The sequence below is a fragment of the Sphingomonas sp. SFZ2018-12 genome (genome assembly GCF_022496715.1).
In the GTDB taxonomy this organism is placed as follows: domain Bacteria; phylum Pseudomonadota; class Alphaproteobacteria; order Sphingomonadales; family Sphingomonadaceae; genus Sphingomonas.
The window spans coordinates 510,998-736,739 of sequence record NZ_WTFM01000001.1 but is presented as its reverse complement, the minus strand read 5'-3'; the positions used below and the strand labels follow the sequence as shown (position 1 = coordinate 736,739).

Annotated in this window: 209 protein-coding genes, 4 tRNA genes and 1 pseudogene (2 of these 214 cut by a window edge); 104 read left to right on the top strand and 110 right to left on the bottom strand. The window is 67.1% G+C overall.

Annotated features, from left to right (window positions below; genetic code table 11):
* Positions 1–1,079: the 3' portion of an adenylosuccinate lyase gene (purB, locus tag GO308_RS03460; protein WP_240883819.1), read on the top strand. Its footprint begins 220 nt before the window's first position; only the last 1,079 of its 1,299 coding nucleotides appear in the window; its start codon lies beyond the left edge, outside the window; it ends in the stop codon at positions 1,077–1,079.
* 394 nt (positions 1,080–1,473) lie between these two features.
* Here purB and GO308_RS03455 read toward each other — a convergent pair whose 3' ends face one another.
* The 3 genes from GO308_RS03455 to dnaK all read right to left on the bottom strand — a co-directional run bounded on the left by GO308_RS03455 (position 1,474) and on the right by dnaK (position 5,063).
* Positions 1,474–1,941, bottom strand: coding sequence for a GNAT family N-acetyltransferase (locus GO308_RS03455; protein WP_240883818.1), 468 nt, complete (start codon positions 1,939–1,941; stop codon positions 1,474–1,476).
* 1 nt (position 1,942) lies between these two features.
* The gene (gene dnaJ, locus GO308_RS03450; protein WP_240883817.1) at positions 1,943–3,061 is read right to left on the bottom strand and encodes a molecular chaperone DnaJ; all 1,119 of its coding nucleotides are present in this window, start codon (positions 3,059–3,061) and stop codon (positions 1,943–1,945) included.
* Positions 3,062–3,164: 103 nt separating this feature from the next.
* Positions 3,165–5,063 (bottom strand): molecular chaperone DnaK, encoded by a 1,899-nt coding sequence (dnaK, locus tag GO308_RS03445; RefSeq protein ID WP_240883816.1) that lies wholly within the window; start codon positions 5,061–5,063, stop codon positions 3,165–3,167.
* 176 nt (positions 5,064–5,239) lie between these two features.
* Between dnaK and GO308_RS03440 the strand changes: the two genes are divergently transcribed.
* From GO308_RS03440 to GO308_RS03430, 3 genes are all read left to right on the top strand, one after another.
* On the top strand, positions 5,240–5,818 hold the full coding sequence (locus GO308_RS03440; protein WP_240883815.1) for a copper chaperone PCu(A)C: 579 nt from the start codon (positions 5,240–5,242) through the stop codon (positions 5,816–5,818).
* A gap of 165 nt (positions 5,819–5,983) precedes the next feature.
* A complete protein-coding gene (locus tag GO308_RS03435; RefSeq protein ID WP_240883814.1) occupies positions 5,984–6,364 on the top strand; it encodes a hypothetical protein in 381 nt (126 codons plus the stop codon).
* A gap of 148 nt (positions 6,365–6,512) precedes the next feature.
* Positions 6,513–6,965: a vgr related protein gene (locus GO308_RS03430; RefSeq protein ID WP_066477364.1), complete on the top strand. Its 453-nt coding sequence runs from the start codon at positions 6,513–6,515 to the stop codon at positions 6,963–6,965.
* A 165-nt stretch (positions 6,966–7,130) separates the two neighbouring features.
* Here the strand turns inward: GO308_RS03430 and GO308_RS03425 are convergent, their stop codons facing one another.
* The 4 genes from GO308_RS03425 to GO308_RS03410 all read right to left on the bottom strand — a co-directional run bounded on the left by GO308_RS03425 (position 7,131) and on the right by GO308_RS03410 (position 16,121).
* Positions 7,131–7,712 (bottom strand): pyridoxamine 5'-phosphate oxidase family protein, encoded by a 582-nt coding sequence (locus GO308_RS03425; protein ID WP_066669904.1) that lies wholly within the window; start codon positions 7,710–7,712, stop codon positions 7,131–7,133.
* An 89-nt stretch (positions 7,713–7,801) separates the two neighbouring features.
* Positions 7,802–10,117, bottom strand: coding sequence for a TonB-dependent receptor (locus tag GO308_RS03420; protein ID WP_240883813.1), 2,316 nt, complete (start codon positions 10,115–10,117; stop codon positions 7,802–7,804).
* A gap of 343 nt (positions 10,118–10,460) precedes the next feature.
* A complete protein-coding gene (locus tag GO308_RS03415) occupies positions 10,461–12,977 on the bottom strand; it encodes a TonB-dependent receptor (RefSeq protein WP_240883812.1) in 2,517 nt (838 codons plus the stop codon).
* A 363-nt stretch (positions 12,978–13,340) separates the two neighbouring features.
* Positions 13,341–16,121 (bottom strand): hypothetical protein, encoded by a 2,781-nt coding sequence (locus tag GO308_RS03410; RefSeq protein WP_240883811.1) that lies wholly within the window; start codon positions 16,119–16,121, stop codon positions 13,341–13,343.
* A 264-nt stretch (positions 16,122–16,385) separates the two neighbouring features.
* Between GO308_RS03410 and uvrA the strand changes: the two genes are divergently transcribed.
* The 6 genes from uvrA to rplL all read left to right on the top strand — a co-directional run bounded on the left by uvrA (position 16,386) and on the right by rplL (position 23,719).
* Complete coding sequence (uvrA, locus tag GO308_RS03405) at positions 16,386–19,439, top strand: excinuclease ABC subunit UvrA (protein ID WP_240883810.1); 3,054 nt, start codon at positions 16,386–16,388, stop codon at positions 19,437–19,439.
* A 189-nt stretch (positions 19,440–19,628) separates the two neighbouring features.
* Positions 19,629–20,366 (top strand): hypothetical protein, encoded by a 738-nt coding sequence (locus GO308_RS03400; protein ID WP_240883809.1) that lies wholly within the window; start codon positions 19,629–19,631, stop codon positions 20,364–20,366.
* Positions 20,367–20,380: 14 nt separating this feature from the next.
* Complete coding sequence (locus GO308_RS03395) at positions 20,381–21,115, top strand: thymidylate synthase (RefSeq protein WP_240883808.1); 735 nt, start codon at positions 20,381–20,383, stop codon at positions 21,113–21,115.
* 125 nt (positions 21,116–21,240) lie between these two features.
* Positions 21,241–21,945, top strand: coding sequence for an SOS response-associated peptidase family protein (locus tag GO308_RS03390; protein ID WP_240883807.1), 705 nt, complete (start codon positions 21,241–21,243; stop codon positions 21,943–21,945).
* A gap of 805 nt (positions 21,946–22,750) precedes the next feature.
* Positions 22,751–23,272, top strand: a complete 522-nt coding sequence (gene rplJ, locus GO308_RS03385; RefSeq protein ID WP_066482327.1) for a 50S ribosomal protein L10 — start codon at positions 22,751–22,753, stop codon at positions 23,270–23,272.
* Between the two features lie 63 nt (positions 23,273–23,335).
* Positions 23,336–23,719: a 50S ribosomal protein L7/L12 gene (gene rplL, locus GO308_RS03380; protein ID WP_066482330.1), complete on the top strand. Its 384-nt coding sequence runs from the start codon at positions 23,336–23,338 to the stop codon at positions 23,717–23,719.
* Between the two features lie 105 nt (positions 23,720–23,824).
* On the opposite strand, the gene GO308_RS03375 is transcribed toward rplL, so the two are convergent.
* Positions 23,825–24,817, bottom strand: coding sequence for a hypothetical protein (locus tag GO308_RS03375; protein ID WP_240883806.1), 993 nt, complete (start codon positions 24,815–24,817; stop codon positions 23,825–23,827).
* Between the two features lie 85 nt (positions 24,818–24,902).
* A complete protein-coding gene (locus GO308_RS03370; RefSeq protein WP_240883805.1) occupies positions 24,903–25,340 on the bottom strand; it encodes a hypothetical protein in 438 nt (145 codons plus the stop codon).
* A 165-nt stretch (positions 25,341–25,505) separates the two neighbouring features.
* Here GO308_RS03370 and GO308_RS03365 point away from each other — a divergent pair, with 165 nt between their 5' ends.
* Genes GO308_RS03365 through GO308_RS03355 form a run of 3 tightly spaced genes read left to right on the top strand, consistent with a single transcriptional unit; the run spans position 25,506 to position 27,549 of the window.
* On the top strand, positions 25,506–25,913 hold the full coding sequence (locus GO308_RS03365) for a YciI family protein (RefSeq protein ID WP_066547980.1): 408 nt from the start codon (positions 25,506–25,508) through the stop codon (positions 25,911–25,913).
* 59 nt (positions 25,914–25,972) lie between these two features.
* The gene (locus GO308_RS03360; RefSeq protein ID WP_066482340.1) at positions 25,973–26,338 is read left to right on the top strand and encodes a YciI family protein; all 366 of its coding nucleotides are present in this window, start codon (positions 25,973–25,975) and stop codon (positions 26,336–26,338) included.
* A 5-nt stretch (positions 26,339–26,343) separates the two neighbouring features.
* Positions 26,344–27,549, top strand: a complete 1,206-nt coding sequence (locus GO308_RS03355) for a DUF6596 domain-containing protein (protein WP_197417185.1) — start codon at positions 26,344–26,346, stop codon at positions 27,547–27,549.
* A 122-nt stretch (positions 27,550–27,671) separates the two neighbouring features.
* On the opposite strand, the gene GO308_RS03350 is transcribed toward GO308_RS03355, so the two are convergent.
* The 3 genes from GO308_RS03350 to GO308_RS03340 form a co-directional block, all read right to left on the bottom strand.
* Positions 27,672–28,916, bottom strand: a complete 1,245-nt coding sequence (locus GO308_RS03350; RefSeq protein WP_240883804.1) for a threonine synthase — start codon at positions 28,914–28,916, stop codon at positions 27,672–27,674.
* Between the two features lie 237 nt (positions 28,917–29,153).
* A complete protein-coding gene (locus GO308_RS03345) occupies positions 29,154–30,566 on the bottom strand; it encodes a pitrilysin family protein (protein ID WP_240883803.1) in 1,413 nt (470 codons plus the stop codon).
* A complete protein-coding gene (locus GO308_RS03340) occupies positions 30,566–31,984 on the bottom strand; it encodes a pitrilysin family protein (protein WP_240883802.1) in 1,419 nt (472 codons plus the stop codon). Before GO308_RS03340 ends, GO308_RS03345 begins: the two co-directional genes overlap by 1 nt.
* Before the next feature lie 365 nt (positions 31,985–32,349).
* Between GO308_RS03340 and rpoB the strand changes: the two genes are divergently transcribed.
* The gene (gene rpoB / locus GO308_RS03335; protein ID WP_066482351.1) at positions 32,350–36,519 is read left to right on the top strand and encodes a DNA-directed RNA polymerase subunit beta; all 4,170 of its coding nucleotides are present in this window, start codon (positions 32,350–32,352) and stop codon (positions 36,517–36,519) included.
* A 147-nt stretch (positions 36,520–36,666) separates the two neighbouring features.
* Positions 36,667–40,944, top strand: a complete 4,278-nt coding sequence (gene rpoC / locus GO308_RS03330; protein WP_066482353.1) for a DNA-directed RNA polymerase subunit beta' — start codon at positions 36,667–36,669, stop codon at positions 40,942–40,944.
* A 221-nt stretch (positions 40,945–41,165) separates the two neighbouring features.
* Here rpoC and GO308_RS03325 read toward each other — a convergent pair whose 3' ends face one another.
* Both GO308_RS03325 and GO308_RS03320 read right to left on the bottom strand, forming a co-directional pair.
* Positions 41,166–41,705 carry a hypothetical protein gene (locus tag GO308_RS03325; RefSeq protein WP_066547968.1) on the bottom strand — a complete coding sequence of 180 codons (540 nt, stop codon included), beginning with the start codon at positions 41,703–41,705 and terminating at the stop codon, positions 41,166–41,168.
* Between the two features lie 75 nt (positions 41,706–41,780).
* On the bottom strand, positions 41,781–43,034 hold the full coding sequence (locus GO308_RS03320) for a DUF4010 domain-containing protein (RefSeq protein ID WP_240883801.1): 1,254 nt from the start codon (positions 43,032–43,034) through the stop codon (positions 41,781–41,783).
* Between the two features lie 104 nt (positions 43,035–43,138).
* Between GO308_RS03320 and GO308_RS03315 the strand changes: the two genes are divergently transcribed.
* Positions 43,139–43,879, top strand: coding sequence for a sulfite exporter TauE/SafE family protein (locus GO308_RS03315; RefSeq protein WP_066482361.1), 741 nt, complete (start codon positions 43,139–43,141; stop codon positions 43,877–43,879).
* Positions 43,880–44,061: 182 nt separating this feature from the next.
* Here the strand turns inward: GO308_RS03315 and GO308_RS03310 are convergent, their stop codons facing one another.
* From GO308_RS03310 to GO308_RS03275, 8 genes are all read right to left on the bottom strand, one after another.
* Positions 44,062–44,625: a fasciclin domain-containing protein gene (locus GO308_RS03310; protein WP_066482364.1), complete on the bottom strand. Its 564-nt coding sequence runs from the start codon at positions 44,623–44,625 to the stop codon at positions 44,062–44,064.
* A gap of 80 nt (positions 44,626–44,705) precedes the next feature.
* On the bottom strand, positions 44,706–45,458 hold the full coding sequence (locus tag GO308_RS03305) for an anti-sigma factor (RefSeq protein WP_240883800.1): 753 nt from the start codon (positions 45,456–45,458) through the stop codon (positions 44,706–44,708).
* Positions 45,451–46,017, bottom strand: a complete 567-nt coding sequence (locus GO308_RS03300) for a sigma-70 family RNA polymerase sigma factor (protein WP_066482367.1) — start codon at positions 46,015–46,017, stop codon at positions 45,451–45,453. Before GO308_RS03300 ends, GO308_RS03305 begins: the two co-directional genes overlap by 8 nt.
* A 102-nt stretch (positions 46,018–46,119) precedes the next feature.
* Positions 46,120–48,051 carry a S9 family peptidase gene (locus GO308_RS03295; RefSeq protein ID WP_240883799.1) on the bottom strand — a complete coding sequence of 644 codons (1,932 nt, stop codon included), beginning with the start codon at positions 48,049–48,051 and terminating at the stop codon, positions 46,120–46,122.
* 122 nt (positions 48,052–48,173) lie between these two features.
* Positions 48,174–49,649, bottom strand: coding sequence for a SulP family inorganic anion transporter (locus tag GO308_RS03290; RefSeq protein WP_066482776.1), 1,476 nt, complete (start codon positions 49,647–49,649; stop codon positions 48,174–48,176).
* A gap of 215 nt (positions 49,650–49,864) precedes the next feature.
* Positions 49,865–51,190, bottom strand: a complete 1,326-nt coding sequence (locus tag GO308_RS03285) for a HAMP domain-containing sensor histidine kinase (RefSeq protein ID WP_240883798.1) — start codon at positions 51,188–51,190, stop codon at positions 49,865–49,867.
* Positions 51,187–51,900 carry a response regulator transcription factor gene (locus tag GO308_RS03280; RefSeq protein WP_156437826.1) on the bottom strand — a complete coding sequence of 238 codons (714 nt, stop codon included), beginning with the start codon at positions 51,898–51,900 and terminating at the stop codon, positions 51,187–51,189. Before GO308_RS03280 ends, GO308_RS03285 begins: the two co-directional genes overlap by 4 nt.
* A gap of 118 nt (positions 51,901–52,018) precedes the next feature.
* Positions 52,019–52,210, bottom strand: coding sequence for a hypothetical protein (locus tag GO308_RS03275; RefSeq protein ID WP_240883797.1), 192 nt, complete (start codon positions 52,208–52,210; stop codon positions 52,019–52,021).
* 130 nt (positions 52,211–52,340) lie between these two features.
* Between GO308_RS03275 and GO308_RS03270 the strand changes: the two genes are divergently transcribed.
* Positions 52,341–54,722 (top strand): M1 family metallopeptidase, encoded by a 2,382-nt coding sequence (locus GO308_RS03270; protein ID WP_240885195.1) that lies wholly within the window; start codon positions 52,341–52,343, stop codon positions 54,720–54,722.
* Entirely contained in the window at positions 54,719–55,204 is a 486-nt protein-coding gene (locus GO308_RS03265; protein ID WP_197417187.1) for a DUF6702 family protein, read from the top strand. Before GO308_RS03270 ends, GO308_RS03265 begins: the two co-directional genes overlap by 4 nt.
* A gap of 97 nt (positions 55,205–55,301) precedes the next feature.
* Here the strand turns inward: GO308_RS03265 and GO308_RS03260 are convergent, their stop codons facing one another.
* Positions 55,302–56,903 (bottom strand): alkaline phosphatase D family protein, encoded by a 1,602-nt coding sequence (locus GO308_RS03260; RefSeq protein WP_240883796.1) that lies wholly within the window; start codon positions 56,901–56,903, stop codon positions 55,302–55,304.
* A gap of 292 nt (positions 56,904–57,195) precedes the next feature.
* On the opposite strand from GO308_RS03260, the gene GO308_RS03255 reads away from it, so the two are divergent.
* Entirely contained in the window at positions 57,196–58,008 is an 813-nt protein-coding gene (locus GO308_RS03255; protein WP_240883795.1) for a DUF1499 domain-containing protein, read from the top strand.
* On the opposite strand, the gene GO308_RS03250 is transcribed toward GO308_RS03255, so the two are convergent.
* The gene (locus GO308_RS03250; RefSeq protein WP_240883794.1) at positions 57,997–59,079 is read right to left on the bottom strand and encodes an FAD-dependent oxidoreductase; all 1,083 of its coding nucleotides are present in this window, start codon (positions 59,077–59,079) and stop codon (positions 57,997–57,999) included. The genes GO308_RS03255 and GO308_RS03250 overlap by 12 nt on opposite strands.
* 342 nt (positions 59,080–59,421) lie before the next feature.
* Between GO308_RS03250 and GO308_RS03245 the strand changes: the two genes are divergently transcribed.
* Positions 59,422–61,563 carry a carbohydrate-binding protein gene (locus GO308_RS03245; protein WP_240883793.1) on the top strand — a complete coding sequence of 714 codons (2,142 nt, stop codon included), beginning with the start codon at positions 59,422–59,424 and terminating at the stop codon, positions 61,561–61,563.
* 62 nt (positions 61,564–61,625) lie between these two features.
* Positions 61,626–62,348, top strand: a complete 723-nt coding sequence (locus GO308_RS03240) for a hypothetical protein (protein ID WP_240883792.1) — start codon at positions 61,626–61,628, stop codon at positions 62,346–62,348.
* Positions 62,349–62,457: 109 nt separating this feature from the next.
* On the opposite strand, the gene GO308_RS03235 is transcribed toward GO308_RS03240, so the two are convergent.
* Positions 62,458–62,534: transfer RNA gene (locus GO308_RS03235), tRNA-Pro, on the bottom strand.
* A 93-nt stretch (positions 62,535–62,627) separates the two neighbouring features.
* Positions 62,628–63,446, bottom strand: coding sequence for a CsgG/HfaB family protein (locus GO308_RS03230; RefSeq protein ID WP_066482781.1), 819 nt, complete (start codon positions 63,444–63,446; stop codon positions 62,628–62,630).
* 218 nt (positions 63,447–63,664) lie between these two features.
* On the opposite strand from GO308_RS03230, the gene lepA reads away from it, so the two are divergent.
* Complete coding sequence (lepA, locus tag GO308_RS03225; protein WP_066482394.1) at positions 63,665–65,461, top strand: translation elongation factor 4; 1,797 nt, start codon at positions 63,665–63,667, stop codon at positions 65,459–65,461.
* Positions 65,462–65,601: 140 nt separating this feature from the next.
* On the opposite strand, the gene mmsB is transcribed toward lepA, so the two are convergent.
* From mmsB to GO308_RS03155, 14 genes are all read right to left on the bottom strand, one after another.
* The gene (mmsB, locus tag GO308_RS03220; RefSeq protein WP_240883791.1) at positions 65,602–66,486 is read right to left on the bottom strand and encodes a 3-hydroxyisobutyrate dehydrogenase; all 885 of its coding nucleotides are present in this window, start codon (positions 66,484–66,486) and stop codon (positions 65,602–65,604) included.
* Positions 66,486–66,746 (bottom strand): hypothetical protein, encoded by a 261-nt coding sequence (locus GO308_RS03215; RefSeq protein ID WP_066482401.1) that lies wholly within the window; start codon positions 66,744–66,746, stop codon positions 66,486–66,488. Before GO308_RS03215 ends, mmsB begins: the two co-directional genes overlap by 1 nt.
* Before the next feature lie 4 nt (positions 66,747–66,750).
* Positions 66,751–67,527 (bottom strand): enoyl-CoA hydratase, encoded by a 777-nt coding sequence (locus tag GO308_RS03210; RefSeq protein ID WP_240883790.1) that lies wholly within the window; start codon positions 67,525–67,527, stop codon positions 66,751–66,753.
* A gap of 133 nt (positions 67,528–67,660) precedes the next feature.
* Complete coding sequence (locus GO308_RS03205) at positions 67,661–68,704, bottom strand: enoyl-CoA hydratase/isomerase family protein (protein WP_240883789.1); 1,044 nt, start codon at positions 68,702–68,704, stop codon at positions 67,661–67,663.
* Positions 68,701–69,102 carry a VOC family protein gene (locus GO308_RS03200; RefSeq protein ID WP_240883788.1) on the bottom strand — a complete coding sequence of 134 codons (402 nt, stop codon included), beginning with the start codon at positions 69,100–69,102 and terminating at the stop codon, positions 68,701–68,703. Before GO308_RS03200 ends, GO308_RS03205 begins: the two co-directional genes overlap by 4 nt.
* Positions 69,099–70,241 carry an acyl-CoA dehydrogenase family protein gene (locus GO308_RS03195; protein ID WP_240883787.1) on the bottom strand — a complete coding sequence of 381 codons (1,143 nt, stop codon included), beginning with the start codon at positions 70,239–70,241 and terminating at the stop codon, positions 69,099–69,101. The genes GO308_RS03200 and GO308_RS03195 overlap by 4 nt, the downstream gene beginning before the upstream one ends.
* Positions 70,242–70,249: 8 nt before the next feature.
* Positions 70,250–70,636 carry a hypothetical protein gene (locus tag GO308_RS03190; RefSeq protein ID WP_240883786.1) on the bottom strand — a complete coding sequence of 129 codons (387 nt, stop codon included), beginning with the start codon at positions 70,634–70,636 and terminating at the stop codon, positions 70,250–70,252.
* Complete coding sequence (locus GO308_RS03185; RefSeq protein ID WP_240883785.1) at positions 70,633–71,574, bottom strand: polysaccharide deacetylase family protein; 942 nt, start codon at positions 71,572–71,574, stop codon at positions 70,633–70,635. The genes GO308_RS03190 and GO308_RS03185 overlap by 4 nt, the downstream gene beginning before the upstream one ends.
* Entirely contained in the window at positions 71,571–73,067 is a 1,497-nt protein-coding gene (locus GO308_RS03180; RefSeq protein ID WP_240883784.1) for a CoA-acylating methylmalonate-semialdehyde dehydrogenase, read from the bottom strand. Before GO308_RS03180 ends, GO308_RS03185 begins: the two co-directional genes overlap by 4 nt.
* Before the next feature lie 90 nt (positions 73,068–73,157).
* A complete protein-coding gene (locus tag GO308_RS03175) occupies positions 73,158–74,300 on the bottom strand; it encodes a class V aminotransferase (protein WP_240883783.1) in 1,143 nt (380 codons plus the stop codon).
* The gene (locus GO308_RS03170) at positions 74,297–75,064 is read right to left on the bottom strand and encodes a tryptophan 2,3-dioxygenase (RefSeq protein WP_240883782.1); all 768 of its coding nucleotides are present in this window, start codon (positions 75,062–75,064) and stop codon (positions 74,297–74,299) included. The genes GO308_RS03175 and GO308_RS03170 overlap by 4 nt, the downstream gene beginning before the upstream one ends.
* On the bottom strand, positions 75,061–75,945 hold the full coding sequence (locus GO308_RS03165; RefSeq protein ID WP_066673726.1) for a type II secretion system protein GspK: 885 nt from the start codon (positions 75,943–75,945) through the stop codon (positions 75,061–75,063). The genes GO308_RS03170 and GO308_RS03165 overlap by 4 nt, the downstream gene beginning before the upstream one ends.
* Positions 75,942–76,511, bottom strand: coding sequence for a type II secretion system protein GspJ (locus tag GO308_RS03160; protein ID WP_240883781.1), 570 nt, complete (start codon positions 76,509–76,511; stop codon positions 75,942–75,944). The genes GO308_RS03165 and GO308_RS03160 overlap by 4 nt, the downstream gene beginning before the upstream one ends.
* The gene (locus GO308_RS03155) at positions 76,508–77,572 is read right to left on the bottom strand and encodes an ABC transporter substrate-binding protein (protein WP_240883780.1); all 1,065 of its coding nucleotides are present in this window, start codon (positions 77,570–77,572) and stop codon (positions 76,508–76,510) included. The genes GO308_RS03160 and GO308_RS03155 overlap by 4 nt, the downstream gene beginning before the upstream one ends.
* A gap of 86 nt (positions 77,573–77,658) precedes the next feature.
* On the opposite strand from GO308_RS03155, the gene gspN reads away from it, so the two are divergent.
* A complete protein-coding gene (gene gspN / locus GO308_RS03150) occupies positions 77,659–78,291 on the top strand; it encodes a type II secretion system protein N (protein WP_240883779.1) in 633 nt (210 codons plus the stop codon).
* A 47-nt stretch (positions 78,292–78,338) separates the two neighbouring features.
* Here the strand turns inward: gspN and GO308_RS03145 are convergent, their stop codons facing one another.
* Positions 78,339–79,565 (bottom strand): type II secretion system F family protein, encoded by a 1,227-nt coding sequence (locus GO308_RS03145; protein WP_240883778.1) that lies wholly within the window; start codon positions 79,563–79,565, stop codon positions 78,339–78,341.
* Positions 79,562–79,717, bottom strand: coding sequence for a hypothetical protein (locus GO308_RS03140; RefSeq protein ID WP_240883777.1), 156 nt, complete (start codon positions 79,715–79,717; stop codon positions 79,562–79,564). Before GO308_RS03140 ends, GO308_RS03145 begins: the two co-directional genes overlap by 4 nt.
* A 5-nt stretch (positions 79,718–79,722) precedes the next feature.
* Between GO308_RS03140 and GO308_RS03135 the strand changes: the two genes are divergently transcribed.
* On the top strand, positions 79,723–80,661 hold the full coding sequence (locus GO308_RS03135; protein WP_240883776.1) for a DUF4157 domain-containing protein: 939 nt from the start codon (positions 79,723–79,725) through the stop codon (positions 80,659–80,661).
* Positions 80,651–81,040 (top strand): hypothetical protein, encoded by a 390-nt coding sequence (locus GO308_RS03130; RefSeq protein ID WP_240883775.1) that lies wholly within the window; start codon positions 80,651–80,653, stop codon positions 81,038–81,040. The genes GO308_RS03135 and GO308_RS03130 overlap by 11 nt, the downstream gene beginning before the upstream one ends.
* Positions 81,041–81,067: 27 nt before the next feature.
* Here GO308_RS03130 and GO308_RS03125 read toward each other — a convergent pair whose 3' ends face one another.
* The 3 genes from GO308_RS03125 to gspL are packed head-to-tail and all read right to left on the bottom strand — an operon-like array spanning position 81,068 to position 84,173.
* On the bottom strand, positions 81,068–82,594 hold the full coding sequence (locus tag GO308_RS03125; protein WP_240883774.1) for a GspE/PulE family protein: 1,527 nt from the start codon (positions 82,592–82,594) through the stop codon (positions 81,068–81,070).
* Positions 82,591–83,070, bottom strand: coding sequence for a type II secretion system protein GspM (gspM, locus tag GO308_RS03120; protein ID WP_066482447.1), 480 nt, complete (start codon positions 83,068–83,070; stop codon positions 82,591–82,593). Before gspM ends, GO308_RS03125 begins: the two co-directional genes overlap by 4 nt.
* Positions 83,070–84,173, bottom strand: coding sequence for a type II secretion system protein GspL (gene gspL, locus GO308_RS03115; protein ID WP_240883773.1), 1,104 nt, complete (start codon positions 84,171–84,173; stop codon positions 83,070–83,072). The genes gspM and gspL overlap by 1 nt, the downstream gene beginning before the upstream one ends.
* Positions 84,174–84,263: 90 nt before the next feature.
* On the opposite strand from gspL, the gene gspG reads away from it, so the two are divergent.
* Genes gspG through gspD form a run of 5 tightly spaced genes read left to right on the top strand, consistent with a single transcriptional unit; the run spans position 84,264 to position 88,468 of the window.
* The gene (gene gspG / locus GO308_RS03110) at positions 84,264–84,740 is read left to right on the top strand and encodes a type II secretion system major pseudopilin GspG (protein WP_066482450.1); all 477 of its coding nucleotides are present in this window, start codon (positions 84,264–84,266) and stop codon (positions 84,738–84,740) included.
* A gap of 6 nt (positions 84,741–84,746) precedes the next feature.
* Entirely contained in the window at positions 84,747–85,205 is a 459-nt protein-coding gene (locus GO308_RS03105) for a prepilin-type N-terminal cleavage/methylation domain-containing protein (protein ID WP_240883772.1), read from the top strand.
* The gene (gene gspI / locus GO308_RS03100; protein WP_240883771.1) at positions 85,202–85,579 is read left to right on the top strand and encodes a type II secretion system minor pseudopilin GspI; all 378 of its coding nucleotides are present in this window, start codon (positions 85,202–85,204) and stop codon (positions 85,577–85,579) included. The genes GO308_RS03105 and gspI overlap by 4 nt, the downstream gene beginning before the upstream one ends.
* Positions 85,576–86,382: a type II secretion system protein N gene (locus GO308_RS03095; protein WP_240883770.1), complete on the top strand. Its 807-nt coding sequence runs from the start codon at positions 85,576–85,578 to the stop codon at positions 86,380–86,382. Before gspI ends, GO308_RS03095 begins: the two co-directional genes overlap by 4 nt.
* A 10-nt stretch (positions 86,383–86,392) precedes the next feature.
* A complete protein-coding gene (gene gspD, locus GO308_RS03090; protein ID WP_240883769.1) occupies positions 86,393–88,468 on the top strand; it encodes a type II secretion system secretin GspD in 2,076 nt (691 codons plus the stop codon).
* On the opposite strand, the gene GO308_RS03085 is transcribed toward gspD, so the two are convergent.
* The 3 genes from GO308_RS03085 to GO308_RS03075 are packed head-to-tail and all read right to left on the bottom strand — an operon-like array spanning position 88,462 to position 89,761.
* Positions 88,462–88,914, bottom strand: a complete 453-nt coding sequence (locus GO308_RS03085) for a hypothetical protein (protein WP_240883768.1) — start codon at positions 88,912–88,914, stop codon at positions 88,462–88,464. The two genes, gspD and GO308_RS03085, sit on opposite strands and share 7 nt — an antisense overlap.
* Positions 88,905–89,363, bottom strand: a complete 459-nt coding sequence (locus GO308_RS03080; protein ID WP_240883767.1) for a hypothetical protein — start codon at positions 89,361–89,363, stop codon at positions 88,905–88,907. The genes GO308_RS03085 and GO308_RS03080 overlap by 10 nt, the downstream gene beginning before the upstream one ends.
* A complete protein-coding gene (locus tag GO308_RS03075; RefSeq protein ID WP_240883766.1) occupies positions 89,360–89,761 on the bottom strand; it encodes a hypothetical protein in 402 nt (133 codons plus the stop codon). Before GO308_RS03075 ends, GO308_RS03080 begins: the two co-directional genes overlap by 4 nt.
* A gap of 313 nt (positions 89,762–90,074) precedes the next feature.
* On the opposite strand from GO308_RS03075, the gene GO308_RS03070 reads away from it, so the two are divergent.
* Positions 90,075–92,567 (top strand): alkaline phosphatase PhoX, encoded by a 2,493-nt coding sequence (locus GO308_RS03070; RefSeq protein WP_240883765.1) that lies wholly within the window; start codon positions 90,075–90,077, stop codon positions 92,565–92,567.
* A gap of 99 nt (positions 92,568–92,666) precedes the next feature.
* Here GO308_RS03070 and GO308_RS03065 read toward each other — a convergent pair whose 3' ends face one another.
* The gene (locus GO308_RS03065; RefSeq protein ID WP_240883764.1) at positions 92,667–93,002 is read right to left on the bottom strand and encodes a hypothetical protein; all 336 of its coding nucleotides are present in this window, start codon (positions 93,000–93,002) and stop codon (positions 92,667–92,669) included.
* A 38-nt stretch (positions 93,003–93,040) separates the two neighbouring features.
* Complete coding sequence (locus GO308_RS03060) at positions 93,041–93,691, bottom strand: TetR/AcrR family transcriptional regulator (RefSeq protein WP_240883763.1); 651 nt, start codon at positions 93,689–93,691, stop codon at positions 93,041–93,043.
* A gap of 126 nt (positions 93,692–93,817) precedes the next feature.
* Here GO308_RS03060 and GO308_RS03055 point away from each other — a divergent pair, with 126 nt between their 5' ends.
* The 5 genes from GO308_RS03055 (at position 93,818) to dinB (ending at position 99,394) form a co-directional block, all read left to right on the top strand.
* The gene (locus GO308_RS03055; protein ID WP_066667209.1) at positions 93,818–94,957 is read left to right on the top strand and encodes an ABC transporter permease; all 1,140 of its coding nucleotides are present in this window, start codon (positions 93,818–93,820) and stop codon (positions 94,955–94,957) included.
* Positions 94,954–95,664 (top strand): ABC transporter ATP-binding protein, encoded by a 711-nt coding sequence (locus GO308_RS03050; protein WP_066482475.1) that lies wholly within the window; start codon positions 94,954–94,956, stop codon positions 95,662–95,664. The genes GO308_RS03055 and GO308_RS03050 overlap by 4 nt, the downstream gene beginning before the upstream one ends.
* 4 nt (positions 95,665–95,668) lie before the next feature.
* Positions 95,669–96,649 (top strand): biotin/lipoyl-binding protein, encoded by a 981-nt coding sequence (locus GO308_RS03045; RefSeq protein WP_240883762.1) that lies wholly within the window; start codon positions 95,669–95,671, stop codon positions 96,647–96,649.
* Positions 96,646–98,058, top strand: a complete 1,413-nt coding sequence (locus tag GO308_RS03040; protein ID WP_066670457.1) for an efflux transporter outer membrane subunit — start codon at positions 96,646–96,648, stop codon at positions 98,056–98,058. Before GO308_RS03045 ends, GO308_RS03040 begins: the two co-directional genes overlap by 4 nt.
* A 250-nt stretch (positions 98,059–98,308) precedes the next feature.
* On the top strand, positions 98,309–99,394 hold the full coding sequence (gene dinB, locus GO308_RS03035; protein WP_346768978.1) for a DNA polymerase IV: 1,086 nt from the start codon (positions 98,309–98,311) through the stop codon (positions 99,392–99,394).
* Positions 99,395–99,484: 90 nt separating this feature from the next.
* Here the strand turns inward: dinB and GO308_RS03030 are convergent, their stop codons facing one another.
* Positions 99,485–101,095: an amidohydrolase family protein gene (locus tag GO308_RS03030; RefSeq protein WP_240883761.1), complete on the bottom strand. Its 1,611-nt coding sequence runs from the start codon at positions 101,093–101,095 to the stop codon at positions 99,485–99,487.
* The gene (locus tag GO308_RS03025) at positions 101,092–103,503 is read right to left on the bottom strand and encodes a penicillin acylase family protein (protein ID WP_240883760.1); all 2,412 of its coding nucleotides are present in this window, start codon (positions 103,501–103,503) and stop codon (positions 101,092–101,094) included. Before GO308_RS03025 ends, GO308_RS03030 begins: the two co-directional genes overlap by 4 nt.
* A 520-nt stretch (positions 103,504–104,023) precedes the next feature.
* Between GO308_RS03025 and GO308_RS03020 the strand changes: the two genes are divergently transcribed.
* Together GO308_RS03020 and GO308_RS03015 are read left to right on the top strand one after the other, a co-directional pair.
* The gene (locus GO308_RS03020; protein WP_231726110.1) at positions 104,024–106,954 is read left to right on the top strand and encodes a TonB-dependent receptor; all 2,931 of its coding nucleotides are present in this window, start codon (positions 104,024–104,026) and stop codon (positions 106,952–106,954) included.
* A gap of 153 nt (positions 106,955–107,107) precedes the next feature.
* Positions 107,108–108,250 (top strand): SDR family oxidoreductase, encoded by a 1,143-nt coding sequence (locus tag GO308_RS03015; RefSeq protein WP_240883759.1) that lies wholly within the window; start codon positions 107,108–107,110, stop codon positions 108,248–108,250.
* Positions 108,251–108,278: 28 nt separating this feature from the next.
* Here GO308_RS03015 and GO308_RS03010 read toward each other — a convergent pair.
* A tRNA-Ser gene (locus GO308_RS03010) sits at positions 108,279–108,368 on the bottom strand.
* Between the two features lie 134 nt (positions 108,369–108,502).
* Here GO308_RS03010 and hspQ point away from each other — a divergent pair.
* Positions 108,503–108,874: a heat shock protein HspQ gene (hspQ, locus tag GO308_RS03005; protein ID WP_240883758.1), complete on the top strand. Its 372-nt coding sequence runs from the start codon at positions 108,503–108,505 to the stop codon at positions 108,872–108,874.
* 23 nt (positions 108,875–108,897) lie between these two features.
* Here hspQ and GO308_RS03000 read toward each other — a convergent pair.
* Together GO308_RS03000 and GO308_RS02995 are read right to left on the bottom strand one after the other, a co-directional pair.
* A tRNA-Glu gene (locus GO308_RS03000) sits at positions 108,898–108,973 on the bottom strand.
* A gap of 95 nt (positions 108,974–109,068) precedes the next feature.
* Positions 109,069–111,585, bottom strand: a complete 2,517-nt coding sequence (locus tag GO308_RS02995; protein ID WP_240883757.1) for a TonB-dependent receptor — start codon at positions 111,583–111,585, stop codon at positions 109,069–109,071.
* Positions 111,586–111,977: 392 nt separating this feature from the next.
* Here GO308_RS02995 and rplU point away from each other — a divergent pair, with 392 nt between their 5' ends.
* From rplU to GO308_RS02980, 3 genes are all read left to right on the top strand, one after another.
* The gene (gene rplU / locus GO308_RS02990; protein WP_066482490.1) at positions 111,978–112,352 is read left to right on the top strand and encodes a 50S ribosomal protein L21; all 375 of its coding nucleotides are present in this window, start codon (positions 111,978–111,980) and stop codon (positions 112,350–112,352) included.
* 28 nt (positions 112,353–112,380) lie between these two features.
* Positions 112,381–112,650: a 50S ribosomal protein L27 gene (gene rpmA, locus GO308_RS02985; RefSeq protein WP_066482492.1), complete on the top strand. Its 270-nt coding sequence runs from the start codon at positions 112,381–112,383 to the stop codon at positions 112,648–112,650.
* 180 nt (positions 112,651–112,830) lie between these two features.
* A complete protein-coding gene (locus tag GO308_RS02980; RefSeq protein WP_240883756.1) occupies positions 112,831–113,367 on the top strand; it encodes a GNAT family N-acetyltransferase in 537 nt (178 codons plus the stop codon).
* A 278-nt stretch (positions 113,368–113,645) separates the two neighbouring features.
* Here GO308_RS02980 and GO308_RS02975 read toward each other — a convergent pair whose 3' ends face one another.
* Positions 113,646–114,512: a metal-dependent hydrolase gene (locus tag GO308_RS02975; protein WP_240883755.1), complete on the bottom strand. Its 867-nt coding sequence runs from the start codon at positions 114,510–114,512 to the stop codon at positions 113,646–113,648.
* Positions 114,513–114,567: 55 nt separating this feature from the next.
* Here GO308_RS02975 and GO308_RS02970 point away from each other — a divergent pair, with 55 nt between their 5' ends.
* Positions 114,568–115,161, top strand: a complete 594-nt coding sequence (locus GO308_RS02970; RefSeq protein WP_066482500.1) for a TetR/AcrR family transcriptional regulator — start codon at positions 114,568–114,570, stop codon at positions 115,159–115,161.
* Positions 115,162–115,296: 135 nt separating this feature from the next.
* Complete coding sequence (gene obgE / locus GO308_RS02965; RefSeq protein WP_240883754.1) at positions 115,297–116,346, top strand: GTPase ObgE; 1,050 nt, start codon at positions 115,297–115,299, stop codon at positions 116,344–116,346.
* Positions 116,347–116,450: 104 nt separating this feature from the next.
* Here obgE and GO308_RS02960 read toward each other — a convergent pair whose 3' ends face one another.
* Positions 116,451–117,524: a transcriptional regulator gene (locus tag GO308_RS02960; RefSeq protein WP_240883753.1), complete on the bottom strand. Its 1,074-nt coding sequence runs from the start codon at positions 117,522–117,524 to the stop codon at positions 116,451–116,453.
* An 87-nt stretch (positions 117,525–117,611) separates the two neighbouring features.
* Between GO308_RS02960 and GO308_RS02955 the strand changes: the two genes are divergently transcribed.
* The 8 genes from GO308_RS02955 to lptG all read left to right on the top strand — a co-directional run bounded on the left by GO308_RS02955 (position 117,612) and on the right by lptG (position 126,313).
* Positions 117,612–118,187: a hypothetical protein gene (locus GO308_RS02955; RefSeq protein WP_240883752.1), complete on the top strand. Its 576-nt coding sequence runs from the start codon at positions 117,612–117,614 to the stop codon at positions 118,185–118,187.
* A 33-nt stretch (positions 118,188–118,220) separates the two neighbouring features.
* On the top strand, positions 118,221–119,321 hold the full coding sequence (gene proB / locus GO308_RS02950) for a glutamate 5-kinase (RefSeq protein ID WP_240883751.1): 1,101 nt from the start codon (positions 118,221–118,223) through the stop codon (positions 119,319–119,321).
* A gap of 5 nt (positions 119,322–119,326) precedes the next feature.
* Positions 119,327–120,226, top strand: a complete 900-nt coding sequence (locus GO308_RS02945) for an NAD(P)H-binding protein (protein WP_240883750.1) — start codon at positions 119,327–119,329, stop codon at positions 120,224–120,226.
* Between the two features lie 73 nt (positions 120,227–120,299).
* Positions 120,300–120,545, top strand: a complete 246-nt coding sequence (locus tag GO308_RS02940; RefSeq protein WP_240883749.1) for an acyl carrier protein — start codon at positions 120,300–120,302, stop codon at positions 120,543–120,545.
* Between the two features lie 41 nt (positions 120,546–120,586).
* The gene (locus GO308_RS02935) at positions 120,587–121,855 is read left to right on the top strand and encodes an aminotransferase class I/II-fold pyridoxal phosphate-dependent enzyme (RefSeq protein WP_240883748.1); all 1,269 of its coding nucleotides are present in this window, start codon (positions 120,587–120,589) and stop codon (positions 121,853–121,855) included.
* Between the two features lie 80 nt (positions 121,856–121,935).
* Positions 121,936–123,939 carry an ATP-binding protein gene (locus GO308_RS02930; RefSeq protein ID WP_240883747.1) on the top strand — a complete coding sequence of 668 codons (2,004 nt, stop codon included), beginning with the start codon at positions 121,936–121,938 and terminating at the stop codon, positions 123,937–123,939.
* A gap of 66 nt (positions 123,940–124,005) precedes the next feature.
* On the top strand, positions 124,006–125,196 hold the full coding sequence (gene lptF, locus GO308_RS02925) for an LPS export ABC transporter permease LptF (protein ID WP_197417179.1): 1,191 nt from the start codon (positions 124,006–124,008) through the stop codon (positions 125,194–125,196).
* A 19-nt stretch (positions 125,197–125,215) separates the two neighbouring features.
* Entirely contained in the window at positions 125,216–126,313 is a 1,098-nt protein-coding gene (lptG, locus tag GO308_RS02920) for an LPS export ABC transporter permease LptG (RefSeq protein WP_240883746.1), read from the top strand.
* Positions 126,314–126,317: 4 nt separating this feature from the next.
* On the opposite strand, the gene GO308_RS02915 is transcribed toward lptG, so the two are convergent.
* Entirely contained in the window at positions 126,318–127,424 is a 1,107-nt protein-coding gene (locus GO308_RS02915; RefSeq protein WP_240883745.1) for a fatty acid desaturase, read from the bottom strand.
* 124 nt (positions 127,425–127,548) lie between these two features.
* Between GO308_RS02915 and GO308_RS02910 the strand changes: the two genes are divergently transcribed.
* Positions 127,549–128,706, top strand: a complete 1,158-nt coding sequence (locus GO308_RS02910; protein WP_240883744.1) for an N-acetyltransferase — start codon at positions 127,549–127,551, stop codon at positions 128,704–128,706.
* Between the two features lie 128 nt (positions 128,707–128,834).
* Here the strand turns inward: GO308_RS02910 and GO308_RS02905 are convergent, their stop codons facing one another.
* The 7 genes from GO308_RS02905 to GO308_RS02875 form a co-directional block, all read right to left on the bottom strand.
* Positions 128,835–129,080: a hypothetical protein gene (locus GO308_RS02905; protein WP_066482520.1), complete on the bottom strand. Its 246-nt coding sequence runs from the start codon at positions 129,078–129,080 to the stop codon at positions 128,835–128,837.
* A gap of 227 nt (positions 129,081–129,307) precedes the next feature.
* On the bottom strand, positions 129,308–130,078 hold the full coding sequence (gene xth, locus GO308_RS02900; RefSeq protein ID WP_240883743.1) for an exodeoxyribonuclease III: 771 nt from the start codon (positions 130,076–130,078) through the stop codon (positions 129,308–129,310).
* A gap of 15 nt (positions 130,079–130,093) precedes the next feature.
* The gene (gene erpA, locus GO308_RS02895; protein ID WP_066482809.1) at positions 130,094–130,432 is read right to left on the bottom strand and encodes an iron-sulfur cluster insertion protein ErpA; all 339 of its coding nucleotides are present in this window, start codon (positions 130,430–130,432) and stop codon (positions 130,094–130,096) included.
* A gap of 63 nt (positions 130,433–130,495) precedes the next feature.
* Positions 130,496–131,710: a M23 family metallopeptidase gene (locus tag GO308_RS02890; protein WP_231726532.1), complete on the bottom strand. Its 1,215-nt coding sequence runs from the start codon at positions 131,708–131,710 to the stop codon at positions 130,496–130,498.
* 95 nt (positions 131,711–131,805) lie between these two features.
* Positions 131,806–132,603 carry a ferritin-like domain-containing protein gene (locus GO308_RS02885; protein ID WP_240883742.1) on the bottom strand — a complete coding sequence of 266 codons (798 nt, stop codon included), beginning with the start codon at positions 132,601–132,603 and terminating at the stop codon, positions 131,806–131,808.
* Positions 132,600–133,082, bottom strand: coding sequence for a peroxiredoxin (locus GO308_RS02880; protein WP_066482533.1), 483 nt, complete (start codon positions 133,080–133,082; stop codon positions 132,600–132,602). Before GO308_RS02880 ends, GO308_RS02885 begins: the two co-directional genes overlap by 4 nt.
* The gene (locus tag GO308_RS02875; RefSeq protein ID WP_240883741.1) at positions 133,079–135,781 is read right to left on the bottom strand and encodes a bifunctional [glutamine synthetase] adenylyltransferase/[glutamine synthetase]-adenylyl-L-tyrosine phosphorylase; all 2,703 of its coding nucleotides are present in this window, start codon (positions 135,779–135,781) and stop codon (positions 133,079–133,081) included. The genes GO308_RS02880 and GO308_RS02875 overlap by 4 nt, the downstream gene beginning before the upstream one ends.
* Positions 135,782–135,846: 65 nt before the next feature.
* Between GO308_RS02875 and GO308_RS02870 the strand changes: the two genes are divergently transcribed.
* On the top strand, positions 135,847–136,047 hold the full coding sequence (locus GO308_RS02870) for a hypothetical protein (protein ID WP_066482536.1): 201 nt from the start codon (positions 135,847–135,849) through the stop codon (positions 136,045–136,047).
* 29 nt (positions 136,048–136,076) lie between these two features.
* Here GO308_RS02870 and GO308_RS02865 read toward each other — a convergent pair whose 3' ends face one another.
* The 3 genes from GO308_RS02865 to GO308_RS02855 form a co-directional block, all read right to left on the bottom strand.
* The gene (locus tag GO308_RS02865; protein ID WP_240883740.1) at positions 136,077–136,718 is read right to left on the bottom strand and encodes a sigma-70 family RNA polymerase sigma factor; all 642 of its coding nucleotides are present in this window, start codon (positions 136,716–136,718) and stop codon (positions 136,077–136,079) included.
* A gap of 95 nt (positions 136,719–136,813) precedes the next feature.
* On the bottom strand, positions 136,814–136,951 hold the full coding sequence (locus GO308_RS02860) for a hypothetical protein (RefSeq protein WP_197419032.1): 138 nt from the start codon (positions 136,949–136,951) through the stop codon (positions 136,814–136,816).
* Positions 136,952–137,041: 90 nt separating this feature from the next.
* Entirely contained in the window at positions 137,042–137,848 is an 807-nt protein-coding gene (locus tag GO308_RS02855) for a response regulator (RefSeq protein WP_066549434.1), read from the bottom strand.
* 85 nt (positions 137,849–137,933) lie between these two features.
* On the opposite strand from GO308_RS02855, the gene GO308_RS02850 reads away from it, so the two are divergent.
* The 3 genes from GO308_RS02850 (at position 137,934) to GO308_RS02840 (ending at position 140,390) form a co-directional block, all read left to right on the top strand.
* On the top strand, positions 137,934–138,296 hold the full coding sequence (locus GO308_RS02850; protein ID WP_240883739.1) for a NepR family anti-sigma factor: 363 nt from the start codon (positions 137,934–137,936) through the stop codon (positions 138,294–138,296).
* 42 nt (positions 138,297–138,338) lie between these two features.
* A complete protein-coding gene (locus GO308_RS02845; protein ID WP_240883738.1) occupies positions 138,339–139,940 on the top strand; it encodes a sensor histidine kinase in 1,602 nt (533 codons plus the stop codon).
* A 315-nt stretch (positions 139,941–140,255) separates the two neighbouring features.
* Positions 140,256–140,390, top strand: a complete 135-nt coding sequence (locus GO308_RS02840) for an entericidin A/B family lipoprotein (RefSeq protein WP_066482540.1) — start codon at positions 140,256–140,258, stop codon at positions 140,388–140,390.
* A 57-nt stretch (positions 140,391–140,447) separates the two neighbouring features.
* On the opposite strand, the gene tatC is transcribed toward GO308_RS02840, so the two are convergent.
* From tatC to ubiA, 9 genes are read right to left on the bottom strand one after another with little or no spacing between them, the layout of a single operon-like run.
* Positions 140,448–141,230: a twin-arginine translocase subunit TatC gene (tatC, locus tag GO308_RS02835; RefSeq protein ID WP_240883737.1), complete on the bottom strand. Its 783-nt coding sequence runs from the start codon at positions 141,228–141,230 to the stop codon at positions 140,448–140,450.
* Entirely contained in the window at positions 141,227–141,616 is a 390-nt protein-coding gene (gene tatB, locus GO308_RS02830; protein ID WP_066550503.1) for a Sec-independent protein translocase protein TatB, read from the bottom strand. The genes tatC and tatB overlap by 4 nt, the downstream gene beginning before the upstream one ends.
* A 49-nt stretch (positions 141,617–141,665) precedes the next feature.
* Positions 141,666–141,896, bottom strand: a complete 231-nt coding sequence (locus GO308_RS02825; protein WP_066482545.1) for a twin-arginine translocase TatA/TatE family subunit — start codon at positions 141,894–141,896, stop codon at positions 141,666–141,668.
* A 27-nt stretch (positions 141,897–141,923) separates the two neighbouring features.
* Complete coding sequence (scpB, locus tag GO308_RS02820) at positions 141,924–142,502, bottom strand: SMC-Scp complex subunit ScpB (protein WP_066550502.1); 579 nt, start codon at positions 142,500–142,502, stop codon at positions 141,924–141,926.
* Positions 142,489–143,238 carry a ScpA family protein gene (locus GO308_RS02815; protein ID WP_240883736.1) on the bottom strand — a complete coding sequence of 250 codons (750 nt, stop codon included), beginning with the start codon at positions 143,236–143,238 and terminating at the stop codon, positions 142,489–142,491. The genes scpB and GO308_RS02815 overlap by 14 nt, the downstream gene beginning before the upstream one ends.
* Position 143,239: 1 nt before the next feature.
* Positions 143,240–144,244: a glycoside hydrolase family 3 N-terminal domain-containing protein gene (locus GO308_RS02810; protein WP_240883735.1), complete on the bottom strand. Its 1,005-nt coding sequence runs from the start codon at positions 144,242–144,244 to the stop codon at positions 143,240–143,242.
* A gap of 43 nt (positions 144,245–144,287) precedes the next feature.
* Positions 144,288–145,094: a 3'(2'),5'-bisphosphate nucleotidase CysQ gene (locus tag GO308_RS02805; protein WP_240883734.1), complete on the bottom strand. Its 807-nt coding sequence runs from the start codon at positions 145,092–145,094 to the stop codon at positions 144,288–144,290.
* The gene (locus GO308_RS02800) at positions 145,087–146,433 is read right to left on the bottom strand and encodes a metallopeptidase TldD-related protein (RefSeq protein WP_240883733.1); all 1,347 of its coding nucleotides are present in this window, start codon (positions 146,431–146,433) and stop codon (positions 145,087–145,089) included. The genes GO308_RS02805 and GO308_RS02800 overlap by 8 nt, the downstream gene beginning before the upstream one ends.
* 31 nt (positions 146,434–146,464) lie before the next feature.
* Entirely contained in the window at positions 146,465–147,385 is a 921-nt protein-coding gene (gene ubiA, locus GO308_RS02795; protein ID WP_240883732.1) for a 4-hydroxybenzoate octaprenyltransferase, read from the bottom strand.
* Positions 147,386–147,536: 151 nt separating this feature from the next.
* On the opposite strand from ubiA, the gene GO308_RS02790 reads away from it, so the two are divergent.
* Together GO308_RS02790 and GO308_RS02785 are read left to right on the top strand one after the other, a co-directional pair.
* Positions 147,537–148,283: a 16S rRNA (uracil(1498)-N(3))-methyltransferase gene (locus GO308_RS02790; RefSeq protein ID WP_240883731.1), complete on the top strand. Its 747-nt coding sequence runs from the start codon at positions 147,537–147,539 to the stop codon at positions 148,281–148,283.
* A 43-nt stretch (positions 148,284–148,326) separates the two neighbouring features.
* The gene (locus tag GO308_RS02785; RefSeq protein ID WP_240883730.1) at positions 148,327–149,700 is read left to right on the top strand and encodes a glutamate--cysteine ligase; all 1,374 of its coding nucleotides are present in this window, start codon (positions 148,327–148,329) and stop codon (positions 149,698–149,700) included.
* Between the two features lie 550 nt (positions 149,701–150,250).
* Here the strand turns inward: GO308_RS02785 and GO308_RS02780 are convergent.
* The 7 genes from GO308_RS02780 to GO308_RS02750 all read right to left on the bottom strand — a co-directional run bounded on the left by GO308_RS02780 (position 150,251) and on the right by GO308_RS02750 (position 155,651).
* On the bottom strand, positions 150,251–151,564 hold the full coding sequence (locus GO308_RS02780; RefSeq protein WP_240883729.1) for a DUF1295 domain-containing protein: 1,314 nt from the start codon (positions 151,562–151,564) through the stop codon (positions 150,251–150,253).
* Positions 151,565–151,647: 83 nt separating this feature from the next.
* Complete coding sequence (ruvC, locus tag GO308_RS02775; protein ID WP_240883728.1) at positions 151,648–152,136, bottom strand: crossover junction endodeoxyribonuclease RuvC; 489 nt, start codon at positions 152,134–152,136, stop codon at positions 151,648–151,650.
* Between the two features lie 338 nt (positions 152,137–152,474).
* Complete coding sequence (locus tag GO308_RS02770) at positions 152,475–153,218, bottom strand: YebC/PmpR family DNA-binding transcriptional regulator (protein ID WP_066550469.1); 744 nt, start codon at positions 153,216–153,218, stop codon at positions 152,475–152,477.
* Between the two features lie 33 nt (positions 153,219–153,251).
* Complete coding sequence (locus GO308_RS02765) at positions 153,252–153,575, bottom strand: heavy metal-binding domain-containing protein (RefSeq protein ID WP_240883727.1); 324 nt, start codon at positions 153,573–153,575, stop codon at positions 153,252–153,254.
* 24 nt (positions 153,576–153,599) lie between these two features.
* Positions 153,600–153,839 (bottom strand): DUF2312 domain-containing protein, encoded by a 240-nt coding sequence (locus GO308_RS02760; protein ID WP_066482577.1) that lies wholly within the window; start codon positions 153,837–153,839, stop codon positions 153,600–153,602.
* Between the two features lie 75 nt (positions 153,840–153,914).
* Positions 153,915–155,234 carry an amidohydrolase family protein gene (locus GO308_RS02755; RefSeq protein WP_240883726.1) on the bottom strand — a complete coding sequence of 440 codons (1,320 nt, stop codon included), beginning with the start codon at positions 155,232–155,234 and terminating at the stop codon, positions 153,915–153,917.
* Positions 155,235–155,270: 36 nt separating this feature from the next.
* A complete protein-coding gene (locus GO308_RS02750; protein WP_240883725.1) occupies positions 155,271–155,651 on the bottom strand; it encodes a DUF1244 domain-containing protein in 381 nt (126 codons plus the stop codon).
* Between the two features lie 76 nt (positions 155,652–155,727).
* Here GO308_RS02750 and pyk point away from each other — a divergent pair, with 76 nt between their 5' ends.
* Positions 155,728–157,200: a pyruvate kinase gene (pyk, locus tag GO308_RS02745; protein WP_066550461.1), complete on the top strand. Its 1,473-nt coding sequence runs from the start codon at positions 155,728–155,730 to the stop codon at positions 157,198–157,200.
* Positions 157,201–157,210: 10 nt separating this feature from the next.
* On the opposite strand, the gene GO308_RS02740 is transcribed toward pyk, so the two are convergent.
* Together GO308_RS02740 and GO308_RS02735 are read right to left on the bottom strand one after the other, a co-directional pair.
* A complete protein-coding gene (locus GO308_RS02740) occupies positions 157,211–157,609 on the bottom strand; it encodes a PIN domain-containing protein (RefSeq protein ID WP_240883724.1) in 399 nt (132 codons plus the stop codon).
* Positions 157,606–157,896: a type II toxin-antitoxin system prevent-host-death family antitoxin gene (locus GO308_RS02735; protein WP_240883723.1), complete on the bottom strand. Its 291-nt coding sequence runs from the start codon at positions 157,894–157,896 to the stop codon at positions 157,606–157,608. Before GO308_RS02735 ends, GO308_RS02740 begins: the two co-directional genes overlap by 4 nt.
* Positions 157,897–158,315: 419 nt before the next feature.
* On the opposite strand from GO308_RS02735, the gene GO308_RS02730 reads away from it, so the two are divergent.
* Positions 158,316–158,954: a DUF5343 domain-containing protein gene (locus GO308_RS02730; RefSeq protein ID WP_240883722.1), complete on the top strand. Its 639-nt coding sequence runs from the start codon at positions 158,316–158,318 to the stop codon at positions 158,952–158,954.
* Positions 158,947–159,540: a Swt1 family HEPN domain-containing protein gene (locus tag GO308_RS02725; protein ID WP_240883721.1), complete on the top strand. Its 594-nt coding sequence runs from the start codon at positions 158,947–158,949 to the stop codon at positions 159,538–159,540. The genes GO308_RS02730 and GO308_RS02725 overlap by 8 nt, the downstream gene beginning before the upstream one ends.
* 146 nt (positions 159,541–159,686) lie before the next feature.
* Here the strand turns inward: GO308_RS02725 and GO308_RS02720 are convergent, their stop codons facing one another.
* Both GO308_RS02720 and ykgO read right to left on the bottom strand, forming a co-directional pair.
* Entirely contained in the window at positions 159,687–160,307 is a 621-nt protein-coding gene (locus GO308_RS02720; protein ID WP_240883720.1) for an HAD family phosphatase, read from the bottom strand.
* A 92-nt stretch (positions 160,308–160,399) separates the two neighbouring features.
* Positions 160,400–160,525, bottom strand: a complete 126-nt coding sequence (ykgO, locus tag GO308_RS02715; protein WP_066482602.1) for a type B 50S ribosomal protein L36 — start codon at positions 160,523–160,525, stop codon at positions 160,400–160,402.
* A gap of 185 nt (positions 160,526–160,710) precedes the next feature.
* On the opposite strand from ykgO, the gene GO308_RS02710 reads away from it, so the two are divergent.
* From GO308_RS02710 to aat, 10 genes are all read left to right on the top strand, one after another.
* The gene (locus GO308_RS02710) at positions 160,711–161,331 is read left to right on the top strand and encodes a DUF4136 domain-containing protein (RefSeq protein ID WP_240883719.1); all 621 of its coding nucleotides are present in this window, start codon (positions 160,711–160,713) and stop codon (positions 161,329–161,331) included.
* Complete coding sequence (locus GO308_RS02705) at positions 161,328–162,446, top strand: M14-type cytosolic carboxypeptidase (protein WP_240883718.1); 1,119 nt, start codon at positions 161,328–161,330, stop codon at positions 162,444–162,446. The genes GO308_RS02710 and GO308_RS02705 overlap by 4 nt, the downstream gene beginning before the upstream one ends.
* 201 nt (positions 162,447–162,647) lie before the next feature.
* Positions 162,648–165,641: a TonB-dependent receptor gene (locus GO308_RS02700; RefSeq protein ID WP_240883717.1), complete on the top strand. Its 2,994-nt coding sequence runs from the start codon at positions 162,648–162,650 to the stop codon at positions 165,639–165,641.
* A gap of 109 nt (positions 165,642–165,750) precedes the next feature.
* Positions 165,751–166,437, top strand: coding sequence for a 2,3-diphosphoglycerate-dependent phosphoglycerate mutase (gpmA, locus tag GO308_RS02695; protein WP_240883716.1), 687 nt, complete (start codon positions 165,751–165,753; stop codon positions 166,435–166,437).
* 4 nt (positions 166,438–166,441) lie between these two features.
* Positions 166,442–167,011 (top strand): GNAT family N-acetyltransferase, encoded by a 570-nt coding sequence (locus tag GO308_RS02690; protein ID WP_240883715.1) that lies wholly within the window; start codon positions 166,442–166,444, stop codon positions 167,009–167,011.
* 38 nt (positions 167,012–167,049) lie between these two features.
* The gene (gene purE / locus GO308_RS02685) at positions 167,050–167,529 is read left to right on the top strand and encodes a 5-(carboxyamino)imidazole ribonucleotide mutase (protein ID WP_240883714.1); all 480 of its coding nucleotides are present in this window, start codon (positions 167,050–167,052) and stop codon (positions 167,527–167,529) included.
* Positions 167,526–168,602, top strand: a complete 1,077-nt coding sequence (locus GO308_RS02680; protein ID WP_240883713.1) for a 5-(carboxyamino)imidazole ribonucleotide synthase — start codon at positions 167,526–167,528, stop codon at positions 168,600–168,602. Before purE ends, GO308_RS02680 begins: the two co-directional genes overlap by 4 nt.
* Before the next feature lie 127 nt (positions 168,603–168,729).
* Positions 168,730–169,116 (top strand): hypothetical protein, encoded by a 387-nt coding sequence (locus GO308_RS02675; protein WP_066482624.1) that lies wholly within the window; start codon positions 168,730–168,732, stop codon positions 169,114–169,116.
* Positions 169,117–169,268: 152 nt separating this feature from the next.
* Positions 169,269–170,003 (top strand): ParA family protein, encoded by a 735-nt coding sequence (locus tag GO308_RS02670; protein WP_066482627.1) that lies wholly within the window; start codon positions 169,269–169,271, stop codon positions 170,001–170,003.
* A gap of 4 nt (positions 170,004–170,007) precedes the next feature.
* Entirely contained in the window at positions 170,008–170,754 is a 747-nt protein-coding gene (gene aat, locus GO308_RS02665) for a leucyl/phenylalanyl-tRNA--protein transferase (RefSeq protein WP_066550443.1), read from the top strand.
* A gap of 35 nt (positions 170,755–170,789) precedes the next feature.
* Here aat and GO308_RS02660 read toward each other — a convergent pair.
* The 5 genes and pseudogenes from GO308_RS02660 to GO308_RS02640 form a co-directional block, all read right to left on the bottom strand.
* Positions 170,790–171,023, bottom strand: a pseudogene (locus tag GO308_RS02660) (DUF2155 domain-containing protein); the annotation flags it as partial.
* A 203-nt stretch (positions 171,024–171,226) separates the two neighbouring features.
* On the bottom strand, positions 171,227–171,619 hold the full coding sequence (locus GO308_RS02655) for an NADH:ubiquinone oxidoreductase subunit NDUFA12 (protein ID WP_066482631.1): 393 nt from the start codon (positions 171,617–171,619) through the stop codon (positions 171,227–171,229).
* A 62-nt stretch (positions 171,620–171,681) separates the two neighbouring features.
* Positions 171,682–172,188: a DUF192 domain-containing protein gene (locus GO308_RS02650; RefSeq protein WP_066482633.1), complete on the bottom strand. Its 507-nt coding sequence runs from the start codon at positions 172,186–172,188 to the stop codon at positions 171,682–171,684.
* Between the two features lie 8 nt (positions 172,189–172,196).
* Positions 172,197–172,784 carry a cold shock domain-containing protein gene (locus GO308_RS02645; RefSeq protein WP_066482635.1) on the bottom strand — a complete coding sequence of 196 codons (588 nt, stop codon included), beginning with the start codon at positions 172,782–172,784 and terminating at the stop codon, positions 172,197–172,199.
* A 64-nt stretch (positions 172,785–172,848) separates the two neighbouring features.
* Positions 172,849–173,394 (bottom strand): RecX family transcriptional regulator, encoded by a 546-nt coding sequence (locus GO308_RS02640; protein ID WP_066482641.1) that lies wholly within the window; start codon positions 173,392–173,394, stop codon positions 172,849–172,851.
* A 117-nt stretch (positions 173,395–173,511) separates the two neighbouring features.
* Here GO308_RS02640 and GO308_RS02635 point away from each other — a divergent pair, with 117 nt between their 5' ends.
* The 3 genes from GO308_RS02635 to GO308_RS02625 all read left to right on the top strand — a co-directional run bounded on the left by GO308_RS02635 (position 173,512) and on the right by GO308_RS02625 (position 177,847).
* Positions 173,512–175,281, top strand: a complete 1,770-nt coding sequence (locus tag GO308_RS02635) for a fatty acyl-AMP ligase (RefSeq protein ID WP_066482821.1) — start codon at positions 173,512–173,514, stop codon at positions 175,279–175,281.
* 183 nt (positions 175,282–175,464) lie between these two features.
* Positions 175,465–177,723: a GGDEF and EAL domain-containing protein gene (locus GO308_RS02630; RefSeq protein WP_082731141.1), complete on the top strand. Its 2,259-nt coding sequence runs from the start codon at positions 175,465–175,467 to the stop codon at positions 177,721–177,723.
* A 48-nt stretch (positions 177,724–177,771) separates the two neighbouring features.
* Positions 177,772–177,847, top strand: a tRNA-Trp gene (locus tag GO308_RS02625).
* A 50-nt stretch (positions 177,848–177,897) separates the two neighbouring features.
* Here the strand turns inward: GO308_RS02625 and GO308_RS02620 are convergent.
* A complete protein-coding gene (locus GO308_RS02620; RefSeq protein WP_240883712.1) occupies positions 177,898–178,746 on the bottom strand; it encodes a class I SAM-dependent methyltransferase in 849 nt (282 codons plus the stop codon).
* 428 nt (positions 178,747–179,174) lie between these two features.
* Here GO308_RS02620 and secE point away from each other — a divergent pair, with 428 nt between their 5' ends.
* From secE to GO308_RS02605, 3 genes are read left to right on the top strand one after another with little or no spacing between them, the layout of a single operon-like run.
* Positions 179,175–179,369 carry a preprotein translocase subunit SecE gene (gene secE / locus GO308_RS02615; RefSeq protein ID WP_066482657.1) on the top strand — a complete coding sequence of 65 codons (195 nt, stop codon included), beginning with the start codon at positions 179,175–179,177 and terminating at the stop codon, positions 179,367–179,369.
* 41 nt (positions 179,370–179,410) lie between these two features.
* Positions 179,411–179,947: a transcription termination/antitermination protein NusG gene (gene nusG / locus GO308_RS02610; RefSeq protein WP_066482659.1), complete on the top strand. Its 537-nt coding sequence runs from the start codon at positions 179,411–179,413 to the stop codon at positions 179,945–179,947.
* Between the two features lie 33 nt (positions 179,948–179,980).
* Complete coding sequence (locus GO308_RS02605) at positions 179,981–180,967, top strand: NAD(P)H-binding protein (protein ID WP_240883711.1); 987 nt, start codon at positions 179,981–179,983, stop codon at positions 180,965–180,967.
* Positions 180,968–180,986: 19 nt separating this feature from the next.
* Here GO308_RS02605 and GO308_RS02600 read toward each other — a convergent pair whose 3' ends face one another.
* The gene (locus GO308_RS02600; RefSeq protein ID WP_156437838.1) at positions 180,987–181,355 is read right to left on the bottom strand and encodes a hypothetical protein; all 369 of its coding nucleotides are present in this window, start codon (positions 181,353–181,355) and stop codon (positions 180,987–180,989) included.
* 107 nt (positions 181,356–181,462) lie between these two features.
* Here GO308_RS02600 and GO308_RS02595 point away from each other — a divergent pair, with 107 nt between their 5' ends.
* The 4 genes from GO308_RS02595 (at position 181,463) to GO308_RS02580 (ending at position 186,163) form a co-directional block, all read left to right on the top strand.
* The gene (locus tag GO308_RS02595) at positions 181,463–184,249 is read left to right on the top strand and encodes a hypothetical protein (protein ID WP_240883710.1); all 2,787 of its coding nucleotides are present in this window, start codon (positions 181,463–181,465) and stop codon (positions 184,247–184,249) included.
* Between the two features lie 207 nt (positions 184,250–184,456).
* Positions 184,457–184,888, top strand: a complete 432-nt coding sequence (rplK, locus tag GO308_RS02590) for a 50S ribosomal protein L11 (RefSeq protein WP_066482671.1) — start codon at positions 184,457–184,459, stop codon at positions 184,886–184,888.
* 4 nt (positions 184,889–184,892) lie between these two features.
* Entirely contained in the window at positions 184,893–185,591 is a 699-nt protein-coding gene (rplA, locus tag GO308_RS02585; protein WP_066482672.1) for a 50S ribosomal protein L1, read from the top strand.
* Between the two features lie 161 nt (positions 185,592–185,752).
* Complete coding sequence (locus GO308_RS02580; RefSeq protein WP_066482673.1) at positions 185,753–186,163, top strand: BLUF domain-containing protein; 411 nt, start codon at positions 185,753–185,755, stop codon at positions 186,161–186,163.
* Positions 186,164–186,377: 214 nt separating this feature from the next.
* On the opposite strand, the gene GO308_RS02575 is transcribed toward GO308_RS02580, so the two are convergent.
* Positions 186,378–186,545, bottom strand: a complete 168-nt coding sequence (locus tag GO308_RS02575; RefSeq protein ID WP_240883709.1) for a hypothetical protein — start codon at positions 186,543–186,545, stop codon at positions 186,378–186,380.
* 44 nt (positions 186,546–186,589) lie between these two features.
* Between GO308_RS02575 and GO308_RS02570 the strand changes: the two genes are divergently transcribed.
* Both GO308_RS02570 and GO308_RS02565 read left to right on the top strand, forming a co-directional pair.
* Positions 186,590–188,776, top strand: coding sequence for a TonB-dependent receptor (locus GO308_RS02570; protein ID WP_240883708.1), 2,187 nt, complete (start codon positions 186,590–186,592; stop codon positions 188,774–188,776).
* Positions 188,776–189,879, top strand: a complete 1,104-nt coding sequence (locus GO308_RS02565) for a PepSY-associated TM helix domain-containing protein (RefSeq protein ID WP_240883707.1) — start codon at positions 188,776–188,778, stop codon at positions 189,877–189,879. Before GO308_RS02570 ends, GO308_RS02565 begins: the two co-directional genes overlap by 1 nt.
* A gap of 83 nt (positions 189,880–189,962) precedes the next feature.
* On the opposite strand, the gene GO308_RS02560 is transcribed toward GO308_RS02565, so the two are convergent.
* Genes GO308_RS02560 through GO308_RS02550 form a run of 3 tightly spaced genes read right to left on the bottom strand, consistent with a single transcriptional unit; the run spans position 189,963 to position 194,123 of the window.
* Positions 189,963–190,265, bottom strand: a complete 303-nt coding sequence (locus GO308_RS02560) for a hypothetical protein (protein ID WP_066482675.1) — start codon at positions 190,263–190,265, stop codon at positions 189,963–189,965.
* Positions 190,266–190,289: 24 nt separating this feature from the next.
* Positions 190,290–193,160 (bottom strand): pitrilysin family protein, encoded by a 2,871-nt coding sequence (locus GO308_RS02555; protein ID WP_240883706.1) that lies wholly within the window; start codon positions 193,158–193,160, stop codon positions 190,290–190,292.
* Between the two features lie 6 nt (positions 193,161–193,166).
* Complete coding sequence (locus tag GO308_RS02550) at positions 193,167–194,123, bottom strand: hypothetical protein (RefSeq protein WP_066550411.1); 957 nt, start codon at positions 194,121–194,123, stop codon at positions 193,167–193,169.
* 115 nt (positions 194,124–194,238) lie between these two features.
* Here GO308_RS02550 and GO308_RS02545 point away from each other — a divergent pair, with 115 nt between their 5' ends.
* From GO308_RS02545 to GO308_RS02520, 6 genes are all read left to right on the top strand, one after another.
* Positions 194,239–195,024: a glycosyltransferase gene (locus GO308_RS02545; RefSeq protein ID WP_240885193.1), complete on the top strand. Its 786-nt coding sequence runs from the start codon at positions 194,239–194,241 to the stop codon at positions 195,022–195,024.
* Between the two features lie 63 nt (positions 195,025–195,087).
* Positions 195,088–195,546: a GreA/GreB family elongation factor gene (locus GO308_RS02540; protein WP_066482824.1), complete on the top strand. Its 459-nt coding sequence runs from the start codon at positions 195,088–195,090 to the stop codon at positions 195,544–195,546.
* A complete protein-coding gene (locus tag GO308_RS02535; protein ID WP_066482685.1) occupies positions 195,543–195,725 on the top strand; it encodes a hypothetical protein in 183 nt (60 codons plus the stop codon). Before GO308_RS02540 ends, GO308_RS02535 begins: the two co-directional genes overlap by 4 nt.
* Positions 195,726–195,939: 214 nt before the next feature.
* Complete coding sequence (locus tag GO308_RS02530; RefSeq protein ID WP_240883705.1) at positions 195,940–197,121, top strand: NAD(P)/FAD-dependent oxidoreductase; 1,182 nt, start codon at positions 195,940–195,942, stop codon at positions 197,119–197,121.
* Between the two features lie 66 nt (positions 197,122–197,187).
* Complete coding sequence (locus GO308_RS02525; protein ID WP_066482690.1) at positions 197,188–198,915, top strand: DEAD/DEAH box helicase; 1,728 nt, start codon at positions 197,188–197,190, stop codon at positions 198,913–198,915.
* Positions 198,916–199,010: 95 nt separating this feature from the next.
* Entirely contained in the window at positions 199,011–199,541 is a 531-nt protein-coding gene (locus GO308_RS02520; RefSeq protein ID WP_240883704.1) for a cytochrome c family protein, read from the top strand.
* Positions 199,542–199,637: 96 nt separating this feature from the next.
* On the opposite strand, the gene GO308_RS02515 is transcribed toward GO308_RS02520, so the two are convergent.
* From GO308_RS02515 to GO308_RS02485, 7 genes are all read right to left on the bottom strand, one after another.
* The gene (locus GO308_RS02515) at positions 199,638–199,802 is read right to left on the bottom strand and encodes a hypothetical protein (RefSeq protein WP_240883703.1); all 165 of its coding nucleotides are present in this window, start codon (positions 199,800–199,802) and stop codon (positions 199,638–199,640) included.
* Positions 199,803–199,876: 74 nt separating this feature from the next.
* Positions 199,877–200,368, bottom strand: a complete 492-nt coding sequence (locus GO308_RS02510; RefSeq protein WP_066669996.1) for a TspO/MBR family protein — start codon at positions 200,366–200,368, stop codon at positions 199,877–199,879.
* Positions 200,365–201,570 (bottom strand): geranylgeranyl diphosphate reductase, encoded by a 1,206-nt coding sequence (locus GO308_RS02505; protein WP_240883702.1) that lies wholly within the window; start codon positions 201,568–201,570, stop codon positions 200,365–200,367. Before GO308_RS02505 ends, GO308_RS02510 begins: the two co-directional genes overlap by 4 nt.
* Complete coding sequence (locus tag GO308_RS02500; protein WP_066669994.1) at positions 201,567–202,901, bottom strand: BCD family MFS transporter; 1,335 nt, start codon at positions 202,899–202,901, stop codon at positions 201,567–201,569. The genes GO308_RS02505 and GO308_RS02500 overlap by 4 nt, the downstream gene beginning before the upstream one ends.
* A complete protein-coding gene (chlG, locus tag GO308_RS02495; RefSeq protein ID WP_240883701.1) occupies positions 202,898–203,800 on the bottom strand; it encodes a chlorophyll synthase ChlG in 903 nt (300 codons plus the stop codon). Before chlG ends, GO308_RS02500 begins: the two co-directional genes overlap by 4 nt.
* Before the next feature lie 67 nt (positions 203,801–203,867).
* Positions 203,868–205,235, bottom strand: a complete 1,368-nt coding sequence (gene ppsR, locus GO308_RS02490) for a transcriptional regulator PpsR (protein WP_231726146.1) — start codon at positions 205,233–205,235, stop codon at positions 203,868–203,870.
* A gap of 98 nt (positions 205,236–205,333) precedes the next feature.
* Positions 205,334–206,248, bottom strand: a complete 915-nt coding sequence (locus GO308_RS02485; RefSeq protein WP_240883700.1) for a cobalamin-dependent protein — start codon at positions 206,246–206,248, stop codon at positions 205,334–205,336.
* 220 nt (positions 206,249–206,468) lie between these two features.
* Here GO308_RS02485 and bchF point away from each other — a divergent pair, with 220 nt between their 5' ends.
* From bchF to hemA, 14 genes are all read left to right on the top strand, one after another.
* A complete protein-coding gene (gene bchF, locus GO308_RS02480; RefSeq protein WP_240883699.1) occupies positions 206,469–206,993 on the top strand; it encodes a 2-vinyl bacteriochlorophyllide hydratase in 525 nt (174 codons plus the stop codon).
* Positions 206,990–208,288, top strand: a complete 1,299-nt coding sequence (locus GO308_RS02475) for a ferredoxin:protochlorophyllide reductase (ATP-dependent) subunit N (protein WP_066482713.1) — start codon at positions 206,990–206,992, stop codon at positions 208,286–208,288. Before bchF ends, GO308_RS02475 begins: the two co-directional genes overlap by 4 nt.
* A gap of 118 nt (positions 208,289–208,406) precedes the next feature.
* Positions 208,407–209,993 (top strand): ferredoxin:protochlorophyllide reductase (ATP-dependent) subunit B, encoded by a 1,587-nt coding sequence (bchB, locus tag GO308_RS02470; protein ID WP_240883698.1) that lies wholly within the window; start codon positions 208,407–208,409, stop codon positions 209,991–209,993.
* On the top strand, positions 209,983–213,648 hold the full coding sequence (locus tag GO308_RS02465) for a magnesium chelatase subunit H (protein ID WP_240883697.1): 3,666 nt from the start codon (positions 209,983–209,985) through the stop codon (positions 213,646–213,648). Before bchB ends, GO308_RS02465 begins: the two co-directional genes overlap by 11 nt.
* A gap of 13 nt (positions 213,649–213,661) precedes the next feature.
* Positions 213,662–214,552, top strand: a complete 891-nt coding sequence (gene bchL / locus GO308_RS02460; protein WP_066669979.1) for a ferredoxin:protochlorophyllide reductase (ATP-dependent) iron-sulfur ATP-binding protein — start codon at positions 213,662–213,664, stop codon at positions 214,550–214,552.
* The gene (bchM, locus tag GO308_RS02455; protein WP_240885192.1) at positions 214,552–215,238 is read left to right on the top strand and encodes a magnesium protoporphyrin IX methyltransferase; all 687 of its coding nucleotides are present in this window, start codon (positions 214,552–214,554) and stop codon (positions 215,236–215,238) included. Before bchL ends, bchM begins: the two co-directional genes overlap by 1 nt.
* A complete protein-coding gene (locus GO308_RS02450) occupies positions 215,235–216,656 on the top strand; it encodes a BCD family MFS transporter (RefSeq protein WP_066669967.1) in 1,422 nt (473 codons plus the stop codon). The genes bchM and GO308_RS02450 overlap by 4 nt, the downstream gene beginning before the upstream one ends.
* 11 nt (positions 216,657–216,667) lie before the next feature.
* Entirely contained in the window at positions 216,668–217,441 is a 774-nt protein-coding gene (puhA, locus tag GO308_RS02445) for a photosynthetic reaction center subunit H (RefSeq protein WP_066550363.1), read from the top strand.
* Positions 217,438–218,079 carry a photosynthetic complex putative assembly protein PuhB gene (gene puhB / locus GO308_RS02440; RefSeq protein ID WP_240883696.1) on the top strand — a complete coding sequence of 214 codons (642 nt, stop codon included), beginning with the start codon at positions 217,438–217,440 and terminating at the stop codon, positions 218,077–218,079. The genes puhA and puhB overlap by 4 nt, the downstream gene beginning before the upstream one ends.
* Positions 218,076–218,546, top strand: a complete 471-nt coding sequence (puhC, locus tag GO308_RS02435; protein ID WP_066482735.1) for a photosynthetic complex assembly protein PuhC — start codon at positions 218,076–218,078, stop codon at positions 218,544–218,546. Before puhB ends, puhC begins: the two co-directional genes overlap by 4 nt.
* Positions 218,543–218,836 carry a hypothetical protein gene (locus GO308_RS02430; protein WP_197417176.1) on the top strand — a complete coding sequence of 98 codons (294 nt, stop codon included), beginning with the start codon at positions 218,543–218,545 and terminating at the stop codon, positions 218,834–218,836. The genes puhC and GO308_RS02430 overlap by 4 nt, the downstream gene beginning before the upstream one ends.
* The gene (gene acsF, locus GO308_RS02425) at positions 218,833–219,909 is read left to right on the top strand and encodes a magnesium-protoporphyrin IX monomethyl ester (oxidative) cyclase (RefSeq protein ID WP_240883695.1); all 1,077 of its coding nucleotides are present in this window, start codon (positions 218,833–218,835) and stop codon (positions 219,907–219,909) included. The genes GO308_RS02430 and acsF overlap by 4 nt, the downstream gene beginning before the upstream one ends.
* Entirely contained in the window at positions 219,906–220,682 is a 777-nt protein-coding gene (gene puhE / locus GO308_RS02420) for a putative photosynthetic complex assembly protein PuhE (protein WP_240883694.1), read from the top strand. Before acsF ends, puhE begins: the two co-directional genes overlap by 4 nt.
* A 15-nt stretch (positions 220,683–220,697) precedes the next feature.
* Positions 220,698–221,918: a 5-aminolevulinate synthase gene (gene hemA, locus GO308_RS02415; RefSeq protein ID WP_066482741.1), complete on the top strand. Its 1,221-nt coding sequence runs from the start codon at positions 220,698–220,700 to the stop codon at positions 221,916–221,918.
* 310 nt (positions 221,919–222,228) lie between these two features.
* Here the strand turns inward: hemA and GO308_RS02410 are convergent, their stop codons facing one another.
* The 4 genes in view from GO308_RS02410 to pufL are tightly spaced (at most 51 nt apart) and all read right to left on the bottom strand, a layout consistent with a single transcriptional unit that may run on beyond the window.
* Positions 222,229–223,497 (bottom strand): DUF3422 domain-containing protein, encoded by a 1,269-nt coding sequence (locus GO308_RS02410; protein WP_240883693.1) that lies wholly within the window; start codon positions 223,495–223,497, stop codon positions 222,229–222,231.
* Positions 223,498–223,548: 51 nt separating this feature from the next.
* Positions 223,549–224,706, bottom strand: coding sequence for a photosynthetic reaction center cytochrome PufC (pufC, locus tag GO308_RS02405; protein ID WP_082731799.1), 1,158 nt, complete (start codon positions 224,704–224,706; stop codon positions 223,549–223,551).
* Positions 224,703–225,677, bottom strand: a complete 975-nt coding sequence (gene pufM, locus GO308_RS02400; protein WP_066482748.1) for a photosynthetic reaction center subunit M — start codon at positions 225,675–225,677, stop codon at positions 224,703–224,705. Before pufM ends, pufC begins: the two co-directional genes overlap by 4 nt.
* Positions 225,678–225,691: 14 nt before the next feature.
* Positions 225,692–225,742: the end of a photosynthetic reaction center subunit L gene (gene pufL, locus GO308_RS02395; RefSeq protein WP_066482749.1), read on the bottom strand. The gene runs 774 nt beyond the window's last position; the window shows 51 of its 825 coding nt (coding positions 775–825); the start codon falls outside the window, past its right edge; its stop codon occupies positions 225,692–225,694.

Sequence of the window (225,742 nt, the reverse complement as noted above, 5' to 3'; positions counted from 1 at the left end):
TGACCAACGTTGCCGAACATGTCGGCCCCGAAGCGCGCTTCATGCACCAGGGGATGACCAGCTCCGACGTGCTCGACACCTGTCTGGCGGTCCAGCTGGCGCGTGCCGCCGACCTCTTGATCGACGATCTCGACCAGCTGCTCGCGGTGCTCAAGCGCCGCGCCTATGAGCACAAGCTCACCCCCACGATCGGGCGCAGCCACGGCATCCACGCCGAACCCGTCACCTTCGGCCTCAAGCTCGCTCAGGCCTATGCCGAGTTCGACCGCAACCGCGCCCGCCTGGTCGCCGCACGCGCCGACGTCGCGACCTGCGCGATCTCCGGCGCGGTCGGCACCTTCGCCAATATCGACCCGCGCGTCGAAGCGCATGTCGCCGCCAAGATGGGACTCGGCATCGAACCCGTCTCGACCCAGGTGATCCCGCGCGATCGCCACGCGATGTTCTTCGCCACGCTTGGCGTCATCGCCAGCTCGATCGAGCGGCTGGCGACCGAAATCCGCCACCTCCAGCGCACCGAAGTGCTCGAGGCGGAGGAATATTTCTCGCCGGGGCAAAAGGGTTCGTCGGCGATGCCGCACAAGCGCAACCCGGTGCTGACCGAGAACCTGACCGGCCTCGCCCGCATGGTCCGCGGCTATGTGACGCCTGCGCTGGAGAATGTCGCACTGTGGCACGAGCGTGACATCAGCCACTCCTCGGTCGAACGCTATATCGGCCCGGATGCGACCATCACCCTCGACTTCGCGCTCGCCCGGCTGACCGGGGTGATGGACAGGCTCGTCGTCTATCCCGAACGGATGGAAAAGAATCTCAACAAGATGGGCGGCCTCGTCCACTCCCAGCGCGTGCTGCTCGCGCTGACGCAGGCGGGCGTCAGCCGCGAGGACGCTTATCGCCTCGTTCAGCGCAACGCGATGAAGGTCTGGGAAAGCGACGGCGCGCTGTCACTGCTCGACCTGCTCAAGGCCGACCCTGACGTCACCGCCGCGCTGACCCCGGCGGAGATCGAGGACAAGTTCGACCTCGGCTACCACTTCAAGCACGTCGACACGATCTTTGAGCGGGTGTTCGGCTGACGCAGCGGATTTGCCGCCGCAAATCCGCGTTTCAGCGTCAGCCCGGCCGGCGGCACGCAAGTGCCGACCGACGGCGTGGCTCCGCCACGCCGCGAGGCAACAGCCTACACTTGGATGATAACTGAATTGTCCCGCTCATCCTGACAGGCCGTCCGGGAATAGACATCGTTGCAAAATCTAGCCCATTCCTCCTCGTCACCCCGGCCTTGAGCCGGGGTCCCGCTGCCTGGTCCCGCGCGAGAAGGAGCGGGACCCCGGGTCGAGCCCGGGGTGAGAGTAAAAATGCCACCCGTTCCTTGATCAAATACACATTCCGAATCAGGCTCACAGCCTTAGCGGATCAGGGTGACACGATCTGACACTCGGCGCGGCTTGATACCCAGCAACCCACCCCTCACAAAGCCAGATGCAGGAACTGGTTGAACGCGCTCGCCCGATAGTCGCCGAACGCTTCGCCCTCGACGAACCCCCGCCGCCGGTACAGCGCCAGCGCCGGCTCAAACGCCGGACCGTTGCCCGTCTCCAGGCTCAGCCGATGGCAGCCACCGGCGCGCGCCTCGCCGATGATATGCTCCAGCAGCGCCGCCGCGACCCCGCGCCGCAAAAAGTCGGGATGCGTCCGCATCGACTTCACCTCGCCCGTGCCATCACCGAGCAACTTCAGCGCACCGATGCCGGCGATGTGCTCGCCCGACCACGCGCTCCACACCCGCACGTCCGGGCGCTGCAGCCCGGTCAGGTCGAGCGCGAACACCGCATCCGCAGGCGAGTTGGCATGCATGCCCGCCAGATGCAGCGCCAGCAGCTCGCGCGTCGCCGCACTGGACAGGTCATCGCGCCGGATCGTCAGTTCCGGCGACACCTTATCCCCCGACCGCGCGCTTCAACTTCTCGAAAAAGCCGCTCGACTGCGGGCATTCCTCACCCGTTTCGGTGGCGCGGAATTCCTCGAGCAATTCGCGCTGGCGGGCAGTCAGCCGGGTCGGCATCTCGACCTCCAGATGGACGACCATGTCGCCGCGCCCGCGCCCCTGCAGCACCGGCATGCCCGCGCCGCGATGGCGCACCTCGCGGCCCGACTGGGTGCCCGGCGGCACGCGCACCGCGATCGTCTGGCCGTCCAGTCCGGGCAGCGCGATCTCGCCGCCCAGCGCCGCGGTGGTGAAGCTGATCGGCGCACGCGCGTGCAGCGTCGTGCCCTCACGCTCGAACAGCTCGTGCCGCGCGACGTGGAGGAAGATGTAGAGGTCGCCCGGCGGTGCCCCGCGCGCGCCCGCCTCGCCCTCGCCCGACAGGCGGATGCGCGTGCCCTCGTCCACGCCCGGCGGCACGTTGACGCTCAGCGTCTTGGTCTTGTCGACCCGGCCCTCGCCGCGACAGCTGGTGCACGGATCGCTGATCACCTGGCCCTGGCCGTGGCAGCCGGGACAGGTGCGTTCGACCACGAAGAACCCCTGCTGCGCGCGCACCTTGCCCATGCCGCCACAGGTCGAGCAGGTCTTGACCCCGGTGCCCGGTCGCGCGCCCGACCCGGCACAGGCGTCGCATGCGCTGGAGACGTCGACGGTGATCTGGCGCTCGCGGCCGTGAAACGCCTCCTCGAGCGTGATCTCCATGTCGTAGCGCAGATCGGCGCCGCGCCGGGGGCCGCGCTGGCCGCCGCGCCCGCCACCCATGAACTCGCCGAACATGGTCTCGAAAATGTCGCTGAACGCGCCGAAATCCTGCGCGCCGCCGCCGGCACCGCCGCCATTCTGGAACGCGGCATGGCCATAGCGATCATAGGCCGCGCGCTTCTGCGGGTCCTTCAGCACCTCATAGGCTTCGGAGACCGCCTTGAACTTGGCCTCGGACTCCTTGCAGCCCCCGTTCTTGTCGGGGTGGTACTTCATCGCGAGCTTGCGGTACGCGCTCTTGATCGTGGCGTCGTCCGCGCCGCGCTCGCATTCGAGCAGCTCGTAATAGTCGATCTGGGTGGTCATCGGGGGAGCTCCAACAAACGCCCCTCGACTCCGCTCGGGACGAACGGCGGGTTAGAGCCCCATCCGTTCGGTTCGAGCGAAGTCGAGAACCGTTGCACCGGCCTTACGCCTTGTTGTCGTCCACCTCGGAAAACTCGGCGTCGACCACTTCCTCGGTCGGGCCGGTTTCGGCAGCGGCGGGCGAGGCTTCCGCCTGCTGCTGCTTGTCATAGATCGCCTGGCCGAGCTTCATCGCGACCTGCGCCAGCGCCTGCGACTTGGCGGTCATCGCGTCCGCGTCGCCGCTCTCGACCGCGCTCTTCGCGTCCGCGATCGCCGCCTCGATCTCGCCCTTCAGGCCGGCGTCGACCTGATCGCCATGCTCGGCAAGCTGGCGCTCGGTGGTGTGGATCAGCGATTCGGCGTTGTTCTTGGCCTCCGCTGCCGCGCGGCGCTTCTTGTCTTCCTCGGCGAACTTCTCGGCATCGCGCACCATCTGCTCGATGTCGTTGTCGCTCAGGCCGCCGGACGCCTGGATGCGGATCTGCTGCTCCTTGCCGGTGCCCTTGTCCTTGGCACTGACGTTGACGATGCCGTTGGCGTCAATGTCGAACGTGACCTCGATCTGCGGCACGCCGCGCGGCGCCGGCGGAATGCCGACCAGGTCGAACTGGCCTAGCATCTTGTTGTCGGCGGCCATTTCGCGCTCGCCCTGGAACACGCGGATCGTCACCGCCTGCTGGTTGTCGTCGGCGGTCGAATAGACCTGGCTCTTCTTGGTCGGGATCGTCGTGTTGCGGTCGATCATGCGGGTGAACACCCCGCCCAGCGTCTCGATGCCCAGCGACAGCGGCGTCACGTCGAGCAGCAGCACGTCCTTGACGTCGCCCTGCAGCACGCCCGCCTGGATCGCGGCACCGATCGCCACGACTTCATCGGGGTTGACGCCGGTGTGCGGCTCCTTGCCAAAGAACGACTTCACGACGTCGCGCACCTTGGGCATGCGGGTCATGCCGCCGACCAGCACCACCTCGTCGATCGCGTCGGCCTTCAGCCCCGCATCGGCCAGCGCCTTGCGGCACGGCTCCAGCGTGCGCTGGATCAGGTCGTCGACCAGCTTTTCCAGGTCCGCGCGGCTGATCGTCTTGACCAGGTGCTTGGGGCCGTTCTGGTCGGCGGTGATGAAGGGCAGGTTGACTTCGGTCGTCGCCGCGCTCGACAGCTCGATCTTGGCCTTTTCGGCGGCTTCCTTCAGCCGCTGCAGCGCCAGCTTGTCCTTGGTCAGGTCGATGCCCTCGGCCTTCTTGAACTCATCCGCCAGGAACTGGACGACCTTGCTGTCGAAATCCTCGCCGCCCAGAAAGGTGTCGCCGTTGGTCGCCTTCACCTCGAACACGCCGTCGCCGATCTCGAGCACCGAGATGTCGAACGTGCCGCCGCCCAGGTCATAGACCGCGATCGTCTTGTTCGAATCCTTGTCCAGGCCATAGGCGAGCGCGGCCGCGGTCGGCTCGTTGATGATGCGCAGCACGTCCAGGCCCGCGATCTTGCCGGCGTCCTTGGTCGCCTGGCGCTGGGCGTCGTTGAAATAGGCCGGGACGGTGATCACCGCCTGGGTCACCGTCTCGCCCAGATAGCTCTCGGCGGTTTCCTTCATCTTCTGCAGGATGAACGCGCTGATCTGGCTCGGCGAATATTCCTCGCCGCCCGCCTTGACCCACGCATCGCCGTTGCCGCCGCGCACGATGGTATAGGGCACCAGCTCGGTGTCCTTCTTGGTCACCGGATCGTCGAAACGCCGGCCGATCAGCCGCTTGACCGCAAAGACGGTGTTGTCGGGATTGGTCACGGCCTGGCGCTTGGCCGGCTGGCCGATCAATCGCTCGCCGTCCTTGGCGAAAGCGACGATCGACGGCGTCGTGCGCGCGCCTTCCGCATTCTCGATCACCTTGGGGCTGCCGCCCTCCATCACTGCGACGCAGCTGTTGGTCGTACCCAGATCGATCCCGATTACTTTTGCCATGGTTCCTCTTCGGCCCCCAGTGAGTTTGAAAAAATTGCACCCTGATCGCGCCCCGGATGGGAGTGGCGACGCGACCGTTCCACCGGCGGATATAGGTGGGGCATCTCTTGCCGCAAGATTGCGACACGCCTAGCTGTCGCGACATCTGTTCCAGCCCTGCACGGAGTCGCCGCCGGATGTCGCCCCGCTTCCCCCTGATCGCGCTGATGCTGATCGCCGGCTGCGCGCCCGCCGCCGACCCCGCCGGCAACGCAACGGCCGAAAATGCAACGCCCGACAATGCAACGCCCGACAATGCCGCCGCGACGCCGGCGGCACAGGCCGCGGCCGATGCCGGCGATGCCGAGCCTGCCCAGCCCGGTATCCGCGACGCCTGGATCCGCCTGCCCGCCATCGCGGGACGACCGGCGGCGGCCTATTTCACCATTGTCGGCGGCGCGGCCGACGATGCGGTCGTCGCGGTAACCAGCCCCGCCTTCGCCCGTGCCGAACTGCACGAGACAGTGGAGGAGAACGGCGTCACCCGGATGCAGATGGGCGCGCGCGTCCCCTTCACCGCGGGGGCGCGGCTCGATCTCGCGCCCGGCGGCCGTCACGTGATGTTGTTCGATCCCACCGGCGCGCTGAAGCCCGGCGGCACGGCCGAACTGACCGTCGCCTTTGCCAACAGCCCGAACGTGACGGTCAAGGCCGAACTGCGCGCGCCGTCGGGTCAGGCGACGGACCATGGCTCGGCGCATGGCGGCAGCCACTGATCGGACGTCGACAGGGGTCATGACGATCGAACGGCGTTGGTCCGAAACGCTGGCGATCTCGCATCCCTTCGTTCGGTTTTGAACCAAACCCCTTACGGATATTCACTGCACCTTCGACACCGACCGGGCGGCGCAAATCTGCACCGCACAACACGGGAGGTGGCGATGTCAGAATATATCGAGCTGTTCGAGGACAAGTCGCAGGACGTCAACCAGGCGGCGCTCAACGCCGATGAGATTTCCGAAGCGATCCAGCAGGATGTGCCAGTAACTGGCGACGAATTGCGGATCGAGGAGACGATCGCACGGGGATGGCGGGGCGTGCGTAGCTGCGGTGATCCCGCGCGACACAAGGCTGAACTCGAAGCCGCGATGAGCGGCTGGGTATCTGCCAAGTTGCTGGAATATGTAAACCTGCGGGTGCTGCGATATGGCCATGGCGAGGTCGACATCCGCTGGCGCAATGGGCGCAAACCCTTTCCCAGCAATGCGCGCTGGTGCACCGGGTCGCTCACGACGCGCGCCTACATCGTCTTTGCCGCCTGAACAGTTCCGGAGAGCGGCGAGCCCCACCTCGCCGCTCTCCGGCATTTCCGAACGGATGGCTTTGGTGCAGGCCGGTCGCGGTCCATCCAAAGGCGCACGGTTTGACATAGTGGTTTATCATTTTCGGGAAATGGCATAGGCGGCATCCGTGTCCACCCGACCGCTCACCGACGGCGAAATCGCGCTGGCCCGCGGGGTGTTCGGCGACGCGATCGATTATGGCCGCGCGCGCGTCGCCAATCGCAAATGGTTTCCGTTCCAGCCGCGCCGGGTAACGATGGCACCGCTCGGCACGATCCATTTCCACCCGGCGGGCGGGCTCTATTGCGACGATTTCGGCTGCGCGGGGCTGGATGCGCAGGGGCTGTTCATCCACGAACTCGTCCATGTCTGGCAGCATCAGCGCGGCATCTTCCTGCCCATCGCCCGACACCCCTTCTGCCGCTATGGCTACAGCCTCCGGCCCGGCTGGCGGCTGACGCGCTACGGCATCGAGCAACAGGCGGAAATCGTCCGCCACGTCTTCCTGCTGCGCCAGGGCGCCCAGCTTCCCGGCGCGCCACCGCTCGACCAATATCGCGGCATCCTGCCCTTCGGGTGAGGCGTATGAGGGCCGGCTGAGATCAACTTCGCCCGCTCAAGCCCCTCCCCTTCAAGGGAGGGGTTGGGGTGGGGGCTATCCACCAGGCGCTGCGTCTGACGCAATGTCCCATCCCTCTCTGCTCGGCAAAAGGAAGGGATGAATCAGCCCGAGCGCAAAACACCCTCAGGGCACCAGCCACCGCGAAGCCAACTCGCCCCCCGCCCACGCGAAACGCGCGCGGCGATGCCCGTGCGCGGACAGCCACAGCCAATCGAGCGTGTCGATCGTGACCCGCACCGCCGCGAATTGGTCGCGCGCGTGCGGCTGATCCTCGGGCGCCGCGATCGGCGCGGCAACGACGGTCCCCGGCCCGGGCGTGATCGCATAGCATGCCCGCCCCATCGGCGCGGTCCGTGCCCATGCGTCGTCCGCCACCGCGTCGTCGATATGGATCGTCGCCCGCCCCGCCATCCGCAGCTGGATCTTCGCGCCGGGATCATAACCGTGCAGCATGACGCGCGGATCGCGGCCCAGCTGCGCGAACTTGCCGCTGCGCCGGTCGGTATGGAACCGCAATCGCCGCTCGGCGGGCTCGAACGCACGCAGCACCACCGTCCGCACCTCGGGCGCCCCGTCCGCCGCCACCGTCGCCACCTGGATCGTCCGAAACGCGCTGCGCCGATCGACCACGCCCCGCGTCAACAGCTTGAACGCCTCGGCCAGCGTCAGGTCGAGGTCGTCGGCAAAGGGTGCGGGTGGCTGCATTGGATCGGACTGGCGCACCGCCGCGCGAAGATCAACCGCACCCTTCGCCCGCCCGCCCCGCCCGTCGCCGGACGGGGCGCGACCTCGCCTCAATAGCGCGCGGTGAACTGCACGCCGTAGAAGCGCGGCTCCGCCGGGATGAAGGTCGGGATGCCGAACGCGCCGCCCGTGTTGCCCGCGTCGAGCAGATAGTCCTCGTCGAACGCGTTGCGGATGAAGCCGGCGATCTCGTAGCGATTGTCGGCCAGCGTCAGGCCCGCGCGCGCGTTGACCAGCGTCACCGCATCCTGGCTGATCAGCGGATTGTTGGGGATTTCAAAGAAGATGCGGCTGCGATAGGTGACGGTCGGCGTTGCGAAGACGCTGACGCCGCCACCCAGCGGCGCGTCGATGGTGAAGCCCGCCGCGCCCTGGAATTCGGGCTGCAGGCGGAACCGGTTGCCCGCGAACCGGCCATTGGCCGGATCGTCGTCGATGCCGCCGTCGATATAGCCGAGATTGCCGAACAGGTTCAGCCACGGCGCGACGCGCACCGCTACTTCGGCCTCGACGCCGAAATTGGTCGCGTTGCCCGCGCTCTGCGTCTGCGCGATGCCGGTCTGCGGGTTGACGATGCTCACCTGGAAATCGGTATATTCCTGGTAATAGACGCCCAGCGTGCCCGACACCGGGCCGACCGACCCCTTCAGGCCGACTTCGTAATTCCACACCGTTTCCTCGGCGACACTCTGCACGCGCCGCGTCGGCAGGTTGGCCACGCGCACCGCATCGACCTGCAGCACCGGCGAACGGCGGCCCTTCGACACGGTGGCGAACACGTTCACGTCGTCGCTGAAGCGATACAGCGCGTTGAAGCGCGGCAGCACCGCCGAATAGCTCGCCTCGTCGCGATAGGTCAGCCCGCCAGTATCGACCTGGCCCGGGATCAGCGGCGCGCGGCTGATGACCGAATTGGGCACGGTTGCGCGAAAACCCGACTGGCGCTGCTCGATCAGCACGCGCACGCCCGCGGTCAGTTCCAGCGCCGGGGTGGGGATCCAGGTGCCATCCGCAAACACCGAATAGGTGTCGTTCAGCCCCTGATTCTCGAACACCGAGCGATAGGGGATCGCGGTCGCCGCCCCGCCGGTCAGGATGCGCGTCACCTGCGCGGCCGTGACGGTTCCGTTGGGCGCGATGCACGGGATGCCGGCGCCCGCCACCCGCGCCGCGCACTGCAGATACGTGCCTTCCTCGGTCGAGAACGGCACGTTCTGCACGCCGTCCTCATGGAAGTAATTCCAGCCGAACGACCCACGGAACTGGTCGCTGGCATAGGCGAAGCGACCTTCGTGGTTGAGCTGCCAGCCCGTCGCCAGCTCGGCGAACTCGAGGTACCAGGCAGCCGATCCGTCGGCGTCGAAGATTTCCAGGCTGTCGAACTCGCGGTAACCGTTGACCGTGGTGAAGGTCCAGCCGTCGGCAAAGTCCCACGCGGCGGTCAGGTTGACGTCGTACACGTCGCGGTCGAGGCCCAGCTTCGCCGCGCCCAGCGCGCTTTCGGACACCGGCGATCCGCCCAGGAATGCCGGGCCGAACGGGTTGGCCGGGCCCGCGGTGGTCGGCAGCGATCCCGAAATGAACGGCGTGCCGCTGTTGCGCTGGCGGTCATAGGTGCCGATCAGGTCGATGGTGATGTCCTCGCTCGGCGTGAAGCGCAGCGAGGCGCGGACGCCGACATTGTCCTGCGCGTACAGGTCGTCCTGGCCCGGCGCGAGATTCTCGACATAGCCGTCGCGCCGCTTCCACTCGGCCGCGACGCGCCCGGCGATCTTCTCATTGCCCAGGTTGATGTAGCCCTGCAGCAGCGTCTGGTCGAAATTGCCGAAGCCGCCGGTCAGCGACGCGGAAAAGCCTTCCTGCGGCCGCGCCGAGGTCAGGCTGATCGCCCCGACCGCGCTCGCGGTGCCGAACAGCGTCGCCTGTGGCCCCTTGATGACCTCGACGCGCTCCAGATCATAGATCGCCTGGTACGATCCGCGCGACCGCGAGATGTCGACGCCGTTGTAATAGAGGGTGACGCGTGGGCCCTGCTGCGCCGAACCCGAATCCGACGTGATGCCGCGGATGACGATGCCGGGATTGTTGGCGCTCTGTTCCTGGATGTTCAGGCCGGGGATGAAGTTGGACAGCTCGTCCAGGTCGTTGACGCCCAGCTCGCGGATCCGCGCGCCCGACACCGCCGAAATGGTGATCGGCACGTCGATCGCGCGCTGCTCGATCTTCTGCGCGGTGACGATGATGTCGTTGGCGTCCTCCGCCGCCGGGGTCGTGGCCGGCGCGGCGGTATCTTGGGCAAAGGCAGCGGGCGCGAACAGCGCGCTGGACGCGAGCAGCAGCGCGGAAATCGTGGCGATCTTGGTCATCTTGTCCCCCTAGGTTTCCAGGGGCCTGTTGCAGTGCAAGATTAAACAAGCGCGGCAATGGCGCGTCAGTTCGATGACAGCGCGTCGCGGCTTCGGGCCAGTTGGATCGGAGTCACGCGAAGGCGCGAAGACGCGAAGGGGAAGGCAGGGCTTTTTCTCGTGGAGACGCGGAGGGCGCAGAGACGGGATGCCGATTGCCGCGCAGCGGCTTCAGAACTCGTGGTCTGTCGGTCGCGGCTGACGCCGCCAAGAACGCACCAACTCCGCGTCTTCCGCGCCTCTGCGTGAACAATCTTCCCTTCGCGCCTTCGCGCCTTCGCGTGACTCCTGCTCCTTCTAACCCTTAAAAGTCGAAGCGCACCGCGGCGGAGATCGTCCGCCCGTTGATCGAACGTGCGCGCACGATGCCGTTGGTCGGGATCGTCCCCTCCTCCGCCTCGGTAAAGCCGCGCACGTCGAACAGGTTGTTGGCGTTGATCGACAGCTGTACCCGCTCCAGCGGCCGGAACTGGACGAAGCCGTTGACCTGGGTAAAGCCGGGCAGGACCAGCGCGTTATTGTCCTGGGCAAAGCTGTCGGTCGTGCCGATGACGCTCGCGCCGACGGTGAACAGCTCGGCGTCATATTGCGGCGTCACCTGATAGATGAACTCGGCCTGGCGGCGCGGGCGGTTGCCGACGACGCCCGGGTTGATCGCGTCGCCGGTGATCTCCGCATCGGTATAGGTGCCGCCCGCCGTGATCGAGAATGCGCCGACGCGATAGCTGCCCTCCAGCTCGACGCCATAGGCGCGATAGTCGCGGTTGAAGAACCGCTGTGTCGTCGCCTCGAAATTCTGCTCCTCGGTCTCGGCATAGAAGCCGGTGGCATAGAGCGCGAGGCCGCCGTCGCGATACTTCACCCCGGCTTCCGCCTGGCGGACGAAGTCGACCGCCGCCGAACTGTCGACCAGGTCGCCCGTCGCGGTGTTGATCGCCGGCCCGAACAGCAGCCGGTCGGCATTGGCGCGCGCGCCGCGGCTGTAGCGCGCAAAGCCCGAGAAATTGGACGCGAAGCGGTAATTCACGCCGAGCGAATAGCTGAGATAGTCGTAATTATAGTCGACCGGCGACGGGCTGCCGAGCGGGATGATCGCGGTGCGCCCCTCCGCGGCGGAGATGGTGCCGTCGCGGTTGATGTCGAACGCGGTCAGCCCCGATCGCCCGCCGCCCAGGTCCGCGCCCGCGACCGAACCCTGCGCGCCGCCGAAATCATAGCGCGCGCTCGCATCGACGGTCAGCGCCCCCGCCTCGAGGTTGAGCGACAGAAAGGGTGCCGCGGTGGTATAGTCGATGTCATAGCTGCGCCGGCAGCAATTGCCGAAATAGGCTGCCCCGAACGCAAAAAAGCCGTCCTGCGTCACCGGCGTGCCTGCCGCGTCGCGGACGTTGACCAGCGCCGCCTCGCCGTCGCCGCGCACTTCCAGCAGCGCCGACGTCCACAGCCAGTTGGTGTCGACCGTCTGGCGCGAGGCATAGAAGCCCGCCGTGCCCGTCACCCGGCCGAAACTGGTGTCGAAACCCTTGGACAGGCGGATGTCGTTGGTGATGTTGTCCAGGCTCTCCAGCTCGGTGTCGAACACCACGATCTGCGCCAGCAGCCCGTTGCCGTTGAGCGCGCCCGGATTGGTGATCGCCGCGCCGCCATTGGGACCGTTGGCATAGCTCAGCGTTGCGCCGGGTCCGCCAAGCGACGTCGCGATCGCGGACGCGCTGTCGACCGTCGCCGGGAAGTTCGAGATGAAGCGGCCCGATATGTCCGAGAAACGGAACCGCTCGGTCACTTCCCAGCCGTCGCCGATCTCGAACTGCGCCTCCAGCCCGATCGATTTGACCAGCGGCCGCTGGCCGTCGCGAATGTCGTTGACCGTCGGGTTGTTGTCGCCGTCCAGCGTGATGTTGCGCGTGAAATAGCGCGAATGCAGCGTGTCGTTGTTGATGCTGAATCCCGGCACGTTGGAATAATCGGGGTTGCCGTTGCTGCCCGTCACCCGCACCGGATTGGGCAGGTAGCCGATCGCGCGGTCGTCGAGATATTTGCCATAGACGCGGACATAGCCGCCGTCGAATTCCTTGGTGATGTTCGCCTTGATCTGGCCGCCCTTGTTGCCGTCATAGCCGGCGCGGCGCGGCCCCTCGCCCTGGCGATAGAAGCCGCCGAAGTGAAAGCGCAGCGTGTCCGACAGCTTGCCGCCATAGTCGAAATCGATGCGGTATTCCTCGTAATCCAGGCCGACCGTGCCCTGCACCGAACCGCCCTCGCGCTCGCCGGTCTTCGAGATGAGGTTGATGATGCCGCCCGGCGAGTTGGAGGCGAAGGTCGATGCCGATCCGCCGCGGATCGCCTCGACCCGCGCGACGTTCAGGTCGGCGCGCAGGAAGATGTCCGCGTTGCCGAAGGTGATGTCGCCGAACTCCAGCACCGGCAGCCCGTCTTCCTGCAATTGCAGGAACTTGGCGCCGCCCGACGCGACCGGAAGCCCGCGCACCGCGATATTGGCGTTGCCCTCGCCGCCCGAGCTTTCCGAACGGATGCCGGGGATCTGCCGGAACACTTCCGCCACCGATCGCGGTGCCGACTTGACCAGCTCGTCGCCCGACAGCGAGCTGACCGACACCGCGCTGTCCAGCCGGTTGGTGCCGCGCGCGACGCCGGTGACGACGATGTCGCCGCCATCCTGCGATGCGGGATCGGCGGCGGGATCGGCCTCCGCACCGGCGGCGGCCTCGGCCTGCGCCACGGCATCCTGCGCCCGCGCCGGCGTGGCGGCGACGATCAGCGCGAACGCGCTCGACGCGACAAACAGCTGTTTGGCCTTCATCCTCGATCCTCCTGTTGAAACGTCCGATTCGATCGGCTTCGAAACGCTCGGTAACACGACTGCAATCGATTGCAAAGCCCGAGAGGGATCATCTCTGCCCTTTGTTCCGTTGGGTGATCGAGCCAGACGGAATCGCGAACATATGTGCCCGAGCCTGGCGGACTGCCGGATCCGAACAGCAACACGATCCGCGACCCGGCGTGCGGGTCCCAAAATCATTTAGCGTCGCGAGCGCGCGGGTCGATGCGAATGGGCAACGGGGGTTTAACGTCGCCCATTCGCATCGGTGTCGCGTGCAGTCGGCGGCACGCGACTTGCGCGAAGCGCGGCACCGGCGCGGCCGCGCTCCGCCATGCGCCGTCGTCAGGCGGCGGGCAAGGATGCGACCGGCGCGATGACGACGAAGCTGCTGGCGCTCAGCACGGTTCCAGCCGCCAGCTGCGCGAACAGGACCGCCGCACCCGCACCATTTCCGTCGGCGTCGAGCCACAGGCGCCCCGTCGCCTGATCGTAGATCAGCCGGTCGTCGCCATCGGCCGCCGCCGTGCCGATCACGAACTCGCCGGCCGCGATCCCGTCCGCCGTGACGCTGCCGAAGATGTCGGAGGCGAGCCCGATCCTGTCACCGGCGGCAAAGTCCTGGATCGTGTCGACATTGCCGCTGCCGAGCGCGGTTGTGAACGCAAAGGTGTCGTTCCCGCCCCGTCCGATCAGCACATCGTTGCCGCCGCGGCCGTCGAGGACGTTGACCGTGTCATTGCCGACGATGGTTTGGGCAAAGCCGTTGCCGCGCAGCGTGAACTGCTGTGACGCAGCCGTGGCTGTCTGGTCGACCGCGGTCAGGACCTCGATCTCGGTGCCTTCGCGCAACTGATAGCTGGCATTGGCGACGACGATATCCGAACCCTGTCCGACATCTTCGCGCACGACATCGCCCTGCAGGAACACGGCGAACGTGTCGTTGCCGGCCAGGCCGATGAGCGTGTCGGGATTGCCCTGCCCGTCACCCGAACGGCCATTGATGATGTTGTCGCCGAAATTGCCGATGATCACCTGGGACGCGCCGTTGCCGACCAGGTAGAAGCTCTCCGTGCCCGCGTGCAGCGACGTCGAAAGCGTTTCGACCGCGGCCGTCGAATACAGGAAATAGCTTGTTCCGCTGGCATAGACGATGTCGTTGCCACCGGTGTCGTTGATCACGTCGCCGGTCGCGAACACGCGGTACGTGTCGTCGCCCAGCCCGCCGTTCAGCGTGTCCGGCGCGCCCGGTCCACCCGCCGAGAGGATGTTCGCCCCGTCATTGCCGTTGATCGTCTGCGACTGCCAGTTGCCGGTGACGTTGATGGGTGCCGTACCGGTATCCGCCGAAAGCGTCTCGACGTCGACACCGGCGCTGAGCACGAAGTTGGAAGCAGTGGATCGAATGATAATCGTATCGGCGCCTTCGCCGGCGAATTCGGTAATGGCGTCGTCGATGTTCTCAACAAAGTAGGTGTCGTCGCCAGTCCCGCCGATGAGGACGTCTGCGCTTGCACCGCCTTCGAGTGTATCGTTACCCGCTAGACCAGCCAAAATGTTTGGAATATTGTTCCCACGAATATTGTCGGCGAATGCTGATCCGTTCACGTTCACAACATACCTGATCTGGTCTCCGCCCGGCCCAACAGCAAAATTATCGAAATCAGTAAGCGCGATTGTAATGCCTGATGCATAATCAACATAGCCGACTGAATTCAATCCGGGACCGCCATCAAAAATGTCACCGGCGGGACCACTAATGAAGTAATCGTTGCCGGCACCGCCCTGCACCGAAACGGAACTTCCGCTGGACCTTATGGTATCATCGCCGCCTCCAGCATCCACAAACACTAATTCGGCATGCGTTCCGACTATGAGCGTATCATTCAGGTTGCTACCGTACAGCCTTCCTAGCGCCTCGAAATTTTGGATCGTCCCCCCTGCGAAAGTGATGCTGCCCGCTGCAGCTAGCCCGGTGCCATCGAAAAAGACGCCAGCGGGCGCTCCAGCCAATGACAAGACTAGCGTATCGTACCCGGCACCTCCGTCTGCATCATCGCCATATCCAACGGAAACAAAATCGTTGCCGCCGCCGGCCGTCAAGATATCTCGTTCTGCACCTATATCGTTCAAGGGCGCATACGTGTAACTGTCGGGGACATATTGCCCTTCTGCAGAGCCCAGCACGTCGTCACCAGCTTCGCCGACGATAGTGTCGGCCCCCAATCCTCCGAAAATAGACTCACCAGCACCCGATCCAGAGATACGATCATTTCCGCTGTCACCAAAGGCCACAGCGTTATACACCGCCTGCAAAGAAATCTCGTCATTGCCGGCGCCCCCACGTAAGGTTCCGTCGCGAGCAAAGATTACGTCATTTCCATCGCCCCCATCAACGAGAGCCCCGATCGTTGAGTTGCCTCGGGAGTCTATTAGGTCATCGCCAGCATCACCAAAATAAACTCCGCCATAACCTGCGTCGGTACCATCGAGTGTGTCGTTACCGTCGCCACCATAAAGGCCGGAATTTAGCCAACCGGTGTAATATGTAGCTAGCAATAAATCATCGCCACCACGGCCATATATATTTGTACCTGACGGGTAAGCTGTGTCTATCCCGACAATGAAGTCGTTAAAGTTACTACCCTCAATGTTGGACGTGTTTTGAATATTACTGATTGTGGTTCCGGCGATAACAATTGGCTCGTTACCAGCAGCCAGAAGAAGGCGAAAATCCGCCTGGACACCGGATGTTGCGCCTTGGAAAGAAATGGAAAGCCGGTTGCCGAATGCCCCAATGCCGCCACCGTCGATGGTGTCGCCGATCCCTGCAAAAAAGAAGTCGTCTCCGTCTCCACCGATCAAAGTGTCAGGATCGGCAAACACGTCCAGCGACGCGCCCACTGGCCAAAGCTGGTTTGGGCTTGCTTCAATGGTCTCCGCGAAGGAATAGAGCCGGTCGTCTCCCGAACCACCGGCCAACGAGTCCGAGCCCGCGCCGCCGATAATCGTATCGTTGCCACCGCTGCCGCTCAGGCTGTCGTTCCCGGCTCGTCCGTCAATTAGATCGTTCTCGGCTGCGCCGGTCAAAATGTCAGCACCATCGGCACCGGTCAACGTCACCATTGCTCTACTCCTCAACCCGCAGGGACACAGATAAATCACCCGCCGCGCGCGAACTTACGCATGATCGTTTCGTTGACAACGGAAATTTTTGTTTAGCAACAATGTTCTAGGTGTCATGATTCTGTCACCTATTCTTCGAGACCGGGTTTAAGCCGCACGATCGTGCGTTCACTTCTAGCCCCCAAAGCCCCCCTCGCATCCCCGGCCGCCCCGCCCTATCTCCCCTCTGGAATCCCCTCCGGAACAAAGCTAGAACCCTCGCCCATGGCACTTACGACTATTTCCGTGCGCGGCGCGCGCGAGCATAATCTCAAGGGCGTGGACATCGACATTCCGCGCGACACGCTGACGGTGATCACCGGGCTGTCGGGGTCGGGCAAGTCCAGCCTCGCCTTCGACACCATCTATGCCGAGGGGCAGCGGCGCTATGTCGAATCGCTGTCGGCCTATGCGCGCCAGTTCCTCGAGCTGATGCAGAAGCCCGACGTCGATCATATCGAGGGGCTGTCGCCCGCCATCTCGATCGAGCAGAAGACGACGAGCCGCAACCCGCGTTCGACCGTCGCGACCGTCACCGAAATCTACGACTATATGCGGCTCCTTTGGGCGCGGGTCGGCGTGCCCTATTCGCCCGCCACCGGCCTGCCGATCGCGGCGCAGACGGTCAGCCAGATGGTCGATCGCGTGCTCGCGCTGCCGGAGGGGACGCGCATCCTGCTGCTCGCCCCGGTCGTGCGCGGGCGCAAGGGCGAGTATCGCAAGGAGCTGGCCGAGTGGCAGCGCGCGGGCTTTCAGCGCGTGCGCATCGACGGCGAGCAGCATCTGATCGAGGACGCCCCCGCGCTCGACAAGAAGTTCAAGCACGACATCGAGGTCGTGGTCGACCGCCTCGTCGTCCGCCCGGACATCGCGACGCGCCTGGCCGACAGTTTCGAGACCGCGCTCAAACTCGCCGAGGGGCTGGCCTATGTCGACCTGGTCGACGGCACGGTGGACTCCCTCTCCCTTTCAGGGGAGAGGGGAAGCGCGACCACCTCGGTTCGCGAAGCCCCCACCCCGTTCGTTTCGAGCGAAGTCGAGAAACGTGTCTCGACGACGCTCGACACGAACGGAGAGGCGAGCACCCGATCCCCCGACCCCGGCAAGATGAAAGGCGCGGGCATCCCGCCCAACCGCATCGTCTTCTCCGAAAAATTCGCCTGCCCCGTCTCGGGCTTCACCATTGCGGAGATCGAGCCGCGCCTGTTCAGCTTCAACGCGCCCCAGGGCGCCTGCCCGACCTGCGACGGCCTGGGCGAGAAGCTGATCTTCGACGAGGACCTGGTCGTCCCCAATCACGACCTCAGCCTCAAGAAAGGGGCGGTCGTCCCCTGGGCCAAGTCCAACCCGCCCAGCCCCTATTACATGCAGGTGCTCGCCAGCCTCGCCCGCGAGTTCGGCTTCAGCCTCGACACCCCGTGGCGGGACCTGCCCGGCGAGGTCCGGCTCATCATCCTCCACGGCACGGGGGGCAAGCCCGTCACCCTCACCTTCATCGACGGCCGCAAGTCGTACGACGTGAAGAAGCCGTTCGAGGGCGTCATCGGCAACCTCAACCGCCGCATGCTCCAGACCGAGAGCGCGTGGATGCGCGAGGAGCTGTCGAAATACCAGGCCGCCCACCCGTGCGAGACGTGTCACGGCGCCCGCCTCAAGCCCGAGGCGCTGGCGGTCAAGGTCGGCATGCGCGACATTTCCAGCATCACCCGCCTGTCGGTGGTCGACGCGCTCGCCTGGTTCGCCCAGCTGCCCGCCGCCCTCACCCCGCAACAGACTGAGATCGCCCGCGCGATCCTCAAGGAGATCGACGAGCGCCTCGGCTTCCTCAACAATGTCGGGCTCGACTATCTCAACCTCGACCGCACCTCCGGCACCCTGTCCGGCGGCGAGAGCCAGCGCATCCGCCTCGCGTCCCAGATCGGCTCGGGCCTGTCGGGCGTGCTCTATGTCCTCGACGAACCCTCGATCGGCCTGCACCAGCGCGACAACGACATGCTGCTCGCCACGCTGCGCCGCCTGCGCGATCTCGGCAACACCGTGCTGGTCGTCGAGCATGATGAGGATGCGATCCGCACCGCCGATTATGTCATCGACATGGGGCCGGGCGCGGGCGTCCATGGCGGCACCGTCGTCGCGCAGGGCACCGTCCCCGAATTGCTGGCGAGCAAGGACAGCATCACCGCCGATTACCTCAACGGCACCCGCGCCATCCCCGTGCCGGCGAAGCGGCGCAAGGGATCGGGCAAGAAGCTCACCGTCCACAACGCCACCGCCAACAATCTGCGCGGCGTCACCGCGGCGATCCCGCTCGGCACCTTCACCTGCATCACCGGCGTGTCGGGATCGGGCAAGTCCAGCTTCACCATCGACACGCTCTATGCCGCCGCCGCACGGCAGCTCAACGGCGCGCGCATGCTGGCGGGCAAGCATGACAGGATCACCGGCCTCGAACATCTCGACAAGGTGATCGACATCGACCAGTCGCCGATCGGCCGCACGCCGCGGTCGAACCCCGCGACCTATACCGGCGCCTTCACCAACATCCGCGACTGGTTCGCGGGCCTGCCCGAAAGCCAGGCGCGCGGCTACAAGCCCGGCCGGTTCAGCTTCAACGTCAAGGGCGGCCGGTGCGAAGCATGCCAGGGCGACGGCGTGCTCAAGATCGAGATGCACTTCCTCCCTGACGTCTATGTGACCTGCGATGTCTGCCACGGCGCGCGCTACAATCGTGAGACGCTGGAGGTGAAGTTCAAGGGCAAGTCGATCGCCGACGTGCTCGACATGACGGTCGAGGACGCGGTCGAGTTCTTCAAGGCGGTGCCGCCGATCCGCGACAAGATGGCGATGCTGGCCGAAGTGGGGCTGGGCTATGTCAAGGTCGGGCAACAGGCGACGACGCTGTCGGGCGGCGAGGCCCAGCGGGTCAAGCTCGCCAAGGAATTAAGCCGCCGCGCCACCGGCCAGACGCTCTACATCCTCGATGAACCCACCACGGGCCTGCATTTCGAGGATGTCCGCAAGCTGCTGGAGGTGCTCCACGCGCTGGTCGAACAGGGCAATACCGTGGTGGTGATCGAACATAATCTCGACGTCATCAAGACGGCGGACTGGATCATCGACCTGGGGCCAGAAGGCGGCGTCAAGGGCGGGGAGATTGTTGCGGTGGGGGTGCCCGAAAAGGTTGCCGAGGTTCCGGCGAGCTTCACGGGCCGCTATCTGAAACCGATGTTGCGACAGCAGCGCGGGGACGAGCCTGTCCTGGGTGAAGCCAGCGCGTAAGCGCTGGCGTAGTCGGGCCGCAGGCGACCGAAGGTCAACGGCCGGAGACGGTGGTGAAGGAGCCGCGGAGCTTTACGGGGCGGCATTTGGCGGGGTTGTTGGGGTGAAGGGGGCGACGCGGGAGACTGTGGCGCCGGAGTAGCGGGTGCAATCAGAGCAATAAGCTCATACAAGGACACGAGGGACATCATGAAAACGTTCGACGATATCGGAGAGATTGAGCTCGATAGAACGTTTGGGACGCGCTCGTGTAGTGATGCCTTCGTCCAAACACGCCTTTATAAAATGATCGACTACGCCAAAGATCGCTTTCATTGGTATGAAGATCAGCGGGAAAAGAAACTTGGCCTCGCAATAGGTATGGTAACATTATCAGGTGTTTCGTTGACTCTATTGGTCAACTCGCTGACGGGAAAGGGTATCGATCCCTCGTCCGTCCAGTTTCGGCTGATATGCATCATTCAGCTCTTGCTAACGGCGACGGCTTTTGGCGTAGTCGTCGTATATCTACGCGGCCAAAATCTGATCTACACTCATCGCCAAGGGCTCAACAGCATTTTTTCATGGTACGGATACGGGGTCCCACCCATCGCATCAACAGGGCTCATAGAATATCTCATATTTGGACGTTTTTCTGACCTTACTTTAAGTAGAGTCGATGAGCCCGCACTCAATAGTAAGAGAAATAAAATAATTGAGGGATATGAGAAGTTTACTTCAAAGGTTGTGCCTAGGCTTGCTTCTCCATATTTAGCAGTAAATGAAGATATACAGCAGGTATATATCCTTCAGGTTTTTCAGGTTATTTCTCGTGAAAATCTTCAACAAATGGTGCGGTGCTTAAAGTTTGGAGGTATATCAATCGCTGTATCAACATTTACGTTGATATGTACCATCATAATACATGGAATACCAGTCAAGGTATAGCAGGAATCTTAGGGATGCACGTCGTATCTGAGGCTAACCTTCTTCGCGCCTACCTGAAATGCGCCACTCTCGTTGTAGAAAAGGGCGTGCGCAAAAGCGACATGGCTGAGGTACAAGATTTGTTGTGCAAGGTAGTCTTGTCACCTGATGATGTTCACATGTTCAAGTGCCTGGTACGTGATCTCGAGAGTCATCCTGAGCTTGTAAAAGGGCACCAAAAAGCGCTGCGAGCGTATCAACGTCATTTTGGGTCAATAACAAAACCGAGTTATATCGGTCGTTTGCGCGGGTATCCATTTTTGAAACCAGGTACAAATGACTTAAGTCCGGTCGACCAGTTTGAAATTGTCGTCAATCAATTTCGTGAAGCACCTCAATCGTCGAATTTGGGTATGGTTTTGTTTCATCCAAATGATATTCGAGATGCATTTCGACCTGGTTATGTTCCTTGTCTTTCATTTATAGATATCAAATTTCGAGGCGGATCACTTTCTACAAAGTTTTATTTCAGAAGTTGTGATTTCGCTGAAGTGGCATTGTTTGATTTCTATCATTGCCTTAACATTCATGGCGAAATTGCGAGCATGTTTGCGAAGGCACGCCCTGGAGTTACCATCGCACAAGAGAGCATCCTGTGGAACTTCAGCCGAGCGTTTACCTACAATCGACGTCGTAAGCCAATCGAGATAATTCGGATGGCAGCATCAGATATCTTGTCGGACGACGTCGATGGCTATGCACAAATTTGAAATTTAGCGATCAACGCGAACTAGCCAAGGCTTTGCGGCACGAGTTATGTCCTGTCTGCGGCCACCGACCAGATACATGTCCGTTTCGCTTGATCCAGTCTCCCCAATCCCTCACCCTCTCTACCATGTGCAATGAAGCCGCGCGGCGGGTGGCGTTGGGGCTGCTGCGCCAGGATTTCCACCAGCTCCGCATCCCGCTGCGCTTTCCCGACGGGCTACCCAATCTTGAGCCCACCGCCAGCGTGCGGATCACGGACAAGAGCCCGATCGTCCGCCTCGCCGCGCCCGATCCCGCCGATCCCCCGCCCGAACCCGGCACCACCCCCGCCGAACTGATCATGCGCCGCTGGAGCTGGCCGCTCACCAATGGCAAGCCGCTCTATAACTTCCGATCCGAGGGCCGCCGCTTCGGCAACACCGCCACCGGCGGGCGCTGCCTGATCCCGCTCGACGGCTTCTATGAATTCACCGATCCCGCGCCCGATCCCGCCGCGCCGCCACTCCCGAAGGCCAAGGCGCGCAAGGACAAATGGTGCTTCACCCTCGCCCCCGCCGCCGACCCCGCCCGGCCCAATCCCTATGCCAGCGGCACGCATGAGGATGCGTTCTTCTGCGTCGCCGGGCTGTGGCGGCGCGACGCCGCGGTGGGGGAGGCCTTCACCATGCTCACCTGTGAACCCGGCCCCGATGTCGCGCCCTATCATGCGCGCCAGGTCGTGCTGCTGCCTGCTGCGCGCTGGGGTGATTGGATCGCGGGGGTGGTGCCGGCGGCGGAGTTTATCGCGCCGTTGCCGGCGGGGGTGTTGCGGGTGGATCGGGTGGCGCGGTAGTTTGGCGGGGGCCGGGGCGGGAGTTAATCCCGCCCCTCGTCGGACGGGTTGGCTTCGCCACCCGCCGGCCGGCCTCGCCTCCCGCGCTCGCGCGGGCCGCGCGATTTGCGTGCGCAAATCTCTTGGGCGGCGGGGCTGTCCTACTCTCCCCGTTTCGGCATATCTGTCCGGTCCACTGTCGGGGCGTTGCGGCGCCCGTTGCATTGAGGACCCGCGATGACCGCGCTTGCTTCGCTCGCTCCCGCCGCCGCGCGCAACGGCACCCTGATCGAAACCGCCCCCGCCTCCAGCCCCGGCCCCACCCCACGCCATGACGGCCGGACGCCCGATCGCCAGCCGCATCTTTCCGGACGACTGCGATCAGGCGTTGAGCGCCGAACATGGCTTCTGGCCCGCCCGCTACCCATCACCCCGGCCCCTTCGACACGCTCGGGCGCGCCTTGGTCCGGCGCCCATCCTCGTCGCTTGCCCGTCACGCACAGTGTCAACTTAGTGTCACCTTTCGATTGACTTCGCCGGGATGATCTGTATCTGCCCGCGCTTGCCGATCGGGCCTGTGCCCGGCCGGCGTCCGTCCGAGACAGCGGGTGGTGGGGGTCGCCCCGCCTTAATCTCCCGCCAAGACGGGGAAATGAAATTCACCGGTTCGTGGGCGCTCGTCGCCCGCGTGCCGGGTCAGCCGTTCCGGGCCTGTCGTTCAGTCCCCGGCCGTTTGACGATCATGCCCCCTCACGGACGAGGGGGTCGGGCAACCGCCCGGCCCTCGGCGTAACCGGGCCTTCGGGCCCATATTGAGGAGACCGGCATGGATCGTTCCCAGAAGACCGACGCCGTTGCCGAGCTGAACCGCACCTTTGGCGAGGTCGGCGTGGTGGTCGTCACCCGCAACCTCGGGATGACCGTCGCCCAGTCGACGCAACTCCGCAACAAGATGCGTGACGCCGGCGCGAGCTACAAGGTCGCCAAGAACCGCCTTGCCAAGATTGCCGCAGAGGGCACGGATTATGCCGTGCTCGCCGACCTGCTGACCGGCCCGACCGGTCTCGCGACGTCGGCCGATCCGGTCGCCGCTGCCAAGGTGGTGTCGGATTTCGCCAAGACCAACGATCGCCTCGAAATCGTCGGCGGCGCGATGGGCAGCATGCTGCTCGACGCCGAAGGCGTGAAGGCACTCGCCGCGCTGCCGTCGCTCGACGAACTGCGCGCGAAGATCGTCGGCCTGCTGGTCGCCCCCGCGACCAAGCTCGCCACGGTCACGCAGGCACCGGCGGCGCAGCTCGCCCGCGTGTTTGCGGCCTATGCGGACAAGGACAAGGAAGCGGCGTGATTGCGCGCCCGCTTTGACGACCCTGACTATCTGAACTGAACCTATCGAATCTGGAGTATTGAAATGGCTGATCTGAACGCGCTGGTTGACCAGCTGAGCGAACTGACCGTCCTCGAAGCCGCCGAGCTGTCGAAGATGCTGGAAGAAAAGTGGGGCGTTTCGGCCGCGGCTGCGGTTGCGGTTGCGGGCCCGGCCGCCGGTGGCGCCGGTGCGGGTGCGCCTGCCGCCGAAGAAAAGACCGAGTTCGACGTGATCCTCACCGGCGACGGTGGCAAGAAGATCAACGTCATCAAGGAAGTCCGCGCCATTACCGGCCTGGGCCTGACCGAAGCCAAGACGCTGGTCGAAAGCGCGCCCAAGGCCGTCAAGGAAGGCGTGTCGAAGGACGAGGCCGAGAAGGTCAAGAAGCAGCTCGAAGAAGCCGGCGCGACCGTCGAGGTCAAGTAAGCTTCATCGACCGGCGGCGGGCGCGCCCCGCGGCCGGGCTGACGAAAAAATGGGGGCGGACCTTCGCGGGTCCGCCCCCTTTTTCATGCGTTCCGGGTCGGGTGATCAAGCATCCCCGAACGCCGGGCGCGAATTCGGCCACCCGAACTGCGGCCGGAACCCCGGCTGCGGGACCGCGCGCGCCGGCGCGGCGGCGGGGCGCGGTGCCGCGGGCGCGTCGCGCATGACGGGTGCCGGCGCGGGCGCGACCGGGCTCGGCTGCGCCGCCTCCAGCGCCAGCCGCTCGCGACGGTCGTAGAAGCGCGCCCGGCGCAGGCGATTGCGGCGCGTCAGGAACGGATTGTCGGGCGTCGGCCCCTGCTCCGCCCGCGCCGCATAACGGCCCGGCCCCTCACCCAGCGGAAGCGCAGCCATCGGCGTCGCGGCCGGATGCGGCGAAAGCATGGGCTGGGCGGCGGGTACGGCGACGGGCGCCCGCATCGGTGCAACCGCGGCACGGGGCGCACGACGCCGCCGGGCGATGACGAACGCCGCGCCGGCAACCAGCACCGCCAGACCGCCGATCAGCGGCAACAGCCAATCATTGGTTGCAGAGGCGCTCGGCACGGCCGGTGCGACGTCGGTCTCGGTCGCGGCCGGCGCATTGACGGCCGGCGCGACCGGCTCAGCGGGGCTCGCCTGAACGACCTCGTTGGTGGTTGCGGCGGGTGCAACAGCGGTCGGCGCGGCCGTCGCCTCGCGCGGTGCCGGCGGTTCGACGGTTGCGGTGCGACGCGCGGTCCGGCTCGGCGCTTCGACAGGGGTCGACCGCGTCCGCGCCGCAGCCGGCGTCGCGTCCACCGGGGCAGGCGTCGCGGCATCCGGCGCGGGCGCGGTCCGGATCACCGGCGGCGGCGCGACCGTTGGCGCGGGTGCCGGGGTCGACAGCAGCGGCGGCGCGACCACCGTCGGCGGCGCGGGTGCGGGGACCGGCACCGTCGTCACCGTCGGCGGCAGCGTGGCCGGCGCATCCTGGGCAACCGCCGGAGCGGTCGAGGCGGCGAGCGCGGCGATCAACGCCGCGATGGCCGGGCGAGCTTTTGAAGCTGACTGGGTCATAGCGGGAACGACAAGCCGCGATCGGCAAATTCCGTTCCCGGCGCTGCGACGAAGCGAGCAGCTTGCCCGACCGATGGACGATGCGTCAGCCCCGTGGCGGTTTGGGCGGGCGCGGCCGTGCAGGGCCACCGGCACCCGGTCCGTTGCCCCTCGGCCCGCCGGGTTTGCCCGCACCGCCCGGCTTGCCGGCACCGCCTGGTTTGCCCTGCGGCCTGCCGCCGCCGCGCGGACGATCCCGCGACGGAATCGGCGAGGCGGGGCGTGGCGCGCTTGCCCCCGGCTGGCGCGGCGCCACCGAATAGCCCTCCTTCAACAGCCGCGCGAACGCCGCCTTGACCGACGCGTCGATCGCGCTGCGCAGTTCGGGGGGAAGATCCGCGAGGGTCGTGTTGGCGTGAATTGCGTTGAGGTCGCGCAGCAGATTGTTGGGCAGCCCCTTCGACGCCGACTTCAACGCCACGATCGCATCGGTGACGGCGGAAAACAGGATGTCGTGCATCACGTCGGTGGCGGACCGGGTCATGCGTCCCCCTTAGCCTTCGATGCGCGCGCTTGTCGCGGGTCGAATCCGCTTTTCGAGCCGCCCCTCAAATTTTTTTGACCGCCGATGTCGAAATGCCGTCGCCTTGCGGCTCATCGTCATGTCAGCGGGGATGATCTCGCTGATCGACCTGATGGAGCCGATCCGATGCGACTGAAGCTGACCCTGCCCTTCGCCTTGCCGATGCTGGCGATGGCAACCGCGGTGCTGCCCGCCCCGGCCATGGCCGAGGAATATACGATCTTCGTCTACGAAACCCCCGCCGACCTCGCGCTGCGCAGCGACACGGGTGCCGCGGGCCAGGCCTATTGGGCGGCCTACGCCAAGTTCGCCGCCGCATTGGCACAGGCGAACGCGATCCGCGGCGGAGCCCCGCTCGCGCTGCCGGAACGGACCGCAGGCCCCGACCCGGTGCTCGGCGGCTATTTCGTCATCGACGCCCCCGACCGCGCCACCGCCGAACGGCTGGCCGCGCTCGCCCCCAGCGTCAGCCGCGGCGGCCGCGCCGAGCTTCGCGCGACCTATCCCGCCCCTGCGATGCAGCCGCCGCGCTGATCGCCGCTGGCGCAGCCCAACCAAATCTGGAACGCTACCGAAAGACGAAGGAACACCCCATGCAGTACATGATCATGTTCACCGAAACCGCCGAAGATTTCGCCAAGCGCGATCATCCCGAACACGCGCCCGCTTATTGGGGGGCGTGGAACGCCTATATCGGCGCGCTGGCCGCGGCGGGCATCATCGTCAACGGCGATGGCCTGCAACCGCCGCACACCGCCACGACGGTACGGGTGCGCGACGGCCAGCGGATCGTTCAGGACGGTCCGTTCGCGGACACCAAGGAAGCACTGGCCGGCTATTTCGTGATCGAGGTCGCCGATCTCGACGCGGCGCTCGACTGGGCGGCCAAATCGCCGGCGGCCGAAGCCGGATCGGTCGAGGTTCGCCCGGTGCTGCCGCCGCCGGGCAACCCGGCCTGATCGGGATGGACGCGCGCCGGGCAGCCGAGGCAGCGGCGCGCGCGTCCTATGGGCGGCTGGTGGCGCTGGTCGCCAGCCGGTCCCGCGATGTCGCGGCGGCGGAGGATGCGCTGGCCGATGCCTTTGCCGCCGCGCTGGCCACCTGGCCCGTGCGCGGCGTCCCCGACCGTCCGGAGGCGTGGCTGCTGACCGCTGCCCGGCGCGTGATCGGGCATGGCGCACGCGCCACGCGGGTCCGCGCCGATGCGGCCCAGGCGATCGCGCTGCTGCAGGAGGAAGCCGAAATGCGCGACCCTGCCGAATTTCCCGACGAGCGGTTGAAGCTGCTGTTCGTCTGCGCCCACCCAGCGATCGATGCGGGGGTGCGCACGCCGTTGATGCTGCAGACGGTGCTCGGCCTCGACGCCGCGCGAATTGCGGCCGCGTTCCTGGTTGCGCCCGCAGCCATGGGCCAGCGGCTGGTGCGTGCGAAGGCCAAGATCCGCGATGCCGGGCTGCGCTTCGAGACGCCGGATCCCGACGCACTCGCCCCTCGCCTGGCCGACGTGCTGGACGCGATATACGCCGCCTATGGCACCGGCTGGGACGCGCTGCCCGGTGCTGACGAGGGCGTGCGCGGTCTGACGACGGAAGCGATTTTCCTCGCCCGGCTGATCGTCGATCTGCTGCCCGGAGAACCCGAACCCAAGGGGCTGCTGGCGCTGATGCTTTACTGCGAAGCGCGCAGGGCGGCGCGGCGCGGGCCAGAGGGAGCGTTCGTGCCGCTGGGTGAGCAGGACATGCGACTGTGGGACCGCGAGATGATTATCGAGGCGGAAGCCCTGCTGACCAACGCGGCGATGGCGCACCAGTTCGGGCGCTACCAATGCGAAGCCGCGATCCAGTCGGTCCACAGCGCCCGCGCGGTCACCGGGGTCACACAATGGGATGCACTGGTCACGCTCTATGATTTGCTGGCCCGGCATGTGCCCAGCCTGGGGGTGATGGTCAGCCGCGCCGCCGTGCTGGCCGAGGCGGGCTCGCCAGATGCGGCGCTCGCGGCACTCGACGCACTGCCGGCGGACCGGGTGGCGGCCTATCAGCCCTATTGGGTGACGCGGATGCACGCGCTCGACCGGTTGGGCTGGGTGGCGCAGGCCGTCGAGGCGCGCCAACGGGCGATCGGGCTGACCGAGGATCCTGCGGTGCGTGCGTTTCTGGCGCGCGGCTAACGACGGCGAACCTTACGAATGCCGTTCGTTTCGAGCGAAGTCGAGAAACGTGGCACGGGCGCTCGGGAAGCCGCTTCTCGACTTCGCTCGAAGCGAACGGATTTCGGGCGTTAGGCCGAACCTCAAAGCGCCGCCAGGTTGATCGGGCCGTGCCGGTCCAGCGTGCGCGAATTGTCCGGCATCGGGTATTTCAGCCCGGTTGCGCAGTTGAACAGCACCACCCGGTCGTCGCGGCCGATCACGCGGTCGGCCAGCGCCTGTTTGTACGCGGCCAGCGTCGCGCCGCCCTCCGGGCACAGCAGCACGCCGTCGCGCGCAGCTTCGTCGACGGCGGCCAGGATCGCGGGATCGCCGACCGCAACCGCCGCGCCGCCGCTGGCGCGCACCGCATCGAGGATCAGGAAGTCCCCCACCGCGCGCGGCACGCGGATGCCGGCGGCGATGGTGTGCGCGTCCTCCCAGCGTTCGGCATGGCGATCGCCGGCTTCATAGGCGCGCACAATCGGCGCGCAGCCCGAGGCCTGGACCGCGAACATGCGCGGACGCTTGGACCCGATCAGCCCGATCGCCTCCAGTTCGTCGAACGCCTTCCACATGCCGATCAGGCCGGTGCCGCCGCCGGTCGGATAGAAGATCGCGTCGGGCAACTCCCAGTCGAGCTGTTCGGCCAGCTCCAGCCCCATCGTCTTCTTGCCCTCGATCCGATAGGGTTCCTTGAGCGTCGACAGGTCGTACCAGCCATTGGTCTTGCAGCCTTCGGCGACGATCTTGCCGCAATCGTCGATCAGCCCGTTGACGCGATAGACCCGCGCGCCCTGTGCGGCGATCTCGCGCACATTGATCTCGGGCGTGTCGTCGGGACAGAAGATGATCGTTTCGATACCCGCGCGGGTCGCATAGGCGGCGGCGGCGGCACCGGCATTGCCGTTGGTGGGCATGGCGATGGTGCGCACCCCCAGCGCCTTGGCCATCGAAATCGCCATCACCAGCCCGCGCGCCTTGAACGATCCGGTCGGCAGCCGCCCCTCGTCCTTGACCAGCGGCGGTCGTGCGGCGAGCGTGTCACCGATGCGGTCGAGCGCGATGAGCGGCGTCGCCTGTTCGCCCAGGCTGACGATGTGCTCGGCACGGCGGACGGGGAGCAGCTCGCGCCATTTCCACAGGTCAGCGGGCCGCCCCGCCAGCGTATCACGGCCGAGCGCGCCGCGGACGCCGTCGAGATCGTAGCGGACCAGCAGCGGCCGGCCGACGCGCGACAGACCCTGGATCGTGTCGGCTTCGTAGCGCTCACCCGTCATCGAACATTCGAGATGGGTGACGAAGCCGGGGCGATCGGCGGTGAGGTTGGCGAAGGTGGATGCGGTCATGTGGGCCCTCGTTCCCTCACATCGGGTCGAGGTCAAGGGGGGGGTGCGGTCTATGCGCAGACGGAGGCCGCGGTGCGTATGGACCCCGGATCAAGTCCGGGGTGACGAGTTGGGAGGCAAGGTTCGCAGATTGGCGGAATAAGCGGTGGGGGGAGGCGGAGCAAATGACCGCTCCCCCTCCCCCGCGTCATGCCGGACTCGATCCGGTGTCCACGCGCACCGGCCGCCTCAAGCGCCTTACGGCACCGTCACGGTTTCGAAGCTGTAGCCCTTCAGTTCCGGCAGCGCCTTGACCTGGGGCTCGACGGTCTTGAGGTCGCCGACCACGACCAGCGTCATCTTGTCGAGCGGGAAGGCTTTCTTGGCCGCCGCCGTCATTGCCGGGCCCTTCACCGCCAGCACCGCGGGCACGTAATTCTCCAGCCAGTTCGCAGGCAGGCCGAGCGTGTCGCGGTTGGCGAGCGTGCCGACCACGGCGGGCGCGGTCGAATTCTGGATGGTGAAGATGCCGGCCATATAGGTGGCGATGCCCGCTGCTTCCTCGGGCGTCGGTGCGGTCGTCTGCAGCGTGCGGATTTCCTTGAACACCTCGGTCAGCGACGCGCCAGTGACGGCGGTGGTGACGTCGGCGTCGAAGGTCCATTGCGCGTCGCCGGGCTGGAACGCGATCCCCGATCCGGGGGAGTAGGTATAACCCTTTTCCTCGCGGATGTTGCGGGTGATACGCGAGCTGAACGCGCCGCCGAGCAGCGCATTGGTGACGCGCAACGGAATATCGTCCGCCGATCCCGCCACCGGCGCGGGGAATGCGACCCGCAGCGTCGACTGCGGTGCGTTCGGGCGGTCGATCAGCAGAACGCGCGGCCCCGGATTGACGCGGGGGGGCAGGCTCAGCCGCTCCGGCCCTGCCGCCCAATCGCCGAACGCCTGCTGGATCGCGGCCTTTGCCGCCGCCGCATCGAAGCGCCCGGCGATATAGAGGTGCGCCCGGCGCGCGCCGTAATTGGCGGCGTGGAATGCCTTGGCCTGGTCGAGCGTGTAGCCGTTCAACCGCGCGGCGGTCGGGAAATTGCGGCCATAGGGGTGGTCGCCGTACCAGCTGCGCGCCAGCGCCGCATCGGCCAGCGCCTGAGGCTGCGACAGGGTAAGCGCCAGGCGACGCTGCCAGTTCGCCTTGACCCGGCCAAAGGCATCGGCGGGGAAGTCCGGGCGGCGCGCGACGTCGCTGATCAGCTGGATCGCGTGCGCGGTATGCTCGGACAGGACGCTCATGCTGATCGCCGTCGATTGCTGCGAGACCCCGACGCCCAGGTCGCCGCCAAAGCTGGCGGCGGTGGCGGCGAGGTCTGCCGCCGACTTGCCGCCAGCGCCTTCCTTGATGAGATCGCCGGTGATGTCGGCGATCCAGGTATCCTCGCCCTCGTTCAGGTTGCCGGCAAAGATGCGCAGCGACACGACCGTCTTGGGCGTGACCCCGAACGGGATCAGCGTCACCTGCATCCCGTTGGAAAGCCGGAAGGTCTCGGTCGCGGGCAGCTTGAACGGCTTGGGCGCGGCGATCGGGGGCGGCGGCGGATAGTCCTGGGCGATCGCCGGCGCGACCAGACAGGTGGCGGCCAGGCCGGCCAGCAGCGTGCGTGCGCGGGTCATCAATTGGCTCCCGAATTGGGGGTGGCGACGGCCGCCTTTGCGGCGGCGCCAGGCACGATCGTGTAGATCGAACGGTTGGTCGGACGCAGATATTCCTGCGCGGTCTTCTGGATCAGCTCAGGGGTCACCTGGGCAAAGCCGGCCTCGATCTGGTTGACCCTGGACGGATCGTTGTCGAACAGCGCATGCACCGCGAGCAGGTCGATCAGGCCGACGCGGCCGCCGCCGTCGATCTGGCTGTAGAGCTGCGACCGCACCTTGGTCCGCGCGCGGGCCAGCTCCTCCGCGCCGACCTTGGTCGTGCGCAGGGCCTCGATCACTTCGTCGACCGCCTTGGTCACGTCCTCGGGCTTGTGCGTCGCGTCGTGGACGAGGCTGAAGCTCCACAGCATCGGCCCGTTGTAATTGTACATGTTGCCGAGCAGCGCGTTGATGCCGCCGGAGATATCGCCGGTGATGCCGGATTCCTGGACAAGCTTGCGATACAGCCGGCTGTCCTCGCCTTGGACGAGGATCTGGTCGATCAGCCCCATGGCATACCATTCGGGCGTGCCGCGCGCAGGCACGTGATAGCCCGCGGCATAGCCGGGCTTTGGCGCCAGCGCGTCGACGCGGCTCTTCACCTTCTCCTCGGTCTGGCGCGGCTCGGAAATGTCGGGCAGCTTGACCGCGTCCTTCTTAGGGATCGCGCCGAAATATTTCTGCACCATCGCGCGGGTCGCGGCGTAATCGATGTCGCCCGCGATGACGAGCACGGCGTTGGACGGGCGGTAGAAGGCGTCGAAGAACTGCTTGGCGTCCTCGACCGTCGCCGCTTCGATCTCGGTCAGGTCGCCGTAGAAATTGTGGCTGTTGTACCAGTTGGTGTTGGCCAGCATCGGCAGGTCGATCCACGGCCAGGTGCTGTAAGGCTGGTTGAGGACGTTGACCTTGACCTCGTTGCCGACGACGCCCTGCTGATTCTTGAGCACTTCGTCGTTGATGACCGGGCGCGCCATGCGGTCGCCCTCCAGCCACAGGATGCGCTCCAGCGCGTTCGAGGGCACGATTTCGAAATAGTTGGTGAAGTCGAACCGGGTGGACCCGTTGTTGACCCCGCCGGAATTGGTGATCGTGCTGTCGAACACGCCCTTGGGCGCGTTGGCCGATCCCTGGAACATCAGATGCTCGAACAGATGCGCGAAGCCCGTGCGCTCGCGCGGTTCGATGCGGAAGCCGATGCCGTAATAGACGCCGACCGTGACGGTGGGCGCGATATTGTCCTTCGACATCACCACGCGCAGCCCGTTGGGCAGCGTGAAATACTGCGTATCGATCGCGACGCGGGCGGCTGCCGCCTGCTGCGCCAGCGCCGGCGCGGCGGGCGCAAGCGTTGCGACGCCGAGCACAAGGCTCGCCGCCAGAGTTCGGAATCGCATGGCTGATCTCCCCATTCGGCTGTGTTAGCGAGATGCTACAGCGGCTTTGTGCGATCGCCAAGGGGGGTTGCGGGCGGCAGGGACGTTTGGCCCCGGCCGGGGACCGTGCGCGGGCAGAAGGGCGCACTCGCCGGTTTGACAAGCCGCGCCACGGTTCATATATCCGCGCTCACCTGCTGATCGGGAAATGATGCGCCGTCGCGCAGCGCATCGGACGAATGGGTCACGGGTTCACACGACGCCGAAAGCCGCTGTCTTGCCCCAGCCGGGGTGGCACGCGGCCTTTTGGCGTCGTCTGCGTGCGAGCCTTGCCGCAACTGGCGGGCTCGACCTGTTTTTGATCGAACCAGAGGCGACCCCTTTTCATGGCAACCAAGGCAATCGAGAGCAAGGCGATCGAGGGCGGCACGATGAAGCGCCGCATCCGCAAGGTCTTCGGCGACATCCACGAAGTCGTGGAAATGCCGAACCTGATCGAGGTCCAGCGCGAAAGCTACGAGCAGTTCCTGCGCTCCGACCCGTCGATCGGCTATGTCTCGGGCCTGGAAAAGACGCTGCGCAGCGTGTTCCCGATCCGCGATTTCGCCGGCACCGCCGAGCTTGATTTCGTGAATTACGAACTCGAGCCGCCGAAGTTCGACCAGGAAGAATGCCGCCAGCGCGGCATCACCTATGCCGCCCCGATGCGCGTCACGCTGCGCCTGATCGTGTTCGAGGTCGATCCGGATACCGAAGCCCGCTCGGTGCTCGATATCAAGGAGCAGGACGTTTACATGGGCGACATGCCGCTGATGACGGAGAACGGCACGTTCATCGTCAACGGCACCGAGCGCGTGATCGTCAGCCAGATGCACCGTTCGCCGGGCGTGCTGTTCGATCATGATCGCGGCAAGACCCATGCGTCGGGCAAGTATCTGTTCGCCGCGCGCGTCATCCCCTATCGCGGCTCGTGGCTCGATTTCGAGTTCGACGCCAAGGACATCGTCAACGTCCGCATCGACCGCAAGCGCAAGCTGCCGGTCACGACTTTGCTCTATGCGCTGGGGCTGAATGGCGAGGAGATCCTCAACCACTTCTACAACCGCGTCACCTTCCTGCGCGGGCCCAATGGCTGGCAGATCCCGTTCGCGCCGGAAAACTGGCGCGGCACCAAGCCGACGTTCGACATCGTCGACGCCAATTCGGGCGAAGTCGTGTTCCCGGCGGGGCAGAAGATCAGCCCGCGCGCTGCGAACAAGGCGGCGAAGGACGGCCTGACCACGTTGTTGATCCCGACCGACGAAATCTATGGCCGTTATTCGGCCTATGACCTGATCAACGAGGCGACGGGCGAAATCTATATCGAGGCCGGCGACGAAGTGTCGGCGGAAAACCTGGAAAAGCTCGACAAGGCCGGGCTCGACCGGATCGAGCTGCTCGACATCGACCATGTGACGACGGGTCCGTGGATCCGCAACACGCTGGCCGCCGACAAGGCGGAAGAGCGCGAACAGGCGCTGTCGGACATTTATCGCGTCATGCGCCCCGGCGAGCCGCCGACGCTGGAGACTGCGGAATCGCTGTTCGCGGGCCTGTTCTTCGATCCCGACCGTTACGATCTGTCGGCGGTGGGCCGCGTCAAGCTCAACATGCGCCTCGACCTCGACTGCCCGGACACGGTGACGACGCTGCGCACCGAGGATATCCTGGAAGTCGTCAAGACGCTGGTGAACCTGAAGGACGGCAAGGGCGAAGTCGACGACATCGACAATCTCGGCAACCGCCGCGTGCGTTCGGTCGGTGAATTGCTGGAGAACCAGTATCGCGTCGGCCTGTTGCGCATGGAACGCGCGGTCAAGGAGCGCATGTCGTCAGTCGATGTCTCGACCGTCATGCCCAACGACCTGATCAATGCCAAGCCGGCGGTCGCCGCGGTGCGCGAGTTCTTCGGATCGTCGCAGCTGTCGCAGTTCATGGACCAGACCAACCCGCTGTCGGAAGTCACGCACAAGCGCCGCGTCTCGGCGCTCGGGCCGGGCGGCCTGACCCGCGAACGGGCAGGCTTCGAGGTCCGCGACGTCCATCCGACGCATTATGGCCGCATCTGTCCGATCGAGACGCCGGAAGGTCCGAACATCGGCCTGATCAACAGCCTCGCGACGTTCAGCCGGGTCAACAAGTACGGCTTCATCGAAACGCCGTACCGCAAGGTGATCGACGGCAAGGTGACCAACGACGTCGTCTATCTGTCGGCGATGGAAGAGCAGAAGCACACGGTCGCCCAGGCGTCGGCCGAGCTCAATCCGGATGGCTCGTTCGCCGAGGAGCTGGTCTCCGCACGTCAGGCGGGCGAGTTCCTGATGGCGATGCGCGACCAGATCACGCTGATGGACGTCAGCCCCAAGCAGCTGGTGTCGGTTGCGGCGTCGCTCATTCCGTTTCTGGAAAACGATGACGCCAACCGCGCGCTGATGGGTTCGAACATGCAGCGCCAGGCGGTGCCGCTGGTGAAGGCGGAAGCGCCGTTCGTCGGCACCGGCATGGAAGAAACCGTGGCGCGCGATTCGGGTGCTGCGATTTCGGCGCGCCGCGCCGGCATCGTCGACCAGGTCGACGCGAGCCGCATCGTGGTGCGCGCGACGGGTGAGGTCGATGCCACCGAAAGCGGCGTCGACATTTACACGCTGATGAAGTTCCAGCGGTCGAACCAGAACACCTGCATCAACCAGCGCCCGCTGGTGAAGGTGGGCGACGTGGTCAATCCCGGCGACGTGATCGCCGACGGCCCGTCGACCGAGTTCGGCGAGCTGGCGCTCGGTCGCAACGCGCTCGTCGCGTTCATGCCGTGGAATGGCTATAACTACGAAGACTCGATCCTGATCTCCGAACGGATCGTGAAGGACGACGTCTTCACCTCGATCCACATCGAGGAGTTCGAGGTCATGGCCCGCGACACCAAGCTGGGGCCGGAAGACATCACCCGCGACATCCCCAATGTCGGCGAGGAAGCGCTTCGCAACCTCGACGAGGCGGGCATCGTCTATATCGGCGCCGAAGTGGAGCCGGGCGACATCTTGGTCGGCAAGATCACCCCCAAGGGTGAATCGCCGATGACCCCGGAAGAGAAGCTGCTTCGTGCGATCTTCGGCGAAAAGGCGTCCGACGTGCGCGACACGTCGCTGCGCCTGCCGCCGGGCGTCGCCGGGACGGTCGTCGAAGTGCGCGTGTTCAACCGTCACGGCATCGACAAGGACGAGCGCGCGATGGCGATCGAGCGCGAGGAAATCGAGCGGCTGAAGAAGGATTCGGACGACGAGCGTTCGATCCTGAACCGTGCGACCTGGTCGCGGCTGCGCGAGATGCTGATCGGTCAGGTCGCGACGGCTGCACCCAAGGGCCTGAAGAAGGGCGTCGAGATCACCGACGAGCTGCTCGATTCGGTCGAGCGCCACGAATGGTGGAAGTTCGCCGTGCAGGACGACGCGATGCAGTCGAACCTGGAAGCGGTGAAGGCCCAGTATGACGAAGCGGCGAAGAAGATCACGGACAAGTTCCACGATCGCCGCGAGAAGCTGGAGCGTGGCGACGAGCTGCCGCCGGGCGTGCTCAAGATGGTCAAGGTGTTCGTTGCGGTGAAGCGCAAGCTGCAGCCGGGCGACAAGATGGCCGGCCGTCACGGCAACAAGGGCGTGATCAGCCGCATCCTGCCGCAGGAGGACATGCCCTTCCTGGAGGACGGAACGCCGGTCGACCTGGTGCTCAACCCGCTGGGCGTGCCCAGCCGCATGAATGTCGGCCAGATCTTCGAGACGCATCTCGGCTGGGCGGCGCGCAACCTGGGGATGCAGGTCGCGACGATGCTGGAGGACTGGCGCGAGGCCAATCCCGACGCGGCGGCGGGCCAGATGCCCGACGCGGTGCGCGAGCGGCTGAAGACCGTCTATGGCGAGCATTATGCCGGCGAGATCGAGCAGCGCACGCCCGAGCAGATCGAGGAGCTGGTGCACAATGTCCGCACCGGCATTCCGATGGGCACGCCGGTGTTCGATGGCGCGCGCGAAAGCGACGTGTCGGCGATGCTGGACCTGGCGGGGCTCGATACGTCGGGCCAGTCGGTCCTGTATGACGGCCGCACGGGCGATGCGTTCGACCGCAAGGTGACGGTGGGCATCATCTACATGCTCAAGCTGCACCACCTGGTGGATGACAAGATCCACGCGCGTTCGATCGGGCCGTACAGCCTGGTCACCCAGCAGCCGCTGGGCGGCAAGGCGCAGTTCGGCGGCCAGCGCTTCGGCGAAATGGAAGTGTGGGCGCTGCAGGCCTATGGCGCGGCGTACACGCTCCAGGAAATGCTGACGGTGAAGTCCGACGACGTGGTCGGGCGCACCAAGGTCTACGAGGCGATCGTCAAAGGCGACGACACCTTCGAGGCCGGCATTCCGGAGAGCTTCAACGTGCTGGTCAAGGAAATGCGCTCACTGGGCCTGAACGTCGAGTTGAAGACCGCTGAACTGGGCTTCGACGAGGACGGCGTCCAGATCGCCGCGGAGTAGCCGACACCACCAATCCCCCTCTCCCGCTTGCGGGAGAGGGTCGGGGTGAGGGCCTAATCGCCGACTCGCCCTCACCTTCCCACCCGCGTTGCGGGCGGGCCCCTTCCTCTCCCGCAAGCGGGAGAGGGGCTGAAGGATGGAACAGAAATGAACGAACTGACCAATTTCGCCAATCCGATCGCCAAGCCGGAAACCTTTGACCAGATCCAGATCGGCATCGCATCGCCCGATCGCATCCGGTCGTGGTCGTTCGGCGAGATCAAGAAGCCCGAGACGATCAACTACCGCACGTTCAAGCCCGAGCGTGACGGCCTGTTCTGTGCGCGCATCTTCGGTCCGATCAAGGATTACGAGTGCCTGTGCGGCAAGTACAAGCGCATGAAGTACAAGGGCATCGTCTGCGAAAAGTGCGGCGTGGAAGTGACCGTGTCGAAGGTCCGCCGCGAGCGCATGGGCCATATCGAACTGGCCGCGCCGGTCGCGCACATCTGGTTCCTGAAGTCGCTGCCGAGCCGCATCGGCCTGCTGCTCGACATGCAGTTGAAGCAGCTCGAGCGCGTGCTCTACTTCGAGAGCTACATCGTGATCGAGCCGGGCCTGACCCCGCTTGAGAAGTATCAGCTGCTGACCGAGGACGAGCTGCTCGACGCGCAGGACCAGTATGGCGAGGACGCGTTCTCGGCCGGCATCGGCGCGGAAGCGGTCAAGCAGATGCTGATGGACCTCGACCTCGAAGGCGAGCGTTCCGCGCTGCTTGAGGAACTGGCGGTCACCAAGTCGGAACTCAAGCCCAAGAAGATCATCAAGCGGCTGAAGGTCGTCGAAAGCTTCCTGGAATCGGGCAATCGTCCTGAGTGGATGATCCTGGACGTCGTGCCGGTCATTCCGCCCGAGCTGCGTCCGCTGGTGCCGCTCGACGGCGGCCGCTTTGCGACGTCGGACCTCAATGACCTGTATCGCCGCGTCATCAACCGCAACAATCGCCTGAAGCGCCTGATGGAACTGCGCGCGCCGGACATCATCGTCCGCAACGAAAAGCGCATGCTGCAGGAAGCGGTCGACGCGCTGTTCGACAATGGCCGTCGCGGCCGCACGATCACGGGCGCCAACAAGCGTCCGCTGAAGTCGCTGTCCGACATGCTGAAGGGCAAGCAGGGCCGCTTCCGTCAGAACCTGCTCGGCAAGCGCGTCGACTATTCGGGTCGTTCGGTCATCGTGACCGGGCCCGAACTGAAGCTGCACCAGTGCGGCCTGCCCAAGAAGATGGCGCTCGAGCTGTTCAAGCCGTTCATCTACGCGCGCCTCGACGCCAAGGGGCTGTCGATGACGCTCAAGCAGGCCAAGAAGTGGGTCGAGAAGGAGCGCAAGGAAGTCTGGGACATCCTGGATGAGGTGATCCGCGAGCACCCGGTTCTCCTGAACCGCGCGCCGACGCTCCACCGCCTGGGCATCCAGGCGTTCGAGCCGGTGCTGATCGAAGGCAAGGCGATCCAGCTTCACCCGCTGGTCTGCTCGGCATTCAACGCCGACTTCGACGGTGACCAGATGGCCGTGCACGTGCCGCTGAGCCTCGAGGCGCAGCTGGAAGCGCGCGTGCTGATGATGTCGACCAACAACATCCTGTCGCCCGCCAACGGCAAGCCGATCATCGTGCCGTCGCAGGACATGGTGCTGGGCATCTATTACCTGTCGATGATGAAGGAAGGCGAGCCGGGCGAAGGCATGCTGCTGTCCGACATGGCGGAGGTGCACCACGCGCTCGATACCGGTGCGGTGACGCTGCACACCAAGGTGACGACGCGCGTGCCCCAGGTCGACGAGGCCGGCAACAGCTACCTCAAGCGGGTCGAAACGACGCCGGGCCGGCTGCTGCTGGGCGAGAAGCTGCCCCAGTCGCATCGCGTCCCGTTCGAGACGATCAACCGCCTGCTGACGAAGAAGGAAATCGGCGACGTCATCGACACCGTCTATCGCCACACCGGCCAGAAGGAGACGGTGCTGTTCGCCGACGGCATCATGACGCTGGGCTTCCAGCACGCGTTCAAGGCCGGCATCTCGTTCGGCAAGGACGACATGATCATCCCCGACGCCAAGGAAGCGATGGTCGACGAGACCCGCGCGCTGGTGAAGGATTATGAGCAGCAGTACCAGGACGGCCTGATCACCCAGCAGGAAAAGTACAACAAGGTGATCGACGCCTGGTCGCGTTGCGGCGACCAGGTCGCCGTCGCGATGATGGACGAGATCAAGGCGGTGAAGAAGGACCCGGAAACGGGCCGCGAGAAGCCGATCAACTCGATCTACATGATGGCGCATTCGGGCGCGCGTGGTTCGCAGGCACAGATCAAGCAGCTGGCGGGCATGCGCGGCCTGATGGCGAAGCCGTCGGGCGAGATCATCGAAACGCCGATCATCTCGAACTTCAAGGAGGGGTTGACCGTCCTTGAGTACTTCAACTCAACCCACGGCGCCCGCAAGGGCCTGGCCGACACCGCGCTCAAGACGGCGAATTCGGGCTACCTGACCCGCCGTCTGGTCGATGTCAGCCAGGACTGCGTCGTCATGGAGGAAGATTGCGGCACCGAACGCGCGCTGGAGATGAAGGCGATCGTTCAGGGCGGATCGACCATCGCGTCGCTGGGCGAACGCATCCTGGGCCGCACCACGGCCGAGGACATCGTCGACGTGAAGACGGGCGAAGTCGTGATCCCGGTCGGCACGCTGCTCGACGAGGCGCACATCACCCAGATCGAGGCGGTCGGGACCCAGGGCGTCAAGATCCGCTCGCCGCTGGTCTGCGAAGCCAAGATCGGCGTGTGCGGCAAGTGCTATGGCCGTGACCTGGCGCGCGGCACGCCGGTGAATATCGGCGAAGCGGTCGGCGTCATCGCGGCGCAGTCGATCGGCGAGCCGGGCACGCAGCTGACGATGCGGACGTTCCACATCGGCGGCGCGGCGCAGCTCAACGAGCAGTCGAACCTGGAAGCGACCAGCGACGGCACGATCGAGTTCCGCGACGTGCGCATGATCGTCGACCAGCGCGGCCGTCGCGTCGTGCTGTCGCGTTCAGCCGAGCTGGCGATCATCGACGAGGAAGGCCGCGAGCGCGCGGTGCACCGCATCCCGTACGGCGCCTATGTGATGTTCGAGGACGGCGACCAGGTGAAGACCGGCGACCGGCTGGCCGAATGGGACCCGTTCACCATGCCGGTGATCACGGAAAATCCCGGTATCGTGAAGTATGTCGACCTGATCGACGGCAAGACGCTGACCGAACAGGCCGACGAAGCGACCGGGATCACCCAGCGCGTCGTCACCGAATATCGTGGCAAGGCGAAGGAGGATCTTCGTCCGCGCCTGACCCTGCTCGATTCGGGTTCGGGCGAGGCCGGCCGCTACATGCTCGCGCCGGGCGCGACGCTGTCGGTCGAGGACGGGGCCGAGGTGAAGGGCGGCGACGTGCTGGCACGTGTCAGCCGCGAAGCGGCCAAGACCCGCGACATCACCGGCGGTCTGCCGCGCGTCGCCGAACTCTTTGAGGCCCGCAAGCCCAAGGAGAACGCGATCATCGCCAAGGTCAGCGGCCGTGTCGTGTTCGGCAAGGATTACAAGGCCAAGCGCAAGATCGGCATCCAGCCCGAGGACGGCGGCGAGGTCGTGGAATATCTGGTGCCGAAGTCGAAGGTCATCGACGTGCAGGAAGGCGATTACGTCAAGCGCGGCGACAACCTGATCGGCGGCAGCCCCGATCCGCACGACATTCTGGAAGTGCTCGGCATCGAGCCGCTGGCCGAATATCTGGTCAGCGAAATCCAGGAAGTCTATCGACTTCAGGGCGTGAAGATCAACGACAAGCACATCGAGGTGATCGTTCGCCAGATGCTGCAGAAGGTCGAGATCATCGAAAGCGGCGACACCACGCTGCTGGTCGGCGAGCAGGTCGATCGCGAGGAAATGGACGCGATCAACGAAAAGCTGGCCCCCGGCCAGGCGCGCGCCCAGGGCAAGCCCGTGCTGCTCGGCATCACCAAGGCGTCGCTGCAGACCCGCAGCTTCATCTCGGCGGCGTCATTCCAGGAGACCACCCGCGTCCTCACCGAGGCGGCGGTCCAGGGCAAGCAGGACACGCTGATCGGCCTGAAGGAAAACGTGATCGTCGGCCGCCTGATCCCGGCGGGCACGGGTGCGGGCATGAACCGCCTGCGCGTCGCCGCCTCGTCGCGCGATGCCGCGATGCGGGTTGCCGCGCGTCGCATGCAGGAAGTGTCGCTGATCGCGCCCAATTCGGCGGCTGAAGAGCATGAAGCCGAACTGGCGCGCAGCACCCGCGATGCCCAGGGCACCGGCGACGATCCGCTCGGCAAGGTTGCCGCCAGCGGCCACGGCACCGATGCGGATGCGGGCGAGTATCTGAACGAGGAATAAGCCCCCTCGCCCGGATACCGGCTGTCACATGAAAACGCCGCCGTCGGGGATGCCCGGCGGCGGCGTTTTTCGGTCAGCGGGTCATGCGTTTCTCGACGTCGCTCGAAACGAACGGGCGCTGAGCTCAAAACCAACGGGCACGGAATGCCTCGCGCGTCCGAACCCCGTTGGTTTCGAGCGAAGTCGAGAAACCCGCCTGATTGCCCGCGCTCGATCCGGCGCTACATCCCGCCGGACTGGCGCAGCTCGCGCGCTTCGCGGCGGCGGACCATCAGCGCCAATGCGGGATCCGCCGCCCCCGACAGCTGGATGACGTAGCGTCCGGGCTGGAGATTGAAGGTCACGATCTTGCGGATGCCCGAGCATTCCGGGCCATGTCCGTGATCAACCGATGCGATCGTTCGTCCGCTCTGGACGATGTCGACCCACGCGGCGCTCCCGAGCGCGACCTGATGCAGCCCCGGCTGGATCACGTTCAGCTCGACCAGACCGGCATGGCCGCCGGTTTCCGGCTTGCGCCCGGGCGGCACGACGAAGCGGGCAAGGCTGCCGGGCACCAGCGTCACGTCAAATGCCTGGTCGACGCGGATTACAGACATGGTCGCGGACGATGCGGCGGCGGATACGCCGATCCGCATCGGCCAGCGTTGCCATTCGCGCGGCAGCGCCGGTTCGACCGCGCAGGTTGCGGGCGCAGCCTGTCCCGACGCCGCCGACGGCGCGAACAGGGCGGCCAGGCTGCTCAGGATACCCATCAACATGCGCGCTCCCCACCATCGCATCGAGGACGTCAGTCCAGCGCCAATCGGCCGACTGGTCAACCCGGCACATGCCGCTTAACGGCCGAACCACCCCCAGGCGAGCGCCAGCGCCAGCGCCGCCATGCTGGCCGCCAGCGCGATAGCGGCATCGCGCCCGCGTGATCGGGCATAGCCGATGGTGATTCCCAGCTTTACCGCCATGTTGGCGAGCACCGTGCCGCCAAGCGCCAGGGCGGCCAGCGTCGGCGCGATCGCACCGGCATCGAGCCCGCCGACGGTGACGATCGCCGCATCGACATCCAGGCTCCCCATGATGAGGATCAGGATCGCAATCCCGCTGGCCCCGAACCGCCCCTCAGCCCAGCGTACCACCACCGCCGCCATCGCGATGAACACGACAAAGGCGAGCGCGGGCAACAGCGCGATCGGATTGCCGGGTGGCGGCGTGCGATGGCCCGCAATCGAGGTGCGCAACAACCAAAGTCCCGCCAGCGCCGAAACGACGAAAGCCGGCGCGATCAACACCAGAAACGCGGGAAAAACCATCGGGGCAAGCATCGCGACGAGGACGCCGACACGCAGATACATGACGGCAGATGCCAGCGCGATGCCGGCGCATTCCGCCCCGCCCGCCGTTTCGGATCGCAGCGTCTGTGCCAGCGACTGGGTGACGGCGGTCGAGCTGTAGGCACCGCCGATCACCGCCGTCGCGATCGTCCCGTGCCGCGCCCCGAACAGCCGGTTCGCGACAAAGCCGGCAAAGGAGAAGCCCGTGACCAGCACGACGACAAGCCAGAGCGACTGCGGGTTCCAGGCGTCATAGGGGCCGTAGTTGCCCGCCGGGAGGAAGGGCCGTACCGCGACCGCGATGACGGCGAAGCGCGCCGCCGATTTCACGTCCTGCGCGTCCAGCCGGTCGATAAAGGCGTGCAGTTCGCGCCGGGCCGCAAGGATCAGCATCGCCAGCGCGGCACCGGCGATCCCCAATACCGGCCGCCCACCGCCGGCGAGCAGTCCGAGCGCGAGCGTGACGATACCGGCGATGGCCGATGTGGCGTCCAGCCGCGCGGCCATGGTCGCGCTGCGCACGTAACCGATGACGATGGTTGCGGCGGCCGCGGTGATCAGCGCCGCGGCGGCGAATATCTGGTCTCCGCGTCCGATCAGCCCGGCCATGCCGCCGAGCAATCCCAGCAGGCTGAACGTCCGCACGCCGGCAACCCGGCTGCCCGCTGCGGCGTCGCGCAGTTTCCAGCCACGTTCGATGCCGATCAGCAGTCCCGCCAGGACGGCGGCCCCGATGCCCAAATATTCATCGTCCCAGGTCATCGCCCCGCCATTCGTTCGACGCCCCCCCACCGGACATACTGCAGCGACGCGATCGTCGCCATGGCGGTTTCGTTTTACGCGCACACCCGATAGGACGGCGCGGCATGGCCCCCGACCTGATCCTGCTCACCGCGCTCCTGATGGGGATTGGCGCGTTGCTCTACACCTCGGTCGGCCATGCCGGCGCATCCGCCTATCTGGCGATCATGGCGCTCGTCGGCTTCGCGCCCGAGACGATGAAGCCGACCGCGCTCGTCCTCAACATCCTGGTCGCGAGCTTTACCAGTTGGCGCTTCGTGCGGGCGGGCCAGTTCGACCTGCGCACCGCCCTGCCCTTCATCGCCGGCGCGGTGCCCTTCGCATTCCTCGGCGGCGCGGTGCAGCTGCCCGCCGAGCTTTACCGCCCGATCGTCGGCGTGGTGCTGTGGCTGGCGGGCATCCGGCTGTTGTGGCCGCGCCCGCTCGACCGCCAGCGCATGATTACCGCGCCCCCGGTTCTGGCGGGACTCCTCGGCGGGGCGGGAATCGGCCTTTTGTCCGGCCTGACCGGCACCGGGGGGGGCATCTTCCTGAGCCCCGTGCTGCTCTTTTGCGGCTGGGCGGCGCCACGCCGCGCGAGCGGCATCGCCGCCGTCTTCATCCTGTGCAATTCGATCGCGGGGCTTGCCGGAAACCTGTCCAGCGTCGGGCGCCTGCCGGCAGAGCTGCCGTGGTTCGTCGCCGCCGTGGCGTCGGGTGCGCTGATCGGCACGCATCTGGGCGTCGTGCGCCTGCCGTCGACGCGGCTGTTCCAGGTGCTGGGGCTCGTGCTGCTGATCGCGGGTGCCAAGCTGGTGCTGACCTGACACCCCACGAAAAAGTGCCGCCGCCCGGTGGGAACGACCGGGCGGCGGCGCCGGGGATGGCAAATCGGAGGGCAACCACCCCCGGCCTGGATTGACGCCGTCGATCGAAAGGGGGCGACGATCGATCGGCGTCCCGGCGCGGCCCGGGAAATTGCCACGCCAAACCGTAACGTCCCGTCAGATCAGGGCAGGACCACCCCGTCGATCACGTGAATGACGCCGTTCGACTGGCCGACATCGGCGATCGTGATATTGGCGGTGCCGCCCTTGGTATCGGTGAGCATATAGCCCGAACCCGACTTGCTGACGGTCAGCTTGGCGCCGTTGACCGTGGTCAGCATCGCCTTGCCGCCGCCGGCCGCGACGGCCTTGGCGACATCCGCCGCCATCAGCTTGCCCGGCACGACATGATAGGTGAGGATCGAGGTCAGCGTCGCCTTGTTCTCCGGCTTCACCAGCGTCTCGACCGTTCCGGCGGGCAGCTTGGCAAAGGCGGCATTGGTCGGCGCGAACACGGTGAACGGACCCGGGCCGGACAGGGTGTCGACCAGCCCCGCAGCCTTCACCGCGGCGACCAGCGTCGTGTGATCCTTTGAATTGACCGCATTTTCGACGATCGTCTTGGTCGGATACATCGCGGCACCGCCGACCATCGGGTAATCCTTGGCGATCACCGCCGATCCGGCGAGCAGGGCGACGGCGCCCAGCGCCGACATCGACACGCGGCTGAGAACACGCTTCGTCATTCGAGCTTCCTTCCTGAATTCCTGCAACCCTCATCGGGGGATGCGGAGGAAGCTACGCAGCCCGAAGCGGGCCGGATGCATCAGAGCGTGGAAATTTTTCCGGCGGCGACCGGCGCGCTGCCGGGCGCGGCGTGGGGTGCACCGGCCACAGGCTCGATGGTGATCGCCAGCGTCGCGCCGTCGCGGATGAAGGCGCGGTTCTCCGGCGCGACCGCGACGATGCTCGTGCCCGTCTGGGCCACGAGGCCAAGCGACCGCGGGATGCCATCGTCGGGGATGACCCAGAGTTCGGGCGCGAGCTGGGGCCCGGCGCGCTCGCCCTCCGGCAGGGCGATGGCGCGAATGCGCAGCGCCCCGGGTTCGGGATCATAGCGCGCCGCGAGCAGCGCGCCGTCCGGGCTGCCGGTCAACTGCGCAAGCACGAGCTGGTCGGGCGCGCGGACGATCTCAACGGGTGCGGGTGCCGGACGCAGGATCATCACCAGCGCCAGCGCCGCGGCGACCGCACCGGAAACGAACGCGCCCGAGCGCCATCCGCGCACGCGGCGCTCCAGCATGACGACGCGCGCATCGTCGGCATCCCCCGGCGCTTCCGCCGGACCGCCCAGCCGCCGGTCGATGCCCGCCCACACGCCGTCGTCGGGCGCGACATCGGCGGCGGCGTCGTTCATCGGCGCAAGCTGGCTCGCCCAACGCTCGACCGCTGCCGCGAAATCGGGATCGCTGAGCCGGAGGCGCTGGGCGGCCGCGCGTTCGGCCCCGTCGAGCACGCCGAGCGCCAGTTCGGCCGCGAGCACGTCGCGCTCCTCGTCGGTCATCGCGGGATCAGGCATCGCCCACGCACTCCCGCATCTGGAGCAGGCCGCGGCGCACCCAGCTCTTCATCGTGCCGAGCGGCACCTGCAGCCGGTCGGCCAGCTCGGCATAGGTGAAGCCGTCGAAAAAGGCCTGGCGGATCGCATCGCGCTGGCGCGGGTCGAGCGCGTCGAGGCAGTCGAGGACGCGCGCGCGCTGTTGCGCCGCGCCGATCGCCGCCACCGCATCGGGCCGGTCATCGGCGACGTCCATCGCGTGATCCTGATCGACGAAGCGCGCACGCGGCTGGGCGCGGCGCCAGTCGATCGCGGTGTTGCGCGCGATGACGCTCAGCCACGTGATCGGGCTTGCCCGCCCCGCCTCAAACCGCCCCGCGCGGTTCCACACCTTGATGAACACGTCCTGCAAAATATCCTCGGCGATCTCCCGATCTTTCGAGATACGCAGGCAAATGCCGAATAGTTTCGCGGCGGTCATGTCATAGACGTCGCGCAATGCGTCACGATCCCCCCTGCCCACACGCTCCAGCGCGGCCGTCAGCCTGGCGCGGCGCGCATCGTCGTCCTCCCTCGTCATGATGCGATCCTAAACCTTACCAAGCACCCGTAAATCCCCCCGCGCGCGCCGGGAAAAACGGGCTCGTCCGCCGAAAAGATGCGCGAATGCGCGCCGACCCGCCTATTGGCCGCCGCGCGCCTGCGCATATCGCTGTTCCAGAAATTCGGCCACGCGGCGATAGGCGTGGACGCGATTATTGAGCCGGGCGATGCCATGGCCTTCGTCGGGAAAGCGCAGATAGGTCACCTGCCCGCCATTGGCACGGATGCCGGCGACCAGGCGGTCGCTCTCGCTCACCGGATCGCGCGGATCATTGGCCCCGTGCATGACGAGCAGCGGGGCCTTGATCTTGTCGACATTGTTGATCGGCGACAGCTTCGCGAAAAAGGCGCGCACCCTGGGATCGGCGATGTCGCCGAATTCGAGCCGGTCGGCGGCCTTGAGCGCCGGGCTTGCGCCCTCCAGCGCGGTCACCCAGTCGGACACGCCGACCGCCGAGACGCCGGCAATGAACAGATCGGGATAAGTACCGAGCGCCTGATTGGTCAAGTAGCCGCCATAAGACCCGCCGCCGACCGCGACCCGCGACGCATCGACCCGGCCGGTGGACTTGAGCCAGGCCACGGCATCGGCGAGGTCCCCGACCTCGTCGACCTTCTTCTCGCGGTCGTTCAGTTCGGCGAACGCCTTGCCCTGCCCGGTCGAGCCGCGATAGTTGAAGTCCAGGACGGCGATGCCGCGCGACACATAATATTGCGTCTCCGCCGAAAATGTCGGCGCGGCATAGGCGCTCGGCCCGCCATGAACCTTGAGATAGACCGGCGGCAACGGCGCGCCGGCCGCCAGGCGCGGCATGTAGAGCAGACCGGTGAGCGGCGCGCCGTCGCGAGCGGGAAACGCCACCGGTTCGGGCACGACCATCGTCGCGAGATCGAGCCCCGGCGTGTCGGCGGGCACCGCCACCGTTGCTTGCGCGTCCGGCACGCGCCACACCCGCACCTCGCCCGCGGTCGTCGGCCCGTTGGCGTTGATGACCAGCACCGGCGCCCCGGCCGCAAAGCGCATCGTGAAGACGCCGCGCGGCAGATCGGGCACCGTCACGTCGCGGCCCGTGCTGAGGTCGCGCACATGCAGGTGCGAAAAGCCGGTCTCGATCGTCGTCCAGGCCAGATAACGGCCGTCGGCGCCAAGCGTCACGCCGTCGATGTCGCGGCCGGGATCGGCAAGCACGGTCGTCCGCCGCGTCGCGATGTCGTAGCGGATCAGGCGGTGATGATCGCTGCCCTCGTTGCTCGCGAGATACAGGCTTTTGCCGTCGGGCGAAAATTCCGCCCCGATATATTCGGCGGTGTCGCGCGGCTTGAACAGGGGTTCGGCACGCCCCGTCGCGATGTCGAGCAGATAGAGATTGTTGCCCTGGCCGCCGCGCGTCTCGCTGACCACGACGCGATCGCCACCCGGCTGCCACGCAACGGGATAGAAGCCGCCCTTGCCCTCGAACACCAGCCGGCTCCGGCCGGTTGCGGTGTCCGCCACATGGATGTCGAAGTCGCGACCGTTGCGCTCGGTCGACGCATAGGCGAAGCGTTGGCCGTCAGGCGACCAGGTGCCGAACTGGCGAAATGCGGGCGTCTTGGCGATGACTTCGCGCTCGCGCGTGCCATCGGCCGACAGCCAGTACATGCCGACCCGCTCGTCCCCGTCGGTATCCGCGCCATAGAGCCAGCCGCCGCCCGGCGCGGCTTCGATCCAATCGACGCCCGAGCCATAGGTCAGCTGGTCAGGCACGCCGCCCGTCGCGGGCACCGCCCAGATCTGGGGCACGCCGGTCACGTCGCTCAGATAGGCGATGGTGCGGCCGTCCGCGCTGAGTACCGGGTTGCGCGCACTGCGCACCAGCAGGAAGCGGGCGACGTCCGCCGCCGCATTGTCCGCGCCACGCAAGGTTACGGGTGCGGCGCGAACGACGTCCTCGGGCAGGAAAATCGGATCATTCGTTTGCGCCGATGCGCTGCCCGCAACCAGCAACAGCCCCAAGGCAATTCGACGCATCGCCACCCCCGTCCCCCGTTCGATTCGGGCGCACCCTACACGCGCGGTCAGCGACTGCGAAGCGGCGCGACCCCGCGGGTCGCGCATTGATCGCGGTGACGATCGAGCGGCCGGGGCTGCGCTCAGGCCAGGCTGGCAGCCAGTCGCTCGCGCTGGCTGTTTTCGCCGATCAGCTCGACGCGCAGCCCCGACCGCTGCTTGCGCTTGAGCGTTTCCGCCAGCAATTCGTTGCTGGTGTGATCGACGAAATGCAGGCCCGAAAGGTCGAGCTTCAGTCGTCCGCGCGCGGGCAACCGGTCGAGCAGCTTGGTCAGCCGGTTGATCTGCAGAACGGTCGCACCGCCGGTCAGGGCGACGCGATGGTCGTCCGCGCTGCCGCTTTCATGGACCTTGAAGCCGATGCGGCGCAGTTGCGGCACCAGTTCCAGCATCGACATCGCCAGGCCGACCATGACGCCGGTCAAAAGGTCGACGGTCACCACCAGAATGAAAGTCACCGCCCAGGTCGCCGCCGGCAGCAGGCCATATCGCTCGAACAGGTGACGGGCATCCTTGAACTTGACGAGCTTCCACCCGGTCACGACAAGCACGCCGGCCAACGTCGCGGTCGGCACCACCGCCAGCACCGCAGGCAGGAAAGCGACGAACGCCAGCAGCCAGATGCCGTGCAGCACCGTCGATGCGCGCGTTGTCGCGCCCGCCTGGACATTGGCCGAGCTTCGGACGATCACGCCGGTCATCGGGAGCGCCCCGAGCATCCCGCAAAGGAAATTGCCGACGCCCTGGGCGCGCAGTTCCTTGTTATAGTCGGTCTGGGTACGATCCTGCATCCGGTCGACCGCCGCCGCCGACAGCAGCGTTTCCGCGCTGGCGATGAAGCCGATCGCGATCGCCAGCCCGATCACGGTGGGATCGGCCAGCCGAGCGAAGTCAGAACCGCCCGCGATGTTGAGCCCGCCCAGGATGTTTTCGGGGAGCGAGATACGCTTCACCGCGGTCATCCCCAGCAGCGAGACGAGGGTGCCCAGCATGACACCGACGAGGGCGCCGGGGACGAGCTTGAGCGCCGCTGGCTTGAACTTTTCCCAGCCGACCATGCCGGCGATCGTGACGAGGCCGACGATTACCGCGGCGATCGTGCTGCCCTGGGTCAGGCCGATGAACTGTTCGGGAATGGCCTTCAGGTTGGCGAGCCCCGAACTGCGCGGGGTATCATCGAACAGGACGTGAAACTGCTGGACAACGATCAGCGCGCCGATTCCGGCAAGCATGCCGTGAACGACTGCCGGGGAAACGCCGCGAAACCATCCACCCATCCGCGCCGCACCGGCCACGAGCTGGATGACGCCGGCCAGCATCAGCACCGGCCCGAGCGTCTCGATGCCGTGCTTCTGAATGAGGTCGAAGACAATGACCGCCAGCCCCGCCGCCGGCCCGCTGACCTGCAGCGGCTGACCGGCGAGCAGACCGACGACGATACCGCCGACGATGCCCGTCACCAGCCCGGCTTCGGGCGGCGCACCGGAGGCGATCGCGATCCCGAGACAAAGCGGCAGCGCGACGAGGAAAACGACGAACGATGCTGCCAGATCGCGCATCGTCGGCTTCTCGAAGCCCGCTTTCGGCCCGGTCGGTGTGTTGCTCATGTCCATCGTTCGCGACGCCTTTCACCTGTCGGCTGCGCGCCGGCGTTTGGCGGGAACGTCTCCCCGAGCCGACCGACACGCAGCGTGGTCGCTGTGAAGATGGCGCGGCTTCTTTGCTGCGGCGCAGCCCGCACGTAACAAAGTGTTGCTGGAGCAGGCGCGGCGATTCAGGCGTGATCGGGCAGGAACAGCGTCGCGCGCAGCCCTGGATCGGCGTTTTCAAGCGTCAGCGTGCCGCCGTGCACGCGGGCGGCCTGATCGGCCACGGCAAGGCCGAGCCCCAGCCCCTTCGTATCGCGCGCGCGCGCATAATCGCCGCGCATGAAGGGTTCGGTGACGCGCCCAATTTCTCCCGCGTCGATCCCCGGCCCGCGGTCGCGCACGATGATGTTAAGCCCCGCACGACCACCCGCGCCACGTCCGGCCTCCAGCCCGATCGTCGCCGATCCGCCATAATGCACGGCATTGTCGACCAGGTTGGTGATCGCGCGGCGCAGCAGCACGGGGCGTGCCATCGCGTTCAGACCCGCGGGGCCGGCATAGCTAACATCGTGCCCCATGTCGGCGGCGTCGTCGGCGATCGTCTGGAGCAGGCTGGCGACATCGATCCGGCGCGGCGCTTCCAGCTCGCCGCCGCGCATGAAATCGAGGATCGAGGTGAGCATCGCCTCCATTTCGTCGACATCCTCGCGCATGGCGTCGGCATCCAGTGCGGCCGCCGGCGCCCCGATCCGCATCTTCAGCCGCGACAGCGGCGTACGCAGGTCGTGGCTGACCGCGGTCAGCGCCTGGGTGCGGGTGTCGATCAGCTGCCCGATCCGGTCCTGCATCGCGTTGAGCGCCTCGGCGAGCTGGCTCAGCTCGCGCGGCCCCGCGCCCTCGACATGGACGCGATGCTCGAAGCCGATTTCGCCCGCCGCGGCCGCCAGCGCGCGCAGCGGCGCGGCAAGCGTGCGGACCAGCACCGCCGCGACCAGCACGACCGCCAGCGCGACGATCGCGACCGACAGCAGCGTCTCGATCGCTGTCGCCCACGGCGTCAATGGTTCGTTCGACTTGAACTGGAGCCACGTCCCGTCATCGAGCCGGACGCCGCCGATCAGATAGCTCTCGCCGCCCTTGTCTCGCGTGCCCAGGCGCAGCGCATGGCGGGCGAGCGTCGGCTCCCACAACAGGATTTCGCTGACGATCGCTGCGGTCTTCGCCGATTTGCGATCGATGCCGGGCGGCTGACGCGACCAGTCGAAGCGGACGTGGCGGGTCGAAAGCGCGGTTGCGGTCTGCACGCGCGTGGCAGGGGCGGCCGTCTGGATCACGCGTTCGGCGACGACGAGCTGTTCGGCGATCCGCTGCGACTGTTCATTGCGCATCAGCAGTCGTTCCGCCTCGCCGAAGACGAGCACGCTGCCCAGGAACTCGACCAGGATCGCGGCGAGCAATACGAGGGTCACCCGCCCGGTCAGGCCCGAGGGCCACAGGCGGACGCGCCTCATCGCCGTTCGACCGAAGGCAGAAACATGTAGCCGACGCCGCGCACCGTCTTGATCAGGTCGGCACCGCCCGCGTGCGAGCCCAGCTTCGACCGCAGCCGGCTGACCAGCACGTCGACCGAGCGATCCGACACGCCCGCGAGCCGATCGCGCGACTGTTCGAGCAGGAAATCACGGCTGACGACGCGCTGGGCGGTGTCGGTGAGTGTGATCAGCAGGTCGTATTCCGCCCCCGACAGCATCACCTGCGAACCGTCGGGCGCGACGAGTTCGCGACGCGAGGTGTCGATGCACCAGCCCTGGAAACGGACTTCGCGCGCCGCTGTCGCGGCCATCAGCGCGCCCCCCGCGCGGCGCAACACCGCGCGGATCCGCGCGATCAGTTCGCCGGGGCCGAACGGTTTGGAAAGATAGTCGTCGGCGCCGATTTCAAGCCCGACGATGCGGTCGCTTTCCTGGCCGCGCGCGGAGATGATGATGATCGGGATGGATGTCGTCGCGCGCACCGCACGACAAATGTCGAGACCGTTGGTGCCGGGCAACATGATGTCGAGCAGCAACGCCTGAAAGTCGCCGGCCTCGAGCAGCGGGTACATTTCCGCAGCGGTCGACACGCCGACCGGCTCGTAACCGTAATCGCGAAGCGCGCGCGCGACCAGGATGCGCAGCGGTGCGTCATCCTCGACGATCAGGATCTTTCCGGGCGACTGCATCGGGTCGGCAAGGTCGACTTCTATAATGGCCGCAAGACCGCGCGACGCGCCGGGTTAATCCGACGCGGCACGACAGGTCAACTCCGCTGCCAGCGCGCTTCCCCGGTGGTCCGGCCGATCAGCGGTGGTTGCGGTCGCGCTCCGGCATCACATGCGCCTCGATCTCGGCCGCGTTGCGTTCGGGCTGATCGGCCATCGGATGACGGTTCGACCGGCGCTGGAGGAACACGCCCAGCATCACCACCGCGATCAGCGCGACCACAATCAGCGTAAAAAACATAAGGCTACCAATGGTATCGCTCGTATCCATTTCGAATCTCCTTCTAGACAGGGCAACGGCGGGGGGCGCCAGGTGTTCCCCAGCATGCTTGACAGCCCGGCAACCACGCTCGACGATGAAGGGACATCCCGTCATCGAAGGACCATCCGACTTGCTGCGAATGACCGCGTTGCTGCTGGGCGCCAGCCTGATCACCGTTGCGCCCGCGCTTGCCGATCCCGTTCGCCAGACCAAGGGCGGCTGGGAAGACAAGTTTCGCCAGCTGGAGGGTGAGGACTGGCCGACGCCGACGGATTACCGCAGCGCATCGGGCGCACCGGGGCATCGCTACTGGCAGCAAAAGGTCGACTATGACGTGCGGGTCACGCTGGACGAGGCGCGCAGGACGGTGACGGGGACCGAGACGGTCCGCTATCGCAACAATTCGCCCGATGCCCTGCCCTATCTGTGGCTGCTGCTCGACCAGAACCAGTACAAGCGGGACTCGATCGCCGAACGCACCCTGACCGTGCCCGCATCGGACAAGATCACGATCGGCGAGATCCGCCGGGCCAAGCGGATGCAGGAATGGGAAGGTGGCTTCACCATCGCCGCGGTGCGCGGGCCCGACGGCCAGCCCCTGCCCTTTACCATCACCGACAGCCTGATGCGGATCGAGCTGCCCCAGCCTGTCGCGGGCAATGGCGGCGAGACGACGTTCTCGATCGACTGGTCCTTTCCGCTCGCCGAACAGAAGGTCGTCGACGGACGGTCGGGCTATGAATGCTTCACCCAGCCCGGCGAGTACGGCAACTGCATCTTTCAGGGCGCGCAGTGGTTTCCGCGGCTCGCGGTCTATTCGGACTATGAAGGCTGGCACAACAAGGCGTTCCTCGACGCGGGCGAATTCACGCTGGAATTCGGCGACTATCGCGTCGCGCTGACTGTCCCCGCCGATCATGTCGTCTCCGCAACCGGGCTGCTGCAGAACCCCGAGCAGGTGCTGAGCGCCCGCCAGCGCGAGCGGCTGGAAACCGCCAGGACCGCCAAGGCGCCCGTCTATATCGTCACGCCAGAGGAAGCGGAGGCAGCCGAGCGGGGCAAGGCCGGCGGCACGCGCGTCTGGGAGTTCGCGGCCAGCAACGTGCGCGACTTTGGCTGGGCGTCGTCGCGCAAGTTCGCCTGGGACGCGATGGGGGTGAAGCAGGCATCGGCCGAGATGCCGCTGGTCATGGCGATGTCGTTCTTCCCCAAGGAAGCGCGGCCGTTGTGGGACGCCTATTCGACCAAGGCGATCGCGCACACCATCGACGTCTATTCGCGCTTTTCCTTTCCCTATCCCTATCCCGTCGCGCAGTCGGTCAACGGGCCGGTGGGCGGGATGGAATATCCGATGATCACCTTCAACGGACCGCGCCCGGTGAAGGACAGGAAAACCGGCGCACTGACCTATACCGAGCGCGCGAAGAACGGGCTGGTCGGCGTGGTGATCCACGAGATCGGGCACAATTATTTCCCGATGATCGTCAATTCCGACGAACGGCAATGGACGTGGATGGACGAGGGGCTGAACACCTTCCTTCAGTTCCAGGCCGAGAAATTGTGGGACAAGGATTTCCCCTCACGCCGCGGCGAGCCCAAGGACATCGCAGAATACATGCTGTCCGAGGATCAGGTGCCGCTGATGACCCAGTCGGATTCGGTCCTGCAGTTCGGTGCCAACGGCTATGGCAAGCCCGCGACCGCGCTGACCATCCTGCGCGAGACGATCCTAGGTCGCGAGCTGTTCGACCGCGCGTTTCGCGAATATGCCAATCGCTGGCGGTTCAAGCACCCGACGCCATATGATTTCTTCCGCACGATGGAGGAAAGTTCGGGCGTCGATCTCGACTGGTTCTGGCGAGGCTGGTTCTATTCGACCGACCATGTCGACATCTCGCTCGACAAGATCGTCGAGGGCAGGATCGTCGGCTCCGACCTGGAAGGCGAAGCGGCGGCCAAGCGCCGGGTGCGCGACGCCGAGCCCAAATCGCTGACCGCGACCCGCAACGCCGGCGAAGCGACCGTCGTCGAGCGCGATCCCGCCACGCGCGACTTCTACACCGACCGCGATCGTTTCGCGGTGACGCCGCAGGACCGCCGCGACCTGGCGGAAAAGGTCGATGACTTGACCGCGGAGGAGCGCGCCGCGCTGGCGGTGAAGGACAAATTCTATCGCTTCACCTTCGCCAACAAGGGCGGTCTGGTGATGCCGGTGATCCTGAAGCTCGATTTCGCCGATGGCGCGAGCGAGACGGTGCGCATTCCCGCGGAGCTGTGGCGCTACGATCCCAAGCAGGTGACGTGGCAATATGTCACCCCCCGGACGATCACCGGCGCGGAGCTGGATCCGCTTTGGGAAACCGCCGATGCCGATCGCACCAACAATGTCTGGCGCGGCCGGATCGACCGGGTGGCGATCGAGATCGAGGACGCCGAGGAGGTCGAGGACCGGATGAAGGACAGCGACCTGCAGGTGAAGCCGGGATCGCTGCGCACCTATCCGGCGCCGCCGTCGAAGTGAGGGGGGTGTTCGTTGCGCTGGCGATGGCGATGCTGGCCGCCACGCCCGCATCGGCGCATCGCGGGCATGATGCGATCAGCGTGGTAATGATCGAGAAGGATGGCACGGTGACGGTCTCGCACCGTTTCGAAGCGCATGACATCGAGCCTGCGCTGGCCCGCATCGCGCCGAACGCCCAGACCAGCCTGGACGACCCGGACGCGATCGCCGCGCTGGAGGCCTATCTGGCACGTCGCTTCACGCTGATCGTCGACGGCAAGCCGGTGGCGCTCGCCCACCGCGCGACTGACCTGAGCACCGCCGAAGTTCGCGTCGACTTCGCCGGGCGCGCGCGCGGCCGCATCGACGCGGTGACGTTGCGTTCGGGCATCCTGACCGACGTCTATCCCCGCCAGCAGCATCAGGTGAATGTCCGCGCCCGCGGCACGGTGCGCACGGTGCAGCTGAGCGGCGGAACCGCGCGGACGGTGAGCTTCGAGTAGCGCAGACGAGACGTCTTGATCTGACCCCAAATCACGATCCGTTCGTTTCGAGCGAAGTCGAGAAACGAACGGGTCACGCGGATGTGCGTTATGCGGCTCAGCCCGCCACCACCTTCGTTTCACCCGCCGGAACCACCAAAGTCGCGCGGGTCGAGATTTCGCCGTTTCGGTCGGAGATGCGATCCATCACCCGCACCTTGGTTTCCCAGCGTTCGCGGGTGACGTCGCACAGCATGTAGCCGCGCTGGGCGTTGTTGAACTTGAGCTGCGGATTATTCGCCTGGACCCACACCATGTCGGGACGGACATCGACGCCATCGCCGCCCGAGGTGATCGAGGTCGCGACGAATTCGGTCGCGATCGCCTTTGCCCCCGGATTGCGCCCGTCGAGGTGGAGCTCTCCGGCATAATTCTGGTGCTCGTCACCGGTCAGCACGACGACGTTGTCGAGCCGGCGATCCTGAATCCCCTTGAGCAGCCGCGCCCGCGGGATGCGATATCCGCCCCAGCTGTCCAGATTATAGGTCGCACCGGGTTCCCCATTGCGGTCGAGGTCCATGACCATCACCTGCTGCGCCAAAGCCTGCCACTGCGCGTCGGACTTGCCGAGGCCGTCCATCAGCCATTTTTCCTGTGCCGCGCCCAGCATCTGCGCATCGGCCTGGTTGATACCCGGGCAATCGGGCTGCCAGCGGTCGCCGCACGGCTGGTTGGTGCGATACTGCCGGGTGTCGAGCAGATTGAGGTCGAGCAGATTGCCGAAGCGCGCGCGGCGATAGATCTGCATCTGCGGCCCGACCGGCAGCGCCGAGGCGCGCAGCGGCATATGCTCGTAATAAGCCTGCATCGCCATCTGGCGGCGCAGCGCGAAAATGCCGGGCGGCGTATCGTCCTGATCGAGCAGGTCGACCCAGTTGTTGTCGATTTCATGATCGTCCCACACCGTGAACCACGGCGCGGCGGCATGCGCTGCCTGAAGGTCGGGATCCATTTTGTACTGGGCGTAGCGGCGGCGATAGTCGACGATCGAGTAGATTTCGTCGCCGTCGTGCTGGCGGATCGCCTCGACCGGTCCCTCGCGCGTGTTGCGCACGCGGCCGCCCCGGCCTTCATAGATATAGTCGCCATAGCAGAACACGAAGTCGGGCGCTTCGGCGGCGAGCTTGCGATACGCGGTAAAATAGCCCTGCTCGTAATGCTGGCAGCCCGCCACCGCGAAGCGGATGCGATCGAGCGCCGCACCGGGTAGCGGCGTCGTCATCGCCCGGCCGACGCCGCTGCGCTCGCGCCCGGCAACGAAACGATACCAATAGGGGCGACCGGGCTTCAGCCCGGCGACTTCGACGTGGACGGCATGGCCAAGTTCGGGCCGCGCGAGCGCGGTGCCCTTTGCCGCGATGGTGCGAAAGCCCTGATCCTCGCCGACTTCCCAGTCGACCGGCACCGCGAGCGCCGGCATCCCGTGGTCGAACGCCAGCGGTTCGGGCGCGAGGCGGGTCCAGATCACGAAGCCGTCGGGCGCCGGATCCCCGGCCGCGATGCCGAGCTGGAACGGATCGGTGCGAAAGATCGGATCGGCGATCGCCTGGCGCCAAGGCTGGACGGCCAGCGCGGTCACCGCGGCTGCGCCAAAGCCCTTGAGCGCACTGCGCCGCGAAACGTCAAGCCGCGCCGAACGCAGCCGATCCCAGTCACCCATGACGCGATATCCCCATTTTCCGGCGAGCCATTGCTGCCCGCATTCCATCGCCGGGTCTATAATCGGCAACATGTCATCGCCGTGACAGGCCGTCGTCCGGCCGCCCGGCCGCGACGATCGTGCGCAACATCGTGGAAGGCCGCACCGCTTTGCCAAAGCCGCCGGCCCGGCGACACGCGCTCCACCCCCCTGTTGCCACCGGCGCGCATCGCCCATAAGCGCCGACATACTCGTTACGGGCAGGGGAAATTGCGATGCAGCGTCATTCGACACCAATGCGTGGAGCGCGGCGTTGACCCGCGCGGCGTTTGCGCGGATCGCGCTCGTCCTTTCCCTCGCGTTGCCGGTCTATTTCGCGGTCGCGGCGCTCGGCACCAAATTCGGCTGGTGGGGCTGGCAGACGGGGCTGTTGACCCTGATCGTCACCTGGGGACCGCGGGTCATCGGCCTGGCGTTCGTCCTCGCGCTCTTGGCGCTGATCGCCGCGCTGGTCCGCCGGCCGCGCCGGGGCTGGCGGTCCTCGCTGATCGCGCTGCTGATCCCGGCGGTCGCGCTCGGCTATCTCGGCTATGTGCGCAGCCAGAGCGCGGCCATCCCGCCGATCCACGACATCGCCACCGATGTCGCCGACCCGCCGGCCCTATCGCCCGCGCTGGCGAAGGCGCGCGACGCCGCGGGCGCCAACCCGGTCGCGCGGCTGGACGCGCCGCTTGCGACGCTCAAGGCGTATCAGGGATCGCGCTTTGCCGACATCGCCAGGCGTTCGATCGGCGAATTGAGCACGACCGCCTATCCCGACGTCCGCCCGATCCGGGTCGCCGCGACGCCCGATGCCGCGTTCGACGCGGCGTTGGCGGCGGTGCGCGCCGCGGGGCTGCGCGTTGACACGGCCGACCGGGCGACTGGCCGGATCGAGGCGGTGGCGACATCGTTCTGGTTCGGGTTCGACGACGACCTGATCGTGCGCGTCCGTCCCGACGGCGCCGGGTCGCGGATCGACCTGCGCTCGATTTCGCGGGTTGGGCTGAGCGATCTGGGCGCCAATGCCAGGCGGATCGAGGGGGTGTCGGCGGACATCCGCGCCAAACTCGGCTCAGCGCGCTAGCCGGCGGAAACGCGCGATAAAGCGCCGGTCGATCCGGTCCTTGAGCCACCACACCCACCTGCCCTGCGCGGCAAACGGCCCCCAGGACAGGATCGCCCGCCCGTCGCCAGTCGACAGCAGGTACAGCGTCCAGCGGCGCGGGCGATAACGCCGCGGCGGCGGCCGGCCATCGATCGCGGCGCGCAGGTTGGCGGCGAGCACCGGCCCGGCGAACACGGCATGGACGCCCGATGGCGGCAGCGCCCGGTCGATCCGACGCGCCACGTCGCCGGCCGCATAGATGCGGGGATGAGAAAGCGATCGCTGGGCGGCATCGACCCGGATGAAGCCCGCGGGATCGCGCGCCAGGCCTGAATTGGCGAGCCAGTCGGGCGCACCACTGCCGATCGCGGCGATGACCCTGCGAGCCTCGATCATGCGCCCGGCCGCGCATAGCGGGCCATCGTCGCGCATCTCGCCGTCGGCCGCGACGATCGCGATACCGCGTTCACGCAGGGCATCCTCCGCGCGACGCCGAACGCCTGCGGCGAAAGCGGGCAGCAGTCCGTGATCCCCGGTGACCAGCGTGACCGGCCGATGTCCGGCCGCATCGAGGGCAAAGGCGAGCTCGACGCCGGCCGCGCCGCCGCCCAGCACCGCCATCGCATCAGCCGATGGGATTTCCGCGATTTCGGCCATCAATCGCTCGATCGGCCGAACGGCCAGCACCGTCGATCCATCGCCAGCGCCCGGCGGAAGTCGAGGCGTGCTGCCCGTTGCGATGGACAAAAGATCCCAGCCGATTTCCGAACCATCGCCGAGACCGAGACGCCGGGCGACCGGGTCGAGCTGGATCGCATGGGCCAGGAGCAGCTGGACGCCGGCGCGGGCGCAGAGCGGCTGCAGGTCGATCCCGGCATCGCTGGCCGTGTAACGTCCGGCAATCCAGCCGGGCACCATTCCCGAATAAAGCGCAACGCGAGCCGGCGTGACCAGGATCGTCTCGGCCGGGGGCGGGCCGCGCCGGATCCAGTCGGCGAGCACGCCCAGATGCGCGTGCCCCCCACCGACAAGGACGAGTCGACCGCTCATGCGCGAAGCGGCCGCGGCATCGCGTGGTCCGGCGGGGTGCGATCCAACCCGCACGTCGCCCACGCCGAATCACCCCTCTCGACGGCAAGGAATTGGCGTTCAACGGCCCGACGATCGTTCGGGGCGCTTCGTCTTGTGATCGTCAATATCGGTTTTGCGATGATCACTGCTGCTTTCTGTTTATTGCGCAAAATGTGCTAAGATCATGGATAATAGGGAATTAACGTCGCTTTTGCGTACGGCTCGGCCGCCAATTCCCTATCGTTGCATATCCGCGCCACCGCTTCCCGTCGGGAGCAGGTGAGCCAAGGCTCGCCCTGGCGCAAGAGATTGGGGGCGTACATGATCGGTGCAGTTCGTAGCCAGAAATTCGGTGCAACGGCATGGGCCATCGTGCTGAGCGGCGCAGCATTGGCGACTGCGGGAGTCATGGTGGTGACGCCGTCGAGCACCCTGTCCGGCACCGTCGTCACGCGCGCAGATGCGGGTCCCGACCAGACGATCGTCCTGCCGCAGACCGAGACGACCCTGACCGGGCGACTGCCGAGCGGGACGCCCATCTGGGCAGTCGTCAAAGGGCCAAGCGGGGTCCAGATTCACACGTCCAGACAGTTGACCACCAAGGTGACGTTCCCCGGGGCCGGTGTGTGGACGTTCGAGCTGCGCACCAAAGGCACCCGCACCGCGACCAGCACCGATCGGGTCACCGTGACGGTGCAGCCCGCCCCCGAACCCACCCCGGTCGCCAGCGCGACCGTGCCCGCAACGGCGACCGCGCCCTGGCTGGTTCCCCAACGCATCAACGCGCTCCGCTTTGCGTCCCGCGAGGGACTGACGACCGTCTGGGGCGATTATTGGGAGAGGACCGAGGACCCGACCTATGTCCTCGACCAGCAGCAGACGCAGGAACTGGGCAATGCCGCCAACGGCGCGAACGCCACCTATGCCGGGCTCGACCTGGGCGACGGGATCGATGGCGTCATGCTGCGCGTCTCGCTGCCCGCCGGGAGCAGCGCGGTCGAGGTCCGGATGAACTCGGCCACCGGACCGCTGGCCGGCCCGGTCTGCACCATCCCCTCGACCGGCGGCGTCGGTTCCTACCGGACCATTCGCTGCGCGGTGGACCCGTCGATCGCGCGCGGTGCGGACAAGACGCTGGCGTTTCGCTTTACCGGCAGCGATCCCGCGCTCCGGTTCAACTGGTTCGGCTTCTGGGCGCGCGGCACGGTCCAGCAGATCGATTCGCTGTCGAAGGTCCAGCGAACCGCGGACGCCAATCCGGCGACGCCGGTAACACCGCAGGCGGGCACGCCCACGCGGACCGAGGCGCTGCTGCCCACGTCCGATATTCCGGCGGCGCGCACCTACGGCAAATGGTCGCCGAGCCAGGCGGGTGATTGCCCGAAATGGTTGCACGACACCTATTGGGTGCGCGGCGACGACGGCAAGGCCTATCCCACCTGGCACCCGGCGGTCGACTACAACAAGGAAACGGGCGCCTACTGCACGTTCGGCCATGAGCACGGCAGTGACCCGAAGGGCTCGGCCGTCTTCAATCTCGCCGGAAACCTCGCCTTTGGCTATGTCAGCGAAAACCACGAACCCAACGCACCCGCGTTGCAGCGCATCGAAGATCATGTCGGCTACAAGGTGATCGTCGCCAACGCTTTCCAGCTGTACAACGCGTCCAACCCGGCACAGACCAAGCGGTGCAGCCTGCTGACGTCGCTCCATGTCGGCACGCATTCGCCCGACGCCTTTGCCAACAGCGCCCATGAGGTGCAAACCGCCGGGCAATGCGAGGGGTTGGAGCCATTCGCGCTTCGCTACTTCACGCTGTTCGGCATTCCCGGCTCGTTCAAGGAACCCGAAGCGGAAGGTTGCGGCCTGGGCGTGTCCCCCGGGATCGCGCCGAGCCCCGCCAACCAGCCGGTCGGCGGCGTCCATCGCGCCATTCCGAGCGCGGCGTGCTTCCTGCGTGGCAGCACGGACGACCAGAAGCGCCTGGCCAGCAACCGGCTCATCGAATTCTGGCTGACGGGTCTGACCGGGGGATCATTCTATTACACGATCGGCAACCCGTCGCGCTTCTATGATCCCAGCCTTGTCAACCGCCTGGGGCGCATCGTCGACCTGTGCTATGATCCGACCCATCCCGTCGCGTCGTCGCAGCAATGCCAGGAGACCGTTGCGTCGTCGGCGTCGCGCATCGGCTTTGACGATCCGCGCTCGAGCTTCCGGGGATCGGTGCATGTCAACACGCACTTCTCGACGATGGCGTTCGCCAATTCGGCGAGCAGCACGATCTATACCAATGCCTGGGGCCAGAACATGTCGCTGACCCCCGATCCGTCGCGCGGGATCATCTTCCGCCAGACCGTCCCGACGGTCGGTTTCCACTACAAGGTGGACGGCCAGGCGAGCCGGGTGCCCAACGTCGATCATTCGGCGGGTGGCCGCAACGGCATCAGGTCGCCGAATTGACGGGGCGCGGAACGAGCGGCTGGCCCGGGGCCGCGCGTCCCGACTTATCCCGCCGGGCGGTGTTGACGGCAGCGGCCCTGATCGGGGCGCTGCCGGTCAGCCTGATCGCTGCATGCGGACAAACAGAGCAGGACGGCAGCGCGGGCGACGCCGGCACAGCGTCCGAACAACCGGCTGCGTTCAGCGCCCGGTTCCTCCTTCCGGGTGCGGGCGGGGTGCGGCTCGACTTCGAGAAGGCGGATCGTTTCAGCCTGTCCGCCGATGCCGGGCCAGGCAGCACGATCGTCGCGGACGGCGACATCTATCTCTATGTGGCGCCGTCGATTGCCTCCGCCGGGAGCGCGCGCCTGCTCCTGCTCGGTCGGCTTGCCCCCGATGCTGCGGGCGCGGACCGGACAAGCGCCAATCCCGCGCTCAAACCGGCGCGCCTGGACAATCACCGGGCCGAACAGTGGCAGGTGCGAGCCCCGCTTTTCGAAGCCGTGGGTCCCCCCCGCCCTGACGACGGGTCGGATCGCCGCTTGATTGTCGCCCGGCTTCCGGAGCTCGCGCGCGCGCAATATGCGGCGGGCGCGCGCCTGTCGGCCGGGATGAACATGAGCCTGTGCGGCGACGCGGTGGCGCGGCTGATCGCAACCTGGCCTGCCGGCATCGTCGGCAGGGGTCTTGCCGTGCTCGATGATTCTGCAGGGATCCACCTGGAAGGCCCCATCCGGCCGCTCGCCGCCGCGATCGCCCTGCCCCGCGACATTCCCGTCGAAGATTATCGCATCGGGCCCGCCTAAACAGACACGCGAGCCGGCGCGCTCGCCGATCCTGTGGAAGGCGCGCCCAATGACTGAACGGCCGGGACCCGTGTCCGCGTCCGGCATCAACCGCGATGATTTGGAAAATTGGTCGGGGAAAGAGGATTCGAACCTCCGGCCCCTGCCTCCCGAAGGCAGTGCTCTACCAGGCTGAGCTATTCCCCGACCGGGGCCGGCCCCTGGCGGGACCGGTCGTTGAGAGCGCGCGCTATAAGCGGGTGGCGCACGCCCCGCAAGGGGGGATGCGCCACCAATTGTTCAGCGCGCCCGCGGGGCCGCCTCGGACGCGTTTTCCGGCAGGCCACCGAGCTCGGTCACGAGCTTGGTATAGGCGTCGAGATAGGCGAGGACGATCACCTGGCCGATTTCGGTGTTCTGATAGCCGCCGCCGCCGGCCCCGAACACGCCGGCCCCGGTGAACAGCCCGCCGCCCGCGCCGAAGCTCAGGTCGCTCTTGCGGGCGTACCCCTCGACCAGCGCCTCTTCCTCGGTCGTCCGTGCATTGACGACCGACAGCGTGACATTGGCTTCGCGCTTGCGGATGTTGATGCCGCCGATCAGGCCGCCCGCCGCGCCGCCCAGCAACCCGCCGACCAGGCCACCCAGCGCATTGCCGCCCGAATTGCGATTCGACGACACGATGTCGGGTTGCAGGAAATAGTCCGCGGCGCGCACCTGGCCCTTGCCGAGGTTCGACCCGGCCTGAAGCTCGCCCTGATCGGCGAGCGCGCGTTCCATCGCCCGGTTCTGGAACGAGCGGCCGCGATTGACGAGCGTGAAGCAGCCCGATTGCTGGACGAAGACGCGCAGAATCGCCTCCGGGCTGCCCAGGCTCAGTTCGCGCCACCACTGATTGTCGGGCTCGACGATCGCGACGGCACCCAGCTTCTTGGTGCAGCGCGGGATCTGAGCGGTCGCACGCTCCTGATCGCGGCGGCCGGACGATGCGCCCTTGGTGGTGCCGTCCTTGTTGGTCTTGCCCGAAGACGACGTGGCGGTCTGTGCCTGCGCAGCGGTCGCCAGCACGGGCGACAGGGCGACCGACAGGGCGGCCGCGGTGGTGAACAAAGCGCGCATCTCGAAGAACTCCCCCTTCACTTCACGGGACGCCGCGCCGTCCGTTGCCGGCATGCGTCCCAACCGAATGTCCGTTCGGGCACCACAACCCCACGCGCCGTCAGCCGGACGCACGTCCATTATCAAAGCCGCCCGTCGCACGTAAGTACAAACCGCGTCGCCGTGGCCCGAAGGGAGGCATTTGGCTTTGCGCGGTTCGGTGCTATCGCGCCGCGATCATGGCCACCGACATTTCGCGCATCCGCAACTTTTCGATCATCGCCCATATCGACCACGGCAAGTCGACGCTCGCCGACCGCCTCATTCAACGCACCGGTGGCCTCACCGAGCGCGAGATGAGTGCGCAGGTGCTCGACAACATGGACATCGAGAAGGAACGCGGCATCACGATCAAGGCGCAGACCGTGCGCCTGGAATGGAAGGGGCATGTCCTCAACCTGATGGACACGCCCGGTCACGTCGACTTCGCCTATGAGGTCAGCCGCAGCCTGGCGGCGTGCGAAGGCGCGCTGCTGGTGGTCGACGCCGCGCAGGGCGTCGAGGCGCAGACGCTGGCGAATGTCTATCAGTCGATCGAGCATGACCACGAAATCGTGCCGGTCATCAACAAGATCGACCTGCCCGCCGCCGAACCCGAAAAGGTCAAGGCGGAGATCGAGGACATTATCGGCCTGGATGCCTCCAACGCGATCCTGGCCAGCGCCAAGTCGGGCATCGGCATCGACGAAATCCTGGACGCGATCGTCGACCGCATCCCGGCGCCGACGGGCGATCCGGACGCGCCGCTCAAGGCGATGCTCGTCGACAGCTGGTACGACCCCTATCTGGGCGTCGTCATCCTGGTCCGGGTGATGGCGGGCACGCTCAAGAAGGGCCAGCAGGTCAAGTTCATGCAGGCGGGCACCACCCACCTGATCGACCGGGTCGGCTGTTTCCGGCCCAAGATCGAGCAGCTGACCGACCTCGGTCCCGGCGAAATCGGCTTCATCACCGCGCAGATCAAGGAAGTCGCGCAGACGATGGTCGGCGACACGATCACCGACGCGAAAAAGCCCGCTGCCGAGGCGCTGCCGGGGTTCAAGGAAGTGCAGTCGGTGGTGTTCTGTGGCCTGTTCCCGGTCGATGCCAACGACTTCGAGAAATTGCGCGAGAGCATTTCCAAGCTGCGTCTCAATGACGCTAGTTTCACCTTCGAGATGGAGACGTCGGCCGCGCTGGGCTTCGGCTATCGCTGCGGCTTCCTGGGCCTGTTGCATCTGGAGATCATCCAGGAGCGGCTGACGCGCGAATACGACCTCGACCTGATCACTACCGCGCCCAGCGTCGTCTACAAGATCCAGCTGACCCATGGCGGCGGCGAGATCGAACTGCACAATCCCGCCGACATGCCCGATCCCAACAAGATCGAGGAGATCAGCGAACCGTGGATCAACGCGGTCATCTATGTCCCCGACGAATATCTCGGCAGCGTGCTCAAGCTGTGCCAGGACCGGCGCGGCATCCAGAAGAACCTGACCTATGTCGGCGGGCGCGCGCAGATGACCTACGAGTTGCCGCTCAACGAAGTGGTGTTCGATTTCTATGACCGGCTGAAGTCGATCAGCCGCGGCTATGCGTCGTTCGACTATGAACAGATCGGCCATCGGCCCGGCGATCTGGTCAAGATGAACATCCTGGTCAACAACGAGCCCGTCGACGCGCTCAGCATGATCGTGCACCGCGACGCAGCGGAAGCGCGCGGCCGCCACATGTGCGAGCGGCTGAAGGACCTGATCCCCCGCCACCTGTTCAAGATCCCGATCCAGGCCGCGATCGGCGGCAAGGTGATCGCGCGCGAGACGATCGCGGCGCTGCGCAAAGATGTGACCGCCAAATGCTATGGCGGCGACGCGACGCGCAAACGCAAGCTTCTGGAAAAGCAGAAGGAAGGCAAGAAGCGGATGCGCGAATATGGCTCCGTGCAGATCCCGCAGGAAGCCTTCATCGCTGCGCTGCGCATGGGGGACGACAAGTAACCTGACGGTCGCCAAGCCGGCGAAAACGGGCATCTTAGGCGTTCCGCACTACGGCACGAGGCCCCAGCCTGCGCCGGGGCGACGAACCCGATTTGACCGTCATGCCAGCGAAGGCTGGCATCACACGCCGACCGACCGTCCTAAATCTTCCCCGCCAGCATCAGCGCCATTGCGGAGAAGTCGCGGCCGCCCTGCCCGGAATCGACCAACTGCTGATAGAGCTCGGCGGCGCGCGCGCCCATCGGCGTATCGGCACCCGATGACGCGGCCGCCTCCATCGCAAGCCGCAAATCCTTCAGCATCAGCGCGGCGGCGAATCCGCCCTGATAGTCGCGATCAGCCGGCGTTTCCGGCCCGACGCCCGGCATCGGGCAATAGCTCGTCATCGACCAGCTCTGGCCCGACGAGACCGAGCTGATGTCGTAGAAGCGCTGGAGATCGAGGCCGAGCTTTTCCGCCAGCCCGAAAGCCTCGCAGGTCGCGACCATCGTCGCGCCGAGCAGCATGTTGTTGCAGATCTTTGCCGCCTGCCCCGCACCATTGCCGCCGGCGTGGATCACCGCCTTGCCCATGTCGGCCAGGATCGGCTCGGCACGCGCAAAGGCTTCGTCGAGGCCGCCGACCATGAAGGTGAGCGTGCCGGCCTGCGCCGCCGCGATGCCGCCGGACACGGGCGCGTCGACCGCGGTCAACCCCTTGCCCGCCGCCGCCTCGGCGACCCGGCGCGCGGTATCGACGTCGATCGTCGAACAATCGATCAGCAGCGCGCCGGTATCGGCCGCGCCGAAGACATGAACGCGATAGACCTGTTCGACATGGCGGCCGGCGGGCAGCATGGTGACGACCACCTCGGCGTCCGCACACGCTGCATCGGCACTGTCGGCGGGCAGGCAGCCCGCGTCCTTCGCGCGCGCGAGTGCGTCGGCGGAGAGGTCGAAGGCGCGGACGTCATGCCCCGCCTTGGCCAGGTTCGCGGCCATGCCGCCGCCCATGTTGCCCAGCCCGATGAACGCGATACGTGCCATCAGTCATTCCTCTCACGGGTTTTCCGTCGCAGCCATCCAGCAAACGCGCCCAGCGCCGCAGGAACGGCAGTTACCGTATAGACGATGCCGGCAAATGCCCAATCCATGCTGTGTGGCACCTCCCCGGGCAGCAACAGGCCAACTAGCCCACCGGGCACACCGCCCAGCGCCGCGATCAGCAGCGGATGGACCCTGGTCCATCGCGCAAGGCACGCCGCGATCACCGCAATCGCGATCAGCAGTCCGGCAACGGCACCCAACTGCTCAACGCCCCGTCCAATTCCCCGGCCGCTTCTCGACGAACGCGGTCATGCCTTCCTTCTGGTCCTCGGTGCCGAACAGCCCGAAGAACAGCCGGCGCTCGAACGCGACACCCTGGGCCAGCCCGGTCTCGAACGCAGCATTGACCATTTCCTTGTTCGCCTTGGCCGCCAGCGGCGGCATCGCGGCAATGGTGGCGGCGGTCTTCACCGCCTCAGCGACCAGATCGTCGGCAGCGATCACGCGGCTCACCAGTCCGGCGCGTTCGGCTTCGGCGGCGTCCATCATCCGGCCGGTCAGGCACATTTCCATCGCCTTTGCCTTGCCGACCGCACGCGCCAGGCGCTGCGACCCGCCCATGCCGGGCGAGACGCCCAGCTTGATCTCGGGCTGGCCGAACTTCGCGGTGTCGGCGGCCAGGATGAAGTCGCACATCATCGCCACCTCGCACCCGCCGCCCAGCGCATAGCCCGCGACCGCGGCGATGATCGGCTTGCGCGTGCGGGTGAACTGGTCCCAGCCCGCGAAAAAGTCATGGCCGTACATGTCGGCGAAGCCCCGGGTCTGCATCTCCTTGATGTCCGCGCCCGCGGCGAACGCCTTGGCCGAACCGGTCAGCACCGCGCAGCCGAGCGCCGGGTCGGCATCGAAGGCCCGCATGACGTCGAGCAGCTCTGCCAGCACCTGGCTGTTGAGCGCGTTCAGCGCCTGGGGCCGGTTGAGCGTGACCAGCAGCACGCCGGGGGCGGGCGTTTCGGTCAGAAGGGTTTCGTAAGGCATTCAAATCTCCGCACAATGCAGCTTCACAATAGCCGTTCGGTTCGAGCGAAGTCGAGAAACGCGAGCCGGGCCGAACCGAAGGACGTTTCTCGACTTCGCTCGAAACGAACGGAAGGCAGGGTGCTCTTCGCGCTCAACCCGGCGCCCATTCCTCATGGTCGGGCAGCGGCGCGAAGATCTGGTCGATCAGGTGGTCACTGACCTCGTCGGCACTTGCCGGCTGCCAGCGCGGCGCATTGTCCTTGTCGACAATCACCGCGCGCACCCCTTCGATAAAGTCGTGGCGCTGGCACACGCGGGTCGCGACCGCATATTCCTGGCGCATCTCGTCTTCGAACGTCGGCATGGTCGCGCCGTCGAGCAGCAGCTTGAGCGAGACCTTCATCGTCTGTGGCGATTTGGTCCGCAGCGTCGCCAGCGTCTCTCCCGCGAAGTCGCTCGGGTCGCTCTCAAGCGCGGCGAGCACCTCCTCCAGTCGGTCGCTCGCAAAGAGCCGGTCGATCGCGCTCGCATGCGTAAAGATGCGCGCATGGGCGGGCGGTACCGAAAACTCGTCGAGGATCGCGGCGATCGACTGCGGATCGCGCACGATCTGGCGCTTTACCTCCTCCAGGATATCGCCCGACAGATAATGGGTGGCCAGGCCCAGCGCGAGGCATTCGGAGCCGTCCACGCGCGCGCCGGTCAGCGCCAGATACTGGCCGATCCGCTTGGGCAGGCGCGACAAATACCAGCCGCCGCCGACATCGGGGAACAGGCCGATGCCGGTTTCCGGCATGGCGAGCCGGGTATTGTCGGTCGCGACCTTGAACCGCGCGGGCTGCGAAATGCCGACGCCGCCGCCCATGGTGATGCCGTCCATGAACGCCACAACCGGCTTGGCATAGGTGAACAGCCGGTGGTTCATGCGATATTCTTCATGGAAGAACGCGCGCGCCGCCACGCCGTCGCCCGCGCCCGACGCGGCGATCATCCGAATGTCGCCACCGGCGCAGAAACCGCGGCCCTCGGCATGATCGATCATCACGGCCTCGACCGACGCGTCGTCCTGCCACGCCACCAGCGCCTCGTTGACCGCGGCGCACATCTCGGTCGTCAATGCATGGATGGCTTTGGGCCGGTTCAGCCGGATACGCCCGACCTTGCCGTCGATCTGGGTGAGCACGTCTTCAGTCATGGCGCACCTTGTCTGTTCGGCTGGATCAGGTCCCACCGATTGCCGAATTTGTCGGCGAGCACGACGACGCGACCATATGCCTCGTGCCGCTCGGGTTCGAGGATGGCGACCCCGTTGGACCGCAGCCGCTCGACATCCGAATCAAGGTCCCCGCTTTCGAGGAAAAAGGCGACGCGGCCTGCGGCCTGACGCCCGATCACCGCCCGCTCGGCATCATCGCTGGCTTCGGCAAGCCTGACGCGCATCCCGCCGGGCGTGCTGATTTCGACCCAGCGATGCCCGGAGACGTGCATCCCGTCCTCGGCGAGCGAGAAACCCCACTGCCCGGTATAGTGCGCGATCGCGTCACGCATTTCCGGCACGATCACGGTCACCATGAACAATGCGGGGCCGATCACTGGCGCAACAGGTCGCGGCCGACGATCATGCGCATCACCTGGTTGGTGCCCTCCAGGATCGAATGGACGCGCAGGTCGCGCCAGAAGCGTTCGATCGGATAGTCCATGAGGTAGCCATAGCCGCCATGCAGCTGGAGCGCGTCGTTGACCACCTTCGATCCCGTGTCGGTCGCCAGCCGCTTCGCCATCGCGGCAAAGCGCGTCTTGTCGGGCGCGTTGGCGGTCACCTTCGCGGCCGCGACATAGAGCAGCGCGCGCGCCGCCTCCAGCTCGGTCGCCATGTCGGCCAGCATGAACTGGGTGTTCTGAAAGTCTGCGATCGCCTGGCCGAACTGCTTCCTGTCCTTCACATAGCCGATCGCTTCATCGAGGCAGCGCTGCGCGCCGCCCAGCGAGCAGGCGCCGATGTTGAGCCGCCCGCCGTCGAGCCCCATCATCGCGATGCGAAACCCCTCGCCCTCACCGCCCACGAGATTCCCTACGGGCACGCGGACCTCCTCCAGGATCACCTGGGCGGTGGGCTGCGAATGCCAGCCGAGCTTGCGCTCATTCGCGCCGAAGCTGACACCCGGCATGTCCTTTTCGATCGCCAGGCAACTGATGCCCTTCGGCCCGTCCTCGCCGGTGCGGCACATGACGAGGTAGAGCTCGTTCTCGCCGCCGCCGGAGATGAACTGCTTGGTGCCGGTAACCACGAAATGGTCGCCGTCGCGCACCGCCTTTGTCTTCAGCGCGGCGGCGTCGGAGCCCGATGACGGCTCGGTCAGGCAATAGCTGGCGATCCATTCCATGCCGACCAGCTTGGGCAGGTATCGCGCCTTGAGGGTCGCGCTGCCGAAGCGGTCGATCATCCACGCGGCCATGTTGTGGATCGAGATGAACGCGCTGGTCGACGGGCAGCCATAGGCCATCGCCTCCATGATCAGCGCCGCCTCCAGCCGGCCCAGCCCGATGCCGCCCGATTCCTCTGACACATAGATTGCGGCAAAGCCTAGCTCTGCCGCCGCGCGGATCGTGTCGCGGGGGAAAATGTGCTTCTCGTCCCACTCGGCGGCGAACGGCGTGATGGTATCCGCGGTGAAGCGACGCGCGAGCTCCTGGATCTCGCGCTGGTCGTCGGTCAGATCAAACTGAGTCATGCCCATCCCTATTTCGCTGTTCGCGCGCGGAGCCAAGCCCGCGCCTCGTCCATGTCCAGAAAGACGCGGACATTGTCGCGCTTCATCACCCGTTCGGCCTGGAGCTTGTTGAGCGCGGAGCCGACGACGATCGCGGTCGGCCATGGCTCGCGCCCGGGGCCAGCCACCCGGATTCGGGCCAGCACCGCACCGACTTCCTCCGACTGGACAGGGAACCCGCGCGAATCGCTCAGTGTCCCGGTACATTTTTCGGCCAGGCGCAGGTCGCGGCCCGCATCCTGCAGCGCGGCTTCGAACGCCAGCGCGATGGGCAGCGTCCAGAATCCGCTCAGACGGAGGAACAGGATCGGGTCCCGCGGATCGAATCGAATGTCGAAATGCTCGGCATTGTTCATGGCGCGGCCTCGTGCAGCACACGCTGACGGAACAGCCTGGCACCGATTTCAGGATCGTCGCGGTCGTACCAGCGGGGTTCGGGAAGCCCCTTTTCCCACGCCAGCATCTCGGTACGCGTCCCGTTGGCGGACGGCGTGTCGGGCGCGAGGCGAGCGATCGGATCGGCAAAGGCGGCGTCGGCGGTGACGATTGTCCAGCCCTTTGCGCGCAACGCCCTGACAAGATCGGGCAGCCAGAGCGCCGCAAGGTCGGTTTCGTGCATCAGCATGACGTGCGCGGGGGAGCGGCCGAGGGTCTGGCGAGCGAGACCGTCATAATATTCCGCCGCGCCGACCAGGGTCTCGACATAGAGGTCGCGTAGCGCGGCGCGGTCGATCCGCTTGCCGGCTGCCTTGGCCTGCACCGCCAGCATCTCGAAATTCCAGTCCGAGCCATCGGTGGTGACATAGGCATTGAGCAGGCCGCGCGCCGCCAGGCCCGCACGCACCGCGTCCCGCTTCGCCTTGTCCTTGCCGCCTTCGTCCAGATAGGGAAAGCGGAACCAGGGACGATAGCCGGGTCGCCCCTTCAGCCACGCCTGCGAACGGTCGATGCCGGTGAGATACGCGTCCGCGCGCGTCGCACGCAGCGCCGGATGCGCAAAGCTGTGGTCCGCGATGACATGGCCTGCGGCAACATAGGCGGCGATGTGGCGCTCGCCGTTGCCGCGATCGGGCTTGCCGACATTGCCCGGGATGACGAAAAACGCCGCCTGCCGCACGCCCGCCGCCTTGAGCGCGGCGATCAGACGCCTGGTTCGCTGGTCGGGGGTCAGGAAGGCGCCGGGCGGGCGCGGCACATCGTCAAAGGTCAGCGCGATACGTTTGTCCTGCGCCTGCACAGGCGCACCGCACGCGAAAAGCGCGATCAGCAGCAGGATGACCCGGCGCACGATCATCCCATCGTCGGGATCACGAACGCGTTGCTGCCGTCGGGCGCGCCGTCGGGCCAGCGTTGCGTCACCGTCTTCACCTTGGTCCAGAAGCGGACACCCTCCATCCCGTGCTGGTTGGTGTCGCCGAACGCGCTGCGCTTCCACCCGCCGAACGTATGATAGGCGACCGGCACCGGGATCGGCACGTTGATGCCGACCATGCCGACATTCACCCGAGCGGCGAATTCGCGTGCAGCATGGCCGTTGCGGGTGAAGATCGCGACGCCGTTGCCATATTGGTGGGCGCTGGGCAGCCGCACCGCTTCCTCGAAATCGGCCGCCCGGACGATCTGGAGCACGGGACCGAAGATTTCCTCGCGATAGCTCGCCATGTCCGGGGTCACCCGGTCGAACAGGCTGGGACCGATGAAGAAGCCCTGCTCGTGCCCCTGCAGCGTGAAGCCGCGGCCGTCGATCACCAGCTCCGCGCCCTCGTCGAAGCCGGTCTGGATCCAGTCCTCGACGCGTTTTTTGTGCGCAGCATTTACCACCGGGCCGTAATGCGCCTCCGCATCGGTCGACACGCCCACCCGCAGCGCATGAATTGCCGGAATCAGCTTTTCGCGGAGCCGGTCGGCCGTCTGCGCGCCCACCGGCACTACCACCGGCAGCGCCATGCAGCGTTCGCCCGCGCTGCCGAATGCCGCACCGGCGAGATCGGCGACGACCTGGTCAAGGTCGGCATCGGGCATGACGATGCCGTGGTTCTTCGCGCCACCCATCGCCTGCACGCGTTTGCCCGCTGCGACGCCGCGCCGATACACATAATGCGCGATGTCCGACGATCCCACGAAGCTGACCGCGCCGATCGCCGGGTGGTCGAGAATCGCGTCGACCATCTCCTTGTCGCCATGCACGACCTGAAGCACGCCCTCGGGCAGCCCGGCCTCGCGCATGAGTTCGGCGAGGCGCACCGGCACGCTGGGGTCGCGTTCCGACGGCTTGAGGATGAAGGCGTTGCCGCACGCGATCGCGACACCGAACATCCACATCGGGATCATCGCCGGAAAATTGAACGGGGTGATGCCGGCACCGATGCCCAGCGGCTGGCGCATCGAATAGACGTCGATGCCCGGCCCGGCACCCTGGGTATATTCGCCCTTCAGAACGTGGGGGATGCCGCAGGCGAATTCGATGACCTCCAGCCCACGCTGGATGTCGCCCCTCGCATCCGCGATCACCTTGCCATGTTCGGAGGACAGCATGTGGGCGAGCGCGTCCATGTTCGCCTCGACCAGTTCCTTGAAGCGGAACATGACGCGCGCCCGGCGCTGCGGGTTGGTCGCCGCCCAGCCGGGCTGCGCCGCCTGTGCGGCGGCGACCGCGGCGTCGAGCACCGCCTGATCGCCCAGCACGACATGCGCCTGCACCGCGCCCGAATTTGGGTCGAATACCTCGCCACGGCGAGTCGCCGCGCCGCCGGGCTGGCTGACGACGAAATGGTCGATCACATGCATCAAACTCTCCAGCGGGCTTTCGCGTTCGGCCGTTACGGCTCTTAGCTCGGGCTTTTGCCCAGCGGGGGCGGCATTACAAGCCTTGCGCGCTCACAACTTCCGCAAAATCGCGGCAAATTGCTCCACATCGCGTGCGGTCTGGTACAGGCCAAAGCCGATCCGCAGCACGTCGCCGCGCACGTCGGTGATGACGCCATCTGCCAGCAGCGCCGCCTGCCAGCGTGGCGCGTCGGGATGGCGCAGCGCCATGAAGCGTTCCGTCCCGGTCCCGGGCGGGTTGAGCCATTCGGCCTCGCCGAACGCGGTCGCGGGCAACCCGCCACGAAGCTGATCGCGCAGCATCGTTGCATGCGCGGTGATCGCGCGCGTATCCAGCCCCTCATCCGCCAGCATGTCGCGCACCGCGACGAAGCGGTATAGACCCGACGGATCGAAGGTCGCCCCCATGAACCGCCGCGCGTCGGGGGCAAAGCCGATCCGGCCCGGCGGTGCGGCCAGATCCTCGAACTCGGCATACCAGCCGGTGATCCCCGGGCGCGGCACGTGGCCCGGCGGCGCATGCATGATCGCCACACCCTCCCCTGCCATCGCATATTTATAGCCACCGGCGAGGTAGAAGACCCTGTCGGCAAGGGGGGCCAGGTCGGTTTCGACCGCCATGAAGCCGTGATAGCCGTCGACGACCACCCATGGCCCATCGGGCCGCGCCAGCGCCGCCACCGGCGCAAGATCGCCGGCCAGCCGGCCAGTGCCGAACATCACCTGGCTGACCAGAATGATGTCAGGCGCGAAAGCGCCGGTACGCGCGACGATCCCGTCCGTCCCTTCACCCGCGGGCACGCGCGCCACGATCGCCTCCCCCGATTCCTCCCAGCGCAATGCCTGGCGGCGAAAGCTGTGGAACTCGCCGTCGCTGGTCAGGATGCGCACCGGACGATGGGGGACGCTCAGGATCAGGCGGACGAGGAAATCGTGCGTGTTGCCCGCGAACACGACGGTCGCGGGGTCGGGCAGATTGAGCTCGGCCGCGACGTGCGCCTGTGCCGCCGGCCACAGTTCGTCCAGCACGCGGTCCCATTTGCGATCGGCGAGCCGCGCAGCATCGGTCCAGGCGGCGAGCTGGCCGACATAGCTCGCGTCGGGCCATAGATGGTGGCTGTGCGCGGCGAAGTGCAGCCGTTCGGGATCGGCGGCGATCGCGCGCTGGAACAGATGCTTGTAACTGGCGGTCACAACAGTGTCCGCAGCGACCAGAGTTCGGGAAAGGCACGCTTGCGCAGCGTCGATTCGAGATAGGGGACGCCGGCGGTCCCGCCGGTACCGCGCTTGCCACCGATGATGCGGCTGACCGTCAGGACATGCTTGTGCCGCCACGCCGCCAGCGCATCATCCAGGTCGACCAGCTTTTCCGCGAGCTGATAAAGCCCCCACCAGCGTTCGGTCTCGCGATACACCTGCGCCCACGCCGCCTCGACCTGGGGATCGGGGACATAGGGCTGCGTCCAGTCGCGCGCCAGCGCGGTGTCGGGAAGCGCAAACCCGGCGCGGGCGAGCGCGGCGTTCGCCTCGTCCCACACGCTCGGCCGGGCAGCGGCGGCGGCGGTCAGCGGCCCGTGGCGCGCGCCCTCGCGGATCCCCAGCATCACTTCGACGGCGCGGAACTGGTCGGACTGGAAGCCCGAGCTGGTGCCCAGCACATGGCGAAAGCGCGTGTAATCGGACGGGGTCATGGTCGCCAGCACATCCCAGGACAGCGTCATCACCGACTGGATGCGCGAGACCCGCGCCAGGCTCTTATAGGCTTCGACCAGCCGATCCCCGCGGATCAGGTCGAGCGTCAGCGTCAGCTCCGCGATCGCCTGCTTCAGCCACAGTTCCTTGGTCTGATGGATGATGATGAACAGCAGCTCGTCATGACGATCGGAAATCGCATGCTGCGCGGTCAGGATCTGGTCGAGCGCAAGATAGCGATCATAGGTCATCGGGGGTTCGGTCATCCGGCGTCGCGCTCCGATCGCGGCGCAGCGGCGGGGACCGCCGCGTTGCGCCAGCGCGCGACGGGAACGACCTCATCGCCATCGGCACCCCGCCGCCGCTGGATCAGCGTCGCCAGCTGCTGGCGGGTGTCGCCGATCGTCGCCCGCGTCCATACCCAGAATGTGTCGGAGGAAAAGCGCGTGCCGGCGGGCGGCGAGAGCTGGGCATCGGCGAAATCGCTCAGCACCAGCTGGCCGTTGCGTGCACGGATCGCCAGCAGCCGTTCGGCCGCCGCATTGTCGGGAAACAGATAGCGCAGCATTTCCGGCGTGGCGGCATTCAGGTTGATCGCCGTGTCGCCCGGCAGGGCGGTCACCAGCCGCTCCAGCCGTGCCGCGACATCCGGGGCCACCCCCGCCAGCCGCAGCGGGCGCAGATCGCTGACCGGGCCATATTGGCGGACAAACCCGATCGCCTGGATGATCTCGTCGCGCGACAGGCCGGCATAGGTGCCGATATTCTCGAACATCGTCACCGCACCCGCATCGCCGCTCAGCACATTGTTGATGTTGAACCGGTCCTGCGCGTCGGCGATGGCAAGCTCGAAACTGCCGCCGTCGATCTCGACGCGCTGCTGCGCGACGGCACCCCAGGGTTCGCCGCGATAATCGACGTCGGCGGCGTCCGCCATGTCACGGCGCAGCGCGGCGAGCGCCGACAATTCGCCGCCGCGCGCGATCGCCGCCGCGCGCGCCGCTTCGCGCCCGCGCAGCCCCTGATCCAGTGCAAGCTCCTCGCGGTTGATCATCAACAGCACCAGCCCCGCCGCGATGGCGACGAACAGCAGGACGTTGACCAGGATCATGCCCTGCTCGCCGGGCGGGCGGCTCCCATGCGTCATTGTTCGCCCCCGACGCGTGGTCGCGCCGGCAGCGCGACGATCCGGCGCAGCAGGCCCTGTGGCCCGCTGCCCGGGGCAAGCGTCACCTCCATCTCGATCGCGCGCGGCCAGCGTTCGGCACTGTCGGGATCGGGTGGCCATGCCGTGCGCCAATCCTGATCGAGATAACGCCACCGCGCCGCGGCGATCCCGGGAAGCACCAATTGCGGCCGGCCGGCGACCACGCGGAACAGCCCGCCGGCCGCGCTTTGATAGCGAATGGGCAATGGCGGCCCACCCTGACCGGGTGCGACGCGCATGAACGAAACCGCCGCGGCATCGCCGGCAATCGGGCCGTTGGTCACCTGATCCAGGTCGCTCGCCACGGCGAACATCGCGCGATTGACCTGCGCCATGCGATCGAGCCGCGCTTCGGTGCGGCGCTGGACGCCCAGGATGCCGTCGACCATGGCGATGCCCGCCACCGCGATCAGCGCGAACAGGCCAAGCGAGATGACCAGCTCGATCAGCGTAAAGCCGGCGCTGGCATGTTCGGGAAGCTTATGCGTGGTCGGACGCTCGCTCATGTGCCCTGCGCGACGGCGACCTTTTCATACACGCCGTTGGTGGCGGCCAGGATCGCGAACTGGCGCGCGCAGCTGCCGTCGGTGCGAAAGCGGACCGGCCCCGTCACGCATTCGAAGCCGCGCGGATTGAGCAGCCCGTCCCGGCTGAGCAGGTCCTGGGCGCGCAACCCGCTGACGATCGTCGCCGCGTCATAGGCGAGCGCCGCGATCGCGCCCGGGCTGCCGCCGTGACGCGCCTCGAACCGGCTGGCAAAGCTGTCGAAACGATCGGGATCGGGGCTGGCCATCCACGCCCCCTCGAGCGCAGCGATCGCCGCCGGCTGATAATCCAGCGCCTGCACGGTCACCAGTAACTGGACGCCGGTGCTGCGCAGGTTGCGCGCCGCCGCCAGCGCGGCTTCGCCGCCGCCGGGCACCAGGACCGCATCGGGCGCGTCGCCGAGGTTAGGCGCGGGCTGGCCGGCAATCACATCGGCCGCTCGGACCGTCATGCCGAGTTCGGCCTGCACCGAGATGGCGGCGGCCGCTGATGCCGCAGACCACGCCCCGCCATCGCCCAGAACCAGCACGTCGCGCACGCCGCGCGAGCGCGCGTAACGCAGCATCGCGGTCGTTGCCTGGCTGGCAGTGATCCCGAACACATGCGCGCCCGGCGCCTGCACCGCCCGATCGTTGGTAAAGGCGAGCACGGGCACGCGCCCGCCCGCCGCCGTGGCGACCGCGCCCGCCTCCTCCGACAGCAGCGGACCCAGGATCATCGCGCATTTGCGGCGCAGCGCCGCCTGTGCCGCCTGCGCCGCGCCGGCCGCGTTGCCGCCGGTGTCGAACTGGACAAGCGCGCCGGGCGCATTTTCGACGAGCGAGGCCGCCTGCGCCATGCTAAGGCCCAGCGCCGCGCGCGGACCGGTGAGCGGCAGCAGCAGCGCGACCGGCCGCTTGTCGGGCTTCGGCTTGGCGGCGGGTGCAGTCGCGGCGTGCGCGAGCAAGGGAGTGGACGACAGTGCAGCCGACGACAGCACCAGGCCGGTTTGCAGCAGCTTCAGCGTTTCACGACGGTTCATCACCGGCTCCGGAGTCGGCAAATTTCGAGGGTCGGCGGCGTCTTATCCTGTTCGCCGGGATCGGCATAGCCTCGTATCTGCTCGCGATGGTCGTGACCATGCCCGCCAGCATCATCATCCGCAACAAACCCTGGCGCACGGGCGTGTCGGGCACGGTATGGCACGGGGAGGTCGGCGTCGCGGGCGGAAGCACGCTGCGCTGGGACTTCGCACCACTGCGCTCGCTGACCAGTCTCGGGCTCGCCGCGGACTGGCGCGCGACGGGCGTGAACACCGATCTCGGCGGGCGCATCCTCGTCCGGCCCGGCCGTTGGGTGCTCGATGCGGTCAGCGGCTCGGCGGACGCCCGGCTGATCGAGGCCGCGTGGCCCGACCTGGGCTTCACCTGCGATCTGACCATGCAGGTCGAGATGAAGAAGCTGGTGCTCGGCAGCGGCGGCGGTCAACGCGCGGAAGGGACGATCGTTACCGATCCCGGCGCCTGCACCCTCGCGCGCGGGGGCACGACGAGCCCGGTCGAGGCGCTGCGCCTGACCGCCGAGCCGATCGGCAATGAAAGCCGTATCCGCCTGACCCCACAGACGCAGCGGCTGAAGACGCTCGTTGATGCGTCGCTCGGCGAGGACGGCACGCTGTCGGTCAGGATGACGCCCGACGGTGCGGCCGCGCTGCCCTTTACCGGCATTCCGGCGGGCGTAAGCATCCGGGGATCGCTTTAGGCCGATCGGCCCGACAGGGTCACTGGTTCGGGCAGGTGTGCCCGCCCCTAAATCTGCACCAGATTGTTGAGGTTGATGATCGGCAGCAGGATGGCGAGGACCATCAGCAGCACCAGCCCGCCCATCACCAGCAGCACCAGCGGCTCGACCAGCGCGACCAGGGTCGAGACCAGCGCGTCCAGCTCGCGCTGCAGTTCGTTCGACGCACGGCCGAGCGCCGGGGCGAGACGGCCGCTCGATTCGCCCGAGGCGACGATCGCCACCAGCATCGTCGGGAACACGCCCGCCTCGGTCATCGCCCCGCGCAGGCTGACCCCCTCGCGCACGCGCGCGGCGACACCCAGCGCCTTCTCGCGCACCCACAAATTGGGCGTGACGGCAGCAGCCGCCTGCAGCGCCTCCACCAGCGGCACCGCGCTTTCCACCAGCGTGGCGAGCGAGCCCGCGAAACGCGCAGCGTTGAACTGGCGACTGAAGCGCGCGAACGGCCGATGCGCGTTGAACCAGCGATGGACGCGCAGCCGGTTCTCCGGCCGCCGGTTCCAGCGCCCGAACAGCATGAAACCAGCCAGCGCCGCGATCACGACGATCAGTCCGTAATTCTGGATGAAGGCGCTCATCGCGATCAGTGCGCGGGTGAGGAAGGGCAAGTCGGCCCCGCGCGAGACAAAGACGCGGACGATGTCGGGCACGACATAGACCATCAGCAACACCATCATGCCGAAGCTGACCGCCGCGAGCAGCGCGGGGTAAAGCAAGGCGAGCTGCAGCTTCTGGCCATTGGCGTGGCGGGTTTCCACGAACTCGGCCAGGTGGTTGAGGACGTGGGTGAGCTTGCCCGACTGCTCGCCCGCCGCGACCGAGGCGCGGTAGAAATCGGGAAAGGCGCGCGGATACTGGCCGAGCGCGGCAGCGAAGCTGCGGCCGTCGAGGATCGCGCCGCGCACATTGAGCAGCAGCGAATTGATCGCCGGCACTTCGGACTGGGTGGCGACCAGCCGGAGCGATTCCTCGATCGGGATGTCGGAGCCGACCAATGTCGCGATCTGGCGCGTGATCGTCGCCAGCTGGCGCGCGTTCGGCCCGCGCCGCCCGAAGCCCGGCAGCCGGATCGCGCCGGCTGCAGGCCCGCGATCATTGGCGGGTTCGACCCGCAGCGGCAGCAGCGCCTGTTCACGCAGCAGCGCGCGCGCCGCGGCGGGCGACGAAGCTTCGATGATGCCTTTCTTTTCCGCACCGCTCCGGTCGGCGGCACGCCAGGCATAGGCAGTCATGGGCCGCAATCCTCACCCGATGTCGACGCGCGCTTTAAGCACAGCCGCATGACGGGCGACAGCCCCGCCGACGGATAGTCGAAGCGACTATTTGCGATCGCGCGGCGGCGGACCAGTGTCGCGGCGACCTTGACCGTGCCGACGGAGGACATTGACGATGACCGCGATCAACAGCGTTTCCCCCGCGATTGCCGACCGCCCTTCGCTGCCGGCGGATCCGCTCCCGCTCGATCGACTGGGCCGCGTCGATACCGATGCGATCGGTCGCGAGATCACGGCGCTGGCAGCGCAGGACCCGGCCGCTGCGCTCGCCCGCTTCAATCAGGCGACGCCTGCCCTCACCCCGGTGCAAACCGGGGAGCTGATGCGCGAAACGATGATCGCCGACATCCCCCTGCCGTCGGTTCCCGAAATCCCCGGCATCCCGACGCTGCCGAGACTGCCCGGCCTGCCGCGCCTGCCCAGCGCCGCGGAGCTCGCGCGCATGGGAACCGACCAGCTGGAGCGATTGGCGGATGCGGTCAGCGAACGACTCGCCGCACTTCCGCACGGTGCCGCCGACGCGCTTGCCGATTCGATGCGGGGCGACCGGGCCCGCCCGCTCACGCCGGACGAGCGTAGCGCCGTTCGCGCCGCCTATGGCAACCGGGTCGACCTCGATAATGTGCGCATCGTCAATGGTGCGGGCTACTCCCCGGCCGCGCATGCGGCGTTCCGAATCGGCGGCAATCCGGCGATCACGATCGGCGACACGATTTACCTGGCACCGAGGTCCTATTCGTCCGACCTTGGTCAGCCCGGCGCGGAGCGTGAACTGCTGCTTCACGAATTCGCCCATGTCGTACAGTATGAAGAGATGGGCTATGGTTCGTTCGGGGCGAAATATGCCAGCGACCTCGCCGCGCACGGGGGCGACCGCAACGCCGTCTACCGGTATGACGAGCGCCAGACGACCTTTGCGCAGGAGACGATCGAGGGTCAGGCCGAAATGGTCGGCGATTATGCCCGCGTGCGCGAATCCACCCGGCCGGAGGATCAGGCGAAAATCCGCGATCTTGAGCGGCGTCTGGAGGGCACGGGCATCTATGGCCTTTGAGCGTCGGCGAGGCGCCGTCGTCGCCGCGGCCGCGCTGATTGCGCTCGCGGGCTGCCAGCAGGGCGTGGAGATCGACGTCGATCAGCGCGGCGGCGAGGTTCGGCTCAACATCCGGCGCGCATCCGGCGACGACCCGCCTTGCATCGACAGCGTCAGCGTCTATCCCGCCGCCCCCGCCGACGCATTGCCGGTGTGGGACATCAGCCAGGATTCGCGCAGCACCGCCTGCGTGAACGTCTTTGTCTACGGCATGCCCCCCGCCGGCTTCGGCAGCGACGGGGCAGCTCCACTGCGCCCGGGCGCGCGATATCGGGTGAGGGTCGCCGGGACGGGCCTGTCCGGCGCGGTCGAGTTCGACTATCGCCCCGACCCGCGCTGATCCTCGGCGATCCGGCGGACAGGGGCGTCAGGCGTCCTCGCGCACGACGCGGGCAACTTCCTCGACCGTGGTCAGCCCGGCGCGCACCTTGGCGACGCCATCGTCGATCAGGCCGGGATTGCCGCCGGCGCGCGCCGCGCGCTCCAGCTCCGCCTCGCTCGCACCGTCATGGATCATCGCCTGGAATGCGTCCTCTACTGCGACGACCTCATAGACACCGGCGCGACCGCGATAGCCGTCGCCATGGCATGCATCGCATCCCACCGCGCGCCACACCGGCTCGCCGACGCGCAAACCCCCGCCGAGCAGCGCGACATCGCCCTCGCCCGCCGCATCCTGCCGCCGGCAATCGGTGCACAGCTTGCGCACGAGCCGCTGGGCGACCAGCCCGACCACCATCGGCGCGAGCAGATATCGTTCGACCCCCATGTCGATCAGCCGCGTGACCGATCCGACCGCCGAATTGGTGTGCAGCGTCGACAGCACGAAGTGCCCGGTCATCGCCGACCGCACCGCGACCTGCGCGGTTTCCTGGTCGCGGATTTCGCCGACCATGATGACGTCCGGATCCTGGCGCAGGATCGCGCGCAGGCCGCGGGCGAAGGTCATGTCGGTGCGCGGATTGACCTGGGTCTGCGCGATGCCGGGCAGCTCGTATTCGATCGGGTCCTCGACCGTCATCACGTTGCGCTTGCGGTCGTTGAGCCGGGTGAGCGCCGTATAGAGCGTCGTCGTCTTGCCCGATCCGGTCGGGCCGGTGACCAGCAACATGCCGTTGGGCCGCTCGAGCAGCCGGGTGAACACCGCGCGGTCGCGCTCGCTCATCCCCAGGCTGGCGAGGTCGAGCGTCATGCCGCCACGCTCCAGCAACCGCATCACCACTCGTTCGCCATGCTGGGTCGGGATGGTCGAGACGCGCGCGTCGACATCATGGCCGCCGATGCGCAGCGTGACGCGCCCATCCTGGGGGACGCGGCGTTCGGCGATGTCGAGCTTCGCCATCACCTTGATGCGGCTGACGAGCAGCGGCGCGAGCGCGCGCTGCGGCTCGACGATGTCGCGCAGCACCCCGTCGATGCGGAAGCGCACGACCAGCCGGCGTTCCTGCGTCTCGACATGGACATCGGACGCCCCTTCCTTGATCGCTTCGAGCAGGATCGCGTTGATGAGGCGAATGACGGGCGAATCGTCGCGCGTATCGAGCAGGTCGTCGACCGATGCTGCGCTGTCGGCGAGCGCCGCCAGATCGACCTCGTCCATCTCGAACTCGGCCGCAGCCCCGGCGCGTTCGGCATAGGCCGCGCCCAGTGCCGCATCGAAGACGGCGGCGTCGACTTCCTCGAACCGCGCATCGGGCGCGATCCGCTGGACCTCCAGCAGCGCCTCGAGCGGCGCGTCGGCGCGATGACGGCATGCGAAGCCCGGTCCCCGAGCGTCCGCGGACAGGACGACGCCATGGCGGCGCGCATAGGCGTAGGGCAGACGCGCGGCGGCCGGCGCAGGCGCTTCGTCGGCGGCGGGCTCGGTCAGCGCGAGCGGATCGGTGGGCGTCATCGCGTGAACTCGATCGTCGCGGCGACATGGCCGCTTGTCGGCAGGCGCGTGATGTCGGCACGGGCGATCCCGACCCCGCTCGACTGGCGCGCATCGGCCAGGAACGCGATCAGCGCGTCATAGCGCGCATCAGCGATCGTCGCGCGCGCGCCGCCGCCGCCGGCAGGAACGATCGCAGCACTGACGCCCGCGCGGCTGGCAGCCGCGGCGACCTGCGCCTCGATCGGCCCGTCGGCCTGGGGCTGCGGCGCGGTCACCAGCGTCCCCGCCGCGCGGATGCGGGCGTTCAGCGTCTCAAAGCCCCGAATATCCGCGATCGCATCGGCGCGCGCGGCCTGCAGCGGCTTCACCACGCCGTAGATCAGGACCGCCAGCCCCAGCAGCGTGGCGAGCACGCCAACGAGCACGCGCTCCCGCAGCGATAGTCCCGCCCACCACAGCGACAGGCCCGACAGGCGTTCGCGCCACACGGCCATCACGCGCCCTCCGCCACGATGCGGACCAGGCCGTCGGGCCCGGCGGTCGCCTGTGCACGGACCCCGGCGGTGCGCAATGCCGCGTTGACCCGCTCGGCCAGCCCGGCCTCGCGCGCGTCGAGCTCGACGGTCAGCGTCGTCCCGGCAAAGCGCATCGCGCGCACCGAAAGCTCGGGCGCTACGGGCGCCAGCGCAGCCGACACCCGGCCGAGCAGGGGCAGGAACCGCTCACGCGCCTGCGGCACCGGCAACATCCGGGTCGCGTCGGTCGCGACATCCTCGCTGATGACCGCGCCCGGCGCCATCAACGCGACGAGCGCGCGGGTATCGGCCTCCCGACGATCGGCGATCACGCGAAGCATCGCGGTATCCGCCACGGCGATCAGCGTGTGCGCAGCCACGCCCAGTCCGACGATCCAGCCCAGGCGGCGCCACTGACCGGTGCCGCCGATCCGGACCCGCCGGACATAGTTGCCCTGGCGCAGGTCGAGCGGCGGACGCTGCAGTCGCGCCGCCAGCGCATCCACCTCACCCGCTGCCGGAACCGCGGGCGCCGCGTCCTGCATCGCGCCCGGCAGCGCGTCGCCCAGCGACAAAATCGCCGGCCGCCCCGCCCGATCCCAGGCAGCGGCGAGCAGGCCTACATTGACCGCGAAGCCAGCCCCGTCGCCGGTGCGCACCCGCGCCCTGCCATCGGCCAGCGCGACCGTCCAGCCGCCGTCGGCCGCCTGCGGCAGCGCCAGCGCATCGGGGACCAGCGCCGCATGGTCGAGCCCCGCCGCTTCGAGGTCGGCGATCCAGGCCGCCATCACCGCATGCCTGACCACCCCGACCAGATAGCGTTGGTCGCCGATCGATGCCCCCAGCGCCAGGTGGACGCTGTCGACGGGATCGGCGATCTGGTCCTCGACCGCAAAAGGCAGCGCCTCCAGCCGGCGGGCGCGGCTGCGCAGCGGCAGGTCGACCGCGATCACGCGGACCTGCTCGCTCGGCACCAGCACGGTTGCGGGGCCATCGGGATCGACTATGCTCGGCTGCCCGTCCGCCAGCGTCCACACGCCGTCGGCCGGGCCGGCTGCGCGCTCGTGTCGAACGGTGGTCATCGCCGCCGCGGGAAGCCCGGCTGTAACATTGCTTTCATTCATCGAACGCATGGGACGGGGATGCACATAGTTTTGAGACAATTCGACGACATGTTGGTCGATGACACCGTGGCACCCGGCACGGGCGACGGCAAGCGTCCCGCGCACATGCGCAGCGGCGAGGCCGGGCTGACGCTGGTCGAAATCATCGTCGTGCTGGCGATCATCGCGCTCGTGGCGGCATTGATCGTCCCCAACGTGATCGGCCGCCCGGATCAGGCGCGCGTCACCACCGCGACGACGGACATCGCGAGCATCTCGGGCGCGCTCAAGCTCTATCGGCTCGACAACGGCACCTATCCGACGACGTCGCAGGGGCTGAAGGCGCTCGCGGTCCGGCCGGCGACGCCACCGGTGCCGGCAAGCTTTCCCGAGGGCGGCTATCTGTCGCAGACACCGGTCGATCCGTGGGGCAATCCCTATGCCTACGAATCCAACGGCACGACCTTTTCGCTCATCTCGCTCGGGCGGGATGGCAAGCCGGGCGGCGAAGGACTGGATGCGGACATCGGCGGCGCGCGGAACTGATCGCCGATGCGGGTACGCCACGCCGAAGCCGGGTTGACCCTGATCGAGATTATGATCGTGCTGGCGATCATCGGGGTGATGGCGGGCGCGGTGACGCTGGGCATCGGGGCGGCGACCCGCGCGCCGAATGTCGAGACGGAGGCGCGCCGACTGGCAGGGCGAATCCAGGCAGCCGCGGACGACGCGATGCTGGGCGATCGGATGGTCGCGTTCACCGCCGCCAAGGACGGCTACGGCTTCGCGATCAACGGCGGCAACGGCTGGGTGCAGCGGACCGACGGTGCGCTCGCCTTTCACCAATTGCCGGACGGGATCGTCGTCACGCTGGACCAGCCCCCGCCGATCATCCTGGGCATCGACGGCGGCCGCGCGCAGCTGTCCGCCACGATCGCCAGCGGCGCCCAGCGGTGGCGCGTGACCTATGACGGCCTGACCGCCACCGCACGGCCGGCGACCGGGCGATGAGACCGCGTCGCGCGTCGGAGGCATCGGAGGCGGGATTCTCGCTGATCGAGGCGCTCGTCGCGCTGGCGATCCTGGCGATCGCCACGGTCGGCCTGGTGCGCACCGTCGAAACGCATATCGATTCCACCCGCGCGCTGGAAAGGCGGGCAACGGCGATGTGGGTGGCGGAGAATCGGCTGGCGGAGCTCGAGCTCGGCCTGCCGGAAGCGAATACCGGGGAAGTCGACCTGCTCGGCCAGCCGTGGCGCGTCACGGTCGATCGCCGCCGCACTGGCGACCCCGAGGTGGATCGGGTGCGGATCGAGGTTTTCGCGCGCGGGGAGAAATCTTCGCTTGCCGTGCTCGACGGCTTTGTCGCAGGTGCGGCCTCGTGACCGGGTTTCCGCTCTCCTCGCGCCAGATTCGCACTACGCTCGACATCCTGACGGCGCTGATGGTGATTTCGGTGGCCGTCGCGCTGGCCGGACTGACCTGGCGGATTGCCGGCCATGCCGGCACCGGCGCAATCACCGTGCCGGGCGGTCGGGGTGCGGTCAGCGCGCCCGTCGATCCCGGCCCGATCCTGGCGCTCGCGCCGTTCGGCACCGCCGCCACCGTCGCCGAAGCGGGCCAGCCGACGGGCATTGCGGCGGTGCTGAAGGGCGTGATCGCCGCGCAGTCGCCGGACCTCGCCGCGGCGTTCATCGAGGTCGGCGGCCAGCCCGCGCGCCCCTTTCGCGTCGGTGAAGGGCTGGAAGGCGCCACGATCACCGGGATCCTGCGCGACCGCGTGCTGATCGACAATGCCGGTCGGGCCGAGTTTCTTGCCTTCCCGAACCTGACCCCGGGCGCGTCCGGCCCGGCCGCGGGCACCACTGTGACCGCGCCCGCTGCGCCGACCGCCGCCCCCGCGCCGACGCGGCCGGGCGGCGCGCCGGGACCCGTCCCGGCCTCGGCTTCTGTCATGCAGGCAATGAAACGCCTCGACGCGCGCCCCGTCGCCAACGGGTTCGCAGTGGGCAGCGCCGCGCCGCCGGGGATGCGGCCCGGCGACGTGATCCAGTCGATCAACGGCGCATCGCTCAGCAGCCCCGCAGCTGCCGAATCCGCGCTTGCCGCCGCGGTCGAATCGGGGCAGGCGCAGGTCAACATCCTGCGCGACGGCAAACAGATTACGATCACGATCCCTCTGGAATAGAGTTGCACCCGTGCGCCAACCCATCCGCTCCGCCATCGCCGCCCTGACGTTGAGCGCCGTCGCGCTCCAGCCGGTGCTGGCGCAGACCGCCGCCGAGCCGCGCGACATTGTCGTCAACATGCGCGGGGTCGAAATCGCCGATGTCGCCGACCAGATTTCGCGCATCACCGGCCGCACGCTGATCCTCGACCCCAATGTGAAGGGGCTCGTGACGGTGACGTCCGCCGATCCGCTGACGGCGACGGGAGCGTGGGAATTGTTCCTGTCGGTGCTGCGCGCCAATGGCTTTGCCGCAGTGCGATCCGGCCGGGCGTGGCGTATCGTGCCCCAGGCGAACGCGATTCGCGACGGCGGGGTCCCGTCGCGGTCGAGCGGCGGCCAGGAACTGGTCACCCGCATGATTCGCCTGGCGAACGTGTCGTCTGCCGACGCGGCGCGGGTCGTCCGTCCGCTCGTGGCGAGCTTTGGCAGCGTCGAGCCGCTGACCAGCCCCAATGCGATCGTCGTGACGGACTATGCCGACAATGTGCGCCGCGTCGAGCAGGTCGCACGCTCTCTCGACGGCGGCGGCGGGTCGACCTTTACCACCATCCTGTTGAAGAACGGCGATGCGGCGCAGGTCGCCGAGTCGCTGCAGGGGGTACTGGGCGAAGGCAACGGCGCGGGCACGACGCGCATCGCCGCGGACGCGCGCAGCAACACGGTCATCGTCCGCGGGACACCGTCAGCGGTAGCCGAAGCGCGGCGCATCGCCCAGGTGCTCGACGCGCCCGGCGGCGCGACGCCGCGCACGCGCCTGTTCCGGCTGAACTATGCAGATGCCGAATCGGTGACCGAAATCCTGCGCGGCGTACTGGGGATCGACGCGGAAGCGACCAACCCCGTCGCGCGCAGCCTTCAGGGCGGTGCCGGACGCGTCAACCGGCCGTCGGCGGCGGTTTCCAACCTGATCGCGCGCAATTCGGCGGCGCAGGCCGCACTGGGCGACGCGGTCGGCGACGGCGAGGGCGGGTCGCAGGGGGGATCGGTGACGCTCCCGTCCGAAAGCGGCGGCGGGCGCGCGGCGACGCCGGCCGGCTTTTCCACCCCCAGTCTGACGGTCCAGCCCGCGCCCGAGATCAACGGCATCGTCGTCCGCGGCACGCCGGCCGCCATCTCATCGGTCGAGGGGATCATCGCCGACCTGGACGTGCGCCGGCCGCAGGTGCTGATCGAGGCGGCGATCGCGGAAATCACCGGCGACGATGCCGAACAGCTCGCGATCCAGCTCGGCACCAGCGGCGCGGTACTCGATCAGGTCGAGGGGGCGGCGACGTCGTTCAGCAACACCGGCTCGCCCTCGCTCGGCGGCATCCTGACCGCGCTGGGCGTGCCGGCGGGCGCGCTGCTGGGCAGCGGGCTGACCGGGAACGTCGCGTTCGGCAATGATTTCTCGATTCTCGTCCAGGCGCTCGGCACTTCGGAAAAGGCCAATTTGCTCTCGACGCCCCAGATCATGGCGCTCGACAACGAGGTCGGCGAGATCACGGTCGGCCAGGAAGTGCCCTTCGTCACCGGATCGATCCTGACCGAAGGGGCAAACGTCAACCCGTTCACGACCATCGAACGGCGCGATGTCGGGATCAAGCTGCGCATCCTGCCGCGCGTCAATGCCGGCGATACGATCCAGCTCGAGGTCGCACAGGAGGCGTCGTCGATCGCGCCCGTCCAGGTGCAGAACGCGACCGACCTGATCACCAACCGGCGCTCGATCACGACCAAGGTGCTCGCCGACAACGGATCGACGATCGTGCTCGGCGGTCTGATCTCCGACGATGAGCGGTCGTCGCGCAGTCAGGTGCCGGTGCTGGGGGACATCCCGCTGTTGGGCGAGCTGTTCAAGGCGCGGCGCGAGTCGCGGACCAAGCGGTCGCTGTTCATCTTCCTGAAGCCGACGATCATTCGCGACGGCGCGGATGCGACCACCGCCGCACAGAGCCGCTATGATCGCCTGCGCCGCGACGAAGCCGAACTGACCAAGCGCGAAAGCCTGCTGATCCGGCGCAAGGCACCCCGGCTGACGCTGGAAATCGACGGCATCTACTGATCGACGGCGGGATCGCCGGGCAGCGGCACGCGCGCGCGCCGGCCCGCCCGTTCGAAATAGGCGGCGTCGATCGTCAGCGACACGAGCCGCCACCCGTCGATCGACTCCCCCACCGCGAGCGCGCGCGCGGCACCCGTCCCGCCGGCTTCGCGCACCAGCGCCACCGCGTCGCGATCGATTCGACCGACCACGCCGACCAGCGCGGGTGCATCGGCGGGGACCCCGTCGCCGATGACGGATCGATCGGGCGCGAACAGGGGTCGGCTGAACAGGCGGGGCGTCGCCTCAGCCGCCATGGGGACGATACGGATCGGTGGGGCGGGCGCCCTGTGGCGAGCCGGCGCGGCCCCGCCCCGCCCCGCCAGCGCGAGGACCAGCATGGGGACGACGATCGCCGCCAGTGCAGCCGCCGGAAGGGCCAGGGGCTGATCGCGTTTCATCGCCATGGCGCGACCAGCACCGCGTCAAGGGTCAGCCGACCGTCCGCATCGGCAGCGAGCCGCCACGCGCGAAACCGCGTGACCGGGCGTTCGCGCTCCAACTCGCCGACCAGCGCGAGGACCGCCTTTTCTGATCCGGAAAGCCGCACGCGGATTGCCGCCAACCCCGGTGCGTCCTGGCCCGTCGCGGCGTCCAGCCGTTCGACCAGCACCCCGCCCGCCCGCGCGCGGCGGCGCGTTTCGTCCGCCAGCATCCCCTGCGCCGCCTTGCGGCCAGCCGCGACCCGCGCGCGGCCGGGTTCGACCAGCGGTGTGGAGCGCGGCGGGCCAGCCGCAAGCTCGGCGGCAAGCGCCGCGCGCTCTGCACGCACCGTGGCGAGCGCGTTCACCGCGCGCACGGCGGGGAAGCTCGCAAGCAGTCCGGCGACGGCAATGCCCCATACGAGACCCCTCATCGCGATCTGAACCGCACGATGAGCGCGCCGTCGCCGCGTCGCTCCGCCACGGTGCGCAGCGGCGGAATGCCCGGTACGGCGCGCAGCCGCGTGCGCAGCCGCGCCGGGTCGGCCGTCAGCACATCGACCGCCAGCATGCCATCGGCAGCGCGCTCGACCGACACGAGGCGGTCCGCATCGTCGAGCGCGCTGCCCAGACGATCAACTTGCTGGACCGCGTGCGGCGCGGCGACCCACTGCGCCAGGTTGCGTCGCGTGCGCGCCTCCCCCGCGCGGGCCTGCCGCATCGGCGCGGCCCGCCGCGCCATCGCGGCCACATCCGCCCGCGCGCCCCGCGTCAGCCATTCGGCACCGATCCACGAACTGAACGGGATCGACGCAAGCAGCAGCGCGATCATCGCTGCGTGCCGATGCGCTGGCGCGCGTGGTGCGGTCGCGCCCGTTCGCCGCCACGGTCGCCCACGAAGACGCGCGGCCAACTGGTCGAACAATGATCGCGGCGCGCCGTCCGTCATCCCGACGTCGCCTAGCCCCTGCCCCCGTGAACACAAGGCGTTTGTCGCCCGCGGGCCAGGCTGTCATGCGAATGTTTTATTTGGTTCACCGTTCTGTCGCTTCACCAACATCATAGTGTCGCAAGATTAGACCAATTCCGGCGTCGGCGCCGCCGCATTCCCGGCTGGCGCGATTCTCGCTTCTGGGGGACACGCCATGCTCGACACGCCCGATAACAGCCTTGCCTATAGCGACGGCGATATCGACACCAACCCCAGCCTGCGCGAAACGCTGAACGATCTGGTCGCCCGGCGCTATTCGCGCCGCGACACGATGCGCAGCGGCACGTCGGCCGCCGCGATCGCGGTGTTCGGCGGCTCGCTGCTCGCGGCGTGCGACGATGACGGCAGCACGGCGAATGCGGAAGCGTTGAGCGTCAGCGCGGGCACGCAAGGCACCGCATCGGCCGGTCGCGTCGTCACGCTGACCGGATCGGCGACCGGCGGCACAGTCACCGGACAGAGCTTTACCCAGGTGTCGGGCCCGACCGTCACGCTAGCCAATCCGAACAGCAGCAGCGCGACCTTCATCGCGCCGGCGGTAGCGACCAGCACGCCGCTGACCTTCCGCTACACCGCCACCAATACCAACGGCGTCGCGTTCCAGGCGGATACGACCGTCAATGTCGCGCCGCCGTCGCTCGGCTTCCAGTCGGTCGCGCGCAATCGCAACGACGTCGTCACGGTGCCGGCCGGCTATTCGGTGAGCGTGCTCTATCGCATGGGCGATCCGATCGCGGCGGGCGTGCCCGCCTATCGCAACGACGGCACCGACACCAACTTCGCGCAGCGCGCCGGCGATCACGGCGACGCGCTTTATTATTATGGCCTGGCCGCGACCGGCACCGCGCGCGACGACAACAACAGCACACGCGGTCTGCTGGTGATGAACCATGAGAACATCACCGAGCAATATCTGCACGCCAATGGCCCGACCACGCTGGCGGGCGGGGCGCGTCCCGAATCCGAAGCAACGATCGAGATCGACCTGCACGGGCTGAGCATCGTCGAGGTCGTGCGTGGCACCGACGGCCGCTGGAGCTATGTCCAGGCCAGCCCGCTCAACCGGCGCATCACGCCCAACACGCCGATGGCATTCAACGGTCCCGTGCGCGGCAACGCGCTGATCCAGACCGTCTTCTCGCCCACTGGCGTCGCGGGTCGCGGCACGATCAACAACTGCGCCAATGGCTATACGCCGTGGGGCACCAACATCACCTGCGAGGAAAACTGGGCGGGTTATTTCCGTCGCCCGGCTGCCGCCGACAATCCCCGCCGCACCGCGCGCGAAGTGACCGCGCTGACCCGCTACGGGGTGACGAGCACGACCGGCAATTACGGCTGGGCGTCGGTCACGCCCGCCGATCCCGCCAATACCAATTTCCGCAAATGGGACGCGCAGGCGACGGGCGCCAGCGCCACCGCCGACTATCGCAACGAGCCCAATCAATATGGCTGGTGCGTTGAGGTCGATCCCTATGACCCGACCGCCACCCCGCGCAAGCGCACGGCGCTGGGCCGCATGAACCATGAAGGTGCCTGGCCGTCGCGCTTCGTCGCGGGCGTTCGCCCGTCCTGGTACATGGGCGACGATGCCCAGAACGAATATGTCTATAAGTTCGTGTCGGCGACGCCCTGGGCCGCCGCCGATGCCCAGGCGGCCAACCGGCTCGCGATCGGCGACCGGTATCTCGACAACGGCACGCTCTATGTCGCGGTGTTCAATGCGGACGGCACGGGCGCGTGGCGTCCGCTGGTGTTCGGCCAGGGCCCGCTGACTGCCAGCAATCCGACCTATGCGTTCGCCGACCAGGCCGACGTGCTGACGCACGCGCGTCTGGCCGCCGATGCGCTGGGCGCGACGCCGATGGACCGCCCGGAATGGACCGCGGTCAATCCGGTCACCGGCGAAATGTACCTGACGCTGACCAACAACGCCAATCGCCGCGTCCCCGGCGACACGGTGACGTCGAGCCAGCGGCTGGTCGATGCGGCCAACCCGCGCGTCTATGTCGATCCGCCCAGCACGTCGCGCGGTAACCGCAACGGCCACATCCTGCGCCTGCGCGAAACCGGCAACACGTCGGAAGCGCTCACCTTCACCTGGGATATCTATGCCTTTGGTGCGGGGTCGGATCTCGATGCGACCAACATCAACTTGTCGGGCCTGGATGCGACCAATGACTTCTCCAGCCCCGACGGGCTGTGGTTCGGTCGCCCGACCAATCCGTCGGGCCAGGTGATGCCGCTGCTCTGGGTGCAGACCGATGACGGCGCCTTCACCGACGTCACCAACAACCAGATGCTGGTCGGCATTCCCGGCACGGTCGGCGACGGCGGCAGCCGCACGGTGACCAACACCGCGGCGAACGGTACCTCCTCGACCGTGACCACGCTGATCGGTCGCACGCCCGGCACGACACTGCGCCGCTTCCTGGTCGGACCCGTCGGCTGCGAGATCACCGGGGTGGATTCGACCCCCGACGGCCGCACCCTGTTCGTCAACATCCAGCACCCCGGCGAAGGCGGCAGCGTCGCCAACATCACCAGCAACTGGCCGGCGAGCCAGACCGGCCCGGCGGCCGGCAGCCGCCCGCGTTCGGCGACGGTGGTGATCACCAAGGACGATGGCGGCGTCGTCGGTTACTGACCCGACGTCGGCATCACAAAATCGGGGGCATGACAAAATCGGGCGACGTCGGCCAGGCCGGCGTCGCCCGATTTGCATTCACCAAACGGCCGTAAGCGATCAGCTTTCGGGTGCGCTTGCGGCCGGCGCGTCGCCGACGGCGGCGGCACTCACCACGTTCGCGCTGCCGTCCGGGTTGATCTGGATGACATGGCTCGCACCGTCCTGACAGGTGGCGCGCCAGACGCCGGGGCTGTCGCTGCCGATCGGCACCGTCGCGGTCACGCCCTGGCACGCTATCCCGGCATCGCGGATCGCGCGGATCATCACGCCGTTGCGCTGACCCTCGTTCAGCTTCGCCACTTCGGCCTGATAGTTGAGCGTGGTTTCGGTCATGTCGTTGCGAGCGACGTCGGGCGAAGACTCGCATCCGGCGATCAGGAGCATCGGTGCCATCCAATATCCGCGCATTGCATCCTCCGTTGCAGCGAAACTCAGGGTCGATACGCGCGCAGGAATACCGCGGTTCCATGCCGGACGCGCGCCTCGATTTCGGCCTTGCTCATCCGGTCGCGCACGCCGAACTTCAATTCGACATCGGCAAAGCCCTTCCACAGCGCCATCAGGTCCTCTGCCGCGCGCGCGGCATCGTCGATTTCCACGAGCCCCGCCTCCCTTGCCTTGCGCAGCACACTCGCCAGTCGCTCGCGGCACTGGCCGGGGCCCGCGTCGAAAAAGCGCGATGCCAGCGTGGGGAGATGCGCGATTTCCTGCGGCAGCATCCGGTCGAGCGCGACATGCGCGGAATCAAACAGAAAGCCCAGGAGATTGCGGCCAAAGGCGTTGAGCAGCCCTTCAAAGTCGCCCTTGCGCGGGGTGTCGGCCAGGATCGCGGCCTCGATCTCGTCGGTGCGCGCCTTGACGACCTGTTCGAACAGCGTCTCCTTGTCGGTGAAGCGATTGTAGATCGTGACCTTCGACACCCCGGCGCGGGCGGCGATATGTTCGATCGTCGCGGCGTTGAAGCCGCGTTCGAGAAACGTCGCCAGCGCGGCGGCGATGATTGCATGATGCTTGGCCGGATCGCGCGGCCGTCCCGCCCCGCTTCGTTTCCCCTCGCCCGGCTTGTCGACTACTGCGGCCATTGCCTCGGATCATGCTCCGTTTTCGTTTCGAAAAAAACAATACGTTGACGTTCACTAATTGTGGGGTATGTGAACGCGAGCGTACAGCTTTGAGTCGCTATACGCGCGAACGGGGAAAAAGTCGCCATGATCTGGATCGCGATCCGGATGCTCACGGGGGACCGGGTCAAGTTCATTGGCCTGGTGTTCGGCGTCGCCTTCTCGACGCTGCTGATCACCCAGCAATTGACGATCTTCGTCAACCTGCTGCTGCGCGGCGCGGCGGCGGTGCATGAGGTGTCGACCGCGAACATCTGGGTGATGGACCCGGCCGGGCGGACGCCCGACGTCACGTTGCCGATGCCATCTACCGACCTGCAGCGCGTGCGCGGCGTGCGCGGGGTCGCCTGGGCCACGCCGATGATCCGCTCCGGGGCGAATGTGCGCACGCCCGAAGGCGATCTGGAGCCCGTGTCGGTGATCGGCGTCGACGATTCGACTCTGGTCGGCCTGCCGCGCACGATGCTGCGCGGCACGCGCGAATCGCTGTTCGAGCCCGATGCCGTGTTCATCGACGGGGTTGGCGGGCGCAAGCTTTTCGCGTCCGACGAGGCCGCGATGAACGTCCGGCTCGAGCTGAACGATCAGCGCGCGGTGGTCCGGGGCATCGTCGATGCCAACCCAACCTTCACCTCGACCGTCATCCTCTACACGCGCTATTCCAACGCGCTGAATTTCCTGCCCGGCACGCGCAACCGGCTGTCGTTCGTGCTGGTGCGCGCCGTCGATGGCGAGGCACCCGCCACCGTCGCCGCGCGCATCCAGCGCGAGACCGGGTTGCGCGCCCGCACGTCCGACCAGTTCGCCCGCGACGGCATCGATTACATCATCCAGAACACCGGCATTCCGATCAATTTCGGCATCACCGTTGCGCTGGGCGTCATCGTCGGCATCGCCATCGTCGGCCTGACCTTCAGCCTGTTCATCCGCGACAACATCAAGCAGTTCGGCGCGCTGAAGGCGATCGGAGTGACCAACGGCAAGATCCGGCTGATGGTCGCTGCGCAGTCGGCGCTGGTCGCGCTGATCGGCTATGGGCTGGGCCTGATCATGGCGGTGATGTTCGTCGTCTCCGGCGCGACCAATTCAGACACATTCAAGGGCTTTTACACCCCCTATCAGATCCCCTTGATCGCCGCCGGCACGGTGGTGGTGATGATCCTGCTCACCGGCTTCCTCGCGCTGCGCCAGGTGTTGAAGACCGAACCGGCGGAGGTGTTCCGGTGAGCGCGGACATCGCCATTCGCGTCGAGCACGTCGCCAAGGATTTCCCGGTCGGCGACGACAGGATTCGCGTGCTGCACGACATCAGCGTCGACGTGAAGTCGGGCGAGCTGACCTATCTGGTCGGCGAATCCGGATCGGGCAAGACGACGCTGATCTCGATCATCGCGGGCATCCTCTATCCAACCGAGGGGCAGGTGAACGTGTTCGGCACCGACATCTATCGGCTGACCGACACGCAGCTGGTCAAGTTCCGGCTGAGCACGATCGGCTTCATCTTTCAGCAGTATAACCTGATCCCGTCGATCAGCGCCGCCGCCAATGCTGCCGTCCCGCTGATCGCCTCCGGCGTACCGCGCAAGGAGGCGATCGAGCGCGCGCGCGACCTGCTCGACAAGCTCAACATCGGCAACCAGGCCGACAAGCTGCCGCGCCAGCTGTCGGGGGGCCAGCAACAGCGCGTCGCGATCGGCCGCGCGCTCATCCATTCGCCGCGCCTCGTCGTCTGCGACGAGCCGACCGCCGCGCTCGATGCGCGTTCGGGCCGCCGCGTCATGGACCTGCTGCGCGAGGTTGCGCTGGCCCAGGACCGCGCGGTCATCATCGTCACCCACGACAACCGCGTCTTCGACCTCGCCGACCGCATCCTGGCGATGGAGGACGGCCGCATCACCCATGACGGCAAGGAAATGCCGAAGGATCACGGATAAGACCATGGCAAAACTCAGCTTTTCGCGTCAAATCCTGCCCGTCGTCGCGATCGTCGGCATCATCGTCGCCGCGATCCTGGTGGCACGCAGCCAGCCCGATCGCGGCATGACCCAGCCGGTCGAGACCCCGGCCCAGGCCCCTGCCGCCCAGCGCGGCGGCAGCGTGGCGGGCTCGGGCGTCGTCGAACCGTCCAGCGAGCTGATCGAAGTGGGGGCCTTCATCCCCGGCGTGGTCGACCGGGTCTATGTCCAGGCCGGCGATCAGGTCGCGGCGGGTCAGCCGCTTTTCTCGATCGACAGCCGCGACGCCCGTGCCGCGGTGAACGAGGCGGAAGCGCGCCTCGAGCGCCTGCGCCGCAGCGTCGGGGCAGCGCGCACGACGCTGAACGTCGCGCGCCGCCAGCTCGCGCTCTACAGCTCCGTCACCGACGAACGCGCGGTGTCGCGCCAGGAGGTCATCGATCGTCAGGGCGTGGTCGAGGACGCGGAGGCGCGGCTCGCCGTGGCGCTGGCCGAGGTGCGCGAGGCGGAGGCGCAGCTTGAATCCGCGCGCGTCACGCTCGCGCGGCTGACCGTCCGGGCGCCGCGCGCAGCCGAGGTGCTGCAGGTCCGCACGCGCGAAGGGCAATATGCGACCGCCGGGCCGGCGCCGGGCAATTCGGCCGAGCCGCTGATGACGCTGGGGGTCACCCGCCCGCTGCACGTCCGCGTCGACATCGACGAGAATGAGATCGACAAGGTCGCGCTCGAACGCGGCGCGATCATCAGCCCGCGCGGCAATGCCACGAGCCGCATCCAGGCCAGCTTCGTGCGCGCCGAGCCGCTGGTCATTCCCAAGCGGTCGCTGACCAACGCATCGACCGAGCGGGTCGACATCCGCGTGCTCCAGCTGATCTATGCGCTGCCGGCCGAGGGGCATCAGCTGTTCGTCGGGCAGCAGGTCGACGCGTTCGTCCCGGCGCGCCGGGCGAGTGCCGCGAAATGAGCCGCCGGCACCTGTTGAGCGGCCTCTCCGCGACCGCGCTGGCGCTCGCCGCCTGCGCCCCGGTCGAACGGCCGCCGGCGCCCAGCAGCATTGCCCTGCCCGATGCCTTCGCGCTGCTCGATCGCCAGGCCAGCGCGAGCGGCACGCTGCCCGATCTGCTGCCCAGCCAGGATCCGGCCTTTGTCGCGCTGAATGCTCGCGCGATGGCGGACGCGCCGGAGCTGGCGATTGCGGTGGCGCGGATCGATGCCGCCCGCGCGGGGCTGCGCGGCGCGGGTGCGGAACGCTTGCCCAACATCACGGCTGGCGGCGATGGATCGCGGCGGCGAATCAGCGCCGCTCAGTTCGCCGGCCTGCCCGACGGCATCGAGATCCAGCGCTATGTCAGCAATTTCAGCGCGTCCGCCGATGCCAGCTGGGACATCGACCTGTTCGGGCGACTGCGCGCCGGACAGCGCGCGGCCGCCGCGCGGCTCGACGCGGCGACGGCGGATGCCGCGGCGGTGCGGCTCGCGCTGGCCACCGACATTGCCCGCGCGGTACTCGATTATCGCGATCTCGCCGGGCGCACGGCGCTGGTCCGCGACGATCTGGCGAGTGCGGATGCGCTGGCGGAAGTGACGGGCGTGCGCGCCCGGGCGGGCATCGTCCCCGGATTCGACCTGGTTCGCGCCCAGTCGCTCGCCGCCGAAGCGCAATCGCGGCTCGACGCGATCGCGGGCGAGCGCGCCGCGATCATCGGCCGATTGGTCACGCTGACCGGCGCGCCCGCCGATACGGTGCTGGCGGCGCTTGAGCCGGCGCAGCCGGTGCCGGCGATCACCCCCGGCCTGCCGACGCTCGAAGTGCCGTCCGTCCTCTTGCGTCGCCGTCCCGACGTCGCGGCAGCCGAACGCCGCCTCGCCGCTGCCGATGCCGACATCGCAGCCGCCGCGGCCGAGCGCTTCCCGACGTTCAGCATCACCGGCAGCATCGGCCTGCTCGCGCTGGCGTTCGGCGACCTGTTCAGCGAGGAGGCGATCACCGGCTCGCTCGGCGGATCGATCGCCGGGCCGCTGCTCGATTTCGGCCGCATCGGCGCGCGGATCGACCAGCGCGAGGCGGAAGCGCGCGAAGCATTCGCCACCTATCGCCGCGCGCTCTTCACCGCGCTGGGCGAAACCGAAGCCGCGCTCGGCGCGCTCGACGCAGCCGCGAAACGGGCGGGCGCCCTGTCGCGCCAGGCCGAACTCGACCGTGACGCCGCGCAGCTGGCACGCGAACGCTATCGCCGCGGCCTCGATACCTTCCTCACCGTCCTCGACGCCGAACGCACCAGCTACGCCTCGCGCCAGTCGGCGATCACCGCCCAGGCGGAAGTCGCGCGCGCACGGGTGGCGCTGTATCGGGCGGTTGGCGGGGAAGGCTGAGGGGGCGGTTGCGCACGTCCTTCGATACGCCGCTTCGACAGGCTCAGCGGCTACTCAGGATGAGCGGTGTTTGGCTTATGGTGGGAAGATTTTCCAGACCGCTCATCCTGAGTAGCGACTGAGCCCTTCGACGCCGCCTGCGGCGTCGCTCAGGATAAACTTCGGCTTTGCCGAAGCCGAAGGCGTGTATCGAAGGACATTCTCGGCACCCCCCTCCCCAACCCCCACGAACCGCGCTATGGAACACAGCGTGAACGAAGCGCCGATCCGCAAGATCATCCATGTCGACATGGACGCCTTCTTCGCGTCGGTCGAACAGCGTGACGATCCCGCGTTGCGCGGCCTGCCGGTCGCGGTGGGTGGCGGCACGCGCGGGGTGGTCGCGGCGGCCAGTTACGAGGCGCGGCGCTTTGGCGTGCGCTCGGCCATGCCGTCGGTCACCGCGCGGCGGCTGTGCCCGGACCTGATCTTCGTCAAGCCGCGCTTCGACGCCTATCGCGCAGTCAGCGAACAGATCCGCGCGATCTTCCTCGACTATACCCCGCATGTCGAACCGCTGAGCCTCGACGAAGCCTATCTGGACGTGACCCACGACCTGAAGGGCATCGGGCTTGCCACCCCGATCGCGCGTGAAATCCGGGCCCGCATCCGCGCCGACACCGGGCTGACCGCGTCCGCCGGCGTCTCCTACAACAAGTTTCTCGCCAAGCTGGCATCCGACCAGAACAAGCCCGACGGGCTGTGCGTGATCACACCCGACCGCGCGCTCGATTTCGTTGCGGGGTTGCCGGTCAAACGCTTTCACGGCGTCGGCCCGAAGACGGCGGAGCGCATGGCGCAGCTGGGCATCCACACCGGGCTCGACCTGCGCGGGGTGGAGATGAGCGTTCTCGAACGGCATTTCGGCAGCAGCGCGCGCTACTACCATGATCTCGCGCGCGGCATCTGTCACCGCCAGGTGCGCGCCGACCGCGAACGCAAGTCGATCGGCGCGGAGGACACCTTCGCCACCGACCTGTCCGATCCCCGCGCGCTCGGCGAAGAGCTCGACCGCATCGGCGCAACGGTATGGCGGCGGATCGCGGGCAAGGACGATGTCGCCGGCCGCACCGTCACGCTGAAGGTCAAATATCAGGATTTCCGCATCATCACCCGTGCCCGCTCGCTCGACCGGCCGGTGCGGGACGAAGCCGAGTTCGTGGCGGTCGGCCGTGACCTGCTGGCCAGCGTGTTGCCGGTGCCGAAGCCGGTGCGGCTGCTGGGGCTGACGCTGTCCAACCTGTCTCGGGGCGCGGTGGTGGCCGACCCGATCGCGCCGGAATTGCCGTTAAGGTAATGTTTCTCGACTTCGCTCGAAACGAACGGAAACGCGGAGAAGCGTGAAAATGAATCCGTTCGTTTCGAGCGAAGTCGAGAAACGTGCTCCCTACCCCGCCGGGCACCCCGCCGGCCGCGGGCGCAGCAACGCCCTGCCCGCCCGTGCGCCGGTCGCCTGGTCACGCGCCAGGGCCAGCACACCGTTGACGAACAGCGCGTCGACGCCGACCGCCGGCACACGCGGATTCACGTAGTCGGCGCGCGGCGCGTAGCGATCGGGATCGATCACGACGACGTCGGCGAAATAGCCGGGGCGCAGATAGCCGCGTTCGGCGATGCGATAGATGTCGGCGACCGCGCCGCTCGACCGGCGGATCATGGTGGCCAGATCAATCACGCCCCGCTTGCGGACATATTCGGCATAGAGCCGCGGATAGGTCGCGTATTGGCGCGGATGGCCGTTCGACCCGTCCGATCCGCTGACCACCCAGGGCTGGCGCATGATCAGGTCGATATCGGCGTCGATCATGTTGAACGACGCGACGCCGGTACCCGCCGCGCGATCGCCGTCGGCACTGGCCACGCGCAGGATCCGGATCGCGGCATCGATCGGGTCGACGCGCCACTGCGTCGCCATCTGCTCCAGCGTCTGCCCGGTCCATGGATGCCCGGCGCTGGTCAGCAACAAGCTGGCGGCCCCGCCGCGCCGGCGCAGATTCTCAGCCATCTCCGCCTTGATCCGCGCCAACGTCGCCGGCGCATCGAACCGGGCGATCATTGCGCGATAGCCCCCATCGACCGCCCAGCGCGGCACGAGCGCAGCGTCGAGGCTGGAGCCCGATGCATTCCACGGATACTGATCCGCCGTCACGTCGATGCCGCTGCGCCGTGCCGCCTCGATCTCCGCGATCAGTTGCGGCGCCTGGCCATGCACGTCGACGCCCAGCGCCTTCAGGTGCGCGAAATGCACCGGCAGCCCGGCCTCGCGGCCGATACGGATCGCCTCGCGCACCGATGCGATCAGGCCGACGGTGTAGCTCGATTCATCGCGCTGATGGGTGTCATAAAGGCCGCCGCGCGACGCGGCTTCGCGGGCAAGCGCGATGACTTCATCGGTCGCCGCAAAGCTTTGCGGCGCATAGAACAGCCCGGTCGAGAAGCCGAGCGCACCCTGGCACATCGCGGCAGCGACCAACGCGCGCTCCTCCGCCAGTTCGGCGGGCGTCGGCGCGCGATCGACTTGGCCCAGCACCTGCGCGCGCACCGCGCCGAAGCCGACGAACGCAGCGACGTTGGTGCCGACCCCTGCGGCCTCCAGCCGCGCCGCATCGGCCGCGACATCCGGGGTGCCGCCGCCGTCGACGCCGTGGATGATCGTCGTCACGCCCTGCGCCAGCCAGGGCAGGTTCTGGCGCCCGACGGGATCGTCGGCACGGATATAGCTGTCGGGGTGGGTGTGCGGGTCGATGAAACCCGGCGCGACGATGCGGCCGGCGGCGTCGATCACCTGCTTGCCGGGTGTTCCGCGCGACGGACCGACATAAGTGATCCGGTCGCCGGTCAGTTCGACATCGCCGACCACCGGCGACCCGGTGCCGCCGTCATAGATGGTGCCGCCGCGAATGACGACGTCTGCGGTCGCCGTAGTGCTCGGCGGCACCGTGGTGCACCCGCTGGCGGCCGCCAGCAGCACCCATGCCCAGATCCGATTGCGCTTCATTCCGCCGGTTCCTTGTTCCGTGGCATCAGCGTCGTACGCGCCTGCGCGGCCTTTTCGACCGCATTGCGGCTGAACGGCAGCTTCTGCATCTGCCCGGTGATCCATGGTGAGTAATGATCGCGATAATGCGGCGATGCGGGGTCCGCCGACTGACCGGGCAGGTTGAGGTAGAGGCTGTCGTCCCAGTTGCCGACGTCGATCACCTGAAGGTAGCTCGCCCCGCCCGAGGTCCGATAGCCGCGCGACGGCACCCAGCGGGCGTTGACCGTGTAGTTGTCGCCGCCCGACTCCCCGCCCTCGATCGGCGGAAATGCCGCCGCGATGGCGGGAATGCGGGCCAAGGGATGCGCGATGCGCACCTGATGCAGCTTGCCCCAGCGCCACGTCGCGGGGTCCGGTCCCATCAGCTTGACCGCCTCCGCCCATGCGGACGCCAGCGCCTGGTCGAACAGGCGGTCGCGCACCGCCGCCGGGTTCGCGCCCAGCCGGGGATCCGCGTCGCGCATCACCCGGATCAGCTCGCCCGCCGCGATCGACGGCACCAGCTCGCGCGCGGCCGGCGGCACGACCGTGTCGAGAATGCGCGTGCCAAGGTCCGCCCACAGGATGCGGAACAGCGCGGCCGCGGCACTGCCCGCGCCAAGCTGGCGATCCCAACCGCGCAGCATCGCGGCGGTCGGAGTGGCAGCGTCGCTCACCTTGGCGGGGATCAGCGCGACAAGCTGGCGCGCGGGCGTCGACAGCACGTCCTGCTGCAACGCCGCGCTGTCGGCGATGCCGTGCCGGGGCTGGGCCTCCAGCACCTCGACGATACGCTCATAGCGATAAGGTTCGCGGAAGGAGAAGGCGAGCGGACGTTCGCGCATCGGATAGTCGGGCGGGATGTTGTCCTGGTTGGCGGATGCGAACCAGCCCCGTGCGGGATTATATTCGCGCGGCAGTGCCTCCGCACCGATGCGCCCCGTCCAGTCATAGCGCCCGTCGCCGGGGGCGGGCAGCAGGCCGTCATGTCCGCCCTTGCGCAACGGGGCCATGCCGATCACCTGCCAGCCATGATTGCCGTCGATGTCGGCATAATGGAAATTGGTCGGCGACGGGTGCAGCCGGAACGCCTGTTTCAAATCCTCCCAGTCGCGCGCCAGGTTGATCGCGATCATGGCGAAGCCGCCCATCGCGCCGGGCATCATCGTCACGCTCGACATGGCGGTGGCGCGGCGCGCGGCGGCATCGTGGCGCAGCACGGGTCCATGCACCGAATAGCGCATGCGGATCGTCTGCGCCGGCGCGCCCTTGACCGCGATGGTTTCCTCGACGGTCGCGAACCGCTTCCAGCCGCCGGCGTGGCGATAGCGTTCGGGATCGGCCGGATCGAGTTCGAGGATGAACAGGTCGTTCTGGTCGTTGTGCGAGTTGGTCCGCCCGAACGCGAAGCGGTCGGTGTGCCCCTGCATGATGCCGGGCAGCCCGGGGGAGCCGCCGCCGATCACGTCCAGTCCCGGGGCGGTCAAATGCGCGACGTGGCGCGGCGCGAAGCCGCCGATGCCCAGATGCGGGTCGTTGGCCAGGATCGGCCGCCCGGTCGCGCTGCGCCCTGGGCCCACCGTCCAGGCGTTCGATCCGGCATTGTCGGGGCCGGTGGACGGCGCATCCGGATCGCGCACCGGGCTGGGTGTCGCGCCGAAGGGCAGCGCGCCCTCCGCGGTCACGAGGACGCCGAGGTCGCGTTCGGAAATCGACGCGACATCCAGCCCGTCGGGCACACGAAGCCGCCACGCCGGACGGAGCGGCGCGACCAGTGTGTCGAGTTCCAGCATCCCGAGCGCGGCCAGCCGGGCGCGCCGGATTTCGTCGTCGATGTTGCCGATCGAGGCGCCGCGCTGAAGCACCAGATCGCGCACGTCCCATTTCATCGGGCGCGCACCGAGGATGCGATATTCGGCCGGAAGCAGATCGGGGTCGGCGATGACCTCGTCGATCCGCGCATTGACGCCGGCCACATAGCCGCGCGCGCACGCCAGCACCTCCGCCGGCACCTTGGCCAGTTCGGCATCCAGGTCACCGCGATAATGAAACAGGCGTTCGGCGTGATCGTTCGCGACGAAAGCCGGGCCGAATGCCTCCGCCAGCCGCCCCATGGCGCGGCGATGGCCAAGGTCAAGCTGGAACAGGCGGTCGCGGGCCACCGTATAGCCCTGGCCGAAAAACGCGTCGGCCTTCGTCGTTGCGCGGATGTGCGGCACGCCGAAACGGTCGTCGACGATCTCGATTTGCCCGGCGATCCCCGCAACCTGCCGCCGCCGCTCGGGAAGCTTCACACGCACCCCATTGGTCTGCATCGCGCGCGCGGCTGCGGCCGTGGTGAGGACGAGCGCGGTCCCGCCAAGAAAGATGCGGCGATTCAATTTCATCCGGGCTTCCCCCTGCTCTGGCCCCGTGTTCGTGGCCCGTACCGTCACCGGCGGGCCCATGCCCAAGCGTATCGACCCCAAAGCTATCGCAACCCGACGGCAGGTCATATGGTAAGCGTTGGCCCGGGCATGCCGGAAAGCTATGGTCCATCTGCGCGGCCTGCGTGCCAAACCGCAGTACGCCGAACCCGTCCATTGCCTTTGGTTATGGTGGATGTAACGCAAAGAAAACCGGCAATGCTTGACGTGCTTCCTTGCCGACCGGCACGATCCGGCACTTGGGGGAGGCCATGCGTCGAATGGGAAATTGCCGGGGCGACCAGATATCGGCTTCACCGCGATCCGCCGCGACGTCGCGGCGGGACTCAAGGGCGGCAGTCACCCCGCATCGCTTTCATGACGATCGAGCACGACGAACCGGAACCGGTTCGTCACGCGTGACGCCAACAGGCGCAGCGACATTGCGGCTCGGTATCCGGCACGCGCGCCGCCCGATACCGTCTCAGGAATTTTAAGGGGAATGAAGATGCAAGCGACCGTCCAGCTTCGCCGCCGCCCGGGGCGCTACGCCCTGCATGCCAGCATCACCGCGATGGCGCTCGTCGCCCTGGCTCCTGCGACGGCGATCGCCCAGACCAGCGACCCCGCCCCCGCGGAACAGGAGGATGACGCACAGTCGCGTGACGATATCGTCGTCACAGGCACCCGCGTCATCCGCGACGGCTTTCAGGCACCGACCCCGCTGACCGTGCTGACCCAGCAGGACATCCAGAACCAGTCGCCGACCAACAATATCGCCGATTTCGTCAACCAGATCCCATCGGTCGCAGGCAGCCTGCGCCCCGCCAATTCCCGCCTGGCGATCAGTTCGGGCCTGGCGGGCATCAACGCGCTCAACCTGCGCGCGCTGGGCGAGATCCGCACGCTGGTGCTGCTCGACGGCCGCCGTTCGCCGGGATCGAGCGTCACCGGCCTCGTCGACATCAACACCTTTCCCCAGGCGCTGGTCCAGAGCGTCGAGATCGTCACGGGCGGCGCCTCCGCGGCCTATGGCTCCGACGCGGTCGCGGGCGTCGTCAATTTCGTGCTCGACAAGAAATATGAAGGGCTGAAGGTCGCGATCGACAGCGGCATCACCGGCGAGGGCGACGGGTTCAACTATTCGTTCAGCGTTGCAGGCGGCCTGAAGTTCGCCGGCGGGCGCGGCCACGTGCTGGTGAGCGCCGAGCTCGCCAAGCGCGACGGCATTTTCCAGGTCGATCGTGACTGGAACCAGTTCGGCTTCCGCACCATCCCCAACCCGGCCTTTACCAACACCAACGGCCTGCCCCAGAATCTGGTGGTTTCCGGCGCGGGCACGGCCAACGCCCTGCCCGGCGGCATCATCAACAATTCGGCGGGGGGTGTGGCCAACCGTCTGCGCGGAATTTATTTCGGCCAGGGCGGGTCGGTGAACCAGTTCCAATATGGCGCGCTCAATTCGCCCGCGCTGGGCAGCGCGGGCGCGCCGACCCTGACCCAGGGGGGCGACTGGCAGCTTGCCGACAACAGCCGCAACATCGGGCTGGACGCCGCCGATGACCGCCGCGGCATCTTTGGCCGGGTGAGCTACGAGGTCGCGCCCTGGGCGGAAGTCTATGCCGAGGCCGCCTATAACTGGCAGGAATCGGACTTCAACGCTGGGCCGCAGCTTTCGACCGCCGTGACGCTTCGGTCGGACAACGCGTTCCTGATCAACACGCTGGGTCCGGCGCGCCTGGCCGGCATCACGTCGGTGACGATCGGCACCACCGCGGTCGACCTTCCCGTCCGGCGCAACAACAACCAGCGCGACGTCCAACGCTATACGATCGGCGGCGGCGGCGATTTCGAGATGTTCGGCAAGCGCGCGGTGTGGAGCGCCTATGCCCAATATGGCGAGACCAACACGCGCGAACAGCTTCGCAGCATCATGAACACCAATCGCATCGCCTTGGCGACCGATGCGGTGTTCGCGCCTGCCGGAAATGCCGCTGGCATCGCCGCGGGGACAATCGTGTGCCGATCGACGCTGACGGCCCCGACCAATGGCTGCGTGCCGCTCAACCGGCTGGGCATCAACGTCACGAGCCAGGCGGCGATCGACTATGTGCTCGGCGACCCCTATCGCGAACAGAAGCTGCAGCAGACCGTCGCCGGGGTGAACCTGTCCTTCACGCCGTTCGCGACCTGGGCCGGCGATGTCAGCATCGCGGTCGGCGGCGAGTATCGGCGCGAGGAAGTGTCGGGCTTCGTGCCCACCGAGTTCCAGACCGGCTGGTCGGTCGGCAACTTCCTGCCGACCTTCGGCGACTATGACGTGAAGGAAGCATATTTCGAAACCGTCGTGCCGCTGGGCGGCGGCGTCGAGTTCAACGGCGCGGTGCGCGCGACCGACTATTCCACGTCCGGCTATGTCACGACATGGAAAGTCGGCACGACCTGGCAGCCGATCGAGGACCTGCGCTTCCGCGTTACCCGGTCGCGCGACATCCGCGCGCCCAACCTGAACGAATTGTTCCAGGCGGGTACGTCGCGGACCAACACGCTGACCGATCCCTTTCCCGAACCAGACCGCGTCGGCGTGACGTTCCGCGAAACGACGACGGGCAACCTCAACCTCGATCCCGAAATCGCGGATACGACCAGTGTCGGGGTGATCTTCACCCCCCGCTTCCTGCCCGGCTTTTCGGCTTCGATCGACGCGTATCTGATCGAGCTCGAGGGCGCGATCGGCCAGTTCTTTGCTCAGGACATCATCAACCGCTGTTTCGAGGGCCGCCAGGAATTCTGCGCCGCCTTCGGCCCCGACCCGACCGGCGACCGCGAGCTGTTCTTCCGCGCCAGCCCGTTCAACTTCGCCAGCATCACCAATCGCGGTATCGACATCGATGCGAGCTACCGCATCCCGCTCGATACCTTCTTCGCCAACAGCGAAGGCACGTTCACGCTGCGCGGCCTGGCCACCCGGTATATCGACAATATCACCGACAGCGGCGTCAGCATCCCGGTCGACACGGTCGGGGCGAATGGCGGCGGCGGTCTGCCCGAGTGGATCTTCCGCTTCAACGCGGTCCTCGACACCCCGAGCTACACGATCACCGGCACCGCCCGCGGCGTGAGTTCGGGGACCATCTCCAACAACTTCATCGAATGCCAGACCACCTGCCCAACCGGGCGGCCGGCGGCGATCGTCTCGCAATTCCCGACGATCGACGACAACAGCGTCTCCGGCCTGTTCTACGTCGACCTCAACCTGACCGCGAAACTCAACATCAACAATCAGGGCGATGGCCAGGTCTTCCTGAACATCACCAATCTGTTCGACCGCGCGCCGCTGCTGCTGCCCGAGGGCGGCCTGTCGGCCAATACGACCTATTCCGACCTGCTCGGCCGCGCGTTCCGCGTGGGTATCCGACTGCAGACCAAGTAACGTCGTGCGGCGGGGGGCCTGACCCGGCACCCCGCCGCCCCGTCGGACCAAGCGCGTCCAAGCGTGCCCATCACGCCCGGCGCGAAGAGCCCGGGGAAACATGGCCTCCCCGCCGCGTTGAAGGGTGAACACCCCCGCGCGGAAAGGATTGCCATGCCCATCGCCCTCAAGCCGATCGCCGACCAGACGATCGTCATCACCGGCGCCTCATCGGGCATCGGCCTGGCCACGGCACGTCGTGCCGCGCGCACCGGGGCACGCGTGGTGCTCGCCGCGCGCAACGGCGACGCGCTGCGTGAGATCGTCGAGGGGATCGCCCTGTCCGGTGGCAAGGCGGCCTGGGTCGCGGTCGACATGGCCGACGACGATGCGCCACAACGGATCGCCGCGGTCGCCGATGCCGAGTTCGGCGGCTTCGACACCTGGGTCAATAACGCCGCGACCGCCATCTATGCCCGGCTTGACGATACGACGATCGACGAGCAGCGCCGCGTCTTCGACGTCGGCTATTTCGGCGTGGTCCGCGCATCCCTGTTCGCGGTCGACCGGCTGAAGGCGCGGGGCGGCGCATTGATCAACGTCGGATCGGTTTTGTCCGAGCGGGCAGTGCCGGTGCAGGGTGCCTATTCGGCCATGAAGCATGCGGTGCTGGGCTTTACCGAGGCGCTGCGCACCGAGGTGGGCGCAGATGGCCTGCCGGTGTCGATCACGCTGATCAAGCCGCATGGCATCGACACGCCCTACCCCGAGCATTCGCGCAACAAGATGGACCGGCCAGCCCGCATTCCGCCCGTCGTCTATGACCCCGAGCTGGTCGCCAAGGCGATCTGCCACGCCGCGACGACGCCGCGACGGGAACTGGTCGTGGGGGGCCAGGGCTTCCTGCTGACGCTGGGCGGCAACCTGTTCCCCGCGGGTGCGGACTGGTTCACCGAACGCTTCATGACCGAACGCGGCCAGTCGATCGACCAGCCGCCCGAGGACGGCACCCGCGACAACCTGTTCGAGCCCCGCAAGGATGGGCGCGAACGATCGAACCAGGATATTTTCGTGCGCAAGACCAGCCTGGCGCTCGAGGCGCAGATGCGTCCGATGCTGACCACGGCCGCCGCGATCGGGGCGGTCAGTGCGTTCGCGTGGATCATGCTTCGCCCCACACGGCCCGGCGCGCGCACGCCAGCCGCGGGGGCGGCCGTGCCGGGTGCGCACCAGCCGGACGGAACCGACAGCTCGGCATCGTTCGACGCACGCATCGCCGATGAAATGACGATCCCGGACGCTGTGCCGGCGGCCTAGTCAGGCCGACCCGTTTTCACGAGAGAAGTGGCGGAGAGGGTGGGATTCGAACCCACGGTACCCGTAAAGGCACAACGGTTTTCGAGACCGTCCCAATCGACCACTCTGGCACCTCTCCGCAGCGAGGAATTCCGCGCATTCCGTCGTAAACGAACCACGCGCCGGTCGATCGAGCGGCGGCGCATAACCGAAAGGTCAGGGGCAGGCAAGCGTGATGCTTGTGTCATCGTCGCCAAAGCCTACATTGCACATATGGTCCAGGAACATCCCCACGCCGACTCCGCCGCGCCGGTCCCACCCATCACGCACGCCCGGTTCGCGATCGGCGATGTCGTGCGTCACCGGATGTTCGATTTCCGCGGCGTGATTTTCGATGTCGATCCCGTGTTCGGCAATACCGAGGAATGGTATCAGTCGATCCCCGAGGATATCCGCCCGCGCAAGGATCAGCCCTTCTACCACATCCTCGCCGAGAACGCGGAATCGAGTTATGTCGCCTATGTCAGCCAACAGAACCTGGTGACCGACGACAGCGACGAGCCGGTCGACCACCCCGCCATCCATGGCCTGTTCGACGATTATGCCAATGGGCGTTATCGGCTGAAACGCCTGCATCGCCACTGATCGCGCGCGGCGGCTGCGCCGGCTGGTGACCCCTACGGGACTCGAACCCGTGTTTTCGCCGTGAGAGGGCGACGTCCTAGACCGCTAGACGAAGGGGCCGTCGTGCAGAGGCGGCGAGGTGGCCGTGCGACCGCGCTTTGTCAAGCACCTCCCCTGCCCCGGCGGATCGCACGACCCGGCCGGGGCAGTCGCGATCAGAATTCGAAGTCGAGGCGCGAATAGAGGAACCGGCCGTTGAAGCCGAAGGGCGAGAGGCTGGAATAGGGCAGGAAGAAGCTGTTGGCGGTAAACGGCGCGCGTTCCGGCAGACGGTCGGGATAGACATCGAACACATTGTCCGCGCCGACCGTGAAGCGCACGCCCTCATGCACCTTCAGCGTCACCTGGAGGTCGGTCAGCCATTTCGGCGTCAGCGTGAAATCGGCGGGCGCATCCCCCTTGCCAACGGTAATCGCCCCGGCGCCCGCGGTGAACACCTCGCCGAAGCGGTTGGCGCGGATGACCGCATTGACCGGGCCCAGGCTCCAGTCGAGCGAGAGGTTGAGCTTGTTGGTCGGCTGGCCGTCGGTCAGGCGAAAGGATTCGACCCGACCGAAGAGCAGCAGCCCCGGCAATGACGGCAACACCGCGCGATCGATGATCTTGGTGTCGTTATAGTTGTACCCTGCAGTCAGGCGGAAATCGCCGAGCCCGAATTCGGGCAGACGGTAGGTCGCAACCACGTCGATGCCCTGGGTGCGCGTATCGACGCCGTTGACGAAGAAGCGCGCGGAGGTGACGTTGTTGATGCCGGCCGACTGCAGCAGCGCGACCACGGCCGCGCCAGTGAGATTTTCCGTCAGCGTCACCCGGTCGCGAATCCGGATGTTGTAATAGTCGACGGTCAGCGTGAAGCCGGTGAACGGATCGAGCACGAGGCCACCGCCGAGATTGAGCGACTTTTCCGCGTCGAGGGGTTGCGCGCCCAGCGCCCGCGCAACCGGGCTGGCCACCGGGAACGTGCCGACTTCAATCAGACCCAGCCCCTGGACGTTATTGGTCGAGGTGGCGGTGAAGAATTGCTGGGACAGGCTCGGCGCGCGGAAGCCGGTCGAGGCGGACCCGCGAATGGCGACGCCGGGAACGACTTCCCACCGCCCGGCTGCCTTCAGGTTGAAGGTATCGCCGAAGTCCGAATAATTCTCGTAGCGCGCCGCGAGCTGGAAGGTCAGGTCGGTGATCGGGTCGAAATCGGCTTCGGCATAGACCGCCCAGCTGTCACGGGTCGCATCGACCGCGTTGGTCGGCTGGAATCCCGGAAACACCTGGGCCCCGCCCGCCGCGCCGTTGGCGACGAACGGCCCGTTGACATAGCTGGCGAGCTCGCCCTGGCGGATCTTGAAATTCTCGTTGCGATATTCGGCACCGAGCGCGATGCCGAAGCGCTCGAACAGGTCGGTGTCGAGCGTGCGCGACAGATCAAGGTTGATCACCGTCTGGCCCGCCGCCAGCCCGCCGGCATCGAACGCACGCGGGCTGACCAGTCCGCCGAGCGAGGTGTTGAAGCTGTTCTCGACCCGGTAATTGAGCTCGTCCGAGCCATAGATGACCGACAGGTCGGCCTTGAACCCGCCGACATCGCCGCGGATGCCGATCGCGCCCGAAACGTCCTCGATCTCGCTTGCGATCAGCGGCAGGAAACCGTCGGGATAGAAGGGGACGAAGCTGGTCGTCGACGCCGCGAAGTCGCGGTTGCGCGCGTCGTTCGGCCGGCGGAAGAAGCCGGCGCCGGTGCCGTCGCGGATGCCGTAGGTGCCGAACGCGTAAAGCTCGAACGCGCCCAGCTCGTACCCGGTATTGACCACGAAGTTGAAATCTTCGGCCTGGCCGTCGCCGAAGCCGTGATTGAAGCGATCGAAGGTCAGCTCGCGCGGGTCGCCGATCGTCGGATATTGCCGGCGCGGGTCGGCGCCCGAACGCTGGGTGCGGTCGCGGTCGCGGAACTGCGCGGTGACGTTGAGGTAGCCGCCCGGCCCGACCGGCACGCCGATATTGGTGGCGATCGTCACCGTGTCGCCGTCATTCCGATCGCGCTCGTCGGTGAAGTCGAGCGCCAGGATGTCGTTGGTGCCGCCGCCCGCGGTGACCACCTGGGGCAATCCGTTCGGCCCGGTCAGGACACCGTCATAATCGCGCACCCCGTCCATGGTCGTGATGTACTTGCCGTAGGTGACCGAGCCGCGAACGCCGGTGGCGCGGCTGAGCTGAAGGTTGATGACGCCGGCGATCGCGTCCGACCCATATTGTGACGCTGCACCGTCGCGCAGCACTTCGATCCGCTCAATGGCAATGGGGGGAAGCTGGTTGAGGTCGACTGCCGACGACCCGCGCCCGACCGAACCGTTGAGGTTGAGCAGTGCCGCAGAATGGCGACGCTTGCCGTTGACCAGCACCAGCACCTGATCGGGCGACAGGCCGCGCAACGTGGCGGGCCGCAGCGAATCGGTGCCGTCGGTCAGCGACGGCTGGGGGAAATTGAACGACGGGACGAGCTGGTTGAGCACGCGGTTGGTTTCGGTCGCGCCCGAGCTTTTCAGGCTTTCGCCGCTGATGACGTCGATGGCGACCGGGCTGTCGGTGCTGGTACGCTGGGCCGCGCGGCTGCCGGTGACGATAATTTCATCAGTGGGTGCTTCCGCCTCCTGCGCGAACGCGCTGGTCGCGGCAGTCATCGCTGTCGAAACGGCAAGGCAAGCGATCGCAAGACGGCGCATGTGATTCCCCTTGAAAGATTTTGGCCGGGACCTCCGACCGTTCCCGACAGCAACTTGCGCAATCGATTCACGTAATAAAAGTGAAACCGGATCGCGCGCCCAAGAAACAATCTTACCGTTGCTGCAATGCAACAGTGACGCAGTGCGAGTCGGGCGGCGGCACGGGCGCGGCGACTGTGGCGCCCGATCCGGAAATTTGCAGGACGCGTCCGCGCGACGTCCAGATCAACGGTTGACTTCGCGCGCGGTCTGACCTAGCTGGCGCGTTCCGTTTCGCGGAGCCGGGCATGCCGGGCTCGTGCGGAGCTGTGCACAATTCAATCGCACGACATAAAGAGAGTTTCAGGATCATGTTCGCAGTCGTACGCACGGGCGGCAAGCAGTATCGCGTTGCCGAGGGTGACAAGATCGTCGTCGAGAAGCTCGACGGCGATGCCGGCGCCACGGTCACGCTGGGCGACGTCCTGCTCGCGGGTGAAGGCAGCGAACTGAAGCCGGTCGCCGGCCTGACGGTCTCGGCGGAAATCATCGCGCAGGCGAAGGGCGAGAAGGTCATCGTCTTCAAGAAGCGCCGCCGCCACAATTACCGCCGCAAGAACGGCCATCGCCAGCAGCACACGATCCTGAAGATCGTCGCGATCGGCGAAGCGAAGAAGAAGGCGGCGAAGGCCAAGAAGGCGGATGCGGCCCCGGTCGAGGCGGAAGCCCCGGCGGCCCAGGCCTGAAACCCAAGCGAGACGAGGAGTATAGGCAATGGCACATAAGAAAGCAGGCGGCTCGTCGCGCAACGGTCGCGATTCGGCAGGCCGCCGTCTTGGCGTGAAGAAGTTCGGCGGACAGGAAGTCGTCGCCGGCAACATCATCGTGCGCCAGCGCGGCACCAAATTCTATCCGGGCACCAATGTCGGCATGGGCAAGGACCACACCCTGTTCGCGCTGACCGACGGCCGCGTCGCCTTCCATGAGGGCCGACTGGGCCGCAAGTTCGCGTCGGTAGAAATGATGGCGGAAGCCGCCGAATAACATCGGGCAACCAACCGGGTTGTCCACCAGGGCGACCCGGTCCCCGCGTCAAGGCGGGGACAACGCACAAGGGAGACGGGTCGCGGCCTGGCTCCCTTTTTTCTTGCTCCCTCAACCCGTTCGTGTCGCATCCCCGTCATCCGCGGGGGGCATGGCACGGCGCAAAAGAGGAGAGTGCCGATGTTCGTGCGTACCCGCAGATTGACGCTGCGTCCCGGCTGGATCGAGGACGCGCCCGAGCTGGCCCAGGCGATCGCGCATTGGGAAGTGATCCGCAACCTGGGCCGTGCGCCCTGGCCCTATGGGCTCGCGGACGCGGAGGCGTTCCTCCGCCAGCCGCGGCGGACCTGCGAGGCCAGCTTCGTGATCCTCGCGCATGAAGGCCCCTGCCCCCGCCTGGTCGGCGGCATCGGCTTCGGTCCCTATGACGATCGTCCGCATGAAATCGGCTATTGGCTGACGCCAAGCGCCTGGGGGCGCGGCTATGCGACCGAGGCGGGCCGTGCAGTGATCGACATCGCCCGCACGCTGCGGGTGCCACGATTGCAGGGCGGCCATCATCTCGACAACCCGGCATCGGGCGCGGTGCTGCGCAAGCTGGGGTTCGTGCCCACCGGCACAGCAATGCGCTATTCGCGCGGCCGCGGTGCGGAGGTGCCGTGCGCCGAATATGCGCTGGCGCTCAGTGACGAGGATGATGCACGAATGGCGGCGTGAGGCGGTTCATGAGGTCCGCCCGACGCCCAAGCGGATCGCGCGGGTCAAGCGACCGCATATAGCTGCCGGCTGACCTTATCGTCACCCCGGCCCTGTGCCGGGGTCCACCGTGCCGCAAGGCCCCGTCGCACGCCAGTTGGTACCGAGCCAAGGCGCGGGGCAAGGGGAGCGCGCCGATGATCCGCCAGTGCGGGTCGCGCGGTGGACCCCGGCACGAGGCCGAGGTGACGAGGAAAGAGTGGCTGGGTTTCCGGACAATCGCCAGTCCCGGTCAACCTCTATGCCGCCGCCAGCTCCGGCGTCGGCTGCCCAAGCCGCGCAGCTTCATAGTCGCTGTCGGCCAGCGCGATCAGCTTGCGGTCGTCATGGTTCCACGGGTGGAAGCCCGGCATGAAATAGGCGAACCACGCGCCCAGCACCTTGCGCGCCATGCCGGGGCGGCCAAAGGCATAGCGGAACACCCGCCATTTGACGCCTGCACCAGTCAGACCGTCCTGCGCGAGCAGGTCGAGCATCCCCTCGGTACGGCCGCGAAAGAACTTGATCGTCGCCATCACCATCACCAACGACTTGACCCACCAGCGGCGGAAGCGCGGCCAGTCGCGGGTCGCGTGCAACCAGGTGTCATAGGCCACACCCTTGTGCTCGATCTCCTCGATCGCGTGCCAGCGCCACAGCGCGGCGGCTTCCGGATCGGCGCCGGCGAGATGGCGGGGATTGGCGATCAGCTGGTGCGCGATGATCGCGGTGAAATGTTCGAGCGCCATCGTCGCGGCGAGATTGGCGATTGGCGGGCGCCCCTTGGTGATGGCCAGCTCGCGGTCGACCCGCGCTTCGAGACGCGACACGTCATAACCCTGGTTGGTGACGTGGCGGTTGAACGCGACATGCTCGCGGGTGTGGATAACTTCCTGCTTCACGAACGCATTGATCTCGCGCTCAAGCCGGGGCGGTGTGCCGTCGCGGAACTTGCGCACGCTGTCGATGAAAAAGCCCTCACCCTTGGGAAAGGTGACCGACAGCGCGTTGTAAAACGCGGTGGCGACGGGGTCGTCGCCATGCCACCACCGGCGGACGTTCGTATTGCGCCCAAAGCGCCGGTCGCGCGGACGGATTTCCAGGTCTGCCGGAGTCTTTGCGTTCATCACGCTTTTCCTTCACTAATCCGATACCCGCAACATCTGGCCATTACTTACACTGATGTCAATAGCCCGCCGCCGTCTCACGCCCGAGGAATCCCGTGACGCCGCGCTCGATGCTGCGCGCACGCTGCTGATCGAAATGGGACCGCAGGCCGTGACACTGAAAGCGGTGGCATCGCGGATCGGGCGCACCCATGCCAATCTCCTCCATCATTTCGGCTCGGCGTCGGGGCTGCAAAAGGCGCTGATCGCGCACCTCGCCGACACGATCACGACGCGGATCGGCGCGGCGGCGATGAAGGCGCGGGAGGGCGATCACGATCCGCGCGAAGTGGTCGACCTGACCTTCGACGCGTTCGACCGCGAGGGGGCGGGCGCACTCGCGAGCTGGATGATTCTCTCGGGCAATGAGGACGCGCTCGATCCGATCCTGGAGGCGATCCACCGGCTGGTCGACGAGCTCGCCGCCGATTCCCATTTCGCCGAGCAGCATTCGATCCATGAGGAGACGTTGCAGCTTGTGCTGATGGCGCTGGGCGACGCGCTGCTCGGCGGCCCGATGGCGCGCGCGCTCGGCCTGCCGCGCGAAAAGGCGCGCGAGCTGGCGGCCGTCGCACTGATGCGCTCGCGACATCCGGATCATCAGGTCTAAGCCTACGTCGCCCCGGCGAAGGCCGGGGCCTCTGGCCAATTACGGTGCGCCCGGATTTCACAGAGGTCCCGGCCTCCGCCGGGACGACGCCGTGGCCCCTATCGCCAAACGCGGCAACGGTTTACACGCCCGCCCATGCATTTCCTCGATCAAGCCAAGATTTTCGTGCGGTCCGGCGCGGGCGGCCCCGGCGCGGTGAGCTTCCGCCGGGAGAAATTCATCGAATATGGCGGCCCCGACGGCGGCGACGGCGGCAAGGGCGGCGACATCGTGTTCGAAGCGGTCGCGGGCCTCAACACGCTCATCGACTTTCGCTACACCCAGCATTTCCGCGCGCCGCGCGGCAAGGGCGGATCGGGATCGAACAAGACCGGCGCGGGCGGCAACGATCTGGTCATCAAGGTGCCGGTGGGCACGCAGATCCTGGCCGATGACGAGGATCGCACGCTGCTGGCCGACCTGACCCGGGTGGGCGAGCGCATCGTGTTCCTGCGCGGCGGCGATGGCGGCCGCGGCAATGCGAGCTACAAGACCAGCACCAACCGCGCGCCGCGCCAGCACGGTACCGGCTGGCCGAGCGAGGAAGCGTGGGTGTGGCTGCGGCTCAAGCTGCTGGCCGATGCGGGACTGGTCGGCCTGCCCAATGCCGGCAAATCGACCTTCATCAATCAGGTGACCAACGCCCAGGCCAAGGTCGGCGAATATGCCTTCACCACCACTCGGCCCCAATTGGGCGTGGTGCGGCACAAGGGATCGGAGTTCGTCATCGCTGACATCCCCGGCCTGATCGAGGGTGCGGCGGAAGGTGCCGGCATCGGCGACCGGTTCCTCGGCCATATCGAACGCTGCCGGGTGCTGCTCCACCTGGTCGACGCCAATGACGAAAGCGTGGCGGAAAGCTATCGCATCGTCCGCGACGAGCTTGCGAATTACGGCGAGGGCCTGACCGACAAGCCGGTGGTGGTCGCGCTCAACAAGATCGACACGCTCGACGACGAACTAATCGCCGCACTGTCCGCCGAGCTGGAAGAAGCGAGCGGCGGCGAAGTCATCCCGATTTCCGGGGTCAGCGGCACCGGCGTCGACTGGGTGCTCGACAAGCTGCTCGAAATCATCGGCCCCGAACCGGGCAAGGTCGCCGAGGATGACGAGGGCGAAGACGCCATCGAGTGGTCGCCGGTCTAAAGCGGCACCGCCCCATCATTACCAAAATTCCGTTCGTTTCGAGCGTCGTCGAGCAAGGTCTTGATTAGGCCCGACGTGTCTCGACTTCGTTCGACACGAACGGATCAAGCTGCGGATGAGTCGTTCCGGTCACCCAGCTGTCGGCGCGCGACCGCCATCGCGGCCAGCACGCCCGCGCCGAACACCGCGCCTTCCAGCGTCGATGTGAGCGCGTTGCTGAGCGGGCCGAAGCCGGTATCGCCGAGCGGCGCGGTGATCCGCGCGGGATCGAGCCGCGCGGCGGGAAAGCGTGCCGCCATTTCGGCCAGGCTGCCCGCCATCAAGCGCCCACCGAGCAGCGCAATGGCCAGCCCCCCCGCCCCGCCAGCGATCGCGCCGGTCGCGATTGCGCGCCGCCACGACGCCGTGCGGGCCGTCCAGGCGCCAAGCCCCAGCGCCGCGCCGATCATCACACCCTCGCCCGCGCCGGCGATCGCGCCCGGGCTTTGGCCGATCAGAAGCTGAAACGCGTCCATGCCGAGCAGCTTGGCGAGCCCGCCGATGATCAGTCCTCCGCCCGTGCCGCCCGCAACCCAGGCCCAAAGCGGGCGATGCGCGGATATGGCCAGCGCAAGGCCGAACCCGACGCCGGCGCCGCCCGCCGCCCCGACCAGAATGCAGGCGCTGACCAGCACGAGCAGCACCGACAAGGCACCGGTGCCGGGCGCAAGCGGCAGCGACGCGGCGATCAGGCCATAGCCCAGCCCTCCGGTCATGCCGGCAAGGCCACCGCCAACCATGCCCGCCGCACCCAGCCGCACCGCCCGCGTCCAGCGATCCTCACCCTGGCGGGCCTGCACCGGCGCAGCTTCCCCGGCACCTTCGATCCGATCGACCGAGGCAACGAAGCGATAGCCGTGCTTCGGCACGGTCTCGATACAGCGCGGGTTGGCGGCATCGTCCTCCAGCACCCGCCGCAATGTGCGCACGCACTGGGTCAGCGCTTCATCGGTGACGGGCACGCCGCGCCAGACCTCGGCCATGAAGCGGTCTTTGCTGACCAGATTGCCCGCCTCGCAGACCAGCAGCAGCAACGCGTCGAAATACCGACCGCTGAGCGCCACATCGTGCCCGCCGCGCGACAGGCGCCGTTCGCGCGGATCGACCAGAAACTCGCCAAAGCGGAACCGCGTCGTCATTTTTCAGCGCGATCTCATCGCTTGCTCATGCCGCTCATCGCGCATTGCCCTAGCCGCTTGCAGGTCAACATGCACGGAGGAAACGAAATGACGCAAGCAAACGGTCTGGCGCGCGGTCGCGTCAACATCTGGCGGCTGGTCGGCTGGGGCGGTGCAGCGGGCCTGTTGCTGCTCCCGCTCGTCGCGATGCAGTTCACCCGCGAAGTCGATTGGACGCTCAGCGACTTCATCATCATGGGCATCCTGATCGGCGGCATCGGCCTGCTGATCGAGGCGGCGATGCGCGCCAGCGGCAATGCCAGCTATCGCATCGGGGCGATCGTGATGATGATCGGCTGCTTCATGCTGATCTGGGTCAATCTGGCCGTCGGCATCATCGGTGCCGAAGGCGGGCCGAACATCCTCTACGCGCTCGTCCCCACCGTGCTCGCCGCCGGCGGCATCATCGGCCGCTTTCGCGCACACGGCGTGTGCCGGGCACTTGTCGCCGCGATTATGGTTCAGGTGGTCATCGGCGCGGTCGCGGTGGCGATGGGCTGGGGCAAAGATACGCCGATCTGGCCGCGTGATATTATCGGCGGGACGGTGATCTTCACGGTCGTCTGGGGCACCGCTGCTGCGCTGTTCGCGCGCGCCGCGCGCATGGAACGCGCCACAGGCTGACAGTGGGGGCCGGGCGCGCTAGACGCGGCGGTCATGCCGTTGTTCGCGCCCGCCGACTGCCCCCGCCTGATCGTGAAGATCGGATCGGCGCTGCTTGTCGATGCCGATGGCGTGCGGCGCGACTGGCTGACCGGCATCGCCGCGGACATTGCCGATCGTGTGCGCGCGGGCCAACAGGTTGCGGTCGTCTCGTCGGGCGCGATCGCACTCGGCGCGCGGCGACTTGGGCTGGCAAAGGGCGGCCGCGCCAGCCTGGAGGACGCGCAGGCCGCCGCCGCCACCGGACAGATCGCGCTGAGCCAGGTCTGGGCGGAGGTGCTCGGCGCACAGGGGCTGACCGCGGCGCAGATGCTGGTGACGCTCGACGACCTCGAGGACCGGCGGCGCTACCTCAACGCGTCCGCGACGCTCGACCGGCTGCTGGCGCTGAACGTCGTCCCGGTCATCAACGAGAATGACAGCGTCGCCACCGCCGAAATCCGTTTCGGCGACAATGACCGCCTGGCTGCGCGCGTCGCCCAGGCGGCGGGCGCGACCGGCATCATCCTGCTGTCCGACATTGACGGCCTGTATGATCGCAACCCCGATCTGCCCGGCGCAATGCATATCGCGCGGGTTGAGCGGATCGACGCCGCGATCGCGGCGATGGCGGATCGCGGGTCGGCGAGCGGCATGGGATCGGGCGGCATGGTATCGAAGATCGAGGCGGCCCGGATCGCCTGTGGCGCCGGCGTGGCGCTCGTGATCGCGTCTGGACGTGTCGACCGCCCCCTCTCGACGGCCGCGCGCCACACGCTGTTCGTCCCCGAAAAGCGCGCGCGCGCCCGCAAGGCCTGGCTGGCCGGACGACTGACCGCGCGCGGCACCATCGTCGTCGACGCGGGCGCAGCCCAAGCCCTCGCCGCGGGCCGCAGCCTGCTCGCCGCCGGCGCGATCGCGGTGCACGGCGCTTTTTTCCGCGGCGACGCGGTGACGATCGAGGGTCCGGCCGGTCCGATCGCACGCGGCCTGAGCGAATATGATGCGCGCGAGGCGCTGAAGCTGCTTGGCCGGCGTAGCGAGGAGCATGGCGAGATCCTGGGCTATGCGCCGCGATCGGCGCTGGTCCATCGCAGCCACATGGTCCTGTTGTGACGCGCATGCTCGCGATCACCGGCGGCACGGGCTTTGTCGGCAAGCGGCTGATCGATCGCGCGCTGGCGGACGGGCATCACGTCCGCGCACTCACCCGGCGCCCGCAACCCGCGCGCGCGGGCGTGACCTGGATCGCGGGCGCGCTCGACGACCTCGACGGCCTGGCCGCGCTGGTTGCGGGTGTGGACGCGGTCATCCACGTCGCCGGCGTCGTCAATGCACCCGACCGGGCGGGGTTCGTCGCGGGCAATGTCGACGGGACGCGCGCGATAGTTGCCGCCACCGAAGCCGCCGGCGTGCGCCGCTTCGTCCATGTCTCCTCCCTGTCGGCGCGTGAGCCCGCGCTGTCGATCTATGGCTGGTCGAAGGCGGAGGGCGAGCGGATCGTGGCGACGAGCACGCTCGACTGGGTGGTGGTACGCCCGCCCGCAATCTATGGCCCAGGCGACCTGGAGATGCTCGAGATGTTTCGCCTCGCCCGGCGCGGGGTCGTGCCACTGCCCCCGCCCGGGCGCTTTTCGGCGATCCATGTCGACGACCTCGCCCGGCTGCTGCTCGTGCTCGTCGCCAGCGGCGATGCCGGCATGGTGCTGGAACCAGATGACGGGCGCGCGGGCGCATGGACGCATGTCGACTTCGCGCGCGCGCTGGGGCGTGCGGTGGGCCAGCCCGTGCTGCCGCTGTCGCTGCCGCGGGGTGTGCTGGCGATCGCGGCGCGCCTCGCGCGGCGGTTTCAGGGGGATCGCGCCAAGCTGACCCCCGACCGGGTCGCCTATTTCTGCCACCCGGACTGGGCGGCTTCCGCCGATCGGCGCCCGCCCGCGCAGCTGTGGCAGCCGGCGATCGCGACCGAACAGGGACTGGCCGAAACCGCGCGATGGTATCGCGCGAACGGCCTGCTATAAGCGCGCACCATTTAGGCCGAAAAGCCGCCGCATTTTGCGCGCAGGGCAAAAGCCAGTCACCATGAGGATCAAGATGAGCGATCGTGCCGCCACATTCGACACCGTCACCCGGCTGGTCGAGCCCTTCAACAAAAAGGGCGTCGCGTTGAGCGAGACCACGACGTTCGCCGGCGACCTGGAGTGGGACAGCCTGACCGTGATGGATTTCGTCGCGTCGATCGAGGACGAGTTCGACATCATCATCACCATGAACATGCAGGCGGAAATCGAAACCGTCGGCCAGCTGCTCGATGCGGTCGAAAAGCTGAAAAGCGCCTGACGCCCCGCCGCGTACCCGCCCATCACACGGACCCCCAAGCCATGACCGAAGCCGCCGCCACCGCCCATGCGATCCCCGAGGAGATCGCCACGCTCGCGCCCGAACGCGATCTGTTCAGCAAGTTCGACGCGCTGATTGCCGAACGCCAGGCGCTGCTGGATTCGGGCGTGCGCGATCCGTTCGCGATCGTGATGGATCAGGTCACCTCCCCCACCCAGGCGGTGATCCGGGGCAAAGAAACCATCCTGCTCGGCACCTACAACTATATGGGCATGACGTTCGACCCCGACGTCATCGCCGCGGGCAAGGCTGCGCTCGAACAGTTCGGATCGGGCACCAACGGCAGCCGGATGCTCAACGGCACGTTCCGCGATCATGTCGATGCGGAGGAAGCGTTGAAGGAATTCTATGGCGCCGATCACGCCATGGTTTTCTCGACCGGCTATCAGGCCAATCTGGGCATCATTTCGACGATTGCGGGCAAGGGTGAGTATATCATCCTCGATGCCGACAGCCACGCGTCGATCTATGACGGCTGCGCCATGGGCAACGCGGAGATCGTCCGCTTCCGCCACAATTCGGTGGAGGATCTCGACAAGCGGCTGGGTCGCCTGCCCGCGGAGCCGGGCAAGCTCGTGGTGCTCGAGGGCGTGTATTCGATGCTCGGCGACATCGCGCCGCTGAAGGAAATGGTCGCGGTCGCGCGCAAGCACGGCGCGATGGTCCTCGTCGACGAAGCCCATTCGATGGGCTTTTACGGCGCGCATGGCCGTGGGGTGTACGAGGCGGAGGGTCTGACGCTCGACGATGACGTCGATTTCGTCATCGGCACCTTCTCTAAGTCGGTCGGGACGGTCGGCGGCTTCTGCGTGTCGAACCATCCCAAGTTTGAGGTCATGCGGCTGGCCTGTCGCCCCTATATTTTCACCGCATCGCTGCCCCCGTCGGTGGTTGCGACCGCCGCGACGTCAATCCGCAAGCTGATGCACGCGACCGCGAAGCGCGAGCGGCTCTGGGCCAATGTGCGGCGGCTTCACGCGGGGCTGGTCGCGCTGGGCTTCGAGCTGGGCACCGCGCAACCGGACAGCGCGATCGTCGCCGTGATCCTGAAGGATCAGCAGCAAGCGGTGATGATGTGGCAGGCAATGCTCGAAAGCGGCGTCTATGTGAACATGGCGCGCCCGCCCGCGACGCCCGCCGGCACGTTCCTGCTGCGCTGCTCGCTGTGCGCCGAACACAGCACCGCTCAGATCGAGACGGTGCTCGAACGCTTCGCGCAGGCGGGGCGCGCGGTCGGCGCCATCGCCTGACAGGCTGCAGCGACCGGCATCACCCACCCCCAGATGGGGATTTGCTTTGCAGGCCGGCCGGGAAAGGCTAGCTTGCGCGCATGACGATGTTCGTCACAGGGGACCAGGGCATTGGGGAGCAGCTCAAATCGGGCTGGCGCACCGTCCTGCTGGTCGTCATCGGCATCCTCGGCATATTGGTGATCGCCGGCTTCGCCTTCACCCTGACCCAGTCGAACCGCGCGCGCGACCGCGCACTGGGCCTGCAATCGGGCAGCTATGAACTGATGATCCGTGCGCGCAGCCTGTCCGCCAGCGTCGCGCGGGCGGAGGCGGCGCTCGGGCGCTACGTGATCAGCGGCGACAATACGCTCGGCGTCATCTATAATGATGCGTGGCGCGACGCCAGTTTCCAGCTCGACCGGTTCGCGCGCGAGGCCGGACGTAACCCCGCCCAGCGCCAGGTGATCCGCGACCTGCGTAGCGCGTTCATCGCGCGCGGTAACGAGCTGTCCGAGATCGCGCTGCACACGCGTTACAAGCAGAACGATCAGGCGCTGTCGAAATATTACCAGGCGCGCGACACCGCCAGTCTGGCCGCGATCGGCAGGCTGCTCGACCGGGTCATCGCAATCGAACGCCGCCAGCTCGCCCAGCGCACCTTCGCGGCGGAGGCGACGCTCGATCGTTCGGCGCAGGTCGCGAGCGCGCTTGCGGGCTTCGGACTTCTCCTCCTGGTCGGCACGGCCGTGCTCGGCTGGCTGGTCGTCAAAGCGGTCGGCGATCGCGCCACGGCGGCGGCCGAAGCGGAGATGGCCCGCATCCGTGCAATCGAGCTGGAGGAAGCCGTCGAAGCCGCGACCGACCAGTTGCGCCAGGAAGCGCGCGAGCGCGCCCAGGCCGAAGCCAAGTTGCGCCAAATGCAAAAGATGGAGGCGGTCGGGCAGCTGACCGGTGGTATTGCGCATGATTTCAACAACATGCTTGCCGTTGTTCTCGGCGGGCTTGAGCTGGCACAGCGCCATATCGCGTCGGGCGCGACCGATGTGTCACGGCATATCGATAACGCGATGGAGGGTGCCAATCGCGCCGCCGCGCTGACCCGCCGGTTGCTCGCCTTTGCCCGCGCCGAACCCCTGTTGCCCCAGGCGGTCGAGGCGCGCGACATCATCGACAACATGAGCGACCTGCTCGATCGCACGCTCGGCGACCAGATCGAGGTCACGGTGCGCGACATGGGGCGCGGGTGGTGCGTGTGGGTCGACCGGCACCAGCTCGAGAGCACGATCCTGAACCTCGCGGTCAATGCACGCGATGCGATGGATGCGCGCGGCGCGCTGACCATCACCACCGGTGGGCGCACGCTTGCTCTGCACGAGGTCGGCACCCTCGACGCGGGTGACTATGTCACGATCGAGGTCCGCGACACCGGCTGCGGCATGACGCAGGACGTGATCGACCGCGTGTTCGAGCCGTTCTTTACCACCAAGCCGGTCGGCAAGGGCACGGGCCTTGGCCTGTCCCAGATCTTCGGCTTCGTCCGGCAATCGGGGGGCGATGTCGGCATCGATTCGACCCCGGGCGTCGGCACGGCGGTCACGCTGTATCTGCCGCGCCATCGTCAGTCGGGCGAAGCGGCCGGTCAGTCGGCACCGCCCCCCCGGCCCGCCGAGATCGCAGCCAATCAGGACAGTCTGGAAAGCCTCGACATCCTGGTGGTGGAAGACGACCCCCGCGTGCTCGAAGCCACCTGCGCGGCGCTGGTCGAGCTGGGCCACCGCCCGGTGCGGTGCGACGACCCGCTCGACGCGGGCCGGGTCGCGGCGGGGATGGAGCGGCTCGACCTCATCATTTCCGACGTGCTGATGCCGGCCGAAACCGGGCCGGAGATGATCCAGCGACTGCGGCCGTTGCTGCCGGGCGTCGGCGTTGTGTTCGTGACCGGCTATGCCGGCGATGCCGACGATCTGGTGGAGTTCGGCGACGCCCCGGTGCTGCGCAAGCCCTTCACGATCTCGGCGCTCTCCCACGCCCTGGCGAAGGGGGTCGCGGCATCGTCGATGGCCAGCGCGCCACGGCCGGTCGGCGCTCGAATTCGGGGCTGACGCCGCCCCACAAGCCGACTATAGCCGGCGCCACGCCGTCCGCCGAGAGGTCAACCCGTCCCCGCGATGCAAGCAATCGACCGATATATGGCCAGGCTGATCGCGGTGCCGCTTTTCTCGACGCTGCTCATCTCCGCGATGCTGCTGGTGCTCGACCGGATGCTGCGGCTCTTCGATTTCGTCGCGAGCGAAGGCGGGCCGGTCAGCGTCGTGTGGCGGATGCTCGCCAACCTGCTGCCCGAATATCTGGGGCTCGGCATCCCGATCGGCCTGCTGCTCGGCACGCTGCTCGCCTTTCGACGGCTGGCGACGACGTCCGAACTCGACGTGCTGCGCGCGGTCGGCATGGGGTATGGCCGGTTGCTGCGGGTGCCTTACCTCTTCGCGATCGGGCTGGCGGGACTGAACCTGGCGATCGTCGGCTTCGTGCAACCGCTTGCGCGCTTCAACTATGAGGAGCTGCGCTTCGAGCTGCGATCGGGTGCGCTCGGCGCGTCGATCAAGGTCGGCGAATTCACCCGGCTTGGCGCGAACATGACGCTGCGGATCGAGGAAAGCCGCAACCGCGGGTCCGACCTGTCGGGCATCTTCGTGCGCGCGGCGCAACCCGACGGCAGCTGGCTGGCGGTAACGGCGGAGACGGGGCAGTTCCTGGCGACCGACGATCCCGACGTCATCCTGTTCCGGTTGACGGACGGAACGCTCGTCCACAACGCGCCGGGCTTTGCGCAGCCCCGGGTGCTTACCTTCACCTCGCACGACCTGCCGATCGACCTGCCGAAATTCGGCGCGTTCCGCATGCGCGGGGGCCGCAACCTCGAACTCACCCTGCCCGAACTGGTCAAGCAGGGCGGCGATTCATCCAAGCCGAAAATGACCCGCGACGAAAGCCGCGCCAACCTTCATTTCCGCCTGGTCGAGGTCGCGACGATCTTCCTGCTCCCGCTGCTCGCGCTCGCGCTGGGCGTGCCGCCCAAGCGGTCGACATCGGCGCTGGGGGTCTTTCTGTCGATCATCATCATCGTCACCTATCACAAGGTGAACGAATATGGCGAAGCGATCGGCGCGCTCGGCCGTGTCGATCCGATCATCGCATTATGGGGGCCGTTCCTTCTGTTCGCGGGGCTCGTCTTCTGGATGTATTATGTCATCGCCTATGTGCCCGGCGGCCAGCCGATCGGCGCGCTCGAGCGTGTCTTCTCACGGGCGGTGAAGGCGCTGGCGCGCTACCTTCCCGGCCGGCGTCAGCCGGCATGATCGATATCCGGGCACCGCGATGAACCAGCTCAACCTTTTCCCCTCGCGAACCGTCGCCTGGTACATGGCGCGGATGTTCCTGAGCCGGACGCTCGCGGTCCTGTTCATGCTCGTCCTCGTTCTGCAGACTCTCGACCTGCTGAGCGAGTCGGGCAAGGTGCTGGCCTATCCGGGCAACGGCAACGCCGAAATCTGGCGCTATGTCGGCCTGCGCACGCCTCAGATCATCGCGCGCTTCCTGCCCTTCTCGGTGCTGCTCGGCACGATCATCACCCTGTCCACGCTCAATCAGAACAGCGAGATCGTCTCGCTAAAGGCCGCGGGGCTGTCCGCGCATCAGGTGCTGGCACCGCTGATCGTCGCCGCGCTGGGCGTGGCCGCGGTGTCGTTCATCTTCAACGAACGCATCGTCACGCGCGCCACCGCGACGCTGGCGCAGTGGGAGGATGTCGATTTCGGACCCATCCCGATCGATCGCGGCGATCGGACCAATGTGTGGGTGCGCGATGCCGACGACCTGATCCGCGTCGGTCAGGTGCGCGGGCGCGGGGACGCGGCGGTGCTGAACGACATCACCGTCTATGAGCGCGGCAACGGGTCGCTGCGCACGCTGCTCAACGTTCCGCGCGCGGTGCGCGACGGCGCGGGATGGCGCGGCGACAATGCGACGCGCTTCGATGTCGACAGCGGGACCAGCACGCGGCTTGGCCGGGTGCGTTTCGCGGAGGGGGTTCGTCCCGACCAGTTCGCGCTGGCGACCGTGAATGCGGACGGCATGTCGTTCATGGGACTGAGCGAGGCGATCGACGACCTCGACGCCGCCGGCCGACCGACCGCCGCGCTGGAGGGCGGGTTGTGGCACAAATTGTCCGGGCCGCTGTCGTCGATCCTGATGCCGCTGCTCGGCGCGGTCGCCGCGTTCGGCATCGCGCGGTCGGGCAAGCTGTTCGTGCGCGCGGTGATCGGCATGGCGCTGGGCTTTGCCTATTTCGTCGCCGACAATTTCGCGCTGGCGATGGGCAATCTGGGTGCCTATCCGCCCTTCCTGGCGGCGTGGGCGCCGTTCCTGCTGTTCCTGTTGATCGGCGAGGCGGTACTGATCCGCACCGAGGAATAGGGCGTCAGCGCGTGCGCGACACGCGCAGCGTCGATGCCGCCAGCCGCTGGAGGAGACCGGTCAGGCTGCGATAATTGGCTGCATGATACGGCGAGTGCGCCGCCAGCGCCGTCGCGAGACGACGGTGCGCGGTGCCCAGTGCATGATAGGGCAGACCCGGCAACAGGTGATGCAGCGCGTGATAGCGCAGGCCAACCGGCGCCCACAGGAACGGCAGCACCCCGGGCGGCGGCACGTTGACCGAATCCAGATACTGGGCGGTGACGCTCATCGGCTCGCCCTCGTTTTCCCACAGATGCGCGACGAGCGTGCGGACCTGATTGATGACCGCGGCGGTCGACAGGATGCCCAGAAAAATGAGGAATGCGCGCAGCGGTACGATCCCGGTTGCGACCGCCGCGATCAGCGCGATCGACCACAGGCTGGTCGCCGCCGCCTGCCAGCGCCACAGGCTGCGGGCCTCGCCCTCCGGCTCCCGCCGGCGGAAGGCGGGATTGATTGCGAGCGCCGAGAACCGGGTGACAAGCACGTCACGGAAACGCGGAAACAGCGCCGCGATCGGCGTCAGCACCGCAAAGCGGAACATCAGCGAAATGGGTGCCAGGGCCGCGACCAGCAGGAACAGCGGCAGGCTGTACGGCTTCATCCGCGCCAGCGGCAGATATTCGGGGTCGTCGGCCGTGCCATAGCGCGTTCGCGCATGATGGAGATTGTGCACCCCTTCGTACATGAAGGACGGGACGAACAGCGGAACGCCGATCAACGCGTTCCAGCCGAGCCGAAATCCGGGCAGCGACGAATGCTTCACATGGCTGAGCTCGTGGATGAAGCTTTCGGCGCGGTAGAGCGCGAACACCGCAATCGCGCCGGCGGCGATCGCCCAGACGGGTGACGCGAGCAGGATCGCGCCGGCAAGCCCCGCATAACCGATGGCGGCCGACACGATCAAATCGGTCCAGTAGATGGCGGGCCTTGGCGCATGCAGATCGCGCGTCAATTCGGCCGCGGTGCGCAACATCGCCTTGTCATCCGCGACACGCACGGTCGTCGCACGGCTGTCGGTCGCCGCGCGGGGCATGTCGCGGCGGTCAAGGGTCAGGCTGGTCGTCATTGGCGCGCTCATTGCCCGAAGATAATGGCAACACGGTGGCATTACAGCCCCCGCCCCCCGCAGTGCTTGACAGCGAAGCCACAACTGCGGACGTGAACGGCAACGCATCAGGGGAATTCGAGCCTTGGCAACACATCCGGTCACCGTCCGCCCGGTCGTCACCGCGCGCGACCGCACGGCCTTTATCGATCTCGCCTACCGGCTGAACGCGGACGATCCGAACTGGGTCGCACCGCTGAGGCAAGAGGTCGTCGAACGGATCACGCCCAGCAAGAACGCCTGGTTCAGCCATGGCGAGGCGCAGCTGTTCCTGGCTGAACGCGGGTCGCGGGTGGTCGGCCGGATCAGCGCACACATCGATCACCTCGCGCTCACCATGCCGCCCGAAAAGGGCTTTGGCCCCGGAACCGGCTTCTGGGGCTTGTTCGAGGCCGAGGACGCGGAGGTGACGGCGGCGCTGATCGATACGGCAGAGGGCTGGTTGCGCGGACGCGGCCTCAACCGGGCGGTCGGGCCCGTCAGCCTGTCGATCTGGGAGGAGCCGGGCCTGCTGATCCAGGGATATGATCATCCCCCCACCGTGATGATGGGGCATCATCGCGCCGAATATCGCGGCTGGATCGAGGCGCGCGGCTATCTGCCGGCCAAGCGACTGGTGACCTATGAGCTCGATATCAGTCGTGAATTTCCACCCCTGATCCGGCGGATCGTCGCCGCGGGCGAGAAGAGCTCGAAAATCCGCGTTCGATGCGTCGACAAGTCGCGCTTTGCCGAGGAAGCGGCCATCATCCTCGGCATCCTGAACGACGCATGGTCGGACAATTGGGGCTTCGTGCCGCTCACGCCGCCCGAAGTCGAAGAGGTCGGCCGGAAGCTGAAGCCGATCGTGTTCAACGAACTGATCCGCATCGCCGAGGTCGACGGCGAGCCGGTTGCGTTCATGATCACGCTGCCTGACCTCAACGAACCGTTGAAGCCATTGAGGGGGCGGCTGTTTCCGTTCGGCTGGGCCAAGCTGTTGCTGTGGCTGCGCGCGCCCAAGTCGCGCACGATGCGCGTGCCGCTGATGGGCGTGGTGAAGCGCCTGCAATCCTCACGGCTTGCAAGCCAGCTCGCCTTCATGATGATCGAATATATCCGTCGCGATGCATCGACAAAGTTCGGTGCGACACGCGGTGAGATCGGCTGGATCCTGGACGATAATCAGGGAATGATCGCGATCGCCGATGCGATCGAAAGCCGGATCAACCGCATCTATCAGATATATGCGCGCGCGCTCTGAACCGGGGCGCGGGCCGTCCGACAAAAGAAAGGGCATGGCGTGACCGAAAGTCGCGCCATGCCCGAGTTTACCGCATTGACCATGGGGTCAGCCGATGCGGAGAAACCGTCGATCGAGCCGGATCGACCTTATTTCAGGTCGACCAGCGGGTCGTAGCCTTCGCGCTCGATCCATTGGGCGCGCGTCGCGCAAACCTTGCGCTTGATCCGCGAGCCGGTCGTGTCGACCATCACGCAATATTTGGGTTCGGACGCCGCCTGCGCGGCGGTGTCGACCGGGGCGGAAGCCTTGGTCTCGGCGGCGGCCGGACCGATGGCGACAGTGGCCAGCGCGCCGAACGAAGCGGCGGCGATCGCGCGAGCGATGCGGTTCATGAAATCCTCCTGTATCCCTCCGCAGGCGGGGGCTGCCTGCTCCACACACATTGCATTGGCCGTGCCAACTTATAGAATTGTTCTGATTCAAACACTTAATCGGTGTGTTACTGGTGCAGTTCACCAAGTCGCGGGATTTTCTCCCGCAATGTCGCACCCCGCACCATTCAGGCTCCGGAAAGCATCGGCGCGAGTCGTGAGTCGCCCGCCGTCGGGGCAGTCGGGAATTAGCGCAGGCGGACCCAGGTCGGCGCGTGATCGCTTGCCTTTTCCCGCCCGCGATGCGCCTTGTCGACGCCGGCATCGACGAACCGGTCGGCGGCCGGGGGACTGAGCAGCAGGTGATCGATACGAAAGCCCGCGTCGCGCTGCCACGCGCCGGCTTGATAGTCCCAGAATGTCCATGGCCCGCCGCCCGGATGGCGCGTGCGCAGGCTGTCGGTCCAGCCCTGCGTGAGCAGCCGGCGATAGGCCCGCCGCGACTCCGGCTGCACCAGCGCGTCATCGGCCATCGCGCGCACCGAAAACACGTCGTCGTCATTGGGAATGACGTTGTAATCCCCGGCGAGCACGACCGGCTGCTCGGTCGCGAGCAGGTCGGCGGCACGGGCGGCCAGGCGATCGAACCAGCGCAGCTTATAGTCGAATTTGGGGCCCGGCACCGGGTTGCCGTTGGGCAGGTAGATCGACGCGATGACGAGGCCATCGACCTCGGCTTCGAGATAGCGGCTCTGATCGTCCGCGTCGTCACCCGCCAGCCCGCGCTGGCGTTCGACCGGCTCGCGCCCGTGCGCGAGGATGGCGACGCCGTTGAACCCCTTTTGTCCGTGCCAGATCGCGTTGTAGCCGAGTGCGCCAATCTCCTCGGCGGGAAACCCCTCATCCGCGGTCTTCAGCTCCTGAAGGCAGACGATGTCGGGGCGCTCCTCGTCCAGATATTCGAGCAGACGCGGCAACCGGGCGCGGATGCCGTTCACATTGTAGCTGACGATCTTCACGACGCGCGGGCGCGGTCAGACGGAAAAGCTGGTGCCGCAGCCACAGCCCGACGCCGCATTGGGATTTTCGACGCGGAACGCTGCGCCGCCGAGCGATTCGACATAATCGACCGCCGCCCCGCGGACGAGGTCGATGCTGACCGGATCGACGACCAGCGTCGCGTCCGCGCCAACCGCCACCACGTCATCAGGCTCCGCCGCATCGGCCAGCCCAAAGCGGTATTGAAAGCCCGAACAGCCGCCACCCTCAACCGACAGCCGCAGGATGGCGGGCTTGCCCTGGCGCTGTGCGATCGCGGCAACGCGCGCCGCAGCGGCGTCGGTCAGGCGGATTTCTGCGGTGTCGGTGGCCATGCTCATACGCCCGAACATAGGTGGGCGGGACCCGCGCGGCAATGCGTCGTCGGACGCGAGGGTTCAGTTCGCCGGGCCGCCGATCGAGCCCGCCTGGCGGCTGCGCAGGGCCCGGTCCTGGAGTGCGAGCAGATGGTCGCCGCTGCGCAGATAGGGAATCGGGTCCACCGCCGCGCCGTCGATGCGCACTTCGTAATGCAGGTGACTGCCGGTCGAACGGCCGGTCGATCCCATCAGACCGATGATCTGGCCGCGCCGCACGCGCGTATTGGGGCGCACCATCAGCTTCGACAAATGGCCGTAGCGGGTTGCGATCCCCTTGCCATGGTTGATTTCGATCATGTTGCCATAGCCGCCCGAACGCTCGGACTTGGCAACGATGCCGTCGGCGGTGGCATAGATCGGGGTGCCCAACGGGCCGGGGATGTCGATGCCCGAATGCATCGCGGCGGTGCCGCGGAACGGGTCGGAACGAACCCCGAAATTGCTGGTGAGCGTCAGGTCCTCGACCGGCTGCAGCGACGGGATCGCGATCACCGCTTCCTCGAGCGTGTCGAGCTTCTTCCAGCTCTGGAACAGCGAGCGGAACTGCGCCTCGGCATCGGCTTCGGTCGCCGAGGTACCGGCCGGTGCGGCCACCGCTTCAAACGGGCCGCCCATCGCGCCGTTCAGGCGTTCGGGGCGAATGCCCATCCGGCGCAACTGCTGGGCGGTCGCCTGATAACGTGCCTCGATCGCGGCGCGGGCCTTGGCGGCATAAGCGACCTGGCGGGCCTCGACCCGACGGAGCGGCGCGGTCACCTCGGCCGAAATCCGGCTGACCCGCACGTCTCCGCCTGCTTCGGGCAGTTCAACACTGTCCGGATCAACCTCGCCCGAAAGCGCCGCGGCGATCACCGCCTGGCGCTTCTCGACCCGCGCGGCGTGCGCGCGTGCCTGCCGCTTCGCGGCCTGGACGTCGGCTTCGAGCGCAGCGACTTCGGCTTCCATGCGCCGCAACCTTGCTTCGGGCGAAACGTCGGCGATGAGCCCGGTGGCGGTCACCGCATGATAGCCGGCCTGCGCGGCGCCGTAGGAGGAAAAGGCGATGGTGACCGCGGCGACCCCCGCCATCACCGCCTGGCTGGCCGCGCCCAATCGGATGCGGCGAAGTGCGCGCCCGTCATGGAACATCACATCGCGCGGCACGAAAAGCTTGCGGAACTTCTCGACCATCTTCGCGTTCGGATTTCGCACGGTGGGCAGATGCTTGGCAGTTGCTGGCTTGATCTTCTTCAAATCCACGACTCCGACGCGCATCGCTGCGGATGCGTGCGTTAGTTGGGTTGTCCAGCAGCCCCTCCGCCTCTGGTGACACGCTTGTTACGGGTCGATCAGACAGGCGCAAGCTCGGCGTAATAATCGCGCGTTAGACCGGCTGTGGTCCGCGCCGAGTCGTTGAACGGCGGTTTGATCGCCCCCCTGAAATGCTGCGTGACAAGCATTTGCCAGTGCCGGGGCGCGTCATGTCCCGCTTCGCGACAGGCCGATTCGAACCAGCGCGTGCCCGCCGAGACGTGCCGGATCTCATCGTTGAGAATCCGGGTCAGAATGCGCGCACTCGTCCCGTCGCCGGCCGCTTGAAGGCGTTCGATGGTCACCGGCGTGACGTCCAGACCGCGTGCTTCGAGCACCATCGGCACGACCGCGAGGCGGGCGAGCGGATCGTGAGCGGTCGCCATTGCGGCGTCCCACAAGCCGTCATGCGCAGGGAGCGCGCCATAGCCGCTGCCCAGTGACACCAGCCGCCGGTGCAGCAGTGCGAAATGCATCGCTTCGTCCGCCGCGACCGCAATCCAGTCATCGACGAAGCCGCGCGGGAACGATGCACCAAAGCGTCCGATCAGGTCGAACGCCAGGTCGATCGCGACGAACTCGATATGCGCGAGCGCGTGGAGCAACGCGATCCGGCCGCGCGCCGAGCCGCCCCTGCCGCGCCGGGGCATTTCTGCAGCGGGCAGCAATTCAGGATGCGCGGGGCGTGCCGGCACGCGGGGCATCGGGACATCGAAACGGTGCGCCAGGCCGCCGCGCCGCCACGCCCGCGCCGCCGTGCGCGCCGCCATCACCTTCGCGGTCGGTCCGGCGGTCGTCAGCACACCGTGCGCCGCGGCGGCGATACTCGTCGTCACGTCGCAGCCAGCGCCTTCACGGCATCGAGCACTTCCTCGGCATGGCCGGGCACCTTCACCTTGCGCCATGCGCGGACCAGCCGGCCATCGGCGCCGAACAGGAACGTGGAACGATCGATGCCCATGTATTTCTTGCCGTACATGCTCTTTTCGGTCCACGCGCCGAATGCTTCGAGCACGCGATTGTCGTCGCCGTCGCTCGCGAGCGAAATTGCCAGCGCATATTTGTCGATGAACTTGCGATGCTTCGCGGGCGGATCCTTCGACACACCGATCACGTCGGCCCCTGCCGCCTGAAACGCCGGATACAGCGCCGAAAAGCCCTGCGCTTCCTTGGTGCAACCGGGCGTGTCGTCCTTGGGATAGAAATAGAGGACCAGCGGCTTGCCCGCGAAGCTCGTCAGTTCGACCTCGCGGTCGTCGGCCATGGTCAGGGTGAGCGCCGGCAATGCATCGCCGATTTCGATCGCCATCGTCATTCTCCCGGTTGGTCGCCGGACACGCGGGTCCAGCACGCGCGGACCTCCTGCCGCGCGGCGTCGAGCGACGCAACCACCTGCCCCCAATCCCGTAGCCCGAGCGCACCAGCGACCAGCCTGCGCGTCGCCGGCGCCGGCGGCTGCGCGTCGGGGGCTACCAGGCGCAGCACGACGAGCAGGCGGTTGAGCAGATCGTGCGCGTCGCCCAGCGCGTCGGGTAGCAGCCCCTGTGTTGCGAGGTCGCCGATCGCCATGCGCAGATCGGGATGAAAGGCGGTGCGGTGCACGAGCTGCTGGACATGCACGGCAAATTCCAGGTCGACCAGCCCACCCGGCAGCAGCTTCGCGTCGAGCGGCCCCTTGGGCGGCTTGTGCGTCGCCATCTCCGCGCGCATCCGGCAGCTGTCGGCGCGAAGGTCGCGGTCGGGCCGCTCGCCCGCCAGCACGCGCCCGATCACCTCCGCCACCGCTGCGCGCGCGCCCACGCTGCCAAAAATCGGCCGCGCACGCGTCAGGGCCATGTGCTCCCACGTCCACGCGCTTTCCGCCTGATAGCCGTGGAAGCCGTCGAGCGAGACTGCGATCGGGCCCTGATTGCCCGACGGCCGCAGCCGGGTGTCGACGTCGTACAGCGGCCCCGCTGCGGTCGGCACCGACAGCGCCGCGATCACCCGCTGCGCCAGCCGATTGTAATAGAGCACCGCCCCCAGCGGCTTTTCGCCATCGGACTCGGCCGCATAGTCGCCGGTAAAGAGAAAGACGAGATCAAGGTCGGACGCATGGGTGAGCGCGCCGCCGCCCAGCCGGCCGAGCGCCAGGATCACCAGCTCGCTGTCGCGAACGCGGCCGTGCCGTTCCTCGAACGCGGCGACGGTTGCGCGGGCCAGCACCTCGACCGCGGCTTCGGCGACGCGCGAATAACCGGCGGACACGCTCAGCGGATCGCTGCTGCCCGCAATGATTTGTGCACCCAGCGCAAAGCGTTTTTCGTTCACCACGCGGCGGACATGATCGAGCATCGCCTGATAGTCGCAGCCTGCCTCTACCGCGCACATCTCATGCGCCAGGGCGGCGACGTCGCCGACCGGATCGAGAGCGGTCGCGTCGATCAGCCCATCGAGCAGCTCGACGCGGCGGCCAAGCAGGTCGGCCAGCGTCGGCGCATGGCACAGGATCATGCTGAGCAGCCGGGTCAGCGCGGGGCGCGCCTCCATCAGCCGAAGGAAATTGATCGCGCTGGGCAGTTTCGCCAGCACCGCATCGAGCCGGTTGATCGCCAGCGCGGGATCGGGCGCGCAGGCGAACGCCTCGATCAGGCCGGGCAGCACCGCTTCCAGCGCCGCCTGCGCCGGTGCGCTGCGCAACGCGGGATAGCGTCCACCGCGCCAGGTTTCGATCCGCTGTGCGACCGCCGTCGCCGCATCGCCGAACCCGGTGGTGGCGAGCGTGTCGGCCAGCCGCTCAACCGATGTCGGCAGGCTGTCGTCAGCGTCGCTGTCGAGCGCATCATAATGCCGCCCGACCCGCCGGACCGGATCGTTCAGCAGGGCAAGCAGCGCGTCGCCGTCCGCCAACCCGTGCAGCGCGGCCACGCGGTCGATCGCTTCGGCCTGGGTCGGCAGCGCATGGGTCTGGCGATCGTCGATCATCTGCAGCCGGTGCTCGATCGTGCGCAGCAGGACATATGCGTCGGACAGGTCGCGGGCCGCCGCGGGGTCGATCCAGCCCGCCCCGGCGAGGGCGTCGATCGCGTCGAGCGTGGCGGGCACACGCAGCGCGGGGTCGCGCCCGCCGTGAATCAGCTGATGGATCTGGGCAAAAAATTCCACCTCGCGAATGCCGCCACGACCCCGCTTGAGGTCATAGCCCGGACCGAACGCCTGGCCCTGGGCGTGGTGGTCACGGATGCGCCGGGTGATCAGGCGGATATCGTTGATCGCACCATAATCAAGCGCGCGCCGCCAGATGAACGGCCGGATCGCCTGGAGGAAGCGCTCGCCGAGCTCGCTGTCGCCGGCGGCCGCGCGCGCGCGGATGAACGCGGCACGCTCCCATGGCAGCGCCTGTGATTCGTAATAGGTGATCGCCGCGTCGACCGGCAGCGCGATCGGCGTCACCTCGGGCGAGGGACGCAGCCTCAGGTCGATGCGCAGCACATAGCCGTCGCCGTCGCGGGCCTGCAGCAATTCGATGACGCGCCGTCCGATCCGCACCGCAGCCTCTTCGGGGGCCTCGCGCGGGCGGCACGGCAGCCGCGCCGGGTCGAACAGCAGGATGGGATCGATGTCGGAGGAATAGTTGAGTTCGCGGCTGCCCTGCTTGCCGAGCGCGATCGCGGCAAAGCCGACCGGTTCAGCCTCGGGCGTCCGTTCGCGGATCGCGGCGCGGATCGCCGTATCGAGCGCATGGTCGGCAAAGTCGGAAAGCAGCCGGGTGGTCGCGCGAAAATCGAGCGCGCCTGACAGGTCGCCGATCGCCGCGATCAGCGCGAGGCGACGGCGCTGGAGACGCAGTTGCTGTGCGGTCGTCGCGGCTTCGAGCGCGAGGCTGGCCGAGAGCGGATCGCGAAGGAAACGCGCCGGATCGCTGACGATTTCCGGTTCGCGTTCGGCGATCATGGCCAGGAACGGGGCGTGGCGGCAGGCGCGGTCTACCGCCTTCGCCAGCGCCGCGGGATCATAGCGATCGGGATCAAGCATGACCGCGGCTTCGACAAAATCGCCGATTTGAGCAACAAATTTCCCGTTGGCCCGTTAATCCCGGCATGTCGAAGCCACGCGCCCCTGCTGCCGATCCCAGGCAACCGGACCTGATCCAGGTGACGCGCCCGCGTGCGCGCGATCCGATCGGCGCAGCATTGCGCGATGCCTATGACCCGGACGACACGCTGCCGGACGATTGGATCGAACTCCTCGCGGCGATCGACCAGTCATCGCGGCGCGGCGGGGGTCACGAGCACGGCTGATCCCCGCACGACTTTCAACGCTGCGCCGGTCAATGATCCCGGCTCAGCTCCTCCACCTCACCCATGATCGCGTCGAGCGGGCTTTCGCCGCTCTCGTCGCGGGACGATTGACGGGAGGGCAGCTGACCCTCCTCGATCAATGCCTCCAGCGCGACGCGGCCGCGCGCGACGCGGCTCTTGATCGTGCCCACCGCGACGCCGCAGATCTCGGCGGCTTCCTCATAAGCGAAGCCACCTGCGCCGACCAGAATGAGCGCCTCACGCTGCGCCTGGGGAAGCAGCAGCAGCGCGCGCTGCATGTCGCCCAGTTCGACGTGCCGGTCCTGGCTCGCCGGCGCGGCGAGGAGCCGGTCGGCAACCAGATCGTCCCACTCGCCCTTGAAGCGCGAACGCCGCATCTGGGAAAGATAAAGGTTGCGCAGAATGATGAAGGTCCAGGCGCGCATGTTGGTGCCGGCCTGGAAACGCTGACGCGCCGCCCATGCCTTCATCAGGGTTTCCTGCACCAAGTCATCGGCGAGATCGCGATTGCCCGACAGCGAACGGCCAAAGGCGCGCAGATGCGGGATGACATTGCCCAGCTCTTCCTTGAACGCCGCGTCGGACAACGCCACGTGCGGAACGTCAGCTGCGGGCTCGTCTTGCGATTGCACTTCTTCTGACACTATCATTCCCGCACGAAAAAGTCAGTCGACGCCCGGATTGCGGGATGGGAACGCCATGCCGCATCAGTCCGCTTGCGTCGTCCCGGCCGGACCGTAGCCACCTATTTCCAGAACAACACGGCAAAAATCACGACGACCAGCGTCAGCGAGATCGCCAGGATATATCGGGTCATGTGCGGCGTCGCGCCAGCCCGTGCCTTTTCCCCATCAATATGGGGTTCGTTTCGGGGATCAGTCATATCGCTATAACCGACGAAAATCGAATTGGCTCCGCGTTGGACCCGCAAACAATTCGTTTCGACCCCCGAACGACGACAAATATCCGTTCGTTATTGCGCCGGCACCGTCGCCTGATCGAAAAACAGCGCTTGGCTGATCGCTGCCTTGACCGTCGACCGCTGGAACGGCTTCGTGATCATGAAGGTCGGCTCGGGGCGCTCCCCGGTCAGCAACCGTTCCGGGAACGCAGTGATGAAAATGACCGGTACGTTGAACTCGCTCAGAATGTCCTTGACCGCATCGATGCCGCTACTGTCGTCGGCCAACTGAATATCGGCGAGGACCAGACCGGGCCGATCCTCCATGGCCAGCGCCACCGCCTCGTCACGCGTAACCGCAACGCCGGTTACATCGTGGCCGAGGTCACGGACGATCCCCTCGAGGTCCATCGCGATCATCGGCTCGTCCTCGATGATCAAAACGCGCGCCCGTGTCTGTCGCTCGATTTCGGTCAGGGCCTCTGCGACCAGCGTCTCGACCTCGTCGGCGGACGAGTCGATCAGGAATGCCGTGTCCTCGGAGGTAAAGCCCTCCATCGCGGTCAGCAGCAGCGCCTGCCGCGACAGCGGTGCGACCCGCGCCAGTCGCGCCCGCGCGATCGACTCGTTCTCGCCGTCCGGCCCGTCTCCGGGGAAATCGTCCGATACGTCGCTGTTGGCTGAATTCCAGATCACCTGGAACGTGCGGTACAGGCCCAGTCTGGGATCGACGTTGCGCGGAAATTCATCGGGGGCCGCGACGATCGCCTCCAGCGCGGTACGGACGTAACGGTCCCCCTGCTGCTGGCTTCCCGTCAGCGCGCGGCCGTAACGGCGCAGAAACGGAAGGTGCGGCGCAAGCTGCTGTCCAAGCGACATAATATCGTCAATCTCCCATAGCGCGACGTGACCCCTGACGGTGCACGGCGCAAGCCAACTTCAATCGTGGTTTCCATGGAGGACAATGCGCACCCCCACAATGCACCGAAAACATGGAACCATCGAACGCGGTTTTTGTTTCATCGTCAATCCGACGCAGTTACTGTGGCCGGAAGGGGCGTCGCGCATCGCTCCGTTCGATACGAGGTTCGATGACGGGCGGATACGCCGCGCCTGGAAAAATTGGGATATGGGGGACGTGGTGCAGTCGGCGAGTGGTCGGAAAGACAAGATGACGGAAAAGCCATCGAACGAGGACGCGCGCAGGGAAAAGACCAAGCCCAAGACCCCGGGCGATGTCGGCGACGCGCTGCGCGCTGTCTATCGCGAGACGATCGATGAGGCGGTTCCCGACGAAATGCTCGACCTGCTGCGCAAGCTCGGCTGAGCACGCTGCGTGCTGATCTGACTCCGTTGGCCGTTTACCGCCGTGCCGGATGATCCCAGCCCCGCGCCGGATCGGCGTGACGACCCTGCCCACCCGCTGCTTTCGCTTGCCGTCGCTATCCCGACCGGCGCGAAGGTATTCCTGATCCTCAGCGTCGCGCTGCTGCCGCTTGCCCTGATCGCGGCCTATGCGTCGATCCAGACCTCCCGCATCGCGGACCAGGAAGCCGCCGCGCGGCTGCGTGTCGCCGCCGCCGAAGCCTCACGGGCCCTGTCGATCGAGCTGGGCGGTGATCTCGCCGCGTTGCGCGCCGGATTGAACGCGCTGGAAGCCGATCCGACCGACACGGGCGCGTGCGCGCGGGTGCAGGGCGTGTATGCAGCGCAGGCCACGACTGGCGTCCAGTTTCACATCACCGGCAAAGCCGGCGCGGTGCTGTGCGGGAGCCAGATTCCGGAGGATGCGGCCCGCGCGCTGCAATCGAGCGCGCGCGGGACCGTAATCGTGCCGGCGCGCGGCCTCGCCGTGCGGCTGACCGCGCCGGGTGACGAGGGGGTTCGTGCGGAGGCCTTCTTCCCCATCGCCTTTCTCGGCTCGATTGCCCGCCCGACGGGATTCTTGTCGCGCTACGGCGCTGCGCTAGCCAGCGAGGATGGCCGGCTTTCACTCGAGGCGCTGCCGGACGGCGGCATCCTCGACGGCGTGGAGGAAACGCGCCTCCCGCTCGGAATCGAAGACCTGGCGCTCGAAATGCGGATCTATGGCGCACCGATCACGACGACGCTGATCGTCACGATGCTGCTGCCCCTGTTGATGTGGTTTGCGGCGGCCGCGATTGCCTGGTTCGTCGTCGACCGCCTGCTGATCCGACCGCTGCGTCGCCTGCGTCGGATCGTTGGCAACTATCGCCCCGGCGATACGCTCGCCGTTGAACATTTCGGCACCCTGCCCGCTCAGGAAATCCACGCGCTGAGCGAAACGTTCCGGGCGATCACCGTCACGGTACGCACGCACGAGGCAGGGCTGGCCGAGGGTCTGGTGCGACAAACCCGCCTCACGCGCGAGGTGCATCATCGCGTGAAGAACAATCTTCAGGTGATTGCGAGCCTGATCAATTTCCACGCGCGTTCGACGTCGGACACAGCCGCAAGCGAAGCCTATGCCGCCATCCAGCGCCGGGTCGACGCGCTGGCGGTCGTCCATCGCCATCATTATGCGGAGCTGGAGGAAAATCGCGGGCTGGAGCTGCGCGCCGTCATCGGCGAGCTGGCGTCCAACCTTCGCGCCAACGCACCTGATTCAGCGGCGCGGACGTCGATGACCCTCAACGTGCATCCCGTGCTGGTTTCCCAGGATGTGGCGGTGGCCGTCGCGTTTCTGATCACCGAACTGGTCGAGCTCGCAATGGAATGCAGCCCAGCGGGTATGCTCAGCATCTCGGTCCGGCCGACCGACGGAAACGAGCGCGCGGTCGTGCGGATCACGTCGCCGGGCCTCGTCGATTCACCCGATTTCCAGTCGCTGATGCAGACTCGCTACAGCCGGATCATCACCGGCCTGGCACGCCAGCTTCGCTCGACGCTGCATCATGACCCGCTTGCCGGGTTCTTCGAAATCCCGATCGTCGCGCACGCCGAGGGCTAGCGAAGATTTTTTTGCGCGTGCGCGAAAACGCACGGAACCGAAAACGCCGTCCATGGTTTCTAGGTGCGGATAGCGACCTTATGCCCCCCCGCTCGCGCTATCCACTCTATAGGCCCGAAGGCGTCACACCTCTCCCCCCCGCTGTGACGCCTTCGGGCCTTCACTTTTCCGGCCGAGACCGGATTCCGCGGGTCGGATGTCCCCTTCGCTTTCACCCAAGATACCGGCGATCCCGACGTGATCGCGTCGCAAACGGAACGATTGCGCGCACCGGACATTCTGGACTGGTCAAACCCTGAATGATGGAGCGTGACGATGCGTAAGTTTCTTGGATTTACCGTGCTGGCTGCCGCGCTGGCGATCAGCGCGTGCAATACGGTCGAGGGTGTCGGCCGTGACGTCGAATCGGCGGGCGGTGCCGTCGCCGACGCTGCCGACGACAGCAAGTAACCGGATATCGGGCCGGAGCGTGGCACGGGTGCCAAGCCCTGCTACGCTCCGGCCAACTCAAGCCGGCGCGGCGTCGCTGTCTTCGCCGGCACCGTTGTTGGCCGCCCGCCGACGTTCCGTCAGCCAGATGCCGATCAGCGCAAGCTCGTAAAGCAGCACCATCGGCACCGCGAGCAGGAACTGCGAACCGATATCCGGCGGCGTCAGCACCGCCGAAATCCCGAACGCCGCAACGATCGCATAGCGCCGCGCGCTGACCAGTTGCTTGCGCGTCACCACGCCCGCCCGTTCCAGCAGCATCAGCAGCACCGGCAGCAGGAACGAAACGCCGAATGCGAACAGGAACTGCATCACGAAGTCGAGATAATTGCCGACCGACGGCAATGCCTCCTGGCGCACGCCGCCCCCCAGGTCGCCCTCCAGCCCCAGCAGAAAGTTGAGCGCGACGGGGATCGCGAAATAATAGGCCAAGGCGGCGCCGGCGGTGAAGAGGACAGGTGTCGCGAGCAGGAACGGCAGCAGCGCCCGCTTCTCGCTGCGGTAGAGCCCCGGGGCCACGAACTGCCACAGCTGGTTGGCGATGATCGGAAAGGACAGCATCATCGCGGCAAAGAACGCGACCTTCACCTTGACAAAGAACGCCTCGAAAATCTGGGTGAAGATCAATCGGTCCTGACCCGCGTCTGCCAGCGGATGGACCAGGAATCCGAAGATCGGCTTGGCGAAATAAAAGGCCACGCCAAAGAAAAGCAGCAACGCAAGCACGCAATACAGCAGCCGCCGCCTGAGTTCGATCAGGTGGTCGAGCAGCGGCGCTTCGGTGTTGTCGATGTCCCTCAACGCGGATCGGCTCCGTCGTCGGGATGGCGCGCCGGTGCGGGCGCGGCCGAAGCGGTCTCATCGCGAATGATCGGCTGGGCCACCATCTGGGGCCCCGTATCCTCGCCCGTGGCGGTCGCGGCATCCGGCGCGGGCAGCTGGCCCGCGGTCGGCGGATGCTCGCGCATGATCCGCGCGTTTTCCGCCGCCCACTTCTTTTCCATTTCCTGAAGCTCGGCCTCGCGCACCATCGCGTCGAAGCCCGAGCGGAACTGGCGCGTCACCGCCCGCATCTTGCCGACCCATTTGCCGACGAAACGCATCGCCTTGGGCAGGTCCTTCGGACCGATGACGAGCAGCGCCACGACCGCGACGACCAGCAATTCGGTGGGCGCTACATCCAGCATCAACTTATCCGCACATTCGGCTGCCGATCAGCAGCGGGCGAACCGCCGTTCAGCGTTCTTCGCGAGTCCGTTCGGCGTCGCGATCGAACGTCGGGTCGGTGGCGCGCTTGCCCTCGATCCGGGTCGGCTCGGGGGTGGAATCGTCCTCGGCCATCCCCTTCTTGAAGTTCTTGATGCCCTTGGCAACGTCACCCATCAGGTTGGAAAAGCGGCCGCCGCCCAACAGCAGGATCGCGACGACACCGAACACCAGCCAGTGAACCAGGCTGAAACCACCCATGACGATTCTCCTCGAGTCCGCGCCTCTCTACGCTTCCTCATCCATATTTGCCAGATCGGCATCGCCGAGCGCGAGATCAATGGGATCGAGCAGCCCCGCGGCGCGCAGGTCGTCGATCCCGGGCAGGTCGCGCCGGCTCGCCAACCCGAAATGGGTCAGGAACGCCGGGGTGGTGGCATAGGTGAGCGGGCGGCCCGGCACCTCGCGCCGCCCGGCGGGACGAATCCAGCCCGCCGCCATCAGGACGTCGAGCGTACCCTTGGAAATCTGGACGCCGCGGATCGCCTCGATCTCCGCGCGGCTGACCGGCTCGTGATAGGCGATGATCGCCAGCGTCTCGATCCCGGCGCGCGACAGTTTGCGCGGCTCTTCCTGCTCGCGGCGCAGATAATGGGCGAGGTCGGGCGAGGTCTGGAAATGCCAGCGCTCGCCGCGCATGACCAGCTCCACGCCGCGCCCTTCATAATCCTGCGCCAGCGCGGCCAGCGCGGCCGCGACGTCGACATCGCCGCCCACATGACGGCGCAGATCGGCGACGCTCAGCGGCTCGGTCGCGGCGAACAGCACCGCCTCCACCGCGCGCATGGCTTCGTCAGGCCGTTGCATCGGCCGCCTTCAGATAGAGGGGCGCGAACGGTGCCTGCTGGCGCAGTTCGACCCGCCCCTGCCGCGCGAGCTCGAGCGCGGCGACGAAGCTGGATGCCAGCGCCGAACGGCGATAGCCGGGATCGCCCGGCGCATCGGGCAGGAACGCCTCGATCCGCGCCCAGTCGATCGTCGTCCCGATCAGCGCGCCGATCCGCCCGATCGCCGTTTCCAGCGTCATCACCGCGCGCGGCTGGACCATGTGCAGCACCGGGCGGGTCCGCGCGGCCACCCGGCCATAGGCGGCAATGACATCGTAGAGTTCGGCGTGCCAGCGGATCTGGCGGACGTTGCGAAGCCCCTGCGGCGCGCCGCGCAGAAACACGTCGCGGTCAACCCGGTCGCGCGCCAGCAGCCGCGCTCCCGCCTCGCGCATCGCCTGCAGCCGTTCGAGCCGGGCCTGCAGGCGCATCGCCAGCTCCTCGGGGCTGGGCTCGACCTCGGGGTCGCTCGGCAGCAGCAGCGCGGATTTGAGATAGGCGAGCCAGGCCGCCATCACGAGATATTCCGCCGCGACCTCGAGCCTGAGCATGCGCGCATCGCGGATGAAGGCCAGATACTGATCGACCAGCGCCAGGATTGAGATCGCCTTCAGGTCCACCTTCTGGCTGCGTGCCAGCGTGAGGAGCAGGTCGAGCGGCCCTTCCCAGCCGTCGATATCGACCGTCAGCGTTTCGCCGGCGGCGACGTCGGGCAATTCACGCCGCCATCAGCGCGTCGCGACGCGCCAGCAGCCCGTCGAGCGACGCCGTCTCGGCCGGACGACGCATCGCCATCGCCCGGTCGAGCCGGGCATGGCCCTGCGCGCCCATCGGCGACAGTCGCCCGGCAATTTCGACCATCTCGTCCATCCGCGCCCAGCAATCGAGCACCACGTCGCAGCCCGCGGCGATCGCGCGCGCCGCCTTCTCGCCCGCGGTGCCGGACAGCGCCTTCATGTCGATATCGTCGGTCATCAGCAGGCCGTCATAGCCGATCGCCCCCCGGATCACCTGTTCGATCACCGTCGCCGAAAGGGTGGCGGGGTTGGCCGCGTCCCACGCCTCGAACACGACGTGCGCCGTCATCGCCATCGGCGCGAGCGGGGCAAGCGTGCGGAACGGTGCGATGTCGGCGGCCAGCGCGTCGGCATCCGCCCTGACCACCGGCAGTTCATGATGGCTGTCGACGACGGCGCGGCCATGCCCGGGCACGTGCTTCATCACGCCGAGCACGCCGCCCATCGCCAGCCCCTCGATCACCGCGCGGCCGAGCGCGGCGACGCGCATCGGATCGCCACCCAGCGTCCGGTCGGCGACGGCGGGGGTGGTATCGGGCTGACGGATGTCGAGCAGCGGCAGGCAGTTCACGTTGATGCCGACCTCCGCCAGCGTCAGTGCAATCGCGTGCGCGTTGGCGCGTGCCGCCTCGATCGCGCTGGCAGGCGCTTCGTCATATCGCTCGGCAAAACGCGCGCCGGTCGGGAATGCCGGCCATTCGGGCGGCGTCATCCGCGCGACCTTGCCCCCTTCCTGATCGATCAGGATCGGCACCTCGTCGCGGCCGCTCAGCGTTCTCAGGCTGTCGGTCAGCGCGCGCAACTGCGCGCGATCGCCGATATTCCGCTTGAAGAGGATGTAGCCGAGCGGGTCGCTGTCACGAAAGAACGCGCGCTCGTCGTCGGTCAGGGTGAGGCCGGACAGGCCGTAGATCACGGGAAGCATGGCGTCATCCTAACCCGTTTTGGACCGCGGACAAGATCGCGATTCATCCCGCGCGACCGGCCTTCAATTCGGGCGCGGCCAGGCCCGCCACGGCCCGTGCGCGCAGCCATTCGACCGCGGCGTCATGGATGCCGGGCGCGCTGGCCAGCACGCCGAACGCCTCGCCGCGCGGCGTATTGAAGCGCAGCTTGCGCCCCAGCGCGTCGGTGACGATCGCGCCGGCCTCACGCGCGATCAAGACGGCGGCGGCAATGTCCCATTCCGCGCCCCAACGCAGCGTCGCCAGCAGATCCGCGTCGCCCGCGGCGATCATCGCGATCCTGAGCGCAATCGAGTTCGGCTTGGCGACCGCGACCAGGTCCATATCGGCACGCGGCAGCTGATCGGTCGGCACCCGCGCACCCGCGAGCAGATCGCGCGCGCTCGCCTGGACTGCCCGATCGCCGCGCCACGCCCCCCGCCCCCGTTCCGCGCGCCAGCTTTCGCCCCGCGCCGGGGCCTCGAGCACCGCGACCACCGGCTGGCCGCGATCGACCAGCGCGATCGATACCGCCCAGCCATCGCGCCCGCGGACGAAATCGCGGGTGCCGTCGATCGGATCGACCACCCATACACGCTGCGCCCGCAGCCGCGACGAATCGTCGAAAGTCTCCTCCGACAGCCAGCCGGCGTCGGGCAGCAGCGCGGCGAGCCGCGCGCGCAACAGCCGATCGACGGCCAGATCGACCTCGGACACGGGATTGCCCGGCGATTTCTCCCAGCGTTCAAAATCGCCGCGCCAGCGCGACATGGCCAGCCGCCCGGCCTCCGCGGCAATCGCGCTGACCCGTTCGGCCAGCGTTTCAGCCACCGGCGACCGTCATCGCGTCGATGCGCAGCGTCGGCACGTTGATGCCGTAGCGAAACTCGAGATCGTTGGCAGGGGTGAGCGCGGCGAACATATCCTTGAGGTTGCTGGCGATCGTGATCTCCTCCACCGGCGCGCCGATCGTGCCGTTCTCGATCACGAAACCCGACGCCCCCCGGCTATAGTCGCCGGTCACGCCGTTCACCCCCTGTCCGATCAGCGAGGTGACATAGATGCCGCGTTCGATGTCGGCGATCAGCGCGTCGGGCGGCACCATGCCGGGTTCGAGATAGAGGTTGGTCGTCCCCACGCCCGGTGCGCCGGACAGGCCGCGTGATGCATGACCCGTGGGCTCAAGCCCGAGTTGCCGCGCCGACGCGCTGTCGAGCAGCCAGGTCTGCAGCACCCCGCGATCGACGATCCGCGTCGGCGATACCGGCAGCCCTTCGCCATCGAAAGGCCGTGATCGCAGGCCATGGGGCAGATGCGGATCGTCGACGATGCCGATGCCGCTCGCGAAGATCTGGGTCGCCAGCGCATCGAGCAGAAAGCTGGTCCGGCGCGTGATCGCGGTGCCCGCAATCGCGCCGACCAGATGGCCGAGCAGGCTGCCGCCGACGCGCGGATCGAACACGACCGGCATCGTGCCGCTGGCGATGCGTACCGGGTTCAGCCGCCTGACCGTCCGCTCGCCGGCACGCCGCCCGACCATCTCGGGCGCTTCCAGCCGCTTTTCGTGGCGCGCGGAATGAAAAGCATAGTCGCCGCGCATGTCGCCGGTTGGCCCGGCGTGGACGCTGGCCGATACGCCATAGCTCGTCGCGCTGTAGCTGCCCGCAAAGCCATGACTGGTCGCGAGCGCGACCGTCGACCGGCCGAAGCTGGCGCTGCCACCGTCGCTGTTGGTGATCCCCGGCACCGCGCGCGCGGCGTCCTCCGCCGCAAGGGCGCGCGCCTTGAGCGTGGCTGGGTCCCCCTCGCCCCCATCGTCAAGGTCGAGGAGCGGCGGCGCCCCATGCAACAGGCGATCCGCCGGCGCCAGGCCCGCCCAGGGGTCTTCCGGCGCGGCGCGCGCCATCGCCACGACGCGCCCGGCAAGCTCGCGCAGCGCGTCGTCGGACAGGTCGGCGGTGGAAACGCTGGCCGACCGCTGGCCGACAAAGGCGCGCAGGCCTAGCTCGGCACCTTCGGACCGCCCCACATCCTCAAGCTTGCCGAGCCGCACCGATACCGACACCGATGTGTCGGCGATCAGCACCGCATCGGCGGCGTCGGCACCGGCGGCGACGACCTGGGTGATCGCGGCGGCGGCACGATCCTGGGCAATTTGGGGGGTCAGCATCGCAGCGACTTAGGAGCGCGGGGCGCGATCGTCAAAGCCTCGCCGTGGTCCCGACGACGAACGCGGCGGCAAACATCAGCAGCCCAGCGGTGCGGTTCGACCGGAACCGCGCCAGCGCGCTCGCGCCGTCGTCGCGGTCGAGCGTCACCACCTGCCAGCCGAGATGCAGCGCCGCCGGTGCCAATGCGGCGATCGCCAGCGGATCGGGCCGGATCGACCAGAACGCACCCGCCCAGAATGCGAGCGCGAGCGCGTAGAACAGCCCAACCCCGCCGCGCACGCGCGCGCCCAGCCGCCGCGCCGACGATCGCACGCCGACCAGCGCGTCGTCCTCGACATCCTGCAGCGCATAGATCGTGTCGTAGCCGATCACCCACGCGATCGCGCCGGCATAAAGCAGCGCGCCGGCCCAGGTCAGGCCACCAGCGACCTCCACCCACGCAACGGGCGCAGCCCAGGCAAAGACCAGGCCGAGCCACGCCTGCGGCCACCAGGTGATGCGTTTCATGAACGGATAGGCCGCCACCAGCCCCAGGCTCGCCAATGCGACGAGGCGCGACGGCCAGCCGAGCTGGACCCATACGACCAGGCCGATCAGGCACAGCGTCGCCAGCCAGAGCCATGCGGCGCGCAGCGACACCGCGCCGCTCGCGAGCGGGCGGCTGCGCGTGCGCGCGACGCGGGCGTCGAGATCGCGGTCGACGATGTCGTTATAGACACAGCCCGCACCCCGCATCGCAATCGAGCCGAGCAGGAACCAGGCGAGCAGCGGCCAGCGGTCGACGACACCGCCCGCCAGCGCGATCGCCCACGCGCCGGGCCAGAACAGCAGCCACCAGCCGATCGGCCGGTCGAAGCGGGCGAGCAGCGCAAACGGCCGCGCGCGCGCCGGCAGGACGCGCAGCATGCCGAGCGACTGGCTGTCGGGCGGGGTTTCAACGGCCTGGGACATAAACGCTGGTCGGTGTCTCCTGCGAGGGCGGCGTCATGCGGCGATGTCGCGCGCGGCGCTTATCATGCCGGCACGACTTCGCACCACCTCGCGCACGACAAAGGCGAGCCGCCGGGTGCAAGGCGGTCAAAGTCGCGCTAAGGCGACCCCCATGCCCGCTACCCCCGCCTGGCCACCGCAATCGACGCCGCGCCTGTTCGTCCCCGCCCCGCTCGCGAGCGGCCAGCACCTGACGCTCGACGGCGCGCAGGCGCATTATCTGATCGCGGTCATGCGGCTCAAGGCGGGCGACCCGATCAAGCTGTGCGACGATGCGACGGGCGAATGGCTGGCGGTGGCCGAGTCGGTCGGCAAGCGCGCGCTGGACGTCGCGGTGCGCGAGCAGCTGCGCGCGCGCGAAACCGTGCCCGACCTGTGGCTGTGCGCCGCACCGATCAAGAAGGGTCGCATCGACTGGGTGATCGAAAAGGCGTGCGAGCTTGGCGTCGATCGCATCCGGCCGGTACTGACCCGGCGCAGCGTCGTCGACAAGCTCAACCTCGACCGGCTCGGCGCGCACATGGTCGAGGCGGCGGAGCAATGCGGCCGCACGGCGCTTCCCCGCCTGCTCGAACCGGTCAAGCTGCCCGCGTTGCTCGCCGACTGGCCGGCGGACCGCGCCTTGTTCTTTGCCGACGAGAGCGGCGGCGTCCCGGCGCTCGCGGCGATGCGCGCGCATCGCGGACCTGGCGCCATCCTGATCGGTCCGGAGGGCGGCTTCGACGCGGGCGAGCGCGACGCGATTTTGACGACGCCGGGTACCGTCGGCATCGCGCTCGGCCCGCGCATCCTGCGCGCGGATACCGCGGCGGTTGCGGCGATCGGGCTGTGGATGGCGGCTGCGGGCGACTGGTCCTGAGATTGCGCTAGCGCACCAAACCGACCGGGAGTAAGGGCGCGCCATGAGCACCAAGACGGTTTCGGATCGCAACGCAGCGGTGATCGAACAGCGATCGCAACTGATCGACTATTTCGCCGGCGGCGAGAAACCCCGCGAGCGGTGGCTGATCGGAACCGAGCATGAAAAGTTCGTCTATTCGATCGCCGATCAGCATGCGCCGAGCTATGACGAGCCGGGCGGCATCCGCGACCTGCTGATCGGCCTGATCGAGTTCGGCTGGAAGCCGGTCGAGGAAGGCGGCAAGGTGATCGCGCTCGCCGGTCCCGACGGCACGGTCAGCCTGGAACCCGCCGGGCAGCTCGAACTGTCGGGCGCGCCGCTCCAGCATCTGCACCAGACCTGCGCCGAAACCGGCCGGCACCTGGAGCAGGTCAAGGCGGTCGGCCAGCGGCTCGGCATCGAATTTCTGGGGCTGGGCATGTGGCCCGACAAGACGCGCGCCGAGCTGCCGATCATGCCCAAGGGCCGCTATGCCATCATGCTGCGCCACATGCCGCGCGTCGGCACGCTGGGGCTCGACATGATGCTGCGCACCTGCACGATCCAGGTGAACCTGGATTATTCGTCCGAAGCCGACATGGTGAAGAAGTTCCGCGTCGGGCTGGCGCTGCAACCGCTCGCCACCGCGCTGTTCGCCAATTCGCCGCTGACCGAGGGCAAGCCGAACGGCTATCTGTCCTACCGCAGCCATATCTGGTCGGACACCGATCCGGCCCGCACCGGGATGCTGCCCTTCGTGTTCGAGGACGGCTTCGGCTATGAACGCTACGCCGACTATGCGCTCGATGTGCCGATGTATTTCGTGTTCCGGGACGGCAAATATATCGATGCAGCGGGCCTGAGCTTCCGCGACTTCCTCAACGGCGAGCTGTCGGTACTGCCGGGTGAAAAGCCGACGATCGACGACTGGGCGGATCACCTGTCGACCGCCTTTCCCGAAGTGCGGCTAAAGACCTTCCTGGAGATGCGCGGCGCCGATGGCGGGCCATGGAACCGCATCTGCGCGCTGCCGGCGTTGTGGGTCGGGCTGCTTTATGACCAAGGCGCGCTCGATGCGGCGTGGGATCTGGTCAGGGATTGGGGGATCGAGGATCGCCAGACGTTGCGCGACGCGGTGCCCAGGCTCGCGCTCGACGCGCCGCTGCCCGGTGGCGGCAGGCTGCGCGATATCGCCGGCCAGGTGCTCGACATCGCCCATGCCGGGCTCGCTGCCCGCGCACGCCACAACGGCGCAGGCGACGACGAAACCGGCTATCTCGACCCGCTGCGCGAGATTGTCCGCCGCGGCAAAGTGCCCGCCGAACTGCTGCTCGATCTCTATCACGGCGAATGGGGCGGCGATGTCAGCCGGATTTACGAAGGGTCGCGGTTCTAGAGCGTGGACTGAAAAAACGGCCGGTCGGTACCCAACCCATTGCGGTTGCGAAGATAATCCGCCAAAATAGGGGGTGCGCAGTTTCATACTGATCGTATTGTTTCTGACGACGTCTTGCTCCCGCGAGACGTCTGTTACTACACAACGAGAGCGCCTTTATCTTTGGGTTTATGGAGCGGATGGCTACGTTCCTACGCAGTTCAATCCCGGTAATCGTTCAGCATCGGCCATTGAATTAGGCGAGGCGCTCCGAACTTGCGGCTCGACGGACTTCGAAATGGGGCTGTACGGCCTGGCCGGGGAGGAAGTGTCCGTTCCCTCTTCGACTAACGATGTGCGACTTGTGAACTGTGTCCGAGAGCGCGTGGCCTTCGGCTTCAATGCTAGTCGGGAGCTACCTTGGCGCTGGCGGAAAAGAGAGCGCGGCAAGCCGCTTGTTGATCCTGACGGCGCCTAACTGCTCAGTTCTGGCCGCCCAGCACTTGTGCCGAAAGCGTTTGCTAATTGCCTTATGATCTACGAGGGTTAGCGCCGAACGAGGACACGCCACCTATTCCGCCGGCACTTCGCCCATCCGCTTGCCCGGCCGTCCCGCCAGCCAGGCGAAGAAGCGCGGCACCGGCCCGTTGCGGGTCATCCAGTCGTAATATTCGCGATAGGCCGGGTCTTCGCCGAGATGCTTTTCCTCGGTCTTCGCGCGCCAGTAATAGACCGCGCTGACCGTCGCGAGCAGCACGGTGTTGCGCACCGCGTCGACCACGCTGTCGGTGGTCGCGAAGAAGGGCACCGTCGCCAGCCACCAGAACAGGTTCTTGGACAGATAGGCCGGGTGGCGCGTGATCGCGTAGGGTCCGTGGGTCAGAATGCCGCGATGGGTGAGGTTGGAAAAGCGGATGCCGAATGCCAGCGTCGCCCAGGCGTAGATCGCGGTCAGCACCACCAGCAGCGCGCCGATGATCCACAAGATCCAGGGCAAGCCCTGAAACCAGTAACTCCACTCGGCGGTCGCGGGATGATAGTCCAGCGGGCCGCCCTCGCGCATCAGCACAAAGGGCGGGTAGCAGATCAGCGCCGCGATCCATCCGTCGAAATGCGGGGTGGCGGTGCGGATATGCGCGTCGAGCGGCCGCATCGTCAGCACGTAGCCGCTGGTCGCCGCTGCGACATCGATCACGAACATGTAGGTGATCAGCCAGTTGGCGAGCGCGACCGGGTCGGTCCAGATGCCCGTCGTCTCGCGGCGGACGAAATCGGCAAATCCGCCCGGCACGATCGACAGCATGAAGGCGAGGAAAAACGCCTTGACCGCCCAGGCGCGCAGGTGACGCTTGATCGCTTCGCCGTCGACCGGCTCCTCCTTGCCGAGCAGCCAGGCGCCCAGTGCCCATGTGCCGTCGCGAGGTTCGACCAGGTAGCGGTCGAGCCACAGGACATAGGGAATCGACAGCACGATCATCGCCGGCGCGGCGACCATGAAGCATTGCATCGCGAACGCGTAGTTTCCCTGCCAGTACAGACGAACCACCGCATAGATCGCCGCAATGCCGGCCCAGGTGAGCCACAGCCCGGCGAGCTTGGTCATGCTGATCGCGCGCACCTCGCGCCACGGCCGGGGGCGCGACCAGTCGATACCGGTCGACGGGTTGCGATGCACCTTGTCGACGAACACCGACCACAGAACCATCGGCACCGCGCAGGCCAGCACGTTGGTCAGCGCCGAGAGCGGCCCCGCCAGCCCGAAGTGCCGGGCGATGATCGTCCACGCAATCAGTCCGCCCAGCCCGACCATGCCGACCATGTCCGATACCGCGGAGGCGGGGCGTGGATCGGCGGTCGCGGAGGCGATGGGCGCGTCGTGATACATGCCTGTCCGATTAGCCCCGAATGGTAAGCAAGCCGTGAAGGACGCCGGCGGTAGGACCCGCGCGGGGGTGCGCCGTGGCGCGGTCAGGCCAGCCCGGCGCGGCGGCTGGCGGCGTGATGCGCATGGCAGATGGCGACCGCGAGCGCATCGGCGGCGTCCGCTCCGGCGATCCTCGCGCCAGGGAGCAGGCGCGCGACCATGGCGTGGACCTGCGCCTTTTCGGCATTGCCGACCCCGACCACCGCCTTTTTGACCAGCCGTGCGGCATATTCGCCGACATCGATCCCACCACGTGCCGCCGCGCACAGAACCACTCCCCTCGCCTGACCAAGCTTCAAGGTCGACTGGGGGTTGGCGTTGACGAAGACTTCCTCGACCGCTGCCGCATCCGGCGCGTGCGCCGCGATCAGCGCGACGAGCATCGCATCGAGATGCGCGAGCCGCCGGGGCAGCGGGGCCTGCGCATCGGTTTTGAGCTGGCCGTTCGCCAGGTGCGACAGGCGGTTGCCTTCGGCGCGGATCAGGCCCCAGCCGGTCGTGCCGAGCCCGGGATCGAGGCCCAGGATCAGCATGGCTGTTCGTTGTGGTGGCGGGGTTTTTGGTTCGCGCGAAGGCGCGAAGGCGCGAAGGTCGGGTGGTTCACGCGGAGGCGCGGAGGGCACGGAGATGAGGCTCTGCCGCGGCAGCGGCTTTGCCCATTTCGACCGACGATTCTTGGACGACAGTTTAGGAATAAAGGCGCTACGCGCGTTCCTTGTTCATCTCCGCGTCCTCCGCGCCTCCGCGTGACAAAATCCTTCGCGCCTTCGCGCCTTCGCGTGAACCTGATCGGCCGCAAACTAGGCACGCGCCCCTCCACCACTCGCTGTGCGAGCGGCCCACCCCCCCGAGCGCGCTCGGGGAGGAATGGTCATCCGAGCTTTTCCATCACCTCGTCGGGCACTTCGTAATTGCCCCAGACGGTCTGGACGTCGTCGTCGTCGTCGAGCGCGTCGATCAGCTTGAACAGGGTCGCCGCGTCGGCCTCATCGACCGTCACCATCGTCTGCGGCCGCCAGGCGAGCTTGGCGCTTTCGCTTTCGCCCAGCACGGGCACCAGCGCCTTGGCGACTTCGTGCAGCGCATCCTGCGCGGTCCAGATTTCATGCCCGTCATCGGTCGACTGGACGTCCTCCGCGCCCGCCTCCAGCGCAGCCTCGAAGATCTTTTCCGCATCGCCCGCGCTGGCGGGATAGGTGATAAGGCCCATCCGGTCGAAGGCGTGGCTGACCGATCCCGGCGCGCCCAGATTGCCGCCATTCTTGCTGATCGCCAGCCGGACGTTGGTGACGGTGCGGTTGCGGTTGTCGGTCAGCGTCTCGACGATCAGCGACACGCCGCCGGGACCGAAGCCCTCATAGCGCACTTCCTCATAATTCTCGCCGCCGGCCGTCTGCGCCTTGTCGATCGCGCGCTGGATATTGTCCTTGGGCATCGACTGCGCCTTGGCCGCATTGACCGCGGCGCGCAGGCGCGGGTTCATGTCGGGATCGGGCAACCCGGACTTGGCCGCGACGGTGATTTCGCGGCTGAGCTTGGAAAACAGCGACGAGCGCTTTTTATCCTGCGCACCCTTGCGGTGCATGATGTTCTTGAACTTGGAATGACCTGCCATATTCGCTCTCTGTAACGCCCCTGGTCGCGCGGTTCAGCCGCTGACGGTGACCGCGGTGCCCGACACCGACACCATCAGCATCGACCCCTTGTCGCCGATGACTTCATAGTCGATGTCGATGCCGACGACGGCATTGGCGCCCTTTTCGCGCGCCTCGGCGGCGAGTTCGTCCATCGCCATCGCCCGCGCGTCGCGCAGCGGCCGTTCGTACGCATTCGACCGACCGCCGACCAGATCGCGGATATTGGCGAACAGGTCGCGGAACAGGTTGGCGCCCATGATGACTTCTGCGGCGACGACGCCGTGATAGGCGGTGATCACCTTGCCCTGGACGTCGGGGGTCGCGGTCAGGATCATGCGTAGAACTCCCGGATAGCGGCCTCAGGCGAGTCCGAGTGCCGCCTTGTAGGTCTCGAGCAGCGCTTCGGCTTCGTCGCGGTGGTGCTTTTCCATGCGGCGCAGGCGGATGATCTGGCGCATGGTCTTGACGTCAAAGCCGGTCGACTTGGCTTCGGCAAACACGTCCTTGATATCGTCGGCGATGCCGCGCTTTTCCTCTTCGAGCCGTTCGATCCGCTCGATGAACAGGCGCAGTTGTTCGGCCGACACATTGTCCGTCATGATGTTCCCGCTTGGCTGGAAGTGAATGGTTGCCGCGCGTCTAGGCGAACCGGGCCGCGCGGCGCAACCGCCCAGTCACAGCGACTTGTGGACAACCCCGTCGGCCATGACGAAATCGACGCGTTCCAGCCGGGTCACGTCGTCGAGCGGGCTGCCCGACACCGCGATCAGGTCAGCCTCGAACCCGGGCGCGAGCTGACCGAGCGTCGCGGCCTGGCCCAGCACGTCCGCCGCGCTGACCGTTGCGGCGCGGATCGCGTCGGCGGGCTTCATCCCGGCGGCGACCATCAGTGCGAACTCCTGCGCATTCTCGCCATGCGGCGAAACGCCGGTATCGGTGCCGAAAGCGATCTTGACCCCGGCGGCGATCGCCTTGCGGTGGCTTTCGATCGCGGCCGCCGCTGCCGCTTCCGCCTTGGGCACGGTGGCGGGCGGCAACTGCCCGGCGCGCGCCTGCGCCAACGCCGCCTGGGGCGCGAGCATGGTCGGGACCAGCCAGGTGCCCTTTGCCTTCATCAGCCGGATCGTCGCGTCGTCCAGGAAGGTGCCGTGATCGATCGTGTCGACGCCAGCCTCGACCGCCGCCTGCGTTCCTTCGGCGGCATGGCTGTGCGCGGCGACGCGCCGGCCGAGATTGTGCGCGGTGTCGATGATCGCGTGCATCTCGTCCGGCGTCATCGCGCGGCCCAGCCCGCCCGAGACGTTGGACAAGACGCCGCCGGTCGCGGCGAATTTGATATAGAGCGCGCCCAGCCCGACCTGCTGGCGCACCGCGCGGCGGCAATCCTCGACCCCGTTGCAGATGTTGATCTGCGTTTCCTTCAGCATCTCGGCAATGTCTTCGCGCGCGCCGTTGGTGCCGTCGCCGTGCCCGCCGGTGACCGAGATCATCTGACCGGCATTGACGATCGTCGGCCCCGCCACGTCGCCGCGCGCGATGCCGTCGCGCAGCGAGCGGATGCCGCGCGCATTGCCGCCCAGGTCGCGTACCGTGGTAAAGCCCGCGTCGATCGTCTTGCGCGCATTGCCGACCGCATAGAGCAGGTCGTCGGTCGTCTCGCGATTGAGCGCCGTCGCGCGCGCCTGAAGCGGATCGCCGCGATAGCCCCACAGATGGACGTGCAGGTCAATGAGGCCGGGCAGGACGAACTTGTCCTTCAGGTCGATCAGCTTCGCGCCAGTTTCCGGCGCGACGAACCCGTCGCGGACCTCGGCCACCTTGCCGTCGCGCACGATGATCGTGCTCGCCCCGCGCGGCGCCTGGCCTGGCCGGTCGAGCAGCTGGCCGGCGTGGATATAGGTGATCTTCGCCGCGGACGGTGCGCTCTGTGCCGCGGCCGGCGCCGTGGCGAGCAGGCTGCCGGCGAGCAGCGCGGTAGCGATCATGGCTTTCATCAGGCGTCCCCCAAGTTGCCGGGGGTCGCCGACGATTCAGCGCCCCGGTTCGGTCATGGCAGGTGGGTCGCTCGCCGGGAAGCTCGCGTCAAGCGCCACATCGAGCGCGGCGACGCGGTGATTGCGCGCAACGCTCGCCGCCATGCGCTCGATCTGCTCGGGCGTCGCCTCGGGCTGGCGCGCCTTCCACTGGGCATAGGGCATGCCATGGGTCAGCGCGCGCGCGGTGTCGCGGTCGATCGGCGCGCCGGTTTCCGCCGCCGCCTCGCCGATCCAGTCGGCCAGGCAGTTGCGGCAAAACCCCGCCAGACCCATCAGATCGACATTCTGCGCATCGTCGCGATGTTGGAGATGGCGCACCAGTCGTCGGAATGCCGCCGCCGCGACCGCATCGTCCAGCCGGTCAAGATCGTCCATCGCTGTCCTCCGCGGTTGATCCGCAACAAATATGGATTAGACGCGGGCAAGCACAAGCCAAGGACGCATCCTCCCCATGACCAAGGCCGCCCCCGTTCGATTCCTGCCCCCCCGCCTGCGCAAGGTTCGCGTGCTCGCGACGCTCGGCCCCGCGAGCAGCACGCCCGAAATGATCGAGGCGCTGATGCGCGCCGGCGCGGACGCGTTCCGCGTCAACATGAGCCATGGCGACCAGGAATCGAAAATCCCGGTGATCGAGGCGATCCGCGGGCTGGAAAGCAAGATCGGCCGGCCGACGACCATCCTCGCCGACCTGCAGGGTCCGAAGCTGCGCGTCGGCAAGTTCGCCGAGGGCAAGGTGATGCTGGAACGCGGCCAGACCTTCGTCCTCGATCGCGACAAGACGCCGGGCGACGCCCAGCGCGTCGAATTGCCCCACCGCGAGATTTTCGAGGGGATCGAGAACGGCGCGCGGCTGTTGCTCGACGACGGCAAGCTGGTGCTGCGCGTCACCGACCATGATCCCGATCAGATCATCACCGAAGTGATCGTCGGCGGCGCGCTGTCCAATTCCAAGGGGCTGAACGTGCCCGACGTCGTGCTGCCGCTGGCGGCGCTGACCGAAAAGGACCGCTCCGACCTCGCCTTCGCGGTCGACCAGGGCGTCGACTGGATCGCGTTGAGCTTCGTCCAGCGGCCCGAGGATCTGGCCGAGGCGCGGCGGCTGATCGGCGGTCGCGCGGCGCTGCTCGCCAAGATCGAAAAGCCGAGCGCGGTCGAGCGGCTGGAGGAGATCGTCGAGATGTGCGACGGCGTGATGGTCGCGCGCGGCGACCTGGGCGTCGAATTGCCGCCGGAAACCGTGCCGCCGATGCAGAAGCGCATCGTCGAGACCTCGCGCCGGCTTGGCCGCCCGGTGATCGTCGCGACCCAGATGCTCGAATCGATGATCACCGCCCCCACCCCCACCCGCGCCGAAGTGTCCGACGTGGCGACCGCGGTCTATGACGGCGCGGACGCGATCATGCTGTCGGCGGAAAGCGCGGCGGGCGCGTGGCCGGTCGAATCGGTCGCGATGATGGATGCGATCGCCCACGCCGTCGAAAGCGACCCCGCGCATGGCGACCGCGTGCACTTCACCGTGCTGCGCCCCGACCCGACCACGGCGGACGCGCTGGCCGAAGCCGCCAAGTCGATCACCGCGACGGTGTCCGCGCGGGCGATCATCTGCTTCACCATGTCGGGGTCGACCGCACGCCGCATCGCGCGCGAGCGGCCGTCGGTGCCGATCCTGGTGCTGACGCCAAAGGCGGAAACCGCGCGGCGGCTGGGCCTGTTGTGGGGCGTGCACGCGGTGCAGACCAAGGACGTCAACTCGTTCGAGGAAATGGTCGCCAAGGCCAAGCGCATGGCGCTGCGCCACGGCATTGCGGGCGCGGGCGAGCGCGTGGTGATCTGTGCCGGCGTGCCGTTCGGAACGCCGGGATCGACCAACGTGCTGCACGTGGTGGGGATTACCGGCGATGAGCTGAAGGGCTATCGGGACTGAAGCGTGCGCATCACCCGAACCGATAGGCGAGCGGGTGATCGACGAGGCGTCGGTCGCGCGTGAGCAGCCGCAGGCCGAGGCTCTGGGCCTGAAGCAACAGTAGCGCATCGAACGGGTCGTCGCTCGCGGACGGCGCATCGAGTGCGAGCGCGAACAACTCGGGATAGAGCGGTTCAACCCGAAAATCCGCGGCGCGTGCGAAGTCCAGCGCACGCGCCGGGCTGATCGCGCCCTTGCGATCCCCGCTCGGGTGGCGAAGCTCCCATTTCAGCTTGATCTCCCACAGCGACGCTGCCGAAATCCACGTCTCGCCAGCGTGCGCCGCCAGAAGGTCAAGCTCGCGGTCGGTGAGTATTTCCGGGCTGATCGCGAGCCAGATGACGTAATGCGTGTCAAGCAGCAGGCTCATCCGGCGTCGTGGCCGTCGTCATCGTCGAGGCGCAAGGCGGCGCGGCTGAACGCCGGATCGTCCATTTCCGGCGGCCAGGGATTTTCGTCGACGATGGCTAGACCCGCGACCGTCCGCGCGTGCGCGAGCCGGTCGAGAAAGGCCGGCGCATCAACCGGGTCAGACCTAGGTATCGCCAGCTCCACCACCGGCTTGCCATGCCGCGTGATGACCACCCGCTCGCCACGTTCGGCCGCAGCGATGGCCTCGGAAAATCGCGCACGGGCTTCGCGGATGGAGAGTTTCATTGGAGTGGCTCCAGCGGGGCGTGCCTACAGTAGTCACAATTTGCATTTCCGTCCAGACGGAGGCGTAAATCTCTTGCGAAACTGGGCCCAATTACGAAATCCTTGGCGCTTCGCCGCGGCATCTCGGGTGCGGGCAGGCGCTTTATAGTTTGCGCAAATGTGCTGTTCGGCCGTCGCATCAAACGGCGTGCCGTACATGGTTGCTGGAGATGGGCAAAAAGGCGTCGAAGCCTAACGAGCGACACCTTAACCCTTTAGCAACAAACCCAGATGGAGCTGTCAACTAGAACTGCGTCGCACTAGCCGCTTCTGAGTGAGATGCCAGAAAGTACCCTGTGGCGCCGGAACGAACACATTTCCTCTTGAACTGCGGGCTCAATATGTTGTTGCTGTTCTTTTAACGGCAACCTGGAGAGCATATGGCAGCCCTTCCTTACGTCACTTCTCCTGGGAATATTGATCGCGCGCTGACCGGGATCAAACAGGCCGCAGTACCGGAGAGAGTGAGCCAAGATTTTGTAAAAACAATTTTAAAGATTCCCGGCGGATCGGGCGACCAGATGACCTCTTTCTTAAAAAAAGTTGGGTTCACAAATGCAGACGGCTCCCCCACAGACCTGTATAAGAAATTCCGAAATCCTGCTCAGTCCGGCGCATCTGTCGCTGCGGCAATTCGCGCCGCATACGCACCGTTATACCTTCGTAATGAGTTTATGCATGAACTTTCTGACGAGGCCCTTGTAGGCTTGGTAACGGAAGAAACGGGGCAAGCTCATGACTCCGGACCAGTGAAGTTAGTTTGTGCATGCATTAAGCACCTAAAAAGCTTTGCCGATTTTTCGCAAAGTAGCGAAACAGCCTATTCAGGGCCGTTATCGGCAACAACCCATGAAACACCAACGCAACCGCTTGTCGAAAGTCCGATTTCACCGCAGTCGTTCGGATTAAATTTGGGATATACAATAAATCTCAACCTCCCGGCGACATCAGACTCAGAAGTCTTCAATGCGATCTTCAAGAGCCTTAAGGAGCACCTTCTGAGATCATCCGATGCCTAGTCGTCCTGACGGCCTCATCCGCGCCTTTGGGATGAGCGGGCTTCAGATCGCCTCAGAGATGTCGCGGATCGAGCACGCGTTCGAGATCGATTTGGGATGGGCACAGGGTCGCACCAAAGGCCGAAAAGCCGCCGAATACGAGCAGTTCGAAGCGGTGCTTCGTTCAGAAGCATCGCGCATGTCGGAATTTTATGAGATTTTCTATTGTCTTGAGAACTCCATCAGACGCCTCGTCTCAGACATTATGTTTGAAGCGGAAGGGGCAGACTGGTGGCAAAGCGAACGTGTCGATGAGAAGCGAATTCGCGATCAAGTCGGGCCTCGACGCAGGAAAGAGGTCGATAACGGTATCACTCCCCGATCTGACAATCTAATCGATTATACTACTTTCGGTGAGCTATCTCAAATCATTACAGACAATTGGGAGTTATTCGAACCGGTATTCAACTCCAAGTCAGCCGTGAGTAATGTGTCGAATCAACTTAACCTACTTCGGGGGCCGATTGCGCATTGCAATCCAACTGACGAGCTTGAGCAAGATCGGCTTAATCTGGCCGTTCGATCTTGGTTTCGACTGATGTCTTGAATTTCGTCCGGACGTTTGATTTATCATATACGAAACAGAGCGGCGCTGTTATCGCTTGTTTTTCCAAAATTAATTAAGGCGCCTTGACCTAGTTCTATTGCCTTGCGAGCACGCCCTCGGATCAAAACATGCCCTAACCTTGGGCCCTACCCTAACACCCCCAGCCACCCCAACTCCGCCTGCACCCCCGCCGCATCCTCAAATCGCACCGCATGAATGCCCATCGCTGCCGCCGCCGTCACATTGGCGGGATTGTCGTCGATGAACATCGCTTCGTCTGCGCGCAGCCCGAAGCGGGCGAGCGCGAGGCGGTAGATGGCGGGGTCGGGCTTCACCAGTCGCTCCTCGCCCGACACGACGATGTCGCGGAAACGGTCGAACAGGGCCGCCTGGGTCGCGCGGAACGGGGGCCAGAACTCGGCGGAGAAATTGGTGATCGCGAACAGCGGCACTTGCGCCGCGTCCAATTGCTCGACGATCTCGACCATCCCGTCGACCGGGCCGGGCAGGCTTTCGTTGAAGCGCGGGCCCCAGGCGGCGATCAGATCGGCATGTTCGGGAAACTGTGCGATCCGCTCGGCGGAGGTTTCCGCGAACGGCCGGCCGGCGTCGTGCTGGAAATGCCATTCCTCGTTCACGACATCGCGCACGAAGGCGTCAAGCGCGGCCGGGTCGGCGATCAGCCGTTCATAGAGGAAGCGCGGGTGCCAGCGGAACAGGACGTTGCCGATATCGAAGATGACGGCGGAGATCCGGGGCGATGCCATGCGCTGCTCGGCAATATTGGGGCGAACTAACGCAAACGGCCCGCGTCTCCGGTCAGGGAGAGGCAGGCCGGTTCAGCGCGACCGATCGTGGTTCAGCCCTGGCGGGCCTTGAACCGGCGATTGGTCTTGTTGATCACATAGATGCGGCCGCGACGGCGAATCACACGATTGTCACGGTGCCGCCCCTTGAGCGACTTGAGGGAATTGACGATCTTCATGACCGGCTCGCTTGGCTTTCAATAGGTGTCGGGGTTCCGGGGTGGCCCGGAAAGAGCGTGCCGCCTAACGATTGACCGCGCGCAAGTCAAGCCGCGCGCGTCCCCCGGCGATGCTGGCCGTCGCCCGATTTCTGTCGCATAGCGGGTGCGGCGGGCGGTTCGTTGCCCGCGACAGGAGACTGGCCATGTTCCGTACCCGCTCCCTCCTTCCGATGACCGCGCTGGCGGCGACGATCCTTGTGGCGGGATGCGCCACAACGCGGCGCGCCGGGCCGGTCGACGTCACCCGCTATCATCTGGGCGGCGCGATTCCCGTGGGCACCGTCGCGGTCGAGCCGGTCGGCGGCCAGCTTGCCACCGGGCCGGAATATCGCACTTATGCCGGTGCGGTACAGGCGGAAATGGCGCGGCTGGGCTTTGCCGCCGCGGCCGACCCGCGCACCGCCGACTATGTCGCCGCGGTCGGGTTCCAGCGCCGCCCGGTCGGCACGGTGGAAAAGCCCGCGCCGGTGTCGATCGGCGTCGGTGGCGGCGGGATCAGCGGCGGCCGGCGCGGCGGCGGGGTCGGGCTGGGCGGCGGCGTCGGTTTCGGCATCGGCGGCGGCACGCGCGAGGTGCTGGCGACCGACATCGTCGTGCAGTTGCGGCGTCAAGGGGACGCGACGGTGATCTGGGACGGCAAGGCCACGACCCAGGCGATCGCCCGCACCGACGATGCGCAGCCGGTCGCCCAGGCACAAAAGGTCGCATCCGCGCTGTTCAGGGACTTTCCCGGCGAGTCCGGCATCACTATCAGGGTCAAATGAGCATCGACATCAATGCCGTGTTCGACAGCGGCAATATTCGCCTGGTCGCGATCGAAGGCGACCGCATCGACCTTGAGATCGTGCCCGATCATCAGTCCGATTTCTATCAATGGTTCCATTTCCGCGCCGCCGGCGCGCGCGGGCGCACGCTGACCTTCCGGATCCTGAATGCGGGCGGCGCGGCCTATGCGTTCGGCTGGCCGGGCTATCGCGCGCGGATGAGCACCGATCGTGCGCACTGGCGGATGACCGACACCGATTATGCCGGCGGAGTCCTGTCATTCACCCATCAGTTCAGCGGCGACGTCGCCTGGTTCGCCTATTTCGCGCCCTATGCGATGGAGCGTCATCACGACCTGATCGCGCGGATCGGCGCGCGCGAAGGCGTCCGCCACCGCACGCTCGGCCGTTCGCTCGACGGGCAGCCGATCGATTGCCTCGAACTCGGTACCGGCGCGAAGCAGGTCTGGCTCTATGGCCGCCAGCATCCCGGCGAGAGCATGGCCGAATGGTGGATGGAGGGCGCGCTCGAGAAGCTGACCGACGCGCAGGATGCGACCGCGGCCAGGCTGCGCGCGGCGGCGACGCTGCACATTGTTCCCAACATGAACCCCGACGGGTCGCGGCGCGGGCACCTGCGCACCAACGCCGCCGGCGTCAACCTCAACCGCGAATGGCACGCCCCCACCGCCGAACGCAGCCCGGAAGTGCTGTGCGTGCTGGCGGCGATGGACGCGACCGGCGTCGACTTCGCGATGGACGTGCATGGCGACGAAGCGATCCCCGCCAACTTCCTGGCCGGGTTTGAGGGGATTCCGAGCTGGACCGATGCGCTGGGTGCGAAATTCAACCGGTTCGCCCACGCGCTGGAGGCCACGACGCCGCTGTTCCAGACGCAGCGCGGCTATGAAAAGGCCAAGCCGGGCAAGGCCAATCTGGCGATGTCGACCAACCAGCTGGCCGAGCGATTCGGCGCGGTCGCGATGACGCTGGAAATGCCGTTCAAGGACCATGATCCCGCGCCCGACCCCGAATTCGGCTGGTCGCCCGACCGGTGCAAGTTGCTCGCGCACGCCTGCCTCGACACGCTGGCCGGGATGATCGACGACCTGTAAGCCCTCATCCCGACGACTGTTGCCGCAGAGCCACAGTCGCGGCGGTTTCCGTGCGCGCGCATGTCGATTGACGCTTTTGTCGCGGGCGCATCCCTGCTTTCTGCCGCGCATCCCGAACCGGCGCGTATCGCCGGCGCGGGGGTCAATGCCGGGTGACCGGCGGCGACCGTGTATGTGTTGCGTAGCGTAAGGAAGTAGAAAATGTTGTATTCGCGTAACGCCGGCCTGATGGCCGGTTGCGCCGCCGTGGCGCTGTCCATGTCGCTGATCGCCGTTCCCGCCCACGCGCAGCAGACGCCCGCCGCCCCCGCCGAGCCGCAGGCCGAAACGCCCGAGACCCAGACGGATCAGGACCAGCGCGACGAAGCGATCGTCGTGACCGGTTCGCGCATTGTATCGCCCAACGCCACGTCGATCGCGCCGGTGCAGACGACGACCATCCAGCAGATCACCGATTCGGGCATCACCAATGTCCAGGAACTGCTGCTCGAAAATCCGGTGTTCGGCGCGCCGACCTTTGCACGCACCAACACCGCGTTCCTGACGTCGGGCACGGGCGTCGCCAGCATCGACCTGCGCAACCTGGGCACCGCGCGCACGCTGGTCCTGATCAACGGCCGCCGCGTCGTTTCCGGCGTGCCGGGATCGGCGACCGTCGACACCAACGTTATCCCGACCCAGTTCCTGCAAAGCGTCGACACGCTGACCGGCGGTTCGTCGTCAATCTATGGCTCCGACGCGGTCGCGGGTGTGGTCAACTTCCGCTATCGCGACAATTTCGAAGGGCTGGAAGCCAACGCGCAATATGGCATCACCGAACGCGGCGATGATCCGCGCTATCAGGCGAACATCACCTTTGGCGCGAACCTGGCCGATGGCCGCGGCAACATCATGCTGCACGCGGGCTATTCGAACGAAGGCGGGCTGCTGTCGCGCCGTCGCCGCAACACGGTGCTCGACGATATCGACACCTTCCTGGCGACGGGCGAGAACCCCGCCGATTATGGCACGCCGCTGGAGCCGTTCCTGTCCGGTTTCGCGCCGCAGGGCCGCTTCACCGCCGGGGGTCAGTCCTTTACCTATGACCCGCAGGGCAATCTGCAGACCGGGTTCAACACCAACGTCAACGGTTTCAACCGCCAGTTCTTCCGCACCATCGCGGTGCCGGTCGAACGCTATCTGTTCGCCGGACGCGCGCATTATGACGTGACCGACAGCGTCCGCGTTTATGCCGAAGGCACGTTCAACAACACCAGCTCGTCGCGCGAGATCGAGCCGTTCGCGCTGGGATCGGAAAACATCTTCCCCGCCTCCGGCGGCCTGGTGCCGATCGAGACGTTCGTGAACGGCGTGGCGGTGCTCAACCCGCTGGTGCCCGGCGCGATTGCGGCGGCCGCCCAGGACGAGGATGGCGACGGCCTGCGCGACATTTCCTTCGCCCGCCGGCTGAGCGATATCGGCACCCGCAACGGCAGCACGTCGCGCGACTTTTATCGCTTCGTCGTCGGCCTGGAAGGCGACCTGTTCGACAACCGGTTCCGCTGGGACGTGTTCTATAATTATGGCCGCACGTCGGAATCGCAGATTTCGAACGGCCAGGTGAACGTGCTCAACTTCGCCAACGCGCTGGCGGCGATCCCCGACGTCAACGACCTGAACAACAACGGATCGACCACCGACGCCGTCTGCGCCAGCGCGACCGCGCGGGCCCAGGGCTGCGTGCCGATCAACGTGTTCGGCGCCGGATCGATCACGCCAGAGGCCGCCCAATATGTTCAGGCGCCCCAGTCGTTTCAGACGCGCATCACCCAGCAGCAGATCCAGGGCAGCCTGTCGGGCGAGCTGTTCGACCTGCCCGCCGGCCCGCTGGGCATCGCGGTCGGTGCGGAATATCGCAAGGAATCGAGCACCGAGAACAACGATGCGCTGACCAATGCCGGGCTGAACGGCGGCAACGCCATTCCCGACACGGCGGGTTCGTTCGACGTGCGCGAAGTCTTTGGCGAGTTGCGCATTCCGGTGCTGGCCGACACCCCGTTCTTCAAGTCGCTCAACCTGACCGCGGCGGGCCGCATCTCCGACTATTCGACGGTCGGCACGGTCTATACCTGGAATGTCGGCGGCGACTGGGAGCCGTTTGACGGCCTGCGCGTGCGCGGCACCTATGCCCGTTCGGTGCGCGCGCCAAACATCGGCGAGCTGTTCACCGGTCCGTCGCAGACCTTCCCCACCGGTCTTCAGGATCCGTGCGAGGGCATCGGTGCGACGGGCGGCGGCACGATCGGCGACAATTGCCGTGCGGCACCCGGCGTGCTGGCCAACATCGCGGCCAACGGCACCTTCACCCTCACCCAGCCCGACGTTCAGGGGATCAGCGGCTTCAACAGCGGCAATCCCGACCTGAACGAGGAAAAGTCGCGCTCCTACACCTTCGGGGCGGTGCTGGCACCGCGCCAGCTGGGCGGCATTTTCGAGCGGCTGAGCCTGTCGGTCGATTACTTCAACATCGACGTCGAGGATTACATCACCTCGGCCCCGCGCCAGTTCACGCTCGCGCAATGCTATGAAGCCGGCGACAAGGACTTCTGCGACCTCATCCAGCGCCGCGCGACGCCGACCGCATCGAACAGCGCGGGGTCGCTCGAGTTCATCGACGCGCCGCTCATCAACGGTGGGTCGGCGGCGACCGAGGGCATCGACGCGGTCGTGACCTGGAACACCCCGGTGCGGGTGCTGTCGGATACCGGCACGATCGGCCTGCGCGTCGCCTATACCCACCTGCTCAAGGGTTATGTCATCCCGCTCGAAGGAGGTCAGCGTGACGACTTTGCCGGCGAAATCGGTTCGGCCAAGGACCGCTTCACCGCATCCTTCAACTATGCCGACGATGATTTCCGCTGGAACGTGACCGGCACCTATATCGGCCGGTCGGCGGAAGATGACCTGACGCTCGAAGCCTATGGGCTGGAAGCCGAGGACATCACGGTTCCGGCGCAATTCTATCTCGACACCCAGTTGAGCTGGACTGCGGCGAAGACGTATGAGTTCTATGTCGGCGTCGACAATGTGCTCGACAATGACGCGCCGAACATCCTGTCGGGGTCGGTGTTCAACGTGACCGGCACCGACACGGCCGCGGGCGTCTATGACGTGTTCGGCCGCCGCTTCTACGCCGGCGGACGCATCCGCTTCTAAGTCCGGCGACATAGACCTGTTGAAACGGGGAGGATGAGGCAAAACCTTGTCCTTCCCGTTTCAGCGTTTAGGGAGCGTCGAGACAACTCCGCTCGAAAAGGCCCCCATCATGCCCCAGCTCGTCCTGATCCGCCACGGCCAGTCGGCGTGGAACCTGGAAAACCGCTTCACCGGCTGGTGGGATGTCGACCTGACTGACCAGGGCGTCGCGGAGGCGCGCGCGGCCGGGCAGCTGCTCGCGGAAAAGGGCCTCGATTTCGATCTGTGCTTTACCAGTCTCCAGTCGCGCGCGATCCGCACGCTCAACCTGGTGCTGGAGGAAATGGGGCGGCTGTGGCTGCCGGTCGAGAAGGACTGGCGGCTCAATGAGCGCCATTACGGCGGGCTGACCGGGCTCAACAAGGCCGAAACCGCGGCGAAGCACGGCGAAGAACAGGTGCATGTATGGCGGCGCAGCTTCGACGTGCCGCCGCCGCCGATGGAACCGGGCGGCGCGTTCGATCTCTCGAGCGATCGGCGCTATGCCGGCATCGCGGTCCCGGCGACCGAGAGCCTGAAGGACACGATTGCGCGCGTTCTGCCCTATTGGGAAGCGCGGATCGCGCCCGAACTTCGCGCGGGCAAGCGCGTCGTCATTTCCGCGCACGGCAATTCGCTGCGCGCGCTGGTCAAGCATCTCTCGGGCATCTCCGACGCCGACATCACGGGTCTGGAAATCCCCACCGGCCAGCCGATCGTCTATGAACTCGACGATCAGCTGGGCGCGACCGACCGCTATTATCTGAACGAGCGGTAACGGCATGCTCGCGCTGCGCCGCGCGCGCGCGAATGACCTCGACGCGCTGCGCGGGCTGATGGCGCGGGCAATCGCCACACTGCAGCGCGATTTCCTGACCCCGGCCCAGATCGAGGCGAGCCGCGCGGTGATGGGGCTCGATAGCCAGCTCATCGCCGACGGCACCTATTTCGTGGTGGAAGCCGCCGGCGACCTGGCCGGATGCGGCGGATGGAGCCGGCGCGCCACCCTGTACGGCAGCGATGCCAGCACGACGCTGCGCGAGCCGCGTCTGCTCGACCCCGCGACCGACGCTGCGCGCATCCGGGCGATGTACACCGATCCCCGCCATGCCCGGCGCGGCGTCGGACGCATGATCCTGGCTGCCTGCGAGCGCGCGGCGGCCGGCGAAGGCTTCACCCGGGCCGAGCTGATGGCGACGATGGCCGGCGTGCCGCTCTATCGCGCCGCAGGATACCGGCCGGTCGAAGCCGTGACGGAGCATCGCGGCGGCGAGCCGGTCCCGTTGCTGCGCATGACCCGCGCGATTGGCGCGGCGGCATCCGTCCTTGCCCCACCCCCCGACGCGCTCTAGAGGCTGCGCTTCCTGAATTCGGGCTCCGGGACTTGGGCATGACACCATTGGTCGGCATCATCATGGGCAGCACTTCCGATTGGGAGACGATGCGCCATGCCGCCGACGCGCTCGCCGAACTGGGCGTCGCGCACGAGGTCAAGGTCGTCTCCGCCCATCGCACGCCGAAGCGGCTGGTTGATTATGCCGAACAGGCGGCCGGGCGCGGGCTGAAGGTCATCATCGCCGGCGCCGGCGGTGCCGCGCACCTGCCCGGCATGGCGGCGGCGATGACGCACCTGCCGGTGCTGGGCGTACCCGTCGAATCCAAGGCGCTGAGCGGCATGGACAGCCTGTTGTCGATCGTCCAGATGCCCGGCGGCATCCCCGTGGGCACGCTGGCGATCGGCAAGGCGGGCGCGACCAATGCCGGGTTGCTGGCGGCGGCGATCCTGGCGACGCACGACGCGGCGCTGGGCGAGCGACTGGTGGCATGGCGCGCGCGCCAGACCGAAGATGTGGTGATCGACCCGCAATGACGACGCCCGGCCTGCTGCCCCCCGGATCGACGATCGGCATCATCGGTGCCGGCCAGCTGGGCCGGATGATCGGCGTGGCGGCGGTTCAGCTCGGCTATCGCACCCACATCCTGGCACCCGAGAGCGGGCCGGCCAACGATGTCTGCTTCGCGTTCACCCGCGCCGCCTATGACGATCCCGACGCGCTCGCCGCCTTTGCCGAGGCAGTCGATGTCGTCACCTATGAGTTCGAGAACATCGCCGCCGATCCGATCGCGGCGATTGCTGCAACCGTGCCGGTACGCCCGTCGGTCGCGGCGTTGCGCGTCGCCCAGGACCGGACCGCGGAAAAGCGCTTTGTCGAGGATCTGGGCGGGCGCGCGGCTCCCTGGCGCGAGGTCGACAGCCGCGCCGGGCTGGATGCGGCGATCGCCGCGATCGGTTGCCCCGCGATCCTCAAGACGACGCGGTTCGGCTATGACGGCAAGGGGCAGGCCCGGCTGCACACCCCCGCCGACGCCGATGCAGCATGGGCCGCGATCGGTGCCGCGCCAGCGATCCTCGAAGGGTTCGTGCGGTTCGCCCACGAATTTTCGATCGTGCTGGCCCGCGGTGCCGACGGGGCGATCATGGGCTACCCGCCGCCGGTCAATGTGCATGCCGATGGCATTCTTGCCAGTTCCGCCCTCCCCGCCCCGGCGATGGTCGCAAGCCAGTGGACCGAAGCCGCTGCGCTGGCCGGCCGGGTGGCCGAGCGGCTCGACTATATCGGCGTGCTGACGCTCGAGTTCTTCGCCACCGACACCGGGCCGGTGTTCAACGAAATGGCGCCGCGCGTCCACAATAGCGGCCACTGGACAATCGAGGGCGCGCAGACCAGCCAGTTCGAAAACCATGTCCGCGCGATCTGCAGCCTGCCGCTCGGGCCGACGGGGCTGACCGCCCGAGCGGTGCGGATGGAGAACCTGATCGGGGATCAGGTGACGCGCTGGCCGGACCTGATCGCGCAGGATGACGCGCATCTGCATCTCTATGGCAAGCATGAGGCCCGCCCGGGGCGCAAGATGGGGCATGTCACCCGGATCGAACGCTAGCCGCCGCCAGCTGGGACAATCTTGCTGCAGTGCGCCAAGTTCGACCCGGCTGACGCTACGACAACGCCGCTGAACCTGCCAACTGCCATCTTGACGCGCCCTGCTGCATCAGCGAAGGCTTGGGGCGATGAAAAAGCTCCTTTTGTCGCTGGCAACCGCCTCTGTTGCCCTCGCCCTCACCGCCTGCGGTGAGCCCGAACCGGAAGTCGTGGACTCGCGCGCGCCCGATCCGCTCGCCGCCGAAAAGGCCAAGAAGGGCCCGGTCGAGCTGCCGCCGTCGATCCGGGCCAGCGTCAGCTTCCGCTGTGAGGACAACAGCCTGCTGTACGTCGACTTCTTCAATGGCGACAAGCTCGCCAATATCCGCCTGGACACGAAGGACGGCCTGCCGACCCAGTTGCGCGCGGAAAATGCCGGCGATCCCTATACCGGCAGCGATTACACGCTGAAGGGCGACGAAAAGAACGTCACTCTTACCAAGCCGGGCGGCGGTACGCTGAGCTGTCACCTCTGATCGCGCGATCGCCCGATTTCCTTTCGATCGGGGGCCGGTGGCACATGCCGCCGGCCCCTTTTTATCGACCGCATGATCCCGATGCGTCTCGACTTCGCCCGCATCAGGCGGGATAGTCGGGCGAACATGGCTCGAAAGGAACAGGACGCGGCATGGCGACGATCGCGATCTACAGCCTGAAGGGAGGCGTGGGGAAAACCACGCTGACCGTCAATCTGGCGTGGTGCGCGGCGATGCTGTCGGCGCGGCGAACGCTGGTATGGGATCTCGATCCCCAGGCCGCGAGCAGCTTTCTGCTCGCCCCCGAAAAGCGCGCCAAGGACCAGGCGCAGGCGGTGTTCACGAAGGACGTCGAGGTCGCCAAGCTGATTCGTCCGACGGCGTTCGAGCGGATCGACCTGATCGCCGCCGATACCTCGCTGCGCGGACTCGACATCGTCTTTCACCAGCTCGACAAGAAGAAGCGACTGGCCAAGCTGCTCGGCGATCTGGGCCAGAGCCATGACCATGTGCTGCTCGATTGCCCGCCGGGACTGACCGAAACGAGCGAACAGGTGATGCGCGCCGCCGACCTCATCGTCGTGCCCGTGATCCCATCGACGCTGTCCACGCGCGCCTTTGGTGAAGTGAGCGCGCATCTCGATCGCATCGGGGCGAAGAAGCTGCGGGTTCTGCCCGTGCATTCGATGGTCGATCGCCGCCGCCGCCTGCATGGCGAGGCGATCGCGCGTCACCCCGACTGGCCGGTCATTCCCGCCGCCAGCGCGATCGAGGCGATGGCAGCGACCGGCAAGCCGGTGGGATCGACCGCGCCGCGCAGCAAGCCGGCCCAGGCATTCGCCGCGCTGTGGCAGCGGATCGAGCAACTGTTGGTCCAGGAAAAATGACGCGATGTCGGGCCTGAACGAGCTCGACCCCGGCATGGTGCTCAAGGCCTATGCGATGGGCGTTTTCCCCATGGCCGATCATCGCGCGGCACAGAGCGTCTACTGGGTCGAGCCCAAGCTGCGCGGCATCCTGCCCATCGACCGTTTTCACCTGTCGCGATCGTTGCGCAAGACGATCGCCGCCGATCGCTATCGCGTCACCGCCGACGCCGCGTTCGCCGACGTCATCCGCCTGTGCGCCGAGGCCGCGCCCGACCGGCCCGATACCTGGATCAACGGCCCGATCGAGCGAGTCTTCCTTCGGCTCCACGCGCTGGGCTTCGCGCATTCGGTGGAATGCTGGGACGGCGACCGGCTGGTCGGCGGGCTGTATGGACTGGCGCTCGGCCGGGCCTTTTTCGGTGAGAGCATGGTCAGCCGCGCGCGCGATGCCTCAAAGGTGGCGCTCGCCTGGCTGGTCGCACGGCTGCGGATCGGCGGCTTCACGCTGCTCGACTGCCAGTTCCAGACCGATCACCTTGCCTCGATGGGAACGATCGAGGTCGCGCGCGCCGACTATATGGCGTTGCTCGGTGCCTCGCTCGGCGCGACCGCCGGGGGCGTCGCCGTCGGCGCGCCTTCGGTCGAGGGGGACTGGTCGGCGCTCGACCGTCTGGGGCCGGATGCCGGGCTGGGCGCACTGCCCGCCGCCACCGTATCGGGCCCGGTCGCCGGAAAGGTCATCGCACAGCTTTTGGGCCAGACGTCGTAGACCGCGTGGCGCACGACGTTGAGCGCGGGGCGTTCGGCGAAGACCCAGCCCGAGAAGGCGCGACCGGCGCTGTTGTCCGACTGGCGCACGATCAGCTGGACGAACGCGCCGGTCAGCTGTTCGGCCTCCCACGGCGCGGTGCGCTCGCATGCGCGCAGCCGGACGATCGCGTCACCGAAGCGCGCGCTCTGTCCGGGCTTCAGCCGGAACTCGCGGGTCTCGCCATTGCGCTTGTTGAGTACGCCGATCACCGCCACGCGATCGGCCATCGGCGTGGCCCCCGGGACGCTGGCGGCGGCGCCGTCGTCGACGGTCACGACGTCGCTGCCCACCGTCGCCTCCGGAACCGCGATCGCGATCGTGCTGGAGACCGGCTTCCGGGTCGTGCTGGCGACAAAGCCGCGATAACCGAACCACGCCGCCGCCGCGAGCACGCCCGCGATCACGACGCCGATAAGGACACGACGCGCGGTCACGCGTCGGGCGTCCACGCCTCATAATCGCCGGCGGCGGCATGACGGTGGCCGCCGCGGTCGAGCGCGCCGGGCGGACGGTACGCCGCCGGGGTGCCGGTCAGGTTGGGGACGGGAAGCTGTTGCCACGCGCGCGGCGGCGGCAGCGCGTCGTCGGGAACGCCCTCGATCTGGTGATGCAGCCAGCTGAACCAGGCGGGCGGCACCCGGCTGGGGTCGTTCGCGCCCTTGTAGATCACCCAGCGGCGCGGCTGGCCGTTGGTGTCCGTCCCGCCCTGGAAATATCGGTTGCCGAGCGGGTCGACGCCGACCTTGCGCATGCCGCGCAGCGCCAGCGTGGTGCCGATGGTGGCACCGTTCCACCAGGTGAAGATCGACGACAGGATACCCATATGCGCCCGATAGCTGCTTGGCCCGGCGACGACAACCGCCGATGCGATCGACAGCCGGCGCGCTAACCTGCCGGGGCGTCGAACCCCTCGAAGCGCACCCGATCGCCCGGTGCGATTCCCAGCGCGGCGGCGCGGCCGGCGCGAAGCTCGAGGACGGCCGACACGGGCTCGCCCGACGGGATCTGATCTTCGGAAAAGGGCGTGGTGCCCGCCGCGATCCGCGCGATCGTCCCATCGGGGCGAATATAGATGATGTCGAGCGAGGTCGGGGTGTTCTTCATCCAGAAGCTCGCCTCGCGCGGGCCGCTGCCATCCGGCGGATAGGGATAGAAGAGCATCCCGCCATTTTCCGGAATGTCGCGACGGAACATCAGGCCGCGCTGTTGCTGGGGTATGGTGCTGGCGGTTTCGACCTTGAACCACTGCGTGGCGCCGGCGCGCGTCTCGATCGAGACCAGGACCAACCCCGCTGCTTCCTCGGCCGCGGTCAGCGTCCGGTCGGCGCTGCCGCCATTGCATCCGGGAAGCCCGCACGCGGCGAGCAGCAAGGCGAGAGCTGGCACGCGCATGGACGCGATCAGCCGGGCTGGCGAACCGCGACCGCGAGCGGGCCCTTTTCGCCGTCAGTAATCCGCGCCTCGACGGACTGGTCGGGTTCGACATGCTCGATGCCGGCGACGCGCAATGTTTCCATATGCACGAAAATGTCGCCCGGCCGGCCGTCGCGAACTAGGAAGCCATAGCCCTTCAGGCGATTGAACCACTTGACCTTGACCGGCTCGAACGGGCCGGCGACGTCCAGCAACTGCAACCGCTCCGCACGGTCGCTGGGGCGCGCGCGCAGCGATTCGACCGCGGTCGATGTGTCGATGTCGACAATCGCGCGCGCCTGAAAGCCGCGCTGGCGCCGCACCGCGCGGCAGGTGATCCGCGCCCCCTCGGGCAGGCTGCGGCGCTTATGTTCTTCAAGTACCGAGAAATGAACCAGAATGTCCCCGATGCCCGCATCATCTGCAACGATGAAGCCGAAGCCGCGCGCGACATCGAACCACTTGACCGAACCGCTGACGAGCATTTCATCTGCTTCTTCGGCAGCATTGGAAACCGCAATGTCGGACGCATCGTCGATATATCGATCCGATGCGCGCGTTGTCTCAGCACGCATAGTCCACCTTCCCCCGGGGACGCTTTCTAACACGAGCCTTGGCCGTAACAAAAGTTTCTTTCGGCTATTCTGTCCCGAACAGGGTCTGCGTGTCCTCTCCGGGTGCCATCCGGAGAATTCGGCCAATGATTTCCGGTGCATGTCCCGCCCGAAGCATGGCAGCGAACTGGCGCTCGCGCACCGCGCCTTCGGCCCGGGCGTCGGCAAAGGGACCAAAGCGCCGGCGGCGCGCAAAGCGCAGCGCGCTTTCCACCGCCTGCCCGGCGATAACGGGGGCAATGTCCTCCGCATCCTCGCCGCGCACGCCCGCGTGCCACAGCGCCGCGTCGACGCGGCGCGCGCCCAGGCCGCGTCGGGCCATCGCCGTCGCCTTGGCCTCGCCATAGGCACGGTCGTCGACATAGCCGAGGTCGGCGAGCCGATCCGCGAGCGCGACCGGGTCCGGGCGCGCGTCCGCCCAGCCACGCTCGGCGAGCTTGCGATCAAGATAGGCCACCAGCTTCGCGCGTGTCGTGGCGTAGCGTTCGACATAGCGCAGCGCGAGACGATCAAGCGTCGGCGCGTCGATCGGCGGTGCCCGACCGGGCGACTTGGATGGACGCCGCGTCATGCGCCATGATTATGCCACAGTGCGCACCGATTCTAGGGGTCGATAATCAGTCTGGCCGAGGTGCGCGCGACATAGCGCCGCCGACGGACCGGCAGCGAAGGGCGCGAGTTGGACTTGATGACAGCACAGATTTCGCAAGAACCGGTTAAGGCGGTCGACACGCAAACGCAGGTCCCGACGGCATTGGAAGACGATCTGCCCCGTCGCTTCGCGGATTTCGCGACGCTGGGCGAAGCGCTCGACTATGCCGCCCGTGGACGGCGCGGCCTCAATTTCCACGATGCGCGCGGCCAGCTGGCGCGTGCCTATCCGTTTTCCGAGCTGCGCCGGGATGCCATCGATCAGGCGCAGCGCCTGATCGCCGCGGGCGTCGTCCCGGGCGATCGCATCGCGCTGGTCGCCGAGACGGGTGCCGATTTCGCCAGCCTGTTCTTCGGCGTCGTCTATGCCGGCGCGTGGCCCGTGCCGCTGCCGCTGCCCACCAGTTTCGGCGGGCGCGATGCCTATGTCGACCAGCTTTCGGTCCAGCTGAACAGCTGCGACCCCAAATTTCTGTTCTATCCCGAATCGCTGGCGGCGATGGCCGGGGATGCTGCACGCCAGTGCGGGGTCGAGGGCGTCGACTGGGATTCGTTCGCGCGCCGCCAGGCCCCGGCAGCCGAGCTGCCCCAGGCCGGTCCGGACGATATCGCCTATCTGCAATATTCCAGCGGATCGACGCGCTTTCCGCATGGTGTGGTGATCACCCATCGCGCGCTGCTCAACAACCTGGCGGCACACGCGCACGGCATGCAGCTCGAACCGCGCGACCGCTGCATCTCGTGGCTGCCGTGGTATCACGATATGGGGCTGGTCGGCTGCTTCCTGTCGCCGATCGCCAATCAGGTGTCGACCGATTACCTGAAGACCGAGGATTTCGCGCGGCGGCCGCTCGCCTGGCTCGACCTGATCACCCGCAATCCAGGCACGTCGATCAGCTATTCGCCGACCTTCGGCTTCGACATCTGCGCGCGCCGCATCTCCAGCCAGACGCGCGCCGCCGACCGGTTCGACCTGTCGCGCTGGCGGCTGGCCGGCAACGGTGCCGACATGATCCGCCCGGACGTGATGCAGAGCTTTGTCGACGTCTTCGCCGAAGCGGGGTTCAAGGCGTCGGCCTTCCTGCCCAGCTATGGTCTGGCGGAGGCGACGCTGGCAGTATCGATCATGCCGCCGGGCGAAGGGATCGTCGTCGAGCTGGTCGAGGAAACCCAACTGTCGGGCGGCGTCGCGCGCGCCGATCGTCCGCAGCGGTTCCGCGCCATCGTCAATTGCGGCAAGCCCGTGCGCGACATGGAAATCCAGATCCGCGAGGAGGACGGCACGCCGCTCCCTGACAAGGCGATCGGCAAGGTGTGGTGCCGCGGCACGTCGGTGATGGAGGGCTATTTCCGGGACCTGGAGGCAACCGCCGCATGCATGTCCGACGGTTGGCTCGATACCGGCGACATGGGGTACATGTCGGACGGCTACATCTACATCGTCGGCCGGGCCAAGGACATGATCATCATCAACGGCAAGAACCACTGGCCGCAGGACATCGAGTGGGCCGTGGAGCAATTGCCGGGGTTCAAGGCCGGCGACATTGCCGCCTTCGCGATCACCACCCCGGGCGGCGAGGAGACGCCCGCAGTGCTGGTGCAGTGCCGCACGTCGGACGAGGCCGAGCGGCTGCGGTTGCGCGACGAGATTCGCGAGCGGGTGCGGTCGGTGACGGGGATGAACTGCGTCGTCGAACTGGTGCCGCCGCGCACGCTGCCGCGTACCAGTTCGGGCAAGCTCAGCCGCGCCAAGGCCCGCAACCTCTATCTTGCCGGCGAGATAAAGCCGTACGACCTGGCCGCCTGACCGCCAACGGCCTCTCGCGTAATTTGATCGAATTTGATCTCAAGCGAAACGGCTCGCTAACCATCGGCTGGTAAGCGTGGCGCGGTGAGCAAGCCGCAACGCCCCCTTTTGTCCGAGCCGCGCATCGATAACGGCGCGCTTTTGGGGCTGCGCGACTCTGCGGAGGGCGCGAACTGGGGCGCGATGCGTGCGGCACAGCTCAATGCGGCACGGCAGTTGGCGTTGTTTACCGGCGGCGCCAACCTGATCTGCGCGGCATTGATGATCCTGCTCTTCCGGCCGGATGTTCCGGCCTGGCAACTGATGAGCTGGGGCGCGACGGTGGCGTCGGTGGCGCTGGCCATCGTGTTTCGGCGATTGGCGCGCAAAGCGGCCGTTTCCTATATCGCCAGCGCGTCGGAGATCCGCGACACCGTCCTTGAAGGCGTCGCCCTGGCAGCGGTTTGGAGCGTCCCTCCCCTCTTGTTCGCGGCCGGTGCCATCCCCCAGCAGCAGTTCGGCGTCTGCCTCATCCTGGGCGTGCTCATGGTCGGCGTCGCGATTTCGATGGCATCGCTCCCGCTCGCCGGGTTGACCTTTCTGCTCGTGACCGGCGGCGCGGCATCGGCAATGATCTACCTCGGCGGTTCGGCGATCGGCGCGTCGCTTTCACTGCTCTTCACCGGCCTGCTGCTGCTGGCCTGCTTCACCCGGGGCAAGGCGCTCGTGATGCTGCGTGCCAGCCAGATCGCACTGGCCGAGCGCGACGAGACCGTCAGCATGCTGCTGCGCGAGTTCGAGGATTCGGGCGCGGACTGGCTGTGGGAGATCGACGCACAGCGGCGGGTGGTGCGCGCGTCGCCCCGCTTTGCGCAGTCGATCGGCGTCGATCCGACGACGATCAATGACCGGCCCTTCCTCGAAGTGCTCGCCGGCCCGGCCTGGCACAGCGGCGACGTGCCGGCGGGACTGCGCGTCCTTGCAGAGAAACTGAAGGGCCGCGAGGCTTTTCGCGACCTGCTGCTGCCGGTCGACGTCAATGGCGAGGAACGGTGGTGGGAAATGGCCGCCAGCCCGAAATATGACGATCGCGGCATGTTCATCGGCTTTCGCGGGGTCGGCTCCGATGTCACCGAAGCGCGCCAGACCCAGGACAAGATCAACCGCATGGCGCGCCTCGACATGCTCACGGGGCTTCCGAACCGCCTCCTGATCAATGAGACGCTGGCGCGGGCGATGGCGGATGCCGAACGTTGGGGCGGGCGTTGCGCCTTCATGATGATCGACCTGGACCGGTTCAAGGCGGTCAACGACTCGCTGGGACATCCGATTGGCGATCGGCTGCTGGGCCAGGTGTCCGAGCGGCTGGCGCGGCTGGTCAACGACAATGAGATGGTCGGTCGCCTGGGCGGCGACGAGTTCGCGGTGGTCGTCCGCGACGCCAGCGACACCGCGCGGATCGAGGCGCTGGCGCATACGATCATCACCACGCTGTCGCAGCCCTACGAAGTCGACCATCACACCATGTATATCGGCGCCAGCGTCGGCGTGGCGATCGGGCCGCGCGACGGGCGGACGGCGGAAATGCTGATCCGTTCGGCCGATCTGGCGCTCTATCGCTCGAAGGATTCGGGCGGTGGCGCCTACCACACCTATGAACCGCAGCTGCATGTCCGCGCCGAAGAGCGCCGGGTGCTCGAAATCGAGCTTCGCAGCGCGCTGGACCGCGACGAACTGCATCTGGCCTATCAGCCGGTCGTCGACGCGGGGACCGGCGCGCTCACCGGGTTCGAAGCGCTGCTGCGCTGGACCCATCCGGAAATGGGCGTGATCTCGCCGGCGAAGTTCGTACCGCTGGCCGAAGATGCGCGCCTGATCGCCCCGATCGGCGACTGGGTGCTGCGCACCGCCTGTGCCGAAGCGGTGAAGTGGGGCGAACCCGTCCGTGTCGCGGTCAACGTGAGCGCCGAACAGCTCCACAATCCCGGTTTCGTCAACGTCGTCGCGGATACGTTGATGCGCACCGGCCTGCCGCCGGGGCGCCTCGAGCTCGAAGTCACCGAAAGCGCCTTCATGCGCGAGGGCACCGGCGCGGTCCAGGTGCTCGAACGGATCCTCGATCTTGGGGTGCGGCTGAGCCTTGACGACTTCGGCACCGGCTATTCGTCACTTGGCTATCTGAGCCGCACCCGCTTCACGTCGATCAAGATCGACCGTTCCTTTGTCCAGGCGGCGTCGAAAGGCGAAAAGGAAGCAATCGCGATCATCCGCGCCGTCGTCGCGCTCGCCCAGTCGCTCGGCATGGCCACGACCGCCGAGGGCGTCGAGACCGAGGACGAGCACCGCATGGTCCAGGCATTGGGCTGCACCAAGGTACAGGGTTACTATTTCGGCCGTCCGCTGCCGGTGGAGGAAGCCCGGCGCCTCACGACCGGCCGCGACGCCGCCAGCGCCGCCGCCTGAGAAACGCTTGCCCTGTCCGGCACCGAACGCTAGGGACCTGCGCTGCACAGGAGTGTAGCTCAGTTGGTAGAGCATCGGTCTCCAAAACCGAGGGCCGGGGGTTCGAGTCCCTCCACTCCTGCCACGTCGGCGACCTGATGAAGGTCTGGGGTTGAGGCCGACCCGGGCCACATCTCACGCCGCCGGGCGGCGCTTCCCGGCATAGAGCAGACCCGACGACACCCGGATCAGATGCGTCTCGAAAAGGCGCGCCAGGATCGGGTCGATGCCCTGCCAGAATGCGGTCGCGCGCTCGGGAATGTCCTCGATCACGAACCACTGGCCGGGGCGAAGCTTGCGCACCGCATAGCCAAGGACCGCCAGGTTCGCGTTGGGCGAATGCAGACCGTCGTCGATGATCAGGTCAAGGCTGTCGGGCAGGTTTGCGTCCAGCCGTTCGAAGCTCGACAGATCGGTCTGGTCGACGAAGAACGATCGGATGCGCTCCTCCGTGAACAGAATATCGCGGTCGATATCGGCACCGAAGATCTGGGCGTCCTTCAGATAGTCGCGGAACGCGCGGAGCGACGCGCCCGGCCGTCCTTCCGATCCCATGTTGGAAGCGACATCGACATTGTTCGTACCCATGCCGATCTCCAACATCGCCTGCACCGCACCGATCTCGGCCAGGATGCGGCCGTAAGCGAGGTGATATTGGTGGACATTGGCCTTGTCGCTGCCATGGCCGTCGAACAGCGGTTTCATCGCGTCGGCGATCGCCCGATGCGCCGGATCGGCACAAAACGCCTCGGCATCCTCGATCGCGATCGGCGTGATGCCGCAACCCCGCACCACCTCCACCAGAAAGGGAAAGGTCTGGTCGCACGCCTGCAGCGTGAGGTCGGTCAGCTGGCGTAGTGATCCAGGCGCGGAATTGGGCGCAAACAGCGGCAGGCGCGCGATAACGTCCGAACGGGCCATAAAGGTGTCGCGCCGGTTCTGCACCGCCTTGACGAGCCGCGTACCCAAACTCCTGCGCGTCATCGTTCAATCCTGTATTCAGCCAGCGGAGGCAAAGCGGATAGACAAGCCCGAACGTCGGGGCAATCCACGCATTGCCCTTTCCGGTCACGGCTGTCCGTCAATTTTGCCGTCGATACAGTCTGATAGTGTGCCGGAGGTGCGGGCCATATGCGGCCTGACCCGCCATCGGCTCGTTTGGGCGCATGTCGTCACGGCAGCGCCGTGACCACGCCCCGGTGTCAGCACGGATAGGTCGGCTCGGCACCATTGGCGAGGTCCGTACCACCGGTCGCCGACCACCTGTCGCGCATGCTTGCGAAAGCCGCCGTCCTTCGCTAGATACTGGTCCCAATCCGACAGCGTTGGGGGGATGGCGCCGGTTCCTGAAAGCAGGACCGGGCGGCGGACCTTTGCCAAAAGCGGTCGATGCAACAACAGGATGTTTCAAGGTGGCCAAGACTTCTCCCGCCGAGTTTTTTCGCCAGGTCAATGCCGAGCGCGCGAAGATCACGTGGCCGTCGCGGCGCGAAACGATCATGACTGCCGTCATGGTCGTCATCATGGCGACGATCCTGGGCGTCTTCTTCCTTGCGGTCGATTCGGCGTTCGACATGATCGTCAAGAGCCTGCTGGCGCTGGCCTGAGCCCGACTGCGCCCATCGCGACCCAAACAACGGAACTTTACATGGCACGCTGGTACATCATCCACGCTTATTCGGGCTTCGAGAACAAGGTTCGCGACGCGATCATGTCGGAGGCGACCCGCATGGGGCTCGACCAGCTCGTCGAGGCGATCGAGGTGCCGACCGAGAACGTCACCGAGGTGCGCCGGGGCAAGAAGGTCCAGTCGGAGCGCAAGTTCATGCCAGGCTATGTGCTCGCCAAGCTCGAGTTGAACGACGACGTCTATCACCTGGTCAAGAACACGCCGAAGGTGACCGGCTTCCTGGGTTCGTCGGGCAAGCCCCAGGCGATCAGCGAAGCCGAGGCGACGCGGATGCTCAATTCGAAGGAAGAGACCGCCGCCGCGCCGAAGCAGAAGGTCAAGGTCGATTTCGAGATCGGTGATCAGGTTAAGGTGCTCGACGGCCCCTTCGCCAGCTTCAACGGGCTGGTCGAAGAGCTCGATTTCGACAAGTCGAAGGTCAAGGTGTCGGTGTCGATCTTCGGTCGCGCCACCCCGGTCGAACTCGACTTCGAACAGGTCGAGCGCAGCAAATAATCGAGATGCCGACGGCGGCGCGCGGGTGATCATATGACGCCGCCCGCCCCCGCTCCGCCCGCGCGCCGCGTCTTGCTGCTCGGCGCGACGGGGACGATCGGTCGCGCGACCGCGCGCGAGCTTGTCACGCGCGGGCATTACGTCGTCTGCCCGGTCCGGCGCAGCGCCCGGACGCTCCCCGAGCTCGACGGTGCGCAACTGCACGTCGCGGAAGCCGCCAGCGCGGGGGCGATTGCCCGCGACGCGATTCGCGCGGACGGCTTCGATGTCCTGATCTCCTGCCTTGCGTCGCGCACCGGCGTCCCCGCGGACGCTTGGGCGATCGACCATGCCGCGCATGTCGAGGCATTGGCGGCCGCACAGGCCGCGGGGATCGGCCGCATGATCCAGCTGTCGGCGATCTGCGTACAGACCCCCCGCCTCGCCTTTCAGCACGCCAAGCTGGCCTTCGAGGCCGCGTTGATGCAGTCCGGGCTCGACTGGACGATCGTCCGCCCGACCGCCTTTTTCAAATCGCTGTCGGGTCAGGTCGAGCGCGTCCGGCGGGGCAAGCCCTTCATGGTCTTCGGCGACGGCCGGCTGACCGCGTGCAAACCGATCAGCGACCGCGATCTCGCGACATTTCTGGCCGATTGCATCGACGCCCCGGCGCGGATCAATCGCGTTCTGCCGATTGGCGGGCCGGGTCCCGCGATCACCCCGCGCGACCAGGGCGAGATGCTGTTCGAATTGACGGGACAGCCTGCGCGTTTCACCCACGTCCCGGTCAGGATGCTCGACGCGGCCATCGCCGCGCTCGACGCGGGCGGGCGTGTGAGCACGCGCCTCGCAGCCAAGGCCGAGCTCGCGCGAATCGGGCGCTATTACGCAACCGAATCGATGCTGGTGCGCGACGAGGCAACGGGCGCCTATGACGCCGATGCCACGCCCGCGTTCGGCAATGACCGGCTGCGCGACCATTACGCGCGGCTGATCGCGGGAGAAGTCGACGCGGCACTGGGCGATCACGCCGTCTTCTGACGCGCGCCGGGCCTGCACTTCAGCGGGTGAACCCGAAACGCCGCATCAATTCCGCGCGCGTGAAGAGGCGCGGCTTTCCCCCTCCGGCAAGCGGCCTGAAGTTTCCTGTTTCGAGCTGATACACGCCCGGGCGCACTTCGCGATACCACGGCCGGTCGATCGGTGCGGCATGCGTGCGAAGGTGTTCCAGGTAGGCATCCAGCGTCTCGAACGTCCTGCCGCCGGAATCGGGCAGTCGTTTCGGGGGTGTGCCGGATTGCGGCGGAGATGAAGCGTCCTTTTCAGAAACATGACCGGCGTGCTCCGATCGGCGCGACGCCATCGCATCATCGGAAATATTGACGCTGCCCAGGGCCATTAGGCAGGCGAGACCTGTCAATACAACCATGCCCGATCCTTCTGCAAAAGAGTGTTTGAAGTCATCGCCGATCCATGATCCTTTGTCGTCATCGGGGGCGATGTCGATGCCCCGGCGTTAGCAGGAAAGGGTCGTTCATGTATCTCGACATCGAAGCACTGGGTGCGGCGAAGGCTGAACAGTCGGTGGTGAACTGCGGCTGTATGGCCTGCCAGGGCAAGGCGTTCGGCAATCGCGAAGGCATTTACGACGTTCCCGCGACGATCGCCGGAATCGTCCCCGGAACCGTGCCGGCGACGATCAAGGTCGATTCGGACGCGACGCTGGGCGGAACGCTGACCGCCGATGGTCAGGGCGTGTTCTCGCTCAACCTGGTGGCCGGCCAGACCTATTCCTTCGCGCTGCGCGGTGCGGGCGAAGACCCGCTCTCCGATCCGCTGCTCGCGCTGTTCAGCGGCACCGGCTCGTTGATCAGCTTCGACGACGATGGCGGCATCGGCGTCACCTCGCTCCTGACATTCACCGCGACGACCAGCGGCACCTATTTCGTCACCGCGCAGTCCTTCGACCCGGCCGATGGCGGCGACTATACCCTCGACATCTGGGTTCAGCGGCCGACCGACCAGGTTCCCGACACCTTCGCCAGTGCCGTGGAAATCGAGCTCGGCACGACGTTCGGTCACATCGAGACCAGCCAGGATACCGACACCTACAAGATCTATCTCGAGGCCGGAAAAGTCTACCTTTTCGATCTGGCGGGCGGAGCGGATTACCGGACCAATCCCAACGCCGTTCCGAGCGGTGAACTCGACACGATCCTCGCGCTCTATGACGCGGGCGGCAATCGCATCACCTTCAACGACGATCTCAGCTTCCCGACCGATCTCAGCTCGGGGCTGATCTTCGTGCCGGAAGAGAGCGGATACTATTATCTCGATACGGTCGCTTACCCCAATCAGACCGGCGGCTATACGCTCGACGTGCGCGAGGTCGATCCCAGCCAGTTCGATCCGCTCGATTCGATCAACTGGGCGAACGCCAACAATGTCGAGTTCGTCGACGTCAACGGCGTGCCGACCGCTTACGTCTATTTCGGCGATTCCGACGAAAATTTCGGCCAGACCGGTGACGATGGCGGGCCGATGGTGACCATCGACTGGAACGACTTCGAAAAGCAGCAGGTGATGCTCGCGCTCCGGGAATTCGAGCGTGTCCTGGGCGTGAAGTACGAGATCACCGAGGACGTCAACCAGGCGACGTTCCGCCTGCTCAAGACCGAGTCCGAACAATATGGCGCCTATTTCTTCCCCCAGGATCCCGCGTTCGGCGACGACCAGGGCGTCGGCGTCTTCAACGTCCTGAGCGGCGGATGGAGCTTCGATCAGCAGCAGAGCCTGTTGCAGGGCGGCTATTCCTTCGCCGTCATCCTGCACGAATTCGGCCATGCGCACGGGCTCGCCCACCCGCATGACAATGGCGGTGGCTCGGAAGTCCTGCTGGGCGTGACCTCGGCGACCGGCACGCTCGGCCTCTACGACCTCAACCAGGGCGTCTACACCGCGATGTCGTACAACGACGCGTGGCAGCTCAATCCCGCCGGCCCGACGCCGTTCACCGCGGCGGGGCTGGACAATGGCTGGTCGGGGACGCTGGGGGCTTTCGACATCGCCGTCCTGCAGGCGCGCTATGGCGTGAACCCCTACAACACCGGGAACAATGTCTACGAGCTGCGCGACGTCAACGAACTCGGCACCTTCTACACCACCATCATCGACACGAGCGGCGTCGATGAAATCCGCTATTCGGGCGCGCTCGACGCACAGATCGATCTGACCGCGGCGACGCTGGACTATTCGCCGACGGGCGGCGGGGTCGTGTCGTTCGTCGACGGCATCTGGGGCGGATATACGATCGCCAACGGCGTCGTCATCGAAAACGCCAGCGGCGGCAGCGGCAACGACGTCCTGCTCGGCAATGCCAGCGCGAATACGCTGAACGGCAATGGCGGCGACGACCTGTTGATCGGCCGCGGCGGCGCGGACGTGCTGAACGGCGGGGCCGGGTTCGACACGATCAGCTATGTCGACGCGGAAAGCGGGGTGCGCGTCACCGTCGGTAACAGCGGCGCGGGCTCCAGCAGCGACGGCGATCGCTTCACCGGCATCGAGCGCGTCATCGGCAGCGCGTTCGCCGATACGTTGAGCGGCGGCAACGGCGACGATGTGCTGGAGGGCGGTGCCGGCAATGACCGCGTCGATGGCGGCAACGCCAATGACCGGCTGTTCGGCGGCGCGGGCGACGACACGATCGACGGCGGCAACGGGACCGACCGGCTGGCGGGCGACGCCGGCAACGATCGGCTCGACGGCGGGAACGACAATGACGCGCTGGCCGGCGGCAGCGGCAATGACCGGCTGGACGGCGGAAATGGCCGCGACACCATCGACGGTGGCGAGGGCGACGACACGATCGACGGCGGCAACGACAATGACAGCATGTGGGGCGGGAGCGGCAACGACCGCATCGAAGCCGGCAACGGCAACGACACGCTGGTCGGCGGCGCGGGCGCGGACAGCCTCTATGGCGGGAATGGCAACGACACGCTGTGGGGCGGCGAAGGCGACGACCGGCTGGAAGGCGGCAACGGTTCCGACACCTTCCTGTTCGCGCCGGGCGGCGGCACCGACACCATCGTCAATTTCGACCGCGGCGACCGCATCGACCTGACCGCCTTCACCGGCATCGGGAAGAGCAACGTGACGATCTCTGCCGACCGCATCTTCATCGAAAATGGCGACAACGACGTCACCATCCTGTTGAGCGGGGGCGACCGCGTGACCGAAGCGGCGCTCATCTTCGCGACCTCGGGCTCGGCCAGCACGATCAGCCTGCTCACGCCGCCGCCCGAACTGCTGGCGGCCTGATCCGTCGACCCGGCGGGCCGGAACCAACCGGCTCGGAGGGAAATACCAAATGATTGCGCGGCGCACGGCTTTACGCTATGCGCCGCGCCTTCCTATTCCGCGTGAATGGAAATGTTGCGGGAGGCCGTTCGAAAGAGCGGTCGCTTGCACCGCTAAACTTGGTGCCGGCACGCCCCGCGCGTCCGGCCGACAGAGTGAGTGAAGTAAATGGCGAAGAAGATTACCGGCTATATCAAGCTGCAGGTTCCTGCAGGCAAGGCCAACCCGTCGCCGCCGATCGGCCCTGCCCTGGGTCAGCGCGGCGTCAACATAATGGAATTCTGCAAGGCGTTCAACGCGCAGACCGGCGACCAGGAGGCGGGCACGCCGCTGCCGACGGTCATCACCGTCTATGCCGACCGCTCCTTCTCGTTCGAGACGAAGACCCCGCCGGCGACCTACCTGATCAAGAAGGCTGCCAACCTGAAGTCGGGCTCGAAGGAGCCGGGCAAGGTGTCGGCGGGCAAGATCGCGCGCTCCAAGCTGAGCGAGATCGCCCAGGCGAAGATGAAGGACCTGAACGCCAACGACATCGAAGCGGCGACCCGCATCATCGAAGGCTCCGCCCGCGCGATGGGCCTCGAAGTGGTGGAGGGCTGAGATCATGGCAAAGCTGACCAAGAAGCAGAAGGCGCTGGCCCAGGCGATCGACGCCGAAAAGCTGCACGGCATTGACGAGGCGATCGCACTGGCCAAGGCGAATGCGACCGCCAAGTTCGACGAAACGATCGAAGTCGCGCTCAACCTGGGCGTCGACCCGCGTCACGCCGACCAGATGGTGCGCGGCGTCGTCACGCTGCCCGCCGGCACCGGCAAGACGGTGCGCGTCGGCGTGTTCGCCAAGGGCGCCAAGGCAGACGAAGCGCGCGAAGCCGGGGCCGATGTCGTCGGTGCCGAGGACCTGATGGAAACCATCCAGGGCGGCACGATCGAATTCGACCGCTGCATCGCCACGCCCGACATGATGGGCCTGGTCGGTCGCCTGGGCAAGGTGCTGGGCCCCAAGGGCCTGATGCCCAACCCGAAGCTGGGCACCGTCACGATGAACGTCGCCGAAGCGGTCAAGGCGGCCAAGGGCGGCCAGGTCGAATATCGCGTCGAAAAGGCCGGCATCATCCACTCCGGCATCGGCAAGGCGAGCTTCGCCGAGGCCGATCTGCGCGCCAATTTCGACGCGCTGGTCGACGCCGTGGTCAAGGCCAAGCCGTCGGGTGCCAAGGGTAAATATGTCCGCAAGATCGCGGTCAGCTCGTCGATGGGCCCGGGCATCAAGGTCGACGTGGCGGAAATCGCCGCAGCCTGATCGCTTCGACGCGCGAATGAACAAGGGCCTGGCGGCGACGCCGGGCCCTTTTCACATTCGCTCTGGCGCGACGGCGTCCGCGATCGCAGCCGGTCCCGAAGTCCTCGCTTGCACGAGCGCTCGTTTCGCGTACCCCGGTCGAGGTTCGACGGGAGCAGGCCATGGTGAAGCAGTTGATCTATCGGTCGCAACCCTTCGGCTTCGACCGGGCGATGCTCGCCGGAATCCTGTCCGGCGCGCGGCGGAACAATCCCCGCGACCAGATCACCGGTGCGCTGATCTGTCGTCAGGACTTATACCTGCAGCTGATCGAGGGCCCCGAGCCGGCCATCGATGCGCTATATGAGCGGATCGTGGCTGATGATCGCCACGGCGATGTGCGACTGCTGGTCAGTGCCGAAGTCGATGCGCGGATGTTTCCGAACTGGGCAATGCTGGACGACGAGGCGCCCTCGCTGTTCTGGTCGCCCGACGAGATTGCCGCGGGCGCGCTCGACCGGGCATCGGCGGACGATCTACGCACCGCCTTCGCCCAGGTCCGCGACCGCGTCGAATCGCGCGCGACCCCCTGATCGCTCGCGCCGATATTTGACGGCGGTCCGACGACAAGGCCGAGCCCGCTTCGAAGAGATCGACCGGGAATGGACACGGTCCTGAAGTCCGGCCGCTTTCTCCCCGTCACCCCGGCCTTGCGCCGGGGTCCCGCTGCTTGATCCGGCGCAAGGGACCGCGGGACCCCGGGTCAAGCCCGGGGCGACGGGAAAACGCTGATGTCGTAGACGGGCTCTAGGGTCGCTGCTGCTGCGGCGGCAGCAACCGGGGCGCCTCACCTTGCCCCCCGCGTTCGACCCAGGCGATCTTCGCGTCGAGATACGCCATCAGGGCGTCAAGCTCCGCCGCCCTGCGCGCCAGCCGGGCGGCCTGGACCACATCGCTATTGCGAACCGCTTGCATTTGCAAAAGCGGATGCTACCACCCCTCTCGGAAAAGGGAGGGCCATGCGTTACCAATTCAACATCCTGCTCGCCGCCGGCACGATCCTGTGCCCGTTTTCAGCACATGCAGCTGATCGCGACGATGTGCCCGGTCTGGCTGGCGTCCCTGCCCCGGCCGTACAGTCGACCCTGCCGGCGGGCGACGACGCCGACGACGACGAAATCGTCGTCAGCGCCGCGCGCACGCGGCTGCCCGCAAATGCGCTGCCGCTGACCGTCGACGTCATCGATCGCGAGCAACTGCGCCAGCAGGTCGCGATTGCCGGATCGACCGTCGACGCCGTCGCCAACCTGTCGCCGTCCTTCTCCCCCACCCGCCAGAAATTGTCGGGCGCGGGCGAATCGCTGCGCGGCCGCGCGCCGCTGTTCGCGATCAACGGCATTCCGCAGACGACGCCGATCCGCGACGGATCGCGCGACGGCTATACGATCGACCCGTTCTTCCTCGACCGGGTCGAGCTCATCTATGGTGCCAACGCGCTGCAGGGCATCGGCGCGACCGGCGGGGTGATCAACCAGGTCGTGGTCGAAGCGCCGAAGTCGGACGGGATCGCCGGCCGCTTGCTGCTTCAGGGCAATGCGAGCAACGGGTTCGAGGATGCGGGCTTTGGCGGCAAGGCGGCGGGACTGGTCGCGTGGCGCGGCGGCGCGTTCGACGCGACCGTCGGCGCGGCGTTCGAGCGGCGCGGCGTCTTCCTCGACGGTGACGGCGACGTGATCGGTCCTGACGGTACCCAGGGCGAAGTGCAGGACAGCGACAGCTGGTCGGTGTTTGCGCGGCTCGGCTATCAATTGAGCGACACCGCGCGAATCGAGTTGTTCGCCAACCGGTTCGCGCTGGAGGGCCGCGCCAATTATGTCGTGGTGCCGCGTTCGCCCGCCGACATCGCCGCCGGGCGGCCGACGATCGGCGCGCGTGGCGCGATACCGGGCGAACCCGCGTCCAATCGGGTCGAGACGATCTCGCTCACGCTGACCGACACCGACCTGGCCGGCGGCAACCTGATCCTGCAGGGCTATTGGAACCGGTCGCGCGACATTTTCGGCGGCGGCGTTTTCGCCGATTTCCAGGATCCGCGCATCGACCCCACCCGCACGCTGTTCGAACAGTCGGTCAACCGGTCGCGCAAGATCGGCGGGCGGTTCAGTTACGAACGCGAAGTGATCGACGCGCTTTCCGCCACGGTCGGCTTCGACAGCCTGTGGGACCGCACCGGCCAGGAGCTGCTCCAGACCGGTCGCGCCTGGGTGCCTTTCACCGAATTTCGCAGCCTGGCCCCGTTCGGCCAGCTCAACCTGGGCCTGTTCGGGGACAAATTGCGGCTGGCCGGCGGCGCCCGGTGGGAGAATGTGCGGCTCGACATCCCGGACTACGAAACCCTGTTCTTCTATGGCCCGCAGCAGGTGGCGGGCGGCAGCCCGAGCTTCGACGACGTCCTGCTCAACGGCGGCGTGATCGTCGAGCCGGTAAAGGGCATTCGCGTCTATGGCAGCTATGCCGAGGGCTATACGATCGCCGACATCGGCCGCATCCTGCGCGCGGTGAACACCGCGGGTGTCGACGTCGACAATTTCCTGAATGTCAGCCCGGTGGTGTCGAACAATCGCGAGATCGGGGTTGAGGTGAAACGCGGGCCGCTCGATCTGTCGGCGACCTATTTCTGGTCGTCGAGCGACCTCGGCAGCCTGTTGGTGCGCAACGCCGGCGACATTTTCGAGGTCCAGCGCCAGCGGATCGAAATCGAGGGGCTGGAAATCAACCTGGGCGTCAGGACGCCGATCGACGGGTTGAAGCTCCAGGCGGGCTATTCGCACCTGCTCGGCAAATCGGACAGCGACAATGACGGGCGCGTCGACCTCGATCTCGACGGCGCCAACATTTCTCCCGACCGCGCGCTGTTCGCCGCCGATTATGTCAGCGGGCCACTGACCGCACGGGTGCAGGCGAACGTCTATCTCTCGCGCGACTTTGCGGGTCGCGCGGCGAACACCCGGTTCGAGGGCTATACGGTCACGGACGCCTATATCCGCTACGACACCGGACTGGGCGGAATCAGCCTGGCGGTCCAGAACCTGACCGACGAACAATATGTCAGCTATTACAGCGACACGCTGTTCCAGACGGATCGCACCCGTTTCTTTGCCGGGCGCGGGCGCAACTTCACGCTCGGCTGGGACTGGCGCTTCTGATGCGCTGGCTCGACCTGATTCACCGCTGGACCGGCGGGCTGATCGGCCTGCTGCTCGCGCTGCTCGGGCTGAGCGGGACGATCCTGTTGTGGAAGCAGCAATGGATCTCCGCGCCCGGCAGCGACGATCCCGCGCGCCAGGACGTGGCATCGCTGGCCGCGCAGCTGGATCGCCTGGCGAATGTCGCGCCGGCCGATCGCCCCGCATCGATCCTGTTCGCCAGCGACGGGTTCGGCCTCAGCCAGCTTGGCTATGGGCGCGGCCACGGGGCCTATGCGAACCAGGGCGGCGAGATCGTCGCGCGGTGGGACAGCGTGTGGGCGCGGCCGGAATTGTGGTTGTTCGACCTGCACCATCATCTGCTGATCGGTGAAGCTGGCGAGACGATCAGCGGGATCGCCGGGCTCGTCGGGCTTGGCTTCATTGTCACCGGGGCGATCCTGTGGTGGCGGACCCGGCGGACCTTCCGCCTGCGCCTGCTGCCCCGCCGGCTGACCCGGTCAGCAATCCTGACGCATCACCGCGACCTGGGCATCCTGGTCGCGCCGTTGCTGGCGATCAGTATGACGACGGGAATGATGCTGACGCTACGCCCGGTCGCGTCGGTCATGCTCGCGCCGTTTTCGACGGCGGGCGAGCTCGACGGCATGACCAAGCCGCCGGCGATCAGGGGCAGCGCGCTTCCCGCCCGCATCGACTGGCAACGTGTGCTCGCGCGCGCGCGCCAGCGTTTTCCCGATGCCGAGGTCCGGCTGGTCCGCATGCCAAGGGAGGCCGGCGACCTGGTGCAGCTCCGCATGCGCCAGCCCGCCGAATGGCTCCCCAACGGCCGGACGATGCTGTGGTTCGACCCCGCGGATGCGCGGTTGGTCGAGGCACGCGACGCCATGACGCTGTCACCCGGTTTGCGGGCGTTCAACGCCCTGTTCCCGCTGCATGCGGCGATGGTCGGCGGCATCGCCTACCGGCTGGCGCTGACGTTGGCCGGCGTTGCGCTCACCCTGCTCGGCACGCTGGCGGTGTGGAGCTTCTGGGCGCGTGGCGGCCGCCGCGCGAAGCGGCCGGCATCGCGGACACCGATCGCACCGCTCCCCGCCGAATAGGCGACGGCCCCATACCTCCGCAGCAAAACGGCCCGCGCTCCACCGGGGAGCGCGGGCCGCATGGTTGCGGCGGTTTCGCCCGATCAGGCGGCGCGGGTTCCCGAAAGCGGGAAGCTGCCGAACGCGCCGGCACCGACCGATCCGGTGATCGTGTCGCCGTCGACCGTCGCGGAGCAATCGAGCGTCATCGGCATCGGCACGACGATGTCGACTTTCCAGGTCAGGTTGTTGCCGTCGACCTTGCCGTCCTTGATCTCGGTCGTGCCCATCGCACCCGAATAGGTGCCGGTGAAGGTATCGCCCGACGATGCGACCGACAGCGTCGCCTTCTGATCCCCCATCGGGGTCTTGGCGACGGTATCCCAGTTTCCATCCACATTGGCCATGTTCGTTGCTCCTATCGCGGTCGTTTACTTGGCGGGGCGGCCGGCGGTTGCGGGCATCGCCGCCGCGGCGGCGGGCATGACCTCGACCGGAAGGCCGATCGAGTCAAGCTGGCTGCGGACCTTGCTTGCATCGCCGACGACGACCCAGACGAAGTTCTTCGGGTCGATCGCGGCGCGTGCCGCAGCGTCAAGCTGGGTCGGCTGGAGCGTGCGATATTCGGCCGCGACGGTGCTGTAATAATCGTCGGGCCGCCCGAACCGGTCGTTGGACTGCATCGCGGTCAGCACCGCGCCGCCGGTTTCGTACAGGCCGGCCAGTTCGCGGATCTCACCGTTGATCGTGCGGTCGAACTCGACCTTGGTCGTGCCCTTGTCGTTGAGGAAGCCGCCGATCACCTGTTGCAGCGATTCGATCGCGGGGCCGGTCTTGTCGGCCTGAACGGGCGCGTTGACCACATAGCTGACCGCGCGCTCGTTCAGCCCGAAGCCGCCGCGCGACCCATAGGACCAGCCCTTCGCCTCGCGCAGGTCCAGGTTGATGCGCGACAGGAACCCGGAGCCCAGGATCTCGTTCGACGTCAGCGTCGGAAGCAGATCTGATTTCGGATCAAGCGAGGTCAGCTGCGCCGCCACGATCAGCGACTGGGGCGAATTGGGTCGGTCGATCAACACGATCTTCGGCTTGGTCTGAACCGGCTGGACGCCGAACGCCTTGACGCCGGGCGCACCGGGCGCGCTCCACCCGCCGAACTGTGCCTCGAGCGCCGCCTTGACCGCGCTCAGCGGCTGATCCGACACGATGAAGAACTTGGCCTTGTCCGGCCGGATCCAGCTGCGGTGAAACGCGACCAGGTCGTCGCGGGTCAGCTTCGCGACCGCCGCCGGGTCGCCGGAACCCGCGGCCAGCTTGGCATAGGGATGCGCGTCGCCGAACAGCAGCCGCGGGGTCACGCGCTGTGCCACGCCCTGCGGATTGTTCAACTCCGCCTGGATCCCGGCGAGCAGCTGGTTACGCACCCGATCGACTTCGGCGGGGGCGAAGGCCGGGTTCTTGACGATGTCCGCCGCCAGCGCGACCGAGCCCGCAAGGTTGGCACTGGGGGTGTAGAGCTGGAGCGTGGTACGATCGGCCGAGCTGTCGCTGGTGATCCGCGCACCCAGCCGCTCGCGCGCTTCGGCGAGTTGGAGCGAATTGAGCGTCGTCGTGCCCTCGTCCATTACCCCCAGCGTCAGCGATTGCGTGCCGAGCTTGCCGTCCGGGTCGGCGGCGACGCCGGCATCGAAGCTCATCGCGATCTGCGTGACCGGCACCGCGGTGCGCTGGGCATAGACCAGCTCGATACCGTTCGACAGCTTGGTCCGCTCGACCTTGGGAAAGCTCAGATCGGCGATCGAGCCGACTTCGGGCCGGGTGCCACGATCGACCTTCGCCACCGGGGCTGCCGCAGCCGCCGGGGCGGGCACCGCCTTGGCAACGGGGGTTGCCTCAACGTAATTCTCGCGCTCGCCCGGCTCGACGGTCAGGGTGTAGGCAGGGCGCGTCAGCCATTTCTGCATGACCGCGCGCACGTCCGCCGGGGTCGCCGCCGCCAGGGCCGCCAGCTGCTTCTTGTAGAATGCCGGGTCGCCTGCGAACAATGCGCCCTGCGCCAGCGTGACCGCCTTGCCGCCAAAACCGCCCACCGCCTCCAGGCCCGCCAGGCGTCCTGAGAGCGTGTTGGTGGCCACCCGCTGGACTTCGTCGGCGGTCGGTCCGTTGGCGATCAGGTCGGCGATCACCGCATCCATGCGCGCAATCGCCGCCGCCTTGTCGACGCCCGGACGAACGTCGATCCCGACCCCGAAACTGCCCGCGTCGGTGAGCGATTGGTTGAAGGCGAACGCGCTCACCGCCAGCTTGTCCTCACGCACCAGCGCGGTTTCGAGGCGGGAGGAGGCAAGGCCGCCGAGCACGCTGGCGGCGATGTCGAGCTGCACTGCGTCGGCGTTCTTGTAGCCCGGGACCGGCCAGAGGCGATAGATACGTGTGGTTGCCACCCGATCCTTGATCACTTCCGACTTCGCCTCGGCCAGCGTCGGAATCGTGATCTTGGGCGTCACCGTTTCGGGCCCCGACGGGATCGCGCCGAAATACTTCTCGACCAGCGGTCGTGCCTCCGCTGCGTCGATATCGCCAGCGAGCACCAGGATCGCGTTGTTTGGTCCGTAATAGCTGCGGAACCAGTTCTTCACGTCATCGAGCCGCGCCGCAGACAGGTCGGCCATCGATCCGATTACCGAATGGTGATAGGGATGCCCCGGCGGATAGATGCCTTCGCTCAGCTTGTAGCGGACCAGGCCATAGGGCTGGTTGTCGCCCTGGCGCTTTTCGTTCTGGACGACGCCGCGCTGCTCGTCGAGCAGCTCTTGCGTCACCGCGCCGAGCAGATAGCCCATGCGGTCGCTTTCCAGGAACAGCGCGCGCTCCAGCGCCGGACGCGGCACGGTTTCGAAATAATTGGTGCGGTCGAACGACGTCGTGCCGTTTACGTCGGTCGCACCGATCTCGCGCAGCGGGTCGAAAAAGTCGCCGGGGACATTTTCGGTGCCGTTGAACATCAGGTGCTCGAACAGGTGGGCAAAGCCGGTGCGCCCTTCGGGCTCATGCTTCGACCCGACATCGTACCATACCGACACCGCGACGATCGGCGCCTTGCGGTCGGTGTGCACGATGACGCGCAGCCCGTTCCTGAGCGTGAATTCCTGATAGGGGATGTCGATCGCACGCGCGATTTGCGCGACCGGCGCGGGCTTCGGTGCCGCCGCAGTCTGGGCCGCCGCAGGCACGGCGATCTGGGCAACGGTTGCAGTCGCAATCGCAATCAGGCTGGGCGTCAGAAAACGCATGCGGGTCATCCTGTCCTATGGATTGGCACTGGAGCCGGCCGGCTCCGCCTTGGTCGACAGGTGATCATTTCGCAGGAAGCTCGTCAAGACGAAGACCGTCAGATTGGTGATTTGCTTGAGCAGGGTGACCGCCACGAACAGCGCGGCGAGCGCGGCCTGGTCGACGCCGACACGCGCGGTCAGCTCAATGCCGACCGCAAGAAACAGCAGGTCGCGGTTGGGCACGATCGGCAGCTGATTGATCAGCATCTGAACCGTCAGGAACAGCAGCCACGTCGCAAACGGAACCTGCGGCAGAACGATCGACCAGATCGCGACCTCGACCCCCTGCACCATGGCGATGCGGAGGAAATGGACCGCGAGGACGAACAGCGCGGTACCGCCGCCGACCCAGAAAATCTGTCTGCGAAAGCGCAGGGCAACCGGCGCGACGAACAGGATCACCAGCCCTAGCGCGATGAAGAAGGCGCGATAATCGCCCATCGCGCGCACCAATATCCATCCGCTGCCGACCAGGCTGAACCAGCCGACCAGGATAAGCGTCACCGCCGCTGCGGCGACGCCGGAGAGCAGGGTGCTGTCCTTCACCCCGGCGAGCACCTGGCGCTCGGGCACCCCCAGATGACGGCTCGCCCACCAGAAAAACCAGATATCGCCCGAATAGCCGAACACGACCTGATTGAGCACGCGCTTGCGTAGCAGGACGGGTATTGGAACGGGGGGCGTGTCCGACCAGATGCGCGCGAAGATCAGCCGTTCGGAAATCGGCAGGATCATGAACCCCGCCCAGTAGACGAGGTAAAAGGCCGGTGCGCGCGGTAGCTCGCTCCAGACGCGCGCGATCCCGATCTCCCGAAGGCTGAAGGCGACATAGGCGAGGATCGCGACGATCCATGCACCGCGAAGCCACGGCCGCGCCCGGGCGAGATGCGGCTGCCAGTCTGCCGCCAGAGCCCGGAACCGCTCGATCACGCCTGTCTTACCCTCGCGCCAGCACCCGTCCGGCGCTGCGGGCCGGGCCGCGACTTGTCAACCATCGCATCAAGTCCTTGACCCGCGAGCCGGTTCGCGGCCAGCGCGTCGCGTGATGTCATGGACCTTCGTCATCGCCTATTTCAACGAAGCCGATTATCTCTCGGCGACGCTGCGCTCGATCGCGGCCCAGCGGGTGCGGCCGCTGCGCCTGATCCTGGTCGACAACGGCTCGACCGACGGATCGGCGGAGATTGCGCGCGCCGAAACGGCGGCGATGGCGGGGGTGCAGACGCTACACCTGCACGAGGCCAAGCCGGGCAAGATCCATGCGCTGGAGGCCGCGATGCCGCACATCGCGACCCCGCTGGTCGCGTTCGGCGACGCCGACACCTTCTATCCCCCCGACTATCTGGCGATCGCCGCGCGGCACTTTGCCGACCCGCGCGTCGCGGCGGTGATGGCGGTCGATGTGCCCGCCCCGCCCGATGGCCTGGCAGCGCGGCGCAAGCGCTTCTGGCGCGCACAGGTCGCGGCGCGGCTGTGGCCGCGCCAGACGCACACCGGCGGGTTCGGCCAGACGTTCCGCACCGCCGCGCTCCGCGCGGCCGGGGGTTATGCGCATGCCCACTGGCCCTATGTCCTGATGGACCACGAAATCATGCACCGCGTGCTGGCTCAGGGCCGCGCGGTCTATCCACCCGATCTGTGGTGCATCCCCTCCCCGCGCCGCGCCGATCGTCGGCGGGTGCGCTGGACGCTGGCCGAGCGGCTGATCTACCACGCGACGCCCTATGCGTGGCAGGGCTGGTACTTCCACCGCTTCCTTGCCCCCCGGTTCGCCGCCCGGCGGGCGACCCATCTGGCGCTGCGCGAGAAAAGCTGGCTCCCGCCATCCTGAGCGGATCGCGCTTGCCTCTCAGCGCGTTCTGGCGTTGAATCCCGTTTTGCCAGGAGCATGACCGTGAGCGTCGCATTTCGCCGCGAAAGCGACGAGGAACATAAGGAACCCCGTTTCGAGCTGCCGATCCCGCCCGGCCCCAACTGGGTGACGCCGCGCGGCCGTGCGCTGATCGCGGCGAGAGTCGATGCGCTTGAAGCCGAGATCGCCGGCGCGCCCGACGATGCCGCACGCGAGGTGCTGCGCCGCGACCTGCGCTACTGGCACACCCGCCGCGCCACCGCCGAGGATGCGCCGGCGCCCGATGCGGGCGAAGTCGGCATCGGCAGCCGGGTGCACATCCGTCAAGGCGCGCGGTCGCGGACGATCGAGATCGTCGGCCATGACGAGGCCGAGCCGGGCGCGGACCGCTTGTCCTTCGCCGCCCCGCTCGCCCGTGCGCTGATGGGTGCGATGGCGGGCGAGACCGTCGCGTTCAACGGCCAGCCGATCCGCGTCGACTCGGTCGAGACGCCCGCATGAGCGGCGACCGTTTCGAGCGGCACCGCCAGCCGTGGCGACAGGATGAAATCCAGAAGCTGCATACGCTGGCCAAGAAAGGCATGGCGTTGAAGGCGATTGCGAAGGCGCTGACCCGCAGCGAGGAATCGGTGAAGGACCGCGCCAAGCAGGACGGTTTGTCGATCGCCAAGTTGCGCTGAGCGCTTCCGCCACGTCGCCGCAGCGAAGGCTGGGGCCTCATGCTGGTGCTGCGCCCTTCGCGGTATCAGATGCCAGCCTAGAACGCTTGTCTCTTCACGTCCCGTTCGTTTCGAGCGAAGTCGAGAAACGTCGCGCCCGGATCACGTTTCTCGACTTCGCTCGAAACGAACGGGTAAGGCGTGTCATCCACTTTGCCGACCCACAGGACACATCTTGCCCGCCTCCCCACCCTATGACGCGATCATCCTCGGCGCGGGCGCGGCAGGAATGATGTGCGCGGCGGTGGCCGGGCAGCGGGGGCGGCGCGTGCTGCTGATCGATCATGCCGACCGGCCGGGGAAGAAGATCCTGATCTCCGGCGGCGGGCGGTGCAACTTCACCAATCTCGGCACCGCGCCCGACCGCTTCCTGTCCGCCAACCCCCATTTCGCGAAGTCGGCGCTGGGGCGCTATACCGCCGCCGACTTCATCGCGCTGGTCGATTCCTACCGCATCGCGTGGCACGAAAAGACGCTGGGTCAATTGTTCTGCGACGGCGCCGCGCGCCAGATCGTCGAAATGCTGGTCGGCGAGTGCGATAAGGGCGCGGTGGAATTCGCGCTCGGCAGGCCGGTCACCGCGGTCGAGCATGACGGCATGGCGTTCCGCGTCGGGATCGACGGACGCATCGTCACTGCAGCCGCGCTGGTCGTCGCCACCGGCGGGCCGTCGATCCCCAAGATGGGCGCGACGGGCTTCGCCTATCAACTCGCCAAGCAGTTTGGCCTCAAGCTCATCGAGCCGCGCCCGGCACTGGTGCCGCTGACGCTGGCAGGCGACGATGCGCTGTTTCGCGAATTGTCGGGCGTCGCCGCGCCGGTCGTGGCGCGTCACGGCAAGGTCGCCTTCCGCGAAGCCGCTTTGTTCACGCATCGCGGCCTGTCCGGCCCCGCAATCCTTCAGGTGTCGAGCTATTGGCGCCATGGCGAGGCGATCGACGTGAATTTCCTTCCCGACCAGCCAAGCGGCTGGCTGCGCGCCGCCAAGCGCGCGCAACCCCGCACGACGCTGGCCCGCGCACTGGCGATCCAGCTGCCCGACCGACTGGCGACCACCCTGGCGGAGCGACTGGCCTTGGCGGGTGAGCTCGCCAACCTCGCCGACAGGCGGCTGGAGGAGGCCGAGCGCCGCCTTGCCGCCTGGCGCTTCACCCCCAACGGCACCGAAGGCTATGCCAAGGCGGAGGTCACGGCGGGCGGCATTTCGACCGCCGAACTGTCATCGCAAACAATGCAAGCCAAACGCGTTCCAAATCTGTATGTGGTCGGCGAAGCGGTCGACGTCACCGGGTGGCTCGGCGGCTATAATTTCCAATGGGCGTGGGCGAGCGGCTGGGCCGCAGGCCAGTCCCTGTAGGTTTCGCCCGATCCCGTTTCCCGCGCTGACCGCCCCGGCGGCCCCGCCACTAATTCAAGAGAGTTCATGCCCTTTTCCGCACTTCCCCCGTTGCTCGGCGACGCATTGTCCGCGCGCGGCTATGCCGCCCCCACCCCCGTTCAGGCTGCCGTGCTGGAGCCCGAGGCGCGCGGCCGCGACCTGATCGTCTCTGCCCAGACGGGTTCCGGCAAGACCGTCGCCTTCGGCCTCGCCTTTGCCGAACAATTGCTGGCCGAGGGCGAGCGGATGGGTCAGGCGCGCGAGCCTCTGGCCTTGGTGATCGCGCCGACGCGCGAACTGGCGTTACAGGTCAGCCGCGAGCTGATGTGGCTTTATGGCCCGGCCGGCGCGCGCATCGCCACCTGTGTCGGCGGCATGGACGCGTCGAAGGAGCGCCGCGCGCTTTCGCAAGGCGCACATATCGTCGTCGGCACGCCGGGACGGTTGCGCGACCATCTCGAACGCGGCGCGCTCGAGCTTGGCAGCCTGCGCGTCGCGGTGCTCGACGAGGCCGACGAGATGCTCGACATGGGCTTTCGCGACGACCTGGAGGAAATTCTCGACGCGACGCCGGGCGAGCGCCGGACGCTGCTCTTCTCCGCCACCATGCCAAAGCCGATCGTGGCGCTGGCCAAGCGGTATCAGCGCGACGCGCTACGCATCTCGACCGTGACCGAGGAACGCGGCCATGGCGACATCGCCTATCAGGCGGTGACCGTCGCGCCGGCGGACATCGAGAATGCGGTCGTGAACCTGCTGCGCTTTCACGATGCGGAGACGGCGATGCTGTTCTGCGCGACTCGCGACAATGTCCGCCGCCTGCACGCCAGCCTGAACGAACGCGGCTTCGGCGCGGTCGCCTTGTCGGGCGAGCACAGCCAGAATGAACGCAACCAGGCTTTGCAGGCGCTGCGCGATCGTCGCGCGCGCGTTTGCGTCGCGACCGATGTCGCCGCGCGCGGCATCGACCTGCCGACGCTCAGCTTGGTCATCCATGTCGAGCTGCCCCGCGATGCCGAAACCCTTCAGCATCGCTCCGGCCGCACCGGGCGCGCCGGCAAGAAGGGAACGGCGGTGCTGATCGTCCCCTATCCCCGCCGCCGCCGCGTCGACGCGATGCTGAAGGGCGCGCGGATTGCCGCCGAATGGATCAAGCCGCCGACGATCGAGGAAATCCGCGCACAGGACCGCGCCCGCCTGATCGAAACATTGCTGCAGCCGGTCGAGGTCGATGACGAGGACCGGGCGCTGGGCGCACAACTGCTGGAAAAGATGAGCGCCGAGGACGTCGCGGCCGCGCTGGTCCGCGTCCACCGCGCGCGCCTGCCCGATCCGGAGGAGTTGATCGACGGTGCGGGTTCGAGCGGCGAGCGGCCGGAGCGTGGCGAGGGCCACCGCCCGGGATTCGAGGATACGGTCTGGTTCCACATGGACATCGGGCGGCGGCAGAATGCCGATCCACGCTGGATCCTGCCGCTGCTGTGCCGGCGCGGGCACATCACCAAGAACGAGATCGGCGCGATTCGCATCGGGCCAAATGAGACCGCGTTCGAGGTCCGGCGTGCCGCCGCCAACAAGTTTGCGGAGGCCCTTCGCCGCACCGCCGCGACTGAGAGTCCGGAGGATCACGTCCGCATCGAACCGATGCAGGGGCCGCCGGGGGCACGACCGCCCCAGCGTCGCGCCGGCCCGCCCCCCGCGCGTCATGCCGCCAAACCGGCACGCCCGACGCTGCATCGCAAGGGGCCGGGCGGCGGCGGTGCGCGCCGATAGCTCGTGCAATGGCACTTTATCGGCGATGTCGCGTTGTCTCGTCGGCGGAATGATCACACGTGCCGGGGACGGCAGCTGAAACAAGGAGTGAGCGGATGAACGCACAGCAGTTGAAGCGGACCAGCCTGATGTCGATGGGCGTCGCAGCCACCGCGCTGACCCTCGCGGCATGCGGTGGGGGATCGCAGACTTCCGAACCCACCCCGGCGCCGACCGCGACCGCGACCGTCGCGACCCCCACGCCGGCCGCAACACCGACGGCTGCTGCCGCGCCGACCGCCGACAGCACCGATACGCTCGACGGCACCACGCTCGCGGGCCTGACGGGCGACGCGACGACGGGTCAGAAGGTCTTTGCCGTTTGCAGCACCTGTCACGCGGTACAGGCGGGCGTGAACAAGATCGGGCCCTCGCTGGCCGGGATCGTCGGCCGCGCCGCCGGCACGGTCGAGGGCTACAGCTACTCAACCGCCAACAAGAACAGCGGCATCACCTGGAGCAAGGAAAAGCTGTTCCAGTATCTCGAAAAGCCGCAGCGCGTGGTGCCCGGCACGAAGATGGCCTATACCGGCCTGACCGATGCGCAGAAGCGCGCCGATCTGATCGCCTATCTCGACACGCTGTAGTCAAAACGATCGTCGCCCCGGCGGAGGCCGGGGCCGCTTGCCACCCGTGCGCACCTTTTGCCAGCGGTCCCGGCCTTCGCCGGGACGACGCGGGTGTCAACGCTGCCTGAGATCCGCGAGGTGGGCCGGAAATGACAGCAAGAGCGGCAGCGCGATCAACGGCCAAGCTTCGCCGGTCAGCGCGTTGCGAACCGCGACCAGCATCAGCGCGCCGGGCAGCAGACGCAGCGCGGCTTTGCGCGGTGCCCAGCCGCCCCTCATTACCAGCCACAGATATTCGATCGCCAGTACGGCGAGGATGAGGTCGACGGCGTGACCGCTGGCGAAGAACGCGCTCAGCCGAACGGCCCGTTCAGCGCCACGATCTGCCAGTTGAGCGCGCCGGCAACCGCAACCCAGCCGAGATAGGGCAACAGCAGCAGCGCCGCCGCCGATGACCGCCGCGCACAGAACAGGATCATCGCCAGGATGGACAGGCCGAGCACGATCACTTCGATCGCGGCCCAATCCGGCCGCTCGAGCCGGAAGAACAAAAAGCTCCACAGGATATTGAGAAAGCCGTTGAGCGCGAACAGGCCGATGAAAATCTCGCTTTCGCTGCGCGTATGGATCGCGCGCCACGCGGTGACGCTGGCCAGCGCGGTGGTCATGAAGATCGCGGTCCACGCCACGCCATAGATCGAATCCGGCGGCGCCCATGCCGGCTTGGCGAGGCTGCGATACCACGGACCGATATCGGTCATCGTACTGCCGACGATCGCAACGAACAACGCCGCCAGCGCCGCAATGATGACCGGGACGACCCACGCACGGCCCAGCGCGGTCATGCCGCCGACCCCAGCAGGTGGCGCAGGTCCTTCCAGAAGATACGCACGTGCGCCATCGGCTTACGCCTTACGAGCTTCTTGTTCATATAGGCCTGCCAGGTCAGCGTCTGGACATCGGGGTCCTTGCAGATTTCGACGAAGCGTTCGCGGCGTTTGTCGTTCCTGTACCAGAAATACTGCATGATCCCGAGGATCCAGAACACGCGGCCATGGTCGCGCATGAAGCGGCGGCGCGCGGTTTTCAGCGCGCTTGCCTTGCCTGTCGCCAGGAACAGGTCGACTGCCTCGCCGGCAATGCGCCCACACGCCATGGCATAATAGATCCCTTCGCCCGACGACGGCGCGACCACGCCGGCGGCATCGCCCGCCACGACGGTGTCAATGCCGTTGTCCCACCGCCGCAGCGGCTTCAACGGGATCGGCGCGCCCTCCCGGCGGATCGTCTCGCAGCCATCGAGCCCGGTCTGGTCGCGCAGCCGGCCGATCGCGTCACGCAGCGCGAATCCCTTATTCGCGCTGCCCACCCCGATGCTGGCAGTGTCGCCATGCGGGAAGATCCAGGCGTAGAAATCGGGCGAAAGGTGGCCCTGATAATAAACGTCGCAGCGGTCGGGATCGAACACGTCGCTGGCGACGGCGGGCGACTTCACGATCTCGTGATAGGCGAAAACGCACGGGACCTTGTCCGCGCCCTTGACCGTGGCGCGCGCGACCTTCGATCGGGCGCCGTCGGCGCCGATGACGCTGCGTGCGCGCACCCGCACCGGATCGCCGCCGCGTTCGCCACGATAGACGATCACCGCGCATCCGTCGCTGTCGCGCTCGATCGACTCGAACGTGCCGGTGCGGCGTTCGGCGCCCGCCAGCGCGGCGCGGGCGCGCAGCCATTCGTCGAACACCTCGCGGTCGACCAGCCCGACAAACCCGTCGCCGCACGGCATGTCGACGGTCATGCCCGATGGCGCGATCATCCGCGCCGCCCTGGCGCGCGCGACGAGCAGATGTTCGGGAATCTCGAAATCCTGGATGGCGCGCGGCGGGATGGCGCCGCCGCACGGCTTGATGCGGCCAGCGCGGTCGAGCAGCAGCACGTGGCGGCCCTGTCGCGCCAGATCCGTCGCGGCGGTCGCGCCCGCCGGCCCGCCGCCTACGACGACGACGTCGAAATCGGCGGATCGGCGATCAGTCGGCATCTGCTTCATCGCGCCAGCTCCCGTGAATGATAATCGATAGAGGCCGTTCGTCCGGGCATCGTCCGGCCGATCGCCAGCGTGGCGGCGACCACGAACAGCGCCGCTTCGGCGGCGAACACCAGCATGAAGGCGCGGCCGTCGTCGCCGATCAGCGCGCGCCCGCGGTCGACCGCGACCGCGCCGAGCAGCCCGCCAGTGCCGAACGCAATCGCCTGTGCCGCGCCCCACACGCCCATGCGCACCCCGGCGCGGCCATCGCCCGCCGCACCGGCCAGCGCCATCATCGTGCCGATCGCCGCGACGGCGAACACGCCATTGGCAAAGCCCAGCAGCGCGACGTTGCCAGCCAGCGGCCAGGCGCCGCCGCGCAATGCGGCGAGCGCCAGTCCGGCCAGCGCCAGCGCGGACGCGACGCAGCCGCCGACGATCCAGCGTCGCAGCCCGTCGGCGCTGCGCCCGCCAAACGCATTGGCACCGACGCCGACCAGGATCATGCCCGCGAGCACGCCGCCATGCTGCACCCCGGCGAGCTTGGTCGACTCGCCCGGTGTGAAACCGAAGACCAGCCCCGCAAAGGGCTCGAGGATCATGTCCTGCATCGAATAAGCGAGCATCGACATGAACACGAACAGGGTAAAGCGGCGCGCGTCGGCGCTGACCCACATCGCCCGAATCGCCTGGGGAAAGCTTTCGTCCGACGCCGCCTCGGCGGGCGCGATCACATGCCCCCGCTCGATCCCCGCGACCGCAATTCCCGCGACGACGAACGCGACCAGCGCTACGCCGCTCACCACCAGCGCCAGGCGCGGCAGCGAAAACGGATCGATCAGCGATCCCGCGACCCCGGCCGAGACGACGATGCCCGCGACCATCATGATCCAGGTGATCGCCGCCGCCGCCGATCGCCTTTCGGGCGCGACGCGCACGGCGAGCAGCGCCAGGAGCGAGGTGCCGGCCGCGCCGACCCCGGCCCCGATCAGCGCGAAGGCTGCGGCTGCGCCGACAAGTGCCACAGATGAGCCGGTGGCCAGCCAGGGGACCAGGTCGACCGCGGCCAGCACGCCCAGCGCCAGCACCCCCATTCCACCGATGATCCACGGCGTCCGCCGTCGCCCGCGATCCGATCCGTGCCCCCAAAGCGGGCGGGTCAGCTGCACCGCATAATGCCAGGCGACGAGCCCGGCGGGCAGCGCGGCGGGCAGCGCATATTCGACGACCATCACCCGGTTGAGGAGCGACGTCGCCAGCATCACCATCGCGCCGATCGCGCTTTGCACCAGCCCAAGCCGGACGATGCCGAACCAGCCGAGCGGCGGCGCGGTGCCGGCGGACGCGCTCATATCACGCCGCCCAGGCCAAGCGCGGCGGCGAGCATGCCGAAGACATAGGCGCTGATGCCGGTGCCGTTATACCAGGGCGTCTTGCCGCGGGGATCGCGCAGCAGCACGCGCATGAAGCCGATCTGGGCGAGCGTCAGCGCCGCGACGATCGCGGCAGACAGCATCAGTCCCCAGGCGATGAGCAGCGCAATGACCGCCAGCTGGGGGGCCAGCATCACTGCGCAGGCGATCCGCGCGGCGCGGTCGACGCCCAGCATTGCGGGCAGCGACCGCACGCCCGTGGCAAGATCACCCTCCACCGCCTTGAAATCGTTGAGCGTCATGATGCCGTGCGCGCCCAGGCTGTAGAGCAGCAGGACCGCCAGCACCCGGCCATCGGGCAGTGCGCCCGCCATCACCGCCGCCCCCGTGAACCAGGTCAGCCCCTCATAGGACAGCGCGACCGCGCCCGGCCCCCAGACCGCGTTGACCTTAAGCCGCAGCGGCGGTGCGCTGTACGCCCAGGCGAGCACGAGGCCGATGCCGGTCGCGCCCAGCACCCACGGCCCCGTCGCCGCCGCGACCGCGAGCGACAACAAGGTGCCGATGCACGCGATCCACAAACCCCATCGCCCGGCGATGCGGCCCGACGGGATCGGCCGGTCGGGCTGATTGATCGCGTCGACATGACGATCGAACCAGTCGTTCACCGCCTGACTCGTGCCGCAGACCAGCGGGCCGGTCAGCGCGATCCCCGCGATCAGGAAGGGCCAGCGGTCGACGATCGGCACCCCGGAAGACACGACCCCGCACATGAACGCCCACATCGGGGGAAACCAGGTGATCGGTTTGAGCAACTCGACCACGTCGCGCACCGCGGGGGCCGGGGCGGCAAGCGGTCGGGTGGACGAATGAGCCATGGCGCGAGCCTATGCCCGACCGGCAAAAGCGTCAAATCAAATTGACACTTCGACTGTACGCAAATGGTTACTCGGCGTCGGGAACCAAGCTGCCAAGCCCGTGGCGGTGCAGCTTTGAATAGAGACTCTGGCGGCTGACGCCCAGCATCTCGGCCGCGGACGCACGGTTGTCCGACGTGTAGTTCAGCGCGGCCTCGATACACAGTCGCTCGATGAGATCGGTCGACTCGCGCACGATCTCCTTCAGCGACATGCGTCCGACCAGGTCGGTCAGCTGCTCGACCGAACGCGGCATCTCGATGCCCGCGACCGGCGTTTCGCGCAGCCGGCGGGCGACGGGGCGGATCGTGAAGCCGAACTGGCGATCGCCGCTCTCCGACGTGACGCAAACCCCCGAGACCTCGACCTCCTCCTCCGAACCGAACGCACCGCGCATGATGGTCGTGGCATTGCGCACCAGGCCGTGTTCGCGCAGCTGGCGCGCCAGCAGGTCGGCATCGATGCCGGGCCGCCCCAGCCATTCGCCGATCGGCTGGCCGATGATCCGGCTCGCGGACGGCACCTCGGCCAGGTCGACAAAGGCGGTGTTGGCAGCGAGCACCGCCAGATTGGCATCGGCGAGCACGAAGGCGTCGGGCATACGTTCGATGACATCGCGCAGCCGGTCGACGCCGCCCTGCGCGCCCTCCCCGCGCTCGCCCGGATCGATCCGGAGCAGCAGCAGCGCCATGCGGGCCTGGCGGAACAGCGTCGCGTTCAATTGCGCCTGTCCGGCGCCCTTGCGCAGCGTCACGCCGATCGGTGCCAGCGTCGCAGCTGCTTCGGCCGCGCCCAGAAAAGCGATCAGCCGCTCGCGATCGGCCGCCTCGACGATGACGCCGGCAGGCTGATCGGTCAGCGCGCCCTCCTTCATCCCCAGAATGCCATGCGCGGCGGCATTGGCCTCGCGAATCCGCCGCGTCGCCGCGTCGACGATCAGCACGGGCTCGTGCGCCATGTCGAAGAGCAGACGATAGCGTGCCTCGGCCTGGCGCAGCCGGATATAGTCGCGCTCCAGCGACTGCTGGGTCTGGAGCAGGCGTTGCTGGGTCGCCGCCGCCGCGCGAAGCTCGCGCCCGATCGCGATCAGCCGCCCGCCATCGCCCAGCCGCATCGTCAGATAGCGGACCGGCACGTCGCCATTGGGCGTCCGGTGCGTGACCTGGCGCCAGCGCGGCGCCTCGCTGGTCGACGCCTGGCTCAACATTTCGTCGAGCTTGGGATGTCCTTCGATCTCGACCGTGTCGTGCCAGCGGGTCCCCTTCCAGCCGGTGATCCCGAGCTTGACGAGCTCGCGATCCGACACCGCCATGTCGAGGACCCGGCCGTCCGAGTCGAGGATCAGCGCGAGGTCGCCGACCGCGCCGAGGATGGCGGCGGCGGACTCGGCGCTCAAAGGCCCTGGATAAAGGTCCGGAGTCGAAAAACCGCTGGGCGCGGAAGGGGCGTGGTGCCTGTTCATTCTGCGCGCTCTGGCGCTCCCTCGTAAGCTACTCAGCCGTAACGTGCTTCACGCCTCCTTGCGCCAAGCCAGGTTTCGGCGACAGACAAAGCCATGCGCGCGTCGGGTGCGGTCGCATCCGCGCCGACACGCTGCGCCATCTGCGGATCCGTCAGGAAAACGGGTCCACCCACCATCACGCACAAGTGCGGATTGCGGGAAACGCTGCGCATCGCCTTGATCGCAGACGGCATGGTCGCCGTATGGCCGCTACAGCTTGCGGTCAATCCGACAAGATCAAACCATTCGTCGGCGACCCGTTCAACCAGCAGGCTGGTCGTCGCCTGGACCATGCGGTCGGTGACCCAGCCGCCACGCGCGAACACCTCCTCGATCACGATCGTCCCGAAGGTATGCTGATCGCCGGGCACCGACGCGAACAGGGCGCGCCGGCCCGTCTCGCGGCCATGCTCGATGGGCGCGCGCGCCGACAATTCGTGCACGACCTCCTGCAGGCGCCACAGTCCCATTGTCACGTCGACGAAGTCGAAACGGTCCTGCTCCCAATAATCGCCGAACCGGCGCGCGATGGGGACCAGCAGGTCGAGCAGCAACGCCTCGACGCTGATCCCGCGGTCGAGCAGTGCCTCGACCCGCGCGACCAGTTCGTCAGCCTCGACCTGGAGGACCAGGGGGGTGAACGCATCGATATCCGCGGGCATGATGCCCGGCGCGCCGGATGCCGTGGTTGCCGCCGACGTCGCCCGCGCGCGGACCGGATGCGCCATCAGCAGGCGGGGGATCACCTGGGATTCGATCAGCGCGGCCAGCGAAGCCTGGTCGGGCGGGGATGAAAGCAACTCGAGCGGCGCGCGCGCCTCCGCACTCGCGCGGGACCGGCGGCGGCGTCCGCCGTCACGCGGCGCGACCGGCGGCATGGGCTTACCATTGGAGTGGATGTAGGCCATTTCCGCGCTCTCCCTGAAGCTCGGGTCGATGTTTGTACAAACCTCGCGAAGCGCCACATTTTTGGAATCCCGCAGGGATCAAGCTACGCCTGTTTCGATCCCGCCACAACCCGCGAAATCGGGACCAAGTCGAAAAGTGTCATTTTTGCTTTACGTCTATTCTGTTTGACACTTTTCGCGTCGGTGCCATAATGTGCGCAACGACAAGAGGGCGTGAGGCATGCGGCCAGAGATTGGCTCGGCGGTGAAGGAAACGGCGGCACGCGGGTCGCTCTATACGCCCGAGCAGCGCCGGCGCCGTGACGCGAGCGTGTGGACGACGGTCCAGGCCGTGCTCGCCCCATTCCAGTTCGCGGTCTTCCTGCTCAGCCTGGCGCTCGTCGCCCGCTATCTGATTACCGGTGCCGGCGGGGACGTCGCCGCCGCATCGGTCGTGGTCAAGACGCTGACCCTCTACACCATCATGGTCACCGGCTCGATCTGGGAAAAGGTCGTGTTCGGCAAATGGCTGTTCGCTGACGCCTTCTGGTGGGAGGACCTGTTCAGCATGGCGGTGCTGGCGCTTCACACCGCCTATCTGGTCATGCTGTTCGCGGGCATTGGCTCGCCCGTCCAGCAATTCGCGGTCGCGCTGGCCGGCTATGCGGCTTATGTCATCAACGCTGGACAGTTTTTGTGGAAGCTGCGGGTCGCGCGGCTTCAGGGCAATAGCGAGTCGGGTGCGACGCTGGCGGTGGCACAATGAGCCCGCTCGCCCCCGTGCTCGCCCCGCCCGCCGGCACCGATTGTGCCCCCTCCGTACGCCCGGACGTGCTGCGCCAACGCGGCCAGCGCGAAGTCTTTTGCGGCCTGACCGGAATCATCTGGCTGCACCGCAAGGTTCAGGACGCGTTCTTCCTGGTGGTCGGTTCGCGCACCTGTGCGCATTTGCTGCAATCGGCCGCCGGCGTGATGATCTTTGCCGAGCCGCGTTTCGGCACCGCGATCATCGAGGAACGCGACCTGGCGGGCCTGGCCGACGCGAATGAGGAACTCGACCGGGTCGTCGACCGGCTGCTCGCCCGCCGCCCGGACATCCGGATGCTGTTCCTGGTCGGGTCGTGCCCGTCGGAGGTCATCAAGCTCGACCTGTCGCGCGCCGCCGAGCGCCTGTCCGACAAGCATTCGCCGCAGGTCCGCATCCTCAACTATTCGGGCAGCGGGATCGAGACGACGTTCACCGAGGGCGAGGATGCCTGCCTCGCCGCGCTCGTCCCCACTTTGCCCGCGACTCGCGACGACTCGGCCGAGCTGATGATCGTCGGCGCGTTGCCCGATATCGTCGAGGACCAGTTTCTGCGTCTTTTCGCCGAGCTTGGCATCGCGCGCGTCCGCTCGCTGCCCGCGCGTCGGGCGGGCGAGATGCCGCCGGTCGGGCCGAACACCCGCTTCCTGCTCGCCCAGCCCTTTCTGGGCGCGACCGCTCAGGCGCTCGAGGATCGCGGCGCGCAGCGGATCGACGCGCTGTTCCCCTTCGGCGCGGAGGGCACGACCGCCTGGGCGCACGCCGCCGCGCAGGTGTTCGGCGTGGACGAGCTGCATTTCCGCCGCGTCGTGGCGCCGCTGCGCGAACGCGCCAAGCGGGCGATGGCGCATCAGCGCGAACGGCTTGAGGGCAAGCGGATTTTCTTCCTCCCCGACTCGCAGCTTGAAATCCCGCTCGCGCGCTTCCTCGCGACCGAACTGGGGATGATCCCGGTCGAGGTCGGCACCCCTTATCTGCACCGCCGCCATCTGGCGCGCGAGCTGGAGATGCTGCCCGCCACAACGCTGGTCAGCGAAGGCCAGGACGTCGACCGCCAGCTCGACCGCGTGCGCGCCGAGCGCCCCGACCTGACGGTCTGCGGCCTCGGCCTTGCCAATCCGCTGGAGGCGGAGGGGCTGACCACCAAATGGGCGATCGAGCTGGTCTTCTCGCCCATCCATGGTTTCGACCAGGCCGGCGACCTCGCCGAACTTTTCGCCCGGCCGCTGCGCCGGCGGGATGTGCTGAAGGTATGAGGAGGCTTCTCCTCGTCGCCCCGGCGCAGGCCGGTGCCGCTCGCCGAACCGGGCGCGCGCCAGGCTGTCCAGCGGCCCCGGCCTCCGCCGGGGCGACGGGGAAAGGGACGGCCACACCATGCAGCTGACCGTCTGGACCTATGAAGGCCCGCCGCATGTCGGCGCGATGCGGGTCGCGACGGCGATGAAGGGCGTCCACTATGTCCTGCACGCGCCGCAGGGCGACACCTATGCCGACCTGTTGTTCACGATGATCGAGCGCCGCAATGCGCGGCCGCCGGTCACCTACACCACCTTTCAGGCGCGCGACCTGGGCAAGGACACTGCCGAACTGTTCCAGACCGCCGCGCGCGAGGCCTATGACCGCTTCCAGCCGCAGGCGATGCTGGTCGGCGCATCCTGCACCGCCGAGCTGATCCAGGATGACCCCGCGGGGCTGGTCGCGGCGATGAACCTGCCGATCCCCGTCGTGCCGCTCGAACTGCCCAGCTACACCCGCAAGGAAAGCTGGGGGGCGTCGGAAACCTTCTACCAGATCGTCCGCACCATCGCCGATCGCAGCGTGCGCCCCGCCCCGCGCGAGGGCCGCCGGCCGCGCGCCAACCTGCTTGGCCCCACCGCACTCGGCTTTCGCCACCGCGACGACGTGGTGGAGATCACCCGGCTGCTCGACGCAATGGGCGTCGACGTCCATCTGGTCGCGCCGCTCGGGGCCAGCCCGGCCGACATCGCCAATATCGGCGCGGCCGATTTCAACGTGCTGCTCTATCCCGAAACCGGCGACACCGCCGCGCGCTGGCTGGAAAAGAACCTGAACCAGCCGACCGTTCGCACCGTACCGATCGGCTATGGGGCGACTCGCGAGTTCATCGCCGAGGTCGCCGCGATTGCCGGCGCCGCGGCCGATGCCGACCAGCTTCAGTCGCGCCTGCCCTGGTGGAGCCGTTCGGTCGATTCGACCTATCTGACCGCCAAGCGCGTCTTCATCTTCGGCGATGCGACTCACGCGATCGCCGCCGCGCGGGTCGCCCGCGACGAGCTGGGCTTCGAGGTGGTGGGCCTGGGTTGCTATAATCGCGAGTTCGCCCGCGACCTGCGCGATGCCGCCAAGCTTTACGGCGTCGAACCGCTGATCACCGACGACTATCTGGAGGTTGAACAGGCGATCGCCGAACTGCAGCCCGAGCTGGTGCTGGGGACGCAGATGGAGCGCCACATCGCCAAGCGGCTGGGCGTGCCGTGCGCGGTGATTTCGTCCCCCGTCCATGTCCAGGATTTCCCCGCGCGCTATTCGCCGCAAATGGGGTTCGAGGGCGCGAACGTGCTGTTCGACACCTGGGTCCACCCGTTGGTCATGGGGCTGGAGGAGCATCTGCTCAACATGTTCCGCGACGATTTCGAGTTTTCCGATGGCGCGGGCGCCAGCCATCTTGGGCATGGTCACAAATCCCCGCTCCCGCTTGCGGGAGGCGTCGGGGGTGAGCACGGCGCAGATGCCGAAACGCTCGCGGACAACCCCCACCCCAACCCCTCCCCTGCAGGGGAGGGGCTTTGGACCTCTGACGCCGAGCGCGAGCTGAGGAAGATCCCGTTCTTCGTGCGCGGCAAGGCACGCCGCAACACCGAACGCTTCGCCGCCGATCAGGGGCTGGCGGTGATCACGCTCGACACGCTTTACGACGCGAAGGCGCATTATGCCCGCTAGCGCCGCCCCCACCCCCGTGCGCGTGGTCATCATCACGCTGGACAATCACCTGTCGGGCGCTTGCCAGCGCGCGCAAGCGCAGTTCGACCGCACCCATCCCGGCGTCACCATCGGCTTCCACGCCGCCGCCGACTGGGAGGATCAGCCGGGCGCGCTCGAAGCGGCGCTCGCCGACATTGCGCGCGGCAACATCATCCTGGTTACCATGCTGTTCCTCGAGGATCATATCCGCGCGGTGCTGCCCGATTTGCAGGCGCGGCAGGCGGCGTGCGACGCGATCGTCGGCCTGATGTCGGCAGGCGAGGTCGTCAAGCTGACCCGCATGGGCGATTACCGCATGGACAAGCCCGCGACCGGGCCGCTCGCCATGCTCAAGAAGCTGCGCGGATCGGGCAAGCCGGGCGCGAGTTCGGGCAAGGGCCAGATGGCGATGCTGCGCCGCCTGCCCAAATTGCTGCGCTTCATTCCCGGCACCGCGCAGGACGTGCGCGCCTATTTCCTCACGCTGCAATATTGGCTGGCGGGTTCGGACGACAATGTCGTCGACATGATCCGCGCGCTGATCGATCGCTATGCCGATGGCGATCGCCGCGCGCTCCGTGGCGGCATGAAGGCGGCGTTGCCGCGCGACTACCCGGAGGTCGGCGTCTACCACCCCGACATGAAGGACCGGATGGCACGCACCGTGTCCGATCTGCCGCGTCGGCGCGACGCCGTCGGCACGGTCGGCGTGCTGATGCTGCGGTCCTACATCCTGGCACGCGACTCGGCGCATTATGACGGTGTGATCCGCGCGCTGGAGGCCAAGGGCCTGAACGTCGTCCCGGCCTTTGCCGGCGGGCTGGACGGCCGCCCGGCGATCGAAACGCTGTTCATGCGCGGCGGCACCGCGACGGTGGATGCGGTCATCAACCTGGCCGGGTTCAGCCTGGTCGGCGGCCCCGCCTATAACGACACCAAGCTGGCCGAGGAAATGCTGGCCAAGCTCGACCGGCCATATATCGCCGCGCATCCGGTCGAGTTTCAGACGCTGCAGGCCTGGGGCGCCAATCGCCAGGGGCTGCTGCCGCTCGAATCGACGATGATGATCGCGATTCCCGAGCTGGACGGCGGCACCAATCCGATGGTGTTCGGCGGGCGCTCGGACGGCGCGGAAACGCCCTGCACCGGCTGCGATCGCAACTGCACCTTCCCCGCGAGCGGCGCGGTCCGCGCGATGGAAAGCTGCCCCGAACGTGCCGAGGCACTGGCCGCCCGCGTGCTCAAGCTGGTCGAACTGCGCCAGGCGCAGGAAGCCGAACGCCGCGTGGCCATCGTCCTGTTCAACTTCCCGCCCAATGCCGGTGCGGCGGGCTCCGCACAGTTCCTGGCGGTGTTCGAATCGCTCCACGCCACGCTCCGCCGGCTGGCCGACGAAGGCTATCGCGTCGATGTGCCCGCCAGCGTTGATGAGCTGCGCGACCGCATCCTGGCCGGCAACGCCGCGCGCTACGGCACCGAAGCGAACGTCCACACCCGCATCACCGCCGACACGATCGTGTCGACCGAGACCTGGCTCAACGAGATCGAACGCGAATGGGGGCCCGCCCCCGGCAAGCTCCAGTCGGACGGCAGCGCGGTGCAGGTGCTCGGCGCGCAGTTCGGCAACGTGTTTGTCGGCATTCAGCCCGCGCTGGGGATCGAGGGCGATCCGATGCGGCTGCTGTTCAACGGCCGCTTTGCCCCCACCCATGCCTTCGCCGCCTTCTACCGCTGGCTGCGCGAGGATTTCCGCGCCCACGCCGTGCTGCATTTCGGCACGCATGGCAGCCTGGAGTTCATGCCGGGCAAGCAAGCCGGCCTGAGCGCGCAATGCTGGCCCGACCGGCTGATTGGTGACTTGCCCAACATCTATCTCTACGCCGCCAACAATCCGTCGGAAGGCGTGCTGGCCAAGCGCCGCTCGGGCGCGACGTTGGTGAGCTACCTCACCCCTGCGCTGACTCAGTCGGGCGTCTACAAGGGGCTGGCCGACCTCAAGGCGTCGGTCGAACGCTGGCGCGCGCTCCCGCCCGGCGATGAAACCGGCGAAATGCTGGCCGAACTGATCGCCGACCAGGCCGCCGCGATTGATCTGGACGGCCACGACATCCCCGCGCTCGCCGCGCGGCTCTATGAAATCGAGCGCGAGCTGATCCCCCAGGGGCTGCATGTCGCCGGCCAGGCCGCGACCCGCGAAGAGCGGATCGACATGGTCGCCGCCACCGCCGACAGCCGCGGCGAGCCGCTCGACCTGCTGACGGTCGAGGCACTGGTCGACGGCCGGCTGAAGCTCGACACGCCGCTGCTCAAGGATCTGGCGGCGTTGAACACGGCACTGGCAGCGAACGCCGAGCTCGACGGCCTCGTCGCCGCGCTTGCCGGGCGCTACATCCATCCGGTCAGCGGCGGCGATGTGCTGCGCACGCCGGAAATTCTGCCGACGGGCCGCAACATCCACGGCTTCGACCCGTTCCGCCTGCCCAGCGCCTTCGCGGTGCGCGATGGTGCGGAACAGGCGCAGCGGCTGATCGACCGCAGCCTCGCCGATTCCGGTCGCCTGCCCGAAACCGTCGCGATGGTGCTGTGGGGCACCGACAACCTCAAGAGCGAAGGCGCGCAGATCGCCCAGGCGTTGGCGCTGATCGGCGCGCGGCCGCGCTTTGACAGCTATAGCCGGCTGGCCGGGGCGGAGCTGATCCCGCTCGCCGAACTCGGTCGCCCGCGCATCGACGTGATCGCGACGCTGTCGGGCGTGTTCCGCGACCTGCTGCCGCTGCAGACGCGGATGCTGGCCGAAGCCGCGCTGCTCGCCAGCCAGGCCGACGAACCCGTCGAGATGAATTATGTGCGCAAGCACAGCCTGGCGCACCAGGCAGAGCATGAGTGCGGCATCGAAACCGCCGCGCTGCGCGTGTTCTCCAACGCCGAGGGGGCCTATGGCGCCAACGTCAATCTGATGATCGACACCGGCGGCTGGACCGACCCCAACGAACTGGCCGACAGCTTCGAGCGGCAAAAGGGCTATGCCTATGGCGTCAAGGGCCAGCCGGTCCGCCAGGCGGAACTGCTCGCATCCGCGCTCAAGACCGTCGATTGCGCCTATCAGAACCTCGAGTCGGTCGAACTCGGCATCACCACCATCGACCAATATGTCGATGCACTGGGCGGCATCAGCCGCGCGGTGACGCGCGCCAAGGGTGCGGCCGCGCCAGTCTATATCGGCGACCAGACGCAGGGCATCGGCAAGGTCCGCTCGCTCCAGGAACAGGTCGCGCTCGAAACCCGCACCCGGATCCTCAATCCGGTCTGGACCGAGGGGCTGCTGCGCCACGGCTATGAGGGCGTCCGCGCAATCGAGGGACATGTGACCACGACGATGGGCTGGTCGGCGACGACCGGCGAGGTCGACCCCTGGGTCTATCAGCGGATCAGCGAGACCTATGTGCTGGACGACGAGATGCGCGCGCGCATCGCCTCGCTCAACCCGCGTGCCGCCGCCCGCGTCGCCCACCGGCTGATCGAGGCGAGCGAGCGCAACTACTGGCAACCCGACGACGCAACTCTGGCGGCACTCCACGCCGCATCCGACGAGATCGAGGACCGCCTCGAGGGCGTCGTTGCGGTCGCAGCATAAGGAATAACGACGCATGGCACTTCTCGACCCCCCGGTACGCGGACAGGATGGCGAAGGCAGCGTCCAGGTTCGGCTCGACCCCGTCGACCGCATCGGCAACGCCAAGGTGATCGCCGTTTACGGCAAGGGCGGGATCGGCAAGTCGACCACGTCCTCCAACCTGTCGGCGGCGCTGTCGCTGCTCGGCAAGCGCGTGCTCCAGATCGGCTGCGATCCCAAGCATGACAGCACCTTCACGCTGACCAAGAAGCTGATGCCGACCGTCATCGACGTGCTCGAACAGGCCGATTTCCATCACGAGGAACTCCGCCCCGAAGACTATATGTTCGAAGGGTTCAACGGCGTGATGTGCGTGGAGGCGGGCGGACCGCCGGCCGGCACCGGCTGCGGCGGCTATGTCGTCGGCCAGACGGTCAAGCTGCTGAAGCAGCATCACCTGCTCGAGGAAACCGACGTCGTCATCTTCGACGTGCTGGGCGACGTCGTGTGCGGCGGCTTTGCCGCCCCGCTGCAGCATGCCGAGCGCGCGGTGGTGGTTGCCGCCAACGACTTCGATTCGATCTTCGCGATGAACCGCATCGTCGCCGCGATCCAGGCCAAGGCCAAGAATTACGACGTGCGCATGGCCGGCGTGATCGCCAACCGGTCGTCGCAGACCGACGAGATCGACCGCTTCAACGAAGCGACAGGCCTGAAGCGCCTCGCGCATTTCCCCGATCTGGATGCCATTCGCCGCTCGCGCCTCAAGAAATGCACGCTGTTCGAAATGGAGCAGACGCCCGAAGTGGAGGCGGCGTGCAACGAGTATAAGCGCCTGGCCGCGCAACTCTGGGCGGGCACCGACGCGCTTGCCGCGGTGCCGATGAAGGATCGCGACATCTTCGAGTTCCTGGGGTTCGAATGATGGGCAGCGCCACCTACTCGCGCTATCGCGGCCAGCTCGAGACCTATTTCGACCGCACCGCGTCGAAAGCCTGGGAACAGCTGACGTCGGATGCACCGGTCAGCGGTATCCGCCGCACCGTGCGCGCGGGGCGCGACCGGATGGGCGCCACCCTGCTCGGCTGGCTGCCCGCCGACATGCGCGGGCTGCGCCTGCTCGATGCCGGCTGTGGCACCGGCGCGCTGGCGGTCGAGGCGGCTGAGCGTGGCGCGCAGGTGGTGGCGATCGACGTCGCCGGCAGCCTGGTTTCGATCGCGCAGAACCGCGCGCCGCGCCACCTCAATATCGAATGGCGCGTCGGCGACCTGCTCGACCCGGCGCTCGGCCGGTTCGACCATGTCGTCGCGATGGACTCGCTGATCCATTACCCCGCCTTCGACATTGTCGAGGTGCTCGACCAGCTGGCCGATCGCACCGCCGGGTCGATCGTCTTCACCTTTGCCCCCGCCACGCCGTTGCTGCGTGCGATGCACATGACTGGCAAGCTGCTGCCCGGCCAGGATCGCGCGCCCGCAATCGTGCCCGTCGCCGAACGCCTGCTCCGCACGCTGATCACCAGCGGGGCGCACGGCGCGCGTGTGGGCCGCACCGAGCGGATCGCGAGCGGCTTCTACACCAGCCAGGCGATGGAGCTGCTGCCGCGATGAGCCCGCGCGCCGCCTTCTGGACCCGGATCGGGACGCGCTTCCTGCCCTTTGCGGACGCGGCGACCGCCGAGCTGCCGCTCGGCCGGTTGCTGCGGCTCTCGCTGTTCCAGGTTTCGGTCGGCATGGCGATGGTGCTGCTGACGGGCACGCTCAACCGGGTGATGATCGTCGAGCTCGGCATGTCGGCGTCGGTCGTCGCGGCGATGGTTGCACTGCCCATCCTGTTCGCCCCGTTGCGCGCGCTGATCGGGCACAAGTCCGACCAGCATCGGTCGGTACTGGGGTGGAAGCGGGTGCCCTATATCTGGTTCGGTACGCTCCTGCAGTTCGGCGGGCTGGCGATTTTGCCCTTCGGCATCCTGGTGATGACCGGCGACGGCGCGGCACCGGCGTGGATCGGCCAGACCGGCGCCGCGATCGGCTTTCTGCTGGTCGGCGCGGGGATGCACATGACCCAGACCGCCGGCCTGGCGCTCGCCACCGACCTGGCGCCCGAGGCGAGCCGCCCGCGCGTCGTCGCGCTGCTGTACGTCGCGCTGCTGGCGGGCATGCTGCTCAGCGCGCTGCTGATCGGCCGGCTGCTCGCCGACTTCTCCCCCACCCGGCTGGTCCAGGTCGTCCAGGGTGCCGCGGTCGTCACCATGGTGCTCAACATCACCGCCTTGTGGAAGCAGGAAGCGCGCAACCGCACGGCCACCGCCGCCGATCGTCCACGCCCCGACTTCGCCAGCCTGTGGGCGGTCTATGTCGCCAATCCACGCACCCTGCGCCTGCTGACCGTCGTCGGGCTCGGTGCCGCGGCGTTCAGCATGCAGGACGTGCTGCTGGAACCCTATGGCGGCGCAATTCTGGGCCTGTCGGTGGCCGCGACCACGTCGCTGACCGCGCTGTGGGCGACGGGCATGATCGTCGGTTTTGCGCTGGCGGCGCGCGGGCTCGCGGCCGGTGCGGACCCGTTGCGGCTGGCCGGCTATGGCGCGGTCGCCGGCATCGCGGCGTTCCTCGCGGTCCTGTTCGCCGCGCCGCTGGAGCAGGTGGTCCTGCTCGCGGTCGGCGCGACCTTTATCGGGCTGGGTGCCGGGCTGTTCTCGGTCGGCACGATGGTCGAGGCGATGGGGCTGGCGCGCGACGGACAGTCGGGCCTGGCACTGGGCGCGTGGGGCGCGGTGCAGGCGACCTGCGCGGGGCTTGCCATCGCGCTCGGCGCACTGATGCGCGACCTTGTCTCGACCGTCGCGGTCGCGCGCGATTTCGGCACGACGCTGGCGGCGCCGGCGACGGGCTACGGGTTTGTCTACTGCGTGGAAATCATCTTGCTGCTGGGCACGCTCGTCGCGCTCGGGCCGCTGGTCAACGGGCGCGACGGCACGCCCCGACCGGCCCCCGGACGCTTCGGGCTGGGCCAGTTTCCGATCTGAGGAGAAGGCCAATGGACGTTCAAATCAACGAGCACATCGACGTTGCGCTGATCACGCTCAACGCCTTTTTCCTCTTTTTCGTGGGGCTGATCATCTATCTGCGCCGCGAGGACCGACGCGAGGGTTTCCCGCTCGAGGACGAGATGACCGGCCGGCTCGACACGCTGGGCGGCCCGCTGCTCCACGGCGACACCAAATATTTCAAGCTGCCCTTCGGCCATGGCACGACGCAGGCCCCGGCGCACGGCCGCGAACCCGTCGACATCGCCGCGCGGCGCTTTGAACGCTTCCCCGGCGCGCCCTATGTCCCGACCGGTGACCCGCTGGTCGACGGTGTCGGCCCCGCCGCCTACGCCGATCGCGCCAAGCGTCCCGACGTCGACTGGGAAGGCCATCCGCGCATCGTGCCGCTGGGCGCGGCGAGCGAGTTCTGGATCGTCAAGAACGATCCCGATCCGCGTGGCATGCCGGTCGTCGGCGCGGACGGCAAGGTCGCCGGCACGGTTGGCGAGGTATGGATCGACAAGGCCGACCGCCTGATCCGCTATCTCGAGGTCGCGCTGGCCGACAGCGGCCGATCGGTGCTGGCACCGATGTTCATGGCGACGATCGAGCGCAAGCGCGGCCGCGTCGTCATCGACGCGATCACCGCCGCGCAGTTCGCCAACGCCCCGGAAGCCGGCGCGAACGGCACGATCACCCTGTACGAGGAAGAGCGCGTGTCGGCCTATTTCGGCGGCGGCTATCTCTATGCGACGCCGGCGCGGCAGGAGCCGTTCCTGTGAGCGAGTATGAGGGCGAGCCGATCCCCGGACTGCCGGGGCTGCTGCCGCCGGGCGAGCGGATCCTGTGGCGCGGCCGGCCGCAATGGCGCGCGCTCGCCCGCACCGCCTTTCACACGCGGCTGGTCGGCGGTTACTTCGCGGTGCTCGTGATCGTCGCCGCGATGACCGGCGGCGTGACCGGCACGGCGATGACCGCGACCGCCGGCGTGCTGGGCGTCGCGGTGCTGGCGCTGCTCGCCTGGGCATCGGCGCGCACCACGGTCTATACGCTGACCGACAAGCGGCTCGTCCTGCGGATCGGCGTGGCCCTGCCCAAGTGCATCAACCTGCCGCTCGCGATGATCGAGGCGGTCGATTTCGCCCCGCGCCCCGACGGCACCGGCGACATCGCGCTCAAGCTGAAGGGCGCGCCGCTGCTCGGCTATGCGACCCTGTGGCCGCACGCGCGCGCCTGGCACATCAACCGGCCCCAGCCGACGCTGCGCGCGGTCGGGGATGCCGAGCGTATCGGCGCGATGATCGCGCGCCAGTGCCTGACCGCGGTGCCGAGCGGACAGATCACGCCGCCGCAGGGCATCACGGGCGTTACCGGCAGCACGGCCGGCCATAGCGGGTTTGGCGAGGCGGCGGCGGCATGACCACGCACAGCCACGAAAACACCGTCCCGCAGGGTGCCCTGATCCTGGCCGGCGCGCTGGTCGCCTTCACTCTAGTGGCGACGGTGACGGTGCGCATGATCGGCCTGCCGCCCGCGGCGTCGCCGGTCGCGGAGCGCGCCGCCGCGCATGTCCCGATGGTCACGTCGCAGACGCTTCGCTTCGCCGACCGCGAAGATGGCGGCGTGGCGATCACGCGTGCCGATGGTCGGGTGACGTTGTTGCCGCGCGGCAGCAATTCTGGCTTCATCCGCGGCGTCATGCGCGGCTTTGCCCGTGACCGGCGGATGCGCGGCCTGGGTCCCGACACGCCGTTCGTCCTCGCCGCCTGGGCCAATGGCGGCCTGTCGCTGACCGACACCGCGACGGGACGCAGCGTCGAGCTCAACGGCTTCGGCATCGACAATCGCGCCGCGTTCATGGCGCTGCTCGCCCCGGAGGCCAAATGATGTTCGCGCGCGCCCGTTTCGATACGCCGTGTCGCATCGACATCGAGCATCATGACGAGGCGTTTCACGCGCATGTCGAGCTGGACGGCGACATCGCCATAAATCCGGGCGACCGCGTCATCGTCCATGGCGATCCGATCATCGTCCCGTTCGGCACCGGCGGCAGCTTTCGCCGCACCGCGACGGTCGAGCGTGCCACCGCGATCGAGCGTCTGTGGACCCGTTTCGTCGGTCATTTCGAGATGACCGAGCTCTACGAAGTCAGCTTTTCCCCGCGGAGCGCATCATGAACGCCATCAGCCCGATCACGCCCGCCCCGGGCCATGCCCCCGACACGCTGGCGATCGCCACCGAGAACACGGTGTTGTCGCCGCGCTTCTACACCACCGATTTCGACGCGATGGACCGGCTCGACGTCTCGTCGGTGCGCGCCGAATGGGACGCGCTGATCGCCGAGATGGTCGCCGACCCCAACAAGCGGCATTTCAAGCGCACCGAAGCCTTCAACGGGGTCATCGAAACGCTGCCCGACGGCCTGCGCGAAGAGTTCGTCGATTTCCTGGTCAGCTCGATGACGTCGGAGTTCTCGGGCTGCATCCTCTATGCCGAAATCGCCAAGCGGGTGAAGAATCCCGACATCAAGCAATTGATGCGCCTGATGAGCCGCGACGAGAGCCGCCATGCCGGCTTCATCAACGACACGCTCAAGGATGCGGGGATCGGCGTCGACCTGGGCTTCCTGACCAAGGCCAAGAAATATCATTATTTCCGGCCGAAGTTCATCTTCTACGCGACCTATCTGTCCGAAAAGATCGGCTATGCGCGCTACATCACCATCTACCGCCACCTGGCGCGTCACCCGGAGCTGCGCTTCCACCCGATCTTCAACTGGTTCGAGGAATGGTGCAACGACGAGTTCCGCCATGGCGAGGCGTTCGCGCTGCTGATGCGCGCCGACCCCAAGCTGCTGGCCGGACACAACAAGCTGTGGATCCGCTTCTTCCTCGTCGCGGTCTACGCCACCATGTATGTGCGCGACCATAACCGGCCGGAGTTCCACAAGGGGCTGGGCGTCGATCCGACCGAATATGACCTCCAAGTGTTCCGCACCTGCTCCGAAATCACGCGCCAGGTATTTCCGGTGGTGCTCGATACCGATGCCCCCGGCTTCCGCGCCGGCCTCGAAGCGATGCGGCGGGCGGCAGCGCGGATTGACGAGGGTCGCGCGCGGGGCGGCATCGCCGGCGCGTTCAAGCGCGTGACCGGCGTCGCGTCGGCGGCGACCGGTTTTGTCCGGCTTTATCTCCATCGCACGCGGCGCAACGAGTTGCCGGCACAAACGCGTCTGGTCCCGGCCTGGTGAGCCTGCCCCCGCTCCTCTTTGCGCTGTTCATGTGGTTCGTCGGCACCGGTGCGGTCGTGTGGCTGGACAGCCGCCCGCGCGCGACGTTCCGCACCAGTTTCCGGGTGGCCGGGCTGGTCGCGCTGGCGGCGATGGCGGTCGCGGGGTGGAGCGCGGGCGATGCGTCGCCGTCCGCCGCCTATATCGGCTTTTCGTGCGCGATCCTGATCTGGGGCTGGCACGAGATGGGGTTCCTGATGGGCTTCGTCGCCGGACCGAACCGCCTGCCCTGCCCGCCGGGCACGACCGGATGGGCACGCTTTCGCCTGGCGACCGGCACCGTCATCCATCACGAGATTGCGCTCGCCGCCAATCTGCTGGCGCTGGTCGCGCTGAGCTGGGGCCAGCCCAATCAGGCCGCCGCGCTCACCTTTGCGCTGCTGTTCGGCATGCGGCTGTCGGCCAAGCTCAACCTGTATCTGGGCGTCGCCAACCTGTCCGACGAGATTTTTCCGGCGCATCTCGCCTATCTCAAAAGCTATTTCGGGGCACGGCCGATCAACTGGCTCTACCCCTTCTCGATCGTGGGCGGCACCGGGATCGCCGTCTGGGCCTGGCTGGCGGCGGAAAGCGCGTCGGGGGGCATGGCGATCACCTGCACGCTGCTCGCCGGCCTGGCCGTGCTGGGCGTGGTCGAGCATCTGTTTCTGGTCCTGCCGCTGCGCGACGGGGCAATGTGGCGCTGGTTTTCAGCGTCGAAACCGCCGGTCGTCGTACCGGCCAAAAGTGAATAAGGTGGGGAGGCACGCATGAACTACGAGGCATTCTTCCAGGGCGAGCTCGATGTGCTGCGCGAAGACGGGCGCTATCGCATCTTCGCCGAGCTGGAGCGAAAGGCCGGTAACTTCCCCCACGCGCACCGGCATGTCGACGGCGACATCAGCGACGTGACGGTGTGGTGCTCGAACGACTATCTGGGCATGGGCCAGCACCCCGACGTGCTGAGCGCCATGCACGAGACGATCGACAGATGCGGCGCCGGCGCCGGCGGCACGCGCAACATTTCGGGCACGACGCATGCCCATGTCGTGCTGGAGCGCGAGCTCGCTGACCTGCACGGCAAGGAAGCGGCGCTGCTGTTCACCTCGGGCTATGTCTCCAACTGGGCCGCGCTCGGCACCCTGGCGGCGCGGCTACCGAACTGCGTCGTGCTGTCGGACGCGCTCAACCATGCCTCGATGATCGAGGGCATTCGCCACAGCCGTGCCGAACGCCAGGTGTTCCGCCATAACGATCCCGAGGATCTGAACCGCCGCCTGGCCGCGATCGAGCCCGGCCGGCCCAAGCTGGTCGCATTCGAAAGCGTCTATTCGATGGACGGCGACATCGCGCCGATCGCCGAAATCCTGGACGTGTGCGAAGCACATGACGCGATGAGCTATATCGACGAAGTCCACGCCGTCGGCCTCTATGGTCCGCGCGGCGGCGGCATCGCCGAACGCGAAGGGCTGATGGACCGGATCACCGTGATCGAAGGCACGCTGGGCAAGGCGTTCGGGGTGATGGGCGGCTATATCGCGGCGTCGCACGCGTTGTGCGACTTCGTGCGCAGCTTTGCCTCGGGCTTCATCTTCTCGACCGCACTGCCACCGGGCCTGGCCGCCGGGGCAACCGCCAGCATCCGCCATCTCAAGGCGAGCTCCGCCGAGCGCGAGGCGCATCAGGAGCGCGTCGCCTATGTCCGCCGCCGCCTGTCTGCGCTGGGCATCCCGACGATCGACAATCCCAGCCACATCATTCCGGTGATGGTCGGCGATGCCAAGAAGTGCAAGATGATCAGCGACTGGCTGCTCGAGCATCACGGCATCTATGTCCAGCCGATCAACTACCCGACCGTGCCCGTCGGCACCGAACGGCTACGCCTCACCCCGTCGCCGGTCCACAGCGACGGCGACGTCGACAAGCTGGTTCGCGCGCTGAGCGAGATCTGGTCGCACTGCGAACTGGCACGCCGCGAAATGGCGGCCTGAAGGTGCGCGAGATCGCGTTGGACCCCTGAAAAGGGGTTCACGCGAAGGCGCGAAGGCGCGAAGTCTAGATTCACGCAGAGGCGCAGAGGGCGCGGAGAATATGTGCGTCGCCCCGGCGAAGGCCGGGGCCTTTGGGGGATCGACCGCCAGACCGAACCGCTTGGGCCGAGTGCGTAAATGGCGTCCCCGGCCTCCGCCGGGGCGACGACGATAGGCTCCGCGTCTCTGCGTGAAAAACTCTGCCTTTACGTCGCGTCTTCGCGCCTTCGCGCGACTCATTTCGACCGACGCATTGCGCGCTGCGGCCGAGTTACTCCGCCAGATGCGCCCGCAACCGCCGCGCCGACCACCACACGAACAGCATGACGACCGGCACCAGCCCGGCCATCACCAGCGGCTTCAGCTTCTCGCCTGCCAGCGGATAGATGACATAGGCGAGCAGCGCGATCAGGTAATAGCTGATCGCCACCACCGACAGCCCCTCGACCGCCTGCTGCAGGCGCAGCTGCAACCGGGTGCGCTGGTCCATCGACGCGAGCAGGTCGCGATTCTGCTTGGCGAGCGCGATGTCGATGCGCGTGCGCAGCAGCGAGCTGGTCCACGCCGCGCGCTGCTGCAGATCCTCGAGCCGCCGCACGAAACTCTCGCACGTTCGCACCGCCGGCGTCAGCCGCCGCTCGGTGAAGTCCGCCAGCGTCTGGTAGCCGCGCACCGCCCCGACATGCAGGCTGCGCAGCCGCTCCAGGCTCAGCTCCGCATAGGCGCGCGTCGCCGACATGCGATAGCGCGTCGACGCCACGATCCGCGCCAGCTCGGCCGACACGAAAGTCAGCTCGTCGAGCAGCCCGTCGTCGCTTGATGCGCGCTCCGACACTTCGTGGGTCAGCACCGACAGGCGCTGTTCGAGCGCCGATACCTCGGTCGTCAGCTTCTGCGCGATCGGCAGGCCGAGGAGCGCCATGTTGCGATAGTTGCCGAGTTCCTGGAGCCGCACCACCATCTGCGCGGCCTCGTCGCCCTCAAGCGACAGGTCGGCAACCAGCAGGCGACCATAGCCGTCAGGATGCAGCATGAAATCGGACATGATCCGCGCCTTGCCATCGGCGACGGTGCACACGGTCAGCGCGCTCGGCTCAAACCACTGCGCCAGCATGTCCCGATCGGGTAGCGGCGTGTCCCTGGCGGCGATCGCGATCTGGGTCGCGCGGATGACCTGGCCCGGCATTTCCGCAATGATTGCTGCGGCCTCTTCGCCAAAGGCCGTGGTCTCGAACGGATCGTCGAATGCGCCTTCGCGCACCAGCGTGATGCTCGCGAACTCGGTATGCCCCTCCCACACCAGCGTTACGCCATCGCCGATCGGCAATACTTCATAGCGCGACCCGTCGAGCACGCGGTGGCCATGGCGCCGGGCGATCGCCGCGACATAGGCGCGGCTGGGACGCGAGCTATGCTCGCCGAGCAGCGCGACGACCTGGACGAGCCGGCAGGGCGAGGTGAAGCGGGGCAGCCGCCGCACGTGCATCTCGGCCGAAAGGCTGGCGCGAAGCGGGTGACTGCGCGCGGTCAAATTGTCCATCGCGCCCCTCCGCTGCCCCCGACCGCCGGTCGGGGGGTTATCCTGCGTTCCTTATTCAGTCGCGGCAGGCGCCTCGGCCGGAGCCGCGTCAGCGGGTGCTTCCGCCACGGTCGAGTCAGTGGCCGGTTCCGTGGGTGACGCCGCCGGGGCGGCCTCCGCCATCGGCGTCGAGCCCGCCACATAGCCCTTGTAGCGTTCGAGCAGCGCCGGGGTGACGCGCAGCGTCGGCGCGCTCGGCAGCATGCTCACCCCGCCAAGCGGCTTGTTGACCCCCTGGTGACAGGTCAGGCAGTTGACCTTGAGCGAGTCGCCGTTCGGCCCTTTGCGATTGGCGGGCATGATCGGCGCCAGCGGATTGAGATGCTGGTTGTTGATCTCGCGCACCATGCGGATGCCGTACCAGGCGAGCGCGCGTTGCGGCCGGCTGTTGCTCCACGACTGGAACGAGTCGGTATTGTGGCAGAAGGTGCAGTTGACCCCCAGCGCGGTCGAGAGATGCATCATGATCGCATAGCTCGCCTCGGCCTGCTTGACCGATTTGCCCCCGGCCACCGGATAGATTCCGGTGTTGTTGACGCGCGAGTTCTGGTCGCCCTGGAGATACATCGAATAGGGGTCATAGGGCAGCGAGGCATAGCCTACCTGCGCCGCCGGCGTGTTCTGCCCGCGCTTGTTGCCACGGATGCCGCCCGACGGATTGTCGCCGCTCGCCCAGACATATGCCGGGATCGCGTTGCCGCGATGGCAGGTGTAACAGGTGACGCCGGTTTCCTTCACATGGCTTTGCCAGTTGGTGTTGATCGACCGCGTCATCACCAGCATCTGCCGTGCGACGTTCTTGGTATATTTTTCGTCCGACGCCAGATTCTCGGGGTTGTGACAGTAATTGCACCCCTGTTCGGGCGGCGCGACCCACTGGGTGATCTGCGCCATCAGGTGGTTGAAGCGTTCGGCCGACAAGTCGCCGAGCACCTGGACATTCTGATAGGTTTCGGCTGCCGACGGGCCCTCGTCCGCGGGCAGCGGATAGGGATCGTCGGGAATGACCGCCGCTGGCTTGACGTTGTTCACGTCCACCACCTGCGCCATGCCCGTGCCGCGATAGCCGGTCTGCGTGATCTTCTTCGGCCCCAGGTCGCAGGCCCCGAGCGCGAGGCTCAGGCCCGCACCGGCCGCCAGGGTGGCATAAAGCCTCATGCTGCTGCTCATTGCGGTGCTCCAGGCAACGTGGCGGGATCAACCACGCCGGTCGGGGGATATTCGGCGGCATAGCCGCGCTCGATCGCCCACAGATACCAGTTGTCGACGACGGTACCGGTCAACAGGATGCCCAGGCCTCCGGTCAGCGTGGTCAGCACGGCGAACCACCATGCCCAGCGGTGGATCGACTCCATCGTGGCGTTGAAGCCCATGGTCCAGCGCCAGAACAGCGCGCCGCGCTCGGCAGCGGTGCCGCGATCGATGATCTGCTCGATCTCGCGTTCGGCGCCGTACCGGCCGGTCGCCAGGATCGTCGCGCCGTGCATCGCGAACAGCAGCGTCGAACCATAGAGAAAGGCGATCGAAAGCGCATGGAACGGGTTATAGAACAGGTTGCCGTACCGGATCGAGAACGCAGCCGTCCAGTCGAGGTGCGGAAAGATGCCGAACGGCACCGCTTCCGACCAGCTTCCCATCAGCAACGGCCGGATGAAGCCGAGGACGAGGAAGAGGAAGATCGCCGACAGGAAGGCCCAGGCGACGTGAGTGCCCATGCCGAGCGCGCGCGCCCGGATATAGGTGCGTGCCCACCACAACAGGACGCTTGAGGTCAGGAAGAAACCGGCGATCAGCCACCAGCCGCCTTCGGCCAGCGGGACGAACGGGCTGACGCCATATTCGGGCCCGGGCGGCTCGAGCGCCAGCCAGAACAGCTGGCGGACGAACTGGATCGGATCCCAGTTGACCGACGCCCACATGTTGAGGCCGATGATCTCAAAGGCCAGGAAGCCGCAGATGAGCGAGGCGATGCCGAGCCGGCCGAGGTAGATCGGGCCGATCTGGGCGTTGCCGAACTTGCCCATCCAGTAATTGTAGCTGGGCATGCCGGTGCGGGTGAAGGTCGCGTCGGTCATCGGCGGGCCGAATTCCGGCGGCGCGCGCAGCTGAACTTGCGTGAAGAGGTTTTGGTAGCGTGCCATGATCGTTATCCCTCTCAAGCCCAGATCGGCAGGTTGAGCCACCAGGTCCACCATTCGGGCCAGCC

What these genes read in the sequence shown, in the direction of transcription:
- dnaJ (WP_240883817.1), bottom strand. Translation starts at nt 3,061, where the DNA reads ATGACCACCCAGATCGACTATTACGAGCTGCTCGAATGCGAGCGCGGC.
- dnaK (WP_240883816.1), bottom strand. Translation starts at nt 5,063, where the DNA reads ATGGCAAAAGTAATCGGGATCGATCTGGGTACGACCAACAGCTGCGTC.
- GO308_RS03440 (WP_240883815.1), top strand. Translation starts at nt 5,240, where the DNA reads ATGTCGCCCCGCTTCCCCCTGATCGCGCTGATGCTGATCGCCGGCTGC.
- GO308_RS03435 (WP_240883814.1), top strand. Translation starts at nt 5,984, where the DNA reads ATGTCAGAATATATCGAGCTGTTCGAGGACAAGTCGCAGGACGTCAAC.
- GO308_RS03425 (WP_066669904.1), bottom strand. Translation starts at nt 7,712, where the DNA reads ATGCAGCCACCCGCACCCTTTGCCGACGACCTCGACCTGACGCTGGCC.
- GO308_RS03420 (WP_240883813.1), bottom strand. Translation starts at nt 10,117, where the DNA reads ATGACCAAGATCGCCACGATTTCCGCGCTGCTGCTCGCGTCCAGCGCG.
- GO308_RS03415 (WP_240883812.1), bottom strand. Translation starts at nt 12,977, where the DNA reads ATGAAGGCCAAACAGCTGTTTGTCGCGTCGAGCGCGTTCGCGCTGATC.
- GO308_RS03410 (WP_240883811.1), bottom strand. Translation starts at nt 16,121, where the DNA reads ATGGTGACGTTGACCGGTGCCGATGGTGCTGACATTTTGACCGGCGCA.
- uvrA (WP_240883810.1), top strand. Translation starts at nt 16,386, where the DNA reads ATGGCACTTACGACTATTTCCGTGCGCGGCGCGCGCGAGCATAATCTC.
- GO308_RS03400 (WP_240883809.1), top strand. Translation starts at nt 19,629, where the DNA reads ATGAAAACGTTCGACGATATCGGAGAGATTGAGCTCGATAGAACGTTT.
- GO308_RS03395 (WP_240883808.1), top strand. Translation starts at nt 20,381, where the DNA reads ATGCACGTCGTATCTGAGGCTAACCTTCTTCGCGCCTACCTGAAATGC.
- GO308_RS03390 (WP_240883807.1), top strand. Translation starts at nt 21,241, where the DNA reads ATGTGCAATGAAGCCGCGCGGCGGGTGGCGTTGGGGCTGCTGCGCCAG.
- rplJ (WP_066482327.1), top strand. Translation starts at nt 22,751, where the DNA reads ATGGATCGTTCCCAGAAGACCGACGCCGTTGCCGAGCTGAACCGCACC.
- rplL (WP_066482330.1), top strand. Translation starts at nt 23,336, where the DNA reads ATGGCTGATCTGAACGCGCTGGTTGACCAGCTGAGCGAACTGACCGTC.
- GO308_RS03375 (WP_240883806.1), bottom strand. Translation starts at nt 24,817, where the DNA reads ATGACCCAGTCAGCTTCAAAAGCTCGCCCGGCCATCGCGGCGTTGATC.
- GO308_RS03370 (WP_240883805.1), bottom strand. Translation starts at nt 25,340, where the DNA reads ATGACCCGGTCCGCCACCGACGTGATGCACGACATCCTGTTTTCCGCC.
- GO308_RS03365 (WP_066547980.1), top strand. Translation starts at nt 25,506, where the DNA reads ATGCGACTGAAGCTGACCCTGCCCTTCGCCTTGCCGATGCTGGCGATG.
- GO308_RS03360 (WP_066482340.1), top strand. Translation starts at nt 25,973, where the DNA reads ATGCAGTACATGATCATGTTCACCGAAACCGCCGAAGATTTCGCCAAG.
- GO308_RS03355 (WP_197417185.1), top strand. Translation starts at nt 26,344, where the DNA reads ATGGACGCGCGCCGGGCAGCCGAGGCAGCGGCGCGCGCGTCCTATGGG.
- GO308_RS03350 (WP_240883804.1), bottom strand. Translation starts at nt 28,916, where the DNA reads ATGACCGCATCCACCTTCGCCAACCTCACCGCCGATCGCCCCGGCTTC.
- GO308_RS03345 (WP_240883803.1), bottom strand. Translation starts at nt 30,566, where the DNA reads ATGACCCGCGCACGCACGCTGCTGGCCGGCCTGGCCGCCACCTGTCTG.
- GO308_RS03340 (WP_240883802.1), bottom strand. Translation starts at nt 31,984, where the DNA reads ATGCGATTCCGAACTCTGGCGGCGAGCCTTGTGCTCGGCGTCGCAACG.
- rpoB (WP_066482351.1), top strand. Translation starts at nt 32,350, where the DNA reads ATGGCAACCAAGGCAATCGAGAGCAAGGCGATCGAGGGCGGCACGATG.
- rpoC (WP_066482353.1), top strand. Translation starts at nt 36,667, where the DNA reads ATGAACGAACTGACCAATTTCGCCAATCCGATCGCCAAGCCGGAAACC.
- GO308_RS03325 (WP_066547968.1), bottom strand. Translation starts at nt 41,705, where the DNA reads ATGTTGATGGGTATCCTGAGCAGCCTGGCCGCCCTGTTCGCGCCGTCG.
- GO308_RS03320 (WP_240883801.1), bottom strand. Translation starts at nt 43,034, where the DNA reads ATGACCTGGGACGATGAATATTTGGGCATCGGGGCCGCCGTCCTGGCG.
- GO308_RS03315 (WP_066482361.1), top strand. Translation starts at nt 43,139, where the DNA reads ATGGCCCCCGACCTGATCCTGCTCACCGCGCTCCTGATGGGGATTGGC.
- GO308_RS03310 (WP_066482364.1), bottom strand. Translation starts at nt 44,625, where the DNA reads ATGACGAAGCGTGTTCTCAGCCGCGTGTCGATGTCGGCGCTGGGCGCC.
- GO308_RS03305 (WP_240883800.1), bottom strand. Translation starts at nt 45,458, where the DNA reads ATGCCTGATCCCGCGATGACCGACGAGGAGCGCGACGTGCTCGCGGCC.
- GO308_RS03300 (WP_066482367.1), bottom strand. Translation starts at nt 46,017, where the DNA reads ATGACGAGGGAGGACGACGATGCGCGCCGCGCCAGGCTGACGGCCGCG.
- GO308_RS03295 (WP_240883799.1), bottom strand. Translation starts at nt 48,051, where the DNA reads ATGCGTCGAATTGCCTTGGGGCTGTTGCTGGTTGCGGGCAGCGCATCG.
- GO308_RS03290 (WP_066482776.1), bottom strand. Translation starts at nt 49,649, where the DNA reads ATGCGCGATCTGGCAGCATCGTTCGTCGTTTTCCTCGTCGCGCTGCCG.
- GO308_RS03285 (WP_240883798.1), bottom strand. Translation starts at nt 51,190, where the DNA reads ATGAGGCGCGTCCGCCTGTGGCCCTCGGGCCTGACCGGGCGGGTGACC.
- GO308_RS03280 (WP_156437826.1), bottom strand. Translation starts at nt 51,900, where the DNA reads ATGCAGTCGCCCGGAAAGATCCTGATCGTCGAGGATGACGCACCGCTG.
- GO308_RS03275 (WP_240883797.1), bottom strand. Translation starts at nt 52,210, where the DNA reads ATGGATACGAGCGATACCATTGGTAGCCTTATGTTTTTTACGCTGATT.
- GO308_RS03270 (WP_240885195.1), top strand. Translation starts at nt 52,341, where the DNA reads ATGACCGCGTTGCTGCTGGGCGCCAGCCTGATCACCGTTGCGCCCGCG.
- GO308_RS03260 (WP_240883796.1), bottom strand. Translation starts at nt 56,903, where the DNA reads ATGGGTGACTGGGATCGGCTGCGTTCGGCGCGGCTTGACGTTTCGCGG.
- GO308_RS03250 (WP_240883794.1), bottom strand. Translation starts at nt 59,079, where the DNA reads ATGAGCGGTCGACTCGTCCTTGTCGGTGGGGGGCACGCGCATCTGGGC.
- GO308_RS03245 (WP_240883793.1), top strand. Translation starts at nt 59,422, where the DNA reads ATGATCGGTGCAGTTCGTAGCCAGAAATTCGGTGCAACGGCATGGGCC.
- GO308_RS03230 (WP_066482781.1), bottom strand. Translation starts at nt 63,446, where the DNA reads ATGCGCGCTTTGTTCACCACCGCGGCCGCCCTGTCGGTCGCCCTGTCG.
- lepA (WP_066482394.1), top strand. Translation starts at nt 63,665, where the DNA reads ATGGCCACCGACATTTCGCGCATCCGCAACTTTTCGATCATCGCCCAT.
- mmsB (WP_240883791.1), bottom strand. Translation starts at nt 66,486, where the DNA reads ATGGCACGTATCGCGTTCATCGGGCTGGGCAACATGGGCGGCGGCATG.
- GO308_RS03210 (WP_240883790.1), bottom strand. Translation starts at nt 67,527, where the DNA reads ATGCCTTACGAAACCCTTCTGACCGAAACGCCCGCCCCCGGCGTGCTG.
- GO308_RS03205 (WP_240883789.1), bottom strand. Translation starts at nt 68,704, where the DNA reads ATGACTGAAGACGTGCTCACCCAGATCGACGGCAAGGTCGGGCGTATC.
- GO308_RS03195 (WP_240883787.1), bottom strand. Translation starts at nt 70,241, where the DNA reads ATGACTCAGTTTGATCTGACCGACGACCAGCGCGAGATCCAGGAGCTC.
- GO308_RS03190 (WP_240883786.1), bottom strand. Translation starts at nt 70,636, where the DNA reads ATGAACAATGCCGAGCATTTCGACATTCGATTCGATCCGCGGGACCCG.
- GO308_RS03185 (WP_240883785.1), bottom strand. Translation starts at nt 71,574, where the DNA reads ATGATCGTGCGCCGGGTCATCCTGCTGCTGATCGCGCTTTTCGCGTGC.
- GO308_RS03180 (WP_240883784.1), bottom strand. Translation starts at nt 73,067, where the DNA reads ATGCATGTGATCGACCATTTCGTCGTCAGCCAGCCCGGCGGCGCGGCG.
- GO308_RS03170 (WP_240883782.1), bottom strand. Translation starts at nt 75,064, where the DNA reads ATGACCGAACCCCCGATGACCTATGATCGCTATCTTGCGCTCGACCAG.
- GO308_RS03165 (WP_066673726.1), bottom strand. Translation starts at nt 75,945, where the DNA reads ATGACGCATGGGAGCCGCCCGCCCGGCGAGCAGGGCATGATCCTGGTC.
- GO308_RS03160 (WP_240883781.1), bottom strand. Translation starts at nt 76,511, where the DNA reads ATGAGCGAGCGTCCGACCACGCATAAGCTTCCCGAACATGCCAGCGCC.
- GO308_RS03155 (WP_240883780.1), bottom strand. Translation starts at nt 77,572, where the DNA reads ATGAACCGTCGTGAAACGCTGAAGCTGCTGCAAACCGGCCTGGTGCTG.
- gspN (WP_240883779.1), top strand. Translation starts at nt 77,659, where the DNA reads ATGGTCGTGACCATGCCCGCCAGCATCATCATCCGCAACAAACCCTGG.
- GO308_RS03145 (WP_240883778.1), bottom strand. Translation starts at nt 79,565, where the DNA reads ATGACTGCCTATGCCTGGCGTGCCGCCGACCGGAGCGGTGCGGAAAAG.
- GO308_RS03140 (WP_240883777.1), bottom strand. Translation starts at nt 79,717, where the DNA reads ATGTCCTCCGTCGGCACGGTCAAGGTCGCCGCGACACTGGTCCGCCGC.
- GO308_RS03135 (WP_240883776.1), top strand. Translation starts at nt 79,723, where the DNA reads ATGACCGCGATCAACAGCGTTTCCCCCGCGATTGCCGACCGCCCTTCG.
- GO308_RS03130 (WP_240883775.1), top strand. Translation starts at nt 80,651, where the DNA reads ATGGCCTTTGAGCGTCGGCGAGGCGCCGTCGTCGCCGCGGCCGCGCTG.
- GO308_RS03125 (WP_240883774.1), bottom strand. Translation starts at nt 82,594, where the DNA reads ATGACGCCCACCGATCCGCTCGCGCTGACCGAGCCCGCCGCCGACGAA.
- gspM (WP_066482447.1), bottom strand. Translation starts at nt 83,070, where the DNA reads ATGGCCGTGTGGCGCGAACGCCTGTCGGGCCTGTCGCTGTGGTGGGCG.
- gspL (WP_240883773.1), bottom strand. Translation starts at nt 84,173, where the DNA reads ATGACCACCGTTCGACACGAGCGCGCAGCCGGCCCGGCCGACGGCGTG.
- gspG (WP_066482450.1), top strand. Translation starts at nt 84,264, where the DNA reads ATGTTGGTCGATGACACCGTGGCACCCGGCACGGGCGACGGCAAGCGT.
- GO308_RS03105 (WP_240883772.1), top strand. Translation starts at nt 84,747, where the DNA reads ATGCGGGTACGCCACGCCGAAGCCGGGTTGACCCTGATCGAGATTATG.
- gspI (WP_240883771.1), top strand. Translation starts at nt 85,202, where the DNA reads ATGAGACCGCGTCGCGCGTCGGAGGCATCGGAGGCGGGATTCTCGCTG.
- GO308_RS03085 (WP_240883768.1), bottom strand. Translation starts at nt 88,914, where the DNA reads ATGGCGATGAAACGCGATCAGCCCCTGGCCCTTCCGGCGGCTGCACTG.
- GO308_RS03080 (WP_240883767.1), bottom strand. Translation starts at nt 89,363, where the DNA reads ATGAGGGGTCTCGTATGGGGCATTGCCGTCGCCGGACTGCTTGCGAGC.
- GO308_RS03075 (WP_240883766.1), bottom strand. Translation starts at nt 89,761, where the DNA reads ATGATCGCGCTGCTGCTTGCGTCGATCCCGTTCAGTTCGTGGATCGGT.
- GO308_RS03070 (WP_240883765.1), top strand. Translation starts at nt 90,075, where the DNA reads ATGCTCGACACGCCCGATAACAGCCTTGCCTATAGCGACGGCGATATC.
- GO308_RS03065 (WP_240883764.1), bottom strand. Translation starts at nt 93,002, where the DNA reads ATGGCACCGATGCTCCTGATCGCCGGATGCGAGTCTTCGCCCGACGTC.
- GO308_RS03060 (WP_240883763.1), bottom strand. Translation starts at nt 93,691, where the DNA reads ATGGCCGCAGTAGTCGACAAGCCGGGCGAGGGGAAACGAAGCGGGGCG.
- GO308_RS03055 (WP_066667209.1), top strand. Translation starts at nt 93,818, where the DNA reads ATGATCTGGATCGCGATCCGGATGCTCACGGGGGACCGGGTCAAGTTC.
- GO308_RS03045 (WP_240883762.1), top strand. Translation starts at nt 95,669, where the DNA reads ATGGCAAAACTCAGCTTTTCGCGTCAAATCCTGCCCGTCGTCGCGATC.
- GO308_RS03040 (WP_066670457.1), top strand. Translation starts at nt 96,646, where the DNA reads ATGAGCCGCCGGCACCTGTTGAGCGGCCTCTCCGCGACCGCGCTGGCG.
- GO308_RS03030 (WP_240883761.1), bottom strand. Translation starts at nt 101,095, where the DNA reads ATGAAGCGCAATCGGATCTGGGCATGGGTGCTGCTGGCGGCCGCCAGC.
- GO308_RS03025 (WP_240883760.1), bottom strand. Translation starts at nt 103,503, where the DNA reads ATGAAATTGAATCGCCGCATCTTTCTTGGCGGGACCGCGCTCGTCCTC.
- GO308_RS03020 (WP_231726110.1), top strand. Translation starts at nt 104,024, where the DNA reads ATGAAGATGCAAGCGACCGTCCAGCTTCGCCGCCGCCCGGGGCGCTAC.
- GO308_RS03015 (WP_240883759.1), top strand. Translation starts at nt 107,108, where the DNA reads ATGCCCATCGCCCTCAAGCCGATCGCCGACCAGACGATCGTCATCACC.
- hspQ (WP_240883758.1), top strand. Translation starts at nt 108,503, where the DNA reads ATGGTCCAGGAACATCCCCACGCCGACTCCGCCGCGCCGGTCCCACCC.
- GO308_RS02995 (WP_240883757.1), bottom strand. Translation starts at nt 111,585, where the DNA reads ATGACTGCCGCGACCAGCGCGTTCGCGCAGGAGGCGGAAGCACCCACT.
- rplU (WP_066482490.1), top strand. Translation starts at nt 111,978, where the DNA reads ATGTTCGCAGTCGTACGCACGGGCGGCAAGCAGTATCGCGTTGCCGAG.
- rpmA (WP_066482492.1), top strand. Translation starts at nt 112,381, where the DNA reads ATGGCACATAAGAAAGCAGGCGGCTCGTCGCGCAACGGTCGCGATTCG.
- GO308_RS02980 (WP_240883756.1), top strand. Translation starts at nt 112,831, where the DNA reads ATGTTCGTGCGTACCCGCAGATTGACGCTGCGTCCCGGCTGGATCGAG.
- GO308_RS02975 (WP_240883755.1), bottom strand. Translation starts at nt 114,512, where the DNA reads ATGAACGCAAAGACTCCGGCAGACCTGGAAATCCGTCCGCGCGACCGG.
- GO308_RS02970 (WP_066482500.1), top strand. Translation starts at nt 114,568, where the DNA reads ATGTCAATAGCCCGCCGCCGTCTCACGCCCGAGGAATCCCGTGACGCC.
- obgE (WP_240883754.1), top strand. Translation starts at nt 115,297, where the DNA reads ATGCATTTCCTCGATCAAGCCAAGATTTTCGTGCGGTCCGGCGCGGGC.
- GO308_RS02960 (WP_240883753.1), bottom strand. Translation starts at nt 117,524, where the DNA reads ATGACGACGCGGTTCCGCTTTGGCGAGTTTCTGGTCGATCCGCGCGAA.
- GO308_RS02955 (WP_240883752.1), top strand. Translation starts at nt 117,612, where the DNA reads ATGACGCAAGCAAACGGTCTGGCGCGCGGTCGCGTCAACATCTGGCGG.
- proB (WP_240883751.1), top strand. Translation starts at nt 118,221, where the DNA reads ATGCCGTTGTTCGCGCCCGCCGACTGCCCCCGCCTGATCGTGAAGATC.
- GO308_RS02945 (WP_240883750.1), top strand. Translation starts at nt 119,327, where the DNA reads ATGCTCGCGATCACCGGCGGCACGGGCTTTGTCGGCAAGCGGCTGATC.
- GO308_RS02940 (WP_240883749.1), top strand. Translation starts at nt 120,300, where the DNA reads ATGAGCGATCGTGCCGCCACATTCGACACCGTCACCCGGCTGGTCGAG.
- GO308_RS02935 (WP_240883748.1), top strand. Translation starts at nt 120,587, where the DNA reads ATGACCGAAGCCGCCGCCACCGCCCATGCGATCCCCGAGGAGATCGCC.
- GO308_RS02930 (WP_240883747.1), top strand. Translation starts at nt 121,936, where the DNA reads ATGACGATGTTCGTCACAGGGGACCAGGGCATTGGGGAGCAGCTCAAA.
- lptF (WP_197417179.1), top strand. Translation starts at nt 124,006, where the DNA reads ATGCAAGCAATCGACCGATATATGGCCAGGCTGATCGCGGTGCCGCTT.
- lptG (WP_240883746.1), top strand. Translation starts at nt 125,216, where the DNA reads ATGAACCAGCTCAACCTTTTCCCCTCGCGAACCGTCGCCTGGTACATG.
- GO308_RS02915 (WP_240883745.1), bottom strand. Translation starts at nt 127,424, where the DNA reads ATGACGACCAGCCTGACCCTTGACCGCCGCGACATGCCCCGCGCGGCG.
- GO308_RS02905 (WP_066482520.1), bottom strand. Translation starts at nt 129,080, where the DNA reads ATGAACCGCATCGCTCGCGCGATCGCCGCCGCTTCGTTCGGCGCGCTG.
- erpA (WP_066482809.1), bottom strand. Translation starts at nt 130,432, where the DNA reads ATGGCCACCGACACCGCAGAAATCCGCCTGACCGACGCCGCTGCGGCG.
- GO308_RS02880 (WP_066482533.1), bottom strand. Translation starts at nt 133,082, where the DNA reads ATGACGATGGCGATCGAAATCGGCGATGCATTGCCGGCGCTCACCCTG.
- GO308_RS02875 (WP_240883741.1), bottom strand. Translation starts at nt 135,781, where the DNA reads ATGCTTGATCCCGATCGCTATGATCCCGCGGCGCTGGCGAAGGCGGTA.
- GO308_RS02870 (WP_066482536.1), top strand. Translation starts at nt 135,847, where the DNA reads ATGTCGAAGCCACGCGCCCCTGCTGCCGATCCCAGGCAACCGGACCTG.
- GO308_RS02865 (WP_240883740.1), bottom strand. Translation starts at nt 136,718, where the DNA reads ATGATAGTGTCAGAAGAAGTGCAATCGCAAGACGAGCCCGCAGCTGAC.
- GO308_RS02860 (WP_197419032.1), bottom strand. Translation starts at nt 136,951, where the DNA reads ATGACTGATCCCCGAAACGAACCCCATATTGATGGGGAAAAGGCACGG.
- GO308_RS02855 (WP_066549434.1), bottom strand. Translation starts at nt 137,848, where the DNA reads ATGTCGCTTGGACAGCAGCTTGCGCCGCACCTTCCGTTTCTGCGCCGT.
- GO308_RS02850 (WP_240883739.1), top strand. Translation starts at nt 137,934, where the DNA reads ATGCGCACCCCCACAATGCACCGAAAACATGGAACCATCGAACGCGGT.
- GO308_RS02840 (WP_066482540.1), top strand. Translation starts at nt 140,256, where the DNA reads ATGCGTAAGTTTCTTGGATTTACCGTGCTGGCTGCCGCGCTGGCGATC.
- tatB (WP_066550503.1), bottom strand. Translation starts at nt 141,616, where the DNA reads ATGCTGGATGTAGCGCCCACCGAATTGCTGGTCGTCGCGGTCGTGGCG.
- GO308_RS02825 (WP_066482545.1), bottom strand. Translation starts at nt 141,896, where the DNA reads ATGGGTGGTTTCAGCCTGGTTCACTGGCTGGTGTTCGGTGTCGTCGCG.
- scpB (WP_066550502.1), bottom strand. Translation starts at nt 142,502, where the DNA reads ATGCAACGGCCTGACGAAGCCATGCGCGCGGTGGAGGCGGTGCTGTTC.
- GO308_RS02810 (WP_240883735.1), bottom strand. Translation starts at nt 144,244, where the DNA reads ATGCTTCCCGTGATCTACGGCCTGTCCGGCCTCACCCTGACCGACGAC.
- GO308_RS02800 (WP_240883733.1), bottom strand. Translation starts at nt 146,433, where the DNA reads ATGCTGACCCCCCAAATTGCCCAGGATCGTGCCGCCGCCGCGATCACC.
- ubiA (WP_240883732.1), bottom strand. Translation starts at nt 147,385, where the DNA reads ATGTCCCAGGCCGTTGAAACCCCGCCCGACAGCCAGTCGCTCGGCATG.
- GO308_RS02790 (WP_240883731.1), top strand. Translation starts at nt 147,537, where the DNA reads ATGCCCGCTACCCCCGCCTGGCCACCGCAATCGACGCCGCGCCTGTTC.
- GO308_RS02785 (WP_240883730.1), top strand. Translation starts at nt 148,327, where the DNA reads ATGAGCACCAAGACGGTTTCGGATCGCAACGCAGCGGTGATCGAACAG.
- GO308_RS02780 (WP_240883729.1), bottom strand. Translation starts at nt 151,564, where the DNA reads ATGTATCACGACGCGCCCATCGCCTCCGCGACCGCCGATCCACGCCCC.
- ruvC (WP_240883728.1), bottom strand. Translation starts at nt 152,136, where the DNA reads ATGCTGATCCTGGGCCTCGATCCCGGGCTCGGCACGACCGGCTGGGGC.
- GO308_RS02770 (WP_066550469.1), bottom strand. Translation starts at nt 153,218, where the DNA reads ATGGCAGGTCATTCCAAGTTCAAGAACATCATGCACCGCAAGGGTGCG.
- GO308_RS02765 (WP_240883727.1), bottom strand. Translation starts at nt 153,575, where the DNA reads ATGATCCTGACCGCGACCCCCGACGTCCAGGGCAAGGTGATCACCGCC.
- GO308_RS02760 (WP_066482577.1), bottom strand. Translation starts at nt 153,839, where the DNA reads ATGACGGACAATGTGTCGGCCGAACAACTGCGCCTGTTCATCGAGCGG.
- GO308_RS02755 (WP_240883726.1), bottom strand. Translation starts at nt 155,234, where the DNA reads ATGAAAGCCATGATCGCTACCGCGCTGCTCGCCGGCAGCCTGCTCGCC.
- GO308_RS02750 (WP_240883725.1), bottom strand. Translation starts at nt 155,651, where the DNA reads ATGGACGATCTTGACCGGCTGGACGATGCGGTCGCGGCGGCGGCATTC.
- pyk (WP_066550461.1), top strand. Translation starts at nt 155,728, where the DNA reads ATGACCAAGGCCGCCCCCGTTCGATTCCTGCCCCCCCGCCTGCGCAAG.
- GO308_RS02740 (WP_240883724.1), bottom strand. Translation starts at nt 157,609, where the DNA reads ATGAGCCTGCTGCTTGACACGCATTACGTCATCTGGCTCGCGATCAGC.
- GO308_RS02735 (WP_240883723.1), bottom strand. Translation starts at nt 157,896, where the DNA reads ATGAAACTCTCCATCCGCGAAGCCCGTGCGCGATTTTCCGAGGCCATC.
- GO308_RS02730 (WP_240883722.1), top strand. Translation starts at nt 158,316, where the DNA reads ATGGCAGCCCTTCCTTACGTCACTTCTCCTGGGAATATTGATCGCGCG.
- GO308_RS02725 (WP_240883721.1), top strand. Translation starts at nt 158,947, where the DNA reads ATGCCTAGTCGTCCTGACGGCCTCATCCGCGCCTTTGGGATGAGCGGG.
- GO308_RS02720 (WP_240883720.1), bottom strand. Translation starts at nt 160,307, where the DNA reads ATGGCATCGCCCCGGATCTCCGCCGTCATCTTCGATATCGGCAACGTC.
- ykgO (WP_066482602.1), bottom strand. Translation starts at nt 160,525, where the DNA reads ATGAAGATCGTCAATTCCCTCAAGTCGCTCAAGGGGCGGCACCGTGAC.
- GO308_RS02710 (WP_240883719.1), top strand. Translation starts at nt 160,711, where the DNA reads ATGTTCCGTACCCGCTCCCTCCTTCCGATGACCGCGCTGGCGGCGACG.
- GO308_RS02705 (WP_240883718.1), top strand. Translation starts at nt 161,328, where the DNA reads ATGAGCATCGACATCAATGCCGTGTTCGACAGCGGCAATATTCGCCTG.
- GO308_RS02700 (WP_240883717.1), top strand. Translation starts at nt 162,648, where the DNA reads ATGTTGTATTCGCGTAACGCCGGCCTGATGGCCGGTTGCGCCGCCGTG.
- gpmA (WP_240883716.1), top strand. Translation starts at nt 165,751, where the DNA reads ATGCCCCAGCTCGTCCTGATCCGCCACGGCCAGTCGGCGTGGAACCTG.
- GO308_RS02690 (WP_240883715.1), top strand. Translation starts at nt 166,442, where the DNA reads ATGCTCGCGCTGCGCCGCGCGCGCGCGAATGACCTCGACGCGCTGCGC.
- purE (WP_240883714.1), top strand. Translation starts at nt 167,050, where the DNA reads ATGACACCATTGGTCGGCATCATCATGGGCAGCACTTCCGATTGGGAG.
- GO308_RS02680 (WP_240883713.1), top strand. Translation starts at nt 167,526, where the DNA reads ATGACGACGCCCGGCCTGCTGCCCCCCGGATCGACGATCGGCATCATC.
- GO308_RS02675 (WP_066482624.1), top strand. Translation starts at nt 168,730, where the DNA reads ATGAAAAAGCTCCTTTTGTCGCTGGCAACCGCCTCTGTTGCCCTCGCC.
- GO308_RS02670 (WP_066482627.1), top strand. Translation starts at nt 169,269, where the DNA reads ATGGCGACGATCGCGATCTACAGCCTGAAGGGAGGCGTGGGGAAAACC.
- aat (WP_066550443.1), top strand. Translation starts at nt 170,008, where the DNA reads ATGTCGGGCCTGAACGAGCTCGACCCCGGCATGGTGCTCAAGGCCTAT.
- GO308_RS02655 (WP_066482631.1), bottom strand. Translation starts at nt 171,619, where the DNA reads ATGGGTATCCTGTCGTCGATCTTCACCTGGTGGAACGGTGCCACCATC.
- GO308_RS02650 (WP_066482633.1), bottom strand. Translation starts at nt 172,188, where the DNA reads ATGCGCGTGCCAGCTCTCGCCTTGCTGCTCGCCGCGTGCGGGCTTCCC.
- GO308_RS02645 (WP_066482635.1), bottom strand. Translation starts at nt 172,784, where the DNA reads ATGCGTGCTGAGACAACGCGCGCATCGGATCGATATATCGACGATGCG.
- GO308_RS02640 (WP_066482641.1), bottom strand. Translation starts at nt 173,394, where the DNA reads ATGACGCGGCGTCCATCCAAGTCGCCCGGTCGGGCACCGCCGATCGAC.
- GO308_RS02635 (WP_066482821.1), top strand. Translation starts at nt 173,512, where the DNA reads ATGACAGCACAGATTTCGCAAGAACCGGTTAAGGCGGTCGACACGCAA.
- GO308_RS02630 (WP_082731141.1), top strand. Translation starts at nt 175,465, where the DNA reads ATGCGTGCGGCACAGCTCAATGCGGCACGGCAGTTGGCGTTGTTTACC.
- GO308_RS02620 (WP_240883712.1), bottom strand. Translation starts at nt 178,746, where the DNA reads ATGACGCGCAGGAGTTTGGGTACGCGGCTCGTCAAGGCGGTGCAGAAC.
- nusG (WP_066482659.1), top strand. Translation starts at nt 179,411, where the DNA reads ATGGCACGCTGGTACATCATCCACGCTTATTCGGGCTTCGAGAACAAG.
- GO308_RS02605 (WP_240883711.1), top strand. Translation starts at nt 179,981, where the DNA reads ATGACGCCGCCCGCCCCCGCTCCGCCCGCGCGCCGCGTCTTGCTGCTC.
- GO308_RS02600 (WP_156437838.1), bottom strand. Translation starts at nt 181,355, where the DNA reads ATGGTTGTATTGACAGGTCTCGCCTGCCTAATGGCCCTGGGCAGCGTC.
- GO308_RS02595 (WP_240883710.1), top strand. Translation starts at nt 181,463, where the DNA reads ATGTATCTCGACATCGAAGCACTGGGTGCGGCGAAGGCTGAACAGTCG.
- rplK (WP_066482671.1), top strand. Translation starts at nt 184,457, where the DNA reads ATGGCGAAGAAGATTACCGGCTATATCAAGCTGCAGGTTCCTGCAGGC.
- rplA (WP_066482672.1), top strand. Translation starts at nt 184,893, where the DNA reads ATGGCAAAGCTGACCAAGAAGCAGAAGGCGCTGGCCCAGGCGATCGAC.
- GO308_RS02580 (WP_066482673.1), top strand. Translation starts at nt 185,753, where the DNA reads ATGGTGAAGCAGTTGATCTATCGGTCGCAACCCTTCGGCTTCGACCGG.
- GO308_RS02575 (WP_240883709.1), bottom strand. Translation starts at nt 186,545, where the DNA reads ATGCAAGCGGTTCGCAATAGCGATGTGGTCCAGGCCGCCCGGCTGGCG.
- GO308_RS02570 (WP_240883708.1), top strand. Translation starts at nt 186,590, where the DNA reads ATGCGTTACCAATTCAACATCCTGCTCGCCGCCGGCACGATCCTGTGC.
- GO308_RS02565 (WP_240883707.1), top strand. Translation starts at nt 188,776, where the DNA reads ATGCGCTGGCTCGACCTGATTCACCGCTGGACCGGCGGGCTGATCGGC.
- GO308_RS02560 (WP_066482675.1), bottom strand. Translation starts at nt 190,265, where the DNA reads ATGGCCAATGTGGATGGAAACTGGGATACCGTCGCCAAGACCCCGATG.
- GO308_RS02555 (WP_240883706.1), bottom strand. Translation starts at nt 193,160, where the DNA reads ATGACCCGCATGCGTTTTCTGACGCCCAGCCTGATTGCGATTGCGACT.
- GO308_RS02545 (WP_240885193.1), top strand. Translation starts at nt 194,239, where the DNA reads ATGTCATGGACCTTCGTCATCGCCTATTTCAACGAAGCCGATTATCTC.
- GO308_RS02535 (WP_066482685.1), top strand. Translation starts at nt 195,543, where the DNA reads ATGAGCGGCGACCGTTTCGAGCGGCACCGCCAGCCGTGGCGACAGGAT.
- GO308_RS02525 (WP_066482690.1), top strand. Translation starts at nt 197,188, where the DNA reads ATGCCCTTTTCCGCACTTCCCCCGTTGCTCGGCGACGCATTGTCCGCG.
- GO308_RS02520 (WP_240883704.1), top strand. Translation starts at nt 199,011, where the DNA reads ATGAACGCACAGCAGTTGAAGCGGACCAGCCTGATGTCGATGGGCGTC.
- GO308_RS02515 (WP_240883703.1), bottom strand. Translation starts at nt 199,802, where the DNA reads ATGAGGGGCGGCTGGGCACCGCGCAAAGCCGCGCTGCGTCTGCTGCCC.
- GO308_RS02510 (WP_066669996.1), bottom strand. Translation starts at nt 200,368, where the DNA reads ATGACCGCGCTGGGCCGTGCGTGGGTCGTCCCGGTCATCATTGCGGCG.
- GO308_RS02505 (WP_240883702.1), bottom strand. Translation starts at nt 201,570, where the DNA reads ATGAAGCAGATGCCGACTGATCGCCGATCCGCCGATTTCGACGTCGTC.
- GO308_RS02500 (WP_066669994.1), bottom strand. Translation starts at nt 202,901, where the DNA reads ATGAGCGCGTCCGCCGGCACCGCGCCGCCGCTCGGCTGGTTCGGCATC.
- chlG (WP_240883701.1), bottom strand. Translation starts at nt 203,800, where the DNA reads ATGGCTCATTCGTCCACCCGACCGCTTGCCGCCCCGGCCCCCGCGGTG.
- GO308_RS02485 (WP_240883700.1), bottom strand. Translation starts at nt 206,248, where the DNA reads ATGGCCTACATCCACTCCAATGGTAAGCCCATGCCGCCGGTCGCGCCG.
- bchF (WP_240883699.1), top strand. Translation starts at nt 206,469, where the DNA reads ATGCGGCCAGAGATTGGCTCGGCGGTGAAGGAAACGGCGGCACGCGGG.
- GO308_RS02475 (WP_066482713.1), top strand. Translation starts at nt 206,990, where the DNA reads ATGAGCCCGCTCGCCCCCGTGCTCGCCCCGCCCGCCGGCACCGATTGT.
- bchB (WP_240883698.1), top strand. Translation starts at nt 208,407, where the DNA reads ATGCAGCTGACCGTCTGGACCTATGAAGGCCCGCCGCATGTCGGCGCG.
- GO308_RS02465 (WP_240883697.1), top strand. Translation starts at nt 209,983, where the DNA reads ATGCCCGCTAGCGCCGCCCCCACCCCCGTGCGCGTGGTCATCATCACG.
- bchL (WP_066669979.1), top strand. Translation starts at nt 213,662, where the DNA reads ATGGCACTTCTCGACCCCCCGGTACGCGGACAGGATGGCGAAGGCAGC.
- bchM (WP_240885192.1), top strand. Translation starts at nt 214,552, where the DNA reads ATGGGCAGCGCCACCTACTCGCGCTATCGCGGCCAGCTCGAGACCTAT.
- GO308_RS02450 (WP_066669967.1), top strand. Translation starts at nt 215,235, where the DNA reads ATGAGCCCGCGCGCCGCCTTCTGGACCCGGATCGGGACGCGCTTCCTG.
- puhA (WP_066550363.1), top strand. Translation starts at nt 216,668, where the DNA reads ATGGACGTTCAAATCAACGAGCACATCGACGTTGCGCTGATCACGCTC.
- puhC (WP_066482735.1), top strand. Translation starts at nt 218,076, where the DNA reads ATGACCACGCACAGCCACGAAAACACCGTCCCGCAGGGTGCCCTGATC.
- GO308_RS02430 (WP_197417176.1), top strand. Translation starts at nt 218,543, where the DNA reads ATGATGTTCGCGCGCGCCCGTTTCGATACGCCGTGTCGCATCGACATC.
- acsF (WP_240883695.1), top strand. Translation starts at nt 218,833, where the DNA reads ATGAACGCCATCAGCCCGATCACGCCCGCCCCGGGCCATGCCCCCGAC.
- hemA (WP_066482741.1), top strand. Translation starts at nt 220,698, where the DNA reads ATGAACTACGAGGCATTCTTCCAGGGCGAGCTCGATGTGCTGCGCGAA.
- GO308_RS02410 (WP_240883693.1), bottom strand. Translation starts at nt 223,497, where the DNA reads ATGGACAATTTGACCGCGCGCAGTCACCCGCTTCGCGCCAGCCTTTCG.
- pufC (WP_082731799.1), bottom strand. Translation starts at nt 224,706, where the DNA reads ATGAGCAGCAGCATGAGGCTTTATGCCACCCTGGCGGCCGGTGCGGGC.
- pufM (WP_066482748.1), bottom strand. Translation starts at nt 225,677, where the DNA reads ATGGCACGCTACCAAAACCTCTTCACGCAAGTTCAGCTGCGCGCGCCG.